The sequence below is a fragment of the Pantoea sp. nfd-35 genome (assembly GCF_056892255.1).
In genome coordinates, this window is the sequence record NZ_CP122403.1 from 3,222,165 (window position 1) to 3,452,850 (window position 230,686).

General features: G+C 53.6%; 206 protein-coding genes, 1 tRNA gene, 1 other RNA gene, 6 pseudogenes and 1 other annotated feature (1 of these 215 running past the window's edge). Of the genes and pseudogenes, 84 read left to right on the forward strand and 130 right to left on the reverse strand.

Features of this window, described 5'->3' with window-relative positions; genetic code table 11:
* Window positions 1-174: 174 nt before the first annotated feature.
* On the forward strand, window positions 175-1,596 hold the full coding sequence (locus P9J57_RS15055; protein WP_014593130.1) for an L-fucose/L-arabinose isomerase family protein: 1,422 nt from the start codon (window positions 175-177) through the stop codon (window positions 1,594-1,596).
* Between the two features lie 275 nt (window positions 1,597-1,871).
* Here the strand turns inward: P9J57_RS15055 and P9J57_RS15060 are convergent, their stop codons facing one another.
* The 4 genes from P9J57_RS15060 to P9J57_RS15075 all read right to left on the reverse strand — a co-directional run bounded on the left by P9J57_RS15060 (window position 1,872) and on the right by P9J57_RS15075 (window position 6,313).
* Window positions 1,872-2,570 carry a DUF1868 domain-containing protein gene (locus P9J57_RS15060; RefSeq protein WP_072404232.1) on the reverse strand — a complete coding sequence of 233 codons (699 nt, stop codon included), beginning with the start codon at window positions 2,568-2,570 and terminating at the stop codon, window positions 1,872-1,874.
* A gap of 348 nt (window positions 2,571-2,918) precedes the next feature.
* Complete coding sequence (locus P9J57_RS15065; RefSeq protein ID WP_264418851.1) at window positions 2,919-3,188, reverse strand: hypothetical protein; 270 nt, start codon at window positions 3,186-3,188, stop codon at window positions 2,919-2,921.
* Between the two features lie 102 nt (window positions 3,189-3,290).
* Entirely contained in the window at window positions 3,291-4,322 is a 1,032-nt protein-coding gene (locus P9J57_RS15070) for an HlyD family secretion protein (protein WP_042676410.1), read from the reverse strand.
* Window positions 4,323-4,684: 362 nt separating this feature from the next.
* Entirely contained in the window at window positions 4,685-6,313 is a 1,629-nt protein-coding gene (locus P9J57_RS15075; RefSeq protein WP_210509440.1) for an ABC transporter substrate-binding protein, read from the reverse strand.
* 456 nt (window positions 6,314-6,769) lie between these two features.
* Here P9J57_RS15075 and P9J57_RS15080 point away from each other — a divergent pair, with 456 nt between their 5' ends.
* The 7 genes and pseudogenes from P9J57_RS15080 to P9J57_RS15110 all read left to right on the forward strand — a co-directional run bounded on the left by P9J57_RS15080 (window position 6,770) and on the right by P9J57_RS15110 (window position 13,743).
* Window positions 6,770-6,919, forward strand: a complete 150-nt coding sequence (locus P9J57_RS15080; RefSeq protein ID WP_015700797.1) for a lipoprotein — start codon at window positions 6,770-6,772, stop codon at window positions 6,917-6,919.
* 154 nt (window positions 6,920-7,073) lie between these two features.
* Complete coding sequence (locus tag P9J57_RS15085; RefSeq protein WP_013024967.1) at window positions 7,074-7,511, forward strand: DcrB-related protein; 438 nt, start codon at window positions 7,074-7,076, stop codon at window positions 7,509-7,511.
* 17 nt (window positions 7,512-7,528) lie between these two features.
* Complete coding sequence (locus P9J57_RS15090; protein ID WP_483279277.1) at window positions 7,529-11,737, forward strand: RHS repeat-associated core domain-containing protein; 4,209 nt, start codon at window positions 7,529-7,531, stop codon at window positions 11,735-11,737.
* A gap of 8 nt (window positions 11,738-11,745) precedes the next feature.
* Entirely contained in the window at window positions 11,746-12,126 is a 381-nt protein-coding gene (locus P9J57_RS15095) for an Imm10 family immunity protein (RefSeq protein WP_019105960.1), read from the forward strand.
* Between the two features lie 330 nt (window positions 12,127-12,456).
* Window positions 12,457-12,926 (forward strand): annotated as a pseudogene (locus P9J57_RS15100) (RHS repeat-associated core domain-containing protein); the annotation flags it as partial.
* 171 nt (window positions 12,927-13,097) lie between these two features.
* Entirely contained in the window at window positions 13,098-13,346 is a 249-nt protein-coding gene (locus P9J57_RS15105; RefSeq protein ID WP_162176187.1) for a hypothetical protein, read from the forward strand.
* A 34-nt stretch (window positions 13,347-13,380) separates the two neighbouring features.
* Window positions 13,381-13,743 (forward strand): hypothetical protein, encoded by a 363-nt coding sequence (locus P9J57_RS15110; RefSeq protein WP_028714914.1) that lies wholly within the window; start codon window positions 13,381-13,383, stop codon window positions 13,741-13,743.
* 176 nt (window positions 13,744-13,919) lie between these two features.
* Here the strand turns inward: P9J57_RS15110 and P9J57_RS15115 are convergent.
* A pseudogene (locus P9J57_RS15115) lies at window positions 13,920-15,026 on the reverse strand (IS3 family transposase); the annotation flags it as partial.
* Window positions 15,027-15,115: 89 nt separating this feature from the next.
* Here P9J57_RS15115 and P9J57_RS15120 point away from each other — a divergent pair.
* Window positions 15,116-15,319 (forward strand): SymE family type I addiction module toxin, encoded by a 204-nt coding sequence (locus P9J57_RS15120; RefSeq protein WP_029571403.1) that lies wholly within the window; start codon window positions 15,116-15,118, stop codon window positions 15,317-15,319.
* Between the two features lie 50 nt (window positions 15,320-15,369).
* Here the strand turns inward: P9J57_RS15120 and P9J57_RS15125 are convergent, their stop codons facing one another.
* From P9J57_RS15125 to P9J57_RS15195, 15 genes and pseudogenes are all read right to left on the reverse strand, one after another.
* A complete protein-coding gene (locus P9J57_RS15125) occupies window positions 15,370-15,672 on the reverse strand; it encodes a hypothetical protein (protein ID WP_028714911.1) in 303 nt (100 codons plus the stop codon).
* Entirely contained in the window at window positions 15,669-16,187 is a 519-nt protein-coding gene (locus P9J57_RS15130) for a hypothetical protein (protein ID WP_033765760.1), read from the reverse strand. The genes P9J57_RS15125 and P9J57_RS15130 overlap by 4 nt, the downstream gene beginning before the upstream one ends.
* Before the next feature lie 203 nt (window positions 16,188-16,390).
* Window positions 16,391-17,215, reverse strand: a pseudogene (locus P9J57_RS15135) (VENN motif pre-toxin domain-containing protein); the annotation flags it as partial.
* Between the two features lie 415 nt (window positions 17,216-17,630).
* The gene (locus tag P9J57_RS15140; RefSeq protein ID WP_028714910.1) at window positions 17,631-17,927 is read right to left on the reverse strand and encodes a hypothetical protein; all 297 of its coding nucleotides are present in this window, start codon (window positions 17,925-17,927) and stop codon (window positions 17,631-17,633) included.
* The gene (locus P9J57_RS15145; protein ID WP_227008660.1) at window positions 17,924-18,163 is read right to left on the reverse strand and encodes a hypothetical protein; all 240 of its coding nucleotides are present in this window, start codon (window positions 18,161-18,163) and stop codon (window positions 17,924-17,926) included. The genes P9J57_RS15140 and P9J57_RS15145 overlap by 4 nt, the downstream gene beginning before the upstream one ends.
* A complete protein-coding gene (locus P9J57_RS15150; RefSeq protein WP_227008661.1) occupies window positions 18,118-19,431 on the reverse strand; it encodes a VENN motif pre-toxin domain-containing protein in 1,314 nt (437 codons plus the stop codon). The genes P9J57_RS15145 and P9J57_RS15150 overlap by 46 nt, the downstream gene beginning before the upstream one ends.
* 421 nt (window positions 19,432-19,852) lie before the next feature.
* Window positions 19,853-20,254 carry a hypothetical protein gene (locus P9J57_RS15155; RefSeq protein ID WP_049800800.1) on the reverse strand — a complete coding sequence of 134 codons (402 nt, stop codon included), beginning with the start codon at window positions 20,252-20,254 and terminating at the stop codon, window positions 19,853-19,855.
* A 128-nt stretch (window positions 20,255-20,382) separates the two neighbouring features.
* On the reverse strand, window positions 20,383-20,595 hold the full coding sequence (locus P9J57_RS15160; protein WP_146109138.1) for a hypothetical protein: 213 nt from the start codon (window positions 20,593-20,595) through the stop codon (window positions 20,383-20,385).
* Window positions 20,596-20,711: 116 nt separating this feature from the next.
* Complete coding sequence (locus tag P9J57_RS15165) at window positions 20,712-20,969, reverse strand: hypothetical protein (protein ID WP_028714909.1); 258 nt, start codon at window positions 20,967-20,969, stop codon at window positions 20,712-20,714.
* Window positions 20,956-21,447 (reverse strand): hypothetical protein, encoded by a 492-nt coding sequence (locus P9J57_RS15170; RefSeq protein WP_028714908.1) that lies wholly within the window; start codon window positions 21,445-21,447, stop codon window positions 20,956-20,958. Before P9J57_RS15170 ends, P9J57_RS15165 begins: the two co-directional genes overlap by 14 nt.
* 353 nt (window positions 21,448-21,800) lie before the next feature.
* Window positions 21,801-22,415: a hypothetical protein gene (locus P9J57_RS15175; protein WP_024472490.1), complete on the reverse strand. Its 615-nt coding sequence runs from the start codon at window positions 22,413-22,415 to the stop codon at window positions 21,801-21,803.
* Window positions 22,405-23,121, reverse strand: coding sequence for an HNH/endonuclease VII fold putative polymorphic toxin (locus P9J57_RS15180; protein ID WP_028714907.1), 717 nt, complete (start codon window positions 23,119-23,121; stop codon window positions 22,405-22,407). The genes P9J57_RS15175 and P9J57_RS15180 overlap by 11 nt, the downstream gene beginning before the upstream one ends.
* 378 nt (window positions 23,122-23,499) lie before the next feature.
* A complete protein-coding gene (locus tag P9J57_RS15185; protein WP_483279278.1) occupies window positions 23,500-23,955 on the reverse strand; it encodes a hypothetical protein in 456 nt (151 codons plus the stop codon).
* The gene (locus P9J57_RS15190; RefSeq protein WP_483279279.1) at window positions 23,942-34,414 is read right to left on the reverse strand and encodes a hemagglutinin repeat-containing protein; all 10,473 of its coding nucleotides are present in this window, start codon (window positions 34,412-34,414) and stop codon (window positions 23,942-23,944) included. Before P9J57_RS15190 ends, P9J57_RS15185 begins: the two co-directional genes overlap by 14 nt.
* A gap of 57 nt (window positions 34,415-34,471) precedes the next feature.
* On the reverse strand, window positions 34,472-36,163 hold the full coding sequence (locus tag P9J57_RS15195; protein ID WP_028714905.1) for a ShlB/FhaC/HecB family hemolysin secretion/activation protein: 1,692 nt from the start codon (window positions 36,161-36,163) through the stop codon (window positions 34,472-34,474).
* A 1,496-nt stretch (window positions 36,164-37,659) separates the two neighbouring features.
* On the opposite strand from P9J57_RS15195, the gene P9J57_RS15200 reads away from it, so the two are divergent.
* Entirely contained in the window at window positions 37,660-38,103 is a 444-nt protein-coding gene (locus tag P9J57_RS15200; RefSeq protein WP_013024960.1) for an ECs1072 family phage-associated protein, read from the forward strand.
* Window positions 38,104-38,191: 88 nt separating this feature from the next.
* Here P9J57_RS15200 and P9J57_RS15205 read toward each other — a convergent pair whose 3' ends face one another.
* Entirely contained in the window at window positions 38,192-39,850 is a 1,659-nt protein-coding gene (locus P9J57_RS15205) for an ArnT family glycosyltransferase (protein ID WP_235193293.1), read from the reverse strand.
* Window positions 39,851-40,597: 747 nt separating this feature from the next.
* Between P9J57_RS15205 and P9J57_RS15210 the strand changes: the two genes are divergently transcribed.
* The 3 genes from P9J57_RS15210 to P9J57_RS15220 are packed head-to-tail and all read left to right on the forward strand — an operon-like array spanning window position 40,598 to window position 43,321.
* Complete coding sequence (locus tag P9J57_RS15210) at window positions 40,598-40,957, forward strand: GtrA family protein (RefSeq protein WP_022622579.1); 360 nt, start codon at window positions 40,598-40,600, stop codon at window positions 40,955-40,957.
* Window positions 40,954-41,865 carry a glycosyltransferase family 2 protein gene (locus P9J57_RS15215; protein ID WP_013024957.1) on the forward strand — a complete coding sequence of 304 codons (912 nt, stop codon included), beginning with the start codon at window positions 40,954-40,956 and terminating at the stop codon, window positions 41,863-41,865. The genes P9J57_RS15210 and P9J57_RS15215 overlap by 4 nt, the downstream gene beginning before the upstream one ends.
* 13 nt (window positions 41,866-41,878) lie before the next feature.
* Window positions 41,879-43,321 (forward strand): glucosyltransferase domain-containing protein, encoded by a 1,443-nt coding sequence (locus P9J57_RS15220; RefSeq protein ID WP_022622580.1) that lies wholly within the window; start codon window positions 41,879-41,881, stop codon window positions 43,319-43,321.
* 796 nt (window positions 43,322-44,117) lie between these two features.
* Here the strand turns inward: P9J57_RS15220 and P9J57_RS15225 are convergent.
* Window positions 44,118-44,564: a hypothetical protein gene (locus P9J57_RS15225; protein WP_013024955.1), complete on the reverse strand. Its 447-nt coding sequence runs from the start codon at window positions 44,562-44,564 to the stop codon at window positions 44,118-44,120.
* Window positions 44,565-44,746: 182 nt separating this feature from the next.
* On the opposite strand from P9J57_RS15225, the gene P9J57_RS15230 reads away from it, so the two are divergent.
* Window positions 44,747-44,884: a hypothetical protein gene (locus tag P9J57_RS15230; RefSeq protein ID WP_155250602.1), complete on the forward strand. Its 138-nt coding sequence runs from the start codon at window positions 44,747-44,749 to the stop codon at window positions 44,882-44,884.
* 132 nt (window positions 44,885-45,016) lie between these two features.
* Here the strand turns inward: P9J57_RS15230 and P9J57_RS15235 are convergent, their stop codons facing one another.
* Both P9J57_RS15235 and P9J57_RS15240 read right to left on the reverse strand, forming a co-directional pair.
* Complete coding sequence (locus P9J57_RS15235) at window positions 45,017-45,253, reverse strand: DUF4282 domain-containing protein (RefSeq protein WP_024471184.1); 237 nt, start codon at window positions 45,251-45,253, stop codon at window positions 45,017-45,019.
* Window positions 45,254-45,340: 87 nt separating this feature from the next.
* Window positions 45,341-45,553: pseudogene (locus P9J57_RS15240) on the reverse strand (terminase small subunit); the annotation flags it as partial.
* A gap of 20 nt (window positions 45,554-45,573) precedes the next feature.
* Here P9J57_RS15240 and P9J57_RS15245 point away from each other — a divergent pair.
* Complete coding sequence (locus tag P9J57_RS15245) at window positions 45,574-46,011, forward strand: hypothetical protein (protein ID WP_024471185.1); 438 nt, start codon at window positions 45,574-45,576, stop codon at window positions 46,009-46,011.
* On the opposite strand, the pseudogene P9J57_RS15250 reads toward P9J57_RS15245, so the two are convergent.
* From P9J57_RS15250 to P9J57_RS15260, 3 genes and pseudogenes are all read right to left on the reverse strand, one after another.
* A pseudogene (locus P9J57_RS15250) lies at window positions 46,010-46,129 on the reverse strand (Arm DNA-binding domain-containing protein); the annotation flags it as partial. The gene P9J57_RS15245 and the pseudogene P9J57_RS15250 overlap by 2 nt on opposite strands.
* Before the next feature lie 164 nt (window positions 46,130-46,293).
* Window positions 46,294-46,370: transfer RNA gene (locus tag P9J57_RS15255), tRNA-Arg, on the reverse strand.
* A 94-nt stretch (window positions 46,371-46,464) separates the two neighbouring features.
* The gene (locus tag P9J57_RS15260) at window positions 46,465-46,968 is read right to left on the reverse strand and encodes a DUF1198 family protein (RefSeq protein ID WP_014593114.1); all 504 of its coding nucleotides are present in this window, start codon (window positions 46,966-46,968) and stop codon (window positions 46,465-46,467) included.
* Between the two features lie 174 nt (window positions 46,969-47,142).
* Here P9J57_RS15260 and folD point away from each other — a divergent pair, with 174 nt between their 5' ends.
* Window positions 47,143-48,009: a bifunctional methylenetetrahydrofolate dehydrogenase/methenyltetrahydrofolate cyclohydrolase FolD gene (gene folD, locus P9J57_RS15265; RefSeq protein ID WP_014593113.1), complete on the forward strand. Its 867-nt coding sequence runs from the start codon at window positions 47,143-47,145 to the stop codon at window positions 48,007-48,009.
* Window positions 48,009-48,221: a ribosome-associated protein YbcJ gene (ybcJ, locus tag P9J57_RS15270; RefSeq protein ID WP_013024949.1), complete on the forward strand. Its 213-nt coding sequence runs from the start codon at window positions 48,009-48,011 to the stop codon at window positions 48,219-48,221. The genes folD and ybcJ overlap by 1 nt, the downstream gene beginning before the upstream one ends.
* A gap of 28 nt (window positions 48,222-48,249) precedes the next feature.
* Here the strand turns inward: ybcJ and P9J57_RS15275 are convergent, their stop codons facing one another.
* Together P9J57_RS15275 and cysS are read right to left on the reverse strand one after the other, a co-directional pair.
* Window positions 48,250-49,356: an AAA family ATPase gene (locus tag P9J57_RS15275; RefSeq protein WP_116584299.1), complete on the reverse strand. Its 1,107-nt coding sequence runs from the start codon at window positions 49,354-49,356 to the stop codon at window positions 48,250-48,252.
* A gap of 42 nt (window positions 49,357-49,398) precedes the next feature.
* Complete coding sequence (cysS, locus tag P9J57_RS15280) at window positions 49,399-50,784, reverse strand: cysteine--tRNA ligase (RefSeq protein ID WP_014606408.1); 1,386 nt, start codon at window positions 50,782-50,784, stop codon at window positions 49,399-49,401.
* Window positions 50,785-50,998: 214 nt separating this feature from the next.
* On the opposite strand from cysS, the gene ppiB reads away from it, so the two are divergent.
* Entirely contained in the window at window positions 50,999-51,493 is a 495-nt protein-coding gene (gene ppiB / locus P9J57_RS15285; protein ID WP_014593110.1) for a peptidylprolyl isomerase B, read from the forward strand.
* Entirely contained in the window at window positions 51,493-52,209 is a 717-nt protein-coding gene (gene lpxH, locus P9J57_RS15290; RefSeq protein ID WP_483279280.1) for a UDP-2,3-diacylglucosamine diphosphatase, read from the forward strand. Before ppiB ends, lpxH begins: the two co-directional genes overlap by 1 nt.
* Here the strand turns inward: lpxH and P9J57_RS15295 are convergent.
* Window positions 52,185-53,507: a DUF2254 domain-containing protein gene (locus tag P9J57_RS15295; RefSeq protein ID WP_072138617.1), complete on the reverse strand. Its 1,323-nt coding sequence runs from the start codon at window positions 53,505-53,507 to the stop codon at window positions 52,185-52,187. The two genes, lpxH and P9J57_RS15295, sit on opposite strands and share 25 nt — an antisense overlap.
* Window positions 53,508-53,774: 267 nt before the next feature.
* Here P9J57_RS15295 and purE point away from each other — a divergent pair, with 267 nt between their 5' ends.
* Complete coding sequence (gene purE, locus P9J57_RS15300) at window positions 53,775-54,284, forward strand: 5-(carboxyamino)imidazole ribonucleotide mutase (RefSeq protein WP_014593107.1); 510 nt, start codon at window positions 53,775-53,777, stop codon at window positions 54,282-54,284.
* Window positions 54,281-55,345, forward strand: coding sequence for a 5-(carboxyamino)imidazole ribonucleotide synthase (gene purK, locus P9J57_RS15305; RefSeq protein ID WP_014593106.1), 1,065 nt, complete (start codon window positions 54,281-54,283; stop codon window positions 55,343-55,345). Before purE ends, purK begins: the two co-directional genes overlap by 4 nt.
* Before the next feature lie 43 nt (window positions 55,346-55,388).
* Here the strand turns inward: purK and ybbP are convergent, their stop codons facing one another.
* Window positions 55,389-57,806, reverse strand: coding sequence for a putative ABC transporter permease subunit YbbP (gene ybbP, locus P9J57_RS15310; RefSeq protein WP_483279281.1), 2,418 nt, complete (start codon window positions 57,804-57,806; stop codon window positions 55,389-55,391).
* The gene (gene ybbA, locus P9J57_RS15315; RefSeq protein WP_013024940.1) at window positions 57,803-58,489 is read right to left on the reverse strand and encodes a putative ABC transporter ATP-binding protein YbbA; all 687 of its coding nucleotides are present in this window, start codon (window positions 58,487-58,489) and stop codon (window positions 57,803-57,805) included. The genes ybbP and ybbA overlap by 4 nt, the downstream gene beginning before the upstream one ends.
* On the opposite strand from ybbA, the gene tesA reads away from it, so the two are divergent.
* The 5 genes from tesA (at window position 58,457) to P9J57_RS15340 (ending at window position 62,242) form a co-directional block, all read left to right on the forward strand.
* Window positions 58,457-59,080: a multifunctional acyl-CoA thioesterase I/protease I/lysophospholipase L1 gene (gene tesA / locus P9J57_RS15320; protein ID WP_022622644.1), complete on the forward strand. Its 624-nt coding sequence runs from the start codon at window positions 58,457-58,459 to the stop codon at window positions 59,078-59,080. The genes ybbA and tesA overlap by 33 nt on opposite strands.
* Window positions 59,081-59,100: 20 nt before the next feature.
* Window positions 59,101-59,874, forward strand: a complete 774-nt coding sequence (locus P9J57_RS15325; RefSeq protein WP_013024938.1) for an SDR family oxidoreductase — start codon at window positions 59,101-59,103, stop codon at window positions 59,872-59,874.
* Window positions 59,875-59,953: 79 nt separating this feature from the next.
* Window positions 59,954-60,811, forward strand: coding sequence for a co-chaperone YbbN (locus P9J57_RS15330; protein ID WP_483279282.1), 858 nt, complete (start codon window positions 59,954-59,956; stop codon window positions 60,809-60,811).
* Window positions 60,812-60,869: 58 nt separating this feature from the next.
* Window positions 60,870-61,784, forward strand: coding sequence for an SPFH domain-containing protein (locus P9J57_RS15335; RefSeq protein WP_014606415.1), 915 nt, complete (start codon window positions 60,870-60,872; stop codon window positions 61,782-61,784).
* A complete protein-coding gene (locus P9J57_RS15340) occupies window positions 61,784-62,242 on the forward strand; it encodes an NfeD family protein (RefSeq protein ID WP_014593102.1) in 459 nt (152 codons plus the stop codon). The genes P9J57_RS15335 and P9J57_RS15340 overlap by 1 nt, the downstream gene beginning before the upstream one ends.
* On the opposite strand, the gene cueR is transcribed toward P9J57_RS15340, so the two are convergent.
* The gene (gene cueR, locus P9J57_RS15345; protein ID WP_014593101.1) at window positions 62,218-62,634 is read right to left on the reverse strand and encodes a Cu(I)-responsive transcriptional regulator; all 417 of its coding nucleotides are present in this window, start codon (window positions 62,632-62,634) and stop codon (window positions 62,218-62,220) included. The two genes, P9J57_RS15340 and cueR, sit on opposite strands and share 25 nt — an antisense overlap.
* Before the next feature lie 422 nt (window positions 62,635-63,056).
* On the opposite strand from cueR, the gene P9J57_RS15350 reads away from it, so the two are divergent.
* The 4 genes from P9J57_RS15350 (at window position 63,057) to ybaK (ending at window position 67,943) form a co-directional block, all read left to right on the forward strand.
* A complete protein-coding gene (locus P9J57_RS15350) occupies window positions 63,057-63,389 on the forward strand; it encodes a hypothetical protein (protein ID WP_015700812.1) in 333 nt (110 codons plus the stop codon).
* 501 nt (window positions 63,390-63,890) lie between these two features.
* A complete protein-coding gene (gene copA / locus P9J57_RS15355; protein WP_483279283.1) occupies window positions 63,891-66,401 on the forward strand; it encodes a copper-exporting P-type ATPase CopA in 2,511 nt (836 codons plus the stop codon).
* 75 nt (window positions 66,402-66,476) lie between these two features.
* The gene (locus P9J57_RS15360; RefSeq protein WP_116219514.1) at window positions 66,477-67,280 is read left to right on the forward strand and encodes a TraB/GumN family protein; all 804 of its coding nucleotides are present in this window, start codon (window positions 66,477-66,479) and stop codon (window positions 67,278-67,280) included.
* A gap of 183 nt (window positions 67,281-67,463) precedes the next feature.
* Window positions 67,464-67,943: a Cys-tRNA(Pro)/Cys-tRNA(Cys) deacylase YbaK gene (gene ybaK, locus P9J57_RS15365; RefSeq protein WP_019106627.1), complete on the forward strand. Its 480-nt coding sequence runs from the start codon at window positions 67,464-67,466 to the stop codon at window positions 67,941-67,943.
* On the opposite strand, the gene P9J57_RS15370 is transcribed toward ybaK, so the two are convergent.
* The gene (locus P9J57_RS15370) at window positions 67,940-68,809 is read right to left on the reverse strand and encodes a LysR family transcriptional regulator (RefSeq protein ID WP_483279284.1); all 870 of its coding nucleotides are present in this window, start codon (window positions 68,807-68,809) and stop codon (window positions 67,940-67,942) included. The two genes, ybaK and P9J57_RS15370, sit on opposite strands and share 4 nt — an antisense overlap.
* An 87-nt stretch (window positions 68,810-68,896) precedes the next feature.
* Here P9J57_RS15370 and P9J57_RS15375 point away from each other — a divergent pair, with 87 nt between their 5' ends.
* On the forward strand, window positions 68,897-69,328 hold the full coding sequence (locus P9J57_RS15375; RefSeq protein ID WP_022622650.1) for a multidrug/biocide efflux PACE transporter: 432 nt from the start codon (window positions 68,897-68,899) through the stop codon (window positions 69,326-69,328).
* Window positions 69,329-69,361: 33 nt separating this feature from the next.
* On the opposite strand, the gene ushA is transcribed toward P9J57_RS15375, so the two are convergent.
* A complete protein-coding gene (gene ushA / locus P9J57_RS15380) occupies window positions 69,362-71,083 on the reverse strand; it encodes a bifunctional UDP-sugar hydrolase/5'-nucleotidase UshA (protein ID WP_483279511.1) in 1,722 nt (573 codons plus the stop codon).
* Window positions 71,084-71,890: 807 nt separating this feature from the next.
* Between ushA and ybaL the strand changes: the two genes are divergently transcribed.
* Complete coding sequence (gene ybaL / locus P9J57_RS15385) at window positions 71,891-73,588, forward strand: YbaL family putative K(+) efflux transporter (RefSeq protein WP_022622652.1); 1,698 nt, start codon at window positions 71,891-71,893, stop codon at window positions 73,586-73,588.
* A 54-nt stretch (window positions 73,589-73,642) separates the two neighbouring features.
* Here the strand turns inward: ybaL and P9J57_RS15390 are convergent, their stop codons facing one another.
* From P9J57_RS15390 to P9J57_RS15425, 8 genes are all read right to left on the reverse strand, one after another.
* Complete coding sequence (locus tag P9J57_RS15390; RefSeq protein WP_026021084.1) at window positions 73,643-74,944, reverse strand: inosine/guanosine kinase; 1,302 nt, start codon at window positions 74,942-74,944, stop codon at window positions 73,643-73,645.
* 235 nt (window positions 74,945-75,179) lie between these two features.
* A complete protein-coding gene (adk, locus tag P9J57_RS15395) occupies window positions 75,180-75,824 on the reverse strand; it encodes an adenylate kinase (protein ID WP_014606422.1) in 645 nt (214 codons plus the stop codon).
* Between the two features lie 279 nt (window positions 75,825-76,103).
* Window positions 76,104-77,972 (reverse strand): molecular chaperone HtpG, encoded by a 1,869-nt coding sequence (gene htpG, locus P9J57_RS15400; RefSeq protein WP_170934917.1) that lies wholly within the window; start codon window positions 77,970-77,972, stop codon window positions 76,104-76,106.
* A 104-nt stretch (window positions 77,973-78,076) separates the two neighbouring features.
* On the reverse strand, window positions 78,077-78,682 hold the full coding sequence (gene recR, locus P9J57_RS15405) for a recombination mediator RecR (RefSeq protein WP_013024921.1): 606 nt from the start codon (window positions 78,680-78,682) through the stop codon (window positions 78,077-78,079).
* Entirely contained in the window at window positions 78,682-79,011 is a 330-nt protein-coding gene (locus P9J57_RS15410; protein ID WP_013024920.1) for a YbaB/EbfC family nucleoid-associated protein, read from the reverse strand. Before P9J57_RS15410 ends, recR begins: the two co-directional genes overlap by 1 nt.
* A 56-nt stretch (window positions 79,012-79,067) precedes the next feature.
* Window positions 79,068-81,038: a DNA polymerase III subunit gamma/tau gene (dnaX, locus tag P9J57_RS15415; protein WP_116219512.1), complete on the reverse strand. Its 1,971-nt coding sequence runs from the start codon at window positions 81,036-81,038 to the stop codon at window positions 79,068-79,070.
* Window positions 79,665-79,726: a sequence feature (DnaX frameshifting element), on the reverse strand. (Overlaps the previous gene by 62 nt.)
* Before the next feature lie 157 nt (window positions 81,039-81,195).
* Complete coding sequence (gene apt / locus P9J57_RS15420; protein ID WP_014606425.1) at window positions 81,196-81,747, reverse strand: adenine phosphoribosyltransferase; 552 nt, start codon at window positions 81,745-81,747, stop codon at window positions 81,196-81,198.
* Between the two features lie 152 nt (window positions 81,748-81,899).
* Complete coding sequence (locus tag P9J57_RS15425) at window positions 81,900-82,289, reverse strand: DUF454 family protein (protein ID WP_013024916.1); 390 nt, start codon at window positions 82,287-82,289, stop codon at window positions 81,900-81,902.
* Window positions 82,290-82,346: 57 nt separating this feature from the next.
* Here P9J57_RS15425 and priC point away from each other — a divergent pair, with 57 nt between their 5' ends.
* Both priC and rsmS read left to right on the forward strand, forming a co-directional pair.
* Window positions 82,347-82,877, forward strand: a complete 531-nt coding sequence (gene priC, locus P9J57_RS15430) for a primosomal replication protein PriC (protein WP_015700823.1) — start codon at window positions 82,347-82,349, stop codon at window positions 82,875-82,877.
* 75 nt (window positions 82,878-82,952) lie between these two features.
* The gene (gene rsmS / locus P9J57_RS15435) at window positions 82,953-83,108 is read left to right on the forward strand and encodes a pleiotropic regulatory protein RsmS (RefSeq protein ID WP_013024914.1); all 156 of its coding nucleotides are present in this window, start codon (window positions 82,953-82,955) and stop codon (window positions 83,106-83,108) included.
* Here the strand turns inward: rsmS and acrR are convergent.
* Window positions 83,105-83,743, reverse strand: coding sequence for a multidrug efflux transporter transcriptional repressor AcrR (gene acrR, locus P9J57_RS15440; protein ID WP_014593091.1), 639 nt, complete (start codon window positions 83,741-83,743; stop codon window positions 83,105-83,107). The two genes, rsmS and acrR, sit on opposite strands and share 4 nt — an antisense overlap.
* Window positions 83,744-83,885: 142 nt before the next feature.
* On the opposite strand from acrR, the gene P9J57_RS15445 reads away from it, so the two are divergent.
* From P9J57_RS15445 to ykgO, 4 genes are all read left to right on the forward strand, one after another.
* Complete coding sequence (locus P9J57_RS15445) at window positions 83,886-85,091, forward strand: efflux RND transporter periplasmic adaptor subunit (protein ID WP_013024912.1); 1,206 nt, start codon at window positions 83,886-83,888, stop codon at window positions 85,089-85,091.
* A gap of 16 nt (window positions 85,092-85,107) precedes the next feature.
* Entirely contained in the window at window positions 85,108-88,257 is a 3,150-nt protein-coding gene (locus P9J57_RS15450) for a multidrug efflux RND transporter permease subunit AcrB (RefSeq protein WP_014593090.1), read from the forward strand.
* A 298-nt stretch (window positions 88,258-88,555) separates the two neighbouring features.
* Window positions 88,556-88,810, forward strand: coding sequence for a type B 50S ribosomal protein L31 (locus tag P9J57_RS15455; protein ID WP_014606427.1), 255 nt, complete (start codon window positions 88,556-88,558; stop codon window positions 88,808-88,810).
* Window positions 88,811-88,821: 11 nt separating this feature from the next.
* Entirely contained in the window at window positions 88,822-88,962 is a 141-nt protein-coding gene (gene ykgO, locus P9J57_RS15460) for a type B 50S ribosomal protein L36 (protein ID WP_014606428.1), read from the forward strand.
* Between the two features lie 59 nt (window positions 88,963-89,021).
* On the opposite strand, the gene P9J57_RS15465 is transcribed toward ykgO, so the two are convergent.
* The 3 genes from P9J57_RS15465 to P9J57_RS15475 are packed head-to-tail and all read right to left on the reverse strand — an operon-like array spanning window position 89,022 to window position 91,417.
* Window positions 89,022-89,900 (reverse strand): metal ABC transporter substrate-binding protein, encoded by an 879-nt coding sequence (locus P9J57_RS15465; RefSeq protein WP_013024908.1) that lies wholly within the window; start codon window positions 89,898-89,900, stop codon window positions 89,022-89,024.
* 12 nt (window positions 89,901-89,912) lie between these two features.
* Complete coding sequence (locus tag P9J57_RS15470) at window positions 89,913-90,752, reverse strand: metal ABC transporter permease (protein WP_013024907.1); 840 nt, start codon at window positions 90,750-90,752, stop codon at window positions 89,913-89,915.
* Window positions 90,749-91,417, reverse strand: a complete 669-nt coding sequence (locus P9J57_RS15475; RefSeq protein ID WP_014606429.1) for a metal ABC transporter ATP-binding protein — start codon at window positions 91,415-91,417, stop codon at window positions 90,749-90,751. The genes P9J57_RS15470 and P9J57_RS15475 overlap by 4 nt, the downstream gene beginning before the upstream one ends.
* Window positions 91,418-91,770: 353 nt before the next feature.
* Here P9J57_RS15475 and P9J57_RS15480 point away from each other — a divergent pair, with 353 nt between their 5' ends.
* The 3 genes from P9J57_RS15480 (at window position 91,771) to P9J57_RS15490 (ending at window position 92,888) form a co-directional block, all read left to right on the forward strand.
* Window positions 91,771-92,124 (forward strand): hypothetical protein, encoded by a 354-nt coding sequence (locus tag P9J57_RS15480; protein ID WP_013024905.1) that lies wholly within the window; start codon window positions 91,771-91,773, stop codon window positions 92,122-92,124.
* A gap of 146 nt (window positions 92,125-92,270) precedes the next feature.
* Window positions 92,271-92,648, forward strand: a complete 378-nt coding sequence (gene tomB, locus P9J57_RS15485) for an Hha toxicity modulator TomB (protein WP_015700827.1) — start codon at window positions 92,271-92,273, stop codon at window positions 92,646-92,648.
* A 24-nt stretch (window positions 92,649-92,672) separates the two neighbouring features.
* Complete coding sequence (locus P9J57_RS15490) at window positions 92,673-92,888, forward strand: HHA domain-containing protein (protein ID WP_013024903.1); 216 nt, start codon at window positions 92,673-92,675, stop codon at window positions 92,886-92,888.
* A gap of 138 nt (window positions 92,889-93,026) precedes the next feature.
* Here P9J57_RS15490 and ffs read toward each other — a convergent pair.
* Window positions 93,027-93,123: signal recognition particle sRNA small type (gene ffs / locus P9J57_RS15495), an RNA gene on the reverse strand.
* A 162-nt stretch (window positions 93,124-93,285) separates the two neighbouring features.
* Here ffs and P9J57_RS15500 point away from each other — a divergent pair.
* On the forward strand, window positions 93,286-93,597 hold the full coding sequence (locus tag P9J57_RS15500; protein ID WP_014606432.1) for an MGMT family protein: 312 nt from the start codon (window positions 93,286-93,288) through the stop codon (window positions 93,595-93,597).
* 48 nt (window positions 93,598-93,645) lie between these two features.
* Here the strand turns inward: P9J57_RS15500 and P9J57_RS15505 are convergent, their stop codons facing one another.
* Window positions 93,646-94,203, reverse strand: a complete 558-nt coding sequence (locus P9J57_RS15505; RefSeq protein WP_483279285.1) for a YbaY family lipoprotein — start codon at window positions 94,201-94,203, stop codon at window positions 93,646-93,648.
* 192 nt (window positions 94,204-94,395) lie between these two features.
* Here P9J57_RS15505 and tesB point away from each other — a divergent pair, with 192 nt between their 5' ends.
* Entirely contained in the window at window positions 94,396-95,259 is an 864-nt protein-coding gene (gene tesB / locus P9J57_RS15510; protein ID WP_013024900.1) for an acyl-CoA thioesterase II, read from the forward strand.
* A 46-nt stretch (window positions 95,260-95,305) separates the two neighbouring features.
* On the opposite strand, the gene amtB is transcribed toward tesB, so the two are convergent.
* The 5 genes from amtB to P9J57_RS15535 all read right to left on the reverse strand — a co-directional run bounded on the left by amtB (window position 95,306) and on the right by P9J57_RS15535 (window position 101,249).
* Window positions 95,306-96,595, reverse strand: a complete 1,290-nt coding sequence (gene amtB / locus P9J57_RS15515; protein WP_014606435.1) for an ammonium transporter AmtB — start codon at window positions 96,593-96,595, stop codon at window positions 95,306-95,308.
* Between the two features lie 34 nt (window positions 96,596-96,629).
* Window positions 96,630-96,968, reverse strand: coding sequence for a P-II family nitrogen regulator (gene glnK / locus P9J57_RS15520; RefSeq protein ID WP_013024898.1), 339 nt, complete (start codon window positions 96,966-96,968; stop codon window positions 96,630-96,632).
* A gap of 257 nt (window positions 96,969-97,225) precedes the next feature.
* The gene (locus P9J57_RS15525) at window positions 97,226-99,001 is read right to left on the reverse strand and encodes a SmdB family multidrug efflux ABC transporter permease/ATP-binding protein (protein WP_105078691.1); all 1,776 of its coding nucleotides are present in this window, start codon (window positions 98,999-99,001) and stop codon (window positions 97,226-97,228) included.
* The gene (locus tag P9J57_RS15530) at window positions 98,994-100,763 is read right to left on the reverse strand and encodes a SmdA family multidrug ABC transporter permease/ATP-binding protein (RefSeq protein ID WP_013024896.1); all 1,770 of its coding nucleotides are present in this window, start codon (window positions 100,761-100,763) and stop codon (window positions 98,994-98,996) included. Before P9J57_RS15530 ends, P9J57_RS15525 begins: the two co-directional genes overlap by 8 nt.
* 24 nt (window positions 100,764-100,787) lie before the next feature.
* On the reverse strand, window positions 100,788-101,249 hold the full coding sequence (locus P9J57_RS15535) for an Lrp/AsnC family transcriptional regulator (RefSeq protein ID WP_026021085.1): 462 nt from the start codon (window positions 101,247-101,249) through the stop codon (window positions 100,788-100,790).
* A 117-nt stretch (window positions 101,250-101,366) separates the two neighbouring features.
* Between P9J57_RS15535 and P9J57_RS15540 the strand changes: the two genes are divergently transcribed.
* Together P9J57_RS15540 and queC are read left to right on the forward strand one after the other, a co-directional pair.
* The gene (locus P9J57_RS15540; RefSeq protein ID WP_024471201.1) at window positions 101,367-102,401 is read left to right on the forward strand and encodes a PLP-dependent cysteine synthase family protein; all 1,035 of its coding nucleotides are present in this window, start codon (window positions 101,367-101,369) and stop codon (window positions 102,399-102,401) included.
* Between the two features lie 127 nt (window positions 102,402-102,528).
* Window positions 102,529-103,224 (forward strand): 7-cyano-7-deazaguanine synthase QueC, encoded by a 696-nt coding sequence (gene queC / locus P9J57_RS15545; protein ID WP_014593081.1) that lies wholly within the window; start codon window positions 102,529-102,531, stop codon window positions 103,222-103,224.
* 58 nt (window positions 103,225-103,282) lie between these two features.
* Here the strand turns inward: queC and P9J57_RS15550 are convergent, their stop codons facing one another.
* From P9J57_RS15550 to bolA, 9 genes and pseudogenes are all read right to left on the reverse strand, one after another.
* Window positions 103,283-103,681, reverse strand: a complete 399-nt coding sequence (locus P9J57_RS15550; RefSeq protein WP_029569713.1) for an acyl-CoA thioesterase — start codon at window positions 103,679-103,681, stop codon at window positions 103,283-103,285.
* 98 nt (window positions 103,682-103,779) lie between these two features.
* Window positions 103,780-104,103: a helix-hairpin-helix domain-containing protein gene (locus P9J57_RS15555; protein WP_013024891.1), complete on the reverse strand. Its 324-nt coding sequence runs from the start codon at window positions 104,101-104,103 to the stop codon at window positions 103,780-103,782.
* 139 nt (window positions 104,104-104,242) lie between these two features.
* Window positions 104,243-106,115, reverse strand: a pseudogene (gene ppiD, locus P9J57_RS15560) (peptidylprolyl isomerase).
* Window positions 106,116-106,366: 251 nt separating this feature from the next.
* Window positions 106,367-106,639, reverse strand: coding sequence for a nucleoid-associated protein HU-beta (gene hupB / locus P9J57_RS15565; protein WP_014606441.1), 273 nt, complete (start codon window positions 106,637-106,639; stop codon window positions 106,367-106,369).
* Between the two features lie 215 nt (window positions 106,640-106,854).
* On the reverse strand, window positions 106,855-109,209 hold the full coding sequence (gene lon, locus P9J57_RS15570; protein ID WP_064373321.1) for an endopeptidase La: 2,355 nt from the start codon (window positions 109,207-109,209) through the stop codon (window positions 106,855-106,857).
* 185 nt (window positions 109,210-109,394) lie between these two features.
* A complete protein-coding gene (gene clpX, locus P9J57_RS15575; protein WP_013024887.1) occupies window positions 109,395-110,666 on the reverse strand; it encodes an ATP-dependent protease ATP-binding subunit ClpX in 1,272 nt (423 codons plus the stop codon).
* A gap of 132 nt (window positions 110,667-110,798) precedes the next feature.
* Window positions 110,799-111,422, reverse strand: a complete 624-nt coding sequence (gene clpP / locus P9J57_RS15580) for an ATP-dependent Clp endopeptidase proteolytic subunit ClpP (protein ID WP_006117959.1) — start codon at window positions 111,420-111,422, stop codon at window positions 110,799-110,801.
* 334 nt (window positions 111,423-111,756) lie between these two features.
* The gene (gene tig / locus P9J57_RS15585; RefSeq protein ID WP_014593078.1) at window positions 111,757-113,061 is read right to left on the reverse strand and encodes a trigger factor; all 1,305 of its coding nucleotides are present in this window, start codon (window positions 113,059-113,061) and stop codon (window positions 111,757-111,759) included.
* A 294-nt stretch (window positions 113,062-113,355) separates the two neighbouring features.
* Entirely contained in the window at window positions 113,356-113,670 is a 315-nt protein-coding gene (gene bolA / locus P9J57_RS15590; RefSeq protein ID WP_013024884.1) for a transcriptional regulator BolA, read from the reverse strand.
* Window positions 113,671-113,933: 263 nt separating this feature from the next.
* Between bolA and P9J57_RS15595 the strand changes: the two genes are divergently transcribed.
* From P9J57_RS15595 to P9J57_RS15630, 8 genes are all read left to right on the forward strand, one after another.
* On the forward strand, window positions 113,934-114,512 hold the full coding sequence (locus P9J57_RS15595) for a lipoprotein (protein ID WP_014606442.1): 579 nt from the start codon (window positions 113,934-113,936) through the stop codon (window positions 114,510-114,512).
* 46 nt (window positions 114,513-114,558) lie between these two features.
* Window positions 114,559-116,046, forward strand: coding sequence for a muropeptide MFS transporter AmpG (ampG, locus tag P9J57_RS15600; RefSeq protein WP_013024882.1), 1,488 nt, complete (start codon window positions 114,559-114,561; stop codon window positions 116,044-116,046).
* Between the two features lie 433 nt (window positions 116,047-116,479).
* Complete coding sequence (gene cyoA, locus P9J57_RS15605; RefSeq protein ID WP_014606444.1) at window positions 116,480-117,406, forward strand: cytochrome o ubiquinol oxidase subunit II; 927 nt, start codon at window positions 116,480-116,482, stop codon at window positions 117,404-117,406.
* 4 nt (window positions 117,407-117,410) lie between these two features.
* Entirely contained in the window at window positions 117,411-119,393 is a 1,983-nt protein-coding gene (cyoB, locus tag P9J57_RS15610) for a cytochrome o ubiquinol oxidase subunit I (protein WP_013024880.1), read from the forward strand.
* Window positions 119,393-120,007 (forward strand): cytochrome o ubiquinol oxidase subunit III, encoded by a 615-nt coding sequence (locus P9J57_RS15615; protein WP_013024879.1) that lies wholly within the window; start codon window positions 119,393-119,395, stop codon window positions 120,005-120,007. The genes cyoB and P9J57_RS15615 overlap by 1 nt, the downstream gene beginning before the upstream one ends.
* Window positions 120,007-120,336 carry a cytochrome o ubiquinol oxidase subunit IV gene (locus P9J57_RS15620; RefSeq protein ID WP_013024878.1) on the forward strand — a complete coding sequence of 110 codons (330 nt, stop codon included), beginning with the start codon at window positions 120,007-120,009 and terminating at the stop codon, window positions 120,334-120,336. The genes P9J57_RS15615 and P9J57_RS15620 overlap by 1 nt, the downstream gene beginning before the upstream one ends.
* A 12-nt stretch (window positions 120,337-120,348) precedes the next feature.
* A complete protein-coding gene (cyoE, locus tag P9J57_RS15625; protein ID WP_013024877.1) occupies window positions 120,349-121,236 on the forward strand; it encodes a heme o synthase in 888 nt (295 codons plus the stop codon).
* A 132-nt stretch (window positions 121,237-121,368) separates the two neighbouring features.
* Window positions 121,369-122,733, forward strand: coding sequence for an MFS transporter (locus P9J57_RS15630; RefSeq protein ID WP_015700837.1), 1,365 nt, complete (start codon window positions 121,369-121,371; stop codon window positions 122,731-122,733).
* 134 nt (window positions 122,734-122,867) lie between these two features.
* Here P9J57_RS15630 and adhP read toward each other — a convergent pair whose 3' ends face one another.
* A complete protein-coding gene (gene adhP / locus P9J57_RS15635; protein ID WP_019106641.1) occupies window positions 122,868-123,908 on the reverse strand; it encodes an alcohol dehydrogenase AdhP in 1,041 nt (346 codons plus the stop codon).
* A gap of 29 nt (window positions 123,909-123,937) precedes the next feature.
* On the reverse strand, window positions 123,938-125,458 hold the full coding sequence (gene exaC, locus P9J57_RS15640; protein ID WP_483279286.1) for an acetaldehyde dehydrogenase ExaC: 1,521 nt from the start codon (window positions 125,456-125,458) through the stop codon (window positions 123,938-123,940).
* Between the two features lie 273 nt (window positions 125,459-125,731).
* Here exaC and P9J57_RS15645 point away from each other — a divergent pair, with 273 nt between their 5' ends.
* Window positions 125,732-127,507 carry a sigma-54-dependent Fis family transcriptional regulator gene (locus P9J57_RS15645; protein WP_029568490.1) on the forward strand — a complete coding sequence of 592 codons (1,776 nt, stop codon included), beginning with the start codon at window positions 125,732-125,734 and terminating at the stop codon, window positions 127,505-127,507.
* A gap of 2 nt (window positions 127,508-127,509) precedes the next feature.
* Here the strand turns inward: P9J57_RS15645 and P9J57_RS15650 are convergent, their stop codons facing one another.
* Window positions 127,510-128,001, reverse strand: coding sequence for a YajQ family cyclic di-GMP-binding protein (locus P9J57_RS15650; RefSeq protein ID WP_014606447.1), 492 nt, complete (start codon window positions 127,999-128,001; stop codon window positions 127,510-127,512).
* Window positions 128,002-128,134: 133 nt separating this feature from the next.
* On the opposite strand from P9J57_RS15650, the gene panE reads away from it, so the two are divergent.
* Both panE and yajL read left to right on the forward strand, forming a co-directional pair.
* Window positions 128,135-129,055, forward strand: a complete 921-nt coding sequence (panE, locus tag P9J57_RS15655; protein ID WP_013024871.1) for a 2-dehydropantoate 2-reductase — start codon at window positions 128,135-128,137, stop codon at window positions 129,053-129,055.
* On the forward strand, window positions 129,009-129,608 hold the full coding sequence (gene yajL, locus P9J57_RS15660) for a protein deglycase YajL (RefSeq protein WP_207806373.1): 600 nt from the start codon (window positions 129,009-129,011) through the stop codon (window positions 129,606-129,608). Before panE ends, yajL begins: the two co-directional genes overlap by 47 nt.
* Window positions 129,609-129,683: 75 nt before the next feature.
* On the opposite strand, the gene thiI is transcribed toward yajL, so the two are convergent.
* The gene (gene thiI / locus P9J57_RS15665; protein WP_013024869.1) at window positions 129,684-131,132 is read right to left on the reverse strand and encodes a tRNA uracil 4-sulfurtransferase ThiI; all 1,449 of its coding nucleotides are present in this window, start codon (window positions 131,130-131,132) and stop codon (window positions 129,684-129,686) included.
* A gap of 232 nt (window positions 131,133-131,364) precedes the next feature.
* Here thiI and xseB point away from each other — a divergent pair, with 232 nt between their 5' ends.
* From xseB to P9J57_RS15685, 4 genes are all read left to right on the forward strand, one after another.
* A complete protein-coding gene (gene xseB / locus P9J57_RS15670; protein ID WP_013024868.1) occupies window positions 131,365-131,607 on the forward strand; it encodes an exodeoxyribonuclease VII small subunit in 243 nt (80 codons plus the stop codon).
* Complete coding sequence (gene ispA, locus P9J57_RS15675; protein WP_014593071.1) at window positions 131,607-132,506, forward strand: (2E,6E)-farnesyl diphosphate synthase; 900 nt, start codon at window positions 131,607-131,609, stop codon at window positions 132,504-132,506. The genes xseB and ispA overlap by 1 nt, the downstream gene beginning before the upstream one ends.
* Before the next feature lie 19 nt (window positions 132,507-132,525).
* Entirely contained in the window at window positions 132,526-134,391 is a 1,866-nt protein-coding gene (gene dxs, locus P9J57_RS15680) for a 1-deoxy-D-xylulose-5-phosphate synthase (protein ID WP_072138606.1), read from the forward strand.
* Between the two features lie 77 nt (window positions 134,392-134,468).
* A complete protein-coding gene (locus P9J57_RS15685; protein WP_014593069.1) occupies window positions 134,469-135,443 on the forward strand; it encodes an aldo/keto reductase in 975 nt (324 codons plus the stop codon).
* Window positions 135,444-135,594: 151 nt separating this feature from the next.
* Here P9J57_RS15685 and pgpA read toward each other — a convergent pair whose 3' ends face one another.
* The 6 genes from pgpA to nrdR form a co-directional block, all read right to left on the reverse strand.
* Window positions 135,595-136,092 carry a phosphatidylglycerophosphatase A gene (pgpA, locus tag P9J57_RS15690; RefSeq protein WP_013024863.1) on the reverse strand — a complete coding sequence of 166 codons (498 nt, stop codon included), beginning with the start codon at window positions 136,090-136,092 and terminating at the stop codon, window positions 135,595-135,597.
* The gene (thiL, locus tag P9J57_RS15695) at window positions 136,079-137,056 is read right to left on the reverse strand and encodes a thiamine-phosphate kinase (protein ID WP_014606449.1); all 978 of its coding nucleotides are present in this window, start codon (window positions 137,054-137,056) and stop codon (window positions 136,079-136,081) included. Before thiL ends, pgpA begins: the two co-directional genes overlap by 14 nt.
* Before the next feature lie 54 nt (window positions 137,057-137,110).
* Window positions 137,111-137,530 (reverse strand): transcription antitermination factor NusB, encoded by a 420-nt coding sequence (gene nusB / locus P9J57_RS15700; RefSeq protein ID WP_014593065.1) that lies wholly within the window; start codon window positions 137,528-137,530, stop codon window positions 137,111-137,113.
* A gap of 19 nt (window positions 137,531-137,549) precedes the next feature.
* Window positions 137,550-138,020, reverse strand: coding sequence for a 6,7-dimethyl-8-ribityllumazine synthase (ribH, locus tag P9J57_RS15705; RefSeq protein WP_014593064.1), 471 nt, complete (start codon window positions 138,018-138,020; stop codon window positions 137,550-137,552).
* Window positions 138,021-138,110: 90 nt separating this feature from the next.
* Entirely contained in the window at window positions 138,111-139,214 is a 1,104-nt protein-coding gene (ribD, locus tag P9J57_RS15710) for a bifunctional diaminohydroxyphosphoribosylaminopyrimidine deaminase/5-amino-6-(5-phosphoribosylamino)uracil reductase RibD (RefSeq protein WP_013024859.1), read from the reverse strand.
* A 3-nt stretch (window positions 139,215-139,217) separates the two neighbouring features.
* Complete coding sequence (gene nrdR / locus P9J57_RS15715; RefSeq protein ID WP_006117986.1) at window positions 139,218-139,667, reverse strand: transcriptional regulator NrdR; 450 nt, start codon at window positions 139,665-139,667, stop codon at window positions 139,218-139,220.
* Between the two features lie 528 nt (window positions 139,668-140,195).
* Between nrdR and P9J57_RS15720 the strand changes: the two genes are divergently transcribed.
* Window positions 140,196-140,753 carry a SadB/YajI family lipoprotein gene (locus P9J57_RS15720; RefSeq protein ID WP_013024857.1) on the forward strand — a complete coding sequence of 186 codons (558 nt, stop codon included), beginning with the start codon at window positions 140,196-140,198 and terminating at the stop codon, window positions 140,751-140,753.
* Window positions 140,754-140,808: 55 nt separating this feature from the next.
* On the opposite strand, the gene secF is transcribed toward P9J57_RS15720, so the two are convergent.
* Genes secF through queA form a run of 5 tightly spaced genes read right to left on the reverse strand, consistent with a single transcriptional unit; the run spans window position 140,809 to window position 146,256 of the window.
* Entirely contained in the window at window positions 140,809-141,777 is a 969-nt protein-coding gene (gene secF, locus P9J57_RS15725) for a protein translocase subunit SecF (protein ID WP_014606451.1), read from the reverse strand.
* A gap of 10 nt (window positions 141,778-141,787) precedes the next feature.
* Window positions 141,788-143,635: a protein translocase subunit SecD gene (gene secD / locus P9J57_RS15730; RefSeq protein WP_013024855.1), complete on the reverse strand. Its 1,848-nt coding sequence runs from the start codon at window positions 143,633-143,635 to the stop codon at window positions 141,788-141,790.
* A 25-nt stretch (window positions 143,636-143,660) separates the two neighbouring features.
* Window positions 143,661-143,993: a preprotein translocase subunit YajC gene (gene yajC / locus P9J57_RS15735; protein WP_006117993.1), complete on the reverse strand. Its 333-nt coding sequence runs from the start codon at window positions 143,991-143,993 to the stop codon at window positions 143,661-143,663.
* Window positions 143,993-145,141, reverse strand: a complete 1,149-nt coding sequence (tgt, locus tag P9J57_RS15740) for a tRNA guanosine(34) transglycosylase Tgt (RefSeq protein WP_041455999.1) — start codon at window positions 145,139-145,141, stop codon at window positions 143,993-143,995. The genes yajC and tgt overlap by 1 nt, the downstream gene beginning before the upstream one ends.
* Window positions 145,142-145,185: 44 nt before the next feature.
* Window positions 145,186-146,256: a tRNA preQ1(34) S-adenosylmethionine ribosyltransferase-isomerase QueA gene (gene queA / locus P9J57_RS15745; protein ID WP_014593059.1), complete on the reverse strand. Its 1,071-nt coding sequence runs from the start codon at window positions 146,254-146,256 to the stop codon at window positions 145,186-145,188.
* A 101-nt stretch (window positions 146,257-146,357) separates the two neighbouring features.
* Between queA and P9J57_RS15750 the strand changes: the two genes are divergently transcribed.
* The 3 genes from P9J57_RS15750 (at window position 146,358) to P9J57_RS15760 (ending at window position 149,240) form a co-directional block, all read left to right on the forward strand.
* Window positions 146,358-146,939 (forward strand): acyl carrier protein phosphodiesterase, encoded by a 582-nt coding sequence (locus tag P9J57_RS15750; protein ID WP_014606453.1) that lies wholly within the window; start codon window positions 146,358-146,360, stop codon window positions 146,937-146,939.
* Window positions 146,940-147,159: 220 nt separating this feature from the next.
* Entirely contained in the window at window positions 147,160-147,972 is an 813-nt protein-coding gene (locus P9J57_RS15755) for an inositol monophosphatase family protein (protein ID WP_015700848.1), read from the forward strand.
* Window positions 147,972-149,240, forward strand: coding sequence for a histidine-type phosphatase (locus P9J57_RS15760; protein WP_483279287.1), 1,269 nt, complete (start codon window positions 147,972-147,974; stop codon window positions 149,238-149,240). The genes P9J57_RS15755 and P9J57_RS15760 overlap by 1 nt, the downstream gene beginning before the upstream one ends.
* Before the next feature lie 239 nt (window positions 149,241-149,479).
* Here P9J57_RS15760 and proY read toward each other — a convergent pair whose 3' ends face one another.
* From proY to phoB, 6 genes are all read right to left on the reverse strand, one after another.
* Window positions 149,480-150,826 (reverse strand): proline-specific permease ProY, encoded by a 1,347-nt coding sequence (proY, locus tag P9J57_RS15765; RefSeq protein ID WP_013024849.1) that lies wholly within the window; start codon window positions 150,824-150,826, stop codon window positions 149,480-149,482.
* A 70-nt stretch (window positions 150,827-150,896) separates the two neighbouring features.
* Window positions 150,897-152,216: a branched-chain amino acid transport system II carrier protein gene (gene brnQ / locus P9J57_RS15770; RefSeq protein ID WP_014593055.1), complete on the reverse strand. Its 1,320-nt coding sequence runs from the start codon at window positions 152,214-152,216 to the stop codon at window positions 150,897-150,899.
* 390 nt (window positions 152,217-152,606) lie between these two features.
* Window positions 152,607-153,710: a cobalamin-independent methionine synthase II family protein gene (locus tag P9J57_RS15775; RefSeq protein WP_105079766.1), complete on the reverse strand. Its 1,104-nt coding sequence runs from the start codon at window positions 153,708-153,710 to the stop codon at window positions 152,607-152,609.
* Window positions 153,711-154,029: 319 nt separating this feature from the next.
* On the reverse strand, window positions 154,030-154,950 hold the full coding sequence (locus P9J57_RS15780) for a PstS family phosphate ABC transporter substrate-binding protein (RefSeq protein WP_105079767.1): 921 nt from the start codon (window positions 154,948-154,950) through the stop codon (window positions 154,030-154,032).
* Between the two features lie 19 nt (window positions 154,951-154,969).
* Complete coding sequence (gene phoR / locus P9J57_RS15785; RefSeq protein WP_013024845.1) at window positions 154,970-156,283, reverse strand: phosphate regulon sensor histidine kinase PhoR; 1,314 nt, start codon at window positions 156,281-156,283, stop codon at window positions 154,970-154,972.
* A gap of 14 nt (window positions 156,284-156,297) precedes the next feature.
* Window positions 156,298-156,987, reverse strand: coding sequence for a phosphate response regulator transcription factor PhoB (gene phoB / locus P9J57_RS15790; RefSeq protein WP_014606457.1), 690 nt, complete (start codon window positions 156,985-156,987; stop codon window positions 156,298-156,300).
* Between the two features lie 197 nt (window positions 156,988-157,184).
* Between phoB and sbcD the strand changes: the two genes are divergently transcribed.
* Genes sbcD through P9J57_RS15805 form a run of 3 tightly spaced genes read left to right on the forward strand, consistent with a single transcriptional unit; the run spans window position 157,185 to window position 162,434 of the window.
* Window positions 157,185-158,381 carry an exonuclease subunit SbcD gene (gene sbcD, locus P9J57_RS15795; protein WP_072137841.1) on the forward strand — a complete coding sequence of 399 codons (1,197 nt, stop codon included), beginning with the start codon at window positions 157,185-157,187 and terminating at the stop codon, window positions 158,379-158,381.
* Window positions 158,378-162,052, forward strand: a complete 3,675-nt coding sequence (locus P9J57_RS15800) for an AAA family ATPase (RefSeq protein WP_483279288.1) — start codon at window positions 158,378-158,380, stop codon at window positions 162,050-162,052. The genes sbcD and P9J57_RS15800 overlap by 4 nt, the downstream gene beginning before the upstream one ends.
* 10 nt (window positions 162,053-162,062) lie before the next feature.
* Window positions 162,063-162,434 carry a cell envelope integrity TolA C-terminal domain-containing protein gene (locus P9J57_RS15805; protein WP_014606460.1) on the forward strand — a complete coding sequence of 124 codons (372 nt, stop codon included), beginning with the start codon at window positions 162,063-162,065 and terminating at the stop codon, window positions 162,432-162,434.
* A gap of 63 nt (window positions 162,435-162,497) precedes the next feature.
* Here P9J57_RS15805 and mak read toward each other — a convergent pair whose 3' ends face one another.
* Window positions 162,498-163,403: a fructokinase gene (gene mak / locus P9J57_RS15810; protein WP_013024840.1), complete on the reverse strand. Its 906-nt coding sequence runs from the start codon at window positions 163,401-163,403 to the stop codon at window positions 162,498-162,500.
* Between the two features lie 144 nt (window positions 163,404-163,547).
* Here mak and rdgC point away from each other — a divergent pair, with 144 nt between their 5' ends.
* Complete coding sequence (rdgC, locus tag P9J57_RS15815) at window positions 163,548-164,459, forward strand: recombination-associated protein RdgC (RefSeq protein WP_013024839.1); 912 nt, start codon at window positions 163,548-163,550, stop codon at window positions 164,457-164,459.
* Between the two features lie 35 nt (window positions 164,460-164,494).
* Here rdgC and ppnP read toward each other — a convergent pair whose 3' ends face one another.
* From ppnP to aroL, 3 genes are all read right to left on the reverse strand, one after another.
* Entirely contained in the window at window positions 164,495-164,785 is a 291-nt protein-coding gene (ppnP, locus tag P9J57_RS15820; RefSeq protein WP_013024838.1) for a pyrimidine/purine nucleoside phosphorylase, read from the reverse strand.
* Window positions 164,786-164,937: 152 nt separating this feature from the next.
* Window positions 164,938-165,129, reverse strand: a complete 192-nt coding sequence (locus P9J57_RS15825) for a YaiA family protein (protein ID WP_022622674.1) — start codon at window positions 165,127-165,129, stop codon at window positions 164,938-164,940.
* Window positions 165,130-165,240: 111 nt separating this feature from the next.
* Window positions 165,241-165,765: a shikimate kinase AroL gene (aroL, locus tag P9J57_RS15830; RefSeq protein ID WP_014593048.1), complete on the reverse strand. Its 525-nt coding sequence runs from the start codon at window positions 165,763-165,765 to the stop codon at window positions 165,241-165,243.
* Window positions 165,766-166,047: 282 nt separating this feature from the next.
* Here aroL and P9J57_RS15835 point away from each other — a divergent pair, with 282 nt between their 5' ends.
* Window positions 166,048-166,767 carry a DUF2076 domain-containing protein gene (locus tag P9J57_RS15835; RefSeq protein WP_022622675.1) on the forward strand — a complete coding sequence of 240 codons (720 nt, stop codon included), beginning with the start codon at window positions 166,048-166,050 and terminating at the stop codon, window positions 166,765-166,767.
* Between the two features lies 1 nt (window position 166,768).
* On the opposite strand, the gene P9J57_RS15840 is transcribed toward P9J57_RS15835, so the two are convergent.
* A complete protein-coding gene (locus P9J57_RS15840; protein ID WP_105088449.1) occupies window positions 166,769-167,218 on the reverse strand; it encodes a YaiI/YqxD family protein in 450 nt (149 codons plus the stop codon).
* A 296-nt stretch (window positions 167,219-167,514) separates the two neighbouring features.
* Here P9J57_RS15840 and proC point away from each other — a divergent pair, with 296 nt between their 5' ends.
* Window positions 167,515-168,327 (forward strand): pyrroline-5-carboxylate reductase, encoded by an 813-nt coding sequence (proC, locus tag P9J57_RS15845; RefSeq protein ID WP_022622676.1) that lies wholly within the window; start codon window positions 167,515-167,517, stop codon window positions 168,325-168,327.
* Between the two features lie 49 nt (window positions 168,328-168,376).
* Here proC and P9J57_RS15850 read toward each other — a convergent pair whose 3' ends face one another.
* From P9J57_RS15850 to P9J57_RS15865, 4 genes are all read right to left on the reverse strand, one after another.
* Window positions 168,377-169,909, reverse strand: coding sequence for an FAD-dependent oxidoreductase (locus tag P9J57_RS15850; protein WP_014606463.1), 1,533 nt, complete (start codon window positions 169,907-169,909; stop codon window positions 168,377-168,379).
* 222 nt (window positions 169,910-170,131) lie between these two features.
* On the reverse strand, window positions 170,132-170,434 hold the full coding sequence (locus tag P9J57_RS15855; protein WP_014606464.1) for a PsiF family protein: 303 nt from the start codon (window positions 170,432-170,434) through the stop codon (window positions 170,132-170,134).
* A 119-nt stretch (window positions 170,435-170,553) separates the two neighbouring features.
* On the reverse strand, window positions 170,554-170,808 hold the full coding sequence (gene iraP, locus P9J57_RS15860; protein WP_013024830.1) for an anti-adapter protein IraP: 255 nt from the start codon (window positions 170,806-170,808) through the stop codon (window positions 170,554-170,556).
* Between the two features lie 145 nt (window positions 170,809-170,953).
* A complete protein-coding gene (locus tag P9J57_RS15865; RefSeq protein ID WP_483279289.1) occupies window positions 170,954-171,244 on the reverse strand; it encodes a hypothetical protein in 291 nt (96 codons plus the stop codon).
* A 387-nt stretch (window positions 171,245-171,631) separates the two neighbouring features.
* Between P9J57_RS15865 and P9J57_RS15870 the strand changes: the two genes are divergently transcribed.
* Window positions 171,632-171,883 (forward strand): biofilm development regulator YmgB/AriR family protein, encoded by a 252-nt coding sequence (locus tag P9J57_RS15870; RefSeq protein WP_014606466.1) that lies wholly within the window; start codon window positions 171,632-171,634, stop codon window positions 171,881-171,883.
* A gap of 12 nt (window positions 171,884-171,895) precedes the next feature.
* Here the strand turns inward: P9J57_RS15870 and P9J57_RS15875 are convergent, their stop codons facing one another.
* Both P9J57_RS15875 and P9J57_RS15880 read right to left on the reverse strand, forming a co-directional pair.
* Window positions 171,896-172,216 carry a hypothetical protein gene (locus P9J57_RS15875; protein WP_014606467.1) on the reverse strand — a complete coding sequence of 107 codons (321 nt, stop codon included), beginning with the start codon at window positions 172,214-172,216 and terminating at the stop codon, window positions 171,896-171,898.
* Between the two features lie 208 nt (window positions 172,217-172,424).
* The gene (locus P9J57_RS15880) at window positions 172,425-172,721 is read right to left on the reverse strand and encodes an I78 family peptidase inhibitor (RefSeq protein ID WP_019106658.1); all 297 of its coding nucleotides are present in this window, start codon (window positions 172,719-172,721) and stop codon (window positions 172,425-172,427) included.
* 520 nt (window positions 172,722-173,241) lie between these two features.
* Between P9J57_RS15880 and P9J57_RS15885 the strand changes: the two genes are divergently transcribed.
* Together P9J57_RS15885 and P9J57_RS15890 are read left to right on the forward strand one after the other, a co-directional pair.
* Entirely contained in the window at window positions 173,242-173,889 is a 648-nt protein-coding gene (locus P9J57_RS15885; RefSeq protein WP_024472063.1) for a CPBP family intramembrane glutamic endopeptidase, read from the forward strand.
* A 94-nt stretch (window positions 173,890-173,983) separates the two neighbouring features.
* Window positions 173,984-174,997 (forward strand): LacI family DNA-binding transcriptional regulator, encoded by a 1,014-nt coding sequence (locus tag P9J57_RS15890; protein WP_019106659.1) that lies wholly within the window; start codon window positions 173,984-173,986, stop codon window positions 174,995-174,997.
* 25 nt (window positions 174,998-175,022) lie between these two features.
* Here P9J57_RS15890 and P9J57_RS15895 read toward each other — a convergent pair whose 3' ends face one another.
* From P9J57_RS15895 to P9J57_RS15910, 4 genes are all read right to left on the reverse strand, one after another.
* The gene (locus P9J57_RS15895; protein ID WP_019106660.1) at window positions 175,023-176,453 is read right to left on the reverse strand and encodes a glycoside hydrolase family 1 protein; all 1,431 of its coding nucleotides are present in this window, start codon (window positions 176,451-176,453) and stop codon (window positions 175,023-175,025) included.
* A 13-nt stretch (window positions 176,454-176,466) separates the two neighbouring features.
* A complete protein-coding gene (locus tag P9J57_RS15900) occupies window positions 176,467-176,781 on the reverse strand; it encodes a PTS lactose/cellobiose transporter subunit IIA (protein WP_013024822.1) in 315 nt (104 codons plus the stop codon).
* Window positions 176,782-176,784: 3 nt separating this feature from the next.
* The gene (locus tag P9J57_RS15905; RefSeq protein WP_014606472.1) at window positions 176,785-178,089 is read right to left on the reverse strand and encodes a PTS cellobiose transporter subunit IIC; all 1,305 of its coding nucleotides are present in this window, start codon (window positions 178,087-178,089) and stop codon (window positions 176,785-176,787) included.
* 83 nt (window positions 178,090-178,172) lie between these two features.
* A complete protein-coding gene (locus P9J57_RS15910) occupies window positions 178,173-178,481 on the reverse strand; it encodes a PTS sugar transporter subunit IIB (RefSeq protein ID WP_015700865.1) in 309 nt (102 codons plus the stop codon).
* A 411-nt stretch (window positions 178,482-178,892) separates the two neighbouring features.
* Here P9J57_RS15910 and P9J57_RS15915 point away from each other — a divergent pair, with 411 nt between their 5' ends.
* Entirely contained in the window at window positions 178,893-179,072 is a 180-nt protein-coding gene (locus P9J57_RS15915; RefSeq protein ID WP_013024819.1) for a hypothetical protein, read from the forward strand.
* Window positions 179,073-179,170: 98 nt separating this feature from the next.
* Window positions 179,171-179,401: a hypothetical protein gene (locus P9J57_RS15920; protein WP_014606474.1), complete on the forward strand. Its 231-nt coding sequence runs from the start codon at window positions 179,171-179,173 to the stop codon at window positions 179,399-179,401.
* Window positions 179,402-179,730: 329 nt separating this feature from the next.
* Here P9J57_RS15920 and P9J57_RS15925 read toward each other — a convergent pair whose 3' ends face one another.
* The 5 genes from P9J57_RS15925 to P9J57_RS15945 form a co-directional block, all read right to left on the reverse strand.
* Window positions 179,731-180,159: an OsmC family protein gene (locus P9J57_RS15925; RefSeq protein WP_014606475.1), complete on the reverse strand. Its 429-nt coding sequence runs from the start codon at window positions 180,157-180,159 to the stop codon at window positions 179,731-179,733.
* Between the two features lie 63 nt (window positions 180,160-180,222).
* Window positions 180,223-181,395, reverse strand: a complete 1,173-nt coding sequence (gene lldD, locus P9J57_RS15930; RefSeq protein WP_013024816.1) for an FMN-dependent L-lactate dehydrogenase LldD — start codon at window positions 181,393-181,395, stop codon at window positions 180,223-180,225.
* A complete protein-coding gene (lldR, locus tag P9J57_RS15935; protein ID WP_022622684.1) occupies window positions 181,395-182,180 on the reverse strand; it encodes a transcriptional regulator LldR in 786 nt (261 codons plus the stop codon). The genes lldD and lldR overlap by 1 nt, the downstream gene beginning before the upstream one ends.
* Complete coding sequence (lldP, locus tag P9J57_RS15940; protein WP_013024814.1) at window positions 182,177-183,832, reverse strand: L-lactate permease; 1,656 nt, start codon at window positions 183,830-183,832, stop codon at window positions 182,177-182,179. Before lldP ends, lldR begins: the two co-directional genes overlap by 4 nt.
* Window positions 183,833-184,048: 216 nt before the next feature.
* Window positions 184,049-185,212, reverse strand: a complete 1,164-nt coding sequence (locus P9J57_RS15945; protein WP_238493131.1) for a cyanate transporter — start codon at window positions 185,210-185,212, stop codon at window positions 184,049-184,051.
* Window positions 185,213-185,298: 86 nt separating this feature from the next.
* Between P9J57_RS15945 and P9J57_RS15950 the strand changes: the two genes are divergently transcribed.
* Together P9J57_RS15950 and P9J57_RS15955 are read left to right on the forward strand one after the other, a co-directional pair.
* Complete coding sequence (locus P9J57_RS15950) at window positions 185,299-186,159, forward strand: LysR family transcriptional regulator (protein ID WP_089517551.1); 861 nt, start codon at window positions 185,299-185,301, stop codon at window positions 186,157-186,159.
* 91 nt (window positions 186,160-186,250) lie between these two features.
* The gene (locus P9J57_RS15955; RefSeq protein ID WP_014593035.1) at window positions 186,251-187,633 is read left to right on the forward strand and encodes an amidohydrolase; all 1,383 of its coding nucleotides are present in this window, start codon (window positions 186,251-186,253) and stop codon (window positions 187,631-187,633) included.
* 66 nt (window positions 187,634-187,699) lie between these two features.
* Here P9J57_RS15955 and P9J57_RS15960 read toward each other — a convergent pair whose 3' ends face one another.
* Entirely contained in the window at window positions 187,700-187,918 is a 219-nt protein-coding gene (locus tag P9J57_RS15960) for a hypothetical protein (RefSeq protein WP_014606481.1), read from the reverse strand.
* Window positions 187,919-188,326: 408 nt separating this feature from the next.
* Here P9J57_RS15960 and dbpA point away from each other — a divergent pair, with 408 nt between their 5' ends.
* Entirely contained in the window at window positions 188,327-189,706 is a 1,380-nt protein-coding gene (gene dbpA, locus P9J57_RS15965) for an ATP-dependent RNA helicase DbpA (RefSeq protein WP_013024809.1), read from the forward strand.
* A 33-nt stretch (window positions 189,707-189,739) separates the two neighbouring features.
* Here dbpA and P9J57_RS15970 read toward each other — a convergent pair whose 3' ends face one another.
* Window positions 189,740-190,132, reverse strand: a complete 393-nt coding sequence (locus tag P9J57_RS15970; protein WP_015700873.1) for a YgiW/YdeI family stress tolerance OB fold protein — start codon at window positions 190,130-190,132, stop codon at window positions 189,740-189,742.
* A gap of 160 nt (window positions 190,133-190,292) precedes the next feature.
* Here P9J57_RS15970 and P9J57_RS15975 point away from each other — a divergent pair, with 160 nt between their 5' ends.
* Window positions 190,293-191,255, forward strand: coding sequence for a chemotaxis protein (locus P9J57_RS15975; protein ID WP_013024807.1), 963 nt, complete (start codon window positions 190,293-190,295; stop codon window positions 191,253-191,255).
* Window positions 191,256-191,318: 63 nt separating this feature from the next.
* Window positions 191,319-191,447, forward strand: coding sequence for a hypothetical protein (locus P9J57_RS15980; RefSeq protein ID WP_019106665.1), 129 nt, complete (start codon window positions 191,319-191,321; stop codon window positions 191,445-191,447).
* A gap of 102 nt (window positions 191,448-191,549) precedes the next feature.
* Here the strand turns inward: P9J57_RS15980 and ymcF are convergent, their stop codons facing one another.
* The 3 genes from ymcF to P9J57_RS15995 all read right to left on the reverse strand — a co-directional run bounded on the left by ymcF (window position 191,550) and on the right by P9J57_RS15995 (window position 192,987).
* Entirely contained in the window at window positions 191,550-191,723 is a 174-nt protein-coding gene (ymcF, locus tag P9J57_RS15985; protein ID WP_085980249.1) for a cold shock small protein YmcF, read from the reverse strand.
* A 3-nt stretch (window positions 191,724-191,726) separates the two neighbouring features.
* The gene (gene cspE / locus P9J57_RS15990) at window positions 191,727-191,939 is read right to left on the reverse strand and encodes a transcription antiterminator/RNA stability regulator CspE (RefSeq protein WP_009091867.1); all 213 of its coding nucleotides are present in this window, start codon (window positions 191,937-191,939) and stop codon (window positions 191,727-191,729) included.
* Between the two features lie 265 nt (window positions 191,940-192,204).
* Complete coding sequence (locus P9J57_RS15995; protein WP_483279290.1) at window positions 192,205-192,987, reverse strand: NAD(P)H-dependent oxidoreductase; 783 nt, start codon at window positions 192,985-192,987, stop codon at window positions 192,205-192,207.
* Between the two features lie 102 nt (window positions 192,988-193,089).
* Between P9J57_RS15995 and P9J57_RS16000 the strand changes: the two genes are divergently transcribed.
* Complete coding sequence (locus P9J57_RS16000) at window positions 193,090-193,992, forward strand: LysR family transcriptional regulator (protein ID WP_104933201.1); 903 nt, start codon at window positions 193,090-193,092, stop codon at window positions 193,990-193,992.
* 77 nt (window positions 193,993-194,069) lie between these two features.
* Here the strand turns inward: P9J57_RS16000 and P9J57_RS16005 are convergent, their stop codons facing one another.
* The 10 genes from P9J57_RS16005 to dhaK all read right to left on the reverse strand — a co-directional run bounded on the left by P9J57_RS16005 (window position 194,070) and on the right by dhaK (window position 215,578).
* Window positions 194,070-194,483 carry a hypothetical protein gene (locus P9J57_RS16005; protein ID WP_028714867.1) on the reverse strand — a complete coding sequence of 138 codons (414 nt, stop codon included), beginning with the start codon at window positions 194,481-194,483 and terminating at the stop codon, window positions 194,070-194,072.
* 5 nt (window positions 194,484-194,488) lie between these two features.
* Window positions 194,489-195,898 carry a VENN motif pre-toxin domain-containing protein gene (locus P9J57_RS16010; RefSeq protein ID WP_155676317.1) on the reverse strand — a complete coding sequence of 470 codons (1,410 nt, stop codon included), beginning with the start codon at window positions 195,896-195,898 and terminating at the stop codon, window positions 194,489-194,491.
* Between the two features lie 535 nt (window positions 195,899-196,433).
* Window positions 196,434-196,943, reverse strand: coding sequence for a DUF2247 family protein (locus P9J57_RS16015; RefSeq protein ID WP_014593030.1), 510 nt, complete (start codon window positions 196,941-196,943; stop codon window positions 196,434-196,436).
* 1 nt (window position 196,944) lies between these two features.
* Window positions 196,945-198,384 carry a VENN motif pre-toxin domain-containing protein gene (locus P9J57_RS16020; protein WP_014593029.1) on the reverse strand — a complete coding sequence of 480 codons (1,440 nt, stop codon included), beginning with the start codon at window positions 198,382-198,384 and terminating at the stop codon, window positions 196,945-196,947.
* A 359-nt stretch (window positions 198,385-198,743) separates the two neighbouring features.
* Window positions 198,744-199,175: a hypothetical protein gene (locus tag P9J57_RS16025; RefSeq protein WP_041930716.1), complete on the reverse strand. Its 432-nt coding sequence runs from the start codon at window positions 199,173-199,175 to the stop codon at window positions 198,744-198,746.
* A complete protein-coding gene (locus tag P9J57_RS16030) occupies window positions 199,175-210,310 on the reverse strand; it encodes a hemagglutinin repeat-containing protein (RefSeq protein ID WP_483279291.1) in 11,136 nt (3,711 codons plus the stop codon). Before P9J57_RS16030 ends, P9J57_RS16025 begins: the two co-directional genes overlap by 1 nt.
* Before the next feature lie 14 nt (window positions 210,311-210,324).
* Window positions 210,325-211,989 carry a ShlB/FhaC/HecB family hemolysin secretion/activation protein gene (locus P9J57_RS16035; protein ID WP_014593027.1) on the reverse strand — a complete coding sequence of 555 codons (1,665 nt, stop codon included), beginning with the start codon at window positions 211,987-211,989 and terminating at the stop codon, window positions 210,325-210,327.
* Window positions 211,990-212,432: 443 nt separating this feature from the next.
* Entirely contained in the window at window positions 212,433-213,854 is a 1,422-nt protein-coding gene (gene dhaM, locus P9J57_RS16040) for a dihydroxyacetone kinase phosphoryl donor subunit DhaM (RefSeq protein ID WP_028714860.1), read from the reverse strand.
* Between the two features lie 10 nt (window positions 213,855-213,864).
* Window positions 213,865-214,497 carry a dihydroxyacetone kinase subunit DhaL gene (gene dhaL, locus P9J57_RS16045; RefSeq protein WP_013024796.1) on the reverse strand — a complete coding sequence of 211 codons (633 nt, stop codon included), beginning with the start codon at window positions 214,495-214,497 and terminating at the stop codon, window positions 213,865-213,867.
* A gap of 10 nt (window positions 214,498-214,507) precedes the next feature.
* Complete coding sequence (gene dhaK / locus P9J57_RS16050; RefSeq protein WP_014593024.1) at window positions 214,508-215,578, reverse strand: dihydroxyacetone kinase subunit DhaK; 1,071 nt, start codon at window positions 215,576-215,578, stop codon at window positions 214,508-214,510.
* Window positions 215,579-216,165: 587 nt separating this feature from the next.
* Between dhaK and P9J57_RS16055 the strand changes: the two genes are divergently transcribed.
* Both P9J57_RS16055 and dhaR read left to right on the forward strand, forming a co-directional pair.
* Window positions 216,166-217,263 (forward strand): glycerol dehydrogenase, encoded by a 1,098-nt coding sequence (locus tag P9J57_RS16055; RefSeq protein WP_014606491.1) that lies wholly within the window; start codon window positions 216,166-216,168, stop codon window positions 217,261-217,263.
* Between the two features lie 97 nt (window positions 217,264-217,360).
* The gene (dhaR, locus tag P9J57_RS16060; RefSeq protein WP_028714859.1) at window positions 217,361-219,277 is read left to right on the forward strand and encodes a dihydroxyacetone kinase operon transcriptional regulator DhaR; all 1,917 of its coding nucleotides are present in this window, start codon (window positions 217,361-217,363) and stop codon (window positions 219,275-219,277) included.
* 67 nt (window positions 219,278-219,344) lie between these two features.
* On the opposite strand, the gene lpxO is transcribed toward dhaR, so the two are convergent.
* From lpxO to proB, 9 genes are all read right to left on the reverse strand, one after another.
* Window positions 219,345-220,256 carry a lipid A hydroxylase LpxO gene (gene lpxO, locus P9J57_RS16065; protein ID WP_028714858.1) on the reverse strand — a complete coding sequence of 304 codons (912 nt, stop codon included), beginning with the start codon at window positions 220,254-220,256 and terminating at the stop codon, window positions 219,345-219,347.
* A gap of 301 nt (window positions 220,257-220,557) precedes the next feature.
* Window positions 220,558-222,306, reverse strand: a complete 1,749-nt coding sequence (locus P9J57_RS16070) for a glycosyl hydrolase family 28-related protein (protein WP_015700885.1) — start codon at window positions 222,304-222,306, stop codon at window positions 220,558-220,560.
* A 199-nt stretch (window positions 222,307-222,505) separates the two neighbouring features.
* Window positions 222,506-222,796 (reverse strand): hypothetical protein, encoded by a 291-nt coding sequence (locus P9J57_RS16075; protein WP_013024790.1) that lies wholly within the window; start codon window positions 222,794-222,796, stop codon window positions 222,506-222,508.
* Window positions 222,793-223,140 (reverse strand): DUF7940 domain-containing protein, encoded by a 348-nt coding sequence (locus P9J57_RS16080; RefSeq protein WP_013024789.1) that lies wholly within the window; start codon window positions 223,138-223,140, stop codon window positions 222,793-222,795. Before P9J57_RS16080 ends, P9J57_RS16075 begins: the two co-directional genes overlap by 4 nt.
* Window positions 223,137-223,604, reverse strand: a complete 468-nt coding sequence (locus P9J57_RS16085) for a lysozyme family protein (RefSeq protein WP_013024788.1) — start codon at window positions 223,602-223,604, stop codon at window positions 223,137-223,139. Before P9J57_RS16085 ends, P9J57_RS16080 begins: the two co-directional genes overlap by 4 nt.
* A gap of 196 nt (window positions 223,605-223,800) precedes the next feature.
* Window positions 223,801-224,079, reverse strand: coding sequence for a transcriptional antitermination N peptide (locus tag P9J57_RS16090; RefSeq protein ID WP_013024787.1), 279 nt, complete (start codon window positions 224,077-224,079; stop codon window positions 223,801-223,803).
* 422 nt (window positions 224,080-224,501) lie between these two features.
* Window positions 224,502-225,221, reverse strand: a complete 720-nt coding sequence (locus P9J57_RS16095) for an XRE family transcriptional regulator (RefSeq protein ID WP_110286405.1) — start codon at window positions 225,219-225,221, stop codon at window positions 224,502-224,504.
* Between the two features lie 359 nt (window positions 225,222-225,580).
* Window positions 225,581-226,834 carry a glutamate-5-semialdehyde dehydrogenase gene (gene proA / locus P9J57_RS16100; RefSeq protein WP_110286404.1) on the reverse strand — a complete coding sequence of 418 codons (1,254 nt, stop codon included), beginning with the start codon at window positions 226,832-226,834 and terminating at the stop codon, window positions 225,581-225,583.
* 9 nt (window positions 226,835-226,843) lie between these two features.
* Window positions 226,844-227,947, reverse strand: a complete 1,104-nt coding sequence (gene proB / locus P9J57_RS16105; protein WP_024471994.1) for a glutamate 5-kinase — start codon at window positions 227,945-227,947, stop codon at window positions 226,844-226,846.
* Between the two features lie 351 nt (window positions 227,948-228,298).
* Here proB and ompC point away from each other — a divergent pair, with 351 nt between their 5' ends.
* Window positions 228,299-229,417, forward strand: coding sequence for a porin OmpC (gene ompC, locus P9J57_RS16110; RefSeq protein WP_015700888.1), 1,119 nt, complete (start codon window positions 228,299-228,301; stop codon window positions 229,415-229,417).
* A gap of 218 nt (window positions 229,418-229,635) precedes the next feature.
* Here ompC and crl read toward each other — a convergent pair whose 3' ends face one another.
* Both crl and frsA read right to left on the reverse strand, forming a co-directional pair.
* Complete coding sequence (crl, locus tag P9J57_RS16115) at window positions 229,636-230,037, reverse strand: sigma factor-binding protein Crl (RefSeq protein ID WP_015700889.1); 402 nt, start codon at window positions 230,035-230,037, stop codon at window positions 229,636-229,638.
* Between the two features lie 119 nt (window positions 230,038-230,156).
* Window positions 230,157-230,686, reverse strand: partial view of an esterase FrsA gene (gene frsA / locus P9J57_RS16120; RefSeq protein ID WP_014593013.1) — the 3' portion only. It continues 724 nt past the right edge of the window; only the last 530 of its 1,254 coding nucleotides appear in the window; its start codon lies beyond the right edge, outside the window; it ends in the stop codon at window positions 230,157-230,159.

The window sequence follows — 230,686 nt, forward strand, 5'->3', positions numbered from 1 at the left end:
GAGAATGAATTAATAAAATCAAACTCACCCGATAAGAAAAGCGTCCACTTGAATGGTTTGCACAGATCACACCATCTGTAAAAGCCAGAACAAAATAAACAACATCATTAACAATGATGAAATTTTAAAACATCAAAACACCCATAATAAACCTATGCATACCGGAGAAAAATCATGTCAAGAATACCACATCAATTAACCATGGCCGTTATTATCGCTAACCGGGGGTTCTTCCCCGGATACGTCGTCAATGAGGCGCGCGAGCAGATTATTGAGGTGTTTATTCAGCACGATATCAATCCGGTAATGCTCGATGAAACCCAGACCCGCTACGGTGGCGTTGAAACACGTGCAGAAGCCAAAATATGTGCAGCATGGTTACGCGCTCGTCGTGACGATATTCATGGCGTGGTGGTATTGCTTCCCAATTTTGGCGATGAAAAAGCCGTTTCAGAAGCATTACGTCTTTCCGGACTTAATGTTCCTGTGTTAATTCAGGCCCAGCCAGACCGCCTGGACAAGATGCATCTCGCCAGTCGGCGAGACAGTTTTTGCGGCAAAATCTCCCTGTGTAATAACCTGCGTCAATATGACATTCCCTTCACCTTAACCACCCAGCACGTGAGTGACTTAGCGGGTGAATCTTTTGCCCGGGATATAAGCCGGTTTAAGCAGGTTTGCCGGGTGGTCAGCAGCATGCGCGGCGCGCGAGTGGGCGCAATTGGTGCGCGTCCTGCTGGTTTTAATACCGTTCGCTACAGTGAAAAATTACTTGAAAGGCTGGGCATCGCCGTGGAAACCCTGGATTTATCGGAGGTGTTCAGCAGAATGAAACGGTTAGGCGACAGCGATATTCGTGTCGATGAGAAGCGCCGCCTGCTGCTGGATAATGCGCATGTCAGCACGATGGCTTCAGATAAAATCACCCTCATGGCAAAGTTGTTCGTGGTCATCGCTGAATGGGTTATAGCTGAAGACATTGATGCCACCGCCATCCAGTGCTGGACCTCATTGCAGGAAACTCTCGGTATTAACGCGTGCTCTGTGATGAGCGTGATGTCCGGTCAGTTACTGCCCAGCGCCTGTGAAGTCGATGTGATGGGCGCATTATCCATGTATGCCCTTGCCAGTTGCAGCCTGAGTCCGGCCTCCATTGCCGACTGGAATAATAACTACGGCGACGATCCAGACAAATGTGTGCTGTTTCACTGTGGCAACTTTGCCACAGCCTCTTTGGAGGACGCCACAATGGGCACCGCCAATATTATTGGTCATCGCGTCGGCAACGAAAATACCTGCGGTGCCGTTCATGGCAGAAGTAAAACTGGCAACATCACCTTCTTCCGACTGAGCTCAGACGATCTGAGGGGAGAAATTAAAGCCTATGTGGGTGAAGGCGTCGCCGTGAACGATCCGCTAGATACCGTTGGCTGTCGTGCGGTCATTGAAGTGCCGCAGCTGGAACGCTTGCTGGCGTGGATTTGCCGTAACGGCTTCGAGCATCACGTAGCCTTTAACCACGCATCCTGCGCAGAAGCTTTGCATGAAGCCTTTACCCGCTATTTGCAGGTTGGGACGCATTTTCATTGCCAATAAGGTTGATGTTAAATCAAGGCGGTTTGGTACATTCACCGATGAGCCCCTTCATTTCTGGTAAGAATCTGATGGGGCCGGTTTAAAATATATTCACGATGAAAAGACCAAAATTATGGCTATCGCTTTCTCCTCTCCTACCTGTCTGCCCGGGCCAGGTAAGTCACTATTATGAAGACAATATTTTAACCAAGAGGCTCTACGCTATTGAAGTTAACAGCTCAAAAGCGACAAAAGTAAAAGCAGAACAGTAGAAATAATGAATCCAGTTTGTCGGGCTATTCCAGCCTTAACAACGGCGTATACCGAGACATATCTCTGAAGGTACAAAACTCAGGCGCACCCAGCGTCATCACCGGCGCAACCCGCATCAGCTTTTCCAGATATACGGCTCTTAAAATCTGCAGCAGGCGCAACTCCTCATCGTTCGGTTTATTGATGAGATAAGAGACACTGACATGAAATTCGTAGACATCATGATTATTTCGTTTGCAGTTAAGCGTGCGGCTGAGCGCATCTCTGAGCGACCGTATTTTGCGCTCTTCCGCCCTGTCCAACGGCGCCAGCGACAGCGAGACGCCACGTTTTAAGGCAATGGCTCCAATGCGCATCTGCAAAGGTAACGAGGGCATGAGCCTGAAATTTGCCAGCTTCGCCGCGAACAGGCGGTCGCACTCTTCCATCGACGCATCAAGATTCAGGTCTTGTGGCCAGGCCGGATAGTGCCGTGCCCGGTCATTGGCACCGTTAAACACCGTCATATGGTAGCTCGACTGCGGCAGAAATGCGTAACAACGCCCCAGCCCTGCGGCTTTCATTGCATCAACCATTTCGCCAGTCACACGGACGATTTCACTGTCCTGTTCGAGATGACAAATCAGCGTGTTGCCTCTGAATGGCAGTACCTCACCTTTGGCGTTAAATTTTTCACCGATGGCATTTTCTATCCATCCTTCCTGCTCCAGCACTTCTGACATGATTCAGGCTCCCGCGCGCTCGAGATGGCTTTCCTGAGACGATTACTCTCTAAGCTGGCATAACCAGGCGATATGATGACGTGCTTCAGGAACGCTCTTTGTGACTGCCGAACCACAGCATAAAGCATGATTGTGACCGTTATCAGGCAGCAGGAGCGATGGAAAATCAGGACAGCGGGCTGGCTTTAATACAGAACAGGCAAAAAAGACATCCGAATGCGTTTTATGAAGCCATCATGGGCACAAAGCAGATAATTAACAGGTTGGTTTCTTACCGCTGTCGGGTTTGAGCCTGGCCTTTTTTAACCAGGCGTTGTGCCCCGTCGCCTGCGGATATCCGCAAGCGGGCTATTTTTTCCGTAACAGAAAAACAGCAATGGCGGTAAGCACGCCCATCAGTGGCATAGCGATCGCGCCCGAGAAGAAGTCGTGATGATCTTTTTGATTGCTTCGGCGAATATCAGCAAAGCGGTTAAGTGCCCGATGCTTGTCAGTTGCACTCACCTCTTCGAATTGCTTTTTATAGCCCTTATCTTCTAACTGAGAACCACCGTCCGCATCATGTCTTTCCAGCACGACGGTGTGGTGACCTTTTTGATAGAAACAGTAATCTGGCATTTTGCGCTTCGCCTGAAAGAAGAGGAGAAATGACTCTATCCTGCTGCGGTTGAGGTTGTAAATACCTCTCCCCCCTCACGCTTCAGCCACCAGCCTGATGGGTTACACATTATGCGCTGATACCGAATGATGCCCACTGTTGAAGGAATTACCAGACTGGGCATTTATGGTCTGAAAATGCGCTCCGCCAGGGTTGTCTCTGTGCATGCCGGCTACTGGCTTATCGGATATCAATCTGGTGGTCGCGGTTTGCTGACTGTTGGCTTCACCAGCCTGACTCGATTGCTCCCCTGTCATCCTGTTGTCAGCCTTCGCGATAACAGATTTCACTGAACCGTCAGAAGGCATATAGAGCGCCTGCTGCAGGATAGTTTCATTTTGTGACAGGTTCTCATCCACCTGCGCCAGCTGACGACGCAGGACGTTAAGCTTTACAGATGTGGCTAGCGGTATTTGAAGCTGTTGGTCGTTCAAAACGTTTAACTGCTGGCGGGCACCATACTGTTGCTGTAACAGCGCACGGTACTGGCTTTCATAGCCCCATACCGTCGATTGCTCCTGCTCAAACTGAAGCGTGGAGATGTATCCTTTTGCTAACAGCGGTCGCCAAGTGTTGACCAGCTTCTGAGCCATACCCATTTGCGCCGATTCAATTTTAATCTGGTCCGCCAGTTGCTCAAGTTGACCATTCAGCATGGCCTGCTGGAAGCGGCTGTCGCTGACCTGTTGCAGAGCAAGCTGCTGGGTGTGATCGATGTCCTGCAGCAGACTGCTCTGCTCAAGCTTCAACTGCGCACTGACGAGCCGAATTTTTTCCGCAGCTAACCGGGTCTGGGCTGAGGCAAGTTCAAGCGAAGCGGCGGTCAGCGCGGGCTGGCCCTGGCTGTTCTGCCCCTGCTTAACCGTGCCGCCTGCAGGCGCATTGAAGGCCACAGGTTGTGGCTGCGCGGCCTGTCTGGCGGCTGACGGGCGCACGTGAAGCGGATGGCTTTGAACGAAATAAATGACGGTTATTGTCCCAACAACGAGTGAAACCAGGTTCCGGCGAAGCAACAGTGCCAACGGGGACAGGGTTTCACCGCACTCAGCGCCGGATGATTCAACGATCTGTTTCTTAAAAAATGGGTTTTCCATTTTTATACCTTCAATAATGACGTAGGGATATTACCGGGCAAGGCGCCATGTAACAGATGTTTTGTGAGTGCGGTTAATTCAAGGCTAATCGGGTAACGGATTCCCCTCTGCGCTTAACATCCCATTTCCTTGTGCCGTTTTAAAACAGAAGAACATTTCCAGTCGTTACCTTTTGCAAGCGAGTTTCAATCTTTCGGGTTTGCTGTGTCAGAGAACGGCTTTGACTGCATATGAAGGGACGTTTTACGGCGCTGACAGAAAAAGCGGGGGATGTCACCAGGCTCGCTGGGGCCAAAAGCTGGCCCCAGCGAGCAAACAGCACTCAGCAGTTCGGTTACGTCAGAAACGTACCGGCGCGCGTTTTATTTAACAAGATAAAGGTCCTTGGTGTAATAGAAACCCAGATGCGATGGGGCATAGCCGCCGACCTTTGGACTGACCATCTTGTTGAGCGCACCATAGAAAACCGGAATAACCGGCGCATCTTTTGCAATAATGTCGCTGGCTTTCTGGTAATCCTGGGTTACGGCGTTTGGATCGGTATCCATTCCCGCGGCTTTTACTGCCGCATCAAACGCTGTGCTGGCATAACCTGAGCTATTCTGACTGTCGCCACTGCGGAAGGTATTTAAAAAAGTAGAGGGCTCACTGTAGTCACCAATCCAGGTGTAGCGCACCAGATCATATTGCCTCTGATGCATGGTATCCAGCATGGTTTTCCATTCCTGATTTTGCAGCGTGACCTTCGCACCTAACGTTTTACCCCACATGGAAGCAGCGGCAATCGCGATACGTTGGTTATCCTGATTGGTGTTGTAGAGCAGGGTAAAACTCAGAGGATGGCTGGCTGAAAAACCGGCTTCGCTGAGTAACGCCTGAGCTTTTTTGATGCGCTGCGCCTGCGTCCAGCCCGCCCAGTCAGGCGGAGACAGTTTGACGTCCCCCATTGATAATGGCACAACGGTATAAGCCGGTTTCTGTCCCATGCCGATAACCTTATCGGCGATGATGCCTTTATCCAGCGCCAGGTCCAGCGCCTGACGCACGCGGACATCGGTAAAGGGTGCCTTGTGCGTATTTATCTGGAAATAGAACACGCTATAAATAGAGGTGCTGTGTACTTCTTTGGGCCGCTCTTTTTTCATTCGAGGGAAATCAATGGCGGGAATGCTGTCCGTAATGGTAATGCCGCCGGCCAGGTAGCGGTTAAGCTCGGCAGAAACATCATTAATCGGTAAAAACGTTACGCGATTAATTAGGGTATGCGCGTTATCCCAATAGCGATCGTTACGGTTCAGCGTGATTTTTTCATTAACTACCCACTGATCCAGTTTATAGGCACCGCTGCTGACCATGTTGCCCGGCCGGGTCCAGGCCTCACCAAACTTTTTAACGTTATTTTCGCTGACCGGAAACAGGGAAGGATGGGCAACAAACTGCAAAAAATAGGACACCGGCTGATCCAGCGTCACCTGCACGGTGTGCGCGTCTAAGGCTTTAACGCCCAGGCTGTCAGGCGGGCTTTTACCGCCCGTCACCGCATCAGCGTTAAGGATATGCGCATAGTTAGCAAAGGATGCATAAGGCGATGCCGTTTTGGGATCGGTCAGACGACGCCAGCTGAAGACAACATCTTCAGCTGTCAGCGGCGATCCGTCTGACCATGTCAGGTCAGGACGAAGATGGAAGGTCCAGACTTTGTTGTCGGCCGTTTCCCACGAAGCAGCCAGTCCCGGTATGACTTTGCCCTCTGGATCAGTCCGCACCAGCCCTTCAAACAGGTCGTTAATAACTGAAAAGGCATCGTTGGTTTCAGCTTTATCAACATCCAGGGTAGCAGGCTCGGCTCCATTGCCCCGCACGATCTCCTGCACGGGAGCCAATGTCACACCATTGGGTACGTTTGCCCCAAAGGCCGCCGTCGAGCACGATAACCCCGTGATTATTACAGACAACCCCATACGGGCAACATATAAACGGCTTACCGACATTCGTCCAACTCCTTTCGCATTGTTTTAAGGTGACTTCACCCCATCAGCACTGCAATTAACAGGCCAGAGATAAGGGTAAGCGCCACGCCAGCCTGCACCCGATCTGAGACTAAAACCGCGTTGTATTGCACAGTTCTGATGCAAGGAGCCGGCGTATCCGCTCAAAAACAGCGCCGCTGTAATCTGCATATGTTCATTTTCAGCTATCAGACATAACGATGTTGCCTGCGTGAATAACTGTCGTGGTTCGTTTATCAGGGAAGCGAGAATATTCGGAAAGGTGTTCTCAGAATTAAACGCGTGCGACAAGGCCAGAACATGGGGCTGCGACCGGTTTTCGCTGCTGAACGCCCCGATTAACGGAACTTTTACGCTATCCTGCCGGGTCTTTTTCATCTGCCACACACTTGTACAAGCAGGGCTTGATATAGTCATTCCTGTTAATCAGGAGCCTGTATGAAAAAAGTGATTCTGTTCGTTATCGCGTTAGCAAGTGTTTCTGCCCTGTCGGGATGCGTCTGGCCATTCTGGGGCCCCGGAGGCGGCGGCCCGGGACATATGGGCCCTGGCGGCGGCGGTGGGCCTGGCGGCGGTCCACACAGGTAACACATGATGGCCTCACCAGGAGGCCATTGTTTGCATCGCGATCAGGATTATTCTGACATTACATTTACGCCCACTCTCTGCGCATGCCTTTACTGGAGATTCGCCGCTTTTCATGACAAACTTGAGCACATCTTAAGGATAGGGAATCTGCACGATGTCAGGCTCAAACATCGCTTGTCTGTTTACCGAAGGCCAAATCACACTGCCTGATGATTATCAGGACCGCACGGTTAACGCTTTCACCGCCTCTGATGCCACTGCTCCCGCTTTTAATATTTCACGCGATACGCTTAACGAGGGTGAAACGCTGCCTGCGTACATCGACCGTCAGCTCACGCTAATGCAAAAACACATAAAGGGATGGAAACAGACCGAACGTAGCGCTGCGGTATTGGGTGACGCGCTGCTACAGGGTGAATGCGTACACGCCAGTTTTCTGCGTGACGGTAAACGTATCTGGCAACAGCAGTCGGTCTTCACGCCCGATGGTCACAAAGTACTGGTCTTTACCATGACCTCTACGTCCGCCATTGGTGACGCGGACAGCGAACAGTTTCAGGCACTGCTTAAAAGTTTTCGTTTTAACGCTTAACGACAAGGGCAATTATCATGTTTGAAGCTGCACGCCTCGGCGATGATATCGGTCACTCTCATGCCCTGGCGGGCATGATTGCAGGCACTATCGTCGGTGGACTGATCGCTGCGGCGGGCGGTATTGCTGCGGGTGCATTGATGATTGCCGGGATAGGCGCCTCCTGCCTTGGCGTGGGCGTATTGCTGGTTGGACTCAGTATCGGCGTGGGTTACCTTACTGGCGAACTGGCCACCGCCGCGCGAGACGGAATAGCGGATGCTGGGGCGGCCAGCATGACCCCAAAGGGCAAGATTACCACCGGTTCGCCCAACGTCTTTATTAACAGTAAACCCGCCGCCATGGCCACCAACAGCATAGTGGCCTGCAAGGACGATGGTCCGCAGCAGATGGCGGAAGGCTCCTCCCGGGTGTATATCAACGGCCTGCCTGCATCACGCATCGACGATCGCACCACCTGCGATGCCAAAGTGATGACGGGCTCTGACAACGTCTATATCGGCGGCGAGCCTGAACAAACGCTGCCTATCCAACCTGAAGTGCCCGAATGGGTTTATAAAGCCTCCGATCTTACCCTGCTGTTTGCCGGACTGGCCGGTGGCGTGGGCGGTGCGGCTGGCAAGGTCGGCGCGCTGGGTAAATTACTGAGCAAGATTCCCGGCATCAATAAAATCGCCCGGGTGGCCTGCCGTGCTGGTGCCTTGATGACCGGTGTGGCGGCTGCAGGTATTCTTGCCCGTCCCGTTGATATCGTAAGCGGCCAGAAGTTTCTTAGCGGCGATGATGAACTGGATTTTGTGCTGCCCTCCCGGCTGCCGCTACGCTGGCAGCGCTACTGGCGCAGCGGTAATCCCGGCGACAGCGTATTAGGCCGTGGCTGGAACCTGTTCTGGGAAACACGGCTGGAACGCTACCAGGATGGGCTGGTCTGGCGTGCGCCCTCCGGCGATTACGTCTCTTTTCCTCTGGTGCCCAAAGGCCAGCGTACCTACTGCGAAGCGGAGAAACGCTGGCTGGAACATCATCGGGACGACAGTTGGTCATTGTATGACATCAGCGGTGAGCGCTGGCATTTTATGCCCCTGCGCGATGATGCCCCTTCTCTTCCCCTCTGCCTGACCGAGCCCTGCGGCAATGAGATTCAGTTCGACTGGAACCCCGATCACACATTGGCTGCGCTGACAGACAGTGCCGGTCAGCGCGTAACCTGCCGCTATGCGAATAACCGGCTCGCAGGTGCCTGGCTGGATGACGATATTTGTCTGGTCAGTTACGCTTACGATGATATCGGCCAACTCGTTACGGTAACGGGCCGGGGCGGTAGCGTGCGCCGACGCTTCCAGTGGCGCGATGGCCTGATGGTGGCCCATGAAGATATGAATGGCCTGCTAAGTGAGTATCGCTGGCAGGAGATCGATGGCCTCCCAAGAGTGGTAGCCTTCCGTCACAGCGGCGGCGAGCAGCTGGATTTTGAGTACGATTTTGATAATGGCATCCGACGCGCGCGACGTGATGACGGCGTTGAAGCTCACTGGCTCATTGACGATGACGATCATGTCGCCCGCTTCACCGACTTCGACGGCCGCCAGACCATGCTGGTTTACCGCGCAGGCGAGTTGTGCGATGTGATTATGCCCGGCGGCGCCATGCGCTGCAGCAACTGGGACCGCTATGGTCGCATGACGCAGGAGATCGATCCGGTCGGACGTCGAACCACTTATCACTGGTTCCGCATGACTGACCGTGTGATCCGTACGGACTATCCCGATCTGAGCGCGACTCAGGCGGCTTACGATCTTAATGTTCGCCTGCTGACTGAAACCGATGCGCTCAATAACGTCACCACCTATCACTACCCTGATGACACAGAACTGCTGCCAGACAGCATCACCGATGCAACGGGCGGCGTGGTGAAGCTGGAATGGAACCGACAAGGGCTGCTGACGCAGCGCACCGACTGCTCTGGCAGCGTAACGACGTTTAGCTACGACCGATTTGGCCAGCTTGTTCGCAGCGTGGATGCTGAAGGTCATGTCACCCAGCGCGAGTGGAATGACAAGGGACAACTCTGCGCCATTATCCATCCAGACGGCAGCCGGGAAACCCTGCACTGGAACACCCAGGGGCAGCTCAGTGCGTGGCGCGATCCGCTGGAAACCGAAGTCCGCTGGACCTATAACGCACTCGGATTACCGGTGAGCCTGACGGACCGCATTGGTCGCACGCGTCGCTGGCATTACGATGCCCGTGGTAATCTGCTGCGGCTGGAAAACGGCAACGGCGGTGACTATCGCTTTACCTGCGATCCGCTCGGCCGTCCATTGAGTGAGATCCGGCCCGATAAGACCTCACGCAATATGGAATGGAATGCTCGTGGCTTTCTCATTGGTTTACAGGAAAATGGCCAGCCCGCTAATGACGGTGGCATAGCTCGACGCTGGCAGCGCTTTAGCTACGACGACAGCGGCTTGATTACCCAGCGCTCAACGCAGCATGCTGAATACCACTACCGGCGTCATCGTAGCGGTCAACTTGCCAGCCTGGTTCGCACGCCGACCAGTGACGGAATGGCGCTTGGTATCGAAGACGATGAAATCGCCTTTACCTATGACGTCGCAGGTCAGCTGTTAACAGAAGCCGGTATAAACGGGAAACTGGATTACGAATGGGATGCGCTGGGCAACCTCACCCATCTGACCCTGCCGGGTGAACAGCAACTTGCCTGGTTGCACTATGGCTCTGGCCACGTCAGCGCGATTCGCTTTAATCAGCAACTGGTCAGTGAATTTACCCGCGACCGCCTGCATCGGGAAATTTTCCGCAGTCAGGGCGCGCGTGAGCAGGCGCGTCAGTACGACAGCCTTGGCAGGCGCACGATGCAGCGCAGTGAATTGCATAGCGAGGTGGTGCTACCGGAAAAAGCCATTCTGGAACGCGCTTTCCGCTATTCGGCACGCAGTGAACTGGAGTCTGTCAGTGATACGCTGCGCGGCGACATTATCTATGGTTACGATGATGAAGGCCGCCTGCTGAAGCACTATGAAGCCAGACAGGGCCATAGCACCTCGCATTTTGCTTATGATAATGCGGACAACCTGGCGGCAAACGACGATGCACTGCACGCGTTGCCAGTTACCGACAACCGTCTGCATCACTGGCAGAACCTGTTTATGAAGTACGATGACTGGGGCAACCTGGTCAGTCGACGCAGCGGCCTGCATGAGCAGCATTTTACCTATGACGCCGAAAACCGACTCATCAGCGCCAAAGGCAATGGCCCGGACGGCGGGTTTACCGCGCATTATCATTATGATGCGCTGGGCAGGCGCACCCGCAAAGTGGTCAGCACCCAGCACGATCGTAAAGAAGTCCGTTTTCTGTGGCAGGGCTATCGCCTGTTACAGGAGCAGCATGAAAACGGCCAGTGCCAGACCTACGTGTACGATCCCAACGAGGCCTGGAGCCCGCTGGCGCGCATCGACCATATGGCAGCAGGCGAACGGGGCGATGTGTTGTGGTTCAATACCGATCTCAACGGGGCACCGCTAGAGGTAACCGATGAACGGGGCGATATCCGCTGGAGCGGTCAGTACGGCAGCTTTGGCGAGGTACGCCGACAGACGGAGGGCTTTACCCGGCTGGCAAAACAGTCTGCCCTGCCCCATCAGCCGCTGCGCTATGCGGGCCAGTATGCGGACAGCGAAACCGGTCTGCATTACAATCTGTTCCGCTATTACGATCCGCAGGTGGGAAGGTTCACGGTTCAGGACCCGATAGGGCTGGAAGGCGGCTGGAACCTGTATCAGTATGCGCCGAACCCTCTTAAGTGGATTGACCCTTTAGGCTTGGCATTTGGGACTGGCAAAGGAACACATACTGCAAATGCTACACTCTATGATAATGAAGGTAGAATTAAAGCTCAGGGCGTTTGGCAAAGTGGGAATATGACCCCCGAAGAAAAGGCTCTTGGTTTTCCACAAAGTTCACTAGCGACACACACTGAAGCCCGCATTACAAGGGAGTTAGATCAGATTGCCTCTCCTGGCGACAAGCTGGTTATTGATGGACAATATCCTCCATGTACTTCATGTCGTGGAAAAATGAATACTTTTAAAGTGAATACAGGTGCAGACGTTGTATATAACTGGCCAACTGACGAAGGTGATAAGCACACATGGTCAGCATCAGGTAAAAAATCGACTAAAGCAAAAAGCTGTTCTGGCTAAGGATGATTATGAATATGACTAAAAAAATTGATGCTATTTGTATTAGCTGTACAAATGAAGATGATGTACTCACTGTAGCTGTTGGGGATGATTACAACGATCCTAAAAATTATTTCATTATTGGGAGATTTGATGAAGATGATCTTACAGTCGATGAATGTATAGGTTTTCAAAGTGACTCCACTGAATATGAAATTGCTGATGCTATCGAAAAAGTCGAGCTTGATGATGAAAATTTAATTGTTTATCTTAACGATAATGCTGCGTTAAAAGCAGGGGCTAAGCAGTACTTAGCTGTACTAAAAAATGCCAAAGAAATAAATAATCTTAAACATTTTTTAAAAAAAATATTTGAAGACAGCAGTATTGATATAATAATAAAAAATTAAATTCAAAATGGCTTGCTCTGTTCCTGGTTATCATTCAAATGCATAACCTAGGGCAAGCCTCAACTTATAAATTAAATAACTTCTTAATAAGCAATTGTCGTGTTATGGCTTCAATGTTAAATGAACACCTTTAAGTTTTTATTAAACTTCAAAGCCAATAAAAATGACATTCCCTGACGCTCAAGAAAATTATATTTTAAAATAGATTTAATCCGCATGAGATCTAGATTGAAATAGTTTAATTCATAGAAGGATTTTTTGAAAACAACAATAAATATAGAGCCTAATAATTTCTCAGCTAGATAAGGTAGAGATATTATATATGACATCTATTATCTTTTACAGAGGCAGCAGGAGAACCGTCAGCTTCAGACCTATGTATACGATCCCAACAAGGCCCGGAGCCCGCTGGCGCGCATTGATCATATGTCAGTGGGTGGCCGGGCCGATATGTTGTGGTTTAACACCGATATTAACGGTGCGCCGCTAGAGGTGACCGATGAACGGGGCGATATTCGCTGGAGCGGTCAGTAAGGCAGCTTTGGCGAGGTGCGCCGACAGACAAAGGGCTTTACCCGGCTGGCAAAACAGTCTGCCCTGCCCCATCAGCCCTGCGCTATGCGGGCCAGTATGCTGACAGCGAAACCGGTCTGCATTACAATCTGTTCCGCTATTACGATCCCCTGGTGGGACGGTTTACGGTTCAGGATCCGATAGGGCTGGAAGGCGGCTGGAACCTTTATCAGTATGCGCCGAACCCGCTGAGTTGGATCGACCCGTTGGGGTTGAATAAGTGTAGCGCTCCAAATGGCTATAAAACTGGCGATGTCGATCCTCACGGAAAATTATCTCCGGGAATCAATCGCTCAGCAGGGCATACAAATAGTAAAGCTGATGGTTTTGTACAAAGTCATCATCCTGTTCAAGATGCCTGAGCCAAGAAAAGGATTAGTGGTTATCAAAGAAATTCTGTGCCTGCAACTTTATTAAAATCATCATCTGGTAGCCCGCATGCTGCTATCAGTGCTGCACAGCGCGCCCGAAGAGCTACGACGGGTGGCTGGGATACAACCCTGAGGCAAGAATTTAATATTAGCTATAAAGAAATGTTAGATGCTGGCGTGCCCACTAATCAGGCCCGTAAATCTCTCAGTGATGCATTTAAATATTTTGACGGACTCAGAGAAGGTAATATGAGCAATCCATTTTTTGATATTTAATATGCTGCCGCTTGAAAAAAATAGGTGAATTGTTATGAATAAAGATGAAATTTTAGATGGGCTTAAGGTTGCTGAGAGCAGTCTCAATATCAAACTTACAAATAAATACAAACAGTTCTCATCTGAGGAAATAAAAGATACGGATACTTATGAGATCCAGACCCCTCAGGGAGATACTGTATATCTTTATAATTATAAAGACATTGTAGAACGAAACGAAACATACACTATACAAGATGTTGAGCCAGATTATTTATTAATAGGTCAGGATGGTGACCTTGGTTATTTTATAAATGTGAAAGACAATAGTGAACTGGTCTATAGCTTAGATCTGGGTGCTCTTGGAAGTCTGGATATGGATGAAGAAGCTAAAGATATTTATAAGTTAAGTGCCTAATCCAAATTAACTATGATTAAAATAAGCCGGAAGCGATCTTTACGATCCTTCCGGCTTTTTTATTTTAGCTGCCTGACTGTGCCTCAACGGTGATGATCTGGCCCCCTTCATCAATCCTCACCGTTACCGGACACCGCCGCAGACGCGCAAGCTGCTGTGTAAGCACACCAGTTTTAGTTCCACGCACTTTTGAGATTTCCCGGGTTTCAGCCATCAGCCGATATTCCTCCGGCGTCAGGTTATTCAGGGATTCATGGGGGCGCTCGCTGTTATATTCAGCCAGCCAGCGTACTGTAATTTCCCGTGCTTCGTTCAGTGTTCTGAACAGATAAAAATCCGGTATTTCTGTCCGGTACGTGCGGTTGAACCGTTCGATAAAAGCGTTCTGCGTCGGCTTACCCGGCCTGATAAACTCCAGCATCACGCCATGTTCTTCTGCCCACTGCGCAAGTGTCAGCGAGACCAGCTCGGGGCCATTGTCCATCCTCATCTTCAGCGGATATCCGCGGTTTGCCACGATCCTATCCAGCACTCTCACAACCCGCAGTGACGGGATATTCAGATCAATTTTGTTCGCCAGCGCTTCCCGGTTAAAATCATCCACCACGTTGAAGATCCTGAAGCGTCAGCCACACACCAGCGCATCATGCATAATATCGATGGATCAGCTCTGGTTCATCGCCTCTGGTGTTGCCAGGGGAGCCGGATTGCGCACCGGCAGGCGCAGTTTTCCCTTACGGCGTAAATTCAGTTTCAGCTGGCAGTAAATCCGGTGAACGCGCTTGTGATTCAAGGCATTACCCTGTCTGCGCAGCACCTGGAACAGCTTCTTATAACCGTACCGAGGATAACGTTCAGCCGCTTCTGTCAGCGCCAGGATCACGGGCTCATCCCGTCGCGTATCCGGCTGATAACGAAATACCGTCTTGCTCAGCGACAATGTCCTGCATGCCTGGCGTAAGCTCATAGAAAATTGCACCATCAGATAGCTGACAAGCTCACGCTTCATCGCTGGTTTTAAAGCTTTTTTCGATGACATCTTTTAACGCACGATTTTCCAGACTCAGGTCGGCAAACATCTGCTTCAGACGAAGATTTTCGTCCTCAAGATCTTTTACTTTTTTGATATCAGCTGCTTCCATCCCGCCGTATTTCGCCTTCCAGTTGTAATAGCTGGCTTCAGAGATACCGGCTTCACGGCAGACATCCTTAACAGTTCGCCTGGCTTCGACGGACTTAAGAACAGCGATGATCTGGTGCTGAGTAAATCGGATCTTACGCATAGCGATCTCCTCAGGGGACATAATCAGTATGTCGGAAGATTTCTAAAAGTGAATGGTTCATTTAAGTGGGATGCTTACACAGGGACGGGATGCCGATTAAGATCCGGGTGATGCACGACTGTATCGTGATCACCACCCAGAACACCCGCGAGCTCTACGGCTGTGCCGAGGGGCTGAGCATGGCTTACGTCAACCGGCAGAAGATGAAGCTGTGGCTGGAAGGGTTTCCGGGAGTGCTGAACGACACCGGCGATCTGCCAGTGTACAGGCGTGGGGACGGGTATTGTGGGTAAGTCTAACGGTTGATAGCAAGATCCCGGCGCTGGTGCCGGGATCTTGACGGTTAATAGAAATCCGGTTCAACTCGACCTTCAGCTTTCAGGATTTCAATAAAACGCCTGTATGTTTCCAGATCCCCTTCAACCAGATCATCCAGTATTCCTTCTGCAATGAGAGGCTTAAAAAAGATGCCATCTTCAAAAAAAATAAAATCGCCAGACATTGTAGGATCTATAACTTCTACTTTATCCGAGTTAAATACAGACAATCCATATTCTTTGATTAGGCCATAAAAATAGGTTTTCCCCTTCATCCAGTAAATAGCATAAACATCTATAAGTGTCCCATCATGTTCTTTTATTTTCATTTAACAACATCCTTAATAGAATCAATCACCTTAGCTGGATCAGCAACACTTCTCTGAGGCGTGGTAATTTTTATATCATAAGCCTTACCAGTATATGAGTTATATTGATAATGCACTGTTATTGTTGAACCATCAGATAGCTTTTGTTTCGCTTCCATTTTCTGGAATCCCGCATATGTCGGGAAGCGAAGATCTTTGTTCATTCCTTTGAGTGGTTCTCCAGCAGAGGCTGGATTTGCCCTAACTTGATTCCACACGATTTTCTCATTCAGATCGCGCGGGAATGGGTTCTGGATACCCTTGGCTGTAGTTATATATTCTGCATTTTTGATTAACTGCTGCTGTTCCCTCGTCAGGTGTGATATCGGATTATTCGCCGCTGGCTTCTCAACGGTTAACCCAAATATTACCCCCGCCAGTATCGCTTTATTCAGGTTATTCTTGTGCAGCTCCGTATTATTCGCTACCGGTTCCAGCACAGAGAGCGAATAAGCAACCAGTTGCTGACACTGCACATTACAATCCGGCGAAGCAGCCAGCGCTTTCAGCTTCTCAAGCTCAGCTTTCTGCTCGTTAACCGGAATACCGGTTGCCAGCGCCTTCGTCTGTGCTCTACATCAAGCTTTTTCAGGTCGGCCAGAAGCTGTTCTCTATCCGCATCTGTCTTGGCATTCGCATACTTTTCAGTGAAGGTCGTGATGTCCTTGTCACCCAAAAAGTTATTCTCAACCGCATTCTTACCCGCCAGCGCGCCCGTCGCCGCACCCGCCGTGCTCCCGCTGCTCACACCCGCAGCGATTCCCGATGCCAGCGTCGCCAGCGCGCTCAGGTTCGCCTTCTGCTCCGGGCTCAGTTTATCACTGTCTGCCGTGCCGTAAAGCGCCAGTGCGATGGCCGGCGTCGCCAGTTCCCCCGTTACCGCACCGGTGGCGCCTGCGGCTGCACTGCCCCCGCTCAGCTCAGCGACCACGCCGCCCAGCAGCGCGTGCGCCATCAGGTTATTCAGTTTCTGTGTGTCTGTCAGTTCACCGTAGGGCGCATTACCGGTGGCCAGTTCCTTGACCTTCGCGGCCAGATAAGGGGCCGCGCCCTGCGCCAGTGCGGCCCTGATGTCGCCGCCCGCCAGCGCCTGCAGAGCATTAACCACCGCGTTGACGCCCGTCCGTACGCTTCCGCCCATGTCCGCGCCCTGCCGGACAATCGCCTGATCGTAGGCCAGCTGCCAGGGCTTGCTGACCACCGCCTGCCTGCTGCTGTCGACGTTCGGATCCCTTTTATGCGCCTTATCCAGTATTGCCCTGGCCTGGGCTTCCAGCGCAGTACGCGTATCCGTATCCGTATCCGTATCCGACAGGCTGGCCGTGGCGGCACGCGTGGTGCGTGCGGTTTCATAGGTGTTGTAAACGTCAAGCGCCTTGATGGCAACCTCCTTGACCATCTGCGCCTGCTGCAGTCGTCGCTGCTCTTTCTCTTTGTCGAAAATAAGGCTGATGCTGCCGTCGTTGGCATGCTCCGTGTCGCGGCTCAGGCCGGACAGATCCTGCAGATGGCTGAAAAACCGGATATCTCAAAAAGTGCATGGAACTAAAACAGGTGTGCTTACACCAGCACCGCCTGATACAGTCGCTGCCCCGGTCTGCGGATAAAGGGAGAGTAACTGGAAGAGGCGGGATTTACGATCTTGACGTCCGGGTGCTGGCGGGCTGTCTGATCCTGACCGCTCAGGAACCGCAGCCAGAGACGAGACGACAGAACCGGAAGTGCTGACCCAGCTACGCCAGGCCTGTAAAAAGCCCTCAGCGCGCAGGCAGCGACAGATTGCGGAGTTTATCAGCGCAGTCAGCACGCCGCAGAAGCGGTCACCGCCACCGGGCACGGAGGAGTGACGGAAGGTCTATCCGGATAAGTGACGGCTCAGGAAGGAAGATCCCGGCCATTAAGGGCTGGGATCTTTATTATTAATAATCAGAATGATAAGTTATTTTGTATGCACTTCCGAGTTCTGTCTGGAGACGTTCAGCTAATTTATAGCCATTATCAATAAACATCCTCTCTTCTTCTTTTGTTGTGAAGCCTGACGATAATGGATCTTCATCATTTAATATAGAGTCATATTTTTCCGACCATTTATTAAGTTCTTCTTTCAACTCATATGAGAGAGGTAAATCTTCTGGATCAATATTCCCAACTTCACCAGGTAAATTATTCCATAAGGGGAAAGAGTAATAATCCGCCATTAACTTTATAAGTTTCATTTCAATCTCCCAGCAGGATTGGCTCCTACCACAAAGCCATTACTTGATACGGTGATAGCTAATCGATGCATTTCACCATTTATAACTGTTTCATAAATTGGACGACCTGTCCCTTTCCCTTGATAACCAACGACTTTACCTTCTGATATTGCTTTCATAACTACGCTGGGGATTTTTGCTTCTGAAACACCTATATTTGCAAAGTCCTTTTCATGCTCACCGATAATATGCTGCAATCCCGCCTTTGAGTTACCTTTCTCAAGAAAAAAACTTTTCCATTATTATTCTTAGCAGCACTGACAATATTTTCAGGTGTAAATTTAATACCCTGCGCGGTCATTTCCTTTAATAAGGATTTAGTAGTAAAACTATTTTTTGCTATCAGAAAAAGATCTTTACCCAGCATTCCTATTGACGCAACTGCTGCCTGATTTTCCGGATCTGACGCGAACACCGCAAATTTCGTCCAGCCAGGACTATTTTGATCTATTTTCGCCAGATCCTGGCCGTTCCACTGCTGAACGTAGGCTTTAGCTTCATCGCTGGTCATCACATCGACACCGGGAAGATTACCCAGCCAGCCCGGACGATTCGCCATATCCGAACCACCCTGGGCAACGTCTTTATCCCAGACCTGTACCCCAACCGGATCGTTTTTCAGCTTCTGGTCGGTTTCCGCACTTTGCTTATCGCTGACCTGCTTCCATTTATCTATAACTGCCTGGCAGTCACCGCCAGATTTACGGCACTCTGACAATTCTTTGTCGAAGGCAAGTGACTGTGTAGCGCTCAGCGAGTTATTCTCCACCGCATTTTTACCCGCCAGCGCGCCCGTCGCCGCACCCGCCGTGCTCCCGCTGCTCACACCCGCAGCGATTCCCGATGCCAGCGTTGCCAGCGCGCTCAGGTTCGCCTTCTGGTCCGGGCTCAGTTTATCACTGTCTGCCGTGCCGTAAAGCGCCAGTGCGATGGCCGGCGTCGCCAGTTCCCCCGTTACCGCACCGGTGGCGCCTGCGGCTGCACTGCCCCCGCTCAGCTCAGCGACCACGCCGCCCAGCAGCGCGTGCGCCATCAGGTTATTCAGTTTCTGTGTGTCTGTCAGTTCACCGTAGGGCGCATTACCGGTGGTCAGTTCCTTGACCTTCGCGGCCAGATAAGGCGCAGCGCCCTGCGCCAAGGCAGCCTTGATGTCGCCGCCTGCCAGCGCCTGCAGGGCATTAACTACCGCGTTGACGCCCGTGCGCACGCTTCCGCCCATGTCCGCGCCCTGACGGACAATCGCCTGATCGTAGGCCAGCTGCCAGGGCTTGCTGACCACCGCCTGCCTGCTGCTGTCTACGTTCGGCTCCCTTTTATGCGCCTTATCCAGTATTGCCCTGGCTTGGGCTTCCAGCGCAGTACGCGTATCCGTATCCGACAGGCTGGCCGTGGCGGCACCCGTGGTGCGTGCGGTTTCATAGGTGTTGTAAACGTCAAGCGCCTTGATGGCAACCTCCTTGACCATCTGCGCCTGCTGCTGGGCATCCCGGTTGCGGATAATGATGAGAGATTCGGGTTTGATACCGGCAAGCTGGCGATTATCACCGTTAAACGTGGCAGAATGGTGATTGAGCTGGATATTAATCTCTGAACAGCAGATAAAAAGATCCCGGCGCTGTGACCGGGAGTCTTGTGTCGATCAGTCTGGATCGGACGGGGGTGATTTACAGGTCTTGTACTCGTCTATTTTAGCGAATATGTAACCTCCAGTTCCTACCGCAACACCTGCGATTAAGCTCATCACAATAATTCTCTTAAAAGTTGTCCGGTTCATTTCTAATTCCCCAGAAAATAATAAGTCTATTACTGCATCAGAGATTAATAGGAAAATTAAGCAGCAAAGCGTTATATATAAAATACTTAAACACATCAAAGTTAAGGTTTGCTTATTTTTTCTCATTTATCTTGTCCTTCACTTTATTGCCTATATATTCGCTACCAGCCGCACCGAATACGTCGCTCGCAAGACCTGATGCGCCCCCTAAAACTGGATCCAGTAAACTTGGCCCCCAAAGACCAATAGCTCCACCGACTCCAGCACCAATAATCGCCCCACTGACAGCGCCTTTGTCCGGCCCATCCGTAAACACCGCACTGCCTGCCGCTATTCCCACGTTCTGCCAGACACCACGGCCAAGGGCTAATACACCGGTCACAGCCGCAGAAGCGCTCCCCCAGTAATCCCAGGTTTTCTGCTGATTTTCAGGCAGGCTCTGATTCTTCTCACTGTTTATATCGAACCACTTGTAAGTCCCATTTGCTCTTTCAGCGACGGTTGCACCTGCCACAACTTTCCCGATGCTTGCCGCCGGCCCTAAATAACCTGCAACGGCAATCAGTACGCCCTCTTTATAACCCTCAACAATGGTTTTGGTGATTTTTGCGCCTTCCGGTAAATCACCTTTCGCATTTTTACTCAGCGCTGCGTTAATTTCTTCCGCTGCGCACCGGCTTCAGTCATTGAGGTGCCCAGCGATGTCGAAGCCTGGCCGTAACTGTTCAGCCCGCCTGGCAGCGAGAGGCTATTATTCTCAACTGTATCATTATCACCGCTCAGGACACCCGCGAGCCGTAGGGCTGCCTGGAAGGCCTGAGCCTGACGTGTATTCATCTTAAGAAGGTCAGCCACTGGCTGAAAGACTTCCCCGGTGCGCTACAGGAGAGATGTCCCGCACCGGTTATCCGCAGAACGAAGAGCTGAAAGGATCAAGTAAAATCCTAGCCAGAGAGGCCGGGATTGGTGATTTATTCAGAGGGACTCTGTTGATCTTTTCGCTCCTTTAACAAGACCTTTATCCAGATCCCGACACCCAAAATAAGGCCGCCGACATACCCGGTTCTGAAGAAAGAGTCAAAAACATTGCTCCAACTGAACTGGAAAAAACCTTTTTTAAAATAAATAATCGCTGATGCAAGTAGTTCAGCTACAACATCGCCAATGAAAAATAAAATCAGGCAACTCAATATCAGTTTGACTAAACTAAAGAGATTATTTTTTAGCATCGGTTTTATCCTTCTTATCGAGTTCATCTTTTACAGCATTCCCTGTTTTCTCACCGATGTAGCCTCCAAGAACCGCTCCTGTTAAATCAGATACTGCATCTTTTCCAAGCTTTGAACCGACCCCTTTTATTATTTCGCCTCCTACGCCACCAACGACAGTACCTGCTCCAGCGCCTGCCATAGAGTTAACCGGATTCTCCCCTTTAATCCCGCTTCCTATTGCTGCTCCCCCTATGTTGATTGGAGTTGAAGCTATAATGCCTTTCCCTGTCGTTGCGGCTGCTGTCACCCCAGCCATTATTGCATCGACATAACTGAACGGATCTTTTCCTGCGAGCTGAACGCCAGTATCAACACCTACCCCAATCGCTACATCAGTGGCCATACCTTTTATTGTGGTTAACAGCACTTTAACTCCAAACATCAGTGGCGCATCACCAATACTGGCATTCGATTTATGGTAGCCCCAGGTGTTCATGATGCTTGAGCTTTAGACATGACTTCAGAGTCAGGGTTACGTTTTATGTAATCCTTACCAGAGAGCAGCCCGGTAACCAACTATTGTGCTACCGCTCGCCCAAAGGCTTTTTCCATTTCAGAGGCTTAAACTCGCAGATTTCCGGCTAGTTCAGCCCACGCTGTGCCGGTCATTTCTGAAGGGTATCTAGTAAATTTGGATACCAGAGCATCACTGCGTATGTCAGCATTTTCTAGTTTGATCAGCTCATTAGCCGATTCCAGTGATTTATCGCTGTTCATGATTTGCTCAATGACTTTATCGAGTTTGTCTGAAGATGTGGCTCCGAGCGCATTATTCGCCACAGAGAAAATTTATTTTAAACCTTGAATAACTGTTTTTTTGCCTAAAGCAACTACTTCGCAGTCCATTTCATCAAGTAGACCTAATGTTAAAAATACTACCCCATTTAATGACCAGAAATTATTCATCCACTCAAGCTCAGATTTAATATTGGCTACTTCCAATTCTTTCTTTCCAGACGGAGCAATTGCAAAAAAAATTTTTTTCTCGTCCTTAATTAACTTTGATAAATTATCTAACAATGAAACATCAAAAGATGCAGTCCCTGACAACGCTAATCCATCACCATAATTAAAAATAAAATCATTTTTATTTGACATAAAATCAAAATTGTAGCCCCTTGACTTCAAAAGGCCCCACGTTTTTTTATATCTTATCAAACGAGTGTCAGGTTGCTTTCCAGACAATTGAATGTAAATATAAATAGTCTCTATATCAGCAGAGGTTGATAGCTTTTTAACCATTTCTTTTATAATGGTTAAAGTTCCATCGCTACGCTTCATATTTTTTATTTCCCAGCTAACTGCTGATATATTTTCTCCTGCAACCCCCAGTGAATCAAAATTGGCAATTTCATTTTTAAAACTAATATTGCTAGCATAACGTATGGTAATATCAGTAATCATAATGATTCCCTTCCTGATCGTTAAAATGAGGGCCTCTATTTTGGATATCTTTCTCGCCAAAGAAATGGCCTTTAGCATCATCCCTTATTTGTATAGTTTGTGTACCACCTCCAGGTTTGGGTACATCAAACTCATAGATTTTTCCTGGCTGAGAATTCCCTCTTTTATCTACATTAGGAAGCACTCTATCCGGATTTTTACCCACTGGAATTCCTGATTGCCGTTTTGCCTCGTTGAATGCACCAGCTCTACCTGCTCCCTCAGGTGACATGTTCTCAGGCCGTGAACCTTCGGATTGATAAGCCAAATCATCCCTATTCGGCCCATCCGGGATTGGGATGACTGTCGTATTACTGCCCGCATTCGGCACATCACTGGTATTCCCGGTATGACTGCTGCCGTTCTGATCACGTTGATCCGGAGTGGTTAGCGTCGTGCCTTTATTCTGCCCTGGGATGGGATTAGTCAGCGTATTGTCAACTAAAGGCCGGTCAAGCACCGGTAATGGAAGCAGAGTGCCTTTCTGACTCTCGACCATTTCCTTATATACCGCCTGCTGTGCCGGAGTCAGCCGCTCTATTTCATCGGCTTTACCCGTCATGGCCGCTGCCAGTATCAATGTACGATCGGCCTCGGAAAGGTTGTCCATCGCCGTTTTCGCCACACCGAGGCCCAGCAATGCGCCTAACCCTTTCTCTACAACCATGTCACGGCATGAAGCGATCTCCGCGCATGCTGTAGCACCAAGACGCACAACGGCTGCCAGATTGTTATTCTCCGCCGCATTCTTACCCGCCAGCGCGCTCAGGTTCGCCTTCTGCTCCGGGCTCAGTTTATCACTGTCTGCCGTGCCGTAAAGCGCCAGCGCGATGGCCGGCGCCGCCAGTTCCCCCGTTACCGCGCCGGTGGCCCCTGCGGATGCACTGCCGCCGCTCAGAGTCGGTAGAAATCTACAACACACGACGCCCGCATCTGTCGTTGAAATATAAAACGCCCGATGAAGTACATCGGGCGTTGGATGGCTGAAAAGTATCAACCTATATCATGACTGGTCACACTTTAAAATCCGACAACAAAGCAATCTTCAAACACCATAAGCGTAGAAAATCAGTGCAATATAAAAAACTCTGGATAGCCATAAGAAAAAAAAATTCTTAGTTAACTTTAAATTCAGAAAAAACTCTTTAATTAATTTCACCCTGGTTTTACTATAACTAATTCCGGAAAAAAACCTACAATGCACAAAAAGAAACAACATCGCAAAAGAAACAACGACACCTTCATACAAAGCAGTTACATCATAATTTTTACTATAAGCAGAAAATCTACTCAGTAATATAATCATAGCCATCGCTAGTGAGGGGACGTTCGATTTAAAACCTGAACCAAAAAACATAAAATCGAAAAAAAGAAAGGTATCTCTTCCTATTTTAACCCCCCCCAATTCCTTATATATAAAATGAACAAAAAATGCAAAAAACACAATCATAAAAATTAACATTAAAAATATGGAAGTGTAATGTAAATCATTTAAACTCATAACTATAAATCTCGCTAGTAGCTGTCCCATTTAAATCAACGCCACGAATCTCCGTTGCGCTAATCCCCCAAGATGGTCCAATACCAAATGAAAAACCCAATCCATCCTTGTTTCCAGTTGCACTAAAGGAAAAAACCCCACCACCTAAATTAAATGAATAATCACGATCAGGACTCCCTAATACTCCTGGAAAATAAGGACCAAAACTTAACCCAACTGATGCACCTGCATGTGCACCAAAGCCATATATATCTCCACCAGTTACTGATAAATGTCTATTGTCTATAGAACCAGTAATGGTATAACCGACGGCGGCAGCAACGTCTCCATTAACCTGAACTACCGTGGTGACTTTGCCCTCAGCTCCTAAAGAGGGCCCTTCTCCAGTAGCAATTTGTTTTAATCCATCTTGATTTTTATCGGGTGATAAATCGTTATCTAAAGCATACTTGTTCCATGAAGAAACTGCCTTACCATAATCCATACCTCCTGATGGCAATATATTATTCCAGCCATCACTGAAGGAATTATTCTCAACCGCATTCTTACCCGCCAGCGCCCCCGTCGCCGCACCCGCCGTGCTCCCGCTGCTCACACCCGCAGCGATTCCCGATGCCAGCGTCGCCAGCGCGCTCAGGTTCGCCTTCTGCTCCGGGCTCAGTTTATCACTGTCTGCCGTGCCGTAAAGCGCCAGTGCGATGGCCGGCGCCGCCAGTTCCCCCGTTACCGCGCCGGTGGCGCCTGCGGCTGCACTGCCCCCGCTCAGCTCAGCGACCACGCCGCCCAGCAGCGCGTGCGCCATCAGGTTATTCAGTTTCTGTGTGTCTGTCAGTTCACCGTAGGGCGCATTATCGGTGGTCAGTTCCTTGACCTTCGCGGCCAGATAAGGCGCAGCGCCCTGCGCCAGGGCGGCCCTGATGTCGCCGCCCGCCAGCGCCTGCAGAGCATTAACCACCGCGTTGACGCCCGTCCGTACGCTTCCGCCCATGTCCGCGCCCTGCCGGACAATCGCCTGGTCATAGGCCAGCTGCCATGCCTTGCTGACCACCGCCTGCCTGCTGTTGTCGACGTTCGGATCCTTTTCATGCGCCTCATCCAGCATTGCGCTGGCCTGCGCTTCCAGCGCAGTACGCGTATCCGTATCCGCCAGGCTGGCCGTGGCGGCGCGCGTGGCCCGGGCGGCTTCATGCGTGTTGTAAACGTCAAGCGCCTGGGTGACAACGTCGTTGACCAGTTGCGCCTGCTGCAGGCGGCGCTGCTCTTTCTCTTTGTCGAAAATCGGGCTGATGCTGCCGTCGTTGGCATGCTCCGTGTCGCGGCTCAGGCCGGACAAATCCTGCTGCTGCGCATCCCGGTTGCGGATAATGATATTGCCGTCGCTGACCGCCGCTTTTGTGCTGCCCTCAGCGTGCCCACTACCTCCGGCAGCACTGATTGGAAGTGCACTGACGTTGCTTAACAGATTGGAACCAATGGGGCCACCGCTGTTGAAACCTGCGCTCTGATGCTCAGATTTATAGTCGGCCTGATTCTGAATATCGCTCCAGCCCAGGGTGCCGGTATCCAGAACATTGCGGTCTTTGTCCGCCGTGCTGGCAATGACAGCCCCGTCGAGCTGCGTGTGGTTCCCCACGGTGATCTGATAGCCACCTTTACCGGCAAACAATCCCGTCTGCTCTTTAACCGAGTCGAAATTGCTGTGGATTTTATCTTTGGATACGTTGACGTTTGCTGAACCGGTCATCGAACCAAACGTAAAGCTGCCACCCGCGCTGGCGCTCTGCTGTTTTGAGTCATAGCGGTCACTATCCTGCTCACTGGCGAGCGTCAGGTTCCGTCCAACATCCGCCTTGATGGTTTCTCCGTTAACCTGAGCCCCTTTCAAAGTGGTGTCACGGCCACTCTTCAAATTGATCCCGCCGCCTGCATCCAGCGTAGTTTCGTTATGCGTCAGCGAGTTGCCGTTTTCACGGCCCTTACTGCTGTTGACGCTGGCAGAGACGGTAATGCCATAGCCGCCTGATCCGACACCGATACCAATGCCAACCGATCCGCCTTTACTGCTGTTTTTATTGTCGGTCTGTTGTGTATTTTGCGATGACAGCAGATTGATATCGCGGGCAGCGTCCAGCGTCATCTCCCCGCCCGCTTTCATCTGGGTACCGGCGAGCGTAATATCACCGCTCTGTTCGCCTTTGTTTTTACCGGTCGCCGTGATAGCGATATTTCTGCCTGCATTGAGTGTGCTTCCTTGCGCCTGACTGCTCTGGCTGTGAGACTCGCTTTTTGATGACTGGCTACCGTATGAGAGCGTGATACCAACGGTATTTTTCGCGCCCTGAGCCGCATTATCAGCCTTGGGATCAATCCCCGCCGCCGCATTTTTGGCGTTTGCCGCCTCGGTAAGAGCGCTGTCGTTCTCATAAGCCGCTGCGGCCTGCGCGCCGCTCAGCGCGGCTTTAGTTCCCTGCAGCGCACGGAGTCGTCCATCACCCTCTTTTCTTGCCTGCTGTGCCACGCTGACAGCCGTGTTCAGGGCGCTACCCACCGTACCCGACAGCGCCAGCGTAAAGCCACTCTGTTTAGACTCAAATGTTTCCGTGCGGTTATTGCGGTCGAAACCCGAGTCAATATCTACACTGTCGCCGCTCAGGTTAAGATCTTTACCGGCTATCAGATCCGCGCCGCCAATATGCAGTTTATTCCCTGCGGTGATGTTAACGTTCCCCTGGCTGCTGCCGATGGTGCTGAAGCTCTGGCTCTGAACGATCTCGTCTTCATTAACTTCATGACGCGTCGACTGTTTGCCGACCGTAAAGCCAATCCCCCCGCTGCCCATCAGGCCGCTCTTTTTCTTTTCTTCCAAGAGATAGTGATAACCGGTTTCGGTGGCGGCAGAAATATCGACATTGTTTCCCGCCTGCAAATTCACATTCTGATCGGCAGCGATGGCTGATCCACTTACAGTGAGATCGTTTCCGGCATCAATCGTGACACTGTTGCCGCTTATCAGCGTGCCTTTTTCACGCGTCACACGATCGTCCTGCACTGTATGACTGCTTTTCTTACTCAGGAAACCTTTCTTCTGAGAACTTTCATCCAGATAACGTGATTCACGCTCCGTCGCACTATTGAGCGTGATGTCGTGTTTAGCCTGAAGGGCGATTGCCCCCTCCTCGCTATGCAGGGTACTGCCAGTCACTGTGATGTCACCCGTGCGGGCTATCGTTGTAATGCCATGCTGTGCACTGAGCGTACTGCCGATCACGTCTTCTTTTGAAGTCTCTTCTATACGCGTATGGTTTTTGTTACTCGACTGCTCATTATCGTAGGCATGTGTTGAGCTTCGGACCTCTTTGATGGTGACATTTTCCGCACCAATCCCAATGGCCCCTGCTTTACTGTCAATCTGCGCACCTTCGGCAAGCAGATCCTTGCCAGCAATGATCGTCACACCCTTATCGCCACCCAGTGTACTGAGGTAAAGCTGATCTTCTTCACGGCTGTTGCTGACAGAAGAAACCTTACCACTGGCTTCAAGATGGGTATTGTTAGTGGTTTTATCTGCCAGTAAACGGACATTGCCGCCCGCCTGAATCGCCGTTTGCCCGCCCGCCTGAGCCTGACTGCCCTGCAGCGTGATGTCTTTACCGGCTTTCATGACCAGATTGCCGCCCGCTTTCAGCTCACTGCCCTGGGCAAGCTGCCATTCACCGCTGACCTGCGCCATGCGCTGGCCAGCCTCTTCGGTTCCCGCACCACTGCGATTACCCATGGCCCCCGATATGACATCAATATTGGCTTTGTAGCTTGCCTTCGCAGCACTAATCTCCAGATTGTCACGCGCACTGAGCGCCAGGTTATCCGTTGCGCTAATCTTCGCGCCCTGCAGGCGAATATCATTACCGCTGAGGCTGATATCGCCCGCACTCATGCTGGCCTGTCGCAACGCATCCTGCAGATTGGTGCTCATGCTCAGGCTGTCTGCATGCACGTTGATGCTGTCTGCTTTGATATCGCCACTCTGATGAGAAAACGCTGAGGCATCAATGCTCAGGGCCTTGTCTGCCAGTAGATTACCCGCGTTGGTTACGCTGTTAGCAGAAAGCTGCAGATCGCCCCCTGCAATGAGGGCTCCGTCACCAGTCAGGCGCAGCGTGGACTGGGCCAGATAGACCTTCGGCACCCAAACCGTCTGCGGGCCGTTCTCGGTATTAACCGTTTCGCTTACCAGCCAGACAATATCCTGCTGTAATGAGGCGATCTGTTCCGGTGTTAACGCCACGCCGGGCACCAGACGGAAATCCTGCGCCACTTTCACACCGTTATTCATCAGCGCCTGGTACTGGGCCATTGCATCCTCACCGTGCACCGATTGACGGCCGGTCAGGCTCAGCACCTGATCCCGTACCAGCTTCTGCTCATAAAACCCGTCACCCAGACGCTTATGCACCGCCGCCGGATCATAACCCACGCGAGAAAGCAGATAATCGCTGCTGATAAACTGGGTCCGACTGGTAAAGCGCGCGTCGGTGACCACCAGGTAAGGGCTACCGCTTGCCGTGAACTGGCGGAACAGGCCGTTATTGGGAATGTTTGTTGCCACACTTGCCAGGTGCTGTCTGGCCGTGAAGGCCAGCTCCGCCGGAAGCAGCGGACGTCCTGGCAAAGAAGGCTGGCCTGTGGCGATCTGCCCACCAGGTTGCAGTTGGGTATCGGCATGTTGTCCGCTTGCGCCATTCACGCTAAACGCCAGGGGGTTACGCTCCCATTCTGCGCGCTCCGCGTCCACGGCCTTTAGCGCCGCTTCAACGCTGCTGATTTGCGCCTGATTGACAGTGGTATTCGAGATACTGGTCCCGGTGATGCTCACCCGGCCATTACCAGAGATAATGCCATCAATGGTTTGTAGCGCCGTGGTGCCATCATAGTGTGAGGTGGGATACCAGTGATTTGTGTCTCTGTCATAGTGGTCCACGAGGGTTTCAATGCGATGTTCGTTAACCGAGTAACCTCGGTTATCCACGCTACCGCCACCGTCAATCCCCAGATTGCCGTTCGCTGTGATAACACTCGCATCGTTGAGCAACTGACTGCCAACATGCAGAGCCATATTGCCCCCGGCCAACATACGCGCGCCTGTGCCTTCGGATATAAGGCGATCACGCGTTAAAGAGCCGGTTACCGTGCGCTCGCGTAAATTATTGTAGTCATTGACATTAGGCGCAGTGAAGATATCAATATGTTTATTGGGATCCCACGTTAATACCTGCGTCCTGTCATGCTCCCAATGGAAACCGTTTTGATAGGGAGTGGGGATGACCGCAAGCTGATTCTCTCCGCGCGTTTCGTAAAATGTCATGGCGTAGCTACCGTCGCCGTTCGGTCTGAGCGCCAGGTAATTGACCCACAGGTCGATCAGTTGACCGGTGTTGTCTTTGACCCGCACCTGCGCGCGCTTACCGGCCTCATCAATAGCCATTAGGGTGCCATAACGATTGTTTTGCGCCTCAGCACCATTGCCAAAAGTCAGCTGTTGGGTGGTCGGTGCCAGCGTATTTTTATCGTTGTTGACCCACATTCCATAGGATCGCCAGTAATAGTTATAGCGATGCCATTTATACGACTCGGACTCTGCATCACGGGCGATATTTAATCCGATGCGCTGATTGATTAAACGCTGTGCGTTTACCGTGAGATCACCGCTGGCCTCAATGGCACTTGCCCGGTTTTCAATCAGGTCGTTACTGCCCAGTTGCATATTGCCACTGCTGAACAGCAACGCCCCGTCACGGTTCGTCAGCCGCTCGTTGCCGCGCAGGTTAAGCGACTGGGTCGCCGCGATAACCCCACCCGTGCCGTAGTTATCAATAATGCGGGCGTTAACGGTGATGTTGTCGCCCATCACCGCCGTGGGGTTGTCCAGCGTGTCAACGTTAAGCGTCATCGTGTCAGCTTCAACACGGCCACGGTTGGTGAATTGCCCTGTTGTAATCTGCATGATTTTACTGACCAGCGTGCCTGGGTTAGTAAAATGCGCACTGGTAAGGTTCAGGTTCCCAGGCAACAGCCAGTCATTCAGGTTGGTAAACATGCCCGCGACCGACATCGTGAGCGTGCCATTACTGGTTAGAATATCACTGGCCCGCTGGACATAATCCTGCTGTACGCCCAACGTAAAGTCCTGCTGGCTTTGCAGTTTTCCGCCCTGGTTGTCCAGCGTACGCGCATTAACCGCCATCGTTGCACCACTCTGCACAACGCCGTTCTGGTTTAGTAGAGCTAATGAAGGCGCGGAGAAAGCGAGCCGGGCAAAACGTGCATTACTGCCATTGTTAATATTGAGTGGCCCATTTGCTACGATGCTGCCCTGGCGGTTATCCAGCAGTGACAGCCCTGCCAGCGTCATCGCCCCCGCACTTTGCAGTCGACCTGTGCTGTTATTCAACTCGTTGGCCGAGATGCCCGTGCGCGTGGTGCCCAGAATCAGGCCGCCATCGTGGTTATCCAGTGTGCTGCCCTGCACATCCAGCGCCCCTTGGCTGCTGATTGTTCCCCGGCTGGCATTGGTGATTTGCGCCGCCGTAATGATCATATCCTGGGTCGAAACTAACTGGCCGCCCTGGTTATTGACCACGTTACCGTTCAGCGTCAGGCCGCGGCCGCTATGAATTTTGCCCTGTTGGTTATTCAGCGTATCAATACGATAAATGCCGGTTCCCTGGCTTATCAGAGTGCCCGCCGCGTTATCAAGTTGCGCCGCGGTGACGCCAAGATCGTCAAGACTACTGATCGTGCCTTGCTGATTATTGATATGACTGGCGCTGACCTGCTGGACGCCATTGCTGCGTAACGCGCCGCCCTGGTTGCTGAGCTCACCTGTCAGATTGAGCGTTAACTGCTGCTGGCTGGTGATCGAACCCGCATCGTTTTGCAATGAGCGGGCTGCAAGCGTCAGGCTTTCTCCGCTCTGCACTTTGCCCTGTTGATTTTTAAGCGTGTCATCGAGAAGAAGATGAAGCTGTTTCTGACTGTAAAGCAGGCCATTCTGGGTATTGTCCAGCATCTGTGCCGCAAGGTTTAACGCTTCGCCCGCCAGCCACTGACCACCAGCATTGTTAATGGCACCCGTGCTCGCCCCGTTATCATCGCCGCGTGCATCCAGCTGCGTTTGGGCGCTGATTTTACCCGCGCGATTGTCGATTCCTTGCGTCACTCTCATCGTCAACGCAGCAGCAGCCTGCAGCAGCCCCTGTTGGTTATTCAGCGCAGCCGCGTTAAGCCATGCCGACTGCTCGCTTTGCACGCTGCCCAGCGTATTAGCGAAATGACCTGTGGTGGCGCGCCATTCTCCCTGGCTTCCCATCCAGCCTTGCTCGTTTGCAATATTCCCCGCCGTCAGTTTCTGAGATAGCTGGCTGAAAATACGCCCATTACTGTTGTCCAGTTGGCCACTGAACTGCATCTCAAGGCCGCCAAGGGAATTGATTTTGCCGCCAGCATTGGTGAGACTGCCTGCGCGCAGGACCGTTTGACCACCGCCCGTGATTTGACCGTCCTGATTATTGACGTCAGCGGCCAGATCAAACGAGAGAGCATCCTGTCCCAGCACAATGCCCTGCGCGCGGTTGGTCAGTCGCCCACCCGTGACTGACAGGTTGTTTCCACTCTGCAACGAACCGCCATCATTATTAAATAAGCTGGTTGTGGCACCTTGCCACGTCAGGTCTTTCTGCGCAGTCAGTTTGCCGCCCTGGTTGATAACATTCCCGGCACTGTCTAACCGCAGCGCGCCACCAGACTGAAGCCTGCCGTTTGTGTTATCAAAATCGTGCGTGGCGGCAATAACAGCTTTACCGCCTTGTGCCGTGCCCTGCTGATTTTTCCAGTTGCCCTGGGTACTGGCATCAAGTGTCTCACCCGCTTCAAGCAAACCGAGAGTGTTATCCAGAGCCTGCTGTGCCCGCACGTGCAGGCCGTTATCCGCAATGATTTTTCCTTGCGTGTTATCGAGTTGACCGGCGGTGAGATCGAGATCGGCCGCGCTGATGCCGCCGTTAAGATTATTCAGCATACCTTCGGTAGAAAGGTTGAGCATCTGGCCGGCTGCCAACAGTCCCTGCGCGTTATCGAGCCCGTTTTTCGCATCAAGGATCACCGACCGACCGCCAATGACTTTCCCTTTGTCATTTGACAGGTTCTGTACACCTAACGTCAGCGCGCTGCCGCTGATTTCACCCGCAGCGTTATTCACTTCACCACTCGCTTTAAGCACGAGCAGATCGCCAGACAGCAACTTGCCTTGGGTGTTGTTGAGATTTCTCGCAGATAGCTTTAACTGGGTTTCGCTCTGTACCGTGCCGCCCTGGTTGTTCCAGCTCCCCTCGGTATGAACGTCTGCATTCTGCCCGGCGGCGATAAGGCCCTGGTGATTGTCGAGACTCTGCTGTGCGTCAAGCGCCAGGCCCTGCTGACTCAGGATCTGACCTTGTGCATTATCAAGCTGTTGAGCGGTGATTTTTACTGCCTCACCATTAAGCACACCGGCATGGTTAACCAGCGTCTCCGCCTGCAGCGTGACGTTATTGCCCGCCAGGAGCCTGCCTTCGCTGTTATCGAGCGCGTGTTTAGCATCGACCTGCAGAGAGAGCATACTTTTAACCGAACCACCGAGATTGGTGAGGCTTCCGGTGCTCAACGCCATATTCCCGTTACTGCCCAGTTCACCCGCACGGTTGTCGATCAGCCCTGTCACATGCCACTGCTGATCGCTTCCGTCGAGTGCAACCAGTCTGCCGTTCTGGTTAGTCAGCGCGCCCGCATTCAGGTTAAGGCGCTGTGCCTCTATCGTACCGCCGGTATTATCAAGCTGGTTTTGCAGCGTAAAACGGTTATCTCCGGTGCCCGTCTGCGACCAGACCGCCTGCTGATTAAACAGGTTGTCTGCATTAACGTCCCAGTTACCAGCCTTAATCTCTGCCTGTCGCGCATCCACGTCGCCCGTGCTGCTGATGTGCAAGTTCTGGCTGTCGACCCTGGTTTTATTTAACCCAACCCCTTCTTTCTGGGCGGTGACTGTTGTCTGTTTCGCAGCCAGCTGTCCTTCACTAAGATCAACGCGTTTACCAGACAGGGTGACATTCTTTTTGCTCAACAGGCTACCTGTTGAGCGAACAGTTTCCTGGCTGCTCAGCGAGAGGTCGGCTTCGCGGTTGAGCATGCTGTTTACATCACTGCCCGCCAGCAGATGACCGCTGTTTTCAATCCCGCTAGCGGCAGTTAGCTGAACATCGCCAGCGGCCGCCATCGTCCCGGACTGCTTAATCTCTCCAGTGCGGCTCTGTACGTTGAGTGTGCCACCGCTGTGAAGTTTGCCCGCATGTTCGATATTGTCTTTGGCGATCAGGGTGACGGACTCACCCGCCTGTGTCACAGCCTCTTGCTTGCCCGATTGCCACACCAGACGGCCTTCGCTACTGACGGTAAGGGTTTTTCCGGCCTGTAACTGCCCGCCTTGATTACGCACACCAACGCCGGCTTCGGTGCCGATCATACGAATCTGGCCGCTGTACATTCCCCCCATATCGCCCATGTCTATCGCTAACTCAGGCTTAGCGCCATCCTGGCCGGAGGAAGGCGTCACGGTGTTGCCATCCGCGCTGACAGTGTTTTTTCCCGCGACGACGTTGATCTTCTCTTTCGCCCAGACGCCCGCATTAACTTCCACGGCGCGCGCAAGCACATCAACGTATTCGGTGTCATGCCGCGAGTCGCCATTTAGGCCCCCGCCTTCAATGCGCACGACACCGCGCTCAACCTGATAACCTGCAATACTGCCGTCGGCATTGAGCTGCGGTTTACCGGTGGTAAGCGTCATTCTGCCTGCGTTGATGGTGCCACAGCCATTACAAACAATACCTGAAGGGTTGGCGACGATAACCTGCGCACGGCCACCAGCTACTTCCATATAGCCCCGAAGCTGGCTGGGATTGTTACTGTTAACTTCGTTCAGAATGACCCGGGCGGCCGCACCATTGGGATTGATATTGGGATTGCCCTGAATCATGCCCGCCATTTGCGTAGAGGTCATGACCGCAGAGTTATTAAGAATGGCGCCTTTTTGGTCAACGTCGAACTGGCTGTACTGGTTATGGGAAACGCCCGCCTGATTTGGCGCGGTGATGTTAACCTGTGGGAGGCCATTTTGCGTATTGATCACCTCAGGGCGCAGAGCTGCTGCGGCATTGCCATCTGCAACGATACCGTCAGCAAGTGCCTGACCGTTAAACAGCATCAGACTTATGAGCCATCCAGAACGACGCAGTGTTACCCAGACGCGCGCGGCTCCCGTCCCACGCGTCTGGCCCGGTTCATTACTGCAGCTACGGGCCAGTTCAGAAACAACGCGAAGTTCACCGTGCGTACGGCTGAAGATCAGGCGGTAACAATGTTTGTTCATATAATTTGGCTTCTCAAATCCATGAGGTCTGAATCGTGGTCATAATGGGGCAAGGCATCATAGTTCGACGTTAATGCTGAATCCTGCTGTCGCACCTGAGGTATGAAAACTGTCGGGTTTCATCAGCGGAATGCCAGCAAACAGGTCGTAACTTACGCGCCTTATCAGTGTGCCTCTGATGCCCGCTGCGGCGCCCACCAGTTGATGTCCAACCAAATAACGCGTGCCTGGCCCATCAACGCGACCGTAATCCGCTGCAAGATAAAATTCATGGCCACTGGTAAAAACGTTCCAACCCAACTCATTTCGCCAGATAAGGCCTTTTTCCCCAGACAGCATCTGCTCGCCGTCAAAACCGCGAACCGAATAACGCCCGGCAATTGCCAGCCTTTCCTGAGGCGTGAGCGCACTACTACTCCACTGCCCACGCAGCGTGGTGTAATAGCGTAACGGCTGATTTAGCAGCGAGAAGGGTTGGTTAAGGCCAATGTCCCCAAATAACATGCCCGCACGTGCGCTACCGCTTTGAGTCGCCTCTTCTGGTGCCGGTGTTGCCCCCCAGGCACCGGTGCCGTGCCGCCAGTTGATACTGCCATCCAGCGTGGCACTGCCCAGATAAGTGCGCTGGCTTAATCCCAGCTCCCAACCGGCTGTTCGCCGCCGCTGTTGATCAATATCAATATCATTAACGGCGTTTGAGGAACGACGGCGATAAGTGCGTACATTGAGCGTGGTTTTATTGGACTGGTCGCGGTACAGCAGTCTTGATATCGTCAATACGACGCTTTCACTTTTACCGTCATAGCTCAGGATTTCGTTCGCGTTAGGGATATTCTGGTGATAGGTGTAATCGTTATAGTTTGCCGAGAACGCCCAGTAGCCAACGGGGAAAAAGTAATTCACCGCCTGGGAATGGTTACCAAAGGGTCCCTGCTCGAACATATTTTTTCCGAAGCTGGCATAAAACAGATCGTTCTGGGCCAGAGGGGAATCGACGGCCAGGGTAGCCGTTCCCAAATAGCGGCCGGTGCTTTCAGAACCGCTGTCATCAAGCCCGATGTTCAGCCGGACGGGACGCGATTCCTGCCAGTTCACCACGAGATCACTGGTGGATTCCTGTTCGCCGGGGACAATTTTGATATCCGCTGCCGCACTGGGAACACGCTTGAAATTCTCGAGTCCCTGCTCGACATCACGCAGATTGAGGATGTCACCGCGAGAAGCGGGCACGGCATTCCATAACCGACCGCGCCATGATACGTCCTTGTTGAAGCGAACGTTTGCCACTCTGCCCGGCTGGATCGTGAGCGTCAGTGTGCCTTTGGTCAGATCCTGCTCCTGAGCCATGACGCGCGTGGTGACATAGCCTTTAGCCAGGATCGCATTTTGGACTTTTTTGATTACCAGCATAATGCCCTGCCCGCCCAGGCAGCGCCCTCTGGCGTCAGCTACGGCATTCAAGGCCCATTGAAATTGTTGTGATGCATCCCCCTGTAGCGCAATAGTGCTAATGACAAAGCAGGGGTTTTCATCAGAGGGGTAATCCGGCAGGGCAGCGTCAGGACGCTCAAGACGAATATCCGCACGCGGCGCATTTTGCTCACGCAGAATACGCGCACGTTCCAGCTGGCGCTGTTGCTCATTTGCGTCGATACCCGTAGCCGTATTTAAGACTTCGCCATCTGCCGCTGAAACAGGCAAAGGTAAGAGTGCTCCTGTCAAAAACAACAGCGCGGGCACACCGCCCATAAAACCACAGGCAATGAGAAAAGTCCTTTTAACGTTAACTTTCATTCTGTAAATCGTAATGATATGTAACAAAGGCACGCATTATTCATGCCGTAAAATTAAAAAACAAGCCATGAGTTAAGAGTTATTGATGAGTGAATCCCGCCAGACTGGGTTTTCAGGGCGATCTGCAGGAACATTCAGAGTGATCCATTGCCTACATCAAAAAATTAAATTATCTTTTATTTACATTGAGTTATCTTGATTTTTCACATAATTTCCAGTCCACAAAAGATCCAGAAAATTGAGTTCATGTATGAGGTAGCTTACCGATTCAGACGCGTGCCTTATTTTTTTCTAATGTAAAACAGACGTAAATCCTGCCTTAACTCTGTTTTAACGAAGATTAAAAATGCCAGCGATCTGTTCAGATCCTAGCCGTAATAACCGAGTCGCCCATTACGCAAAGATTTGATAGGAAATATTCTTTTTACCCTGCATGGCAAAATAAATCTGTTCGCCTCAGGTGATCGTTCTGCTGTATAAAAAGTTTATCGGAAAAACAGATTGCTCTGTTTAGCTTTAGCCTGGCACCGTTTAAAAGAGACTGTATTTAACTGACAATACAGGATAACACGAGGCGTTTTTTTAATTTTCACTTTGTTAATAAATAAGGGTAATTAGCGAGAAGCAAATCAACATGACGATTGTCCCTTAATCATCACCTGCGGATAATTTATAACTTTCGCCGTGATAACTCACCCAAGTCGCACTAAAATATTTCCTGCCCCCTAAAACTTATTTACCCAGCCTTGCCTCCGTGCAATAAGCACATTCACGTGACCGTTTAAAAGGGCAACCACGTGATGAGACCAATGTTAGTGCGGACATGGAGAGCCCTTCCGGGCACGCGATTTCACTGTACCTGTTTCCTGATACAGCTACTGCGCGAATGCGAGGAACACAGGGTGAAAAAGGCAGACATCATTTTTACGCCTTCTTCTACATTCAGAATGTGACAGCCATTTCAGGAATGGCATAGCAATATTTTCCATGGCTTTATTAACAGTATGTACTTATTTATCCACCAGCCCTATGATTTGGCTGTGTCACCTGGACACGGTGGAGGTCGATATGAGAAATTTCGGTTTCGTCGTTCTTGGTTTGGTTGGTTTCTCTGCATTCAGCGTTGCTTTTTGCACACTTTGCTTAACCACTGCCGGTGTGTTGCATTAATCGTACCTGAAATCGTACCTGAATCCCCCCGACATGGCCCTTGTGGCCATTTTATTTTTTAAATGTTTAACGTTAACGCCATCACCTTGCCTTCTTCGCTTGCTAAAATTGTCATAATAAAACGCCCCTTTGCAGGACACTTAGCGACAGCATGTTGGAGACAAAATTAAATGCTGTCTTTTTTTAGGGTCAAATGCGGCTGATTATGCTTGTGGCCTTTGCCGCGCGTGTTCCTTCTGCTAACGTTGTTATGAAAATGACAATTTCAGACAAGGCAAGCTATGAATCAGTATGACAACCTCTGGAATGCTATCGAGACGCGCGTTAAGCAGAATAATGATGCCACGACGCTGGATATGGGCAATTCCGAAAATGTTTTTGTGAATCAAATCAGGCAACGGACAGCACAGATTTTCATTCTTGAAATCATTCTGGACAAGCATCGCAAACAATTTGGTACGCGCTATTTTCCCTTGTCGGGAGATGAAGCGCTTTATCATCTGATCTTCACGCGTACAAACTGGTTACCCGCGCAAATCAGAACGCTTTCGCTTTCCGATGCCCTGTTTGTTATTGCTGAGCTGTTTCGTGACGGTAATCTTCAGGAAGGCGTAAAAAACTTTCTAGGCACCCAGGGGCTGCGCAATGTCTCCTATTCTGTAGATGAGTTCTCTGACAGAGACTGGGCACCAAAAGAAAATGAAGTTCATCTGTCGCTTCCCTGAGTGCAGATTTTACTGAAATAGCCGATGTAACGAATCGTCACTCGCCTGCAAAATGACCTCAGGCGAGTTAAGCATGAAAAATACTGGCTTATCTGTTCAGTCGATAAAGTTGGTAATTCTCTTCGTTATCCGCAGGCCGCTCCCCTTGCCAGACCAACGTCCCGTCGACAAACTCCTCAGGATGTCTTTTATCATGTTGCAGGAGTAGCCAGTTACAGCGGTAGGCGCCTCTGTGCTTCCCTTCTCGCAGCGTTACCAGCCCATCGTAATATTCCAGTAAAGCCCGTTGTGGTTCGCCAAGATGCCGGCTCGCGACACATTCATCCCTTGGCAACCATGCCCGCAGCGGGAGAAAAACATCAGAATAACGCTTGGTGTAATCCAGATACGGCATGCCCAGCGTCATGGCCAACACCCAGCACAGCGTGATGCAACTGGTAAAAATTGATAAGGGACTTTCCCGGCAGGTGCGATTCAAAAACACCAGCCCGCTCAGCAATAAAGTAGCCAGTAATGCTGCTGCAAACATCACTGATGAAATCTGAGGCGTAAATCCGGGCGCACCCTGTGCCACCCATTTATTCCACAGTGGCGCAGGCCAGCCGGTCATCAGGATGATACCCGCTCCCCACATCACCGTTGGAAGCAGGCAGAATAAGCCGAGTGCGCATGGCCGCAACTTTATCGTCCAGAGGGTTTTCTGCTGACAGGTACCTGCTGCCAGTATGGCCAACGGCAGAAGCAGCGGCATGGCGTAAAGCTCCCGCGCGTCAGATGCACTCGACAGAGTGACAAAACCGGCTAAAAAAAACGTTACCAGCACCATTGCGGATGCGCTGATGCCAGTTTTCCAACTGCGCCAGAGCCACCACGCAGCCATCGGCAATGCAGGAAAGGCATACCAGGGAAGCAGTTTAAAGTAAAAGAAGTGTTTCGCTTTAGGCCCGAGCTTAGCGGTACCGTCAAAACGGCCAAAATTATTGACCAGTAGCCAGGTTGAAAACAGCTTTTCAGAACGCATCCAGAGCGCATACAGCCACGGCACTACCAGCGGGCAAAAGACCAGAAACGCGATAGCACAAAAAACGATATAGCGTCTGCTACGAAACGCTGTATTCATCAAAGGTAACGTCAGCGCTGTCAGTCCCAATATGCCCGGGCCGAGAAGCCCTTTAGAGAGAAACATCACCGCTGCGCCAATGCCCAGTATCGCGCCACCCAGCACATGGCGGCGAATCCCCAAAATGAAACCATAAATGCCAATAGCGCCGCCTGCCAGCAACGCGGTATCGGTAATCATTTGGTGTGCCCGGACAGGAAAGCCCAAACAGGCAAACAGGATAAGCACCGCCCAACGGCCAGCCCCTTTGCCATAGAGCTCACGGGAAGTCATTGCGATAGCGTAACAGGCAAGACTAATAAACAGGCCCGTTGTCAGACGTGCCGCATCGGGCTCACCCAGGACCGGGCTGAACAGCCTGAGGAAGAAAGAGGCCACAACAAAGTAGAGCGGCGGCTTTTCCATAAAAGGTTCGCCGGCCAGGGTTGGCACAACCCAGTCCCCACTCTGGGCAATGTGGCGAATCAACCCAAAGGTATAGGCTTCGTCAGGCTTCCACGGTTCATGGCCCACCAGCCCCGGCAGCAGCCAGCAGGCGAAAATAACCAGGCATAGTAAGAGTGGGATTTGCTGTGACGCGGGTAAAAAAAGTCGATGACGGTAAGCGTACGTGTCACTTATGTGCATTGAAGTTCGCGGTAAATATGACTCCGGACCTGCCGCCCGCGGAACAGGAAAGACTCTCTGGAAGTTACGGGTATTCACGATTAACGCGCCTGCCTTGCCTGCTTTTTAAACTCTGAATTCGGCTATGTCTGTTGCGGTTTTTAAGGCACGGTTTTTCATAGCATTATGCCGTTTCAGCTTGCTCTCACCGTTATTCCTTCATTGACTTTCCCTACCCTGAATGCCGCATCACTTCCTATGCGTTTTAAGATGTGACAGATAGGTTAGACATGAGAGTTCAGAAGGTGTGCCTTTAAACATCTGACAGCAAATAAGATAAGGAATGGGGAATAAACAGCGCATCAACGTATTCTGTATAGCGATAACGTCTCATTTGTAGAGAGTAGAAATGAATTTAGGGTCAGGCTGACGTTAATGCGCAGGGGGCCAAACACAACGGACCAATCTGGTTGCATACGCAACACGCACAGGCATTTGAGAGATAAAATGACCAGGTTAAGCCTTCAATTTCGCGCTGACAGGCATTTATGTCCGAAACGACTTAAAAAAACCTGTCAGGGTTCAGCACAGTATCTCCGTTTGTCGCCACATCCGGCCTTGAACCGGCCAGAGTCTCTCCCCTTCAGGTTCCTGTGCTCATGCCATCTCTACCGCTTAATGGACCTGACTGATTGTTTTTTTCCTCAGAGATTTGTTGCCTTGTGGCTCAGGATGGATAAGATCGGCTGACTTAAAACGGTGGTGATAATGATAAAGCTCTTCTCAAAATACTTCTCGGTTGGGATCCTCAACACATTGATTCACTGGGGCATATTCTCGATCCTTTATGCAACAGGCTCCTCACAAACCCTCGCGAATTTTGGGGCTTTTTGTGTTGCTGTAACGTTTTCATTCTTTGTAAATGCAAAGTGGACATTTAATGCAGAAGCATCAACGATTCGTTACATGATATATGTCCTGTTTATGGGATCCGTCGCCTCACTGGTGGGGTGGATTTCGGATAAAAGCATGCTTCAGCCGCTTTACACGCTGATCATCTTCTCTTTCATCAGCCTCATTTGTGGCTTTTTATATTCAAAGTACATCGTTTTCAGAGATGCCAGATGAAAATATCGCTGATTGTTCCTGTTCTTAATGAAGAAGACGCTATTCCCGTGTTTTATAAAACGGTGCGTGAATTTGAGGCGTTGAAACAGCACACCATTGAAATCGTTTTTATAAATGACGGCAGTAAAGATGCAACAGAATCTATTATCAATGCGCTTTCGGTTTCAGATCCTCTGGTCGTGCCGCTGTCCCTTACCCGCAACTTTGGTAAAGAACCTGCTCTTTTCGCGGGATTAGAGCATGCTACGGGTGATGCTGTTATCCCTATTGATGTTGATTTACAAGATCCCATTAACGTCATTCCTTTATTGATTGAAAAATGGCAGGCAGGTGCGGATATTGTTCTGGCTAAGCGCATCGACAGGTCTACTGATGGGCACCTGAAAAGGAAGACGGCGGAATGGTTTTACACCTTACATAATAAAATCAGTAACCCGAAAATTGAAGAAAATGTAGGTGACTTTCGCCTGATGTCACGGGACGTGGTTGAGAATATTAAGAAGATGCCAGAGCGGAACCTCTTCATGAAAGGGATTCTTTCATGGGTTGGCGGCAAGACGGAGGTAATTGAGTATGCCAGAGCCGAGCGTATCGCTGGCGATTCAAAGTTTAATAGCTGGAAGCTGTGGAACCTGGCTCTTGAAGGCATAACCAGTTTCTCAACCTTTCCGCTACGTATGTGGACGTATATTGGCCTGCTCGTGGCGAGCTTCGCGTTTTTGTATGGCGCATGGATGATCGTGGATAAAATCTGGTTTGGCAACAGTGTTCCCGGTTACCCTTCGCTTTTAGTATCAATACTCTTTCTTGGTGGCGTTCAGCTCATTGGTATCGGTGTATTGGGCGAGTATATCGGAAGAATATACATAGAGAGTAAGAACCGACCACGTTACATCATTAAAAAGTGAGATGGAATTTCGAATGATTTGTAAAAATGATAAAAAAATGCTCGCCCTGTATGCAGGTTTGGCGTTGCTATTCATCTATCCTTTGATTCAGGCGGGCGTATTTTATCGGGACGATTTAGACAGAGCGATTACAGGCCAATATGGCTGGCGTGGACTAGGTCGGCCGATGGCCGATATCCTAATGAAAATATTATCCGCGAGCGGCCACTATAATCTTGATCTGTTCCCTTACACCATGATCGCATCATGTCTCTTCATCGGTGCCGCATCACTGATGTTGAGTAAGCACCTTGTCAAAATGGATGTCCCCAATGAAAAGCTGGTCGCAGCCCTTCTGATCTTCAACCCCTTTTTTTTGCAGAACATAGCTTATCGATACGATTCCCTGGGCATGTCCATCGCTTTTTTTCTTGCTGTGGCCGCTTATACCTACAGCAGCAGCAGTCAGATACGAGAATATTCAGTTAAAGTGATTGCAGGCGTATTATCACTTACGCTGTATCAGCCTTGTGCCAATATTTTCATCGCCTTACTTGCCATTGACATTGTCATTCTGGCTGTCAAAAGCGAATTAACTGTGGCTGGGATGTTTAAAACCATAGTCAATAAAGCATCATTATTTATTGGTTTTTTTCTAGTTTACATGCTTTTTTTTGCATCTAAAAAGAACTCCCGCGCAGAGCTTATTCACCCAAACCAAGAGGGATTCGCGCATCTTTTGAACACAGTCGTTGCGCTAAAAGAATTAATCCTCTCCTACTTTTACGGTCCGGTTTATATTTACTTTCTTATTCCTGTCGTAATCGCATTTTTGCTGATGTTATATAAATTTCGGCAGCAAAAGAGCAAAAGCCTTGCTGTAATACTTTACTGTACAGTCGCATTTTTCATCTTCCTTGTGTCGCTTATGGGGCCCACCATTTTACTTGTGGATGCGCCTGTTGCCCCCCGCGCCATTGTTTCTTTTTCTACTTTGTTGGTCATGATTGCGGTTCCTGTTGTCTTTTTTTCGCCGCGTCTCAGATATATATCGCTCATCCCTGTCATTACCGCCATCGCATTTAGCGCTCAATTGAGCAGCGCGCTTAAGTCACAGCGGGAATATGAAGACCTTATCTTCAACATGGTTACTCGGGATCTTATCAATATAAAGAACATCCACTCAATAGGTACTGTGGGTCAAATCAACATTGATGAACGAGCAAAGCTTTTAATGGAAAATAAACCGCTGATAGGACATTTTCTTAGCCCTGCCTCTCAGTTTTTGGCCTCTTTCCAGCTAATCAATAAAGGGTTTACCCAAACCACGCACGGTTACGGCAATGAAGACGACAATCATCAACTGCTGCAAAAAATGCTGCAAAAGGGCATAAACCCTGTCATTGCCAATTCGGCGTACTCTCTCTACGTTGAGGACGGAACTGCCATTGTGAAGCTGGGGGGCGGTGCTCAGTAATGTTGGATGGTTAATCCCTTCCCCATAGCCGATTAGGGCTGTGGGGAAGAACCGAGCGATGCTGTATCTGATATCCTGCAGGCGGCGCCGATCGTCATATTCGCCTTCGTGAATTTATCTTCACAGGTCAGACAATTAATCCGATGGTCAATTCATGCCACTACCTTTCTGGAAGGCAGCATTTGAGATCGCGTACCTGCGGCAACGTTACCGGCCAAAGCCCTCAGCTCAGGCCTCACGACGCGTATTGATGAACGATTCGCCGGAAAGACACCTGTTCATCAGGACGCGCTCAGGTTGTTGATAAGATATGGCTAATATCGGGGTGTATGAGTCAGAAGGGAGCAGGTCAAACTGGCAGCAATGTCTCTGACGAAAATTTTTGCCTTAAGATTGTTTTTGCGTGCACCTGTTGACCCCACGGCATTTACAGTAAAAGGTGTGGTTGACTCCAGACGGCAAGTCAGTGCTTTTTTTTCTGCGGCAGCATTCTCTCGGGCAACACTTGTCAATGCCTGTGATAACGCGAAAGGCATCTGTTTGCTCAGTGACCTAAGCTGAGATTTAAGGTCTTTTAAAGCGGCCATAAACCCTCAGTTTTACTGCTTTGACAATCCACAAAAAAGCTATTTAGGCTGTCTGAATGAGTTCATTTCCACGATTCATCTGTGTGACACCATTATTCATGGCGTTGATGAGGTTGATTTTAAGCACGAAAAAATGTAGAAGATTAGCGTCCTATATAAGCTGTCAGAAAATATAGGACGCTTAGTTCTAATAAAATCCTAATGACAAATTAATTCTGCCACTTTTCAATTATTACATTAACTGTGCCTGAGTTATCTGCTCGCTGCCAATCTTGAAGATACAAATCAAAACCACCACCTTGTGGAAATGCATGGATGAGCGATGAAGCCTGAAGCCCGTCATTATTCAAACCATAAAAACTTACAGCAGCGGTTTTATCTGTAGTTGTCGTACGATCATAGGTCATTAATGCAGCGGATTTAGAATTCGTATTTCCTGACTGGCCAGTAGCATAATCTACCCCAGCTGAATTCGGGTCAATACGGAAGCGATAAACACCTGAAGCCACATTAGTTTCATTGTAAACACTACCACCGGGGATTGTATTATTAAACCCATCCAATGAAACAGTTTTATAAGGCTGCCAGTCAGCCATAGCTGAAAAAGATGCGATCACAGAAACTGCTACGATAGAGGCTTTTACTAATTTAAACATGATTTAATTTCCTTTGGTGAGTTAACTAGCCTCTTATATATATCGACATTAAACTCAGTTGTTAAGCTGACAAATTTTACTGGTCAACTACACAACAAAACACCATTTTGGACTCGGAAATCCTAAAAGTGGCATGTACGTATCATCACTTCTTTGCTCTGCCCTAAAACCGTGCGCCTTTTTTGGCGAAAGCTGATGCCGCCCAAAAAAAAGCCAACGTCAGCTTCGGCAAGGTGCGCATGGTCTGGATTGTGCAGCCGCCCTTCTGGGCTAACTATCTGATCCTGAACTCAATTGTCTGTTTTCATTTGCCGGAGTGAGAGATATATGGCTTGAATTCCTCCATTAGCTCAATGGGTGGCATTGGTCGGCCATTCACTGCAATCTCTGGCAAATGTTACTTAAGTAGAATTACGACAATAAAAAACCGCCCGGAGGCGGCTTGACTGCTGTCATTTTTTTTCAAGCGATTCCGCTATTCGACGCAGATATTCGTTGTTTTTGAACGATACCATGATGCTCTCGAAGAAAACCCTCGCAAATACAGCCATCAATAGAAGTATTAATCCCGCTCCATTGACGCCTCTTGTGAAGAAAGTAATCACAGCAGCAATCGAGAGTAACGCAACTGTAACAAGGTAAAGAGCAGTGATAATTTTTGGCGTAATTAACTTATCGAATCCAAACATTAAATAATCTTCCTGATTAAAAGAGGAATAATCCTAATGTGTGTGGCATTATATTTCAACCTATCATCATCTGGCGCAGTCGTAAATGCGCCTTGTATAGTCTGCATTTACCTCTACCCTTTCGTTGCGCTCTGGTCTAATGTCGATGATAACTTCCGCAATGTCTGGTTTTGTGAGGTTTTCACTGCCAATCTTACGGGCGGTGTTATCGCTATACCCAGCCCAAATAGCAGCTTGCGTAGCGTTCAAATCGATGAGGTACTCGCGACAGAACGTTTCTTGTTTATCGGTGAGTGCCACTTTAATTCCAAGGATTGAATATGTCTGATGTAATTAAGCGCACGTCTAAAAACGCCGGTGATGCGGGTGAGTACTATGTTGCTTATATGCTATCAAGACTGGGCATTAGTGCGGCACTAACTACCAGTGGATCAAGTGCAGTTGATATTATTGCCACTATTGATGGCTCTAAAAGCATCAGCATTCAGGTTAAAGGCTCATGGGCCAGAAGCGCTCCACGTCAATGGACAGTCGGAAATCATAGGCCAATCGTATCGCCGGATTTTTTTTACGTTTTATGCAATATGTCTGAAGATATCGGAAACAATGCCGCTCCAGAGATATTTGTCGTCCCGAGCGCATCCATAAACGATACTTCGACCTGGCACCACAAAGTTCCTTTATTCAAAATAGCTAAAGGCGAGGACGAAAGGTTTAAGGACAGATGGGATTTTATCTTGAATGCTCTTGAGGCATGAGTCGCCAGCTTTCGGCTCCGTTTGGAAATATTTCAATATACATACCACCACCATCCGAAAGTTTGTATGACTTTTCTTTTGGCTTCGCAGAGTCGATTTGGCGGGCTGTTAGCTTCATTTGGGGGCATCATTTCCATTGAACCTGTCGATGCCCCCTGTCGTGCCCCCATATTGGATAAGAACGCAATAGGTGACCTTGGCCCGAAATGGACCAGCTAAAAGATTTATATTCTGATTTTTAAGGAAAAAGTAGACTTTAAGGAATGCAAATAGAAGAGAAGGTGGCGCGCCCTACAGGATTCGAACCTGTGACCTACGGCTTAGAAGGCCGGTGCTCTATCCAGCTGAGCTAAGGGCGCGGAGAGGTTGGGTCGAATTATACGGTTGAACGCTGTTACGTCAACGTTTTTGCCGCTGAGGGGCGGCGAGTGCCCAGGTAATAACCAATTTGCGCTAATGACGGTCGCGCCAGGCGCTGAGGGAGACCAGATTGCTTGCTTCTGTCGTTTCCCCTTCCAGCTCAACGCCCTGCTGCGTGACGCGCGCGTTGTATTGCTCGCGAAGCGCATTCAGCTCCTGGCTGTCGGGCTCTAACTGGCGCAAAAAGCCCAGTGCCAGCAACAGTTGCTGTCGGGTAAGCGTGGCAGAGAAACCTGCCCGGGTTAGCACGCTGTGCCAGCGCCAGGTATTTTCATCGCTGCCATCCACAATCAGCACCTGCCAAATCAGCAAAACTGCCGCGCCGTTGTTTAAGTGCGCTTCGTTATCACCCGCGATGTAATCAGTAAACTCTTTCGCCGCCTCTTTACCCATCTGCGACAACATCGATTCAATATGAACCGGCGGCAGTTGCAGGCGCTTGCTGAGTGCCTGTGCGGCATGGCGTGAACCGGCGGTCAGCAACTGAAATCCTACAACAAATACAACAGCCAGAGTGGCAAGCATTAACCAAATCATCACGTCATCCAGTAAGGTCCCTGTCTGGCATCATAAGCGTTAACCCACACTTTCGTCACGGCGAAATGTCGTAAACCAACCTGCTGCAAGAATCTCTACCTGACAGCCGGACGTGCTTCTGACAAAATAGGCGCCATTCCCGACTTAAACTCAACACAGTGGATTTACGCTCTGATGGCAGCAAAAATTATTGACGGTAAAACGATTGCGCAGCAGGTACGGCTTGAGGTTGCAGAAAAAGTGAAGCAACGTCTGGCAGCCGGTAAACGTGCTCCGGGTCTGGCAGTCGTTCTGGTGGGTGAAAACCCTGCATCGCAGATCTACGTCGGCAGTAAGCGTCGTGCCTGTGAAGAAGTGGGCTTTATCTCCCGCTCTTACGATCTGCCCGCCACCACCAGCGAAGCCGAGTTGCTGCAGCTGATCGATAAACTTAACAGCGACAACGAGATTGACGGCATTCTGGTGCAGCTGCCGCTCCCGGCAGGCATTGATAACGTCAAAATCCTGGAGCGCATTACGCCCGATAAAGACGTAGACGGCTTCCATCCCTATAATGTCGGTCGCCTGTGCCAGCGCGCACCAAAGCTGCGCCCTTGTACACCACGCGGCATCGTCACGCTGCTGGAGCGCTACAACATTGATGCCTACGGCCTGAATGCCGTCGTGGTGGGCGCCTCAAACATTGTGGGGCGTCCAATGAGCATGGAGCTGCTGTTAGCGGGCTGCACCACGACCGTAACGCACCGCTTTACTCGCGATCTGCGCCATCACGTTGAGCACGCCGATCTGCTGATCGTCGCGGTAGGCAAGCCCAACTTTATTCCAGGTGACTGGATTAAGCCGGGCGCTATTGTTATCGACGTCGGGATTAACCGTCTGGAAAGCGGCAAAGTCGTCGGTGATGTGGATTTTGATGCTGCCGCTGAGCGTGCCGCTTATATCACGCCCGTTCCCGGCGGCGTTGGGCCGATGACGGTCGCAACCTTAATCGAAAATACCTTACAGGCATGTGAAGAGTTTCACGATGGGGAGCAGGCATAATGGCGACGTTTTCTTTAGGTAAATTCCCACACGTTGATCTCTGCGATCTGCTGAAACTGGAAGGTTGGGTGGAAAGCGGCGCGCAGGCCAAAGTCGTGATTAGTGAAGGTGAAGTGCGGGTGGATGGGGAAGTTGAAACCCGTAAGCGCTGCAAAATCGTTCAGGGGCAAACGGTGGAGTTTGCCGGACAGCGCATCACTGTCGTTGCCTGATCGTCAGGTGCCCTGTCCCCGGGGCACCTTAAATCCTTTCTTCCCCAACTATCCGCGTTTCCCCGTTAATCTGCTCCAGCTCAATGTGATTCACTTCTGCATGCTGCGCGATCAGTGCGGCCAGCTTCGGTGAGTGACTGGTGATCCACAGCTGACTAAACTGGCTGGCTTCAGCAATCAGCGCCGCCAGCGCCGGGAGCAAATCCTCATGCAGGCTGTTCTCGGGTTCGTTGAGCGCCATAAAGGCAGGCGGGCGGGGGCTGAGCAGTGCAACCACGAGGCACAGAAAGCGCAGCGTCCCGTCAGAGAACTCGGCGCTTTCCAGCGGGCGCATAATGCCCTGTCGCCGCATCAGCATCTGGAAACGGCCGTTCTGGACATCCACCTGAAATTCGGTATCAGGGAAGGCTTTCGCTGTCACCTTGTAGAGCAGCTCATGATGACCCCGCTCGACAATGGTTGCCCATGCCGCCGCGAGGTTAGCGCCATCGTGCGCCAGAATGGGCGCGCGCACGCCAATTTGCGGCGCACGAATCGGCGAACCGGGCCAGACGGCAAACTCGTGATAGAAGCGCCACTGGCGCAGACGTTCACGCATCTGAGAAAGCTCGGGATAGCGGTGCGGCTCACCGAGCTGACCAAACAGGGACTCTTCGGGATGCAATACGGCGGGATAGCTTACGCGCTCCCCTTCTACATTATGCAAAAAGGCGGTCTGGTTCGTGCGCTGCATGATGCAGGAAGAGGGACGCCGCTGCTGACCACTCAGCCAGATACGTTCTTCTTTGACCAGCGGATCGAGGTTAAACAGGCTGGTCTCAAGCTTCTGAGGAAACCCCACCGCAAGCTCAAAATCCATGTCGTCCATCAGGACCGAGAGGATGAGTCGGCTGGCATCCTGACGACGAGCGCTGCGATGCAGTTCCCCTGCCCACATGACCTTTTGAATACCGCCCTCTTCTGCCAGCGCTAACGCCAGGCGACCATTGGCGGCCTCGTGCAACAAGCGCACGGCCTTATAAAGGTTGGATTTACCACAGCCATTAGGCCCGCTTACCACGTTCAGTTGCTGAAGCGGCAGGATCAGATCGCGTACCGAGCGGAAACCGCGAAGGTGAATCTGTTTTATCGTCATAAACAAAAAAGGGCGATGGCTCGCCCTCTCCTGTGTTGCCCGTTATTTACGTCGCCAGCTGGAGCCCTGAGGGCCATCTTCGACAATCACGCCAAGCGCGTTCAGCTTGTCGCGGGCTACGTCAGCCTGCGCCCAGTCTTTTGCCGCGCGTGCGTCGGCACGGGCTTTCACCCAGCGTTCGATTTCTGCCACTTCTTCATCGTTGCCCTGCGCACTGCTTTGCAGAAACACTTCTGGCTCCTGCTGCAGAATGCCCAGCACGTTGGCAATTTCACGTAGCTTTGCCGCCAGCGCATTGGCTGCCGTCATGTCTTCGCCTTTGAGACGGTTCACTTCACGCGCCATGTCGAACAGCACGGAATAGGCTTCCGGAGTGTTAAAATCATCGTCCATCGCCTCGCGGAAACGGGCCTCGAAGGCTTCACCGCCGTCGGCAACCGCGTTGCGATCGGTATGTCGCAGCGCGGTATAAAGACGTTCCAGCGCCGCACGTGCCTGGTTCAGGTTATCTTCGCCATAGTTAAGCTGGCTACGATAGTGGCCGGACATCAGGAAATAGCGCACGGTTTCGGCATCATAATGCTGCAGTACGTCGCGCACGGTGAAAAAGTTATTCAGCGACTTCGACATCTTCTCACGATCGATCATCACCATGCCTGAATGCATCCAGTAGTTCACATAGGGACCATCATGGGCGCAGGTAGACTGGGCGATTTCGTTTTCGTGATGTGGGAACATCAGGTCAGATCCGCCGCCGTGGATGTCGAAATGCGCGCCAAGCTGTTTGCAGTTCATGGCTGAACACTCAATATGCCAGCCCGGGCGCCCCTGGCCCCACGGTGAAGGCCATGAGGGTTCGTCCGCTTTAGACATCTTCCACAGCACGAAATCCATGGGATTACGCTTCACATCCGCCACTTCAACGCGGGCGCCGGCCTGAAGCTGGTCCAAATCCTGACGCGACAGCGCACCGTAATCCACATCGCTCAGCACATCAAACATGACATCGCCGTTTTCCGCCACATAGGCATGACCGCGGGCAATCAGCTTTTCCACCAGCTCGACGATTTCCGGAATATGGCGCGTGGCGCGCGGTTCCCGATCTGGCGGCAAAATGCCCAGCGCATCAAAATCGCTGTGCATCTCGGCAATCATGCGATTGGTCAGGGTTTCGATGCTCTCGCCGTTCTCGTTGGCACGCTTGATAATTTTGTCGTCGATATCGGTAATATTGCGCACGTAATTTACGTCAAAACCGACGTAACGCAGATAGCGCGATACCACATCAAACGCCACAAACGTGCGCCCGTGCCCAATGTGACAGAGGTCATACACCGTGATGCCGCAGACATACATGCCGATTTTGCCAGCATGAATAGGGGTAAATTCCTCTTTTTGTCGACTCAGGGTGTTATAAATCTTCAGCATTGGGGTTTCCGTAGTAAGCGTGCGTAACGCACCGTTTTAAGTATCCTGATATTGTGCCGTATTTTTATCTGTCACGCGATGCAAAGCAAGCCAACTGCGCAGCCTGGCTGACGTATTATCGGAAATTATGATATAAGAACGTTCGAGAAAAAGGCGTGTGCATCCTAACCGCGCACCCTATGCTACTGACGACAACCTTTACAGGACGAAAAAAATGGTAACTTTCCAGACTAACCATGGCGATATCGTGATCAAGACCTTCGATGACAAAGCGCCCGCAACCGTAAAGAACTTCCTGGATTACTGCCGTGAAGGTTTCTACGACAACACCATTTTTCACCGTGTGATTAACGGCTTTATGATTCAGGGTGGCGGTTTTGAACCCGGCATGAAGCAGAAAGCCACCAAAGAAGAGATCCGTAACGAAGCCAACAACGGTCTGAAAAACACCAAAGGTACGCTGGCGATGGCGCGGACTTCTGCCCCGCACTCTGCGACCGCACAGTTTTTCATTAACGTGGCTGACAATGACTTCCTGAACTTTCGTGACGAAAGCCTGCAGGGCTGGGGTTACTGTGTGTTTGCAGAAGTGGTTGAAGGTATGGATGTGGTTGAGAAAATCAAAGCCGTTTCAACCGGCCGCAGCGGTATGCATCAGGACGTGCCGAAAGACGACGTTGTGATCCAGAAAGTGACCGTCAGCGAGTAATGCCGCGCACGCTGTTTATCGCAGATCTTCATCTGTGTCAGGAAGAACCGGCGATCACCGCCGGTTTTCTGCATTTTTTACAGCACGAAGCCCCACACTGCGACGCGCTCTATATTCTCGGCGATCTGTTTGAAGCCTGGATAGGCGATGACGATCCCAATCCCCTGCATCAACAGGTTGCTGATGCCCTTCGATCCGTGCCTGTTCCGGTGTACTTTATTCATGGCAATCGCGATTTCTTAATCGGTCAACGTTTCGCCCGCGCCAGCGGCATGACGCTGTTGCCTGAAGCGCGCGTGCTGACGCTTTACGGCCATCGAGTGCTGATTATGCACGGCGATACGCTGTGTACCGACGATGTGGGTTACCTGCAGTTCCGCGCTAAAGTCCACAACCCCTGGATTCAACGTCTGTTCCTGGCGTTGCCACTGTTTATTCGCAAACGCATCGCAGAACGTATGCGCGCCAACAGTAAACAGGCCAATCAGCATAAGTCGCTGGAGATTATGGATGTGAATCAACAGGCCGTGATCGATGCCATGCTTCAGCATAAGGTGCCACTGCTGATTCATGGGCATACGCACCGTCCCGCAATTCACGATCTGCCGCTGAATGGTGTAAACGCTCAGCGTGCCGTATTAGGGGCCTGGCACAGTCGGGGATCCATGATTCAACTCGATGCCAGCGGCATTCAGCTGATCGATTTCGACTTCTGACAGGGCGAATCGCTTAGCTTCTCATCCAGGAAGGGATGGGGATAGTCTGCACCAAATTGTTCACGCCATGTGCGCTCAATTCGTGCTCTGTCCGTCTGGATGATCGCTTCCCGCGCCAGGTATGCCATGGCTTCATGCGCATGACGCAACGCTGCAGCCTGGTACGCATCCGGCCAGGCGACAGACAACATGCCCAGCGCCTTAAGTAACCGTAACTGCACTTCTTTTATCGCCGCGCCGTCTCGCGCGACAGGTGAGAAAAAATCATCGAATAATGCGTCTACTGACAAGGGCGCGACGTGAATGGCGGGATAGATCACCGTTGGCACCGCACATTCGCGTGCAAAGCAGGAGAGTATTCTGACGGCTCGCCCGATCACATCGATAGCGGTGCCAGGGTCATTAGTCGCAGGCGACAGCGCACGCGAGGCGATTTCTGCCATCACACACAGGCAAAAACGTGGATCCTGGGCGAAAGTGCGAGACGCGGCTATTGTCAGGGCAGACAACATCAGTTTGCGTTGCTCCGCAGGCAGGGCGTGGGTGACATACATGACCGGGCGGGCGGGATGAACAAAAAATCCGGGTTGCGCGACCAGGTAAACATGTACAGGACTGTCTGTCATCGCCTTATGTAACCTGTCCATATCAATATGCTGAACATAGCCAATAGCGTCCGAATAGACAGCAAACGTGCCCGCAGGTTGACGATCGCTTTCCCGCCAGGGCCTGGCGCCGAAACAAGGGGATTGAGCACGCGCGCTAAAAACATCAAGCGCCATGCGTTCCACACGTGAGGTCGTTTCATCTACGCTGCCAAGCGAGGTGAGATGGTGAATCCAGCGCAGAAGCGTCACCAGAATTAATGCAATGACCACCAGCGTGACCGCAAACAGGATCACTCGCCCCTGTTCACCATAAGCCCCCATATTCAGTGCGATGATGCCGACCAGACTAAACAGGAATGAGCCAATAAAGGTCGCGAGAACATTTTGTGTTGTACTGTCTTCAACGACCAGTTTCGTGGCGCGCGGCGTAACATGGGTAGTTGCTGAACCAAACGCCGTTACCATCGTACTCAAGGAAAACGTGGTGACCGCCAGCATGCTGGACGCCAGAATATTCAGGATATTGTCCACTGCGTCAGCACCCACCTTTACCGAAACCGAGGGGGGAATTGCAGATTTAAAGACAATGGAGGCCAGGGCGCTGACAACCGCAGCAAGGGCAAATAAAGTTGCCCTGAACCACAGTTTTCTGCCTGCTTGTCTGAAAATAAGTTGCCAGCGTGAAATCATCCTGTTCCTCTTTCTGTCAGTTAACGTCATCCCTTACCAACCGGGTGCAGCGCGGCTTATCATGTCAGTCACCTTGCAACTCTGTTAACTAAAGTTCAGCGTTTCTTGCGCGTCAACGTCAGAGAACAGAATGTCGATAAAACCCTGCCAGCGCGACGTGTAATCCCGACGCAACCGTTTTCCTTGCGCCCTTCTCATGCTATTCTCTTTGCCCTTCAAAACCTGTCCGCCTGGTCAGGTGTGTTTTCATTCACAGGAGTTGACCGCATGTCGTCGAATGCCGCCCCGGCCCGCATCGCTGTTGTTATGGGTTCCAAAAGTGACTGGTCCACCATGCAGTTCGCTGCGGAAATCCTCTCCAGCCTGGACGTGCCCTTCCATGTGGAAGTGGTCTCAGCGCACCGTACCCCGGACAAGCTGTTTAGCTTTGCCGAAACGGCTGCAGATAACGGCTTTCAGGTCATCATTGCCGGTGCCGGTGGCGCGGCGCACCTGCCTGGCATGCTGGCGGCAAAAACCCTGCTGCCGGTGCTGGGCGTGCCGGTACAGAGCGCAGCGCTGAGCGGCGTTGACAGCCTCTACTCTATTGTGCAAATGCCGCGCGGTATTCCGGTCGGCACGCTGGCAATCGGTAAAGCCGGTGCCGCCAATGCGGCACTGCTGGCCGCGCAGATTCTGGCGATTCACGACAGCGCGCTGTCATCTCGTCTGGCCGCCTGGCGTCAGGCACAGACCGATGAGGTGCTGGATAATCCGGATCCGCGGGAGGACGCATGAAGCCGGTTTGCGTACTGGGTAACGGTCAGCTTGGCCGCATGTTGCGCCAGGCGGGCGAGCCGATGGGCATTGCCGTTCATCCAGTGGGGCTGGATGCCGATCCCGCCGCCCTGCCTATCGCCGAAAGCGTGATTACGGCCGAAATCGAGCGTTGGCCCGAAACCGCTCTGACGCGCGAGCTGGCGAATCATCCGGCCTTTGTGAACCGCGATATTTTTCCGCGTCTGGCCGATCGCCTGACGCAAAAGCAACTGCTGGACGAGCTTAATCTGGCGACTGCGCCCTGGCAGTTGCTGGCGGATAAAAGCGAGTGGCCTGCGGTTTTCTCTCGGCTGGGTGAACTGGCGATTGTTAAACGCCGCACCGGGGGTTACGACGGTCGCGGTCAGTGGCGTTTACGGGCCAGCGAAACGGCCACGTTACCCGACGACTGCTATGGCGAGTGCATCGTCGAACAGGGCATTCACTTTTCAGGTGAAGTGTCGCTGGTCGGCGCGCGCGGCCACGACGGCAGCACCGTGTTTTATCCCCTGACACATAATCTGCACGAAGAAGGCATTCTGCGGACCAGCGTCGCTTTTCCCCAGGCAGATGTGGAACAGCAGCAGCAGGCCGAAGGAATGCTGGGCGCGATCCTTCACGCGCTTGACTACGTTGGCGTGATGGCGATGGAATGTTTTGTGACGCCTCAGGGTCTGTTGATTAATGAGCTGGCGCCGCGTGTGCATAACAGTGGACACTGGACGCAGAACGGCGCCTCGATTAGCCAGTTCGAACTGCATCTGCGCGCGATTTTGGGGCTGGCGTTGCCCCAGCCGGTCGTCATTGCGCCCTCGGTCATGATCAACCTGATTGGCACCGATGTGAATCCAGACTGGCTACAGCAGCCGCTTGTCCATCTGCACTGGTATGACAAAGCGGTTCGGCAAGGTCGCAAGGTGGGCCATCTGAACCTCACCGACAGCGATCAGCCCCGACTCAAAGCTGCACTGCATGCGCTGTTGCCCCTGCTGCCGGCTGAATATGCCAGTGGTATTCGCTGGGCCACAGACAAGCTTTAAGACGGACTGACGCCGTGCGCAGCCTTGCCGCGCACGGCGTTTTTTATGCGCCGTCGAACGTCCTGAACAGCGCTTTGCCCTTGAGCAAACGCACGCCCAGCCAGCCTCCGCACAGCGACAACAACAACGCGCCACACAACGGTAACGCCAGCCACAAGGCCCAGTCGGGCTGCCACGGGAAATCGAAGATTTTACGCTGCAGCGCCCAGAGCGCCGCTTCAGCCCCCACTGCGGCCGCAACGCCGGACACCACGCCAATCAGCGCAAACTCACACCACAAGGTCGTCCGCAGCAGTCGCTTGCCTGCACCCAACGTGCGGTACACCACCAGTTCCTGACGGCGCTGACGCATGCCCACCTGAATCTGGGCCATCAGCAGCAATATGCCACAGGCGGTCACCAGCACCACCATAATCTCCAGGGCCTGGCTGACCTGGGTCAGCACCTGTCCGATCTGACGCATGATGCTGCCAATGTCCAGCAGGCTCAGGGTCGGGAACTCACGGTTTAGCTGCGCCAGCAGCGTGGGGTTATTGTCCAGCCGAAAGCTGGTGAGCCAGGTCAGCGGCTGGCTGTCGAGCGCACCGGGTGGAAAGATAAAGAAGAAGTTTGGCTTCAGGCTTTCCCAGTCAACCTTGCGCAGACTGGTAATTTTGGCACTGAACTTTTGCGTATCCCCCTCAAACGTTAAGCTGTCTCCCAGCTTCACCCCCAGCCGCTCCGCCAGCTCGGCCTCCATAGACACTTCCCCCACGGCAGGCGGCCAGTTGCCCGCCACCAGCGGATTATGCGCAGGGAGGGCCGCCAGCGAAGTCAGGTTGAGCTCACGGTTAAGGGCATTATCCCGTTCAGGATCGGCGGCTTGGCCGTTCAACTCGCTCAGCCGCATCCGTGCGATGGGATAAAAGGTTTCTGGTTTAATCTGATGCGCCTGCAGGAAATCACGCACCTGCGGCACCTGATCGGCCGTCATGTTAAGCAGGAAAAAGTTCGGGCTGTCGGCGGGTAACTGCTGCTGCCAGCGATCCAGCAGATCGCCCCGCATCACCAGCAGCAGGGCCAGCAACATAAACGACAGTGAGAACGCGGCAAGCTGACTCAGCGTCATCGCGGGCTGTCGCAGTAGCCGATTAATCGCCAGACGCAGCGCCAGATTTCGCACTGTCAGACGGCGCAGAAGCAGTAACGTGCCCCAGCCAAGCAGCGCCAGTAGCCCCGCCAGCACCACCACGCCCGCCAGCAGCGCCCACAGCATTTTACTGCCGCCCACCAGCGCCGCCAGCAGCCCCACCACCACGACAGCCATCGCCGGCAGGTAGATTTTCAGCGGCCAGACGGTGGCGACGGCATCGCGCCGAAATACGCGCAAAGGCTGCGTCGCCAGCAGCAGGCGATAAGGACGCAATCCCACCAGCAGGGAAATGACAAACAGCGACCCCGTGGCCCATACCCACGGCCACAGGCTCGCATCAGGCAGGGATGCGGGCAGAACGGGTTTAAGCATTCTCATCAACAGGGCTTCGACGCCCAGCCCGACTGCCCCGCCCGCTACGGCCGCCAGCAGCAATACCGCCAGCCACTGCCCAATAATCAGCTTTTGCAGCGCGCCGCGCGTAGCACCCAGCGTTTTCAGCACCGCCACCAGGTCGTAACGACTTCGGCAATAATGGCTCATTGCCACGGCCACGGCAGCGATCGCCAGCATCAGCGTTAACAACGCAGATAACAGCAAAAACTGCTGCGCGCGCTGCATTGAACGGCCCAGCGCATCTTCGGTGTTCTCAATACTGATCCAGCGTTGACCGGTTTTTATTTGCGGCGTTATCCAGCGGTCGTAGCTTTCCAGCTGCTGAGGGGTGCCAGCAAACTTGTAGCGCCAGGTGATGCGACTGCCGGGCTGGATCGCGCCGGTCTTATCGGCATCGGCCAGATTAATCAGTAAACGCGGCGCCATTTCGAACGGATTGAAACCGCCATCCGGCTCCTGTATCACCTCTCCGGCAATACGCAGCGTGGTATCTCCCACATCGAGTTCATCGCCCACGTGGAGGTTAAGCAGCGCCATTAAGCGCGGAGCGGCCAGTGCCGTGCCGGGCTGAGGTTTCAGGCCCGGAGGGCGGGTTTGCAGCTCGCCAAACATCGGGTAGTGGTTATCGACGGCTTTGACCGACGCCAGCTGCGGCGTCTGGCCGGCAAAGGTCATGGTCATAAAGCTCAGCTGACGGCTAACCGATAATCCCGCTTGCTGCGCTTTCGCCAGCCAGTCGGGCGGTGCCGCCGTGCTGGTGCGCAGGGTACGATCGCCCGCCATAAAGTCGCGACTCTGCTGACTCAGCCCTTTTTCCATCCGGTCGCTGATTGATCCCAGCGCCAGCACGCAGGCCACCGCCAGAGTGAGTGCCAGCCAGACGATTAACAGTGAGGGCGAACGCCACTCACGCCAGAACCAGCGCCAGATCATTGCTCCTCCCACAGTTTGCCGTCACGCAGACGCAAGCGTCGGTTACAGCGCGCCGCCAGCTGCTCGTCATGGGTAACCAGAATTAACGTCGTGGCAAAATCGCGGTTGAGGGAAAACAGCAGATCGACAATACGCTCGCCCGTTTTACGATCCAGATTCCCCGTTGGCTCATCGGCAAACAGCAGGCCCGGACGACCGCTGAAGGCCCGGGCAAGCGCGACGCGTTGCTGCTCACCACCGGATAACTGCGCGGGCAGATGCAGCAAACGCTCACCCAGGCCTAACTGCGTGAGCAGCTCCCGTGCCTGGTCACGGCTCTGACGGTCGCTCTCACCGCGCAGCAGTGCAGGCAACTGGACATTTTCCAGCGCATTTAACGTTGGCACCAGCATAAAAGACTGGAACACGAATCCTACCTGCTGCGCACGTAAGGCCGCCCGCTGCTCTTCATTCATCTGATGCAAGGGCTGGCCCAGCAGATGCACCTCGCCCTGGCTGCCGTCATCCAGACCGGCCAGAATCCCCAACAGCGTAGATTTGCCCGATCCTGACTCGCCAATCAGGGCGATTGTTTCAGCTGGTTTGACAACTAACTCAACTCCGGTAAGGATGGTTAACTGATGCTCTCCCTGACCCACGGACTTAGTAAGATGATGAACTTCAAGAATGTTTTCCGCTGGCATTATCCTTTCCTGTTATTGTGCTGTCTGTTGGTGTCCCGTCTTGCTGCGGCCGATACGTTGCTGGTGCTGGGCGACAGCCTGAGTGCAGGCTATCAAATGTCGGCCAGTAAAGCCTGGCCCAGCCTGCTCGATAAAAACTGGCAGCAGCAGCCCAGAGTGATTAATGCCAGTATTAGCGGCGATACCGCCGCACAAGGACTGGCGCGCTTACCTGCCCTATTAAAACAGCACCAACCGCAGTGGGTGTTAATCGAATTGGGCGGTAACGACGGCTTACGTGGCTTTCCGCCAAAGGATATTGAGCAAACGTTAAGCACCATCATCGAGCAGGTAAAAACCGCCAGGGCTAAACCGATCCTGATGCAAGTACGTTTACCCGCCAACTACGGCCGCCGTTATACGGATGCGTTCCGCGCGATTTATCCGCAGTTGGCGAAACAGCACGATATTCCTTTACTGCCCTTTTTCATGGAGCAGGTTTATTTAAAACCCGAATGGATGCAGCAGGATGGTATTCATCCCAATCCTGACGCCCAACCCTTTATCGCTGAACTGATGGCGAAAGAACTGGCCCCATTAGTTAAGCAGTAGTTGTGCAAAAAAGGTAACACATGCAAAAAACCATTTTGATCACGGGCTGTTCGAGCGGTATTGGCCTGGTTGCAGCCAATGACCTGCTGGCTCGCGGCTATCACGTTATTGCAGCCTGCCGAAAAGCCGACGACGTGGCGCGCATGCAAAGCCTCGGCTTTACGGGGCTGATGCTGGATTTGGACGACGCAGAGAGCGTTGACCGCGCTGCCGATGAGGTGTTGGCGCTGACCGGTAACCGGCTGTTTGCCCTGTTTAATAACGCCGGCTTCGGCACCTATGGTCCGTTAAACACCATCACGCGTCAGCAATTTGAACAGCAATTTTCCAGCAATGTGTTTGGCACCCACCAACTCACTATGCGGCTGCTTCCGGCGTTGAAGGCTTTTGGCAATGCCCGGATCGTGAATACCAGTTCGGTGTTAGGCCTGATTTCCACGCCGGGTCGGGGCGTTTATGCCGCCAGTAAATATGCGCTGGAAGCCTGGAGCGATGCGTTACGCATGGAGCTGCACGCAAGCGGCGTGCGCGTCAGCCTCATTGAACCGGGTCCAATCCAGACCCGATTCACCGATAATGTGACGCAGGGTGAGCAGGATAATCCGGTGCTGAATCCCGGTCTGGCCGCGCGGTTTACGCTGCCGCCTGAGGCCATTTTACCTAAGCTGCGCCATGCGCTCGAAAGCAAACATCCGCGTTTGCGTTATCCGGTGACACTGGTCGCACACGCGATGGGCCTGTTGAAACGCGCGCTGCCAGGCTGGATACTGGATCGCATAATTCGCAGTCAGTAAAGGTATTGCGCGAATACAGCTTGAAGCAGGGCCAGTCGGCCCCATATTCTTTAAACATTTTCTGCAAAGAGACTTAGTCATGTCACCACACGCTTCGATTATCGACATTAACGAATCCAACCTGCAACAGACCCTTGAGCAGTCAATGCAGATACCGGTGCTGTTCTACTTTTGGTCGGATCGCAGCCAACATTGCCAGGAACTGACGCCGTTGCTGGAGCGACTGGCTCAGGAATACGCAGGCCAGTTTATTCTTGCCAAACTGGATTGTGATAAAGAGCAAAGGGTGGCATCGCAATTTGGGTTACGCTCCATTCCCACCGTCTACCTGTTCCAGAACGGCCAGCCTGTTGACGGTTTCCAGGGGCCACAGCCGGAAGACGCCGTGCGCGCCCTGCTGGAAAAAGTGCTGCCGCGTGAGGAAGAGTTAAAAGCCCAGCAGGCGATGGCGCTGATGCAGGAAGGCAAACCGCTGGACGCTTTACCGCTGCTGAAAGAGGCATGGCAGCTCAGTAATAAAGACAGCGAAGTTGGTTTTCTGCTGGCGGAAGTGCTGATTACCCTGAACCGTAGCGATGAAGCAGAAACGGTACTCAACGCCGTGCCGTTGCAGGATCAGGACACCCGTTATCAAAGCCTGGTCGCCCAGATCGATTTACTGAAACAGGCGGCCGATACGCCCGAAATTCAGCAGCTGCAATCACAGCTGGAAAGCGACCCGGACAATGCTGAACTGGCGACCAAACTGTCACTGCAGCTGCATCAGGTCGGGCGTAATGAAGAAGCGCTGGAACTGCTGTTTAACGTCATTAAACGCGATTTGAACGCCGCTGACGGCCAGGCGCGTAAAATGTTGCAGGAGATCCTGGCGGCATTGGGCACGGGCGATGCGCTTGCCGCACGCTATCGCCGCCAGCTCTATTCCCTGCTTTACTGATGTAAGCAGAAAACGGGCCGAACGATTTGGCCCGTTCATCTGACAACCTGGAGGTTATATGCTCACCGTGATTCCTGTTCTCATCCTGGTCGCCCTGGTCACCGTATGGTCCGGCGTCAAAATCGTTCCGCAAGGCTATCAGTGGACGGTCGAACGCTTTGGCCGCTACACCCGCACGCTTCAGCCCGGCCTGAGTCTGGTTGTTCCCTTCATGGATCGTATCGGTCATAAGATCAATATGATGGAACGGGTGCTGGATATTCCCTCTCAGGAGATCATCTCCAAAGATAACGCCAACGTCACGATTGATGCGGTCTGTTTTGTCCAGGCCATCGATCCGGCGCGGGCCGCCTATGAAGTCAGCAATCTGGAGCTGGCGATTCTTAACCTCACTATGACCAATATGCGCACCGTGTTGGGCAGCATGGAACTGGATGAGATGCTGTCTCAGCGAGACAGCATTAATACCCGCTTACTGCATATCGTTGATGAAGCCACCAATCCCTGGGGCGTAAAAATCACCCGTATTGAAATTCGTGATGTTCGTCCGCCACAGGAGCTGATTGGCGCCATGAACGCCCAGATGAAAGCGGAGCGTACTAAACGAGCCGATATTCTGGCGGCGGAAGGTGTGCGGCAGGCGGAAATTCTGCGGGCCGAAGGGGAAAAACAGGCGCAGATTTTGAAAGCGGAAGGGGAACGAACGTCGGCTTTCCTGCAGGCTGAAGCCCGTGAACGTCAGGCGGAAGCGGAAGCCCGCGCCACGAAAATGGTATCGGAAGCGATAGCCGCCGGCGATATTCAGGCCATAAATTACTTTGTGGCGCAGAAATACACGGATGCGCTGCAAAAAATTGGTGAGTCCAGTAACAGTAAAGTGGTGATGATGCCGCTGGAAGCCAGCAGCTTGTTGGGTGCGATCGGCGGAATTGGTGAGCTGTTAAAAGAAACCCGCAGCGAGTCGAAACGCTGATGGTGAGTGAGATTGTTGCCCATCCGCACTGGTTCTGGCTGACGCTGGGCGGGCTGCTACTGGCGGCTGAGATGCTCGGCACAAATGGCTACCTGCTCTGGAGCGGGCTCGCAGCCATGCTGGTCGGTATCACAGAATGGGCTTTGCCGCTCAGTTGGACCGCCCAGGGCTGTTTGTTTGCCGCATTAACGCTGGCGAGCGTATTTATCTGGCATCGCGTAATGCGCTATCGCGAGCGCAACCAGCAGCCAAATTCCCTTAATCAGCGCGGCAACCAGATGATCGGCCTGCAGTTGACCCTGGACAGTGCGTTGCAAAACGGTATCGGTCACGTCCGCGTTGGCGACAGCAGCTGGCGCGTTCAGGCAGACCAGAATCTCCCTGCCGGTACGTTGGTTGAAGTGGTAGCTGTGGAAGGTATTACACTGCGCATTCAGTCTCGCGTGCCGTCACCCTGACTGCAGCAGCCTGCCAGGTTATTAATGATCGGGCAGTCCGCGCTGTCATTACCCGGGCAGGCCGCCGCCAGCGCCAACAGGCGTGCGCGCATGGCGTGCAGTTCTTCAATATGCGCAGCAATTTCGTCAGCTTTCTGCAGCGTACGCGCCTTAACGTCCGCGCTGTGGCGTTCAGGGTCGTTAAACAGCCCGACCAGCTCGCGGCACTCATCAAGGGTAAAACCCACCTGCCGTGCCTGACGTAATAAATTCAGCTCATCAAGATGGTGTGAATTGTAATGCCGGTAGCCGTTATCGCCGCGCAGCGGGGGCGTGACTACGCCCTTTTCTTCATAGAAACGAATAGCCTTACTGGTTAGCCCGGTCTTTTTCGCCACGGTACTAATATTCATAACAGTTTTCCTGATCTTCCCCTATACGGGGCGCTTCTAAAAGGCCCAGCCCGTGAGCTGCCGGGCTAAATCAGTGTTTGATTCTACGTCACTCGTGCCCGACTCTGTCGTTTTGCACCCGAGAACAGGTGGAAAACAAGGCATTTCATGCAGGAGATTATAGATCACCCTGCCAGGTAAAAGGGTTCTCGTCCCGGTATCTGAGTCAACACGGTCGCTGCAGAGGCCTTCGGCTGACTCTTCCGGTTAACCTGAGTAATGCCAAAACGCGCCTGAGTGCAGAACAAACTGGCCAGCCGGTCAATCTGTCATCAATTCTATAAAAAATAAGATGATAACGCTTGTCAACGCAGAAAGTTCCGATAAAATCCCGCCAGTTTGTAACAAATCATTATCATCATTAAAGTATAGGGGATTGGATTATGGCCTTAGTCAACTGTCCAGAATGTCATAAGGAAGTGAGTGATTCAGCATTACGTTGTCCATCATGTGCCAGGCAGCTCAGAAAGCCGCGTCGCTCTTTTTTTGGCAAAATGGTTAAGTGGACTTTCATTCTGTTTAACATTCTTATGGTGTACTGCCTGTTCGCAGGATTAGGTGGAAGTGGCGACGTTATCAATAACGCGGCTTCCGATGCGGAAAAAGCCGGTGCTGCGCTTGGAGCAGGTTTAGGTTTAATGGCGATCGGCACCCTTTGGGTTATTGGCGACATCATTATCGGGACGCTGGTCTTCTTTACCAGACCCAAAGGGTAATTGACTCATCCTGCGTGCCTGCAAAGGGTTTAGCATGCCTGGCGAAAACTGTTGCACAGCAGGGAACAGCGAAATGTCGATCCCGTTAACGCGGATAGCAGGTAAATCAGTCCCGCTTATCTGGCGAAGCACGGAACTGTGTATATCTTGAGCGACAGGCATGATCGAACAGGATGAAGCCTCGGCAGTAAGCGCAGGGCTGGCCGTCATTTCGTCACCCCTTTTCATCAGCGGGCTTGCACGCCTTTAAGCCGAATGAAAGTCAAAAAAAAGCCCTGCTTATCTGGACTGCCGCAAAAGTTGGACAGTGCAGGTTACGCGGGGCTTTCTTCTTGTGGCGTCCTGAATAATGTCAACACCAGCAAGCCGGGTACACCACCGGTGAATAAACTTCCTTTATCTGGCCATTCAGGATTTGACCTTCCCCTTGAGGGAAGGTTTAACCTGAATAACAGTCACATCTAAACGATCAACCCCGCACATCTGATAAAGGAGTCAACCATGTCAAACACGATTGTTCTGGCGCTGGACGGATTGTCCTGCGGCCACTGCGTAAAACGCGTCAAAGATGCGCTCGAACAGCGCGACGATGTCGAGCTGGCGGAGGTTACTCAACAGGAAGCCCGCGTGTCAGGCCGTGCAGACGCTACCGCGCTGATCGCTACCGTTGAACAAGCGGGCTACCATGCAACATTAAAAGCTGCGGGTTCCAGCCCAAAGCCTGAGCCGTTGACAGCAGCAGAGCCGCCGCCGGAGGCGCTGACAACGGAGTCTTCTCCTCTTCCGGCAACTGAAAATCAGCCCGCTCACGTGCTGTTAATCGACGGGATGAGCTGCGCCAGCTGTGTCAGCCGGGTTGAGAAAGCCCTTGAGCAGGTAAGTGGTGTGCAACAGGCCCGCGTGAATCTGGCCGAACGCAGCGCGCTGGTGATGGGCAATGTGGCACCCCATCTGCTGGTCGCCGCCGTGGATGCGGCCGGCTATGGGGCGGAAGTGGTCGAAGACGAACAGCAACGACGTGAAAAGCAGCAGCGCAGCGCCCGACGCGCCATGCGACGTTTTAGCTGGCAGGCGGGACTTGCACTGCTGTTTGGCGTGCCGTTAATGATCTGGGGCATGCTGGGCGACAACATGATGCTCACCGAGGACAATCATACCACCTGGCTGGTGTTGGGCACGGTTACGCTGTTGGTGATGGTCGCCACGGGCGGTCACTTCTACCGCAGTGCCTGGCGCAGCCTGCTCAACCGCAGCGCGACAATGGATACCTTAGTCTCGCTGGGCACCGCCGCCGCCTGGATCTACTCCTTTAGCGTGGTGATTTGGCCGGCGTTCTTCCCGCTGCAGGCGCGTCATCTCTACTTCGAAGCCAGCGTAATGATTCTCGGCCTGATCAATCTGGGCCATGCGCTTGAACAACGCGCGCGTCAGCGTTCCTCGCGAGCCCTGGAACACCTGCTCGATCTGACGCCGGAACAGGCAAGAGTCGTAACGGAACAGGGTGAAACCTCAATGCCGGTTAGCGCGGTACAGCCCGGCATGATCCTGCGGCTGGTCGCGGGCGATCGCGTGCCGGTCGATGGCGAAGTCCAGGACGGTGAAGCCTGGTGTGATGAGGCCATGCTGACCGGTGAGGCGGTGCCGCAAAGCAAAACGCAGGGCGATCGTCTGTTTGCCGGCACCCTGGTGCAGGACGGGACAGTACGCTTTATTGCCCGCGCGACCGGTGGCAATACGACGCTGGCGCGCATCATTCAGTTAGTCCGTAAAGCCCAGAGCAGTAAGCCAGATGTGGGCCGTCTGGCCGATCGTATTTCTGCCGTGTTTGTGCCGGTGGTGGTGCTTATCGCCCTGATAAGCGCCGCAGTCTGGTATACCGCCGGTCCGGCGCCTCAGATTGCCTACGCGCTGGTGGTGGCCACCACAGTGCTGATTATTGCCTGCCCCTGCGCGCTGGGCCTGGCCACGCCCATGTCGATTATCGCCGGAACCGGCCGCGCCGCCGAATACGGCGTGCTGGTACGCGATGCCGATGCACTGCAGCGCGCCAGCCGTATCGATACGCTGGTGTTTGATAAAACCGGCACGCTGACAAGGGGCACACCGCAGGTGACCGAGGTGATGAGCTTGAACGGCAGCACGCGCGATTCGGTCCTGTCTTCGGCGGCGGCGCTGGAACAGACATCGGGTCACCCACTGGCGAAAGCGATCCTGGCGGAAGCGGGTACCGCAGCAACGCCCGCGATTGCGCAATTTCGTACAATACGCGGCAAAGGCGTAAGCGGCATACTCAATGGCAGACAGCTGTTACTGGGTAATGTCAGTCTGTTACACGATTACGGCGTGGATTGCCAACCGGCGCGGGCTGAAATTGACAGGCTTACCCGGCAAGGGGCAACCCCGGTATTACTGGCACAGGATGGACAGCTTACCGGTCTGATTGGCTTGCGGGATACGCTGCGCCCCGAAGCGAAAGCAGCACTGCAGCGGCTGCATGAAGCGGGTTACCGACTGGTTATGCTGACCGGGGATCATGAAAATACGGCCCGGGCTGTTGCGCATGAAGTCGGGATTGATGAGGTGATTGCAGGCGTACTGCCCGAAGGTAAAGCCGATGCGATAAGCCAACTACAGCAGCAAGGAAGGCAGGTTGCCATGGTGGGCGATGGTATCAATGATGCTCCTGCACTGGCGCAGGCTGATGTCGGTATTGCGATGGGCAGCGGCAGCGATGTGGCGGTAGAAACCGCAGCGATTACGCTCATGCGGGCCGATCTGCATGGCGTGGTGGATGCCTTAAAGATTGCCTCCGCCACCCTGGGCAATATCCGGCAGAATCTGTTTGGCGCGTTTATTTACAACGTTATCGGTATTCCGCTGGCGGCAGGCGTGCTCTTTCCTTTTACCGGCCTGTTGCTTAGCCCGGTTTTTGCCGGTGCCGCCATGGCGCTGTCGTCAATAACCGTGGTGAGCAATGCTAACCGCCTGTTGCGCTATAAGCCACGCGTTTAGCAATAACTGCCCTGCTCTGTCTTTCGCAACGGGATCCCGCTAGCATGGTGGCTTTCAAACAGTGAAGGACAGGGAATGACAGCGCGCCTTTTGCAACGTTTACGTAACTGGATTAATCCGCTTTTTCCAGCCAGCTATCGTTGGCCCGCCGTGGATATTCAGTCGGGCGAATGCCGGTTTCATCTGGTGGGTAGCATTCATATGGGCACCCGTGACATGCAGCCCCTGCCGGTCCGGCTGCTACAGCAGTTGCAAAAAGCCGATGCGCTGGTGGTTGAAGCGGATATTACCCAGGGAGGATCGCCATTTGAAAACACGGAAGAGCGTCCGCCACTGATCGCCAGAATGGATGATGAGGCGCTGGCGAAGCTTGAAACACTGTGCAACGAAACCGGTCTGCCCCTGAGCCGGTTTGATACGTTACCGGCCTGGCAGATTGCGCTGATGCTACAGGCCCAGCAGGCCCAGCGGCTGGGGTTACGTCCTGATTTCGGTATTGATTATCAGCTGCTACAGGCCGCGCGGGCGATGGATAAACCCGTGATTGAACTGGAGGGTGCGCAGGCGCAAATCACCCTGCTGAAATCCTTGCCCGACGATGGCATGGCGCTGCTGGCGGATACGCTGACCCACTGGCACACCAACGCACGCATGTTGCAAACGATGGTGAGCTGGTGGCTGGAAAGCCCGCCACGCGATCCCCAGATTGCGTTGCCAGCGACATTCAGTCAGACCCTGAACGACACGCTGATTAGCCAGCGTAACAGCCAGTGGTGTGATCATTTACGTCGCCTGCCTTCGGGCCGATATGTCGTCGCGGTCGGCGCTCTGCATTTATATGGCGAGAATAGCCTGCCGGGAATGATGCGCGTCAGATAACTCACGGCAAAAAAAAGAGAGCCGACAGTCATATCGGCTCTTCAAAGAGGAATGTGTTAATGATTTTAGTTGTCGCCAACAACAGGATTGCTGGCGCGTGGCAATTCTCGCCTAAAGCACATTATTTCGCCACATTTATTGTTCATTAATACGTAATAAGATTTTTCTGAATATGAGGCAATAATGACGCCCGCGGTAAAACTACTGGAAAAACAAAAGGTCAGCTTCACACTGCATCCTTATGAGCATGACAGTAACGAAACCAGTTTTGGCGACGAAGCGGTTCGTAAGCTCAACCTGGACGCCCGGCAGGTGTATAAAACCCTGCTGGTGGCGTTGAACGGCGAGGCGAAACACCTTGCCGTGGCCGTTACGCCCGTCGCTACTCAGCTCGACCTCAAGAAAGTGGCAAAAGCGTTCAATGTCAAAAAAGCCGAGATGGCCGATCCCATGCTGGCCCAGCGCATCACCGGTTATCTGGTGGGCGGTATCAGCCCGCTGGGCCAAAAAAAGCGCCTGCCTACGGTGATCGACAGCTCGGCAAACGCCTTTGCGACCCTGTTTATTTCCGGCGGTAAGCGCGGGCTGGATATCGAGTTAAGCCCACAGGATCTGTCACGGCTGCTGGAGGCACCCTTAGCGGATATTGCCCGACGCGACTAAGCCGGTTGCAGTGCGCAGAGTTCATCAATCATCCAGCGCCCGGCAGGGCCGGGTGGATTGCGGCGCGACCAGACGACGTCAACCGCGATGCGCTGCGGCCATCCTGGTAAGGGCAACTCCTTTAAAACACCATGTCCAAACTGTTTCACCAGCCAACGGGGTAAAATACTCCAGCCAAAGCCCTGTTCCGCCATCTCCAGCAGGACATAATAGGTTTGAGCAGACCAGGCTCTCCCCTGGAAAGTCGGTGCACGACGATCGGTCCAGGTATTGAGGCGCAGGTGACGAAGAGGTTCGAGCTGACTTTCGCTGATCGTGGTTTCCCGCGCCAGGGGATGATCACGATGCAGATAAGCCCCTAATTCAGCATCAACCTGCAGGCGCGCGATCGCAATGTCAGCCGGCAGCGTTGGCTGGGCACGAATCACCCCAATATGCGCACGCCCGGTTTGCAACAGCTCAACGACATCATCATCTTCCGCCGCAATGCCTTCCAGCTCGACATCAGGATAATGCTGATCAAATTGCTTAAGCAGTCGCTGATGGTAATGCGTTTGCCAAAAATCTGAGACTGCAACGCTGAGCCGCGGCTCTGTTCCCTCGGACAAGCGCGTCGCCAGCGCATCCAGTCGCTCGCTGGCGGCGAGGATTTGCTGCACCTGAGGCAGCACGCGTCGCCCCTGCTCGGTGAGCTGTGGCTGGCGGCCGCGCCGGTCAAACAGGGCGAAACCGAGATCGGCTTCCAGATTAACCACAGCCACGCTGACGGTAGACTGGCTTTTTTTTAACGCCCGCGCGGCGGCTGAGAACGAGCCGCTGGCAACGGTCTGGACAAAGGCTTCCAGAGATTCCGGTGAGTAACGCATGAGAACCATCGCTTTTATCGATAGATGATCATTTTATCTTAGCATTTTGTCGTGGGAGAATGCGTAGCCTGAATAAAGGAGATTGAAATGCAAATCCGTTCACTCACAGAACGCATCGTCCATGCCACCCTGTTTGAAGGCCTGGCCATCGTGACGATTGCTCCGCTGGCAGCATGGTTTATGAATAAACCCCTGTTTCAGATGGGAGCGCTGGCGATCATGCTGTCTACGGTGGCAATGCTATGGAATATGATTTACAACAGCGTGTTTGATCGGTTTTATCCGCCAGGGCAGAAACGTCGCGCCCTGCTTCGAGCGCTGCACGCATTGGGTTTTGAGGGCGGTTTTATCCTGATAGGCCTGCCGCTGGCGGCCTGGATGCTGGAGATTTCACTGTGGCAGGCATTTTTAATTGAAGTCGCGTTTTTTCTGTTCTTTCTGCCCTACACCTTCGTCTACAACCTGGTGTGGGACAAACTGCGTCCACACTGGTTCGGTCGCAAATCCTGCCGCGCCTGAAAAAAAGCAGGGAGGCGTTCTCCCTGCCTGGACTTAATGCAGCGTTGCACTCTCTCCATTCCAGTGCCGGATCCACGTCAGTACCATTTTGGGATAGCGCCGCAACGGCGTCGCGTCTTTCGCTTCATCCTTTGGTGGTGCTGCCTGCTCAGCCTGATAAATAACCGCTTCACGTGGCTGGTAATCGCTGGCGTTCACCGGAGAATGGGCGCTTAGCCAGTCCCGCAGGACCTGCGCATCCACCTTGCCGCTGTTCACATAACCCGGGTGCGTGTCGATGCGTGGATAGCCATCCCCGCCTGCGGCATTAAAACTGTTTGTCGACATACGATAGGTTTTTTCATCTGCCAGCGGCTGTCCGTTGATCCTGACCTGGCTGACGCTGCTGCCGTTGGCGATCAGGCTGACGTTGGCCAACTGGGCAAAACCGCCTGAATCAGGTTTGATGTTTGCCACAACCGCCAGATAGCGTTTGATTTCTGCGCCGGTCAGCGTGACGGAAACGACCTGATTACCGAAGGGTTGTACCTGTAACAGATCGCGCCAGGCAACCGGGCCGGATGTCAGCGAGGTACGGATCCCGCCCCCGCTCATCACGGCGAAGTCAGCCTGCGTTGCGGCCATCTGCGCACGCAGTATTAACTGCCCAATGGCGCTTTGTTTAAACCGCACGGTTTCTTTTTCGCCGGGGAAATCCCCTTTAATGCTTCCCACGTTGACCCGTAGCTTCGCGTCTGCGCGCTTTTGAAAAGGCGTCAGTAGTTTCATCATTGCGGTGTTAGCCGGGATGGCTTCCTGCCAGGTCAGTGAGGATTCACTGCCATCAAGATTTTTGATTTTGTGTTTGAGGTTGACCGGTATCAGCTGGTAGGCCTCCAGCGTCACCTCTCCATTGCGGTAGGTAAAATCGCCGCGCCCTACGTATTTACCCCATTTTTCCGCTTGCATGATCCAGACGCCGTTCTGCCGATCGGGCTCACAGGGTTGGCCTGGCTGATAGTCTTTACGGCTGACATTCTCTTTTTCCATACATACCGCATCGTGAGAATGCCCCCCGACGATCATATTGAGGGTTCCCTTTGGCAGACTGCGGGCCAGCGTCACGTCATCAACACCGTTACTGCCGTGTTGACCGTCGTCATAATGGCCAAGATGGGTTAACGCGACGATAACGTCGGGCTTCTCAGTAGCACGCAGCTCGGCGACGGCCTTTTCGGCCTCGGCAATGGGATCGCGGAATTCGATATCGCTTAACTGCGCAGGATTTGTCAGCCGGGCGGTATCGGGGGTAATCAATCCGAGCACGGCGATTTTTAACCCCATGCGCTGAAATACAGCCCAGGGCTTAAACAGGCGCTTGCCACTGCTTTTTTGATAGACGTTGGCGGCCAGGAACGGAAATTTGGCCCATTTTTCCTGCTTACGCAGGACGGCGAGCGGTTTATCGAACTCGTGATTGCCCAGCGTCATGGCGTCGTAGCCAATCAGGTTCATGCCGCGAATGTCGGGTTCCGCGTCCAGCTCATCCGACTCAGGCACGCCGCTGTTAACATCGCCAGCAGACAAGATTAACGCCCCACCGCCTTTGGCCTGAATATCGTAACGCTGCGTATCCATTAGCGTTTTTTGCGCTGCCAGCCCGTATTCACCCTGATCATTAGTCCAAAAATGCCCATGTTGATCGTTGGTATGCAGAATGCTGAAACGGTAACTGCGGTCAGGCACTGCAGCATGAGTAAACAGCGACGATAACATCACGAGCAGTGCCAGACCTGCTCCTGCCCCTCGAAATATCAACACAGCCCTTCTCCTTTGATTGTTATCCGTTTCACCCGCCGGCCATCGGCGCCCTTCTGTGTCGCACAGAAATGGCCGTAACTCAAGATGAATACGGCTCCGTCTGGCCATTATGGCAGGCCAGGCGACCTGACAGGAAACGCCAACCGTCTGATTTATCCGCTCTCTTTTCTCTGACGCGCTGTTAAAAGGCTAAATGTTGACGGGATATGAAGGCATTGTTCATTAAACCTGCAACATTGTTAACCGCTGCGACATCAACTCGACAAAGTGGGTCTTTGCGCTTTTTCCGGCATGACTGCTGTTTTCATCTCAACCTCACAGCCAGACTTTTTTCATGAGTGCTGTCAGCTTTGCGCTGTAGCTTCGGCACAATAGTCTGTTTTCACGATGTTTTTACCCGACATCCAGCACAGCGATGGTACCGCTGCTTCAATCTGAAAAAACCGCTATTACGCTTGTGAGGCTGACTGGCCTTAGCAAATCTCACGCTGGTTCCGGTTGGTGACGGTTTATAGCGCATTCGCGCATCATTGGCGTCACGTCTGTGTCATTTAACGGGCGTAAACTTATTCCGTTCTGTTCCTGATGAAGCGCTAAACCAGCCGATGACAGGGATAAGTGATAAAAACAGCCTTCCGATTGCATTTTTCTCGTATTTGCATAATTTTTTCTGTTAATCCCACAAATTATTCAGCGATCCTTTCCGATATGCATTAGACTCATTTGTTACAAGCGGACACATTTATACCCATGGAGACTGGCATGCATCACACCACACCGTTGATTACGACTATCGTCGGGGCTCTGGTCCTGGCTTTTCTCCTTGGAATGCTGGCAAATCGGTTACGCATTTCGCCGCTAGTGGGTTATTTAGTCGCGGGCGTACTGGCTGGCCCTTTTACGCCGGGGTTTGTGGCTGATACCAATCTGGCACCGGAACTCGCAGAGCTGGGCGTTATCCTACTGATGTTCGGCGTCGGCCTGCACTTCTCACTGAAGGATCTGATGTCGGTAAAGCGGATAGCCATTCCCGGCGCTATCGCACAGATCGCTGTGGCGACCTTACTGGGAATGCTGATGTCGTGGGCGATGGGCTGGTCCTGGATGACGGGCTTAGTGTTCGGTTTGTGTCTTTCTACCGCCAGTACCGTGGTGTTGCTGCGCGCATTAGAAGAGCGTCAGCTTATTGAAAGCCAGCGCGGCCAGATTGCTATTGGCTGGTTGATTGTTGAAGATTTGGTCATGGTGCTTACGCTGGTCCTGCTGCCCGCGATTGCCGGCATGATGGAACAGGGTAACGCCAGCGCCAGCCTGGTGATATGGGACCTGCTCTGGACCATCGGTAAAGTCGCCGCCTTTATGGTGTTAATGATGGTCGTCGGTCGCCGTGCCGTGCCCTGGATCCTCGCGAAAAGTGCCGCAACGGGTTCACGTGAGCTGTTTACGCTGGCCGTATTAGCCCTGGCGCTGGGCATTGCGTTTGGCGCCGTCGAGTTCTTTGACGTCTCTTTTGCCCTCGGGGCCTTCTTTGCCGGTATGGTGCTGAACGAGTCCGAGTTAAGCCAGCGCGCCGCCCGCGACACGCTGCCGCTGCGTGATGCCTTTGCGGTGCTGTTCTTTGTGTCTGTCGGGATGCTGTTCGACCCGATGATCCTGGTGAAAGAACCGCTGGCGGTGCTGGGGGCACTGGTGATCGTCGTGATAGGAAAATCTGCCGCGGCGTGGTTTCTGGTCTCGCTGCTGGGTCATTCACGCCGCACCGCGATGACCATTTCGGTCAGCCTGGCGCAAATCGGCGAGTTTGCCTTTATTCTTGCCGGGCTGGGGATCTCCCTGGGGCTGCTGGATGAAGAGGGCCGTAATCTGGTGCTGGCTGCCGCCATTCTTTCTATCATGCTCAACCCGGTGCTGTTTACCCTGCTGGGGCGCTATCTGTCTAAGAACGAAACGATGGAGCAGCAGACGCTCGAAGAGGCGCTGGAAGAAGAAGAACAACAGATTCCGGTGGATATCTGCCATCACGCGGTAATCGTTGGCTATGGTCGCGTCGGCAACCTGCTGTGTGAGCAACTGATGGCGCTCAATATTCCGGTGGTGGTGGTCGAAAGTTCGATTCCTCGCGTCAAAGCACTACGCGATCAGGGCATTCGGGCCGTGCTGGCCAATGCTGCCCGCGCAAACACGCTGGAGTTAGCCCGTGTGGACTGTGCAGCCTGGCTGCTCATCACCATTCCCAACGGATATGAGGTGGGGGAAATCGTTACCGCCGCCCGCCAGAAAAAAGCGGACATCAACATCATTGTGCATGCCCATTATGATGATGAGGTGGAGTACATTCTGGAACGTGGCGCAAACCATGTCGTGATGGGCGAACGCGAGATTGCCGCCAGCATCATTCAGAAACTGCAGGAAAACCTTGAGCAGGAGCACACCAGGCTCGCCTGTGAAGGCAACAGCTAATGACCTGCCCTTCAGCAGCGGCAGCGTTGCTGAGGGGCAGTTTGTCTTTCCGGCTTAACGATCCCAGTAGGACTCTTCCAGGCTGTCTTCCCGCTCGGGCAGGCCGCGCGTCAGTCGGGGAGAATGCTGGTTCAGCACCTGATAGCTTACCCGGTTCGCATATTTGCAAACCTGCGCCAGGGACGAATAGGTGAGATAAGCGCGCGCATGCTTACTGGAATTAGGCACGTTGCGGCGATGATAATTGTTTGCCGTAATATCGTGCAGCAATGCGGCCAGTGCGCCGTCCCCTGCTCCGTTGGTATTCATGATCTTTTCCGGGCCGCCCATATAAGGGGCGATGTGAGAAAAAATGCGTAGCGGCTGCTGGCAGTCCTGTTTACGCATCGCCCGGCTAAATTCGTAAAGGTTGAACTCCGCAATCGCGCCAGGCAGCAGCGGATGATTCGTTTTGCGCTTGAACGCCTCTTCCGTATAACCCGCCATATACAATCCGGTCGGCCCTGCGGTACACAACACCAGGTCAACCCATTCCAGCGCCATATCCGATGCCAGCAGAGGATCGGCTTCGCCGGTCAGCGCCAGGGCTTCTTCTTCGTTCATGGCCACAATTGAAACGTGATCGCGCAGAAAATCGCGCCAGAACTGCGGGTTGTCGCCGATGACGTGTTTGGTGCCCAGCGTCAGGACCACGGGCACGTTGTGGCGTTTGGCGTATTCAATGGCCTTTAACGTTGCCTCAGGCATGGGCTCGCCCGCCTCGCAGCGGATTAGATAGGAGGTCAGCACCAGCGCAGAGGCGCCCGCAATAACGTCTTCAGGGACGTTTTCCGCCCTGAGCTGATTCATTTGCCCCGGGCTGATAGCAAAGGTGCGGTCGCCCTGGTCGCCAATCAGCGTAAAGCAGCGGCCAATCGCACCGTCAACGCCCTGCAGATAGTTCAGGTCCATTCGGCTGGAGGTATTACATAGATAGCGGTAGGCATAACCGCCAATCTGGATATTGTTGCACATCACCCCCAGCAGTACGGAACGATCGTCCGCCAGCACCGAGAAATTATGCAGCGTATTACCAATTGTGCCGCCCGCAAACTGGTGGGTCACCAGTTCGTCACGCATCAGTTCCGCATACAGCGCTTCCGCCACGGTATCGTCGATAACCAGCGAATGACCAGCGCTCAGGCCGTAGCGAACAAGAAAGGCGTCGTCAACTTTGGCTTCGATATCGACCAGCGTCTGATCGATGCCGACCACCCAACTGCCGTCTTCACTATCAAATTGGGAGGACTGTAACAGCGGATCGCGGGCGCTAACGGGGAAGTAATGTTTGGATTTACGTTTGCCGGGAAATTTCATGGTAACTGCCGTGAGGAAAAACAGGCAGAGAAGCATATCACATTCTATGTCGTGACTTTACTGTCGCAAGTGAACCCACTGCATACTCAACTCAGTATGTTCTGCCATTGTATTTAGCACCAGGCGAACCTCGGCCTTCTGTCCAGCAGCATGCAGGAAGAGGAGAGAAACAGACACAGGGGGGAAGTCAACGCGTTGAGGGCAAAAGGGGCCAGCCTGGCCAGCCCCAATCCGCTTAGCCGAGAATCTTAGCCAGCTCTGCGCTCACGTCGGACACGTTGCGCGTACCGTCGATCTTGTGATACGCGGTGTGCCCCGCTTCCGCTTCTTTGCTGTAGTAAGCAATCAGCGGCGCAGTCAGCTGATGGTATTCCACCAGACGTTTGCGCACCGTTTCTTCCTGATCGTCTTTGCGCGTGGTCAGCTCTTCACCGGTCACGTCATCCTTGCCTTCCACTTTCGGTGGATTGAATTTGACGTGGTAGACGCGGCCTGATGGCGCGTGAACACGGCGGCCTACGATACGCTCAACAATCAGCTCGTCCGGTACGGCGAACTCCAGCACGTAGTCCACTTTAATACCGGCTTCTTTCATTGCGTCAGCCTGAGGAATGGTGCGTGGGAAACCATCAAGCAGGAAACCGTTTTTGCAATCTTCCTGGGTGATGCGCTCTTTAACCAGCGCAATGACCAGCTCATCAGTAACCAACTTACCGGCATCCATAATGGCTTTCGCCTGGTTGCCAAGTTCGGTGCCAGCTTTAACCGCTGCACGCAGCATGTCGCCAGTGGAGATCTGCGGAATGCCGTATTTCTCCATGATGAATTGGGCTTGAGTCCCCTTACCTGCGCCCGGAGCTCCGAGCAGAATAATACGCATTGCGTAAATCCCCTTGCGAATCGCATTGATGAATCTGAGAAGCGGAAGAACATACCATTATGACCCGCCCACCACAAGGAAGCGGCGGGTCAGGAAAGTTTAGTGTACTGGCTTTAGCGCGTGATAGCAGTGCGTCAGGTCAGCGAAAGGGCATTTTCGGACTGGCGGCTTAGGCTGAATGCATTTCATGGCGTTTGCGCAACAAAACGGCTCGCTGAAATCAGGCGATGCACTTAAGCAAAAAAAAACCGGTGGACCTTGCCACCGGTTTTGATTGGCTTACGCCGTCAGTAACTGATTCATACGGCGGATAAACTGGTTAGGATCGTCCAGCGTGCCGCGCTCGGCCAGCAGCGCCTGATCCAGTAACAGCTCTATCCACTCACCGAAGCGGGTTTCATCCTGGGTATCCGCCACGCGTTTCACCAGTTGGTGATCGGGGTTGATTTCAAAGATGTATTTCACTTCCGGCACGTCCTGACCTGCCGCAGCAAACAGTTTGGCCATTTGCGTGGTCATCTCGTTCGCATCCGTGGTCACAATCGCCGGCGTATCGGTCAGGCGGTGCGTCAGACGCACTTCTTTCACGCGCTCACCCAGCAGCGTTTTCACGCGCTCAACAAACGGCTCCAGCGCTTTTTCAGCTTCTTTCTGCTCTTCCGTCTCTTCGTCGGCCAGCTTATCCAGTGCGTCATCGGCTTTGCTGACAGACTGGAAGACTTTACCGTCGAACTCGGTCAGGTAGCTCATCATCCATTCGTCGATGCGATCGGACAACAGCAGCACTTCGATGCCTTTCTTACGGAACAGCTCCAGATGCGGGCTGCTGTTGGCGGCGGCATAGCTGTCGGCCGTGATGTAGTAGATCTTCTCCTGACCTTCTACCATGCGGCTGACGTATTCTTCCAGCGAAACGGTTTGCGCCGCGCCTTCGCTTTGGGTACTGGCAAAGCGCAACAGTTTAGCAATCGCTTCTTTATTCGCGTGATCTTCCGCCGGGCCTTCTTTCAGTACCAGACCGAACTCTTTCCAGAAGGTCTGGTATTTTTCGCTGTCGTCTTTTGCCAGTTTCTCCAGCATCTGCAGCACACGCTTGGTCAGCGCGCCACGCAGGCTCTGGGTTACCCGGCTGTCCTGCAGGATTTCACGCGATACGTTAAGCGGCAGATCGTTTGAGTCAATCAGGCCGCGCACGAAGCGCAGGTAATTCGGCATGAACTGCTCAGCATCATCCATGATAAACACACGCTGTACGTACAGTTTCAGGCCATGTTTATGATCGCGGTTCCACATGTCGAACGGCGCACGCGCCGGGATATAAAGCAGGCTGGTGTACTCCTGTTTACCTTCCACACGGTTGTGGCTCCAGATAGCCGGATCGCTGAAATCGTGGGCGATGTGTTTGTAAAACTCGTTGTACTCTTCATCGCTGATGTCAGCTTTGTTGCGCGTCCACAGCGCCTGGGCCTTGTTGATTTTCTCCCAGGTGGTGGTGCCGGTCTCTTCGTCTTTGCTTTCGATTTCTACCGGCAGGGCAATGTGATCGGAGTACTTACTGATAATGTTGCGTACGCGCCAGCTATCAAGGAACTCATCTTCGCCCTCGCGCAGGTGCAGGGTAATTTCGGTACCGCGTTCGGCTTTGCTGATATCCGCGATGGTGTAATCCCCTTCACCCGCGGATTCCCAGAAGACAGCTTCGTCTTCTGCCGCGCCCGCTGCACGGGTGCGCACAGAGACCTTGTCGGCCACGATAAACGCCGAATAGAAGCCTACGCCAAACTGACCGATCAGCTGGCTGTCTTTCGCCTGGTCTGAGCCCAGAGACGCCAGGAAAGATTTGGTGCCTGATTTAGCAATGGTGCCCAGGTTTTCAATCACTTCATCACGACGCATGCCGATACCGTTATCGCTCAGCGTAATGGTACGGTTGTCCTTATCCACAGAGAGACGCACGCGCAGGTCGCCATCGCCTTCATACAGGCTGGCATCAGACAGCGCGCGGAAGCGCAGTTTATCTGCCGCATCCGAAGCATTGGAAATCAGCTCACGCAGGAAAATCTCTTTGTTTGAATAGAGAGAATGGATCATCAGGTGCAGAAGTTGTTTTACCTCTGACTGAAAGCCACGAGTCTCTTGTCCTTTCATGGTCATTGCTACCTCAACAGAATCAGATTTAACGAACGTTGAGGAGGATGTGGGGATAAATGAGAGGTTTTCAAGCCGGTGTCTTTCACAACACCGGCAAGCGTTTAAAATTTAATCTTTTGACGACCGGCCAGGGAGTGGGACAGCGTGGTGCCATCGACCATTTCCAGTTCACCGCCCATCGGAACCCCATGCGCAATACGGCTCGCGTCGACGCCATACTGTCCGCACAATTCAGCGATGTAGTTCGCGGTAGCTTCACCTTCAACCGTGGGATTGGTCGCCAGAATCACTTCGTGAAGCGTTTCGTTTTCCAGCCGTTGTTCCAGTCGGTCAAGACCAATATCGGCTGGACCAATGCCGTCCAGCGGCGAAAGATGCCCCATCAACACGAAATAGCGGCCGGCAAATTGCCCGGTTTGCTCAATAGCATGGATGTCTGCCGGGCTCTCAACCACGCAGATTTGACCATTTTGCTGACGCCGGGGATTGGCGCAAATGGTGCAAATTTCCTGCTCGGTGAAGGTGCGGCAATCGGCACAGTGGCCGATTTCCGACATCGCCCGGGTCAGGGCCTGCGCCAGCCGCATTCCGCCACTCCGATCGCGCTGTAGCAGTTGAAACGCCATACGCTGGGCCGATTTAGGCCCAACGCCCGGCAAACAGCGCAGCGACTCCATTAAAGACTCTAGCAGGGGGCTGGTTTGCATCAGAACGGCATCTTGAAGCCTGGTGGCAGCTGCATGCCTGAAGAGACAGAGGCCATTTTCTCTTTCTGCACTTCGTCAATGCGACGAGCGGCATCGTTGAATGCGGCGGCAATCAGATCTTCCAGCATGTCTTTGTCGTCCTCAAGCAGGCTCGGATCGACTTCTACCCGGCGGCAGTTGTGAGCACCGTTGATCGTGACCTTGACCATGCCTGCACCTGATTCACCCGTGACTTCCAGGGCGGCAATTTCTTCCTGAACCTGGGCCATTTTGTCTTGCATCTGCTGGGCCTGCTTCATCAGGTTGCCCAATCCGCCTTTACCAAACATAGTTTTCTCTCTCTGCTGAGGCTACAACGCGGTTTATTCAGACCGTTGCAGCGTGTTCAAACGGGTCGAATGCTTTCCTCATCCAAATCGGCATCAAAAAAGCGACGAAGGGTTTGAATGTGGGTGTCACTCAAGATTGACTGACGCGCCTGCGCCAGCTTCTCTTCGTAAATGGCCTGACGCCACTCCAGTGGCGTCAATACCGAAGAATTATCGTCTTCAATAACCGACAGTTCAACCTGATGGCCTGCTGCCTGACTTAACGCGGCGCTCAGGGCCTGCTGCGCCGACGCGGAATTCAGGTGGCGCTGACCGGAACGTAAATGCAGGCAAATGCCGTTATCCGTGGTTTCTTTCCATGCATTCAGCGCCAGTTGCTGAACCAGTTTAGGCAGCGGTAAGCCCGCGACCTCTGCCGCCCATGCATCGCGCTGCTGGGCTTCTTCCGCCAGTCGCGCGGCCAGCTCAGGATTTTTCTCATGCTCCAGCGCAGAACGCAAGGCTTTTGGCGTCGCGACCGGCTCAGCGACCTCTGTCACTGGCGTCTGTGCTTTCCAGCGGTAAGCCTCTTTTTTTACCGGTGCCGCAGGCGCGCTGTCTCGGACTCGCTGCTGGCTGCGTTCGGTAACAGAGGCCAGTCGTTCCAGCGCAGAGTTGGCCGGCCGCGCACCTGGCGCTGCCGGCTCACTCTTTTTTGCTTTGTTTGCTCCCTGGCGCAGCAACTGCGTGCGCGCCTGCAGGAGCTGGCTGGTGGAGCTGGACAGTGACGGATCGGGCGAAGCCGGCGGCACGGCCTGCTGACTGACAGCCGGTTCCGGCGCGGCCATTTGCGGCTGCGCCGCGGGCGCCTTTTCAGCGGGCTGGGCAGCGACATTCTGCACTGGTGCCGGTGCCGACTGCGCCGTCAGCGTTGGCCGCGCGATCGGTTCGGCGATGGCTGCCTTGGGATGGAACGCCAGGGCGCGCAGCAATGTCATTTCAATCCCCATGCGGCGATCGGGCGCAAGCGGTAAATCTTTACGCCCCATGAGCAGGGTTTGGTAGTACAGCTGGAGATCGGCCGGTGGCACCGCGCGCGCCAGCTCACGCAGGCGTAGCGCATTGCTCTCTTCATCGTCATTGAGCGACGTGGGCAGGAGCTGCACCATGGCAATCCGGTGCAGCAGGCGCAGCATCTCAACCAACAGGGCTTCCCACTCAACGCCGCGTGAAGCAGCCTGGGCTAGCAGCGTCATCATCTGTTCGCCATTGCCCTCAACCACGGCTTCGAGCAGGCCAAGCGGCTGTTCATCATCAAGCGTTCCGAGCATCGTGCCCACGGTAGCGCTGGTCACGCTGCCCTCGCCCATTGAAATGGCCTGATCGGTAAGGCTTAACGCGTCACGCATGCTGCCATCGGCGGCTCTGGCGAGCAGTTGCAGGGCGCGCGGCTCACGCGCGATCTGCTCCTGCTCTAAAACATGATCCAACTGCTGGCGGATCTGATCGACCTCAAGCGCTTTTAGATGAAACTGCAGGCAGCGCGACAGAATCGTCACCGGCAGTTTTTGCGGATCGGTCGTGGCCAGCAAGAATTTTACATGCGAAGGCGGTTCTTCCAGCGTTTTCAGCAGGGCGTTGAAGCTGTGACGCGACAGCATGTGCACTTCATCGATCAGGTAGACTTTAAACCGGCCGCGCGCGGGCGCGTACTGCACGTTATCGAGCAGATCGCGTGTGTCTTCCACTTTGGTGCGCGAGGCCGCGTCAATCTCAATGAGATCGACAAAGCGCCCCTGCTCAATCTCACGACAGTTGTCGCACTGACCGCAGGGTGTTGCGGTAATACCGGTTTCGCAGTTAAGCCCTTTTGCCAGCAGACGGGCAATCGTGGTTTTCCCTACGCCCCGCGTGCCGGAGAAGAGATAAGCATGATGGATGCGTCCCAGAGACAATCCATTCGCCAGCGCCGTCAGAACATGTTCCTGACCGACAACATCAGCAAACGCCTGTGGACGCCATTTTCGGGCAAGTACCTGATAGCTCATGTGGTTTCGACGAATTTGGATGGAAATGTGAGCGCAGACGCACTGCAACCCCTGTATATGATTGCAGTAGTCTAACAGCTACGCTTTCACCTATCACTCGTTATCTTGAACAGGGAAAGATGTGCGGCCTGGCGGAGCACGAGGCCGCAAGCGAGGGTTAGTGGCCGGGAAAATTGACCAGACTGTAGCTGTCAACGCCCAGCGCCTTGAGACGCGCTTCACCTGCCAGATCGAACAGGTTGATAATAAATGCCGCGTCCTTAACTTCGCCGCCTGCACGACGAATCAGTTTGATGGTCGCTTCGAGCGTGCCCCCCGTTGCCAGCAGGTCGTCGACCACCAGCACCACATCGCCTGGCTGAATAGCATCTTTATGCAATTCCAGTCGGTCGGTACCGTATTCCAGTTCGTAAGCTTCGCTGAAGGTTTCACGTGGCAGTTTGCCCGGCTTGCGCACCGGAACAAAGCCCAGCCCCAGTCCGAGGGCGACAGGTGCCCCGAACAGGAAACCCCGCGCTTCCGTGCCCACCACTTTGGTGATGCCTTTATTGCGATAACGCTCTACCAGCAGCGAGATGGACGCGGCATAGGCTTTTGGGTCTTCCAACAGGCTGGTGACGTCACGGAAAAGAATACCCGGCTTCGGGTAATCAGGAATACTTTTGATACTGTTTTTAATCAGTTCAAGCTGCTGCGCAGTGTCGGTCATAATCTTAAGCCTGGTAAAAAAAAATTCTGTTCTGTTTTGCGCAGCTTCAATAGCGCCAACACCGGGTTAAAGGCTCAGCGAAGAGGCATGAATAATGGGAAGCTGCACACGAAGAGGCCCAAATCTAAGCAAATGGTCGGCTAATTGCAACTTTATCGCGGCGGTAAACGTTCATCCGCCGTTTCTGCCACCACCGGCATGCGCCCGATAAACAGCAGTAGCACAGCCAGCATAATAAGTAACATGACGCGTACCCACCACAGCGGAACCAGCCAGAGAGACACCGCAAAGGTTATTACAATCACGATCATCGCCCGGCTTTTTGCACCGGGGGGCATGCCACGATGCTGCTGCCAGTGGCGGATATAACGGCCAAAAGGCGATCTCCAGAGCAGCCAGTAGTGGAATCGGGGAGAGGAGCGGGCAAAACACCAGGCCGCCAGTAGCATAAATGGCGTGGTGGGTAATAAAGGTAATACAATACCCAGTATGCCAAGCACAATCGCCAGCCAGCCAAGGGTCAATAATACTATGCGTTGCATAACCATCGCTCAGCGCGTTTCCAGTCCCGTAACCTTAGCATACCTGAGTCTCGGGCGATGAGTTACGTCACTGCACACCAACGCCTGCTTAACTGCATGCTTGATTTACGACAGGATATTGCCAGCCATCCTGATGGACACTGCCGTTCCCCCCGCTTTGACAGCCAGCTCTTTACCACCAAAGGCACCCGGCTGGCAGATTATTTGCAGGAGATTGAACACAATTATCAGCGTTTGTGCCAGCCCAACGGTGACGTGGCCCGCAGCCAGTGGCTGGCCAGCCATCTGGTCGATCAGATTGCTGCTCTGCAACGTGAGGCCCGCACCCAACAGTTGCGTAGCCCACAGGAGCGCGCTCAGCCCTCTTCCCGGCAGCGAAAATATCAGGAATACCGCGAGTATGAACGTCGACTGCAGGCTATGATCGACCAGCGTGAACAGCGAATGGCGCTGGCGGAAACGCTGGCCGTGCAGCAGCAGTTGAAGAAAGACCTGGAGGTTCTCGAAGGTCGTATGGCACGCTGTCGACAGGCCATCCGTTCGGTGGAGTGGGCAATGTCGCTGGCAAACAGCGCCTTTAACACTTAATGCGCTATCCGTGCTGGAGGGGATTCCCGGATGGCACGCTTATCTGGCCCATGATACAACTGCTCAGGAGGAAAGATGTCCCTGGAAACGGCGCCTGAAGAGGTCAAACTGGCCGTCGATCTCATTCAGCTGCTTGAAGAGAATCAGATCGCGGTAGAAACCGTGCTGTCTGCACTGGCCATCGTTCAGCGCGACTTTGAAAGAAAGCGCGACACGCAGCGTAAAGATTAGGCCTTTTTAGCCAGCGTTGGGCTGAAGCGCAGCATATCAATCAGCGCATCAACCAGCACAGGCGCATCGGTAACCAGATCAAACTTATCGGGTGTAAACAGCCAGCTTTCCATCATGCCGTTCACGTAGCCGCGCATAATCAGCGCGGCCTGACGCGTCTGGAAGGTTTCCGGGAGCTGCCCGGCATCAATGCACTGGCGCAAAACGTCTTCTATTTCATTGTAACGCTCCAGCAACAGGCTTTGCTGAATGCTTTTTACCGCCGCCATTTCCCCCACAAACTCGCATTTGTGGAAGATAATTTCCATTAGCGCGCGGCGCTGAGGATCTCTGGCCGTCGCCTGAAAGATATACACCAGCATCGCTCGCAGAATGGAAAGTGGATCACCGGGGTATTTTGTCTGATACTCAAGTTTCACATCATCCAGCCCTGCATCACTGCGAAGCCATATTTCGTTCAACAAATCGGCTTTGTTTTTGAAATGCCAGTAGATTGCCCCCCGTGTTACGCTGGCTGCGGATGCGACATCCGCCAGGGAAGTGGCTGAAACCCCCTCTTTAGAAAAAAGGGCAAGTGCAGCGTCAAGAATTTGATGCCGGGTTTCAAGAGCTTGCGCTTTGGTTTTTCGTGCCATAGGGGACTTTTTTTACAATCGAGTAAGTTTACATACATTTGTGAATGTATGTACCATAGCACGACCTACACTCTTACGCAGCAATGGGTTCCTGGCTTTGTGATCCATTGATCATTTGATATCGGACTCTAGAGGTTTATTTATGACTAAATTCAGAGGGTTAACGCCTCTGGCGGCCGTCCTGATGCTATCAGGCAGCTTCGTGTTAACAGGATGTGACGGAAATAAATCCGACCAGGCCGCCCAGCAGCAGCAGCCACCTGAGGTGGGTGTTGTTACGGTTAAAAGTGAACCCCTTAAAATTTCGACTGAATTACCCGGCCGCACTTTGGCTTTTCGTATTGCTGAAGTTCGCCCGCAGGTTTCCGGTATCATCCTGAAGCGTAACTTCATTGAAGGCGGAGAGATCAAAGCAGGGGAATCGCTGTATCAGATCGATCCGGCGACCTATCAGGCGTCCTACGACAGTGCTAAAGCCGATTTAGCGAAAGCGGAAGCTAACGCACGCATTGCGCAGCTTACCGTGAATCGCTATAAGCCGCTGCTCGGCACTAAATACATCAGTCAGCAGGATTACGATACGGCTGTGGCCACCGCCGCGCAGAACAATGCCGCGGTTCAGTCAGCCAAAGCCAATGTGGAAACCGCCCGTATTAATCTTGCCTACACCAAAGTCACCTCGCCCATCAGCGGCCGTATCGGTAAGTCTTCCGTAACGGAAGGTGCGCTGGTGCAGAGCGGGCAAACTACGGCGCTGGCAACCGTGCAGCAGCTTGATCCGATGTATGTCGATGTCACCCAGTCGAGTGAAGATTTCCTGCGTTTACGTTCAGAACTCGAATCGGGTCAGCTGAAACAGAACGATGGCAAAGCGAATGTCACCCTGCTGATGCAAAACGGCAAAGACTATGCTCAGCCGGGTACGCTGGAATTTTCCGACGTGACCGTTGACCAGACCACCGGATCCATCACCCTGCGTGCGATCTTCCCGAACCCTGACAAAGCGTTGCTGCCTGGCATGTTTGTCCGTGCTCGTCTGGAGGAAGGCACCAACCCGAACGCCCTTTTAGTGCCACAGCAGGCGGTGAGCCGTACGCCAACCGGCGATGCCTCTGTCATGGTGGTGGGCGCGGATAACAAGGTTGAAGCACGTAAGATTAAAGCGGCCCAGGCTATTGGCGACAAATGGCTGGTGACTGATGGGCTTAAAGCGGGTGAGCGCGTGATCTTTACCGGTCTGCAACGCGCAAAACCAGGTGCGCAGGTTACGCCTAAAGAAGTCACCGATGATGCCAAAGCCGCCAGCGGCGATCCGTCCAAAGCGCAGTCTGCTAAAACATCGTCATAACAGGAGCCGTTGATACATGGCTAAGTTCTTTATCGATCGCCCCATCTTTGCGTGGGTTCTTGCTATTATCGTGATGCTAGCGGGCGCGTTATCGATTCTTAAATTACCGATCGAGCAATATCCCAATGTTGCGCCGCCGGCAATTGAGATTCAGGCCAACTACCCAGGTGCTGACGCCAAAACGCTGCAAGACTCGGTGACTCAGGTCATCGAACAGAACATGAATGGTATTGATGGCCTGATGTATATGTCATCAAGCAGTGACTCATCGGGCGCACTGACGCTGACGATTTCGTTTGAGTCAGGCACCGATGCCGATATCGCCCAGGTTCAGGTGCAGAACAAACTGCAACTGGCCATGCCGTTGCTGCCTCAGGAAGTGCAACAACAGGGGATTCAGGTTAAAAAATCCTCCAGTAGCTTCCTGATGGTCGCCGGTTTTATCAGCGATGACGGCAGTATGAATCAGAACGATATTTCTGACTACGTTGCCTCAAACATCAAAGATCCGATCAGCCGTACGCCTGGCGTCGGTGATACCCAGGTATTCGGGGCGCAGTATGCCATGCGTATCTGGATGGATCCCAGCAAGCTTAATAACTATCAGTTAACCCCTGTTGACGTTATCAACGCGCTGAAAACCCAGAACGCCCAGGTCGCTGCCGGTCAGTTAGGCGGCACGCCACCGGTGCCGGGACAGCAGTTGAACGCCTCTATCATTGCACAAACCCGTCTGACCTCGACCAAAGAGTTCGGCAACATTCTGCTTAAGGTGAATGCTGACGGTTCTCAGGTTCGTCTGCGCGATGTGGCTCAGATTGAACTGGGTGGGGAAAACTACGAAATCATCGCACGTTATAACGGTAAACCCGCTTCCGGTATTGGTATCAAACTGGCGACCGGCGCTAACGCCCTGAACACGGCGGAGGCGGTGAAGGCAGAGCTGGCTAAACTGCAGCCCACTTTCCCGGCGGGTATGAAGGTCGTTTACCCTTATGACACGACACCTTTCGTAAAAATCTCGATTTTCGAAGTAGTGAAGACACTGATGGAAGCCATTCTGTTGGTGTTCCTGGTGATGTATCTGTTCCTGCAAAACTTCCGTGCCACGCTGATTCCGACCATCGCCGTGCCTGTTGTTCTGCTGGGTACCTTTGCCATTATCAGCGCCTTTGGCTACTCGATAAACACCCTGACGATGTTTGGGATGGTGCTGGCCATCGGCTTGCTGGTCGATGACGCCATCGTAGTGGTCGAGAACGTCGAACGCGTAATGGTGGAAGAAGGGCTGCCGCCCAAAGAGGCCACCAAGCGATCGATGGAACAGATTCAGGGCGCGCTGGTCGGTATTGCCCTGGTGCTGTCGGCAGTGTTCATTCCTATGGCCTTCTTCGGCGGATCTACTGGGGTCATTTACCGTCAGTTCTCGATCACCATTGTTTCAGCGATGGCGCTGTCGGTACTGGTTGCGTTAATTCTGACGCCGGCGCTCTGCGCCACCATGCTCAAGCCGGTGAAAAAAGGCGATCATGGCAAAACCACCGGTTTCTTTGGCTGGTTTAACCGCCTGTTCGACAAGAGCACGCATCACTATGTCGACAGCGTGGGCCATATCGTTCGCGGTACCGGTCGCTATCTGCTGCTTTACCTGCTGATTGTGCTGGGCATGGCGTTTCTGTTCCTGCGCCTCCCCTCTTCCTTCCTGCCGGAAGAAGATCAGGGCCTGTTGCTGGCTCAGGCACAGTTGCCTGCGGGTGCAACCCAGGAACGCACGCAGAAGGTGCTGGATCAGGTTTCTGACTACTTCCTGACAAAAGAGAAGGACTCGGTTAAGTCGGTCTTTACCGTTGCCGGTTTTGGTTTTGCCGGACGGGGCCAGAACACCGGTATCGCCTTCGTCAGCCTTAAACCCTGGGATGAGCGTACCAGCAGCGATATGAAAGTCCCGGCTATACAGGGACGTGCCATGCAGGCATTAGGGCAAATCAAAGACGGTATGGTCTTTGCGTTTAACCTGCCGGCCATTATTGAATTAGGGAACGCGACAGGCTTTGACTTTGAGCTGATCGATCAGGCAAACCTGGGCCACGACAAGCTAACACAGGCGCGTAACCAGCTGTTTGGCATGATTGCCCAGCATCCGGATACGCTGGTCGGTGTTCGCCCTAATGGCCTGGAAGATACGCCGCAGTTCAAGCTGGATATCGACCAGGAGAAAGCGCAGGCGTTGGGCGTGTCACTCAGTGACATCAACACCACGCTCGCAGCCTCGTGGGGCGGCTCTTACGTCAATGACTTTATTGACCGCGGTCGTGTGAAGAAAGTGTACGTGATGGGTAAAGCCGACGCGCGTATGCTGCCGGACGACATCAATAAGTGGTTTGTCCGTAACAGCAACGGCGAGATGGTGCCCTTCTCTGCCTTCTCTTCGGCACACTGGCAGTATGGTTCGCCGCGTCTGGAACGCTATAACGGTCTGCCTGCCATGGAGATCCTGGGTCAGGCCGGACCGGGCAAGAGTTCCGGTGAAGCCATGAATCTGATGGAAGAACTGGCCTCTAAACTGCCAACCGGCATCGGTTTTGACTGGACGGGAATGTCCTATCAGGAACGTCTGTCAGGCAACCAGGCACCGGCTCTTTATGCCATTTCACTGATTGTGGTGTTCCTGTGTCTTGCTGCCCTGTATGAAAGCTGGTCCATCCCGTTCTCTGTCATGCTGGTCGTTCCGCTCGGTGTGGTCGGTGCATTACTCTTCACCACCTTACGTGGCCTGAGTAACGACGTTTACTTTGTCGTGGGGTTACTGACAACCGTTGGCCTCTCGGCGAAGAACGCCATCCTGATCGTGGAATTTGCGAAGGATCTGATGGAGAAAGAAGGTAAAGGCCTGGTGGAAGCGACGCTTGAAGCCTGTCGTATGCGTCTGCGTCCGATCCTGATGACCTCGCTGGCCTTTATTCTTGGCGTACTGCCTCTGGCCATCAGCACCGGCGCAGGCTCAGGTGCCCAGAATGCGGTCGGTACGGGCGTAATGGGCGGTATGGTGACCGCCACCGCGCTGGCAATCTTCTTTGTACCGGTATTCTTTGTGGTGGTGCGCCGTCGCTTCGGTAAGAAAGCGGACATCGAAAAGGATCATCCTGTCGATAACCACTCGCATTAATCCGTAGACATAAAGGCCGCGTTAGCGGCCTTTTTTTTTGTCCTCATCGTGCCTTCTCATACCTGACTGCTCACATTCTCTGTCTGCCACGCCGATGGGCCCGATGCCCGCTTAACTCTGACTGAACCTCGCCCTCTCCGCTATGGATTTCTTTTCCGCCTGTCTCACGCGCATCGCCACCGGGCTGTATTGTTACTGCCCCTACTGCCCCTGTTTTTCCCTGCTTTTTGGAGGGTTGCAATCGAATCGGCTGCGGCGCATAATATTGTTATAGTATAACATTACATTAGTGAGAATCATGAAAGCGAATATTCATCCTACCTATCGTGCAGTGGTGTTCCACGACACTTCTGCTGACGTGTATTTCAAAATCGGTTCCACCATCAAAACCGATCGTACCGTTGAGTTTGAAGGCGAAACCCTGCCTTACGTTACGCTCGACGTCTCGTCGGCATCTCATGTGTTTTATACCGGTAAGCAGAAAGACTTTGCTAAAGAAGGCAGCACTGCCCGCTTTAACCAGCGCTTTGGCCGCTTTCTGGGTCGCCGATAAGAGAGGACATGATGCAGGTATTAAGCTCGCTGCGCTCGGCGAAGAATCGCCATCGGGATTGCAAGGTTGTGCGCCGTAAAGGCCGCATCTATATCATCTGTAAAACGAATCCGCGCTTTAAAGCCGTACAGGGAAGAAAGAAAAAACGTTGATGTGTGTCGTGAACCTTAGCCGGAATGTCGCTCACCCGCCATTCCGGCTTTTTTTATGCTCAGCGCATGCTGTTCAGCATCGCCTCTACGTTATGTTTAAAAGCGGCCTCGTAGGTGGGTGCAGGGCCGGAAGCCGTTGACAGCGCTTCAGGATAAAGCTCTCCCCCCGGCTTCGCGCCCGTGGCGCTGGCAATCTGCTTCACCAGACGAGGATCGGTCTGGTTTTCCATAAAGTACGTTTTAATATGCTGCTGCTTAAGCTGCGTGATCAGGCTGGCGACATCGCTGGCGCTGGCTTCCGCTTCCGTTGAGAAACCGACAGGTGCCAGGAACGAAACGCCATAACGTTGCCCAAAATAGCCAAAGGCATCGTGGCTGGTCAGCACTTTGCGTTTTTGCTGCGGGATAGCCGCAAAAGACGTTTTGGCCCAGCTGTCCAGCTTCTGTAGCTGCTGAATATACTTTTCGCCGCGCTTACGGATATCATCGGCATCCTGCGGATCGGCCTTGATTAGCGCATCCATCACGTTTTTGGCATAAATCGTGCCGTTATACATGCTGTTCCACGCATGAGGATCGGTGATGGTTTTGCCATCTTCTTCCATCGTCCGCGTTTCAATGCCCGTTGACGCCACTACCGGTTGACCTTTATAGCCCGAGGCACTCACCAGACGATTCATCCAGCCTTCAAGCCCCAGCCCGCTGACGAAGACCACATCCGCTTTCGCCAGCGCTTCGCTGTCTTGTGGTGTCGGTTCAAAGGTGTGCGGATCGCCATTTGGCCCGACAAGACTCTTCACGTGGACGTGATCGCCACCAATTTGCTTCACAATATCGGCCAGGACGGTAAAACTCGCTACCGCATCGACCGTTTTTGCCATAGAGAATGGACTGATGACTAACGCACCGACTGCCAGACTAATGGGTAATATCTTCATAGCTACCTCTGATTAATGGCGGCGCAAAATCCCACCGCACGGCCCTGTTAAGATGGAGAGAAAGAACAGCATTGCGGCACTCAACACCACCGCCGGTCCTGCCGGCAGTGAAAAGTGCCAGGAAAGCACCAGCCCGGCAAACGCCGACAGCACGGCCATTAGCATGGCCGAGCCCAGCATGATGACGAGGTGACGACTCCAGAAACGGGCGCTGGCGGCGGGCAACATCATCAGCCCCACCGACATCAAGGTTCCCAGTACCTGAAAACCTGCGACCAGGTTGAGCACCACCAGCGTCAGAAAAATACCGTGCACCAGCGGCGCGCTCCATTTGCCCTGTGCGCGCAGAAAGTCGGAATCGAATGCATCAATGACCAGAGGACGGTAAATGACGGCCAGCATCAGCAGCGTAAACGCGGCGATACCACCGACCACCGCCAGCGCAGGATTATCCACCGCCAGCAGGGAGCCAAACAGAACGTGCAGCAGATCAACGCTGGATCCGCGAAGTGAGACGAGCGTGACGCCCAGCGCCAGCGAGCCCAGGTAAAAGCCAGCAAAACTGGCATCTTCTTTGAGCGGCGTGTAACGACTCACGGCACCCGACAGCAGTGCCACCGCCAGGCCGGCAATCAGCCCGCCCACGCCCATCGCAACCAGGGACAAGCCGGAGAGTAAATAGCCGATAGCGGCACCGGGCAGTACGGCATGGGATAAGGCATCCCCAATCAGACTCATGCGGCGCAGAGAGAGAAAAACGCCTAGCGGGGTGGCGCTAAATGCAAGCGCGACACAGGCCACCAGCGCCCGTCGCATAAAGCTGAACTCAATAAACGGCTGAATAATTGTCACGGCGCCACGCTCCGTAAGGGCGCGGCATCGATCACACTGCGGCGGTGAGCACCATCATCCATAGACAAGACATCGCTAAAATAACGCTCAACCAGCGGGCGATCGTGGAGCACCACCATGAGCGTGGTGCCAGCCTGCTGCTGCTGCTGCAAGATGGACATCAGTAGCGTTACCGTCTTGCTGTCAATGCCGTTAAAAGGCTCATCAAGCAACCACAGGCGACTACGTTGCAGCATCAGCCGGGCAAACAGCACACGCTGCAGCTGTCCGCCGGATAAGGTGGCAGGTTGAGCATCGGCATAGTCGCTCATCTGCACCGCCTCCAGGGCCTCGCTAATTTCTTTACGCAAGCGCCGGTTGATTCCGCCAAACCAGCCACAGCGCGGCCAGCAACCTATTGAAACCAGCTCGTACACGGTTAAAGGAAAACGTGTTTCCAGCTCGCTTCGCTGAGGCAGCCAGCCAACTTCCCGGCGCGGAAGATGCAGTTCACACTGCCCCTGCACTGGCGGCAATAAGCCAGCGATGGTTTTAATCAGTGTGGATTTTCCGCTTCCGTTCGCACCAATCAGCGCGGTCATGCTGCCCTGGGGCAACTGGGTGGTCAGAACGGGTGAGACAGATTGCCCCTGATAACCCACCTGTAGATTTCTCAACGCTATCACGGCTGCATTCCCCACCACATCGCTGTTGCCAGAACAGCGATTAACAGGAGAGCCACCGCTAACCGTCCTCCGAGTGACATTAACAGTCCACTTTGATTCATCACCGCACCAAAAAAATGTTATAACATAACAACTATGATATCCGATGTTGTCGCGTTATCACCACGGCAATGTGTTTCAAAAAATAAACCAGCGCACGATTTGCCATAAAAAGGGCTATAGAGAAGCAGCAACGAATCAACCACTTGCTTAAATTTGCCCTCAACGAGGCCTTATTATGTGTGGAGGACTACTTGCAAACCGCCAGAAGAACATCAATGATGGGTTTATAAGTTGTTATTCATGAGCAGACTATGTCAGTAAGAATTGAATGCGATGTCGCGCAGGATGAAACGGATTGCGCAAAATTAGCCACAATTATAGAGCGGAATATTCTCAAAATAACAGATTCACTTGTTGGCGATTTACAGTGGTATTCAGCCAATGCCATCTTAGTGCCAGGCAGTTTACGCGTTATTGCTGTTGAGATGACAGAGACGAATAGATTTAAGTTACTTTACGATTTTCAGTGGAATTTATTTAATCCGTGTCTGGATTTAAATGAAATCGTTACGCAAGATGAACAAGTCAGCTTCCGTATCTGCCCTGCCGCGCTTGTATTTGAGCCGATTGAGAATCAGCGCCCCTCACCTGGCGATGAATTGTAATATTTAGTAATGGAGGTGAGCAGAACTAATGATTCTACACTATTCTTAACTCAGTCCGTTATTTACAAACCCGATAACCACTTCCTGGCCGCTTCACCTAATCGCGCCGCTTTGCGGTAACTTTGCTCGCTACGGAGGGGAAAAAGATGGACGAATACTCACCGAAACGGCATGATATTGCCCAGCTTAAATACTTGTGTGAGAATCTGTTTGACGACAGCATGGCGACATTAACTGACAGTCATCACGGCTGGGTTAATGACCCCACTGCCGAAAGCAATTTACAGCTAAACGATTTGATTGAGCACATCGCCTCTTTTACCATGAATTACAAAATTAAGCACGTTGAAGACGAAGCACTGATTACCCAAATCGATGAATATCTTGATGATACCTTTATGTTGTTTAGCAACTACAGTGTAAATACTCAGGATCTTCAGCGCTGGCAACGCTCAGCGAAACGTTTATTTAATGTGTTTACTGAAGAGTGCGCTTTTCTTCAACAGCCAAGCCATTCATTATAGTACTGACGTGAGAACGGTTTATTTATGAACAAAACCCTAACTAAAACTGATTATTTGATGCGACTGAGGCGCTGTCGTTCTATTGACACGCTGGAACGCGTAATTGAAAAAAATAAGTACGAATTACCCGATGAAGAATTAGCAGTATTTTACTCAGCAGCCGATCACCGCCTGGCTGAACTGACGATGAACAAGCTCTATGACAAAGTCCCGGTGTCAGTCTGGAAATTTGTACGCTAACCTATTTTGTATTACGTTTGATCTGATTTCACCAGCCCGTTTTTGCACAACTCGCCTGCCGGCAATGGAACGGCCCAGGCGAGATTCGCCTGTTTATCATCTGGGAAGAGGGATGTTTACGAGATGAAATGGTGGAGGCCCCGCCAGCTACATCCCGGCACACACGTCACCTGCTGCGGCTGCTTCCTTCCGGACCTGACCGAGTTCACAAGCTAGCATTGCGGGAGAACCAACAGGGCCCCCATTGACTAGCCCTCATTTCGAGAGCGCAGGCATTATCGGGGATGCCCCCGGCAATTGCAAGCCTGGTCGGGATGACCGTTGGTTTCTTGTACGATCGCCGATAATTAACCCTCAATGTGATAAAATTATCGCCTTTTCTCGGGCAGGTAAGTTTATGGACAGCTCTGACAGCTTCAAACAGCGAATCTGGCAAATCGTTGCCGCAATTCCTCCCGGCCGCGTCACAACCTATGGTGACGTCGCCCTGCTGGCGGGCTCGCCCAGAGCAGCGCGCCAGGTCGGTGGCGTCTTAAGCCGCTTACCTGAGGGCAGTACGCTTCCCTGGCACCGGGTGATTAATCGCCACGGTACTATTTCGCTGCAGGGCGATCGGTTATTTCGTCAGCGAGATGCGCTGGAGGCGGAAGGCGTTGAGGTGAGTGACGCCGGTGAGATTGATTTAGACCAATATCGCTGGCGATTTTAAGGCGTCAGGGCGGCGGCAATGCCGCCCTGATAGGGTTGCCCTGAGGCCTTACATGGTCGTCGGTGCCGGGACAGCGGCTGACGGTGTAACCTGCGTCGGTGACGTTGGCGGTACGCTCGTGGCTGCGCCTGGCTGCGTTGGCATCGCCATAGAGGGGACCGGTACTAACACCAGATCGGTTTTTGTTCCGCCCTGATTGATCACCGGTTTAACCTCTTCGGTAATGAAGGCCATCTTGCCATCAACCGTAATGGCAGCGCTTAACAGGATGCGTGCATTAGGCTGAATGTCGGCCGGGTTGAAAGGCAGCACAAAATGGAATGGCGCCTGCTTCCCTTCCGTGCGCACGACGCGCTGGGACAGCACTTTCGACGGAGCATCCGCAACCGATGCATCTGACAGCGTCACGGTCAGTGCAGCATTCGGCGGCAGCGCAATGCGCTGACGAATATAGACGGATCCACTGACGTTAGGCTGAGCAATCGTTGCTGTTTGTCCTGCAACCGCTGACCCTAAAGTCGGGGTTGGAACCGGTTTGCCTTTGTGTGCACAACCCGCGAGAGCCATCGCCATCGCTATGCCACTTAACACATGCCAGAATTTCATTGATGTCGTCTCCTTTTGATCAAAATGATTTTTAGCAGTGAATCTTCATTACAGCGTTTCACTCGCCGTATGTCTTTAATGTTGGCACAAAATCAAAAGTTTGCCTGGTCGGATGAAAGACCGAAAGTCTGATTGACGGAAACTGGTCGGATCTTTCACACTTAGGCAAATACTTATTATCAGGAAAGCGTCATGAGTCAGGCACTCGAAAATCTGCTTAATTTAATCCATCTGGAAAAAATCGAAGAAGGCCTCTTTCGCGGCCAGAGCGAAGATCTTGGCCTTCGTCAGGTCTTTGGCGGTCAGGTAGTGGGACAGGCACTTTTTGCGGCCAAACAGACCGTGCCGGAAGATCGCGTCATTCACTCATTCCACAGCTATTTTCTCCGGCCCGGCGACAGCCAGAAACCGATTATTTACGACGTGGAAAGCCTGCGTGACGGTAAAAGTTTTAGCGCCCGCCGGGTCAGCGCCATTCAAAATGGTCAGCCTATTTTTTATATGACGGCCTCTTTCCAGTCGCCGGAAAGCGGCTTTGAACATCAGAAACCCATGCCGCAGGTGAAAGGGCCTGATAATCTCCCCAACGAGCAGCAGATGGCGCAAAAAATGGCCCATATGCTGCCAGAAAAGCTGCGCGAGAAATTTATCGCCGAGCGTCCGCTGGAAATCCGCCCGGTGCAGATCCACAACCCGTTACGAGGCCACGTTGATAAACCGCAGCGTCAGGTGTGGATACGGGCTAACGGCACGCTGCCCGATGATTTACGCATCCATCAGTATCTACTGGGCTACGCTTCCGATCTTAACTTTTTGCCCGTGGCGCTGCAGCCCCATGGCAAAGGCTTTCTGGAATCCGATATGCAGGTGGCAACGATTGACCACTCTATGTGGTTTCACCGTGAGCTGAATTTTAACGACTGGCTGCTCTACAGCGTGGAGAGCACCTCTGCATCGGGCGCGCGGGGCTTTGTACGCGGTGAGTTTTACAACCGGCAAGGGGAACTGGTGGCGTCAACGGTTCAGGAAGGTGTGATGCGCCAGCGCAGCGAATAGTAAAAAGGGGCGAAATCGCCCCTTTTCTCTTATCGTTACAGATGAATTAATGGTTGTATGCGTTCTCGCCATGGCTGTTGACGTCCAGGCCTTCGCGCTCCTGCTCTTCCGGCACGCGCAGCCCTACAATCATATCCGCCAGTTTAAAGCCAATGAAGGCCACCACGGCAGACCAGACGATAGTCACCCCTACGCTGAACAGCTGAACGGCAACCTGATGCCCCATAGTGACGCCTGGTGCATAGCCCACGCCGCCCAGAGAAGAGGACGCGAACACGCCCGTCAGGATACAGCCGATGATGCCACAGACGCCGTGAACGCCGAATACGTCACAAGGATCGTCAACCCGCAGCCATCTTTTCAGCGTTGTTACGCCCCAGATGCCCGCCAGACCACCGGCTAAACCGATAATTAACGCGCCACCGACGCCGACATAACCACAGGCTGGCGTAATGGCAACCAGACCCGCAATAAAACCAGAACAGGCACCTAACAGAGAAGGTTTACCACGCAGCGCCCACTCGCCGAAGGTCCATGCCAGCACAGCAGCGGCAGTCGCCACAACGGTATTCAGGAAAGCCAGTGCGGCAATTTCGTTAGCTGCCGACGCCGAGCCTGCGTTGAAGCCAAACCAGCCTACATACAGAATGGCGGTACCGGTAAAGACCATTGGCAGGTTGTGAGGTTTAAATGCCTCTTTGCCGAAGCCTGCACGTTTGCCCACCAGGTAAGCACCGACCAGTCCGGCAACCGCCGCGTTAATGTGCACAACCGTGCCGCCAGCAAAGTCCAGCGCGCCATCCTGAGCCAGTAAGCCGCCTGCCCAGACCATATGCGCGATAGGCAGATAAGCCAGCGTCAGCCATACCGCCACGAAAATCAGCACGGCTGAGAAACGAATACGTTCCGCAATGGCACCGACGATCAGCCCCACGGTAATACAGGCAAAGGACGCCTGGAAAGCCACATGGATGTATTGATAAAAGCTGCCCATAACCGCTGTCAGCGCAATGTTTTTCAGCATCACCCAGTTGAAGCTGCCAAAGAATGCATTGCCTTCGCTAAAGGCCAGTGAGTAGCCATAAATCACCCACAGCACACATACCAGCGAAAAGGTGACCGCCACCTGAGTGAGCATAGAGAGCACGTTTTTACCGCGGATCAAGCCGCCGTAAAACAGCGCAATCCCGGGAATTGACATAAACAGCACCAGCGCAGTGCAAATCATCATAAAGGCGTTATCGGCTTTGTCTGCAACGGCAGGCGCAGCAGCCATTGCCAGCGACGGTAACAGTGCCAGGCTGGTGAGGCCCAACTTGGTCAGCATTTTATTCATTTTTTTTCCATCCCATCACATTACTGAGTCTTGTTTACAGTGCGGCTTCGTCGGTTTCGCCGGTACGTATGCGAATCACGCGCTGCAGTTCAGCAACGAAAATCTTGCCGTCGCCAATTTTTCCGGTGTAAGCCGATTTACTGATTACGTCCACCACTTCGTCCAGTTGGTCGTCTGCAATGGCGATATCAATTTTGACCTTGGGCAGAAAGTTCACGCTGTATTCCGCACCACGGTACAGTTCGGCGTGCCCTTTCTGACGTCCAAAACCTTTCACTTCGGAGACGGTCAGTCCCTGAATACCAATGGAGGATAATGCCTCTCGCACATCTTCCAGCTTGAACGGCTTAATTACGACGGTAACCAGCTTCATAGCCTCTCCTTAAGGAATTGAAATAAGTAAGTCTCATGGACACGCAGAGACTTAAGCAAAGGCTGTGCCAGATGTAAGTATCGTGCGAAATCCGTTATCAGGCCGCGACGGAATAAGGCTCAGGAAATGCTGAATATCGGTTTGGGAAAAACTGGGGGATTAATAAACGAAGCGGATGCACTCCTTTGGTGCTGTTACGCTCAAAGGCGTGCATCCTGACGGAACAATGGAGAAAAAGATGCGCAAAAAAGGTGCAATCACCCTGCACTGACTAACGGTGCTGCCGATTCCAGTTCATCGCCAACCTGTTGCAACTGATACATTTGCCAGTAGCGCCCTTCCTCTGCCAGCAGCTGCTGGTGCGTGCCCTGCTCGACAACATGACCACGGTGCAGCACCAGTATGCTGTCTGCTTCGGTAATGGTGGAAAGACGGTGGGCGATAACCACCAGCGTCGTATGCTGACGCAGGGTGCGCAGCGTGTGCTGGATGGCCTGCTCTGTACCGGAATCGATATTTGCGGTGGCTTCATCAAGGATGAGAATCTGCGGCAGTTGTACCAGTACGCGTGCCAGCGCCAGTAATTGCTTTTGCCCCACCGACAGGTTATTCCCCTGTTCGCCCAGTCGGGTATGAATACCTGCAGGCAATGCCCGGGCCAGCGGCGCCAGCTGTACCTGCTCCAGCGCCGTCCACACGGCTTCTTCGCTGATATCCCGACCCAGCCGCACGTTGGCCAGCAGCGTGTCGGCCAGTACGACCGGATCCTGCTGTACCATCGCGATGCTGCGTCGTAGCGCCTGGTGGGAATATTGCCCCAACGGACGATCGTCCAGACGGACTTCACCGCGCGTCACCGGATAGTAGCCCATTAACAGGTTTGCCAGCGTGCTCTTGCCGCTGCCGGTATGACCGACCAGAGCGACAAAGCCGCGTGAAGGCACATCCAGCGAGATGTTGCTTAGCACGTCACGATCATCGCGATAGGCAAAGCTCAGGTTATCCAGCGTAATGCGTCCGGACGCCATGGGTCGATCGCTGTCACCATAGTGCTGCTGGGGCGCATCCATCAGTTCAAAAATACGCTCGCCCGCGACAACCGCCTGCTGCAACATCGACTGCTGCGTAGTGAGTTCGATTAAGGGCTCGTTAAGCCGTCCCAGATAGGTGATAAACGCGTACAGCACCCCGACTTCGAAAACGCCGGGCATTGAGAAACTGAATAACAGCAGCAGCCCGCACAGCACCAGCGCCGAAAACAGGCTTAAAAGCGGCCGTAACAGGAAGCCATCGAGCCGCAGGGTTTCCATGCGCGCCAGATAGTGAGAGCGGCTGGCTTCCCCCATGCGTTCGCCAAAACGTGCCTGCTGGCGGAACTGCTGAATCACGCTCATCCCGCTAATCACTTCGTTAAAACCGTTGTTGATATCGGCCAGATAGCTGCGAACGCGACGCGCTATCGGTGTACTGAAGCGCTGATAAATCAGCATGACGATGAGCACCATAGGGAAAATCAACATCGCCACCAGCGCCATGCGCCAGTCCAGGCTGAACATGGCCACCATCATTGCGCCCACCAGCGCGGCGCTGCGCAGGACCGTCGCGACAACGGTCACATACAGATCCCGGACGACTTCCGTGTCGTTGGTGACCCGGGAAATCAACTGCCCCACCGGCTGGGTATCAAACGCAGCGAGTGGCTGACGCAGCGCCGCGTTCATGGCATCGGTGCGTAAACGCTGCACCACGCCAATCGCGGCCTGGTTAAACAGTAACGCCTGCCCGTAATGCAGGGCGGCGGCCAGCAGCTGCAGCAGAATAAAACTCACGACCAGTCCTGCCACGATGCCCCAGGGCATTTGATGCTTCGCCACCAGATTATCGATGAAATAACTCACCAGAACCGGGCCGGTGACTTCGGCGGCGGCGGCAATCCAGAGCATCAACACGGCCAGCGACAGCGATTTGCGCCACGGTTTACCGTAGCTCAGCAGGCGTTTAAGTGTTGGCCACATACGTTGTGACTTAGCCATGCGGCACTCCTTTTTCCGTTTCATCATCATCCAGTGCGGCTTCCAGTTGCTGATAGCGATACATATCCCGATACCAGCCCGCCGCGTTCGTCAGGGCAGCATGGTCGCCTCGCTGCGCCACGGTGCCCTGATGCAGCACCAGAATCTCACTGGCTTCCGTGAGTGCCGACAGGCGGTGGGCGCTGATGATCAACGTGCGCCCTTTGCCCCACAGGCGCAGATTATGCAAAATTTCGTGTTCTGTGCGTCCGTCCACGGCCGACAGCGCATCGTCCAGAACCAGGATCTCCGCATCAAGCAGCAGGGCACGGGCGATTGAAATACGCTGTTTCTGACCGCCGGACAGCATGACTCCGCGCTCCCCGACTTCGGTTTCGTAGCCTTGCGGCAGGCGTAAGATATCGTCATGGACGCAGGCCATTTTTGCCGCCTGCTCAATATCCTCCTGACTGGCATCCGGCCTGCCCAGCGCAATGTTATTGGCCACGCTGTCGGAAAACAGAAACGGCGTCTGACTGACGACGGCGAGACGGCTGCGCCAGCTGTCCAGCCGCAGCTGTGGCAGCGGGATGGAATGGTAGCGGATATCCCCTTGCTGAATATCGAAGTGACGCTGAATCAAACTCAGCAAGGTCGTTTTACCACTGCCGGTCGGGCCGCACAGGCCCAGCATATCGCCCGGCTTGAGTTGAAATTCAACCTGGCTCAGTATCGCACCTGAACTGGCGGGATAACTGAATTCGCGAATCGAGACCTGTAACGTTCCGGCCCTGTCAGGCAAGGTTTTATCACCGTCTTCAACGACCGGTGCCTCAGAAAGCAGCGCGCGAATTCGGCTCCACGCAGCACTGCCACGCTCAACAATGTTAAACATCCATGCCAGCGCCAGCATCGGCCAGATCATCAATCCCAGGTACATGACAAAGCTGGTGAGCTGCCCCAGCGTCATTTGATCATGCCACACCAGCCAGCTTCCGCCGCCAATCGCCAGCAGGTTGGCAAAGCCAATCGCGATATAAATGGTGGGATCAAAACGCGCATCCACTCGCGCAACGCGCAGGTTTTTCTCTCCGGTATCACGTGCAATATCGGCGAACTGCGCCGACTGATGTTGCTCCAGCCCAAATGCCTTAATCATTCGGATGCTGGTAAGGCTCTCTTGCGTCTGATCGTTCAGGCTGGAAAAGGCCGCCTGCGCCAGTTTGAAACGGTTATGCAGCTGCTCGCCATAGCGGTGAATGACCAACGCCATGAATGGCATCGGTATTAGCGATATCAGCGTCAGCTGCCAGCTGATTTGTGTACTCATGGCAATTAACACAACGCATCCCATGACCAGAGAATCCACCAGCGTCAGCACGCCTTCACCGGCAGCAAAAACCACCCGATCGACGTCGTTGGTGGCGCGGGCAATGAGATCGCCGGTTCGGTGACGCAGGTAAAACGCCGGCTGCTGACGGCTGAGCTGACGATAAAAATCCTCTCGCAGCTCAACGGCCAGTTGGTAGGATGCGCCAAACAGCAGCACGCGCCAGACATAGCGCAGCAGATAAACCACCACGGCGGTCAGCAGCATAATGCCAATCCACATCAGGATGCGCCGGGCATCCATGTTTTGGTGGGTCACGCCGTCCACAATCACCCCGACAATCCACGGCGGCAGCAACTGCAGAACGGCAATAACGATCAGTAAGGTGACGGCGCCCAGATAACGCCGCCACTCACGGATAAAATACCAACTTAACTGGCTGAATAATCGCACAAGGCTGCTCTCAATCTCAGATACTCAGGGGCCAACAGGCAGGGCTGTCGTGTATTTAATCTCTTCCATCGCGAAGCTGGAGGTCACATCGATCAGGCCTGTTACACCATTAACTAAACGCTTATAAAAGGCATCATAACTTTTCATGTCGGCAACCTGAATACGCAGTAAATAATCGTACTCACCGGCCATACGGTAAAAGCCCATCACTTCCGGCATGCTCTGCACCACCGAGACGAACTCCTGATACCAGGCTTTGCTGTGCTGGGTGGTTTTGACAAACATAAAGGCCGTGAGACAGAGGCCAAGCTTTTCATTATCCAGCAGAGCGACCCGTCCGCGAATAATGCCGTCTTCTTCCAGCTTTTTAAGGCGCTTCCAACAGGGCGTCGTGGTGAGATTAACCGCATCTGCCAGTACCTGGAGTGAAGTGGTGCAGTCCTGCTGCAGCATAGCCAACAGTTTAAGGTCAATTTTATCTGGCATACGGCCCTCCGGTAGAAATATTTTCTCCATTACCGCCATTTTAACGCAAAACCAGCAAGCTCTTTTTCCTACACGTGCCTTAAAATAATGACTTTCATCCGACCGGAAATGAACGCCATGTCAACATGCTGGGTACGCCACGCGATTAACGAAATTAACGCTGATTTTCAACGCTCAGCGGACACACACTTAATTCGCTTCAGTTTGCCGGATTTTCCGGGCATCAGGTTCTATCTCAAAGATGAAAGCACGCATCCCAGCGGAAGTCTGAAACATCGTCTGGCGCGCTCTCTGTTTCTGTACGCCCTGGCCAACGGTTGGATCAAACAAGATACACCGGTTATTGAGGCATCTTCGGGCAGTACGGCCGTGTCTGAAGCCTATTTTGCCCGCCTGCTGGGCTTGCCTTTTATTGCCGTCATGCCCGCCAGCACCGCGAAGCGTAAAATTGAGCAGATCACCTTTTACGGCGGTCAGTGTCACTTTGTCAGCGATCCCTGTCAGCTCTATGCAGAATCCGAGCGCCTCGCCCGGGAACTGAACGGCCATTTTATGGATCAGTTTACCTACGCGGAACGGGCCACCGACTGGCGCGGCAACAACAACATTGCTGAAAGCATCTTCCGTCAGATGGCAAACGAACCCTTTCCCGTTCCTCACACCCTGATTATGAGTGCCGGCACTGGGGGTACCTCGGCCACGCTGGGACGCTATATTCGCTATCAGGGATGCGATACGCGATTACTGGTCGTTGATCCGCAGCATTCCGTTTTTTATGACTACTGGCACAACCGTGACGCCACCCTGACCAGCAATCGTGGCAGCATGATTGAAGGCATTGGTCGTCCACGCGTCGAGCCTTCCTTTATGCCCGATGTGATTGACGAAATGCTTCGCGTACCGGATGGCGCATCAATTGCCGCCATGCTGAAGCTGGAAACACTTCTGGGACGCAAACCGGGCCCGTCTACCGGCACCAACTTCTGGGGCATGATGCAGGTGGCAAAACGCTTACGCGATAACCACGAGCAGGGCTCGCTGGTGACACTGCTGTGCGACAGCGGAGAACGTTATCCTGATACTTACTATCAACCTGAGTGGGTTGCCGAGCACATTGGCGATATTACGCCCTGGCAGCGCGAACTGGGCTAGTGCGCTATCAGACCTTGACTAACGGGGGTTAAGAAGCGCCAGATCGGGCCAGTTATTGCCCCTGCAGCTGTTCAGCCGCGCGTTCAGGTATTACCATAAGCACCAATTTTTATTATTGGGACGTGCCATGAAACGCGCCGTTGTCGTATTTAGCGGTGGACAAGACTCCACCACCTGCCTGGTTCAGGCCCTACAGCATTACGATGAAGTGCACTGTGTGACCTTCGACTATGGTCAGCGTCATCGTGAAGAGATTGACGTGGCCCGGGACCTTTCCTTAAAACTGGGCGCCCGAGCGCACAAGGTGCTCGATGTGACCATGCTGAATGAACTGGCCGTCAGCAGCCTGACGCGCGACAGCATTCCGGTTCCCGCTTATGATCCCGAGGCTAGCGGCCTGCCGAGCACTTTTGTGCCGGGCCGCAATATTCTGTTTCTGACCCTGGCCTCGGTTTACGCGTATCAGGTTGAAGCGGAAGCCGTCATCACCGGCGTTTGCGAAACCGACTTCTCCGGTTATCCCGACTGTCGCGACGAGTTCGTCAAAGCGCTTAACCACGCGATCGGCCTTGGCATGGCGCGCGATGTTCGTTTTGAAACCCCGTTGATGTGGCTTAATAAAGCCGAAACCTGGGCGCTGGCCGATTACTGGCAGCAGCTTACGTTGATCCGCGAAGAGACGCTCACCTGTTATAACGGCATCAAAGGTGACGGCTGTGGCGAATGTGCCGCCTGTCATCTGCGCTCAAACGGCCTGAATGCTTATCTGCAGGATCGCCCCGGTATTATGGCAGCCATGAAGGCAAAAACCGGTTTGCCGTAACCTCGGGCGCGGCGGCGACAGATAGCCGCCGCCTTGATGACATGAGTTAAGACATCAGTTAAGACATCAGTCTTTCCAGTCGCTGCCGCAGTTCGCCTTCCAGCGGGACGGCTTTCTGGGAACGCAGGTCGATGCACACGAAGGTCAGTGCCGCATCTGCAACAACAGTCTCACCACCCGCTAAAAGAACCCGCTGAGAAATGATGCCGCTTTTTCCATTAAGCTGCGTGATGTCGCTGCTGATCTCCAGTACATCGCCCAGCACCGCCGGGCGACGATAATTGATGTTGATGTTGACCACCACAAAGGCCAGTTTCTGCTCAAGCAACCAATTAAAGGCGTCCACTTCTTCCAGCCATTGCCAGCGCGCTTCTTCTAAAAACTCCAGATAACGAGCATTGTTAACATGCTGATAGACATCCAGATGATAGCCGCGCACTTTTATCGTGGTCTGCATTCCTGTTCTCCTGCTGCTATAGATTAACTGGTTGGACCTGTTCACTTTAGCAGAGTCCGCCCGTAACAGCAGGTTAAGCATCAGAGTTGCGCATCACTTCACAATTTCAGACGCGACAGGTTTCTCTCAACCAGGGCATTGCCAAAGCCGGGCACCTCTTTCAGTTGATCGATAGCCGTAAACGGCCCGTACTCTTCACGATAGCTGACGATAGACTGCGCCTTCTTGAGGCCCACCCCGTTCATCGCCTTTGATAGCTGCTCTGCCGTCGCGTCGTTTATGCTGACCAGCTCCTGCTGCGGCATGGAAACCTGCGCGGCCTGGGTTTCACTTGGGGTTTCTGCCGCTGAAAGAGGCATTTGATACAGCGCGCCACACAGGGCGAGGGAAAGATAAAAGGCGTGTAAGTTGGGTTTAGCCATGCTGTGTTTCTCCTTGTGTTAAACAGCAGGCTCAGGTTGTCACGACAATAACCTGCCCTCAAACGGCAAAAGTTAAAAATGGAAAAGGCCGCATAAGCGGCCTTGGGTTGTTTCAGTCATTATCTGAAATTTGCGAGGATCACTGCATCTGCTGGGCAGCGGCACCGTATTTGATTTTGGCCTCTTTACGCAGATTCTGCAGCAATGCTTCAAAGGCAAGCTGCGCGTTGTTCTGCGTGACGCCTTTGACCATTTCATTAATCTGCGCCTGTGGCATCGTACCGGTGCTGACCTTATCCACCGCCACCAGAACCACATTGCCCTGCATATCTTCGCTGACGCCCCAGGAGGGTTTGTTATCCTCAGGCTGTGGCAGGTTAAAGGCAGCCTGTGCCACCGGATCCTGCGTATTTCGATCAACCGTTTTACTGGCGCTCAGGGTCAGGCCTGCCGCTTTAAGCACATCTTGTTTTCCGGCTTTGAGGTCGGCTAACAGTTTATCGGCCTGGGCTTTAGCCTGCTGCGTCGCTTTGTCGTGTTTCAACGTGTCGATAATCTGTGCTTTAACCTTCTCCAGCGGTTCAACCGCTTCAGGTTTGTGCTCACTGATACGCAACACGAAGGCACGATCGCCATCCACACTGATGATGTCAGAGTTATTGCCTGGCGCGCCATTTTGTCCAACAAGCCCGCCGTTGAAAATTGCCTGTTTCACCGCGTCAAAATCGAGATCTTTCGGCACGTCGTCACGGCTAAACCAGCCCGTTTCTGTGGCTTTCATGCCCGACGCCTGCTCCGCGCCCGCAAGAGACTCATTATCATTGCTGGCCGCTTCACTCACCTTCTGCTGCAGCTTATAGAAGGCATCCACTGCTTTTTCCTGCTTGACCTCATCCGCCACCTCACTGCGCACGTCGGCCAGCGGCTTGACCTGCTCGGGGATGATATCGTCGAGGCGCGCGATCAGGAAGCCAACGGAAGACTTGATCACGCCTGACAGCTGGCCTTTCTCTTTCAGTCCGGCATTTTTCAGCTCATCCGGCGTGGTAGAAGGTTCCAGCCAGCCCATATCGCCGCCTTTGCGAGCAGAAAATCGGGTCAATGGATTTGGTTTTCGCCAGTTCGGCAAAATCAGCACCGCTTTTCAGCTGAGCCAGAATGGCGTTGGCATCGGCTTCCGTTTTGGTCTGAATGACGCTGTAGCGATCGCGCTGTGGCTGGGTGTAATCCGCTTTATGCTGATCGTACCAGGCCTGAATATCCGCATCGCTGGCGTTTTCCTGCATGCCTGCAGCATCCAGTTTGATATAGCTGACCCGGAACTGTTCAGGCGCCATAAAGCTGTTTTTATGCTGCTGATAATACTGGTTGATCTCGTCATCGTTGACGGTCTGCTTCGCCGCAAGTGCATTCACGTCCAGGGTTGCGGTCTGAATATCGCGCTTCTGCGCCACCAAATCCACCAGCTTGCTGGTTTCATTTTTCAGCATAAAGTCGGTGTTGGCGATGGCGTTGATGAGCTGCTGTGTCGCCAGCTGCTTGCGCAGCGCTTCCGCATACTGGTCGGCAGTAAAGCCCATGTTGCCGATCATCGCGTTATATTTGGCGTTATCAAACTTACCGTTCGTCTGGAAAGCAGCCTGATTGAAAATCGCCTGCTTAACCTGATCGTCACTGATGGCAATGTGCAGATCTTTGATGTAGCTGTCCAGTAAGGCCTGATCGATCAGCTGCGACAGCGCCTGCTGGCGCATCTGCTGCATGTAACCATCGTTACCTGCAAGCTGCGAGAACTGGTCGCCCAGCATCTGCTGCTGGCGGTTACGTTCGCTGTTAAATGCCTGATCTAACTGCGCCCGGCTGATCTCCTGACCGTTCACTTTGGCCGCATAATCATTGTTGCCGCCAATCAGATAGTTGCCAACGCCGGTCAGCACAAAGGAGAGAATGATCAACCCCAAAATAATCTTGAGCACGACATGGTTCGACGCCGCGCGTAAATTGTCCATCATGGTATGACAACACTCCGCTGTAGTGTGAATGTAAAGCCCTGTCGCAATAACGCCCTCTTCCCGGCGCATTACTCAGCTGCAAATCTTGCTGGCAGCAATAATCCTGTTGAGACAAGCCTTGCGACCTTTACTGCCTCTCTGGATATAAAAAAAAGGCACATCTTATCGATGTGCCCGTATGTTACATGAGAACGCGTTAACCGTCCTCTAATCCACTCAAGAAAATGTGTTAATGAGTGGTGGCGTTGTCATTAGTTGACAGCGTCTTTCAGTGCTTTACCTGCACGGAAACCCGGTACTTTACCTGCCGGGATAGTGATCTCTTTACCGGTTTGTGGGTTACGGCCTGTGCGCGCTGCGCGCTCACGTACTGAGAAAGTGCCGAATCCCACCAGCGCCACTTCATCTCCGCCTTTCAGCGCATCAGAAACAGAGCCCATAAATGCATCTAACACACGTCCTGCTGCTGCTTTAGAAATGTCGGCATCGGCAGCAATTTTATCGATCAGTTGTGACTTATTCACTCTATTCATCCCCTCTTTATTATTTCACATCGTACCCACGCTTCCTGTCGGGTACGAACGCGCAGCAAGTTATATCAAGCCTTATAAGCTGAAACAACGGTAATCCTCTTATAACGATGGTTCAGCAGCCACCTAAATTAGCGGCACAAAAAAAAGCTGGCAAGCACCAATTGGTGTTGCCAGCTCTGCTTTTTAACGGTTTATGCCATTAATCACTATTTTGCGGTAGCAACCTGCATGCCGTAAGGCGCGTTTTCCAGTGCAAGGTTCAATACTTCTTCGATGCGCTTAACCGGATGGATTTCCAGATCGGCAATCACGTTCTGTGGAATTTCTTCCAGATCGCGCTTGTTCTCGTCCGGAATCAGAACCACTTTAATGCCACCACGGTGCGCTGCCAGCAGCTTCTCTTTCAGTCCACCAATCGGCAGCACCTGACCACGCAGCGTGATCTCGCCGGTCATCGCCACATTTGACCGCACCGGGTTACCCGTCAGACAGGACACCAGCGCCGTACACATCGCAATACCGGCACTCGGGCCATCCTTCGGTGTTGCCCCTTCTGGTACGTGCACGTGGATATCACGTTTTTCGTAAAAGTCACCGTTGATACCCAGTTTCTCTGCACGTGCGCGCACGACGGTCAGGGCGGCCTGAATCGACTCCTGCATCACTTCACCCAGTGAACCGGTATAGGTCAGTTTCCCTTTACCCGGTACACAGGCGGTTTCGATTGTCAGCAAATCCCCGCCCACTTCTGTCCAGGCAAGACCGGTCACCTGGCCTACACGGTTTTCGCTGTCCGCACGACCATAGTCAAAACGCTGAACGCCAAGGAAATCCTTGAGGTTCTCACCATTGATGGTGATGTGCTTTTTGGTTTTATCCATCAGCAGCGTCTTCACGGCTTTACGGCACAGTTTGGACAGTTCACGTTCCAGGCTACGTACGCCGGCTTCACGCGTGTAATAACGAATGATGCCCACAATCGCGCTGTCTTCAACGCTGATCTCAGAGGCTTTCAAGGCATTGCGCTCAATCTGCTTCGGCAGCAAATGCTGTTTCGCGATGTTGAGCTTTTCGTCTTCGGTATACCCCGACAGGCGAATCACCTCCATACGATCCAGCAGCGGTGCCGGAATATTCATGGAGTTTGACGTTGCCACGAACATCACATCGGAGAGATCGTAATCCACTTCCAGATAGTGATCGTTAAACGCGATATTCTGTTCCGGATCCAGCACTTCCAGCAGTGCGGATGCCGGATCGCCGCGCATATCCGAGGACATTTTGTCGATTTCATCCAACAGGAACAGCGGGTTTTTTACCCCCACTTTCGCCATTTTCTGGATCAACTTGCCCGGCATTGAGCCAATATAGGTGCGGCGGTGACCACGGATTTCCGCTTCATCGCGCACGCCGCCCAACGCCATACGAACGTATTTACGGCCAGTCGCTTTTGCGATGGACTGTCCCAGCGAGGTTTTACCCACGCCCGGCGGTCCGACCAGGCAAAGAATCGGCCCTTTGATTTTGCTGACGCGACTTTGCACCGCAAGGTACTCAAGGATACGGTCTTTCACGCGTTCCAGACCATAGTGGTCCGTGTCCAGCGTTTCCTGGGCTTTGCGCAGGTCTTTCTTCACTTTGCTGCGCGCGTTCCACGGAACCTGCACCATCCAGTCGATGTAGCCGCGCACCACTGTTGCCTCTGCAGACATAGGCGACATCATTTTCAGCTTCTGCAGTTCGGCTTCGGCTTTTTCACGCGCTTCCTGCGGCATTTTAGCCGCATCGATTTTGCGTTTTAACGCTTCGTACTCGTCAGGCGTATCATCCATCTCGCCTAACTCTTTCTGAATGGCCTTCATCTGCTCATTCAGGTAGTACTCACGCTGGCTCTTTTCCATCTGCTTTTTCACGCGGTTGCGTATGCGTTTTTCAACCTGCAGCAGATCGATCTCAGACTCCATCATCGCCATCAGATATTCCAGACGCTCGTTAACGTCTGACATCTCCAGCACGGACTGTTTGTCCGCGAGTTTCAATGGCATATGCGCCGCAACCGTATCCGCCAGGCGCGCCGCATCATCAATATTGTTCAGGGAGGTTAAGACCTCAGGCGGGATCTTTTTATTCAGCTTGATGTAACCTTCAAACTGATTGATCGCCGTGCGCACCAGCACTTCCTGCTCACGCTCTTCGATCTCTGGTGAAACCAGATATTCAGCCTGGGCTACAAAGTGATCGCCGTTGTCGGCAAGCGTCGTGATGTTGGCACGCTGCAAGCCTTCAACCAGCACTTTCACCGTACCGTCTGGCAGTTTTAGCATCTGCAAAACGGAGGCGATGGTACCCACTGAAAAAAGATCGTTTATGCCAGGTTCATCCGTTGAAGCCTCTTTCTGTGCGACCAGCATGATCTTTTTATCATGATCCATTGCGGCTTCGAGGCACCGAATTGATTTTTCCCGGCCAACAAACAACGGAATTACCATGTGCGGATAAACTACCACGTCGCGCAAAGGCAAGACGGGGATTTCAATGCGTTCAGAACGCTCAGGATTCATAGAGCTCTCTCTTAGTTTCGTGTCCGCCAGGTGATGGGTACCGCACAGGCAGGTATGCGGTTAAACCCACAGGTGTCTGAGTATATGGGGATGATTGTCAGACATTCAATGTCACAACGGTGAGAAATGCAAAAGGGGAAAGATTTTCCCCTTTATAGATGGCACAATGTGGACGATTTGTTTACTTATTCGCCAGAAGCCTGAGCTTCATGCTTGCCATAAATCAACATGGGTTCGGACTGCCCCTCAATGACTGACTCATCAATCACGACTTTCTCGACGTCGTCCATAGAAGGCAGATCGTACATCGTTTCCAGCAGTGCACCTTCCACGATAGAACGCAGACCGCGCGCGCCGGTTTTACGTGACATCGCCTTTTTCGCAATCGCCGTCAGGGCTTCATCACGGAATTCCAGATCAACGCCTTCCAGGTTAAACAACGCCTGGTACTGCTTGGTAAGCGCATTTTTTGGCTCGCGCAGAATCTGAATCAGCGCCTCTTCACTCAGCTCATTAAGCGTCGCGACGACAGGAAGACGGCCAATGAATTCCGGTATCAGACCAAACTTGATCAAATCTTCCGGCTCACACTGTGACAGCAGCTCGCCTTCCGTTGCTTTCTGCGATTTGCCTTTCACGGTGGCGCCAAAGCCAATGCCTGACCCGGTTTCAACGCGTTGTGAGATAACCTTATCCAGCCCGGCAAACGCACCGCCACAGATAAACAGAATTTTCGAGGTATCAACCTGCAAAAATTCCTGCTGCGGGTGCTTACGGCCGCCCTGCGGAGGAACCGCAGCCACCGTACCTTCAATCAGTTTCAACAACGCCTGCTGCACACCCTCACCTGAGACGTCACGGGTGATTGATGGGTTGTCTGACTTACGTGAAATTTTGTCAATTTCATCGATGTAGACAATACCACGCTGCGCTTTTTGCACATCGTAGTCACATTTTTGCAGCAGTTTCTGAATGATGTTTTCAACGTCTTCCCCCACATAACCGGCTTCGGTCAGGGTGGTGGCGTCCGCCATGGTGAAAGGCACATCCAGTAAACGGGCAAGGGTTTCTGCCAGCAGCGTTTTACCGCTCCCGGTAGGACCAATGAGCAGGATATTACTTTTACCCAGCTCGATACCGTTGCTGGTATCACCGTTGCGTAAACGTTTGTAGTGGTTGTACACCGCCACGGCCAGCACTTTCTTGGCCCTTTCCTGACCAATAACGTAATCGTCGAGGTGATGGCGGATCTCATGCGGCGTAGGCAGGGCGCTACGTTCGCGATGCGGGGCAACCTCTTTTATCTCTTCGCGAATAATGTCGTTACACAGATCAACGCACTCATCGCAGATATACACTGACGGCCCGGCAATCAGCTTACGCACTTCATGCTGGCTTTTGCCGCAAAAAGAGCAGTACAGCAACTTTCCTGAACCGTCTTTGCGCTTATCTGTCATCAGTTAACCTCTTCTTATTCTCAGGCCGTACCAGAAGTACAGCACTGGCCGTGGGTACACGGCCGATGTTCATTCAACCCATTATCACCTTGTCCTGTTAACTATAGACCAGAGACAAGGCGAAGTTAGGGCTTATTGGCGATGCGTCAGGATGGAATCGACCAATCCATACTCTACCGCTTCGCTGGCGGAGAGGAAACGGTCACGCTCGGTGTCACGCTCAATTTCTTCCAGTGACTTGCCGGTGTGCTCCGCCATCAGTTCGTTCATGCGCTGCTTCACCTTCAGGATTTCGCGCGCGTGGATCTCAATGTCAGTTGCCTGTCCCTGATAGCCACCCAGCGGTTGGTGAATCATCACGCGTGAGTTTGGCAGGCAGAAACGCTTGCCCTTCGTCCCGGCAGTCAACAGGAAAGCCCCCATTGAACAGGCCTGGCCCATACAAATGGTACTGACGTCCGGCTTGATAAACTTCATGGTGTCATAAATTGACATCCCGGCAGTAATCACGCCACCCGGTGAGTTGATATAAAGGTAAATATCTTTTTCCGGATTCTCTGCTTCCAGAAACAGCATCTGGGCCACAATCAGGTTAGCCATGTGATCTTCCACCTGACCGGTAAGGAAGATTACGCGTTCTTTAAGCAGACGGGAATAGATGTCGTATGAACGCTCGCCGCGCGAGGTTTGCTCGACCACCATTGGCACCAACGCATTGTGCGGTGCAGTAAACTCACGATCGCCACTGTATGACATTACCGTCTCCTGGATAAATTTCGTTGGCAACATTCTGTACCGATTTTACGTAAGACGAGCGACAAAAACTATGCTCTGCCTCTTACCGACAACTTCAGGACGGTTAATCAGTCAGCCGAACTGTTTTTGCATACTCCCTGTATCTTGGGATGCTGCTCAGTTGTTTCAAGCATAACAACCTTTTCATCAATCGCTAACCAGGAAAAAGCGATGCGTGAACAATTTGCCTAAAAATTAGCCAAATAGCGACAAACCGACTGGCAGCAAGCGTAATACAGAAAAAAGCCCGCGACTTTTCAGGCGCGGGCTTTAGCACAACCGGTTAAAAAGATGATTAGGCCTGAGCGGTCTGATTCATCAGTTCCTGGAAGTTAGTTTCTTTCTCAGAAACCTTCGCTTTCGCCAGCACGGCTTCAACAGCCTGCTCTTCCAGCGCAACGTTGCGCATGTTGTTCATCAGCTCGTTATTCTTGCTGTAGAACTCGATCACTTCCTGCGGATCTTCGTAGGCAGAAGCCATCTCTTCGATCAGCACTTTCACGCGGTCTTCGTCAGCTTTCAGCTCATGGGTGCGGATCACTTCGCCCAGCAGCAGACCGACAACAACGCGACGTTTTGCCTGCTCTTCGAACAGCTCACGTGGCAGTTCCAGCGCCTGCTTCTCGTCACCACCAAAGCGCTGTGCAGCCTGACGACGCAGAACGTCGATTTCGCTGTCGATCAGCGCAGCTGGCACGTCAATTGGGTTTGCGTCAACCAGACCGTCGATAGCCTGGGTTTTCACGCGGTTACGAATAGCGCCTTTCAGCTCACGTTCCATGTTCTTGCGCACTTCGGCACGCAGACCGTCAACTGAACCCTCTTCCACGCCGAAACGTTTAATGAATTCTTCAGTCAGTTCTGGCAGTTCACGCGTTTCAACTTTCTTCAACACGATCTCGAACTTCGCGTCTTTCCCTTTCAGGTTTTCCGCATGGTAGTCATCAGGGAATTTCACGTCGATAGTGAAGGTTTCGCCTGCTTTATGACCGACAACGCCCTCTTCAAAACCAGGGATCATGCGGCCCTGGCCCATCGCCAGAACGAAATCAGAGGCTTTGCCGCCTTCGAATTCTTCACCGTCAACAGAACCGGTGAAATCGATAGTCGCGCGGTCTTCTGCGCCGGCTGCTGCATCGGTTTCAATCCAGTTAGCCTGCTGCTTACGCAGGGTTTCCAGCATGGTATCCACATCCGCGTCAGTCACCTGAACCTGTGGCTTCTCGACTTCGATGTTTTCCAGGCCTTTCAGCTCAACTTCCGGATACACTTCGAATTCTACCGCGTAGGTAAAGTCCTGACCTTCGGTGTATTCGCCTGGCACGTAGTTCGGTGCGCCAGCCGGATTAATTTTCTCTTTAATGATGGCGTCAACAAAGTTACGCGTCATCAGATCGCCCAGCACGTCCTGGCGCACAGAAGCACCATAGCGCTGTGCCACGATGTTCATTGGCACTTTGCCTTTACGGAAACCATCGATACGGACTTTCTTCGCCACATCCACCAGTTCTTTTTTAACGGCGCTCTCGATGCTGTCAGAAGCGACAGTAATCGTAATGCGACGGCCCAGGCCCTGAGTGGTTTCTACAGAAACTTGCATCTTGTTACCTCAAAAAATCACGTGCTCGGTCAACTTCAGACACCACACATTGGTTAATGCGCCGTATCCAACAACCGGGACGGCTTCCGTGAAGAGAACCTGATCCCTGTTACCAGAAGCGTCCCGAAGACATTCCGGAAAAATAGACGCAGCATTATAGCGGCATCGCTGAGATGAGTCGAGGATGCTAAGTCACCACTTTTCAGGGAGTTTGCTGTTTTTTTGAGCCACAGATCGCGTTTAGCCACCCTTAAACGCAAAAAACGGCCCGAAGGCCGTTTAAAACGCGGGCAATCAGGCTAGCGTTCCGGCGCCCCGACAGTGAGGTGAAGCCAGTACCGTATCCTGCAATCCTTCCCACTCTTTCAAGGTATAAGTGTGCAACGCAAGGGCATGGACGCTTCCTGCCAGCTCCGCGCTGAGTTCGCTGTAAATTGCGCGATGGCGCGCCAGGAAACGCTGGCCGGTAAAACGGTCACTGACGATCACGACTTTAAAGTGACTTTCCGAACCGGCAGGCACGTTGTGTCGGTAGCTTTCATCGTGGACCTCCAGATGAGCCGGCTCAAAAGCCAGGCGCAGCTTCTCTTCTATCTGTTCTCGAATCATGGTTTTACCCTCAATGGCGAGCGCTGTGCCCCATCTGTTTAAATATTAGTTGGTTTTCGGCCACTCTACGCGGTGAAGCGCCGAATATTATCATTCCGCTGGCCGTATCGCGCGCCTTATCAGCCTGCTGTTTATGCCAGAAAGCGGGGGCGAAAAGCCGCAGCGCTCACTTTACCTCTTGCAGGGGGCTTTAATCACTGCACCGCTTTGCTATGATGGCCGCAGTTTTTGCACACCAACCCATGACACTAACGAGAAAGCGTATGTTGAAAAAACTGTTATTCCCACTGCTGGCTGCCTTTATTCTGGCCGGCTGTGCTTCCAGCAACAACACACTGACAATCCAACCCAAGATTCAGCTGCCGCAGCGCGATCCCAGCCTGATGGGCATCACCGTCAGCATTAACGGCGCAGACCAGCGCCGCGATCAGGCGCTGGCAAAAGTGAACCGTGATGGCCAACTGGTCAGTCTGACCCCTTCACGCGACCTGCGTTTCTTACTGCAGGAAGTGCTGGAAAAACAGATGACCGCACGCGGCTATATGGTAGGGCCTAATGGCGCAGTGGATCTGCAAATCATTGTTAATAATCTGTATGCCGACGTCACCCAGGGCGACGTACGTTACAGCATTACGACCAAGGCGGACATTTCTATTATTGCTACCGCGAAAAACGGCAATAAGCAGATCAAAAACTACCGTCAGACCTACAGCGTAGAAGGTGCATTCAGCGCAAGTAACCAGAAAATCACCAATGCGGTTAACTCAACGCTGAGCGACGTGATTGCGGATATGGCGCAGGACACCAGCGTCAACGAATTTATCAAGCAGAACGCCCGCTAATTTTGTCCCCTGCCCGGCATGACGCCGGGCCCTTCTCAAGGTCAGTATGAATCACTACTTCCGCGTCTTCCGTCAAAAAAATGCCGCTGTTTTACTCCTGCTGGGATTTGCATCCGGATTGCCACTGGCATTAACGGGTGGAACGTTACAGGCGTGGATGACCGTGGATAATATCGATCTGAAAACCATTGGTTTCTTTTCGCTGGTTGGCCAGGCCTACGTATTTAAGTTTCTCTGGTCACCCATGATGGATCGCTACACGCCACCTTTTCTTGGTCGCCGCAAAGGATGGTTGCTGATCACCCAACTGGCGCTAGTGGCCAGCATCATCACGATGGGGTTCATGCAGCCCAGCCGGGATTTGACCCTGATGGCGGCGCTGGCGGTGTTAATCGCGTTCTGTTCTGCGTCACAGGATATTGTATTTGATGCGTGGAAGACGGACGTGTTGCCGCCGGAAGAGCGCGGAAGCGGCGCGGCCATTACGGTTCTCGGTTATCGGCTGGCCATGCTGATATCGGGAGGTCTGGCGTTATGGCTGGCCGATCGCTACCTCGGCTGGCGAGCCACTTACTGGCTGATGGCGCTGCTACTGGTGCCCTGCATCGTAGCAACGTTTATGGCTGACGAGCCGGATGACCGCCAGTCCGCGCCCCGCTCATTACGTCAGGCGGTGGTTGATCCGCTGCGGGACTTTTTTAACCGCAACAACGCCTGGCTGCTGATTACCCTGATCATTCTTTACAAGCTGGGCGATGCGTTTGCCGCCTCGCTCACCACCACGTTTTTAATCCGTGGCGTGGGCTTCAATCCGGGCGATGTTGGCCTGGTGAATAAGACGCTTGGCCTGCTGGCCACCATTATCGGGGCGCTCTATGGTGGCGTGCTGATGCAGCGCCTGAGCCTGTTTCGCGCCCTGATGATTTTTGGCCTGTTGCAGGCGGTGTCCAATTTTGGCTACTGGCTGCTGGCCGTCACCGACAAACATCTGTGGAGCATGGCGAGCGCGGTGTTTATCGAAAACCTGTGTGGCGGGATGGGCACGGCGGCTTTCGTCGCGCTACTGATGACGCTGTGTAATAAATCCTTTTCCGCCACGCAGTTCGCGCTGCTGTCCGCGTTGTCAGCGGTCGGCCGCGTTTACGTCGGCCCTGTGGCGGGTTTTTTAGTGGAATGGTGGGGCTGGCCAACCTTTTATGCCTTTACCGTACTGGCTGGCCTACCCGGCCTGGCGCTGTTAGCATTTTGTCGCAGCACGCTGGATTTCACACAAAAAACCGGGCAGTTTTTGCCGCGTACCCGCTTTGCATCGGGCTACCGCTGGACAAACCGCCTGTTTGCCGGCGGCTGTGGATTGCTGGCTTTATGGCTGCTGGCGCTGGCGCTGGACGCCGCGGGCCTGACTCGCCTGTCGGCCGTGCTGATTCCCTTGTTTGAGGCCGGTATGACGCTGGCGCTTTGTGGTGTACTATTCGGTGTGGTGCTGGATTATCGTGCGCTGCAGAAAGCAGAGGACTCCGCCGTTATCCGATAACGGCTCGTGATTTCGCCGCAATTTCGTACAGTCGATTAAGCGCGCCTAATTTGTCTTTGCGTGTCAATTTACAAAAAATTATTTCACTCACCGGGGGGAATACCCCCTGATATTTAAAACCGGTGCGCAATTAATTTGGTTAAAAATAATCGAATAAATGATGCAACATTGTTAAATAATTGGGTGATTAAAGTCAGGGTTATTCCTTTACCACTTTTGTTTAACCCTGTATCCATCTCTTTTTGTTATATTGCCGCCAACTGCTTGTCCACGTTAATAATTTGTCACCGAGAACAACATCTGTGACACCCTTAGCAAAAGGTGTCAACATGGTTCTGACACATCCTTAAGCTGGTTTACACTGCATAAACCTTCCCGTAAAATGCGCGCACACTTAAACGACAATAGAGCCCTTTGTCATTGAGGTCGTTAAATGAGACTCAGTAAATACAATAAAAGTTTGGGGATTTTGTCATTAATCGCAGGCACTTTATTAATGAGTGGCTGCGATAATGCATTGTTAAATCCCAAAGGACAGATTGCGCTGGAGCAACGTTCGCTGATCCTGACCGCTTTTGGTCTGATGATGATCGTCGTGATACCTGCAGTCTTGATGGCCATCGTGTTTGCCTGGAAATATCGGGCTTCAAACACGAATGCCAAATACAGCCCTAACTGGTCACACTCTAACAAAGTGGAAGCCGTGGTCTGGACCATTCCGATCCTGATCATTGTTTTCCTTGGTGTGCTGACCTGGAAATCAACCCACGCCCTGGAGCCGAGCAAACCGCTGGTGTCAGACGTGAAACCGGTTGAAATTGATGTGATTGCCCTGGACTGGAAATGGCTGTTCATTTATCCAGAACAAGGTATTGCGACCGTTAACCAGATCGCTTTCCCGGCGAATACACCGGTTAACTTCAAAATCACCTCTAATTCCGTTATGAACTCCTTCTTTATTCCTACGCTCGGTAGCCAGATCTACGCGATGGCAGGCATGCAGACTAAACTGCATCTGATTGCCAACGAGCCAGGAACTTTCGACGGTATTTCCGCCAACTTCAGTGGTCGCGGTTTCTCTGGTATGAAGTTTAAAGCCATTGCCACCAAAGACGACGCGGAGTTCCAGCAGTGGGTTGCCAAAGTTAAAGCGGCACCTAACACGCTGACAACGATGGATGATTTCGAAAAAGTAGCGGTACCAAGCGAAAATCACCCGGTGGAATATTTCTCTTCTGCTAATCCTGAACTGTTCTTGCAGGTCATCAACAAGTTCATGCATAGCCACGGGAAGATGGACATGCCTGAGCATAAAGGCATGGACATGAGTCACACCGCTACCGCGGGAGCCGAGGAATAATACGATGTTCGGAAAATTAACACTGGATGCTATACCGTTCCATGAGCCGATTGTCATGGTCACGGTCGCCGGTATCATCATCGCAGGTCTGGCGCTTGTCGCCGCCATCACTTATTTCGGTAAGTGGAAATATCTGTGGTCAGAATGGTTCACCTCCATCGACCACAAAAAACTGGGTATCATGTATATCATCATGGCCTTCGTCATGCTGCTGCGCGGCTTTGCCGATGCGGTAATGATGCGTACCCAGCAGGTTCTGGCTTCGGCCGGGGAAGCAGGCATACTGCCGCCGCATCACTACGACCAGATCTTCACCGCGCACGGCGTGATCATGATCTTCTTCGTGGCGATGCCGTTCGTTGTGGGCCTGATGAACATCGCGGTACCTTTGCAAATTGGTGCACGTGACGTTGCCTTCCCGTTCCTGAACAACCTGAGCTTCTGGTTTACCGCGATTGGTGTAATCCTGGTTAACCTGTCTCTGGGTGTCGGTGAATTCGCACAAACAGGCTGGCTGGCCTATCCACCGCTGTCGGGGGCAGAGTACAGTCCTGGCGTGGGGGTTGATTACTGGATCTGGAGTCTCCAGCTTTCCGGTATTGGTACCACGCTGACCGGTATTAACTTCTTCGTTACCATTCTGAAGATGCGTGCACCGGGCATGGACCTGTTCAAAATGCCAGTATTTACCTGGGCATCACTGTGCACCAACGTCCTGATCATCGCTGCGTTCCCGGTTCTGACCGTTACGCTGGCACTGTTGACACTTGATCGTTACCTCGGCTTCCATTTCTTTACCAATGATATGGGCGGTAACATGATGATGTACGTCAACCTGATCTGGGTTTGGGGTCATCCAGAGGTGTACATTCTTGTTCTGCCGGTCTTTGGTGTCTTCTCTGAAGTCACTGCGACCTTCTCGAAAAAGCGTCTGTTCGGTTACACCTCGCTGGTATGGGCAACCATCGCCATCACCGTGTTGTCGTTCATCGTTTGGCTGCACCACTTCTTCACCATGGGTGCGGGCGCGAACGTCAACGCCTTCTTCGGTATCATGACGATGATTATCGCCATTCCTACCGGGGTTAAAATCTTTAACTGGCTGTTCACCATGTACCAGGGCCGCATTCAAATGCACTCTGCTATGCTGTGGACCGTAGGCTTCCTGGTCACCTTCTCTGTCGGTGGTATGACCGGTGTTCTGCTGGCGGTGCCAGGTGCGGACTTCGTCCTGCACAACAGTCTGTTCCTGATTGCTCACTTCCATAACGTGATTATCGGTGGTGTGGTGTTCGGTTGTATGGCCGGTGTGACTTACTGGTTCCCGAAAGCGTTCGGCTTTACGCTGAACGAAACCTGGGGCAAGCGCGCCTTCTGGTTCTGGATTATCGGTTTCTTCGTTGCCTTTATGCCGCTGTACGTACTGGGCTTTATGGGCATGACCCGTCGTCTGAGCCAGGACATCGACCCGCAGTTCCACTCGCTGTTAGTGGTAGCGGCAGGCGGTGCGGCACTGATTGCCTGCGGTATCCTTTGCCAGATCATTATGTTCTACGTTTCTGTGCGTGACCGCGACCAGAACCGCGATCTGACCGGTGACCCATGGGGCGCGCGTACGCTGGAGTGGGCAACCTCTTCACCACCGCCGTTCTATAACTTTGCTGTTATCCCGCATGTGCATGAGCGTGACGCTTTCTGGGAAATGAAAGAGAAAGGCGAAGCGTACAAGCAACCGGCTAAATATGAAGAAATTCATATGCCGAAAAACAGCGGTGCTGCGATTGTTATTGCCGCGTTTGCGACCATCTTCGGTTTTGCGATGATCTGGCATATCTGGTGGCTGGCTGGTCTTTCTTTCCTCGGCATGATCGTAAGCTGGATCGTGAAGAGCTTCGACGAAGACGTGGATTACTACGTTCCGGTTGCCGAAGTAGAGAAGATTGAAAAGCAGCACTTTGACGAAATCAGCAAAGCAGGTCTGAAATAATGTCAACTGAAACCGTAAAACACCACCACGACGCCCATGCGGAGCATGGGCATCACGATGCAGGAGCCAATAAAGTCTTTGGCTTCTGGATCTACCTGATGAGTGACTGCATTATCTTCGCAACCCTGTTTGCGACCTATGCAGTTATGGTTAACAGCACCGCCGGTGGTCCGGCAGGCAAAGATATCTTTGAACTGCCGTTCGTGCTGGTTGAAACCGCGCTGCTGTTATTGAGCTCTATCACCTACGGCATGGCCGTTATCGCCATGAACAAGGAAAACAAAGGCGCCGTTATCGGCTGGCTGGCGTTGACCTTCCTGTTTGGTGCTGGATTCATCGGGATGGAAATCTATGAATTCCATCATCTGATTGTTGAGGGCTTCGGTCCTGACCGCAGCGGCTTCCTGTCTGGCTTCTTCACGCTGGTCGGTACTCACGGTCTGCACGTTACCTCTGGTTTAATCTGGATGGCCGTGCTGATGTTCCAGATCGCTAAACGCGGTCTGAACGCCACCAACCGTACGCGTATCATGTGTCTGAGCCTGTTCTGGCACTTCCTGGACGTGGTCTGGATTTGCGTGTTTACCGTAGTTTATCTGATGGGAGCCATGTAATGAGTCATTCTGTTAACGAACATGGTGCATCACACGGTAGCGTGAAGTCTTACATGATCGGCTTCATCCTTTCTATCATCCTGACGGGAATCCCGTTCTGGATGGTAATGGATGGTAGCGCTTCTCATGGAACCATCCTCGGCGTTGTGCTGGTCTGTGCAGTAGTTCAGGTGCTGGTTCACCTGGTTTACTTCCTGCACCTGGACAGCAAGTCTGAAGGTGGCTGGAACATGGTGGCCATTGTCTTCTCAGCAATCATTATCCTGATTGTTGTCGTTGGCTCACTGTGGATCATGTGGAACCTCAACTACAACATGATGCCCCACTAAAGAGTCTGTGTAATGTTTAAGCAATACCTGCAAGTTACAAAGCCAGGAATTATTTTCGGGAATTTAATTTCTGTGATTGGCGGATTTTTGCTGGCCTCTAAGGGCAGCATTGATTACGCCCTGTTTCTCACCTCGCTGGTTGGCGTGTCACTGGTGGTTGCCTCAGGTTGTGTTTTCAACAACGTGATCGACCGCGACATCGATATCAAGATGGAGAGAACCAGGAATCGGGTGCTGGTTAAAGGCCTTATCTCCGCGAAAGTTAGCCTGGTTTACGCCACTGTGCTGGGTATTGCTGGCTTTGCACTGCTGTATTTTGGTGCTAATCCGCTGGCCATGTGGCTGGCGGTGATGGGCTTCGTGGTATACGTTGGCGTTTACAGCCTGTATATGAAGCGTCACTCTGTCTACGGTACGCTGATTGGCAGCCTGTCCGGTGCTGCGCCGCCGGTCATTGGCTACTGCGCCGTGACCAACGAGTTTGATGCCGGTGCCTTAATCCTGCTGGCTATCTTTAGCCTGTGGCAGATGCCGCACTCCTATGCGATTGCCATCTTCCGCTTTAAAGATTACCAGGCAGCCAACATCCCGGTGTTACCGGTGGTGAAAGGTATCTCGGTGGCGAAGAATCATATTACGCTCTATATCCTGGCGTTTATGATTGCCACGCTGATGCTGACGCTGGGTGGCTACGCAGGCTACAAATATCTGGTCGTTGCGTCTGCCGTTAGCGTGTGGTGGCTGGGAATGGCGCTGTCAGGCTACAAAACCTCAAACGATCGGGTTTGGGCGCGTAAGCTGTTCGTTTTCTCGATTGTGGCTATCACGGCCCTGAGCGTCATGATGTCGGTTGACTTTATGACGCCAGCATCGAAAGACCTGCTGACCTACGTGCGCTAATGTGTACTGCAACAGCATGAAACGGGCGCGATTTTCGCGCCCTTTCTTTTTGTTACGACTGCTTAAGAACTATTGTTTTACCCGCCCGCTCTCCCTACCTAAAATAAATGCAGCACATCAACAGAGGTTGGAATGAACGATAACAAAATGACTCCGGTGGAGCTGCGCGCCACATGGGGCCTTGGCACGGTCTTTTCCCTGCGCATGCTGGGAATGTTTATGGTCCTGCCGGTGTTGACCACCTATGGCATGGCACTTCAGGGAGCGAGTGAAACCTTAATCGGCGTGGCAATCGGCATCTACGGTCTGGCTCAGGCCATTTTCCAGATCCCCTTTGGCCTGCTGTCCGATCGCATCGGACGCAAGCCGCTGATCGTCGGCGGCCTGCTGGTCTTCGTCCTTGGCAGCGTTATTGCGGCCAGCACCGATTCAATCTGGGGCATTATTCTGGGGCGTGCGCTGCAGGGCTCCGGTGCAATTGCTGCCGCGGTCATGGCGCTGCTGTCCGATTTAACCCGTGAACAAAACCGCACTAAAGCGATGGCGTTTATCGGTATCAGCTTTGGCGTGACCTTTGCTATCGCAATGGTCTTAGGTCCGATTATCACCCACAAGCTGGGCCTGAACGCGCTGTTCTGGATGATCGCGATGCTTGCGTCACTGGGCATAGCGATTACGTTATGGGTTGTCCCCTCCTCTTCTCATCACGTGCTAAATCGTGAATCAGGGATGGTACGCGGCAGCTTCAGTAAAGTGCTGGCCAATCCCCGATTGATCAAACTGAACCTGGGCATCTTCTTTTTACATATCTTGCTGATGTCGAGCTTTATCGCCCTGCCCGACCAGTTTGAACAGGCTGGCCTGCCGCCGTCAGAACACTGGAAGGTCTATCTGATCACCATGCTGATTGCGTTTGCCGGCGTGGTGCCCTTTATCATCTACGCCGAAGTAAAGCGAAAGATGAAGCGGGTCTTTGTCGGCTGCGTAGGCATGATGGTCATCGCCGAAATCGTCTTATGGGGCGCCCAGGGGCATTTCTGGACGCTGGTTGTCGGCGTTCAGCTGTTCTTCCTGGCCTTTAACCTGATGGAAGCGATTCTGCCATCGCTGGTGAGTAAGGAGTCACCCGCTGGCTATAAAGGCACCGCTATGGGACTTTATTCCACCAGTCAGTTTCTGGGCGTCGCCATTGGGGGGAGCCTGGGCGGCTGGCTGTTTGGTCATTTCGATGCACAAACCGTGTTTATGGTCGGGGCGATTGTGGCCGCAGCCTGGCTGTTTGTCAGCATGACTATGCAGGAACCGCCTTATGTAAGCAGCCTGCGTCTGGTGCTGAGCGATGCCGCGCTGGCCGTGCCCACTTTGGAAAAACGTCTGAAAGCACAACCCGGCGTCTCATCCGTGCTGATTGTGCCGGAAGAGAAAAGCGCCTACATCAAGATAGACAGTAAGGTCACCAGCCGGCCTGAGCTGGAAGCGCTGATCGGCAGCTGCTAGTCGCGAGCGGCGCTTAACTGCGCGCGATCGTGGCGAAAGATTAAGTCAGTTCGTGTCAGACATGTCGCCACAAACCACGTGAAAAAGGTGCCCTGCTTCAGGCACCTTTTTTTCATCCGGCGATTGAGGGTGGTTTACAACGACATATCCACCACAATACGGCCTTCAATCTTGCCTGCATGCATCCGGGCAAAGATATCGTTAATATTGCTGAGCGGTTCAATCGCCACGCTGGCTTTCACTTTATGACGGCTGGCAAAATCCAGCGCCTCCTGTAAATCCTTACGCGTTCCGACGATAGAACCCCGCACCGTAATGCCGTCCAGCACCATATCGAAAATAGACAGATCGAATTTGCCAGGCGGCAAGCCGTTTAGCACCATGGTGCCCCCACGACGTAACGTGCCGATCGCCTGCTCAAAGGCTTTAGGCGACACCGCCGTGACCAGCACGCCGTGCGCGCCGCCAAAGTGCTCATGAAACACCCTGGCCGGATCGACGTTTCTGGCATTCGCCACCACGCTGGCGCCCAGGCGCTGGGCAAAGGCCAGCTTATCGTCATCGATATCGACAGCCGCCACGTTCAGCCCCATCGCGACGGCATACTGTATAGCCATGTGCCCTAACCCACCTATGCCGGAAATCACCACCCAGTCACCGGGTTTAGTGTCGGTCATTTTTAACCCTTTGTAGACCGTCACGCCCGCACAGAGCACCGGTGCCACCTCGTTGAATGCGAGGTTTTCGGGGATGATGCCGACATAGTTGGCGTCCGCCACGCAGTATTCGGCAAAACTGCCGTTAACCGAATAGCCGGTATTTTGCTGGCTGTGGCACAGCGTTTCCCAGTTATCAAGACAGTGCTCGCAGTGACCGCAGGCGGAGTAGAGCCAGGGCACGCCGACCCGATCGCCCACCTTCAGGTGATGTACGTTATCCCCCACCGCGACCACCTGCCCTACGCCCTCATGTCCCGGGATAAAAGGCGGAACCGGCTTCACCGGCCAGTCGCCCTCTGCCGCATGCAGATCGGTGTGACACACGCCGGTTGCCGCGATTTTTACCAGAATCTGCCCCGACCCAGGCTGGGGTACGGGCACCTGCTCAATCACCAAGGGTTCGCCGAACGCTTTAACAACTGCTGCCTTCATCATCGTGTTGATTTTCATCGTCATGATTTACGCTCCAGGGATAGGTTACGGACTCAAAACAGCCCCAGCGGTGCCGTGTCATAGCTGACTAACAGGTTTTTGGTCTGCTGGTACTGGTTGAGTGCCATTTTGTGTGTTTCGCGACCCACGCCGGACTGTTTGTAACCCCCAAAGGCAGCATGGGCCGGATAGATGTGGTAACAGTTGGTCCAGACGCGCCCGGCTTTAATGGCGCGCCCCATGCGGTAGGCTAAATTGCTGTCCCGCGTCCAGACGCCCGCTCCCAATCCAAACTGGGTTTCATTGGCAATACGCAAGGCTTCAGCCTCATCTTTGAAGGTGGTGATGCCGATAACCGGGCCAAAGATTTCCTCCTGAAAGCAGCGCATGCTATTGCTGCCTTTAATCAGCGTGGGCTGAATATAGAAACCGTTATCCAGTTCGGACGATATCAAGGCCCGCTCACCCCCGGTCAGGATCTCGCCCCCTTCGTTGCGGGCAATCTCAATATACGACAAAATTTTATCGAACTGCTGACGCGAAGCCTGGGCGCCAATCATCGTGTCGGTATCGAGCGGATCGCCGCGACGAATGGTGGCGACTTTGGCCATCACCCGCTCCATGAAAGGCGCGTAAACGGACTCATGGATTAGCGCACGTGACGGACAGGTACACACCTCGCCCTGATTAAAGAAGCCCAGCACCAGCCCTTCCACCGCCTTGTCAATAAAGTCCGGCTCGCCATTCATGATGTCGGCGAAGTAGATGTTCGGAGATTTCCCGCCCAGTTCCACGGTACAGGGAATAATATTTTCTGCGGCACAGGCCATGATATGACGTCCCACCGGCGTAGAACCGGTAAAGGCGATTTTGGCAATGCGTTTACTGGTTGCCAACGCTTCGCCCGCCTCGCGGCCGAAACCCTGTACCACGTTTAGCACGCCTGCAGGAAACAGGTCGCCGATCATCTCCATCAGCAGCGTAATGCCCAGCGGAGTTTGCTCCGCTGGCTTAAGCACCACACCGTTACCGGCAGCCAGGGCCGGCGCCAGCTTCCATGCGGCCATCAGCAACGGAAAATTCCAGGGAATAATTTGCCCCACCACGCCCAGCGGCTCATGAAAATGATAGGCCACGGTTTTTTCATCGATCTCGCCCGTGCTGCCCTCCTGCGCGCGCAGGCATCCTGCGAAGTAACGAAAATGGTCGGCCGCCAGCGGCAGATCGGCATTGAGCGTTTCCCGAATCGGTTTGCCGTTGTCCCAGCTTTCGGCCACGGCCAGGGTTTCGAGATTGGCATCAATGCGATCAGCCACCTGGAGCAGCAGATTAGATCGGGTTTGTACGGAGGTTTTTCCCCAGGCTTCTGCAGCCCGGTGCGCGGCATCCAGCGCTAAATCAATATCGCGCGCATCGGAACGAGGAAACCGGGCAATGTCACTGCCGTTGACGGGGGAGGTATTCATGAAGTACTCACCACTCAGCGGCTCGATAAATTTGCCATCAATGTAGTTGCCGTAGGCAGATTTAAACGTCACTAACGCACCAGGTGTGCCGGGATGGGCATAACGCATCGCAAACTCCTTCTGTAGGGTAGACAGGCAGCGGCATGTTGATTTTTAACGGATAGCGCGCTGTCACCTGACGTTTGCAGGGCCTGTGCCAACTTCCCTTACGCGCTGAAAATCCAGATAAAAATAATAAAAATCAATCACCTGAATAGTAATCTCACAGGCATGCGTTGAGGACTAACCGGCTTTGATCCCGCTTTGTGTTGCAAATCGCAACACCGCTAAAACCAAAACGCTACAATCCCGCTACACTTTTCCGAGCCCACGAGGTCATTCATGCAGCACAAGGTTTCCGATGCTCTATTGCCCGCTATCGATAACAACCCCCTGCTGAGTGATTCCTGGCTACGCAGCCAGCTCTACGGACTGGATCGTTCGGCCGATGATTTTCCTCGCGTACGTCAGGCCGAGTTGACAGAGCTGGTGGCCAGTAATACTGACCTCCAGCAGTTTGCTCAGCCCGTCATGCACAAGCTGGCCCAGAAGGTGACGCAGATGCAGTCGGTGGTCATTCTGTCTGACGCGGCAGGCCGGGTGCTGCACACCTTTGGCGAGATGCAGGCGATGCAAAAAGCACAGCGTTTCGCCCTTGCCCCCGGCAACATCTGGAGCGAATGTGGCCGTGGCACCAACGCCATTGGTACGGCACTGGCGATAGACGACGGTTGTGAAATCGAGGGGAATCAACACTTCCTGACCCGCAACCAGGGGCTTTACTGTGCCGCCATGCCGCTGCAAATGCCCAACGGGCAGATTGCGGGGGTACTGGATGTCTCCGGCCCTGCGCATTTTTCCCATGCCCATACGTTTGCCTGGGTCAAACAGGCGGCACGGCACATTGAGTATCTGTGGGTTAAGCAGAGCCTGCATCCCCAACAATGGCTGATGAGCCTGCACAGCGACGCACACCGGCTAGACAGCCCGGATGAGCTGCTGCTGGTGTTTTCAGACAACGTGCTGACTGCCGCAAATCGGCTGGCCCTGCGTGAGCTTGGCCTGCACGCCGAACAGCTTGGCGTCATCACATTTCAGCAGCTGTTTCCTCACGGCGATCTGCGGGCCACCGCACTGCCAACGCCGGTGATGATCGGACCCCAGCCTTATTATTTTCGTCTGCGTGCGCCCACCCGAACCCGATTCAGCGTAGCAGCAGGCCCTGCGCGTCCGCTGCCTTTCTCACTGCAACATGAGGGAGATAAAATGGTGCGGCTGCTGAATGCCGGCGTTTCATTATGCATTCGCGGGGAAACCGGCAGCGGAAAAGAGTACGTCAGCCGCGCGTTACATCAGCAAAGCCGCTGGCGGGAAGGAAAATTTGTGGCGATTAACTGCGCCGCGATTCCGGAATCCTTGATCGAATCTGAACTCTTTGGCTACCAGCCGGGGGCATTTACCGGCGCCAGCAAAAATGGCTACATCGGTAAAATCCGTGAGGCCGATGGCGGCGTCCTGTTTCTGGATGAGATCGGCGATATGCCACTGGCGCTGCAAACCCGGCTCTTACGCGTGCTACAGGAAAAAGAGGTCGCGCCGCTGGGATCCAGTCAGAGCTGGCCGGTTAACCTGGCCGTGATCAGCGCGACACATCGGGATCTGGCGCAACGCGTCGCACAGGGCGACTTCCGCGAGGATCTCCTGTACCGGCTGCAGGAATTTTCATTCACGATCCCGCCTCTACGTGACTGGTCTTCTCTTCCGGCGTTTATCACGCAACTCTGGGACGCGCTGGGCGGCGGCGCGCGTCAGATCGGCCTGTCTTCCGAAGTGCTGGCGACATTAACGCGCTATCCCTGGCCGGGCAACGTGCGCCAGCTACGCAGCCTGATGAAAGTCTTGCTGGCGCTGGCGGAAGATGGCGATAGCGTGGAGATCACGCATTTACCTGAGGAGTACCGCAGCGGCAACGCCGCGGCATCACCCGCGCGCCAGCAGCATGACGATCGTCTGATAAAAGCGACGTTGCAGCAGTTTAACGGCAACATCAGCAAAACGGCGCAGGCGCTCGGCGTTGCGCGCAGCACGCTGTATCGCCGCGCTGCACGCGAGAAGTGAGCTTAATCGCGGAAGTTTTTAAACTGGAATGGCTGGCCCAGATTTCCCCCGCGCACCAGCGCCATCGCCCCCTGCAGATCGTCACGTGACTTACCAGTGACGCGCAGGGATTCACCCTGAATCTGGGTCTGCACTTTCAGCTTGCTGTCTTTGATCAACTTCACCAGCTTCTTCGCCACATCGGCTTCAATGCCTTTTTTCATTTTGGCATCCAGGCTCCAGCTCTTGCCGCTGTGCTCAATTTCTTCCGGCACGTCCAGGGCCGCGCCTTCAATGCCGCGCTTAAGCATTTTTTCACGCAGAATATCGACCAGTTGCTTTACCTGAAAGTCAGATTCACTGATGACTTTAATGGTTTCATTTTTTTCATTGAGTTCGTAACTGGCGGTGACGTTACGAAAATCGAAACGGGTGGACAGTTCGCGGTTAGCGTTATCTACCGCATTGCGAACTTCCTGCATGTCGACTTCTGAAACGATATCGAAAGATGGCATCTCTTCTTCTCCTGAGGCTAAACTGGCATGCATAATACGCGTCTTAGGCCACTAAATAAAATCACGCTGTGCAGCGCTATACTTAACCCATTGTCACAGCGCATAAATAATACGCCCGCGAGCGGGAGGCAGCATGAAAATAACCGTATTAGGATGCGGCGCGCTAGGCCAGGTCTGGCTTACCGCCCTTGCCCATTCTGGACATGATGTACAGGGATGGCTGCGTGTCCCCCAGCCCTACTGTTCAGCCAACGTGATTGATCCTCTGGGTCGCGTGTCGAACCGGACCTTTATTGCCAACGATCCGCTGTTTCTGGCCCAGAGTCAGCTGCTGCTGGTCACGCTGAAAGCCCCCCAGGTTTCGACAGCCGTTAAAAATCTGGAGAGCGTGATGGCGGAAAACTGTCCCGTGCTGCTGCTGCATAACGGAATGGGGACGCTGGGGGAATTAAAGGGCCTGCGACAGCCGCTGTTGCGCGGCATTACCACCCACGCCGCCATGCGGGACGGAACGGTGATAAAACATGTCGCCAGCGGCGTCACGCATATTGGCCCCGGCAACCGCAAAAGCGAAGGCTGGAGCGCGATTGCCGACGTTCTACATGATGCACTGCCCGACGTCGCCTGGCATGACAATATCCGGGCCGCCTGCTGGCGCAAACTGGCGGTTAACTGCGTAATAAACCCGCTGAGCGTGGAGCACGATTGTCAAAACGGCGCGCTCCGCCAGTACAGCCGTGAAATACAAACCCTGTGCGATGAAATCAGTTGGGTGATGGAACGAGAAGGCCAGTCCGTTGACAGCCAGAGTCTGCAGGATCAGGTATTCGATGTGATAGAAACGACGGCGGCGAATACGTCGTCAATGCTGCAGGATATTCGCGCACAGCGGCTGACGGAAATTGAATACATCACCGGTTTCCTGCTGCGCCGGGCACGTACCCACGGCTTCGTGTTGACAGAAAACACGCGCCTGTATGACATGATTAAACGCAAGGAGTCTTTTTATGGGCGCGAACGCCTCAGTACTGGTCTGTCTGGCTCATGGCAGTGAAGAAATCGAAGCGGTCACCACGCTGGATCTGCTGGTACGTGGCGGGATAAAAACGGTTACCGCCAGCGTGGAAAGCGACGGCAGCCGTGAAATCCTCTGCTCGCGCGGGGTCCGCCTGCTGGCCGATGTCCCGCTGGTCGAGGTCGCGGATAACGCCTACGATGCCATTGTACTGCCCGGAGGATTGAAAGGCGCCGAGACGTTTCGCGACAGTCCGCTGCTGGTGGAAACCGTGCGGCAGTTTCATCTGACCGGGCGTATTGTTGCCGCCATCTGCGCCGCGCCTGGCACGGTGCTGGTGCCGCATAACCTGTTTCCCGTGGGAAATATGACGGGTTTCCCCGGTTTGAAATCCACCATACCGGATGATAAATGGATGGAGCGGCGCGTGGTGTGGGATCCGCGCGTCAATCTGTTAACCAGCCAGGGGCCGGGCAGCGCGATGGATTTTGCGCTGAAGTTAATCGATCTGTTAGTCGGCAGTGATAAAGCGCGGGAGGTTGCCGCTCAACTGGTAATGGCACCCGGCATTTACGATTACCAGGCCAGTTAAGATTCGGCGTCTGAAAAGCGGTACAGGTAGCACTGTGCCCGCTTCCCGGTCGGGTGCGCGGGCACAGCGTGCGTTTTAAGGGCGGTAAACTTTGACGTTTTTAAAGCCCTGCTCATGCAGATACAGCGCCTGAAGTTTACTCATCACGCCGCGATCGCAGTACAACAGCCAGGTTTTATTCTGATCGAGGTCGCCAAACTGGGTGCTGAGTTTGTAGAAAGGCATCGACTTCACCTCTGTTCCCACCAACTCAAGCGGTTTGTCTTCCTGCTCATCCACCGAACGGATATCCAGTACGCTGTCGTTTTCGTTCAGCAAGCCGACCGTTTCAACCTCGACCACTTCGTCCTGCGTTTGCTCGGCAATTTCGCGGATATCCACGTTGGTCGCTTCGGCCACCATGCGTTCCAGAATCGAGAAGTCAAAATGGCTTTCTTCAGCGTCGATTTTGCCCTTCACCGCTTTGACGGTTGGGCTTTTGGAAATCACACCGCAATATTCCGGCATGGTACTGGCAAAATCTTCGGTGCCGATCTCACGCGCGACCTTGATGATGTGCTCTTTATCATGGGAGATCAGCGGGCGCAAAATCAGCGTATCCGATGCATTGTCGATCAAACGCAGGTTGGTCAGGGTCTGACTGGAAACCTGTCCCAGCGCTTCACCGGTCACCAGCGCCTGAACGCCATAGCGTTCAGCGACCATCGACGCGGCGCGAACCATCATGCGCTTCAGTACCACGCCCATTTGGCCATCGTCGACTTTTTCTAAAATTTCGCCCACGACCGGTTCGAAGTTTATCGCGACAAAACGGACCCGATGTGAACGACCGAAACGGTTCCAGATATAATGCGCCACCTGACGCACGCCGATTTCGTGTGCGGCACCGCCAAGATTAAAGAAGCAGTAATGCACCCGGCAGCCGCGACGCATCAGCATGTAGCTCGACACGCCAGAGTCAAAGCCGCCCGAGATTAGCGACAGCACATCTTCCTGCGTGCCAATCGGGAAACCGCCCAGCCCCTCATAGCGCGCGGTCACCAGCGTTAAGCGGTTCTCTTCCACTTCGAGATTGACCGTCACCTCTGGCTTTTTAAGCTGCACCGTGGCGCTCTCGATGTGCTGATTCAGGCCACCGCCGACGTAGCGTTCCACATCCTGCGAACTAAAGCTGTGTTTGCCCCGGCGCTTAACACGCACGCAAAACGTTTTGTTTTCAAGAGCATCGCGGTACTGCGCCAGCGTCTGCTCAAAAATATGATGAATATCGGTATATTCACGCTCTTCCACCGCAAGGACATGGTGGATACCGGGGATGCGCATGAGCTCATCAGGAATAACCGTGCGCATGGCTTCATCTTTGCAGCGCACTTCAATATGATCCCAGTAACGGACGACCGCGATCTCGTCGCTGACGGTTTTAAGCACGTTGCGAATATTGCTGGCAAGAATCTTAATAAAGCGCAGGCGCACCGACTGACTCTTGATGGTGATTTCGGGAAATAACTTGACGATAAACTTCATGGCGATACAGCTTCGTTGGGCAAATAAGTGCTAAAACAGGCTGCACTTAGCTGGTAAGATCATAAAATTGCGGGCTGCCAGGCGCATCCGCATCCGAGGCGCGGAAGTATATCACCTTTACCTGGTGACTGCTTCTGCAACAGCATGCACATTGATTATTTTGCTAATCATTCTCTCTCAGCTACCATGACCGATTGCATGATAACGTTCCAACCGTGAGTCGATCCTAACTATGCCGAAAAAAGCCGAACAGCCAGCCAGCTTTGAAACGTCATTGCAGCAGCTGGAACAGATTGTCAGTCGTCTGGAAAGTGGTGAATTGCCGTTGGAAGAGGCCCTCAATGAATTTGAGCGCGGCGTGCAGCTGGCACGCAATGGCCAACAGACGCTGCAACAGGCCGAGCAGCGCGTTCGTATTTTACTCAGCGATGATAAAGACGCCGACCTCTCCTCTTTTACGCCGGAAAACAACTAATGGATTTTCCTGAACTGCTCGACGCTTATCACAGGCAGGTGAATCGTGCGTTGACGGGCTTATTAGACGCCCTGCCTTTTCAGAGTTCTCCTCTGGTGAATGCCATGCAGTATGGGGCATTATTAGGCGGCAAACGCCTGCGCCCGTTTCTGGTCTACGCCACCGGCGAGATGCTTCACGCCGACAAAGCGAGTCTGGATGCGCCCGCTGCAGCAGTTGAGTGTATTCATGCCTATTCACTGATTCATGACGATCTTCCTGCCATGGACGATGACGCTCTGCGTCGTGGGCAACCGACCTGCCATATTAAATATGGTGAAGATACCGCCATCCTTGCAGGCGATGCGCTGCAAACGCTGGCATTTTCTATCCTTGCCGACCAGCCCATGCCGGGCGTGAGCGCGGAATATCGGCTGGCCATGTTGTCAGAACTGGCAAAAGCCAGCGGCGTCGCGGGGATGTGCGGCGGTCAGGCACTGGATCTGGCGGCGGAGGGTCAGTCGGTGGGGCTTGCTCAACTTGAACAAATTCATCGTCATAAAACCGGTGCGTTGATCCGCGCGGCCGTTCGGCTTGGCGCGTTTGCCGCTGGCGAAAAAGGCCGCGAGGCGCTTCCGTATCTTGATCGCTATGCAGACGCTATCGGTCTGGCTTTTCAGGTGCAGGATGACATCCTGGATGTGACGGGTGACACAGCTGTCATCGGAAAACGCCAGGGTGCCGATCAAGATCTTGGAAAAAGCACCTATCCTTCACTGATGGGTCTGGATGATGCCCGCACTAAGGCACTGGATTTATATCAGGAAGCCGTCGATGCTTTGCACATGCTCTCTGCCAAATCCTATAACACCACAGCCTTGAAGGCGCTGGCGAGCTTCGTAATTGAACGCGATAAATAACTTCCATGATGAGTCACTGATGAGTTTTGATATTACAAAATACCCGACACTGGCGCAGGCAGAAACGGTTCAGGCGCTGCGAGCCCTGCCAAAAGAGAAATTGCCTGCGCTCTGCAACGAGCTGCGCCAGTATTTATTAGACAGCGTGAGCCGCTCAAGCGGCCATTTTGCGTCGGGCCTGGGCGTGGTCGAGCTAACCGTGGCGCTGCATTACGTCTATAACACGCCGTTCGATCACCTGGTGTGGGACGTCGGTCATCAGGCTTATCCGCACAAAATTTTAACGGGACGCCGCGATCGCATTGGCTCTATTCGCCAAAAGAACGGCGTGCATCCGTTTCCCTGGCGCGGCGAGAGTGAATACGATGTGCTGAGCGTGGGCCACTCTTCGACCTCCATCAGTGCCGGACTGGGCATGGCTGCGGCTGCCGAACGTGAAGGCAAAGGCCGCCGCACGGCCTGCGTTATCGGTGATGGTGCCATTACTGCGGGCATGGCGTTTGAAGCCATGAACCATGCAGGCGATATCAAATCGGATATGCTCGTGATTCTGAATGACAATGAAATGTCGATTTCAGAGAACGTCGGGGCGCTGAACAACCGGCTGGCGCAGATCCTCTCGGGCAAAACCTATGCGCGTCTGCGTGAAGGCGGCAAGCGTGTTCTGACCGGCCTGCCGCCGATTAAAGAATTAGTGAAGCGTACCGAAGAGCATCTGAAAGGCATGGTCGTGCCCGGAACCCTGTTTGAAGAGCTGGGTTTTAACTATATCGGCCCGGTGGACGGCCATGATGTGCTGACGCTGGTAAATACGCTGAGTAATATGCGCAGCCTGAAAGGGCCACAGTTCCTGCATATTATGACCAAAAAGGGCAAAGGCTACGCGCCGGCAGAACAGGATCCTATTACCTGGCATGCTGTGCCGAAATTCGACGTCGCCAGCGGTGAGCTGCCAAAAAGCGCCGAAGGTTTGCCGAGCTACTCCAAAATTTTCGGCAACTGGCTGTGTGAGATGGCCGCTCACGATACGAAGCTGATGGCAATTACGCCTGCCATGCGTGAAGGTTCAGGCATGGTCGGTTTCTCTCGCAAATACCCCAACCAGTATTTTGACGTTGCCATTGCCGAACAGCACGCGGTGACCTTCGCCGCTGGCCTGGCGATTGGGGGCTACAAACCGGTGGTGGCCATCTACTCCACCTTCCTGCAGCGCGCCTACGATCAGGTCATCCACGACGTGGCAATTCAGAAACTGCCGGTGTTGTTTGCCATCGATCGCGGCGGCATCGTCGGCGCTGACGGGCAGACGCACCAGGGCGCGTTCGATCTCGCCTATCTGCGCTGCGTGCCGGACATGGTGATTATGACGCCAAGCGACGAGAATGAATGTCGCCAGATGCTGTATACCGGTTATCACTATCAGGATGGCCCGGCCGCAGTACGTTATCCGCGCGGTACCGGTACCGGTGCTGCGCTGACACCGCTGCAAAGCCTGCCGCTGGGTAAAGGCGTGGTAAAACGTCAGGGCGAAAAACTGGCCATCCTCAACTTCGGTACGCTGTTGCCGGAAGCGAGCAAGGTGGCGGAAGCGCTGAACGCAACGCTTGTGGACATGCGCTTCGTGAAACCGCTGGATACGTCACTGATCGCCGAACTGGCGGCCAGTCATGAATCCCTGATTACGCTGGAAGAAGGCGCGATTAAAGGCGGCGCAGGCAGCGGCGTGAATGAGTTTGTCATGGCTAAACGCCTGGGCGTGCCCGTGCTGAATATCGGCCTGCCTGATGAGTTTATTCCGCCTGGTACTCAGGAAGAAATGCGCCACGACTACCAACTGGACATTGACGGTATTCAACAGCAGATCAGCCGCTGGCTGGTGCAGTAGGTCCCCTGCCCGCGCACTGTGGAGCGCGTCATTCCTGCTATGCTTAATCCCCTGGGTTAGACATAGCAGGAGTCTTCATGAAAACCATTCAATTAGCGAACACTGACTTAACGGTTTCCCGGCTTTGCCTGGGTTGTATGACCTTTGGGGAACCCGATCGCGGCAAGCACGCCTGGACACTTCCGGAAGAGAGCAGCCGTCCGCTCATCCAGCAGGCGCTGGAAGCAGGGATCAATTTTTTTGATACCGCGAACAGCTATTCTGACGGCAGTAGCGAGGAGATTGTGGGCCGGGCGCTCAAAGATTTTGCCCGACGTGATGAGGTGGTCGTTGCCACCAAAGTTTTCTTTCCCATGAGCAATCTCTCGCAGGGCTTATCTCGCCAGAACATTCTGCAATCTATCGACGACAGCCTGCAACGGCTGGATATGGAGTATGTCGATCTTCTGCAAATTCATCGCTGGGACTATGACACCCCGCTGGAAGAGACGCTGGAAGCCCTTGACGCAGTGGTAAAGTCTGGTAAAGCGCGCTACATCGGCGCCTCCTCAATGCATAGCCACCAGTTTGCTCAGGCCTTGGCCCTGCAGGACCAACAGGGCTGGGCACGCTTTGTCAGCATGCAGGATCAGTACAACCTGATCCAACGTGAAGAAGAGCGGGAGATGCACCCTTTGTGTCTGCGGGAAAACATTGCGGTATTACCCTGGAGCCCCCTGGCACGCGGCAAACTGACCCGCCCCTGGGGAGAAACCACCGCACGATCCGTATCGGATGACGTCATTCCGTCGCTCTATGCCACAACCGAGGAGAACGACGCGATGATAGCCGAGCGCCTGGCAGAGGTTGCGGCGGACAAAAGCGTGACGCGTGCGCAGGTGGCGCTGGCATGGTTACTCAGCAAACCCGCCGTCACCGCCCCGATCATCGGTGCTTCGCGCGCCGGGCAGTTCGCTGAGCTGGCTAACGCCGTCAACGTGGAACTGACCGGGGACGAGATCGCCCATCTGGAAGAGGCCTATCAACCGCACCCGGCAACGGGTTATCAGTAAGCGGGTTGTGAAGCGTTTTGCATGCGGCGCTATGCGCTGTCCGACAGGCAAAGCGGCAGACCGTTCCCGCAGGGGAACGGCCATCATGCTGAACGACGAAATGAGGGAGAACAGGCGGGGTTTTTCGCTGTAGAGGCCCAGTGTGGCAAGCTTAAGCGGCCAAAAAGACGCCCGTCGCGTACAGCATCGCCGCCGCGATAATACCGGCGATAATATCATCTACCATGATGCCCATACCGCCATGCACGTTACGATCGAACCAGCGAATCGGCCAGGGTTTCCAGATATCCAGCACGCGGAACAGAACAAAACCACTCACCACCCATTGCCAGCTGTTGACCGGAATCGCCATCAGGGTTATCCACATCCCGATAAACTCATCCCAGACAATGCTGCCGTGGTCATGCACGCCCATATCCTTGGCGGTGCGATGGCAAAGGTAAACGCCCACACTAATGCCCAGCAAGACCACTAGTGAGTAGAGATCATGGGGGAGCAAGGTCATGAGCCACCAAAACGGAATGGCGGCCAGCGATCCTACCGTTCCGGGCATAAACGGGCTCAGGCCGCTGCCGAAGCCGGTCGCCAGCAAATGCCAGGGATTGCGCAGGCGCAGGCGGCTTTTCGCAAGGGTTTTATCTGAGGTCAAAATGGTCGAATCCTTTATGACGGAATTCCGTGGGTTTACCGTTTTCCAGCAGTGACAGCCCTTCTGACTCCGGTGCCATCTGGCCAATGCAGGTATAAGGCACGCCAAGATGCCCCAGCGCCACATCCAGCGCGCCACGATTGACTTCCGGCACGCTAAAGCACAGCTCGTAATCTTCTCCGCCGCTGAGCGCCCAGCGCAGCACCTGTTCGGCATCAAAGTTTTCACGCAGTGCAGAAGAGAGCGGCAGCGCATCCAGATTCAACCGTGCACCACAGCCGCTGGCTTTCAGTACATGGCCAAGATCGGAGATGAGTCCATCCGATAAATCAATGGCGGATGACGCCAGGGAACGCAGCGACTGTCCCTGTAAAATGCGCGGCATTGGGCGCAGGTGGCGCTTGATCAGGGCTTCGTGTATCGCCGGATCGTCAATGCGGCAGTGATGCTGTAATAACGCCAGCCCGGCAGCGCTGTCGCCCAGCGTACCGGTCACGTAGATCCAGTCACCCGGCCTGGCGCCCGAGCGTTTCAGCGCCTTACCGTGGGGAATCAAGCCATGAATCCCCAACGTGAGGCTGAGGGGGCCACGCGTGGTATCGCCGCCCACCAGCTGCATGTCGTAGTATTCCAGCAGGTCAAACAGGCTTTCGCTAAAGCTGCTGAGCCAGGTTTCATTCACGTCAGGCAAGGTCATGGCCAGCGTCAGCCAGGCAGGATCGGCTCCCATCGCGGCCAAATCGCTCAGGTTTACCGCCAGAGATTTATACGCTAAATCCGCAGGATGGATGGAAGACAGGAAATGGACGCCGGAAACCAGCGTATCGGTGCTGACCGCCAGCGTCTGTTTTTCGGGCACGCTAAGCAACGCGCAATCGTCGCCAATGCCGAGTTCGACATCACGGCGGCTACGCGTTCTGCGATTGAAGTAGCGTGCGATGAGTTCAAATTCACCACATGACATAATTGCGTTCCGCTTAACCATTAATGAAAAAGGCCGGCAAGCCGGCCTTATTGATTATTTGCGTTGGGGTCTGATTTGTGGACCGGCTTTATCCAGTACGCCGTTGACAAATTTATGGCTGTCTTCGGCACCAAACACTTTCGCCAGCTCAATACCTTCGTTGATGGCCACTTTATAGGGCACATCAGAACGCTTGCTCAATTCATACAGCGAAATACGCAGAATGGCTTTTTCAACCTGTCCCAGCTCTTCGAGCTGACGCGACAGATACGGCTTCATCAGGCCATCCAGGTACGCGCTGTTGGTCGCCACACCGGACAGCAGTTCGCGGAAATAGGTAATGTCGACGTCTTTGACGTCTTGTTCCGCCAGAAACTGGTATTCCACATCGGCAATGTCGTTGTTGGACAACTGCCAGGAGTAAAGCGCCTGGACAGCGCACTCACGGGCGCGACGACGAGCAGCAGGTTTCACAAAATTCCCCTTACAAAAATCAGGCTTTAATGGCTTTCAATACGTTGATCATTTCAAGCGCGGTCAGGGCCGCTTCGGCACCTTTATTACCCGCTTTCGTTCCAGCACGCTCAATGGCCTGCTCGATATTTTCAGTCGTCAGTACGCCGAATGCCACCGGAATATCACTGTCCATGGCAACGCTGGCAATACCGGAGCTGGCTTCACCTGCGACATATTCGAAGTGAGCAGTACCACCACGAATTACGGTACCCAGCGCGATCACGGCGTCGTACTTGCCGGTTTTGGTCAGCGCACGGGCTGCCAGCGGCAGTTCATAAGCGCCTGGAACCCAGACGACGGTGATATTGTCATCGCTGACCTGGCCAATGCGCTTCAGGGCATCAACCGCGCCGTCTAACAGGCTGTCATTGATAAAGTTGTTAAAACGCGCGATAACGATGGCAATGTTTGCCTCAGGCGTTGCAACGGCAGCTTCGATAACTTTCATACATATCCTTTCAGGGGTTTGTTTGGCCCCGCGCAGGGGGGCGGATTCTAACATACTCTTTGGCGGCGTGCTCTCGCTTTTCCGCCTCCGTTATTGCGGTGTCAGCGTCAGGCGCACATCATCGCCGACCTGACGGAGATCGCGAAAGGCAAAGACCGGCGCATCGGCCAACTGCGTTAACCCCGCAAGCTGGCACAGGCCACGCGCGTCATTGCCCAGTAATTTCGGCGCAACATACACAATCAGCTCATCCACCAGTCCGGCCTGAATGAGCGCGCCCGCGAGCGTCGCGCCGGCTTCCACCCAGACGCTGTTAATCTGCCGCTGGCCCAGCACCATCATCAGCGCCACTAAATCCAGCTGGCTGTCGCGCAGTGGAACAGGAATCTGCGTCACCGTTTCCGGCCAGTGCCGATCGTCGACCTGCTGGCGCATCAGCCAGGTTTCGCCTAATTGTTCAATAAGTTTGTGGTCCGGCGTTACGCGATTCTGGCTATCGACGATCACTCTTACCGGCTGACGCAGCTCGGCTTCATCCACCAGGCGCTGACTTTCGCTGTCCAGTTCTGACCAGCGCACCGTTAACGAGGGGTTATCCGCCAGTACGGTTGCACTGCTGCTGAGGATGGCGGAACTCTGGGCGCGCAGCCGCTGCACGTCGCGCCGGGCCGCCGGCGAGGTGATCCACTGGCTTTCCCCACTGGCCATGGCGGTGCGGCCGTCCAGCGAGGCACCCAGTTTTAACTGTATCCAGGGAAAGCCGGTACGCATGCGTTTCAGAAAACCACGGTTCAGGGCTTCCGCTTCCTGCATCATCAGCCCGTGGCTGACCTCAATGCCCGCCTGATGCAGGCGGTGTAATCCCCGTCCGGCTACCTGCGGATTGGGATCCTGCATGGCCGCCACCACGCGGGTTACACCTGCGGCAATTAATGCATCACAACAGGGCGGCGTGCGCCCGTGGTGACTGCAGGGTTCCAGCGTCACATAGGCGGTTGCGCCACGTGCGCGGTCCCCCGCCATACGTAACGCGTGCACTTCCGCATGCGGTTCCCCGGCGCGCTGATGCCAGCCTTCCCCAACAATCTGACCGTCACGCACAATGACGCAGCCTACATTGGGATTGGGTGTGGTGGTAAAACGGCCGCGGCGCGCCAGCTCCAGCGCGCGCGCCATATAGCGTTCATCGGTCATGATTTAATCCTGTAATCTGGCAATCTCTTCGCCAAAATCACGCACGTCCTCAAAGCTGCGGTAAACAGAAGCAAAGCGGATATAGGCTACCTTATCGAGCTTCTTCAGCTCGTCCATCACCAGGTTGCCAATCAGCTTGCTGGGGATTTCACGTTCTCCTGTCGCCCGCAGTTGGGTTTTAATATGGCTTACCGCACTCTCAACGGCATCCGCACTAACCGGACGCTTCTCCAGCGCTTTCATCATGCCGCTGGCCAGCTTGTCTTCATTGAAAGGCTCACGCACGTCGTTGCTTTTCACCACGCGCGGCATCACCAGTTCAGCCACTTCAAACGTAGTGAAACGCTCATGGCACACCAGACATTGACGACGGCGCCGCACTGACGAACCCTCACTAACCAGACGAGAATCAATCACTTTAGTGTCTACAGCGGAGCAGAATGGGCAATGCATGACGTTTCCTGACACGAGATAAATGGGTTATACAGTGTAGCGCGAACTGCAGGTCAACAAAATCGATTCCCGTGCTTTCCCCTGCCTGCCTCACAGCCTGAGCGGGCAACAGGCCAGCGACGTTAAACAGCACGACGCTTACAGAGCCGCAGGCGGGATGTGGTGAGCAGACCGCCAGCCTCCCTCACCAGAGACACCGGCACACACACAGGAACGCGTGAACGGGCCGTAACAGCTTCAGCGCATTACGGCAGCAGCCTTTGCCTGAGCGGGACAACGGGAGAAGGCTGACTCGGCTCCCCTGCCGTTCAGACAATTCCGTTAACGAACAAACCGCCGTCTGGCCGCTCAGGACAGGCTTGACGACATCGCTAACCTGGAAGATAACGTGCTGTTGGCCCTTTCAGGTTACCCAGGCGAAACCGGACAGAGCCATGCCATGAATATTAATGAAACACAGAAGCCACACCGGATAACCTTCACCCGGACAGTTTCTGGCCATTTCTTTATAACGGATAAGGATAAATAATGATCAGGATGGTTTGGGCCCCCGCCGCCCTCTCACTGATGCTGTTGAGCGGTTGCAGCACAACGGCCGGGCAGCCACAGGTTAAACAACTTCATCAGGAAGTTAGTCAGTTGAACCAGCAGATGCAGCGGCTTACCAGCCAGGCAAGCGCGGTGGAGATTCAGGGGCAGCTTAACGGACATTCGCAGCAGGGTGCCTGGTTATTACCTCAGGCCAATACGCCCGTTGAATTACAAACCCAGGCCGGCACGCTTCGCTTGTCTTTATCGCGTGTTGAGGCTGAAGCCAACGGCTCACGCGCTAACCTGACCCTACAGACGCGGGATAATACGCCGCTGCCGGGGCTGGAGGCTACCGTAGTCTGGGGCCAGCTCGATCCCGCGACCGGTAAACCGCTTGAGGCCGACAGCCTGACGCAAACCATCCGGATTCCCGCCTCGCTGACGCCACGCAGTTCGGTCATTGTGCCGTTGCGCCTGGGCGGTATTACGCCGGACCAGCTTGGCTATGTGCGGATTCATCAGGTACTGGCCAAAACGGCTGTACCCACACCATAAAGACAAAAAAAAGCCGCCAGTTGTCTGAACTGGCGGCTTTTTTATCATGCAACGATTACGGCAGGATTGAAGGCTGATCTGCGCCCTCTTTCTCCACTTTCTGTACCAGCATGTGTTCGCGTTTCATGCCCAGCTTCAACGCCAGCGCTGAAGAGACGTAGATCGACGAAATCGTACCAATGGTGACACCGATCAGCATGGTCAGCGAGAAGCCTTTCAGCAGCGCACCACCAAAGATGAACAGGATCAGGATCATCGCCAGCGTCGTCAGCGAGGTGATCAAGGTACGGCTCAACGTCTGGGTCAGGGACACGTTGGTAATGTCGTAAGAAGAGCCGCGACGAATTTTGCGGAAGTTCTCACGAATACGGTCCGAAACCACGATTTTATCGTTAAGCGAGTAACCGATAACCGACATCAGCGAGGCCACGATGGTGAGGTCGACTTCAACCCGGAACAGCGACAGCAGTCCACAGGTGATGATCACGTCGTGCGCCAGCGCCAGCACCGTACCCAGCGCCAGGCGCCACTCAAAGCGAATACCGATGTAGATCAGAATCGCAATCAGTGCCGACAGCAGAGCCAACGCTCCGGCCTGCGCCAGATCGCTACCCACGCTCGGTCCAACAAACTCGATACGTTTTACCGTGGCGTTTTGCTGGGTGGTCTGGTTGATCACCGTGACCACTTTGTTGCCTAACTCTGTGCCTGCAGGCCCCGTGACAGGCGGCATACGCACCATCACGTCGCGGCTGCTACCAAAGTTCTGGATCAGCGGCTCCTGAAAGCCCGCCTTGACCAGCTCGGCACGGATCGTGTCGAGGTCAGCGGGTTTTTCCAGGTTGATCTCAATCACCGTACCGCCGGTGAAATCGAGACCCCAGTTAAAACCACGTACGCCAACAATGGCAATCGAGATGATGATTAACAGTCCCGAAATGATAAATGCCAGCGTATCCCAGCGCATAAAGTCGACGACTTTACGGCCATGGTTTAACTGCTCAATGTTATATTCCTGTGCCACAACGCACTCCTCAGATAGACAGCTTTTTGATGCGCTTGCCACCGTACATCAGGTTAATGATGGCGCGGGTACCGACAATCGATGTGAACATTGAGGTCGCAATACCAATAGCCGTTGTAATCGCAAAGCCCTTAATGGAACCCGTACCGATCGCATACAGAATCACCACTTTGATCAGGGTGGTGACGTTAGCATCGACAATACTGGAGAAGGCGCCTTTGTAGCCCTCATGAATTGCCTGCTGCACGCTACGCCCGTTACGCAGTTCTTCTTTAATACGCTCGTTGATCAGTACGTTGGCATCGACCGCCACCGCCAGCGTCAGCACGATACCGGCAATGCCAGGCATCGTCAGCGTGGCGCCCGGCAGCAGTGACATGATACCGACAATCAGTACCAGGTTTGCCAGCAGTGCGCTGGTGGCAATCAGGCCCACCTTTTTGTAGTACAGCACCATAAACAGGATAGAGGCGACCAGGCCCCACAGGCAGGCTTCCAGACCCTGAGTAATGTTCTGCTGCCCCATCGTTGGACCAATAGTCCGCTCTTCCACAATCTGGATAGGCGCAATCAGCGCACCGGCACGCAGCAGGAGCGACAGCTGACGTGCTTCGTTCGGGTTGCTGATACCGGTGATGCGGAAGCTGTTACCCAGGCGAGACTGGATATTGGCGACGTTGATCACCTCTTCCTGTTTCACCAGAATGGCACGACCGTTAGCATCTTTCTTGCCGCTGTCTTTGTACTCCACAAACAGGGTCGCCATCGGCTTACCGATGTTGTCCTTGGTGAAGTTAGACATGATATTACCGCCCGCGCCGTCCAGTGAAATGTTCACCTGAGGCTGGTTGTACTCATCCATGCTGGATGTGGAATCGGTAATGTGGTCACCGGTCAGGATCACGCGTTTATAGAGCACCACAGGGCGTCCATCACGCATGTCTTTCACTTCAGAATCACCCGGTACACGGCCGCTGGCGGCGGCGGTAGGATCCACGCTGGTGTTAACCAGACGGAATTCCAGCGTCGCCGTCGCACCTAAAATTTCTTTGGCGCGCGCGGTGTCCTGAATACCTGGCAGTTCAACCACGATGCGGTCAGAACCCTGACGCTGTACCAGCGGTTCTGCAACACCCAGTTGGTTTACACGGTTACGCAGGATAGTAATGTTCTGCTGAACCGCATATTCACGTGCTTCGCTGAGGCGGGCATCGGTCATGGTGGCGCGCAGTGCATCATCGCCACTGCTGTTAATGACGAGATCCTGATGACGCGAGGATAGCCACTTAACCGCAGCATCGCGGCTGGCTGCGTCACGGAAACGAATTTCCACGCCGTAGTTAGCAATCTTGTTGACGTTGGTATAAGGGATATTCTTTTCGCGCAGGTCGCTGCGCAGGCTGTCAGCATTCTGCTCTTGCAGTTTGCTCAGGGCAGTGTCCATATCCACTTCCATCAGGAAGTGCACACCACCACGCAGATCGAGGCCAAGCTTCATGGGCTGTGCCGCCAGCAGCGTCAGCCAGCGCGGCGTGGCCGGTGCAAGGTTAAGCGCGACCACATAGTTTTCGCCCAGCGCTTTCATGATCGCTTCGCGGGCACGCAGTTGCACATCCGTATTGGCAAAACGCGCGGTAATCGCGCCATTTTCCAGCGCAACAGACTTACTTTGAATATTGTCTTGTTTTAATACGTTCTGAATTTGATCCAACGTTTGCTCACTGGCGGCGCTTCCGCGCGCGCCAGTGATCTGAACAGCCGGATCCTCACCATAAAGGTTGGGAAGTGCATACACCAGGCCAATGACAAGCACCACGACCAGCATTATGTACTTCCACAAAGGATAACGATTTAACACGGCAGTTCCCTTAGGGAAGTAAAAATTACAGCGCCTTCATAGAACCTTTCGGCAGGACGGCAGCCACGAAATCACGTTTAATAACCACTTCAGTAGTGTCGTTCAGCGCAATCGCAATGTAGCCGGTTTCTGCCACTTTGGTTACGCGACCCACCAGGCCACCATTCGTCAGGACTTCATCACCTTTGGAGATAGAATCCATCAGCTTCTTATGCTCTTTTGCACGCTTCTGCTGCGGGCGCAGGATCATGAAGTAAAAGATCAGGCCGAAGACGACCAGCATGATCACCAGAGAATACGGACTTCCCTGAGACGGTGCGCCTGCTGCAGCCACAGCGTCAGAAATGAAAAAGCTCATTAAATTTCCCTCATTGATGAATTATCAGACGTTAAAGGCGGAACCGCTTTGCCCGTCCGTTGGTAGAACTCGCTAACAAAGCGCTCTAATTTACCCTCTTCGATAGCCTGGCGTAAACCCGCCATCAGACGCTGGTAGTAGCGCAGGTTATGAATCGTGTTGAGACGCGCGCCCAGTATTTCGTTACAGCGATCAAGATGATGCAAGTACGCGCGGCTGTAATTGCGACAGGTGTAACAATCGCACTCTGCATCCAGCGGCGAAACATCATCTTTATGCTTGGCATTGCGAATTTTTACCACGCCATCGGTCACAAATAAGTGGCCATTGCGCGCATTGCGCGTTGGCATGACGCAGTCAAACATATCCACGCCGCGACGTACGCCCTCGACCAGATCCTCAGGTTTACCCACGCCCATCAGGTAACGCGGTTTATCCGCTGGGATCTGCGGGCAAACATGCTCAAGAATACGGTGCATATCCTCTTTCGGTTCACCGACCGCCAGGCCGCCCACAGCGTACCCATCAAAGCCGATCTCTACCAGACCTTTCACAGAGACATCACGTAAATCTTCGTAAACCGAACCCTGAATAATGCCAAACAGCGCATTTTTGTTACCCAGGCTGTCAAAACGGTCGCGACTGCGTTGTGCCCAGCGCAGAGACATCTCCATGGAGCGCCTGGCATAATCCCAGTCCGCCGGGTACGGCGTGCACTCATCAAAGATCATCACGATGTCCGATCCCAGGTCGTACTGGATCTCCATCGATTTTTCCGGATCGAGGAAGATAGAATCGCCGTTGATCGGGTTGCGGAAATGGACGCCGGCTTCGGTGATCTTACGAATATCGCCCAGGCTGAAGACCTGGAAGCCGCCGGAATCGGTCAGAATAGGGCCTTTCCACTGCATAAAATCATGCAAATCGCCGTGCAGCTTCATGATTTCCTGGCCGGGACGCAGCCAGAGGTGGAAGGTGTTGCCCAAAATAATTTGCGCGCCGGTTTCCTGCACTTCTTCCGGCGTCATGCCCTTCACGGTGCCATAGGTGCCCACGGGCATAAAGGCCGGGGTTTCCACCACGCCACGATCGAAAATCAGACGACCGCGACGCGCGCGACCGTCTGTGGTATCAAGCTCAAATTTCACAAGACCTCCATCGGAGAAACAGTCCGATGTTCAAAGTAAACAGATCAGGCGCCCACTTTTTCCAGCGGCGCCTGGGGGTTTTTGCTGATAAACATCGCGTCGCCGTAGCTGAAGAAACGGTATTCTTCCGCCACCGCCGCACGATAAGCAGCCATCGTGTGCTGATAACCGGCAAAGGCCGAGACCAGCATGATCAACGTCGATTCGGGCAAGTGGAAATTGGTGATCAGCGCATCAATTACCTGATACTCATAGCCCGGATAGATAAAGATTTGGGTGTCATCAAAGAATGGCGCAATCAGCGCATCCTGACTGGCTTTGGCTGCGCTTTCCAGCGAGCGTACCGAGGTGGTGCCTACCGCCACCACCTTGTTGCCGCGCGCTTTGCAGGCCAGCACCGCATCCACCACCTCCTGCGGCACTTCCGCATATTCGGCGTGCATATGGTGCTCTTCAATCGTCTCTACGCGTACCGGCTGGAACGTCCCTGCCCCAACGTGCAAGGTGACAAAAGCCATCTCAACGCCTTTGTCTTTTAGCGCCTGAATTAAGGGTTCGTCAAAGTGCAGGCCGGCGGTCGGTGCCGCCACGGCGCCAGGGCGCGCGCTGTAGACCGTCTGGTAAAGCTCGCGATCCGCTTCTTCATCCGGGCGGTCAATGTACGGCGGCAGCGGCATATGGCCTACGCTGTTGAGAATGTCCAGCACGGCACGATCGTCTTCGAATGCAATCTCGAACAGCGCATCGTGACGCGCGACCATCGTGGCTTTCACGCTCTCATCGTCGCCCAGCAGCAATTCTGCGCCTGGCTTCGGCGCTTTGGACGCCCGAACGTGTGCCAGCACGCGCTTGTCATCAAGCATGCGCTCTACCAGCATTTCAATTTTGCCGCCGCTTGCTTTACGCCCGAACACCCGGGCCGGGATCACGCGCGTGTTGTTAAACACCAGCAGATCGCCAGGCTGAAGCTTGTCCAGTACATCGGTAAAAACGCCATGGGCCAGCGCCCCGCTCGGGCCGTCCAGCGACAGCAAGCGACAACCGCTACGCTGCGCCTGAGGGTAATGGGCGATAAGGGATTCGGGCAATTCAAAAGCAAAATCGGCGACACGCATGAAAGACTTCTTACTCAGAAAAACAGGCGGCACAGTTTAGCGGAAAATCGAACAATTCTGAACAACTGGCTGCGCAAAGCGAGTTGCGCTTATAATAGCGCATGAATTTTCTTGCTCATCTTCACTTAGCCCATCTTGCAGACAGCTCACTCCTCGGCAATCTGATGGCGGATTTTGTTCGCGGTGCGCCGCATCAACACTGGCCCAAACCGGTGGCCGACGGCATTCTGATGCATCGCCGGCTTGATGTCATGACCGATGCCCTGCCGGAAGTGCGTGAGGCACGCCAGCTTTTTCGGGCAGAAACCTACCGCGTTGCGCCCATTACGCTGGATGTCGTTTGGGACCATTTTCTGGCGCGTCACTGGGATCGCTTCCATCAGGCGCACTCGCTAAAACAATTTTCGGCCAACGCCGAAAGCGAAATTGTTCCGCAGCTGGCTGCCACACCCGACGAATTTAAAGCGCTCAATGCCGTAATGTGGCGTGAACGCTGGTTCGAACATTACGCCGACCCGGAACGTCTCGAACGGGTACTGAATGGCATGGCGAGCCGTCGCCCCAGGCTGGCCGCCCTGCGCGACTCTTATCACGATTTTACGGCGCATTACTCCGCGTTTGAGGCCTGCTTTTTTCAGTTTTATCCGCGTCTGATGCAGCTGGCAGCCGATCAACAGTTGTAACCTTCCCCTGACGGCGTCAGGTTTGTGAGCGCATTTCATCGCACCACAAACCTGTAACGCTGAAAAAGCGCGCAGTCAGTAGCACGGCCGTATTGCCATTGGTTCCGGTCTGCGGCTTAATAAGTCTTGCTTAACTATGATTCACGATGCTCTCACTGTCAGACCGCCTGTTCAGGCGCTTCCTTTATCCGATATGTTTTAAAAATCATAAGAGGGAAACATGTCATCCGCTTCGCATTCTGAGATTGACGCGCGCTATCATTACGCCTGCGAAATCGCCCGTGCGGCCGCAAGCCGCGCCTGGTCATGGTATCAACAGCGTCAAAAACTGGTGGTGGAACATAAGAGGGACCTTCAGGATGTGGTCAGTGACGCTGACCGCAACGTTGAAGAATTAATTAAGTCACTGATTTCGGAGCGCTATCCTGATGATGCCGTTCTGGGAGAAGAGAGCGGCGGTGACACTCAGGGTGCCCGTATTGTATGGGTGATCGATCCCATCGATGGCACCGCCTGTTTTGTGAACGGGTTGCATAACTGGTGCGTATCGCTGGCAATTGTTTGCGACGGTGAGCCCGTCGTGGGCGTGATTTGCGATCCCAATCATCACGAACTGTTTCATGCCCGCAAAGGCAGTGGTGCCTGGCTCAACGATACCCGACTTGAGGTGCATAAAGCCCAACAGCTTAATGAGGGCCTGCTGGGAATCAGTAATTCCAGTCGGATTCCCGGAGAGCACGTGACGCAGCTCATCGATGCCCTGCTCAGGCAAGGCGGGATGTTTATTCGCATCGGCTCCGGCGCGTTAACCAGTGCCTGGGCCGCTGCAGGTCGCTTGATTGGCTATTATGAAGCGCATATGCATCCGTGGGACGGCCTGCCGGGCATCGTATTGATGCGCGAGGCCGGTGGGGTGACTAACGATTATTTGCGCAACGACGGCCTGAAAAAGGGCAATCCTGTTTTGCTGGCGAATGCGGTAATCTATCCGCAAATTAAAGCGCTGCTCGCCACGCACGAAATTGAGGATTGATGATGTCTGCCTACCTGCCCCGACATTGGTTTATGCTCTGCACTTTTTGGCTTCTGGCGGGGCCGCTGCACGCCGCCCCCGAGTACCAACTTGAGAAAGTCGTGGAGTTGAGCCGACACGGGGTACGTCCGCCGACGCCGGGTAATCGCACAGAGATTGAAGCGGCAAGCCAGCAGCCGTGGTACGTCTGGAGCACGGCGGACGGCGAACTGACGGGCCATGGCTACAGCGCGGTGGTCAATAAGGCCCGCTGGGAAGGGGAGCACTATCGCCAGTTGGGTTTACTTAACGCAGGTTGCCCTGACGCGAAGGCGATCTATGTCCGCGCCAGCCCGCTGCAGCGCACGCGGGCAACTGCCGAGGCGTTGGTGGATGGCGCGTTTCCCGGCTGTGGCGTGGCGATTCATACCGTCGCCGGCGACATCGATCCTCTCTTTCAAACCGAGAAACTGCCCTTTGCCCATACCGATCCCCAACGTGAACGAGAGGCAAAACGTCACGCGGCCGGGGATTTAGCGCAGCGTCAGCAGCAGCTTCAGCCCGCGATCACGCTGCTTAAACAGTCGGTATGCCGGCCCGGCAGCGATTGCCCCTTTTTCGATCGTCCGTGGGCGTTGAAACAGACGAAAAGCGGAAGCGTCTATGTTGAGGGCCTTAGCGCCATGGCCGCAATGGTCGAGACGTTGCGTTTGGGCTACAGCGAGAACCTCCCTTTCGCGAAACTGGCATGGGGACACATCACCTCTGCCCGGCAGATCACCGCTCTGCTTCCTCTTCTCACCACTAATTATGATCTCAGCAATGACGTGCTCTATATGGCGCAGCGCCATGGTTCTCTGCTGCTGTCCCAGATGCTTAAGGCCATTAAAGGTAACGACCCTGACGTGCGCTGGCTGCTTCTGGTGGCACATGACACCAACATTGCGATGGTGCGCCGCTTAATGGGATTTGAATGGCAACTGCCTGGTTATACGCGGGGCAATATCCCCCCTGGCAGCAGTCTGGTACTGGAACGCTGGCGCGACAGTAAGACGCATCAGCGCTTCCTGCGCCTCTATTTTCAGGCACAAAGTCTGGACGGCCTGCGTCAGTTACAACCCGTGAACGACAGCCATCCGCTTTTACGTCAGGAGTGGCGGCAGCCCGGATGTCAAATCACCGCAGTCGGGACGCTGTGCCCGTTGCAGGCTGCCCTGACGCAGTTGGGTAAACACCTGGATAACGACGCGATGGCTCCGGTCAGCATGATCTTGCCGCCTTCGGGCTAATGAACCCAGACAGGCCGGGCGTTTACGCTGATGCGCGCGCTGGCATTTGTCTTATTTTACGGCAACTTATTTAACGGGGATGCATTTTGCATTAGCATGATTTTGTCAATCATCCCTCTGTTTGTTTCACTTGCCCTGTCCCGTTTCGGCGAGTCATTTCGCCGATTTTATTTTGTGTTGCCGGTCATTATTGGCTGTCCCAACCCCGCACATATCGGGACCGGGACAGCAAGCGTGGGTTATTTGCGCACCAGCTTATAGCCCAGCAACAGCACCACGATCCATACCATCCCGACATACAGCGAAACGCGGGTATCCGGGAAATAGCCAATCAGCCCAATGATGAAACATAAAAACGCCACGCCTGCGCCTGCAGTCCAGCTTCCACCGGGCAAGGCAAAGGTTAACGTCCGGGCGGCCGCTTTGCCGATCTTGCGTCGAAACGCCATCTGCGACAGCAGAATCATGATCCAGACCCAAACGGTGGCAAAGGTCGCCAGCGAGGCGATGACCAGGAAGACTTTTTCTGGCATCAGGTAGTTGAGATATACCGCAATCAACATGGCGAACATCATCACCACCACCGTCACCCAGGGAATACCGCGTTTAGAGACCTTCATAAACATTTTGGGTGCATGGCCCTGCTGAGCCATGCCGTGCAACATACGCCCCACGCCGAAGACATCGCTGTTTATCGCCGACAGCGAGGCGGTCAGCACAACAAAATTCAGGATAGACGCGGCGGCGGCAATGCCCAGATGCTGGAACGTCAGAACAAACGGGCTGCCGTTAGTGCCGACCTGATTCCACGGGTAAATGGACATGATGACAAACAGCGTGCCCACGTAAAACACCAGGATACGCATCGGAACCGAGTTGATAGCGCGTGGGATAGAGGTTGCCGGATCTTTGGCCTCACCCGCCGTAATACCGATGATTTCAATACCGCCGTAGGCAAACATCACCATCTGCAGCGACAGCAACATCCCAACGATACCGTGGGCAAAAAAGCCGCCATTGGTCCACAGGTTATGGATACCGGTCGGTTGGCCGCCATTGCCAATCCCCCAGACGATCATGCCAAACCCGGCCAGAATCATCACAATAATGGTCGCGACCTTAAAGAAAGAGAACCAGAACTCCACCTCACCAAACACCTTCACGCTCATCAGATTGACCGCGCCGATGATCAGCACCACGCTCAGCACCCAGATCCAGTGCGGCACCTCCGGAAACCAGACGCCCATATAGATCCCGAACGCGGTGACATCGGCAATGGCCACGATCAGAATTTCAAAGCAGTAGGTCCAGCCGGTGATGTAACCCGCCATTGGCCCGAGATAATCCTGCGCATAGCGGGAAAAAGAGCTGGCCTGAGGGTTATTGACCGACATCTCCCCCAGCGCGCGCATGATGATGTACGCCACCGCACCGCCAATAATATAGGCCAGCAGCACGCTGGGGCCCGCCATTTTGATGGCGTCCGCCGAGCCGTAGAACAGCCCGGTGCCGATCGCCGATCCCAGCGCCATAAAACGGATGTGGCGCGTGCTCAGTCCGCGTTTGAGCTTGTTGGTTTCTTGCATAACAACCTGTACCTGTGAAATGAAAAAACCACGGGCAAGCCCGTGGTTAAAGAAGAATCAATCTTAGCCGTTACGAGTGAACCGACACCTGTTCAGCCCCTTTTAACCGATCGACCAGCGCCACAATCAGCAACATCACCAGTGATGGCGGCAACCAGGCAAGGCCCTGGTCGGCTAACGGCAGATGCTGACTCAATGCGGGTAACGCTGCTGTAAACCCGGTGGTTTTGATGGCGTCAAGGATACCAAAGAGCAGGCTGACCAGCATAGTCGGCGCGATAATACGGCTGCTTTTATTCCACCAGTTCAGCGTAAAACTCAGCACGACCAGCACGATACAAGGCGGATAAATAGCCGTCAGCACCGGAATCGAAATCTGAATCAGATGGCTCAGCCCCAGGTTCGATACCACCATCGAGAACAGGCCCAGTACAAAGACCAGCGTTTTGTAAGACAAGGGCAAATACTGCGCGAAAAACTCTGCGCAGGCACAGGTCAGGCCGACCGCGGTCACCATACAGGCAATAAAAATCAGGGCGGCAAGGAAGAAGCTGCCCATATCACCAAAGGTCTGCTGAACGTAAGCATGGAGAATTGCCGCACCGTTGGCATTCTGATCCACTAATGCACCACTGCCTGCGCCCAGTTTAAACAGACTAAGGTAAACCAGGGTCAAACCAATGCCGGCGATAACCCCGGCTAAAACCGTGTAACGGGTTAACAGCGCCGCATTATCAATCCCGCGGGAACGTGCTGCGTTAACGATGACAATGCCGAAGACCATTGCGCCCAGCGTATCCATGGTGAGATAGCCGTTAACAAAACCACTGGAAAATGCGGCGCGCTGATAGTCCGCCGTCGCAGGAATCGTTCCTCCCGCCGGCCACAGCAGAGCCGCGACGCCCAGCAGCGTCAGGGCTGCAATTTTTAGCGGTGCCAGAAAATGGCCGACCGTATCCAGCAATTTCCCAGGATAGAGGGAAATCACCATCACCAGCACAAAGTAAATCAGGCTGTAGATAAACAGCGGCAGCTCGCCATCGCCGGTAAGCGGAGCAATGCCCACCTCAAATGAGACCGTGGCGGTACGCGGCGTGGCAAAAAGCGGCCCTACCGCCAGGTAGCAGACCGTGGCCAGAACCACACCCGCAACTTTGCCGATGGGCGTGCTCAGGGCATCAATCCCGCCGCCGACGCGCGCAAGGGCGATCACGGTGATAACGGGCAGACCGACTGCGGTAAGCAGAAAACCAATAGCGGCCACCCAGACATGTTCGCCTGACTGAATACCCACCATGGGAGGAAAGATGATGTTACCCGCACCAACAAACAGGGCAAACGTCATGAAGCCCAGCGCGAGAATGTCTTTAACGGTTAAACGATGTGTCATACGGCCTGTCACTGATGTTGCGATGAAAGATAAGTTTGCGTTGCCCCCTCGCTGCGTTAATACAACGACCGACCAGATGATGACAGCGCATTATGCGCAGCGTCTGGTTTAGCGCAGGTGATTTAAGCTGCTTTTTTTCTGTTCACAGAGGGATAAATCGACAACGGCGGTAAGTAAAACGTTTATAGCGAAGAAAGGCAATACGGGATCGGAAAACCAGAGGGTTATTTCGCAATTTGAATCAATATTAGAGGATCACATCAATATTCTCTGCAACGGCATCAGATGATGTGCTTTAAAAATAAACAAGCGATGGTAAATATCAGCATAAAGGCGGGTTTGTATGCACAAGTGGCGCATTTATTGCGCCACGTTGCACACATTCCGCTATCACCAGACCTGATTCGCGACCTTCACGACCAGTCGAATCTTCTGCCACTGCTCTGCTTCGCTCAGGCTGTTGCCCTCTTCCGTCGAAGCAAAACCACACTGCGGACTGAGGCAAATCTGATCGAGGCTGATGTACTGGGTCGCTTCCTGCAGGCGCGCTTTCACCTGTTCGGCATCTTCCAGTTCACCCACCTTCGTGGTAATTAAGCCAAGCACCGCCTGCTGATGGCCGGGCTTGATGAACCGCAGTGGTTCGAATCCGCCAGAGCGATGATTGTCGTATTCAAGGAAAAACGCATCCACATTCACGGAGCCGAACAGGATCTCGGCCACCGGTTCGTAGCCACCTTCAGAAATCCAGGTGGAGCGGAAATTGCCACGGCACACATGCAGGCCCACGGTCAGGTCGGCCGGTTTCCCTTCTAACGCCTTATTCAGGACGCGCGCGTAGGTGCGGGCCAGCTGGTCTGGATCGTCGCCACGTTCGCGGATCTCCCGCTTTTGATCGTCTGAACAAAGGTAGGCCCAGACGGTATCGTCCAGCTGTAAGTAGCGACAACCCGCGTCGTAAAAGGCTTTGATCGCCTCTTTGTAGGTCTGTGCCAGATCGTCAAAGTACACATCGAGATCGGGGTAAACGTCAGCGTCGATGACTTTTCGGCCGCCGCGAAAGTGCAGCACGCTCGGGCTGGGAATCGTCATTTTGGCTACCGCATCGCCTGCTAGGCTCTGCAGGAAACGAAAATGATCCAGCATCGGATGCCCGTCAAAACCCAGTTTGCCGGTGATTTTTACGCCGTGCGCTTTCGTCTGCACGCCGTTGAACTGAATGCCCTGCTCGGCTTCAAAATGCTCAACACCTTTCAGACCGTAGAAAAAGTCAAAATGCCACCAGCCGCGGCGAAATTCGCCATCGGTCACGACCTTGAGGCCATTTTCACGCTGCTTCGCGACCACGTCCCGAATCGCGTCGTTTTCAATATCGCGCAGTTCATCAGCGCCGATCTCACCCGCATGAAATTTTTCGCGGGCATGCTTAATAGCGGCGGGACGAAGAAAGCTGCCAACGGTGTCGGCGCGAAACGGGGCGGTTTGTCTTTGCATGATCACTCCTGGTCACCGGCCAGATAATTTCGGGCGGGAATAGTTACATAATGTTATTTTAGCCTTCCAGATGGCTAAACGTCTGGATGTAGATTCCCACGCGATGTGCTCACGTGCAAACGAATAATATTCACTTGAGATGAAATAATTTCATGTTGCGAGGCCGGATTCTGACTGTGCTCCCCTTGAGGTTTGCACCGAGGCAATCGGCGGGGATTTATGCCCCTGATGCGGCACAGGTCCCTGCCAGACGTGCGGCAGGAACGGGAAAACATGGGCGAAGGCGGTAACCCCTTTGCCTGTGGGCGAGCGGTGAAACTTACCGGAGGGAGGCGCGCGCCAGGTTCATTTGCGTTTCAGACAGCGGCAGATAGCCGGCCTCGATGACGCGCTGCTGCCCTGATTTAGACAGAACCTGTTCCAGAAAGGCGGCTAACAATGGCGGTAAGGGCTTACCTGGCACTTTATTAACGTACAGATAGAGCGGACGTGCCCAGGGATAGCGACCGCTGCGGATGGATTCAGGATCGGGCGCAACGGCTTCCCCCCTTTTTGTGATAACCGGCAGCAGTTTTACCCCACTCAGGTGAAAACCGAAGCTGGCATAACCGATGCTGCGCGGATCCCCAGCGACCGCCTGTACCACCGCCGCCGAGCCGGGAAACTCCGCCACGTCGTTGCGGAAATCGCCCTGACACAGCGCCTGCTGCTTGAAGAATCCCCATGTGCCGGAGGCCGAGTTGCGGCCATAGCGCTGGATAGATCGCTGCTGCCACTCAGCCTGATGCAGACCCAAATCGCCCCAGCGTTCGGGCACCTGGTGTGCGCCACACAGACGCGTGACGGAGAACAACGCATCAAGCTGGCGGGGATCGATGGACGTCAGCGGATTGCGCTGGTTGACCACCACCACCAACGCGTCCATCGCCACCGGCACGGCCAACGGAGGATAACCGTATCGCGCCTCAAACGCCTGGCGCTCATCCGCCTGCATGGGACGGCTCATTGCCCCTAACTGGACGGATCCGGCTGTCAGCGCGGTTGGCGCCGTTGAGGAGCCCGATGCCTGAACCTGCACATTTACCCCGGGTGACTGACGGCTAAAGTCATCGCCCCACAGGGTCATCAGATAGCCGAGCGTGTCCGAGCCTGCGCTGCTGAGATTGCCTGAAAGCATCACAGGCTGCGCCTGCACCAAGGCAGGCAAGAGAGAAAAGAACAGCAAAAAAAGAAGGCGCATCGTTCCGGTCCGTCAGCAGTTAATGAACCGCATTCTCCTGCATCCCGTTAGTCACAATCAACCGTGGTGCCAGGGTAAAGGTAAAACAGGTTTCCTGGTGCGGGATGCTGGTGATCTCCAGCCGCGCATTGTGATGGCTGAGCGCATGCTTCACGATGGCCAGCCCAAGACCGCTGCCGCCGGTCGCACGTGAACGCGCTTTATCCACCCGATAAAACCGTTCTGTCAGGCGCGGAATGTGCTCAGGTGGAATGCCGGGGCCGTTATCACAGACTGTAAATACCGCGCCCTGCTTGCTGCGCAGCCAGCTGATATCAATGCGCGTCCCCTCGGGCGTGTGGTTCACCGCGTTGTAGACCAGGTTGGAGATAGCACTGCGTAATTGTTCATCATTGCCAAACACTTTCAGGTGAGGATCGGTATGAAAATGGATGGCGTGACGTCCGCCGCTCAGGGTTTCAGCTTCATGCTGCAGGAGTTTGAGCATAACCGGTACATCAACCTTTTCTTTCAGATTAATGGCCGGAGCCGCCTCGATGCGCGACAGCGTCAGGAGCTGTTTGACCAGGCTATCCATTCGCCGGGTTTGCTCCGACATGGTGTGCAACGCTTTGTCCCGTGAGCGCTGATTCATGACGGAGTCATTCATCATTTCCAGATAGCCCTGAAGCACCGTTAAAGGCGTGCGCAGTTCATGGCTGACGTTGGCAAAGAAGTTTCGCCGTGCCCCTTCAAGCTGATGCATCTGGGTCACGTCGCGAGCCACCATCAGCCACTGGCCTTCGCTGTAGGGCATCACACGGAATTCCATGTGGTGCTGGTTATTCAGCACCAGCGTAAGCGGCTTATCGAAATCACGTTGCCGTAGATAGCGAGAAAATTCAGGATAACGCAGCAGATTAAGGATATTTTGCCCGTTATCTTCTGGCCAGCGCAGCCCCAGGTGCTGCTGGGCCAGGCCATTGCACCAGAAAATAGTGCCCTCTTCGGTGGTGAGTATCACGGCGTCCGGCAGCGACTCCGCGCCGCTGCGAAACCGCTTAATCAGATTACCTAATTCGCGCCGCCGCCGCCGGTTGCGCAGTTGCATTTGATACAACCCGTAAAACAGCGGTTCCCAACTGGCCTGCCCGGACGGTGGCGTCATCGTGCGATCCAGCCACAGCCAGTGAGACAGGCGCATCAGGTTGTAAAAATGCCACAGTAAAATACCGACTACGCTCAGTAACAGCAGCCACGGCAAATAGCCGAACAGCAGGCCGAGCACCAGCGCAGGCAGACACGCCAGCACCAGTTCGGACAGTAATCTCTTCCAGGAGAGGCGTTCCAGCACGGTTAAAGCTCCGTTTAAAAGCGGGCAGAGAAACGATAACCTGTTCCGCGTACGGTTTGTACCATGCGATCGTGGCCGGTCAGTTCCAGCGCCTTGCGTAAACGACGAATATGAACGTCAACCGTACGATCTTCAACATAGACGTTAGTGCCCCAGACATGATTGAGTAACTGCTCACGGCTGTAAACACGTTCAGGATGGGTCATAAAGAAATGCAGCAGCTTGTATTCTGTCGGCCCCATTTCCAGCGGTGTGGTTTCTGACATCACGCGATGCGAAGAGGGATCCAGGCTCAGGCCCTGCATTTCGATCACATCTTCTACCGCCATCGGCGAAATACGACGCATAACGGCTTTAATTCGCGCCATCAGCTCTTTCGGGGAAAACGGTTTGGTGATGTAGTCATCGGCACCGACTTCCAGTCCGCGTACCCGATCTTCTTCCTCGCCGCGCGCGGTGAGCATCATGACCGGTATATCACGCGTCATGGCTTCACGCTTAAGATGTTTAATAAATTGTATGCCGCTGCCGCCGGGTAACATCCAGTCCAGCAGGATCAGGTCAGGCCAGGGTTCAATCAGCTTGCTGACGGCGCTGTCATAATCTTCTGCCTCAATCGGCTGATAATCGTTTTGTTCCAGTACGAAACATAACATTTCACGGATTGGAGCTTCATCTTCCACAACTAAAATGCGCTTAGCCATTATTACTCCTGCAGGTAGGACGGCTTTCACTGATATTTGCGGCGCCATTATGCGTCAGTTTTGTGACACTTTTATGAAAAAGTTAGCCATAAAAACCGGCCTGCAACAACCATTTATGACAACATGACGACATGTTTTGTGGCTTTAGTGACTGAGCCAGTATAATTGCCGGGCAAATCGATTTGGCAGGGAGTTTTATGCGCATTATTCACACCGCGGACTGGCACCTGGGGCAGTTCTTCTATAACAAGAGCCGCGCCGCCGAGCACCAGGCCTTTCTTGACTGGCTGTTAATACAGATCGAACAGCATCAGGTCGATGCGCTGATTGTGGCGGGCGACCTGTTTGATACCGGTACGCCGCCCAGCTATGCGCGTGAAATGTTTAACCGCTTCGTGGTGGCGTTACAACCCAGCGGCTGTCAACTGGTGGTGCTGGCGGGCAATCATGACTCGGTGGCAACGCTGAATGAATCGCGCGAACTGCTGGCCTGTCTGAACACCCGGGTCGTTGCCACGCCGCAGGAGAGTGACGACGTCATGATCCTGACAACCCGTCAGGGTGAACCCGGCGCGCTGCTGTGCGCGATTCCCTATCTGCGCCCGCGCGACATTATGCGCAGCCAGGCCGGTCAGTCTGGACGGGATAAACAGCTCAGCCTGCTGGAGGCCATCAGCGCCCATTATCAGCGCAGCTTCGCGGCGGCACAGGCGCTGAACATGTCCCTGCCGATCGTGGCGACCGGCCATCTTACCGCCCTTGGCGTCAGCAAAAGTGACTCCGTGCGCGATATCTACATCGGCACGCTGGATGCGTTTCCTGCCTCGGCGTTTCCGCCGGCCGATTACATCGCCCTTGGACATATTCATCGCGCTCAGCGCGTCGCGAACAGCGACCATATTCGCTACAGCGGCTCCCCTATTCCGCTGAGCTTTGACGAGCTGGGCAGCGAAAAAAGTGTCTGTCTGCTGACTTTCAGCCCGCGCGGCCTGGAAACCCTGACCCTGCCGGTTCCCACCTTCCAGCCGATGCAGATGCTTAAAGGCTCTCTGGCGCAAATCAGTGAGCAGCTCGCTCACCTTTCCCCTCCCAGCGGAGAGAAGCCGGTCTGGCTCGATATAGAAGTCACCACCCAAGAGTACTTAAGCGATCTGCAGCGCCAGGTTGAAGCGCTGACGGCAGATTTACCGGTGGAAGTGCTGCTATTACGCCGCAGTCGTGAACAGCGCCAGCACAGCCTGGCGCAAACGGATAACGAAACCCTGAGCGAACTTAAGGTCGAAGAGGTTTTTGCCCGACGCCTGGCGCTTAATGAGGAGCTTGATGACAAGCAGATCGTCCAGGTCACGACCCTGTTTAAGCAGACGCTGGCCGACCTGGAGGCGAACCCATGAAGATCCTCACGCTGCGATTCAAAAACCTGAATGCGCTGAAAGGAGAATGGTTTATCGATTTTCGCACCGAACCTTTCGCCAGTAATGGTCTGTTTGCCATTACCGGCGCGACAGGTGCCGGTAAAACCACCTTACTGGACGCTATCTGCCTGGCGCTGTATCACCAGACGCCGCGCCTGGGTGCGATTTCTCAGGGCCACAACCCGCTGATGACGCGCGACTGCGCCGAGTGCCTGGCCGAAGTCGAGTTTGAAATCAAAGGTGAGGCCTGGCGGGCATTCTGGAGCCAGAACCGCGCACGAGGCACGGCCGACGGCAAACTGCAGGCTCCCCGCGTCGAGCTGGCTCGCTGCGCAGATAATCAGATCGTTGCAGACAAAGTGGGCGACAAGCTCAAGCTTACCGAAACGCTTAGCGGCCTGGATTTTGAACGTTTTACCCGTTCAATGATGCTGTCACAGGGCCAGTTCGCCGCATTTCTTAACGCCAAAGCGAATGAGCGCGCAGAGCTGCTGGAAGAGCTGACCGGAACGGAAATTTACGGGCTGGTTTCCATGGCCGCGTTTGAGCGCCATAAAGAAGCCAAAAATGCGCTGGAACTGATGCGCAGTCGGGCAGGCGGCATGGCACTGCTTGATGAGGCGACCCGCGCCGGGCTGCAGCAACAGCAGGCAGCCCTGACTGAGGCCGAGCAGCAACTCAGCCGTCAGTTTGACACCGCTCAGCGGCAGCAGCAGTGGCTGCAGCTGGCACAGCAGCTGAGCGCGGATGCTGAACAGGTGAACGCCGCCCGTCAGGCCGCCAACGCGGCGAGTCAGGCGGCAGAGGCCGATCGCCAGCGTCTGGCACGAAGTGAACCGGCAGAAAAACTGCGCGGTGCGCTGCAACAGCGCGACAACCTGCAGACTGAACGCGCGGAGCTGCAACAGCGTCAGCAGCAGTTAAACCAGCAGATGCAGGCGACGGCCCACGAGCAGCAGCAGTTGCAGCAGCGTTATCAGGAAACCGAAGCGGCGCGCGAACAGGTGCGTTTGCAACAGCACCAGCAGGAAACGCTACTGAGCGGACAGGTTATTCCACTCGATCAGGCGCTCTCGGCCCTGCAGCAGCAAATTCAACAGCTGCAGCATGAAACCGCACAGCAGCAGGCGAGCTGTACGCAGCGTGAACAGGCGATGCAAACCGAGCAACATAAGGTCAGCGATCTCCAGCAGGCGCTGGCACAGCAGCAGGCGCGTCGGCAACAGCTGGCGGATATGCCGGTTTGGGGCGAAAATCTTCCGCTGTGGCAGGACCGCTTTGCTCAACTGGCCCGCCATGAAACCGATCAGGCGGCGTCGGCGCAGCAAATTCAGCAACAGGCGTTGCAGCTTCATCAGCGCCAGCAGCAGGTCGAACAGCTGCAACAACAGCTTGCGCCATTGAAGCAGGCCGGGCAACTCACGCAGCAGACCTTGTTTGACGCTGAGCAAGCACTAACATCGCTCCATAAGGCGCATCCTCCCGAAGCCTTGCGTCAGGCCTTAAAGCAGTTAACTCAACAGCGTGACGCACGTCAGACGCTGACGTTACTTGCAGCCCAGTGGCAGCCGCTACATCAGCAGCGCGGTCAGTATGAAAAACGGTTACAGGATCTGGAAAAAGCCTGCCAGCAGGCTGAGGCTGAATTACTGACGCTGCGGGAAACATGGAAGCGGGAGAAACAGCAACTCACCGACGTTGAGAAGATTTGCCAGCTTGAAAGCCATATTGCCGATCTGGAGGAACACCGGGCGCGGCTGGAGGCCGGGCAACCCTGCCCTTTGTGCGGTTCCTGCGAACATCCCGCGGTTGAAACCTACCGCACGCTCGAAGTCAGCGCCAACCAACAGCGCAAAGCCGTGCTGCAAAAACAGGTGGAAGCACTGAGCGAAACCGGTACGGCCAAAAATGAGCAGATAAAACACCTGAAGGGCCAGCAGCAGTCTCTGCGCGACGAGCTCGCCAGTGTAGTGCAGCAGCTGGATGCATTGACCCAGCGCTGGCAGGCACTGAGCGGTGAGCTTGCGCTTACCTTCACTCTGAACGATACCGACGCGCTGGACCACTGGCTGCAGGCGCAAAGCCGTCAGGAACAGGCATTAACTTCGCAGACAGAGACGCTGGAACACGCCGAGCGAACGTATCAGGCGGCAAAAGAACAGCATCTGCAACAGCAGCAGACACAGCAGCAGCACCAGCAAACGCTGCAGTTGACGCAACAGCAGTTGGAGAACGAACACCAGGCGTTACTGACTTTACAGCGCCATCACCAACAGGCTCAGGCGAATGCTCAGCCGCTCCAGGAGGGGCTGGCGCAACAATTCGCAGGCTTCGGCCTGACGCTGCCTGACAGCGCACAGCGCGACAGCTGGCTGGCTGAACAGCAACAGCGCTGGCAGCAGTGGCAGGAAAGTGAGCGGTTGCTTGCTAACTTGCAGCCTCAGTTGGCGCGCGCGGAAAGCCAGGCTGACGCCCTGCGCCAACAGCTGCAGCTTGAGCAGCAGCGCCTGAATCAGCAGCAACAGCAGCTCGCCGCACTGGACCAGCAATACCGCGAAAAACGTCAGCAGCGTGAGGCGTTGTTTGGCGATCGGGATGTCATTCAGGCCCGTCGGCAGATGCAGGAGAGCGTCGAGCATCATGAGGCGCAGCTGACGCAGCAGCGTGAACGGCTGCAGCAGTCTCAGGCTGAAGCCAGCCGCCTCCACGGCCAACTGACGTTGCTGGAGAGCCAGCTACACAGGTTGGGCACTCGCCTGACGGACGCTGAGCAGCACTTCAACGCCGCGCTGACTGCGGCTGAATTCCCGGACGAGGCGAGCCTGCGCGCCGCGTTGCTTGACGAGCATGAAGCGCAACAGCTTCGCCAGCGACTGCAGCAGATCGATCAGCATCTGCTCCATCAACAATCCCGCCTGGCAGAGCTGCAGCAACGGCTGGCAACCCATGAGCAGGCTAAACCCGATAAGATGCCTGAGTCCGCCGATGCACTGACCACACTGCTGGAAGCGTTGCGGCATTCTCTGAGGGAGAACGCCAGTCAGCAGGGACAACTGCAGCAGCAGTTGCAAAGCGACGCCAGCCTGCGGACCCAGCAGCAAACGTTGCTGGCTCAGATTGCGCAGGAGGAAACCACGCTGGCGCAGTGGGCGTTGCTTAACGATCTGATCGGCTCGGCGACCGGGGATAAATTCCGGCGCTTTGCCCAGGGACTCACACTCGATCACCTGGTGGCGCTAGCTAACCGCCAGCTGGATCGTCTGCATGGTCGCTACCTTTTACAGCGCCGCGCCATCGATGCGCTGGAACTGGACGTGGTGGATACCTGGCAGGCGGACAGCGCACGCGATACCCGCACGCTGTCAGGTGGAGAAAGCTTTTTGGTGAGCCTTGCGCTGGCGCTGGCGCTGTCCGATCTGGTCAGCCATAAAACGCGCATCGAGTCGTTATTTCTTGATGAGGGTTTCGGCACGCTGGACGCAGAGACGCTGGATACCGCCCTGGATGCGCTGGATGCGCTCAATGCCAGTGGAAAAACCATTGGCGTGATCAGTCACGTCGAGGCGATGAAAGAGCGCATTCCGGTGCAAATTAAGGTCCGCAAAATGAATGGCCTGGGATACAGCAAACTTGAATTGCCGGGTACGTAAGAGGTTAATTATGTTGAGATGTACAGGAATTATGGCGGCCACGATGCTGCTGCTGGCAGGATGCAGTCATCATCCTGAGGCTTCCGAAGCGCAATGCGCGTCAGGCCTGCCCCAGGCGCAGTGCCAGGACGTGAACCGCTATATTCGCGAGGTCAATGCGTCCGTCATGCGCAATTTTCACAATGCGAAAAACTATGTGGGCCAGCGTTGCCTGGTGACGGCACAGCGTCGCCCGGATGGGCGCTATAACGTGATGCGAACGGAAGGAAATGAGTCGCTGTGCCTGAAGGCCTGGCAGAGCGTCAGCAGCGCGCGGGATATGCCTTTGCCTCCACCGCACGCCCCACAGCAGCTCGTCTTTGCCTTCGCGCCAGTTCGCTGAGCCAGCCCTGTGCATCCTTCAGTATCTTGCACAGGTGCACAGGGCCGCAGGCCACGGCGGCGTTTATTCCGGCCACAGCCAGGCCGCGCCGCGCACACCGCTTGAATCCCCGTGCATCGCTTTCAGCACCGGCGTTTCACACTCGCCGCCAAAAACCCATTTCTTCATCAGCGTGGGCACCGTCTGGTACAGGCGGTCCACGTTGCTCATGCCGCCGCCCAGCACAATCACGTCGGGATCGATCAGGTTGACAACCTGAGCCAGGGATTTTGCCAGACGGATTTCATAGCGGCTCATTGCCAGGGCAGCCACGGGATCCTGCTGCTCCAGCAGTTTGACAATCTCAGCGCCTTTGCGCGCCACACCGCTTAACCGCTGATAGTCGATAGCAAAGCCGGTACCGGAAACAAAGGTTTCAATGCAGCCCTGCTGGCCACAATAACAGGGGACTTCCGCGCGGTAACGCAACTCGTCTTCATCCATCCACGGTAAAGGATTATGACCCCATTCGCCCGCATTGCCGTTGCCGCCAATGCGTGACGCGCCGTTTATCGCTACGCCTGCGCCCGAACCGGTGCCGATGATTACCCCAAACACCAGTGCCTGCCCCGCGCCTGCGCCATCGACCGCTTCGGACACGGCCAGACAATTCGCGTCATTGGCTATGCGGATGTCACGATTCAGCGCCTGCGCCAAATCTTTATCCAGCGGCTGACCGTTTAGCCAGGTGGAGTTCGCGTTTTTCACCCGCTGCGTATAGGGCGAAATCGTGCCCGGAATACCTAAGCCTACCGTCCCGGTTTGGCCGGTTTTTTCTTCGGCGAGGCGGACTAAATCAACGATGGCCTGCACGGTCGCCCGGTAGTCGTCACGGGGCGTGGAAATCCGATGGCGAAACAGCTCTTTTCCCTCGCCGGACAGCGCAATCACTTCTGTTTTGGTGCCGCCCAAATCAATGCCTATGCGCACGGTTTATTCCTCATTATTCGTTAGGGTGTTTTCTACACTAAAAGGCGAATGCCTGAAAGGCAATGAAACCGCTCCGATGTTTCGCTATCATGCGCACACTTAGTGAGATTTGTGCGCCCGATCGCGCCACGGTAAGGAATCCCGATGTTGTGGTTTAAAAATATGATGGTTTATCGTCTGAATCGTGACATTCCGTTGTCTGCAGACGACATGGAAAAACAGCTGGAGGCTTTCACCTTCTCGCCCTGCGGCAGTCAGGACATGAGCAAGACCGGGTGGGTGGCACCGATGGGCAATCGCAGCGATGCCCTGACCCACGTCAACAACGGTCAGATTGTCATTTGCGCGCGCAAAGAAGAAAAAATCCTGCCCTCTCCGGTCGTGAAGCAGGCGCTGGAGGCCAAAATCGACAAGCTTGAGGCAGAGCAGAGCCGCAAGCTAAAAAAGACGGAAAAAGATTCGCTGAAAGATGAAGTGCTGCACAGCCTTTTACCGCGTGCGTTCAGCCGTTTCAGTCAGACCTATATGTGGATCGACACCGTGAACAACCTGATCATGGTGGACTGCGCCAGCGCTAAAAAAGCCGAAGACACGCTGGCTCTGCTGCGTAAAAGCCTGGGTTCGCTGCCGGTTGTGCCCCTGACGCTGGAAAGTCCGATTGAACTTACCCTGACCGAATGGGTGCGTTCCGGGGATGTTCCGGCCGGTTTTGCCCTCATGGACGAAGCCGAGCTCAAGGCCATTCTGGAAGATGGCGGCGTGATTCGCTGCAAGAAACAGGATCTGGTGTGCGATGAAATTGCCAACCATATCGAAGCCGGTAAGCTGGTGACCAAGCTGGCGCTGGACTGGCAGGAGCGTATTCAGTTCGTCTTATCCGACGACGGCTCGGTGAAACGCCTGAAGTTCAGCGATACGCTGCGTGACCAGAATGATGATATCGATCGGGAAGATTTTGCGCAGCGTTTTGATGCAGACTTTATTCTGATGACCAGCGAACTGGCGGCCCTGACCAGCAATCTGGTTGAAGCGTTAGGTGGCGAAGCTCAGCGTTAATGCATTTGGCCGCAGATTGCCTGCGGCCGTTCTTCTTAGTCTTTCAGATAGCGGCAAAGATATGCGCTCGGCTCGCCTACCTGCAGATGAAACTCGCTGTGGCCCGGTACGTTAAACACCGATCCCGCCTCAAACCATTTCCACTCTGTCTCACCCGGCAGCAACACTTTCATTGAGCCGCTTACCACGGTCATCTCTTCCGGTTGGGCGGTGCCAAACGTGTATTCACCTTCTGCCATAACACCGACGCTGGCACGGCCGGTGCTCGCACTGTCAAAACCGATGGATTTAACTTTTCCGTCAAAATACTCACTTACATTGAGCATAAACCTTCCTCACAGCACATTAGGGTGACAGGCAGTGTAGAAGGGAACTTGCTGATCTGTCACGCGAAATAGTGAGTGATTGTGATCGCCGCGCGGCAATGGCTGCCGCGGGAACCAGGGGAAATCAATGGCTTCCTTGCCAGAGCAGAGGCTTACTCTTTTTCTACATCTTCATAGCGATTTTTTGCATCATGCGCTTCCTGCTCTGATTCGTGCTCGCTGATTAACGAATCTGGCTTGGGATGGTCGGCCCGCAGTTGCCATGACGTCACTTTTTTGCCTTCGGGGCCTTTTTCCACAGTGACAACGCGCGCTTCTCGGGGGTAAGGAGGTCTTGTCGGCATAATGTGTCCCTCTTCGCTAAATGACATTCCACACGACAGGCGATTGCCTGCCATGGAATAAGTATAGTCAATACGGCGGAAAGGACGGCGAAAGCGGGATAAATCTGAGGGTTAACTGGCACGCGCCAGAGATAACGACTGCAGGATCTGTTCAACGACGCGTTCAGGTGCCAGCATGGCGTTCACCTCGTGATGCGCGGCAGAACGGTACAGGTGCGCACGGGCGCGCAGCACTTCACCCATTTCTTCCGCGATGGGGCGTCCGGTTAACGTGGGGCGCTGAGCATTTTCCGGCTGGCTTTCCAGACGACGGGCCAGGATATCAGGCGGTGCACTTAACCAGATCACCTGACCGTGCTCACGCATATAACGGCGATTACCTTCCGCCAGCACCATTCCGCCACCGGTGGCGATAATGGTTGACGGGGCGGTTACGGCTTTGAGCGAGTCGGTTTCACGCGCACGAAAGCTCTCCCATCCTTCCGCAGCCACAATTTCCGCTACGGTACGCTGCGTCGTGAATTGCAGGTGATGATCGGTATCGCGAAACGCATAACCCAGCGCATGAGACAGGGCTTCACCGATAGTGGTTTTTCCGCATCCGCGCGCACCGATCAAAAAAATGGACAAGGACATCAGGGCAGTTCCTCCGCCGCGCAGCCCATCACAGCTGCAGGTTAGGCTCAATAATAGGACGCATCATAGCGGGAATTTATTTCGTCCTCTACCCATTGAGCGTATTTTACGCATGATTGCACCCACTATTGCAAAAAAACAAAGAAATACAGCAGGTTAACGATGCACATTTTGTGCATTGGGTAAAAAAGTTTACGTCAGCAACATTTGCTTACCGCCACGAATTTACATTGCTGCACGTCGCCCCCATATACTGTTAACAGTCGCAACGGGAGAGTCATCATGCAACGCGAAGAACAAGAACTGATTGAAAATCTGTTTAGCCGTTTGAAACAAGCTGAAAGCCAGACTGCGGCACGCGATGCTGCTGCCGAACAACTGATCAAACAACACCTGCAGGCGCAACCAGGCGCGCCCTACTATATGGCTCAGGCCATTTTGATTCAGGAAGCGGCACTTAAAAAACTGAATGAGCGGGTTCAGGAGCTGGAAAATCATCTGGCTCAGCAGCAGGCTCAGCAACAGCAGCAGCCAAAAAGCAGTGGCGGGTTTTTATCCAGCCTGTTTGGCGGCGGCAGTCAGCAGGCCCAACCGGCTCAGCCATCGCCCCAGTGGAACAGCGCACCGCAACAGCCGCCGCAGCAGCCCTATGCCAGCGCACCTGCGCCCCGTGGCAGCGGATTTCTGGGCGGCGCACTGCAAACCGCCGTGGGCGTAGCAGGCGGTGTGGTCATGGCCGATATGCTGACCAGCATGTTCCACCACTCGCAGCCGGAAGAGATCGTTAACATCATTAACGAACCCCAGTCGCTGCCTCAGGTCGATGACAGCCTGAATACCTTTAATGGCGGGAACGATCAGTCGTTTCTCGATCAGGGAACAGGTGCCGACAATCAGTCCTTCCTGGATCAAAGCAACGGCTGGAGTGACACCTATGCCGACAATGGCGATCTGAATGACTTCGGCGGCAATGATTACGATGACGACGACAGTTTTGTTTGATTTAACGTTGTCGCTGTCTTAGCCAGCTGTCTAGTTCATTGGCAAACTGCTGGCGGTCCCGCGGGCTCATGGCGGCGGGACCGCCTGTCTGTACGCCGCTGGCGCGCATCGTGTCCATAAAATCACGCATCGTCAACCGCTCGCGTATGGTGGCAGGTGAATACCGTTCCCCGCGCGGATTCAGCGCCGACGCCCCTTTTTCAATCACCTCTGCGGCCAAGGGAATATCTGCCGTAATCACCAAATCGCCAGCCTGCACACGCTTCACGATTTCATTATCGGCAACATCAAACCCAGCCGGCACCTGTAGCGTGCGCAACCAGGGCGATGGCGGTACGCGTAAAAATTGATTCGCAACAAAGGTGACCATGGTTTGCGTTCTGTCCGCCGCCCGGTACAGCACGTCTTTTATGACGTTTGGGCAGGCGTCCGAATCGACCCAGATAGACATTGGTGTTCCTTATTCTGGAAAATAGCGACGATGTTAACCTGTTTTGCAAAACGGGGTTAAGTAAAATTCCCCGGCTTCCGCTATGGCCAGATCTCGCGTTCAGAACGCACGTCAGCCCCCCGAATATCGTCAACGATGAAGGGAGTGCTCAACGCGCGTTCACCACAAAAACGTGCCGCCATCACTCTCTTTTGCTCTCTGGCACCGGCCGCCGTGCGTTACCGCTAACTTGTTATTAATCCTGTCTGCAGTAAGCTACAGCGTTGATAACGGTGAAAACAGGAAAGGAGACGGTGATGCTGGAAAAGAAAATCGGATTTATTGGCGGTGGCAACATGGCAAAAGCCATCATTGGCGGGCTGATAAACAGCGGGCAAATGACACCGTCAGCTATCTGGATTTACGACCGCAAACCGAGCACCAATCAGCAAATGGCCGAACAGTACGGTATTAACGCCGCGGAGAGTGCGGAAGCGCTGGCCCAGCACGTGGATATTCTGTTTGGTGCGGTCAAACCCAATGTGATCCTCAAAGTGCTGAAAGAACTGGCTAACAGCCTGAAAAAAGAGGCAGTAGTCGTTTCAATTGCCGCGGGCGTGACGCTGGATAACCTGGCTTCCGTGCTGGGGCACGATCGTAAGATCATTCGCGCAATGCCAAACACCCCTTCCCTGGTCGGTGAAGGCATGACCTCCGTTACGCCCAACGTGCTGGTTGAACAGAGCGAGACCGATGAAGTGGTCGCGATATTTGAGAGCTTTGGTCAGGCGGCGGTCGTCGATGAATACCTGATCCACTCGGTGGTTGGCGTCAGTGGTTCAGCTCCGGCTTACGTGTTTATGTTTATTGAAGCCATGGCCGATGCCGCCGTGGCGGGCGGCATGCCGCGCGCGCAGGCTTACCGGTTTGCGGCCCAGGCCGTGAAAGGCTCCGCACAGATGGTGCTGGAAACGGGTAAACACCCCGGTGAGTTGAAAGATATGGTCTGCTCGCCCGGCGGCACCACCATTGAAGCGGTGAAAGTGCTGGAAGAAAAAGGCTTCCGTTCAGCCGTGATCGAAGCCATGCAGCAGTGCATGGCGAAGTCGAACAAGCTGAGCCGCAGTTAACCGATATGTCTGGCAAACATGCCGTTTGCCAGACGGTTTTGCGGGCCCATTATTGTGCAGAATGGTGGGCCTGATACCATGCCAGTGCCTGTTCCATCGTCATGGGCTCCTGCATCTTTTCGACCAGCGCGGCGGTCAGCGTGTAGAGTCCACACGAGAAAACCGCAGCCAGCCGCCCTTCCTTGCCGTAAAAGGCCATAAACGTTTTCTCTTCCAGCGATCCCACCTGCTGGTAGTCGTCCCAGTCTGTGGCATGACCAATATATTCATAGCGGGTACCATAATGCGCGGTCCAGAAAAACGGCACGCGGTCATAGTGATGAATATTTCCCAGCATGTTCATTGCTGCGGTCTGGCCCTGCTGCTCTGCCACGCGAAAATGCTCGATGCGCAGCGGCCCCTGGGCGGAAGGATAGGTTGCAATATCGCCGGCTACCCAGACGTTTTCTGCCACGCGTAGCTGCTCATCCGTTTGCAGGCTGCCATCTTCAACCCGCGGCAGGTCGTGAATAAACGAGGTGGCCGGTTTAACGCCGGTAGCGAACAGCACCACATCGGCAGCGATCTGCTGACCGGTTTTTAACCGCACGCCCGTCACGTGGTTTTCGCCCTGAAGCGACGCAATCTCACCTTCCACAAATGTTACGCCGTTAGCCTGATGCAGTTGATGGAAATAACGGCCGATCGCCTCACCAAACTGCGCCGCAAACGGCAGCGCGTGACGTGCGATGACGGTCACCTCAACGTCACGGTTACGCAGCGACGAGGCCAGCTCCATGCCAATAAAGCTGTTACCGATAATCACAATCTGCTGACTTCGATCGACGGCCGCTAGCAGGGACGCGGTATGCTGCTTGTTGCGCAGAATATGTACGCCCGCTAAATCAGCGCCGGCAAGCGACGGCTTGACAGGTTCTGCGCCCGTTGCAATTAATAATTTATCGAACTGCAACGTGCTATCGTCGGCAAACACCAGACGGTGCGCCTCATTATCAACTCGCTCAACGCGCTTTTGGATGCGCTCGACGTGATCGAGTATGTCACTGCCAAGCAGCGATGGCACATCATCGATATCCATTTTGCCTGAGGGAACAAATTTCGTCAGCGCCGTGCGGTCGTAAGGGGCTTCAGGCTCACTCTCTACCAACACCAGGCGGCCCTTAAAGCCGTCGTGGCGTAATCGCCACAGTGCCGCACTCCCGGCCGCGCCCCCGCCCAGTACCACAAAGACCGGGGCGCTGGCACCGCTGCCCACTGGCGAAGCAGGCGACATCGCTTTAGGGTTAACCAGAATCTGGCCATTTTCGATGCGAACGGGATACTGTTTCAGGTCGGCCAGCGCCAGCGGCTCGCACATTTTACCGCTGCTCAGTTCAAACGCCGCTTTATGCCAGGGACAGATGAGCCTGTCGCCGCAGATAGCGCCCTGCTCAAGCGGCGCGCCTGCATGAGGGCATTTTGCCTGGAAAGCCTGGACGCTGTCAGCCTCACGGATGAGTAAAAACTCTGTTTCACCCAGCTTTTTTTTAACCGGCTGACGTTGCGGTAAATCCTTGAGAGCAATAACAAATTGATAGTTCACGACATGGCTCCTTTTCCAACCGTCACGGGTAAAAGCACCGCGCCCGCACGCGCGCGGCGCAATCCCTTATAAACAGTAAGTGTGGCAAAGGATTGGAAAAGCTTGCGCCTCAATGGCGATTTTTTTCGCTAATCATCTGTTTCTTCAGTAATTAAAAGCGTGCTGCAGCGCACTGATGGCAGGCGAAGAGAGGAGGCGGCCACCGAAATGGCCGGCTGAGTCTTAGCTTTTTTTGAGGCATTGACTCATAAAGGTTTTACGTGCGTCACCGGTCAGCTTTTTATCTCCGGCCTGGAGATTACAGGTTTTCATTTTTATTTGTTGCGGTGACATGTCCGCGACTTTGCTGTCTTTCTTCAGGCAATCGCTCATAAATTGCTTACGCACATCGCCTTTTAACGATTGGCTGCTGGCATGTTCATTACACATCGCCATTTTTTGCTGCTGCGGCGTTTTATCTGCTGCGCTGGCGTGGCTGCTCATCATTATTCCTGCCAGGACTATCATCAGGATATTGCCTTTCATTGTTTTCACTCCGTTGTGATAAAGACAGTATTTATTCTGGCATGCCAGAAAAGAATCAGACGACTTTTGCTTTGGAATAATACAGAGATCGCACTTTTATTCTGGAGATCGGCGTGATTTCAGCTGTGGGGCCGGTGAAGTAATCGGGTGACAGCGTTTTTTAATAACGCGGCATTGTGATCGTTGTGATCCACTTCGGCATGAATCATGGCCGTATCAATGCTGTTGACGAGGGACTGATGCTGCTCAGGCGGCATCATGCGCAGCATTGCGGTGATCACAAGTTCCAGCGCTTCGATCTGCACGACCTGCTCTTTAGACGCTTCTTCTTTTTCTGCCAGCGTAATTAATAGCTCAGCAATCAGATTTTTCATGCCGGTGCCTCTTCAGCAGGGTGAAGAAAAAAATATCACCCGCCAGAATAAAAAAAAAGGAATTTTTTATTCTGTTTATCAGCACATTAAAATAACAGCGCGAGTGCGGTGTTATCTTATTTCATTTATTATGAGCGAAACGTTTTTATTCTACTGACAAGCGAGGCGTCACCATTTTGTCATCATGGTAAGCGTCGATAAATGCCCTGTTTTTGCTGCCAGCACGTTCTGCTCTTAACTGGCAAAGCGTATCTGACGCTTCTCTGGCCACGGATTTGTCATCATGGTAAGCGTCGATAAATGCCTTGTTTTTGCTGCCAGCACGTTCTGCATTTAACTGGCAAAGCGTATCAGACGCTTCTCTGGACACGGAGAGACATGGCAGGAAATCTTTCAGCGTCACCGCCTTTCGAAAGGTCAGATCCCGCAGTCCCATGCCACGAACCCTGCAGATTTCCTCTTCACACTACGCGTGTGTCGGGCGACGTTTACCGAGATAAGCACGATTTTTTTGCCTCCGCTCTGGAGTTTATCTGCGGTAACAATAAACTTATTAATCAGTTAACTACGTGCTAAAACCCTGTCGGCATTATTTGAAAATCACTCATCACATTTGAAAAATATTTCAGGTTGTTACTGACAAGACGTAACGGCAGACCTATGTTTAAAAAACCGCCAGATTCGTGCGGGACGTGGGTCGTTCTGATCAACGTAATGCGCCCGATTAAACCCTTGCCGTGCATATCGGGAGCCACTAACTCACCTGACTCTGCCTGCTGCGCATTCGCGTACCGGGCGGGCTGTCTGTTTGCGGAGATGGAGAATGAGAGTGCAATCTAACAGCGCCAGCCGTGCTATCACCGATTATTTCAACAGCCCGGACTGGAATGTCCCGCCAGAGTCGGATTTGCTGGCCGTTATTATGCGGGAACTGATGGAAGCCGGGCAGCCCACGACCAATAAAGCCGTTATCGCACGCGTGATCAATAAGCTGGAATTTGAAGGGGATGAGCAACGCCTGCAACGCTATCGTGCCCTGTTAGCCCGGCTGATGGAGGCGCGGCCCCACGAGTGAGCCGCTGTTAACCTACTTCGCCAGCCGGTACTGGTTGGCCTCGCTTACGCTGGCCCGACCGCTGCTGCGCTGAAACAGGCAAAGCTCTCGTCCCCGGCGGTTTTTCATGTGCTTCTGCGGATAGAGCCCTTCAAGCAGTAACGCGCTGTAGCCTACGCTGTCATCGTACTCGACAACCTGACCCAGTACTTTTGCCTTGCTTAAGGTGCTGGCGTTGATGCACGCCTGCCGCATCACCTGCTGGCTTTTCTGCCATGCCTCCGGGCTTGAAGCCAGAGCAACCGGGCTGACCAGCAGCAAAAATAAGACTGAAATCCTCTGGAAATATTCCATGCGTTGCTCCTTCTTCGGGCTTAACCAGAAAAAAATTCCCGCCTGAGCGGGAATAAACAAGACGAGCATTGCATATTGATGTAACGAGGAAATCCTTACCCTGTTGATTGAACCGATCGATAACGGTTATCGCCTACCCACAGGGTACAGGCGTTATCTTCGCCTGACGCCATGACAACTCTATGACAATGCGCTGTTTATTTGCCACTTAACCGCAATAGACACGGCTGATATTACCGCTTTTGTCGGCCATAAAGTTCAGACGGGTGAAATTAAAGTCCATCGTTACCGCTGAATTCCACGGGATGGCACGCACTTTTTGCGTGAAACGCTGATTATCGATGGCAGACAACGGCTTGCCCACAAAGTGTTGATACTGAGATGCGCCACAGCTGTCCGCCTGCGCATCCAGCGGCACGGCGGCCTTGTCGGATTGTGTGGCCGACTGGCAGCCCGTCAGCAGTAAAAAACCGGCGGCCGCCAGCGCTTTTCCATAATGATTCACGTGTTTTCTCCTCATGGACGTGTAAAACCTGACTCCGAAGAGTAACAAGCCTGTCAGCAGGTATGAACCGCTAAAATCAAACTTACCGCACAATACCAGGGATTAAATGCTAGGGAATGCGGTTATTGACAGATGAATCGCACTTGCTGGCTAAAATTACCGCGAGAAGCCTCTGATAGTATTTGCGGAATCACCCATGACACGATGAGTTATTGAGGAAGCGCGAGTGGAACTGATCCTTTTTATTAGCTTTGCCCTCTTGTTGACCCTGATCGCGGTCAGCATCCGCTAGCCAGTCATCATGCCCTTGGTGCTGCACGTCTTTTTTTCAGGCTGCAGCGCAAGCGTCTGGCAGCCTGTTGCAACCCTCTCTGACGGTGGGTTTGCCCCCTGAATCCATGCACATCAAACCGGCATAACGCCCTGACGGCGTTGAAAAAAAAATATTGTATCGTACGCTCTCTCGACAGCGATCCGACGCGTTGCTACTATGCGTTTATCATCGCTGGCTGGGTCGCCTATGAACACCAATTCCGACAGAGTGACGCTGACACTGTTTTATGTCGGCAGCTTTGTTGTCTATTACCTCATTACCATGCTGATTACCCTGTTTCCAAATTACGGTATTCTGCGTAATGACGGTTTGCTGGTGCCTGTACTCTGCCTGTTCGAGTTTGCGGTCATCTATCCGCTGTATCGGTTCTACTGCCAGCGTCGTACGGATATTCCATTGGGCTTTTTACGCTCAGGTCAGACGTTACTTTTTATTGGCGCCCTGTTTATTTTAATGGCGGCGCAAACCCAGTACTTACAGCCTGAAGGCTGGCTGGTCGCGCAAACGCAGCAGGGACGCAGCTCGATGCTTATCCTGTTGCTCACCGCCGTCTTGCTGGCCCCGGTATTTGAAGAAGTGCTGTTTCGCGGCTTTTTGTTGCAGGGCTTTCTGCTCTGGGCACCCAACAGCCGTTTTGCCTGCATGCTACTGACCTCCCTGCTCTTTGCGCTGATGCATACGCAGTATGTTCACTGGGAAACCGTGGTAGCGCTGACGCTCTTCTCTCTGCTGCTTTGCTATGCCCGCCTGCGCAGCAATTCGCTGGCCTTGCCGGTCTTTCTTCATACGCTGAACAACCTGATTGCTATCCTGCCCGCCTGGTATTTCGCCTGACAGGCATCATTTTTTTATTGCCCCTCCGTCAATAACCTGCGAAAAATCAGCTAGTATCCTTTTTTAAACACAGGGATGGATGGTCTGTAAGCCAATGATTACCATGCTGGATGTGGCCCGCAAGGCCGGAGTTTCTAAAGCCACCGTCTCGCGCGTGCTGGCGGGAAATCGTTACGTCAGTAAAAGTACGCAGCAAAAGGTCTATCAGGCCATTGCCGAAACCGGTTATCGCCCCAATCTGCTGGCGCGCAGCCTGGCCACGCAAAAGTCCCAAAATATTGGCTTAATTGTTACCCACTCGCTTTTTAACGGCCCCTACTTCAGCGAGCTGCTGTTTCAGGCTGCCACCCTGACCAATAACTACGGTCGCCAGTTAATTCTGGCTGATGGCAAAACCTGCGCGGACGACGAGCGCGCCGCAATTGAGTTTCTGCTCGACCTGCGCTGTGACGCGATCATTATCTATCCCCGCTTTCTGGACACCGAGGCACTGGATGCCATTATCGAGCAGCACGATATCCCAATTATGGTGGTGAATCGCCAGCTGCCGCGTCATCCGGCCCACTGTGTCTGGGCTACACATCAGCACAATACCTTTCAGGCGACGCGTTATCTGATCGCGCGCGGGCATCACGACATTGCCTTTATTCGTGGTATGACGGGTTCTCCTACCGCTGCCGCTCGCCTGGCAGGTTATGAGCAGGCCCTGGCTGAGCAGGGGCTTGCGGACAGGGCCTGCATCGTGCAGGGCGCGTGGACGCCGGCCAGTGGGATGGCGGCGGCAAAGCAGCTGCTGGACGCGGGCGTGACATTCAGCGCCCTGATGGCGAGTAACGATGACATGGCAATCGGGGCCGCGCTGGCGCTTCACGCCGCGGGAAAACGGCTGCCACAGGATGTTTCTCTGCTGGGATTTGATGATATCCGTATGGCCGAGTTTTTCCTGCCGCCGCTGACCACCGTGCATGTGCCGGTCGCAGAAATGATTCAGCACACGCTGGCGCAGCTGGTCGCCATGCTGGAAGGTCAGGAGGTGGAAGCCTTGCCGCCCTTTAGCGGCCATCTGATTGAGCGCGCCTCGGTCACGGACGGGCCTCATAAGCGGTAAGTCGCGGCATCCCTGCCGCGCGGTCTCAGTAGTCCACCGACGCGTTCAGCGTTGCGCCGTTACTGCGAATCAGCTTCTGATACCAAAAGAAGCTTTTTTTGCGGTAGCGTGCCAGGTCCTTTAACGCTTTTTCATCGCGGTTCACATAAATAAATCCGTAACGTTTGCTGATGCCCTGATGGGTACTCACCAGATCAATAGCAGACCACGGGCAATAACCGAACAGCTCGACGCCATCGGCAATGGCCAGCTGCAGCTGAGCGATATGCTCACGCAGATAGTCGATACGGTAATCATCATGCACCTTGTTGTCGGCCGCCAGGGTATCAAACGCCCCTAAGCCATTTTCGGTAACGATGAGCGGCAAGGCGTAACGTGCATAAATCTGGCGCGCGGTAATGCGAAAGCCTACCGGATCGATATACCAGCCAAACTGATTTTGCTGCAGATGCGGATTATTACAGCCCACGTAGACGGAGCGGTCGATGCCGGCCATTTGCTGATCGGCATGGGGCCGACTGTCGGGGTCATGATGTTCGCCCTCTGCCCCGACGGTGGCCGAAGCATAATAGTTAAAGGCGATAAAATCGGGCTGACCGGCAGCGATGATGGCCATATCCTCATCCTCGATCGTCGGAAGCCAGCCGCGTTGTTTTAAGAAAGCCCATACCACAGGGTTGTAGCGCCCGTGAACGGCTAAATCCAGATAGAGCCAGTTTCGGATTGCAGAGAAATTGTCCGCCGCCAGCACATCCTCTGGCCGCGAGCTTGCCGCATAGACGCAGGAAATATTCGGTGCCGGGCCAATTTTAGCGTCTGGCAAGCGTTCGTGGCAGGCAATCATCGCCTTTGCCTGCGCCAGCATCATGTGGTGATTTTGCTGATACAGGGTTTTCTGTGGATCGGCGGTGCCAGGCGGTAACGTCCCGATCACGTCGCCTTTCAGGATCATCATGTTCTGTTCGTTGATGGTCAGCCAATATTTGACCTGGCTGCCAAACTGCTCAAAACAGGTAATGGCAAAACGTTCAAATGCCGCTACCGTGCGGCGAGAAGACCAGCCTCCGTCCTGCTGCAGGGCCCAGGGCAGATCGAAGTGATAAAGCGTGACCAGCGGTGTAATACCGTGCCGGCAAATTTCATCAATTAACTGCTGGTAAAAGGCCACGCCCGCCTCGTTTAACGCGCCGTCGCCTTCAGGATAAAGACGGCTCCAGGCGATGGAGAAGCGGTAGGTTTTTAGTCCCATTTCCGCCAGCAGGGCGATATCCTCTTTAAAGCGGTGGTAGTGGTCACTGCAAACGGTAAAATCCGTAATTGCCTGGCTGAACGTGGCTTTGTCGATAACCGACGGCCCTTTACCATCTGCATCCCATCCGCCCTCCACCTGATATGCCGAGGTCGAGGCGCCCCAGAGAAAACCGTCCGGAAATGCGGTCAGTGTCGAATGTTGCATAAAATCTCCTTTTTTAACGTGCGGCAAGCTCCCGACGCAGTTGAATAATTTCTTCTGCCAGCTCGCGGCAAAGCATCGCGTTCATCAGGTGATCCTGGGCGTGAACCATAATCAGGTTGACCGGGATTTTTCCGCTGCCCTCATCAGCACCGATGAGCCGGGTCTGTATCTGATGCGCCGCCTTTGCCGCCGCCGTCGCGGCGGTCAGCATGCTGTCTGCTCGTTCCCAGTTTTGCTGACGAGCTGCACGCAACGCTTCCATCGAGCAGGAGCGCGCTTCGCCCGCCTGAATAATCAGTTCGATTACCGTGCTTTCATCGATTTCCATGCATTACTCCTTTACCGGTTGTGCTGCACTCAGTTCCTGCTGCAGCAGTTGACGCTCGTACATTTTAAAAAACGGGTAGTAAATCAACGTGGCAATCGTCACCAGGACGGCAATCAGCACGATGACGCGCCAGTCCCAGCCGGTTGACCAGGCCGCACCAATTGGGGCGGGCGTGGTCCACGGTGCCAGCGAGATGACGTGGTTAATCAGATTGGTTTTAGTGGCGACCCAGGCAATGACGGCATTGACCAAGGGAGCAAGAACGAAGGGAATAAACAGAATGGGGTTCATGACGACGGGCGAGCCAAAAATAACCGGCTCGTTGATATTGAACATACTGGGCACGATGCTGAGTTTGCCAATGGAGCGCAGATGGGCAGACTGGCTTCGCAAATAAAGTAATACCAGCCCCATGGTGGAACCGGAACCGCCAATCACGATAAAAAACTGCCAAAAGGGTTCGATAAACACATGGCTGACAGGCTCACCCGCATTCAGTGCCTGCTGGTTCAGGCCGAGATTGGTCAGCCAGAAGGCCTGCAAAATCCCGCCGACAATCACGGCACCGTGAATGCCTGCGAACCACAACAGGTGGCACAGCAGGACGGCGACCAGCACGGCGGGCAGTGAATCCGAGGCGGAGATGATCGGAGAGAAGATCGCCATGATGGCCTGCGGCAGCAGCATGCCAAACTGTGCCTGTACCCACAGGCTAAGCGGAAATAAGGTAATAAAGATGGTAATGATGGGAATGAGCAGGTCAAAGGACTGACGAATTTTCGGCGGCACCTGTTCGGGTAATTTAAAGCCGATGTTGTGTTTCTGCAAAAAGTGCATCAGCTCCGTGGCAAAAAGCGCGACCAGAATGGCGGTAAAAATCCCCTCCCCGCCCAGCGATCCTACCGGCAGCATTTTGCCCGTTTGCGGTGCGGCCACGACCAGAAACGCCATCAGCGACAGGCTGGCCGCCATGAAGCCGTTCATCTTATAGCTGTTTGCCAGGTTGTAGGCGATAGCACTGGCGATATAGAGCGCCATAATGCCCATCGTCATGTTGTACGGCATCATGATTTGTTCTTCATGTGCCTTGACCATGCCGAGCCACCACTGTGCGAAGGCCCAACTGCTGTCTGCCGAAAAAGGAGGATGCGCAAACAGCAGCATGAAGGAACCCACAATCAGAAACGGCATTGAGGCAATAAATCCATCGCGGATGGCGATGACGTGGCGCTGGCTGGAGAGGCGCCCCGCCAGCGGACTGATGCGGTTTTCGATAACGCCGAATAACGATTCGCTTAAGCGGCTCATCCCTTAACTCCTGCTCAGGAAAACGAGAATAACGCTGCACAGGCAAATACAGGCCTGCGATATATTTTTCAGTTTCTTACTCATCAGGGATGAATAAGCTTAAGTGCATCACTTAATATCTTTTCACCCTTCATCATTCCGTAATCCATGCTGTTAATCACTGCGATGGGTTTACTGTGTTGTTGGGCGACAGGCTCAAAATCCGCCAGCTTATATTTAATTTGCGGCCCCAGCAGGCAGCAGTCATAGTCGGCAATAAGATCAGTAAACTCTTCAATTCCCACAGCTTTTATCTCTACCGCTATGCCTTGTTCTTTAGCGGCTTTTTCCATTTTCTGTACCACCATACTGGTGGACATTCCGGCGGCGCAGCACAGCAAAATCTTTGGCATTGTTAATTCCTCCGTGTGATGAATGATTAACGAATACACAGGGTAAAGATTTTCTGCAACCGGTTTCAGATTTGCATGTCAGAAGTGTGAGAAATATCAAAACGTACCGGCATCGCTGTTGAGCAATAAACCCTTCAACAGGCGCGATCATTTTCTGACCCTGAACATCGTCACGGCAGAGATAAAAATCGATGGGGTTGCGGCGTCAGAAATTAACGCGACGACGTGGCTGCGCGTGCTGTTAACAATAAGATTTCACTGCTGTTCAGGCGCGCAAGCCTTATAATGCGTCAGAGCAATCCGATACCGTCCAGCGTGATGAGTGCCCCGACGGCAATTAGCTATACTGGTTTTATAAAAAAGGAACACTCATCCATTTCGTGATGTGCGAACCGGGAGAAGGAGTCGGTTATGTTGATTGGTTTTGTATTGTTGGTGAGCGCCTGTGGACATGATGCCTGTGAAGCGTTGCCGGTGTCGGAGCGCATCTATCCAACGAAAGCCGCCTGTGAAGTCATGGCAAACCGCATTCATAAAGTCCGCCCAAACGTGGTGCTGCTTTGTGGTGAAGTGCATCGTTCAGATAACTGAACAGGTGCAAGGACACAAAAACAGGCAGACAACATTGCAAGGATGCCGTTTAGCGTTCAAAATATAAGCTGTTTTACACCAACACAGTCGTGAATCCCATGAAAAGTAGTCGTCCCCGCCGTCCAACTGGGCGTTGGGTTTATTACATTTTGTATGAAGGCATTCTGTGGCCCTGTCCGGTACGCTGGGAATGGGAAAGCGCCTATGGCGGCTGGCTTCCGTTCTACTATTCGCCAACATTTGAATTTGTGGCGGGCGATCCCGGTAAGGCTTACCGTATTGCGCGCAGCGACGTGCGGACTAAGCGTGGAGAAGAGATGTATGCCTGACGTGTCAGGTGGCGTTCCAGGGAAACCAGGATGCGGTAAGCAGAAAGTAGAGTAGCTCCAGCAGCAGTACCACCATTAGCAGCACACCAAGCTTGTGGCGAGAAAGCCACGATTTCATGCGCATATTATCGCTGTCCCCTCATTCGACAACAGTACGTCACGCGTTACTGGCAAGACGAACCGCCTTTTCCCGTGTTTTGCAGAACCGCCTGCCCCTGCGACGATTGGATGCAGCACACGAAGATGCGCCCGCAGGCGCATCTGAATTCGGCACGATCACTGATGACATCACGACCGATTGCATCACGAAAAGTGACGCATGATCGTCGTCAGTTGTTCAGTGTGTAGTCGAGCGTGATTTCTGCATTCAGCACCTGAGAAACCGGACAGCCTGCTTTGGCTTTATTGATGATTTCATCAAAGGTGTCGTTATCAATGCCCGGCAGAGAAACGGTGCTGGTTAAGGCGATTTTGGTGATCGCGAAGCCTTCACCTTTTTTATCCAGCGAGACGTCTGCAGTGGTATCGATGCTTTCAGGCTTATGGCCTGCGTTACCCAACATCAGCGACAGCGCCATAGAGAAACAGGCCGCATGTGCCGCACCAATCAGCTCTTCTGGGTTAGTGCCTTTTTGTCCTTCAAAGCGGGTGTTAAAGCCGTAGGGCTGTTGGTTCAGTACGCCGCTCTCGGTGCTGACTGTGCCTTTGCCTTTAATATCGCCTTCCCAATGCGCCGAGCCTTTCTTATGAATGGTCATGTCATTCCTCCTGTTGGTAAAGAAGGTAAGTATAGACAACGCATCTGATTTCGCAGCGGGCGACTATGCCGGACGCAGATTGGCTTCCTGCAGGAGCGCATTTGCCTGCACCAGCGAAGCCTGGGTGATATCGGCAATGCGCTTCGCGCCGGTTAAGGTCATCGCGACTTTCATCTCTTTTTCAATCAGCGTCAGTAAATGCTCAACGCCGCGCTGTCCCTGTGTCGCCAGCGCATAGATAAAGGCGCGCCCCAGCAGGACGCTGTCTGCGCCCAACGCAATCATACGCACCACATCCAGCCCGTTTCGAATGCCGCTGTCGGCAAGAATCGTGATATCGCCTTTGACCGCATCCGCAATCGCAGGTAAGGCACGGGCCGAGGACAGCACGCCGTCCAGCTGGCGTCCGCCATGGTTAGAAACCACGATACCGTCAGCCCCAAAGCGCACCGCGTCACGGGCGTCCTCAGGATCCAGAATGCCTTTGATCACCATCGGGCCATCCCAGAAATCACGAATCCACTCCAGATCCTGCCAGGAAATGGAAGGATCAAAGTTCTTCGCCAGCCAGCCAATATAGTCCTCCAGGCCGGTAGGCTTGCCGAGATAGGTGGAGATATTCCCCAGATCGTGCGGCCTGCCCTGCAATCCTACATCCAGTGCCCACTTTGGATGGGTGATGGCCTGCCAGTATCGCCGCAGTGCGGCATTTTCACCGCTCATGCCCGAATGCGCATCGCGATAACGCGCGCCCGGCGTCGGCATGTCCACGGTAAACACCAGCGTAGAGCAGCCTGCCGCTTTGGCCCGCTCCAGCGCGTTGCGCATGAAGCCTCTGTCCCGCAGCACATAGAGCTGGAACCACATGGGGCGATTGATCTGCGGCGCCACCTCTTCAATAGGGCACACAGAGACGGTGGACAGCGTGAAAGGAATGCCTTTGCCTGCGGCGGCGCGAGCAGCCTGCACTTCGCCCCGTCGGGCGTACATGCCGCACAGCCCGACCGGTGCCAGCGCCACGGGCATGGACAGCGTTTCATTAAACAGGGTGGTTTCGAGACTGAGTTCGGACATGTTGCGCAGGATGCGCTGGCGCAGCGCCACCTCCGAGAGATCGGCGACGTTGCGCTGGAGTGTGTGCTCCGCATAAGCCCCACCATCCAGATAGTGAAACAGGAAAGGCGGCAAAATACGTTGTGCAGCGGCGCGGTAGTCACTGGCGGCAGAAATGATCATCAGCGTGTCTCCTTGTGGTTGTCCAGGTGATGGCCTGGTAAACGCGTAATACGCGCCTGTCTGGCTTCATCTTCATCAAGCGTTTTCATCGTGGTATGAACAAAACCAAGATGATCCATCGCCGCTAAGCGGGCGGCCTCGGCATCACCCAGTAAAATGGCGTCAAGCATTGCCCTGTGCTGAACGGTGAGGCGGTCGAAAATCGTCGGGCTGGTGTACATCAACCTGCGGCTGTGCAACATCGAGGACTGCAGCAAATCAAAAAATCCGCGCATGGTTTGTAGCAGTACCACGTTATGCGAGGCTTCCGCGATAGCGAGGTGAAAGCGCAGATCGGCCTGACCGGCCAGATGGGGATCGTCGCTCTCCTTCAACGCCAGCGTGGCGTCAAAAGCGTACTGCAGTCGTTCCTTATCTGACTCTGTTGCCCGAAGTGCCGCATGCCATGCGGTGCTGGCTTCAATCGCGTGGCGCGCTTCCAGAATGTCATAGCGGTAATCCGGATCGTTGGCCAACAGCTGACGAATCGGCTCAACAATGCGCTGTTCAGACCAGGGCTCCTGGGGCTGACGCAGCCAGGTGCCGTCGCCGCGTCGGCTCGTCAATATTCCGCTGCTGATAAGCTGCTGAATAGCTTCGCGCAGCGACGAGCGTGAGACGCCAAGCGCCGCAGCCAACTGGCGCTCGGCAGGCAAACGCATGCCGGGCTCAAGCTGATGGTCGCGAATATACTGTTGGAGCCGAACCCGCAGCGGATCGGCGGACGGCAGTAAGTTTGGTGTCATGGGATCATCCAGGGAAAAACGTAAGCCTGAAGCGTGGTAATGATGCCCACCAGGCAGGTAAATATCAGGCTGTGCTTGACGGTAAAACGGAACAGATCCGACTCCCTGCCTACCAGCCCGACGGCGGCACAGGCAATGGCTATCGACTGCGGCGAGATCATCTTACCGGTCACGCCCCCGGTGGTATTTGCCGCCACCAGCAGGATATCGGAAACGCCGATCTGCTGCGCGGTCGTCGCCTGCAAGGCGGCAAACAGGGCATTCGATGACGTATCCGAGCCGGTCAGAAACACGCCGAGCCAGCCCAGGAAAGGCGAGAAGAAGGTAAACGCATGGCCGGTGTGGGCCAATGCCAGCGCCAGCGTGGCAGAGAGGCCGGAGTAGTTAGAGATAAAAGCAAACGCCAACACCATCCCGATGGAGTAGATGGGCAACATGAGCTCTTTCAGGGTTTCTGCAAAGGTCACTACTGCAGTCCGGGGCTTCATCTTCAGGAAGATGATAGCCACGAGGGCGGCAACCAGAATAGCCGTACCGGTTGCCGAGAGCAGGTCGAGTTTAAAAATGGCCGGCCAGCTACTGGGCTGCGCGACCACCGGCGGCATTCTGGTTACCCAGCCATCAAGGCCGGGCACAGGGAGGCTGAGCACCGATTCCGCTAAGGCCCCGCCTTTTGCGAACAGCGCTTTAAAAGGTGGAATGCTCCATAACGTGACGGTTGCCGTCAGAAACAGGAACGGCATCCAGGCGCGCACCACCTGCCCTGTCGTGTATTTTTGCCGGTTCACAGGCTGGCCCGCGTGCGGGCTTTCTGTTTCGCTGAAGCGAAAGATGCGCACCGGCTGCCAGACGCGCAAAAACAGCGTCAGCGAAATGAGTGAGGCGAGCGAGGAGATAATATCGGGCAGCTCCGGCCCCAGAAAGTTGGAGCTGAGGAACTGGGCTATCGCGAACGATCCCCCCGCCACAATCACGGCGGGCCAGGTTTCTTTGACACCGCGCCAGCCATCCATAATCGCCATGATCCAGAACAGCACGACGATCGTCAGTAACGGAAGCTGACGGCCTGCCATCTGACCGATGGCAAAGCTGTCCAGCCCGGTCACCTGGCCCGCCACAATTATCGGGATCCCCATCGCGCCAAACGCCACGGGCGCAGTATTGACGATCAGGCACAAGCCTGCGGCATAGAGCGGATTAAAACCGAGCCCCACCAGCAGCGCGGCCGTGATGGCGACCGGCGCGCCGAAACCTGCCGCACCTTCTAAAAAGGCGCCAAAAGAGAACCCCACAATCAACATCTGTAAGCGCTGATCGGGCGTGATCGATAAGATGGAAGCGCGGATGATGTCGAACTGACCTGTCTTAACCGAGATCTTATAAACAAAAACCGCCGCCACGATGATCCAGGCGATGGGCCACAGGCCGTACATAAAACCGTAAACTGCTGACGCCAGCGCCTGCTGTAGCGGCATCCGATACAGCAACAGCGCGACCAGCAGCGCAAGGACGACCGTGAGCGTGGCGGCCTGATAGCCTTTCATCTTTAACCTGATTAACGCAAAGAAGAAAAACAGAACAGGAAGCAAAGCAATCAGGCTGGAGAGCCAGATATTGTTGAGCGGATCGTAATTTTGCTGCCAGATCTGCATGCCATGATCTCCATAAGAGGATGAAAGCGATGCGCGATCGGCAAACCAGGTGGCGCATCTGTCACTTCAGCCGCGCCGATTGGTCCTACCAATTTGGCAATCAGCGCTTGCTTGCTACAGATACTTAACCCGCTGTTAACTCTAGGCAACAGTTACTGCACTATTTTTAACGTTATGTGAGCCGCTGAAAACGTTTTGCTGGTTTGGTAGGACCAATTATCGTTCAGGAAAGGCCTGTTTGTAGCTTTCAGGATGAAAACGCAGGTTCAGGCCGATCAGCATGACCGTTACGCTCCCCTGCAACAGCCAGATAGAGGAAAAGTGGCCCGTAAGTTCATGCAATTGCCCGGCAAGAAACGGCATACTGCCCGCGATAATAAAGCCGACGCCCTGCATGAATGCCACCAGACGCGCCCCGGCCTGAGGATGCGCCAGGTGGTCCAGCGCCAGCACCAGGGCAAGGGGAAATGCGCCGCCCAGGCCAACGCCTGCTATCCCTGCCCACAGCCAGGCTGGGTAGAGCGGTGCCACCAGCAGGCCTGTTAATCCGCAGAGCTGGAGTGCCAGCGTCAGCAGAAGCAGCGGTCGCCTGTCCGCCCCCCGCACCAGCAGGGGAAACACCAGGGCACCGGCAACCTGACAGGCAATCATCACGCCCAGCAGGCCGCCGCCCGCCTGCGCGCTCCAGCCCTGTTGATGATAAAAATCCGGCAGCCAGGCCACACAGATGGCGTAGCCGCCGTTTACTAACCCAAAGCTCAGCGCCAGCATCCATGCGCGCGTATTGCGCCAGACCGAGGGCATAACGGCTGATGTCTGCCGGGACGGGGACACCGTAGGAATCCTCCACCACAGCATGACGGCCAGCAGCGCAGGCACACTCCAGCTGCTGAGCGCACCCTGCCAGCCCAGGTGCGCACTGATCCACGGCGTCATCGCCGCGCCCAGCCCACCGCCGCCCATTAGCGCCGCCGCCCAAAGCCCGGTGATCATGGCGCTGCGCTGCGTAAAGCGCTGACGGATCAACCCCGGCATGGCCATTTGTACAATCCCGATGCCGATACCGCCAGGAACCGTGCTCCACACCAGCCAGGCGCCTTGCGCGATAAAAAACCGGCTGGCCAGCGCCAGTACTAACAGCGCCAGCCCGCTACACAGCAGCCTACGCAGCGGGATACGTTGCAGCAGCGGCGCGCTCACTAAGGCTATTGCCCCCATCATCATCATGGGAATCGCGGGCAGAAGTGAGGCCGCCAGCGAAGATAATCCAATACTTTCCCGTAGCTGCTCCAGCAGTGGACTAACGGATGTCATCAGTGGCCGCATGTTCAGTCCGGCCAGTATCAGGGCGGCAATCATCAAAAAAGGGTCTTTTTTCATAGGGGATCCTGGAATTAAACGTTGTCAGCCTGACAGCAGCGATTACTATTTGGAAATGAAATAACAGGATGACAGACAGTGGAAAAATGAATCGCCAGCCCATGTTTACGCCCCAACAGCTGTTGAGCTTTGTTGCCGTATGCGAAACCACCAGCTTTACCCGCGCCGCCGAACGGGTGCACCTGTCCCAATCGACGGTCAGCCAACAGGTGCGGCGGCTGGAAGAGATGGTCGGTAAAACGCTGCTGGCACGCTCGTCCCACCAGGTGCAGATCACGGAAGAAGGCGAAAAACTGCTGGGCTATGCCCGCCGGATCATTGCCCTGAACGGTGAAGCCCACGATGTGCTGAGCGATAAGTGGCGCGATGGCATCCTGCGCCTTGGCGTTCCGGAAGACTTCGCCGCCCCCACCGCGGGACTGCTGGCGCGGTTTAGCCGCGAACATCCGCACCTGCGGCTGGATGTCATGAGCGGAATGCAGGTGGAACTGCGACGCGCCTGGCAACGGGAAGAGCTGGATATCATGCTGATCAAGCAGCCTTACGGTGAGCGCCCACTGGCTTCGCGACCGGAGCCGCTGCTGTGGCTGGACAGCGCCGCGCATCCCTGCTTCGAGCAGTCGCCGGTTCCGCTGGTGTTGTTTCCGCAACTGGGGCTGTACCGGGAGGAGATCTGCCAGACGCTGGATTTACTCGGTCGCAGCTGGCGAATTGGGTACAGCAGTGCCAGCCTGGTGGCACTCTCCGCCGCCAGCGCCCAGGGCTTAGGGATAACGCTGCTGCCGGCCAGCTGTCGCTTACCTTCGCATCGGGTTCTGGATAGCCAACAGGGTTTACCGGTGATTGATACGTTTGAGCTGGCACTGTTTTGTCGTCAGCCTGAGGATGGGCTGCAGCGCCAGTTGGCCGATGCCCTGGCCGACTTCGCCGGTCTGAACTGGCAGTGATTTTTTAAATAGCAGGCAGTGGAAAACAACCCAGCAGAGAAAGCCGCAGTTTGTCAGATTAAAGACTCACTCACTTTCGCAGGAGTCGCTGATGCAGACCGCTTTGCCCACCAGCCGCCGCCGCTTTCTCCGCCAGGGGGTTCGCCTGACCGCCGCCAGCAGTATGATCATGGCCGGAATGACCGCCCCGGGTATGGCCGCCAACCGCAGCGCACCGCCCGCATCCTCTGGCAAAGCTTTGCCGCAAACCGATCACTACGTTTTACGTAATGTAGTGCTTGAAGAGGGCTTCGGACGTGACGGTGACGAGATTGTTGAGACGAAAACGGCGCGCTACGACATCACACTTCGCGATGGTCGATTTCATCAGATCAGTCCGGCCGGACAAGGTGACCGTTCACTGCCGTTTTGGGATGCGCAAGGTGCGCTGCTGCTGCCGTCTACGCAGGATATGCACATCCATCTCGACAAAACCTTTTACGGCGGCCCCTGGCAGGCACCGCGGCCGCGTAAAGGCAAAACGATTATGGACATGATTGCCCGCGAACAGGTGCTGATTCCACAGCTGCTGCCCACCTCTCAGGCCCGAGCCGAAGGGCTTATCGCCCTGCTGAACGCCATGGGCACGACCCGGGCGCGCAGCCATTGTAATATCGATCCGGTCAGCGGCCTGCAAAGCCTGGAACATCTGCAGGCCGCGCTGGCAAACCATCCCGATTTCCCCTGTGAGATTGTCGCCTTCCCCCAGCATGGATTGCTGCATTCTCAGGTTGATGGGCTGATGCGCGAGGCCATGCAATCTGGCGTGCAGTATGTTGGCGGACTCGATCCCACCCATGTAGATGGCGCGATGGAAAAATCCCTGGATGCCATGTTCCAGATTGCGCTCGACTACCAGCGCGGTGTCGATATCCATCTGCATGAAACCTCTGCTGCTGGCGTGCAGGCGATTCGCTACATGATTAAGACCGTGCAGAATAATCCCTCGTTACGCGGTAAGGTCACCCTCAGTCATGGTTTTGCGCTGGCAACCCTACAGGGCGCAGAGCTGGACAAGATGATTGCCGATCTGGCCGAGCAGCAGTTCAGCATTGCCTCTACGCTGCCCATCGGCAAGCTGACCATGCCCGTGCCGCAGTTGCAGGCGGCAGGGGTAAACGTCATGACGGGCACCGACAGCGTGATCGATCACTGGTCGCCATTTGGCACCGGCAGCATGCTGGAAAAGGCCAATTTATATGCCCAGCTGTACGGGGGATCGGATGAATTCTCTTTAAGCCGCGCGCTGGCGATTGCGACTGATGGCGTGCTTCCGCTTTCTGCCAGCGGCGAACGCCAGTGGCCGCGCATCGGCGACAGCGCCAACATGATGCTGGTTGAGGCCAGTTGTTCGGCGGAAGCGGTGGCACGGATTTCGCCCGTGATAGCGAGTTTCTCGCGGGGTAAACCGCAGTTTGTGCGACAGCAGGTTTAACGCAGATGCGCCTCACTTTACGCAACGGCGCTAAAGTGAGGCGCGGACATCTCAGGCACAGCGATGTTAAGCCCGGCCAGCCTCCCTCTTTTTCGACATTAACTCCATCGCCAGCGCATAGAGCGGCGCGCCGTCAGGGGCAACAGGATCGTCTTCTGCATAACATCCGATCATAGAGGCAACTTTATCTGCCGATAAGGTTTCGCCATAAAGATGGAGCGTCAGGACAGCACGACCAACGATTTTTAGTACGTCTTCATGCAAGATCTGCGGGATATTATTCAATGAAAAAACCCTCTGCCAGTGGTTATATCGATCTATGTCGCTCAATATAAAGGAGTTACTCAATGATTTTTACAGGGGCTGAAGCCAATACTTTTACATTACTAATGCTATTTACCCTGTAAAAAAAACGGGCTTCACCGGTTAACTCAATATTCGCTCTTATAAACAAAAGATTATGAATTTATTAACGTTGTCAGACGGTTATCGGACCCGATCCTGGCGAATGTATTCCGCTGTCATTCATTAAAATAATCCACCTAACGCACATCATCTTCAGTTTATTCTTAAAAAAACTCGCGTGAAATGGATATTATTTATTCATAAGGTTAACGTTGCCGTTGCGCACGCTTTCTGACAGACTTGCGCACGCAATGATGCCCCCCACTTTTAGCCGCAGAGGCCGCACCCGTGACCGCTTTTTCCTCGCTTAATTCTCTTCCCGACAGCCAGCTCGATAACCTGCGCGAAATGGGCTATACCAGCATGACGCCGGTTCAGGCCGCCACGCTGCCCGCGATTTTAGACGGACGCGACGTGCGTGCGCAGGCCAAAACCGGCAGCGGTAAAACCGCCGCATTTGGCATTGGGTTGCTGCAGCATATCGACAGCGCTCACTTTCAGACGCAGGCGCTGATTTTATGCCCGACCCGGGAACTGGCCGATCAGGTCAGTAACGTCCTGCGGCAGTTAGCCCGCTTCACGCGCAACATTAAAATCTTAACCTTATGTGGCGGCCAGCCTATGAGCGCCCAGCGCGATTCGCTGGTGCATGCGCCTCATATCGTGGTCGGCACACCGGGCCGTATTCTGGATCACATTAAGCGTGAGACGCTGAAGCTGGAGAGCCTGCGTACGCTTGTACTGGACGAAGCCGATCGCATGCTGGAAATGGGCTTCCGCGACGATATGGAAACGATTATCGCTGCCACGCCAGCATCACGTCAGACGCTGCTGTTTTCCGCGACCTGGCCGGAAGGCATTGCCGCCCTGAGCCAGCGCTTTCAGCGTGAGGCGCTGAGCGTGGTCACGGAAGAAGTGAGTGAACTCCCTGCTATCGAGCAGCAGTTTATTGAAGCCAGCCACGGTGAAAAGCTGTCTCTGCTGATCAGTCTGCTCAGCGAACGCCAGCCCTCTTCCTGCGTGGTGTTCTGTAATACCAAGCGGGAGTGCGATGATATTGCGGCTGCGCTCAATGCACGCGATATCAGCGCCCTGCCCCTGCATGGCGATCTGGAACAACGCGATCGCGAACGGGTGCTGATCCGTTTTGCCAACGGCAGCGGCCGCGTATTAGTCGCAACCGATGTTGCGGCCCGTGGGCTGGACATCAAGTTGCTGTCGCTGGTGGTAAACTATCAGCTGGCCTGGGATCCGGAAGTGCACCTGCATCGCATTGGCCGCACCGCGCGCGCTGGCGAACAGGGCGCAGCGGTGAGCTTTGTCGCTGCAGACGAAATGGCACGCGCTCATGCTCTTGAAGACTTCCTGCAACAGAAGCTGCCCTGGGTTGCGGCCAGTTCGTTAAAGAAAAGCAGTAAAGCGTTACCGGCCGCCATGATGACGCTCTGCATTGATGGCGGGCGTAAAGCCAAAATCCGCCCCGGCGATATCCTGGGGGCACTGACGGGCGAGGCGGGTTACCGGGCTGACCAAATCGGTAAAATCGATCTCACCGCGACTCATGCATATGTGGCGATAGAAGCGGCCCAGGCTAAGCACGCACTGGTCAAGCTCAAGCAGGGTAAAATTAAAGGCAAGACCTGCCGCGCAGTCCTGTTAAAAGATTAAAAAAAAGGGCGAGACTCACTCTCGCCCACGCTTTTATGGCTCATCTATCCGCGTCACGTGCAGCGTTGTTTTGTCGCCTTTCCCCTGCACCTTGCCACTCACTCGCACTTTGTCATTAGCGGTATAGGTTTTACCACCGAACGTTTTTTCCGGCGCGATGAGGGTCACATGGCCGGTATCGTCACGAAACTGATAATTATCGCCCTTTAATTTTTTAACGATATAGCCTTCCAGCGTGACGTAACCGCCCTGGCGGAAGTCACGGATCTGATCGATGTGGGTTTGCCCGGTATCTTCAGATCCTTTATAGCCCGCATCCTGTTTGCTCTGCGGCGGCGGCGTATCGCCTGTCTTAAAACCACCTTGCTCTGCATATGCACCAGACGTTGCCATGGCTAACAAGGCGGCCAGTAATACTTTTTTCATCTCGTACTCCTTTAAGGGAAGGTGTCCATGTTGAATAGTCACTGTTAAGCCTGGCACAAGAATATGCTGCCGTTAGATTTTCCCCTCTCACCTTTTTGCACTTGCTGCCGATAACTTCATCACAACCCTTTTCACCTGCTGCGCTGATGCTGAGGCAACAATGGATAATTTTCAGAAAGAGATCGACGAGAGAGCAAATCTCGCGTTATCGAACAAATTTGAGCTGCTGCTGTTTCGCCTGGGCTCTGACCAGTTAAAAGGTAAATCAGAGCTGTTTGGTATCAACGTATTTAAACTGCGTGAAATTGTACCGATGCCGCCGATTACCAAAGCCGCAGGCATGCGCTCGCCGTTGCTCGGCATGGCCAGTATCCGCGGACAGTTTATTCCGGTGATTGATTTACCGGCTGTCGCAGGCTGTGTTCCAGAAACGGGGCTTAACCTGCTGCTGGTGACCGAGTACGCGCGAAACACCCAGGCGTTTGCCGTCGAGTCTGTCGAAAACATCGTGCGCCTTAACTGGAGCCAGGTGCATACCGCTGAAGCCGGGATCGGTGGCCGTAATATCACCAGTATCGCCTGCCTTGATGACGATGAACAAAAAAGCAATCTGGCCATGGTGCTGGACGTTGAGCAAATTTTGTATGACATCATCCCGTCTGTGCGCGGCGTCGAGCCGGAAGCCCCGAAAGAGCGTCAGTTCAAAATGAAGCCGGGTTCAGTGGCGATTGTGGCGGAAGATTCTAAAGTTGCCCGTCAACTGCTGGAGCAAGGCCTGAAGAGCATGGGTATTCCCGCCATCATGTGCAACACCGGCCTGGAAGCATGGGAAAAAATCAAAGAGATGCATCAGCAGGCTCAGGCCCAGGGTGAATCCATTCACGACAAGATTGCGCTGGTGTTAACCGATCTGGAAATGCCAGAAATGGACGGCTTTACGCTGACACGTAACATCAAGCGTGATACGACGCTGCGCCATATTCCTGTGGTGATCCACTCCTCGCTTTCTGGCAGCGCAAACGAAGATCACGTGCGCAAAGTCGGTGCCGATGGCTATGTGGCGAAGTTCGAACTGAACGAACTGTCTGACGTGATTTTTAAAGCAATGGAAGCCGCGAGCTAAGACGTAACGGGCAGCTTATCCCTGCCCAGTAAGGCTTGATATCCACCACTCGAGAATATAAGAATGCATAGTGAAACGCTTCCCGTCATCCGTAAGTCACTGTTTCGTGGTCGTGTCCGTCAGCTGAGCTGGATTGCAGCGATCGCTTTCTGCCTGCTGTTCTGGGGCGGCGTGCTTGCCCTGATGGTTTAGTCAATAGCAGCGGAACGTTGTCGGAAGGGAAACAAAAAAGGCTGCCAGTGGCAGCCTTTTATTACGGTAAATGCAACAACGCTATAGAACTCTTTAGCCTTTTCAGAGCGCCTGAGGCTGGCTCTGAGCTGCAATCCTTGTCGCGTTAATTTGAACAACGACCGTTTTGCAAAAAATGCATTTCGCTCCATGCGGGTTGGCTCTTGTCACATCGAAATGTGATGTACGGTACTGCGAGCCACTACAGTGAGGACATTTAAAACGCGTAATTTTCAGTCCTTAGAGACCAACAACGTTCGCAGCAGCTGGGCCTTTGGCACCATTTTCTACTGTAAACTCAACTTGTTGACCTTCATCTAATGAACGGAAATCTGTGCCCTGAATTGCAGAAAAATGTACGAATACATCTTTGCTGCCGTCCTGAGGAGAGATGAAACCGAAGCCTTTCTCAGCGTTGAACCATTTAACGGTACCGCGGATTTTGTTAGACATGTTTAATTCCTTAATAATAGAGCCTTCCGGCGTAATGGCCTGAGAACAGATTTTAATCAGAACGTAAGAGAAGACTCAAAAAGAAGGAATGTCTCGCGACAGGCTTAGAGATGAGAACTGCTTTGGTTACTTACTTTGATAGTGTCTGTTAATCAAACCGACGATTCATTAGGTCATATCCTGCTGATGCATGCAAGGGTTATTTTAAAATAGTTGCGAGTGGGCCAGATGAACGTCATGCACAGAAATCTGGCCCGTTCATTTGTTACGGTTTGCGAATATGCACGTGGTGCCCCTGCTCGCCTGCCGCCAGATCGTCGCGCAAAGTAAGATCCGGTATCCTGTAATCGCCGCCGTTTTGCCGATAATAGGCGACAGGTTCGGTCACAAACAGATTATCCAGACGCTCGCCCAGCTCTGCACACAGTGCTGCAAAGCGCGCGCTGTCGGTGCGGCCGGTGCGATAAAGCGTAAAAGGCGGCAGCACGTCAAAACCGGGATAAAACAAGATGCCATGCTGAATGGGGAACAGAATGTCATCGATATGGCCGTTGATGCCGCGTGGGCTGTAGTGGGATTCCCATCCGCCCATCGTGACAACCAGCATCGCACGCTTCCCTGCCAGCGTTCCTTCGCCATAGCGGTCGCCCCAGTGCGTATCTGAGTGCTCCCCCACGCCATAGGCAAAGCCGCAGGCGTAAACACGATCGATCCAGCCTTTCATGATTGCCGGCATGGAAAACCACCAGAGCGGAAACTGTAAAATCACCGCATCGGCCCACAACAGTTTTTCCTGTTCCTGCACAATATCTTCACTCTGGAAGCCGCCTTCAAAAGCCTGGGTGGATTCTAAAGAGGGATCAAAGCGTTCTGCATTCTGGCGATGCTGCGTGTCTGCCGACGAGACGCGCGCCTCCCAGTTCATGGCATAGAGATCGGAAACGCGCACCTGATGACCCAACTGCTCCAGGTGGCTGACGGAGAAACGCGCCAGCGCGCCGTTAAGGGAATGGGGTTCAGGGTGGGCAACAACGATTAACACATTCATAAAATCACCTGCTTTGATGGGAATCTGAGATGTAGCCTGCATCCGAATGTGCTATCAGTAAAAGTAAATGAATGGATATTCACTATAGGCAAGACTGATACCATGAAACCCGATCTCAACCTGTTAATGACTCTAAATGTGCTGTTACAGGAAAACAGCGTGAGCCGGACCGCGCAGCGGCTAAATCTTTCTCAGCCTTCTGTCAGTGCCCGGCTTGAGCGCCTGCGTGAGTGGTTTAACGATCCCCTGCTGATTCCGGTATCTCATGGCATGCGCCCCACCGCGCGCGCCGAGGCGTTACGCCTTTCGCTTGAGCAACTAAGCGGCATGATCGATGAGGTGGTTGCTGCGCCAGGCCCGTTTATCCCTGCCGACGCCGTTCAAGAGTGGCGCGTAGCGGCCACGGATTACGGCGCACAGACGGCACTGGTTCCCCTGATGGCAGCATTACGTCAGGAAGCACCGGGCACCCGGCTCGCCATTCTGGATATGAAACCCGCGTTGATCGCGCAGCAGCTGGAAAAAGGCACGGTCGATCTGGTGCTTCATTTGCGTGACGGCGTGCCAGACGGGCTGCATATCCGCCCGCTATTTGAGGAGCGTTATGTGGTGGCAGGACGTCAGGGTCATCCCGCCCTGCATCCTGATATCACCGCTGAAGCGCTTTGCGCGCTGGAACATGTAGTGGTATCGCCCGACGGCGGCGGCTTTCGCGGTGTGACGGATAGCGTGCTGGAAGCCAGAGGGTTGAGCCGGAAAGTGGTGCTCTCCGTGCCCCACTTTTTGCTGATGGGCAGCGTGCTGAGCACCAGCGATTTGGTGGCGTTGATGCCGGAGAGAGTGGCGGCGATGATGCCAGGATTAATGACCGTGAAGCCCACGATGGCGATTCCGGGCTTTGAACTGGTGATGCTGTGGCATGAGCGATCGCACCGGGATTTGGGGCATCGGTGGTTGAGGGAAAGGGTGGTGGGGAGGTTTCAGGGTGGAGGTCACAAGTCATGACAAAGCCGCAGAAGCGAAGCGCTGGCTGACCTGGTAACAGGCAAAAAATCCCAGCAGCCGGGCTGGGATTGCTTACTTTAACGTAGCCAAAATGGGATATCACCAGACGATAAAGCATCATATTCTTCTACCGCTCGATCTCGATGCCCCATAAAATCTGGCATATCAGTCACAACTATTTTTACTGGTTTATAAACATTCCAGTCTTCATAAAACCCTTTCGCAGATTTTATGCAATACTCAATACCATCAAAATATTTTAAAAACCTTTCCTCAACGTCTTTTGGTAAAAGGACTCGTAATTTTTTTATTAATGATTGAGTTTTATCCAAGTCCTTAAGGTGAACATATCTAAGATAAAGTTGCTCCAGTAAATACCCATCTTCTTTATCAAGAACATTTTTATTTAAAATAGAAATAAATTCAATCATATCTGAAGGATAGCCAAGTTCAACTATAGAACTGCCACCATAAAACCCTATGTGTTTCATAAGAATTACCTTTTGAATTCAATTGCAGCTGGATCAATAGCACCATTAGATTTTTGGACAATTCCTTTAATAATTGCTCTCTCTTGCTCTAATGACACACTTTGTCCACGCACATCGATAATAACCCTCTGCTGCATTCCTGCAGGTAGATTCTCAGCACGTTGGATCGCTTGCTTAGACACATTACTAATCAGACCGCTCTGATTATTCGTAATATTATAGTTTTTCACTTCAACACTACAAACATTTCCCTGACACCAATCAGGGCGAACCCCACCTTTTGTCCCATATGGGACTTCTTTACCATCTTTGAAGCTGACTTGTTCGCGCCATCCATTGCCAAGATCTTTACCTACATCAATTTCTGATTGCCTGTGGCTGGGCCGTGAAGCCGTTGCTATCTCATCGCTGGCTTTGTTAACCAGCTTGGACGCTTCAGCAACATCACCACTGGTAAGCGCTTTCTCTGCCGCTTTCAGCATACCCGCGGCAACACGCTCTCCCGGTATCAGGGAAGCGGCCACGTAGAGATAATCCAGTGCTGACTGTGCTTCCGCTGCACTTTTTATCGTACCCACCACCGGCACAAAATCTGCACCCGTTGACGCCACATCTTTCAACGCTTCACGCCGTTCCGTGTACATCTTCACCGAGCAGGCTTCGGCGCTCATTCCGACGCAGTTTGCCTTCTTATAGCGCTCGTTTTCAGCCTCAACGTAATCAACCGCCTTCTGCTCCACCGTCTTGCCTTCAGACTGCGCCTGCGCAATATCTCCCAGCGCATTATTCTCAACCGCATTTTTCCCCGCCTGAGCGCCCGCTATGGCTCCTGACGCACTGCCATTTGCCAGACCGCCAGCAAGCCCCGCTGCCAGCGTTCCGAGTGCGCTGATAGTTTGCTTCTGCTCCTCGCTCAAATCCGTCCGCGCGATACCCGGATACATCTCCTGAGCGATAAACTCGCCCAGCGCTGCGCCACTGGCACCGGACAGCGCGCTATTGCCCTGCGCCTGTGCGATTACAGCCCCCACAACCGCATGCGCCATCAGATTTGCTGCGGTATTCACCACTTCCTTGCCGTCAGGGCCTGTTGTGGTGGTATTTTTGTGGATCAGTTCGGCGAGGTAAGGGGCGGATGCGCCAGCCAGTGCCGATTTAAAATCTCCGCCTGCCAGTCCCTGCACTGCTGCGGTGGCCGCCTGAATCCCCTGCTGTAATGAACTTCCGGTGCCGGAGTCAGCGATTGCTTTTTTGTACTCAGTTGTGGCTTTAAGGCTCTCAATGTAGGCATTACGTACTTTTTCAGAGGCGCTTTCAGGTGCGGGGCCTTTTACCTTCTGGGCTTCCTTCAGCGCACAAATCTCGCCCTGCGTACGTGCAATATCCGCCACCTGACTGCCAATCTCGCCAATCATCTGCGCGGTCTGCAGTCGCTGCTGTTCTTTCTCTTTGTTAAAGATCGGGCTGATGCTGTCGTTGGCATGTGCCGTGTCACGACTCAGCGTGGCGGTATGCCGGAAGATCTCTAAAGATGAATGGTCCGGTTTGCCGGGGTACTTACAAGACGACGCCGGGCGGGCATCAACTGCTTTCAGCGGAGGCCGCAGGCCGACTTACTCCGGAGTTTGCTTACCGACGATGACGCGGCCGACGCCGCCAGGGACGGCGGCCACGCCCGATGCCACACGCGGCGGCGCACGCCATAATGCAGATTAGACGCATACAAGCGCACGGGAAGGGTTATGTGGTGTTCTGAGGCTGACCGCGAGAGTGCGTATAATCTCCCGCATTATGTTTAATGGCTGTAAGCCGAGAACCCAGTTGACAGAGGAGTGATAAGGCCAGTCCCGGCGCACTGCCATTTACCCCGCGCACTCCGCACCTGATGAAGGCAGATCGCGGCAAGGAAGCCGCGCTCTGCCATCCACCGAACCAAAGATCGGGATTTCTCTAACTTTTAAATACAGAAGATCCTTTTTCTAAATAATTTTCCCACCCGCTCATTAAATGATTAATATTTTCTATTTGAGAGTGTGTTGATGGATCATATCCATCAGAAGGAGGCATGTATTTAATAAAGCTTTCTATTTCATATGGATAATCAAAATCAGCATAAATAACTTCAACTTCAGCTAATGGATCGTCAAAACTATTACGATTATTCCAAAGCCAACTCAGAACAATAAATAGCCACTTTTTTTTGATTTTTGGATCATCTTTCTGCTCAGATTCCGAACATAACTCCTTTAGAAAAGGAGCAATGTGATTTGTTTCATCAGGCATAACGAATGACAATTCGAGTTCAGGACTAGTATAACTTCCTGTTAATACATTCTTTTCTGCCTTCTTTATTGGTACGTCTGAGGTAATGAGGTTATTTTCATAACCCCACCTTACATCACACCATGAAAGGTGAAAATTTTTATCAATAAAATCAAAAGGTATTGGATATAAATTCATGTCATTTTACCTTCGGCAATCGTTGGTTAGGAGCACCGGTAATACTGCCACCTTCAATAAATCTTTGGTGTGTGACGTTTCCTTTATTATCATAGATGTATTCAAATATACCTTTCTTCTCATTAAAAGAACCTTCCGCTTGCAGTAATTTCCTTTCTATACCATCACCGCCTTTGATAGTGAAAACTTTTCCATCCATCAATTGTTCGCGGCTCAGGTAACTTGCACCTCTATGAGTAGGATCTGGTTTTAGCCCACTGCCAATTCGGTCTGCTTCCAGTATTTTATTAATAACCGAAGATTTTAATGCTGTATCCACTATACCAGTGGTTTTTGCGACAACCTTCTCCGTCAGTACCGCGCCACCTTTCACCACCCCGGCACCGCCAGCCAGCAACCCGGCTATATCGGTGACCAGCTTGCCACCTTCAACACCGGCATTAAACGAGCCGCTGGCCCCGGCTTTCTGGTACTCTGCTTCCATCCGGTCAATGCGATCTATATAAGACTGCTTCACCGCATCCGAGACGTTACCCAGCACATCACCGCTGTTAAACAGCGTCTTCAGTGCTTCGTAAGTTTCGACCGGACTGCTGGCCGTTTTCACGATACTGTCCACAGCATCATATAGCCCTGCCGGAACCCCGGCGACCATACCCGCCGCAAAGCTGCCATCCTGACCTAAGTCAATCGCTGTCCATTTCGCCTGCGCTCCGGCTTTGCAGGCCACAGTCTGACATTCCGCGATTTCTTTATCTTTCTGCGCCTGCTGTTTCTGGCTCAGATAGTTATTCTCAACCGTAACCTTCCCGGCCTGAGCAGCAGCAACCATATCTGCAGCCCCACTCCCCACCAGACCGCCAGACAGACCCGCTGCCAGTGTTGCCAGCGCCGAGACGGTTTCTTTCTCCCTGTCATTCATTTCGTACGGCTTCTTGCCGTAGATTTCACTCGCCAGCATGCCGGTCAGCTCGCCTGTCACCGCCCCTGCGGCTCCTGCTGCGATATTTTTGTCCTGCGCGGCCGCAAGCGCCGCATTGACAACCGCATGCGCCATTAACCGGCTGGCCGGGTCTAAATCTGAATGTCCAATCAGGTTAGCAATATAGGGGGCTGCGCCACCGGCAGCGGCGGCGCGGATATCACCCGAAGCCAGTCCCTGTACGGCAGCCGTTGCGGCTGTGACAATGCGCTGCACGCTCCCGCCAACGGCGTAAGGGGAAGCACTGAGCGCTTTATCGTAATAGCTCTGCCAGGCCTGTTTGCTGATTTGCTCACTGGTCGGCGTCTTACCCGGATTCGCTTCTTCCCAGTCCTTTTTAGCCTGCTGCAGCTTTTCCGGACTGACCTGCTTCATGTCATTATTTGCAGCACGCGTCGCTTCAATTGCGCCCTGCGTTTTGACAATATCGCCTACCTGACTGCCAATCTCGCCAATCATCTGCGCGGTCTGCAGTCGCTGCTGTTCTTTCTCTTTGTTAAAGATCGGGCTGATGATGTCGTTGGCATGCGCCGTGTCACGACTCAGCGTGGCGGTATGCCGGAAGATCTCTAAAGGTGAATGGTCCGGTTTGCCGGGGTACTTACACTTGGGCTGGATTTGTTAACTCTTACAGATTAGGGAAAACTTTGGAAACAGAAGTATTTGAGTAAGTTCCATCATTGGAATTACTATTTCTTCCCATAAGCTTACCACCAATCCCTCCACCAGCCATACTAACTCCCCCCGTCCGAATCAATAACTCCCTGTTTTTAATTTGATTCACTGATCGGCATTACGGATAAGATCGGAATTTATATTTATCTCATAAGAGTAATTCTGGATAATCTATCATTCTGATTAAATTGTAGATGAAGCGTATACCCCTCATTTTCATATCTTATCCAACGGTCAATATGACCCATAAGTGGATCTATTTTTCCACCACCTGAATCTAAGGGGTGGCCTAGTATTTGCATAGCCTCATCCTCCGAACTATCAGTGGATAATGGTAACTCCCCTTTATATTCAGAAAAACTCTCATCCTTAGTTGTGTAAAAAGTAATTTGATCTATTACTTCACCTTCCAATAAGAATAAAACACCAGATTGTAAAAAAGAATAATATTTCCTGTCACCTAAAACACTCTCCTCGATATTAGGCAACTCATGAAAATCACTTGAAATATTAACAAACTTAACATCGAATTTTGAGCGACCTAACAAATTAACAAATTCATCCCATATCAACATTATTTTGTTACTCCTGTTTGAGAATTTCTTTTCTTGATTTCCATTATTGCGTCATCGACGATTTTAGGATCATATCCTCGATCCAGCATGTTTTTTCTATGTACTTCTGTATCGCGACATTCTGCACCACAAAGATCTATTGCGTCTTGTTTTATTTGGGACGGCGTATTTTTACCACCATAAGTGCGGCCTGCCTGATGTACATCTTTAGGTACTTCAATAGCTGTTGCATTATTATATAGATTTTTTTCCTCGGTTGGAGTTAACTTTCTTCCCAACTCATTTTCTTTTGCCTGACGAATAGCAGCAAATGACGGAATATGATCATGCTCTAATCCATCGCCAACGACTGAGCGATCTTTAAGTTCTTTATATGACCCAACATCTAAAGGTTTAACTGCCTGAATCTCTTCGCTGGCCTTATTAATCAGCTTCGATGCTTCAGCCACGTCGCCATTCTTCAACGCTGCTTCAGCGGCCTTAATAATTTTTCCAGCTGCATCACCTGCCCCTGGGATGATACCAATTACGGCTGCGAGATAATCCGCCGCCGACTGCGCTTCCGCAAAACTCTTTATATCACCCACGATAGGCACGAAGTCCGCACCCAGCGATACTGTTTCTTTCAGCGCTTCACGCCGCTCTTGGTACATTTTCACCGAGCAGGCCTCGGCGCTCATGCCACCGCAGTTGGCCTTTTTATAGCGATCGTTTTCGGCTTCAACCTGCTCATTGGCTTTCTGCTCAAGCGTTTTACCTTCAGACTGCGCCTGCGCGATATCAGCAAGAGAGTTATTTTCAACCGCATTTTTCCCCGCCTGAGCGCCCGCTATGGCTCCTGACGCACTGCCATTTGCCAGACCGCCAGCAAGCCCCGCTGCCAGCGTTCCGAGTGCGCTGATAGTTTGCTTCTGCTCCTCGCTCAAATCCGTCCGCGCGATACCCGGATACATCTCCTGAGCGATAAACTCGCCCAGCGCTGCGCCACTGGCACCGGACAGCGCACTGTTGCCCTGCGCCTGTGCAATGACGGCGCCTACAACCGCATGTGCCATCAGATTTGCTGCGGTATTCACCACCGGCTTGCCGTCAGGGCCTGTTGTGGTGGTATTTTTGTGGATCAGTTCGGCGAGGTAAGGGGCGGATGCGCCAGCCAGTGCCGCTTTAAAATCTCCGCCAGCCAGTCCCTGAACAGCCGCAGTTGCCGCCTGGATCCCCTGCTGTAATGAACTTCCTGTGCCGGAGTCAGAGTCAGCGATTGCTTTTTTGTACTCAGGGGTCGCTTTAAGGCTCTCTATGTAGGCATTGCGTGCTTTTTCAGATGCGCCTTCGGGTGGGGGGCCCTTTACCTCCTGGGCTTTCTTCAGCGCATAAATCTCGCCCTGCGTACGAGCGATATCTGCCACCTGACTGCCAATCTCGCCAATCATCTGCGCGGTCTGCAGCCGTTGCTGTTCTTTCTCTTTGTTAAAGATCGGGCTGATGCTGTCGTTGGCATGCGCCGTGTCACGACTCAGCGTGGCGGTATCCTGCTTCTGATTAGCCTGATCGCGCACCACTATCGTACCGTTAGCCACTGCTGACTGGGTAGTCCCTTCAGCATGCCCTTTTCCACCTGCGCCTGCCAGCATGGTGTTAGCCATATTCCCGGCAAACTGACCGCCGAAGCTGGCACCCGAGCTCATGCCAATGCCCTGATGCTCGGTTTTGTAGTCGGCCTCGTTATGCAGATTGGTAAAGCCCAGTGTACCGGTATCCAGACGGTTTTTATCCGCATCGGCCTGACTGGCGATGACCGCACCGTTAAGTTGTGTATGGTTGCCCACCGTGACATCAAAGCCGCCATTGCCAGCATAAAGACCGCTTTGCTCCTTCACGCTGTCGAAATTGCTGTGCATCTTGTCCTGGCTGGCGTTGATATACCCGGACCCGGTCATTGAGCCAAAGGTAAAACTGCCGCCTGCACCAAAACTGGACTGCTTAGAATCGTATTTGTCGCTGTCCTGCAGGCTGGTAATGGTCAGATCCCGACCCACATCCGCCTTCACGCTGTTGCCATTGACCTGAGCGCCACTCAATGTGGTATCGCGACCGCTGCTGATGGCAACCTTGCCGCCGCTGTCCAGGGTCGTTTCGCTCCAGACCGTGCCGTTGCCTTTCTCATTGCCCTTAGCGCCATTGACGCTGGCAAAGACGCTTAATCCCGCACTGCCTGCCCCAACGCCGAAGCTGACACCAATGCCGCCCCCGCTGCTGCTGTTTTTACCTGTGGTTTGCTGGGTGTTTGCCGCACCGGTTAGGGTGATGTCGTTTGCCGCCTGTAACGTCGTATCGCCGCCTGCTTTCAGCTGACTACCAGAAATCACCAGATTGCCGCTGTCTCGCCCCTGGCCTTTGCCCGTGGCATTGATACTCAGATTACGGCCTGCATTGATCGTTGAGCCGTTAACCGTGTCTGACTGCTGATGCTGCTCCGATTTCGACTGCTGGGTAGAAAGTGAAATACTGATGCCAATGCCGTTATTAGGATCACCCTGTACCTGAGCAAGCTGACTGGCCTGATTCGCCTGCACGCCAGACAAGACGGCCTTGGTCGCCTGAAGCGCGGCCAGACGACCATCACTCTGCTGTTTGGCTGACTGCGCTGCAGCGACTGCACTGTTCACGGCTTCCGCTACCGCACCAGACAGCGCCAGCGTTAAACCACTGGTACGTTGCTCCGTTCTTTCATCGTGGGTACGCAGATCGTGTCCTGGCGTAACAGTAACGCTATCACCCTGGAGCGCCATATTACCGCCCGCCACCAAATCGGCACCGTTAACCTGCAACTGCTTGCCAGCGGTAATTGAAACATTCCCTTTAGTGCTGCCGACGGTACTGATGCTCTGGCTTTGTGTTGTTCCTTTATCGCGCATCTCCTGCAGTGATTTACTGCTACCGATGCTGATACCAATGCCGCCCGTTCCCATCAGGCCGCTCTTTTTCGTTTCCGAAAAACGCCATGTGGAATCGGTATTAGTTGCGGCAGCAATATCGACATTGTTACCGGCATCCAGTGCCACATTGCCATCACCGACGACCTGAGAACCTTTTACCAGCAGGTCATTACCTGCTTTAACGGAGACATTGTTGCCGCTCAGCAGGGTGCCTTTTTCATTCGTTGCACTGTCTTCCTGAATGGTGTGCGTAGTCTTTTTACTCAGGAAGCCTTTTTTAGTTTTGGTTTCTTCTTTGTAGTAATAATCGCTTTCGGTCGCCGTATTCAGGTTAACGTCGCGACCGGCCTGCAGGGCGATATCCTGTTTTGCCGTCACATCGGTTGCTTCGGTATTGATATCTCGACCGGCAACCATTGTCGTACTGCCACCACTGGCAATTTCCGTGCCCTGCTGACGCACGGTTTCACTGATAACAGTTTTCTTGTCGCCTCTCTCGCTGTAACCGGAACCGGTGGCTTCGGCATTCAGGTTGATATCACGGCCCGCTTTCAGCGCGGCATTACCTGTGGCGGCGATGGCGGCGGCCTGACTGTTAATATCCTGACCGGCAGCCAGGCTGAGATTACCGCCGCTGCTGACAGCCGTGCGATCCAGTCCGGTCGAATGGGATTCCTGGTTGCCACTTCTATTATTCTGAGTGTTAGTAGCGCTATTGAGGTTCAGATCATTGCCCGCTTGTAGCGAAGCATCATTTGTAGCGTTAAGGTTACTGGCGGTGACGTTTAAATCGTGACCGGACGTAACAGACAGGTTATGGCCCGCCGAAATCTGGCTGGCTGTGTTTGTAACTTTTTGAGTACTGCTGTTTTGGAAACCGAAGCCATTAATCGCATAGCCTGATATTTCCTGATTATTCGTTATGGCGATATCATGCCAGGCGTTCATTAACAGATCGCCACTCGCGTTTAGACTGGCACCTTTAATATTAATATCTTTGCCGGATTTAAGGCTAAGGCTGTCCAGCGATGTAATAGTCGCTGTAGGACCAACGAATGTTTGGGTTGCCGAAACGGTATTTCGTTTGCCTGCGGAACCATTTACCTGCCACAACGTTGTCGCGGTCGTGTTGTTTATATCGCCATTGACGCTCTCAAGCGCAACCTTTTGACCGCTAATGCTTGAACTGACGTTATTAATATTATTTATCGCGGTCAGCTGCAGATTTTCGCCCGCATAAAGCATGCCTGCATTGAGGTTATTCACGCTGTTCTGACTACTAACCGTCAGGTTATTTTTTGCGGTAACAGTACTGCCGCTGTTGGTAATATCACCGCCGGAAAGCGTCACGTTATTCCCTGCAATTACGCTGCCGTCATGCATTTCCACGTCTTTGGATGATAAATAGACTTTCGGCACCATCACCGTCTCACCATTTATCGTTGTGGCTTCCCACCAGACCATACTTTTATCAAGTGAGGCCACCTGCTGCGCAGACAATGACACGCCAAACTGCAACCCTAGCGCACGCTGCGCAGATGCCGCGTTATCCATTAAATAGCGCATCTGATCCAGTTCAGAACCAATGCCATTCAGATAACGGCTGCCGGTCTGATTCAACACAACATTACTGACATAGCGCGTATCAAAGGCCGCATCACCAAGGAAACGGTAATCATAGTTTGGCTTGAGGTTCAGACGATCTAGCAGGTAAGACGACCCCAGGAACGTGGTTTTATCGGTATAAAGCTGACGGCTTTCCTGCGGTATCTGTCCCGGCTGCCTGCCAAGCAATGCGTTAAGATCGCCAAACAGGCTGTTATCCAGTTGTCCCAGACCGTTAAGTTTTGGATTGAGAGTGATTAAATAGGGACTTTTGCTGTTACCAAAAACAAAATAGCCATTATCGCCAGACGGAATCGGATAGGCACTGGTATCTACACTGGCTGGCTTATAACTACGTAGATTTGCCGAACTGACTGAAGGATCGGAAATCAGTCTACCTGACTGACTTAAATCGGCGCGGCTGAAGTTGCCTGATGCATGAGTAACGAGCGAGGCCTTATCAGGTGTGCTGTTATCCAGTGAACTATCACCATTGACCTGCTGCAGGGCCCCCTGAAGCTGATCGCGCCACTGCGGAGAGTTAACGGTTACCTTGTCGGTTCCGGCGATTTGCTGACGCTGTTGCCCCCCTGCTTGGCTCAGTGAGGCTAGTCCTCTTATGCCTGGCGCTGAAATCGTATTCCCAGACCAGCCTGCGTTTGAGGTTGTATTGGTGTTACTGATGTTACTGATGAAGTTTGCATTAACATTTCCGCCAGCTTGGATAACTGAGCGCAATGGTATACCAGTGGTTACAGTTACGTATTCTGGGGTGCCAGAGAGCGTATACCTAATTTCACTTGATAAAGAGTTTCTCCAGCTAAAAAAACCACGTTCTTGTGGAAAGTTAAAAGTTCTTTCTGCTATCCTCGTCCCGGGACTGAGTAAATAATTTGAGTACTCACTCGTGGTACTTCCTTGCCATGATGAATTATTAAGCACCCCACCAGTAATAGAAATATTATTTCTTGCCAAAAGGTTACTTGCAAAGTTGTCTAGTGCATTCGAGTTAATATTTAAATTTCTATTAGCGTTAATTAGACCGGCGCTACCATTGGATGAGGCTGTTACTATAGTCTGACTAATAAGGAATCTTTTAGTTTTTGCTTTTTCAGTAGGAGCAAGATAACGCTCCGTGCCTTGCATATCATTTTTGCCGCCCGTGATTTGAATTATTTCATCCTTTTCTCCAATTTCTCCATTCTCAACTGACAAAGCCGAAAGAGGCAGAAGGAAGGAACCACTTTCAGCTCCTTCAGGAAGACCAGTACCTCTGATGGTTGAAATGCTGGTTGATAACCCATCCCGCGTATTCAACAAATGCCCGGTATTGATATTAATATCCCCACCCTGCGTCTCAATCGTCCCAGAGGTGTTGATCACTTCCCCGTTGGCATTGCCCGCGCCATCGCGCTGCATCCACAGGCTGTTGCCCGCCAGAATATCGCCACGCTGATTACGAATGCTGTTAGCAAATAAATAGAGATTCTGCCCGGCGTAAAGCAGCGCCGTGTTGACCAGGCTGCCTGGCGTGCTGATGGTCAGGTTACCGAGCGTGCCGGTAAAACCGTCCAGGGTGACATCGCTACGGCTGTTCAGGGTAACGTTGCCGCCGCCCTGCAGGCTGCCAGCACCGTTCATGGCGATGCGGTTGCCTGTCAGGCTACTGTCAGCGCCGCCGGTGGTGATCTGGCCGTTGTTGGTCAGGTCGCCGCCCGCATTGAGTGTCACGCCCTGGCCCTGCATTGTGCTCTGGTTTTCCAGCGAGCCGTTGCTGTTGAGCGTCAGCCGGTTGCCCGCTGCCAGCGTGTTATGACTGACGAAGCTGTTCGCCAGATTCACTAGCACATCGCCCAGCGCAACGACCTGGCCGAACTGGTCAAAGCCGTTACTCACCAGCGTCAAACCGCCGCCGCTGAACAGCCGTCCCGATCCGGTCAGGTTGACCTGCGCGGCATTCACGTTCAGTTGTCCGGTGCCGAGCACGGTGCCGCTGTTACCGAGATTCTGATAATTAACGGCCAGGTTGCCGCCCTGCGCCATGCCCTGGTTCTGGAAATTGGTGCCGTTCAGGGTGCCCTGTTGATCGGCAAGCAGCGTACCGTTGTTAGTTAAGCCGGACGCGTTCAGCGTGAGCTGTCCGGCCTGCAGCCAGCCATTATTCACCAGTTGCGGTGTGGTAAAGGTCAACGCGCCGCCAGCCAGTAATCTGCCATTGTTGGTCGCTGAGTTGGTGGCGTTGACTGTGCCACCAGCGCCCTGAATCAGACCATAGTTATAGAGATCTGGTGCGGTCAGCGTCAGCGCGTTCTGAGAAACAAGGGTGCCATTCGCGGCGTTGGTGAGATGCCCGGTGGCGCTGAGCAGCAGGTTATTGTCACCCTGCAGGCGGCCCGCGTTATCTAACGCACCGGTGTTAATCTGAAGATCGCTCCCCTGAATACGGCCCAGATTATTCAGCGATGCCGACTGCAGGCTGATTTTTCCGGCACTGAGCAGATTCTTGTCCTGCTGCTGTGTCAGCGCGCCGTTGAGCTGCACGCTAAGGCTGTCCGCGCCGGTAATTTCCCCGTTATTGTTTAGCGTGTCGCCTTTCAGGGTGAGGTTTTTAGCCACCCATTGCCCCTGATTCGCCAGCGTCAGCGCCTGTAAGGCTGCGGTGCCGTTGGCAGAGATCTTGCTGCCTGCGGCGGCATCCAGCCTGTCGCTCAGGGTAAGTTGCAGGCCATCGGCACTCTGAATCGCTCCACCGTTGGCCAGTTTTGCCGCATTCAGCAGGATCTGTTGCCCCTGCCACGATCCGTTGTTGGTGACGTTATCGGCCGTAATCGTTAACGCGCCCTGCGTGAGAAGCTGTCCTCCCGCGTTATTCACAAGTTCACGCGTCGGAGCGCTCTGCGCCAGCAGCATTCTGAACCGCTGCGGGGCCGGTCCGAGCGTCAGGGATTTCATACCGATAAGGTTGCCCTGGTTGGTAACGCTGGCGGGAGTAACCGACAGCGTATCGCCCTGAATGGCGCCACTGTTGTTCAGCGAACCGCCGTTAAGCGTCATGGCTTTTTCGGCGAGGACAGAGCCGGTATTCACCAGATTTTGCGCACTGAGTTGTGCACCGCCCTGACTGAGGAGTGATCCTCCGTTATTAATATCGTTATCGATCGCGGCGGTAAGCTCGCCGGTGCTCAGCAGCGAGCCCTGGTTTTGCCAACTGCCGGCAGTGATCTGAGCATTACCGCCCTGCAGGGTGCCGCCGGTATTTAGCGTCGCTGCGCCCAACAGTAGATCGCCACCACTTAACGCTCTGCCTGTTGAAGACTGGGTGAGATCGCCAGTACTAAGCGCGTCCAGTGAAGTACTGCCCTGCCACAGGCCGCTGTTATTCAGCGATCCGGCACGCAGCGTCAGCCCGCTTGCCATGATTTTGCCACTGTTAGTCAGGCTCTCGGCATTCAGGCTGGCGTTGCCGCCCGTAATCAGGTTGCCGCTGTTATCCAGCAGCCCCGTGGTTTGCCCGTCCAGTGCACCAGTGCCATTGAGGGTACCGGTGTTTTTTAAGCTGCCGAAACGGTAACTGAGCTGGCTGCCCTGCCAGGTTCCGGCGTTACGGGCGTCCGTACCCTGTAACGTCAGTGCGCCACCAGTAATCAGTTGGCCGCCCGCAAGGTTATCCAGCTGACGGAACCCTGCCGTCAGCGCGTTATCGCCCTGTAGCAGCCCCTGATTTTGTAATGTATCGCCCGTTATCTGCAATTGCTGGCCTGCAACGCTACCGGCGTTAGTCAGTGACTGCGCCTGGACCTGCGCCAGCTGACGCGCAAGCAGCTTGCCGTTTACGCCATTATTCAGCGTGCCGGTCAGCGCGGTATTCAACGCGTCCGCATTCACCTGGCCGTTATTGGTAAAATCACCGCCGTTGACGCTGAAGGTGCCCGCCACCTGTAACAGCCCATCATTTACCAACTGGACAGGTGCCAGGCTCAGTCCGCTTCCGCTGACAAGCCGACCGTTCGCCAGGTTAGCAATTTGCGCGCTGGTTATCGCCAGTGCGCTGTTGCCCTGTAGCAGGCCAGCATTACTGAGCTGGGGAGCCTGAATAGTTAGCTGATCCGCAGCAAGCGTGCCCGCATTGGTGACGTTGCCAGCCTGCAGGTTCATTGCCTGCTGGGCCGTCAGGGTGCCACCGTTGTTAAGCTCCCCAGCCACAGAGGCGGTGATATTTTTTGTGGCCTGCGCACTGCCGCTGTTTTGCCAGCTTTGTGCTGTGACAGCCAGATTATCGCCCTGCAGCTGTCCCTGGTTGTTCAGAGAGGAGGCCGTAATGTCAGCGTTGCCCGCCGTCTGCAACTGGCCCGTCGCCTGATTGCTCAGACTGCCGCCTTTCAACGTCAGCGCCGTATCGCCCTGAATCAGTCCGCTGTTGATTAAATCGCCCTGAAAGGCCAGCACTTTTGCCAGTAACCAGCCGCTGTTGTCTGTGGTATTTCCCTGCAGATCGACGCTTTGCTGACCCATTATCTTGCCGCTGTTGGTCAGGGTTTTCGCCTTCAGCGTGGCATCGCCTGCACTGAGCGCATTGCCGCTGTTTTGCCAGTTGCCCACTGTCAGAGCCAGTTTATCTGCCTGAATTAATCCCGCGTTATTCAGGTCACCGCCGTTAAGCGTCAGTTGCCCTGAGGTCAGTAGTTCGCCGCCCTGTCGGTTATTCGTCGTGTCCGCATTCAGGTTCAGGCTGCTGGCGCCCTGAATTCTGCCTGCGTTATTTAACGTAGCGGCCGTGAGCTCAGACTGATTCGCGGCAATCTGCCCACTGTTAGTAAGCTGGTCGTTTGTCAGTTGCAGTGAGCCTGTCGCCAGCAGTTTGCCATCTGTGAGGTTGGTCAGTTGACCGTTGTCAGAATGAAGCGTGCTGGCGTTGATTTCGCCATCGTTGACGAGACTGTTGCCGCTCAGGTGCAGTGCACCCTCCGTGCTCAGCAGCCCGCTGTTGCTGAAGTCAGGCAGGTTGAGCGTCAAATCGCCCGCCGTCGCAATACTGCCCTTTTTTAAGTTAGTCAGATGCTGGCTTAACAACGTCAGATTCTGCGTACCCTGCAACAGACCGCTGTTGGTGATGGCATCGCTGTTGAGCGTCAGCTGCGGTGCCGTCAGCGAACCACTGTTATTTAGCGTCATCGTCTCCAGCGTGAGTGCATCAGCACCCTGCAGCGTACCGCTGTTATTTAGTGCATCACTCTTGAGCCGGATCGCATTGCCCTGCAAGGCGCCCTGGTTAGTCACGTTGTTGCTGACCGTGGACAGTTGCCCTTTTGCTGACAACGATCCTGTGTTACCGATCGTGAAAGCATTCAGAGAAAGATTATTCCCCGCCTTAAACTGCCCGGCATTATCAAACTGACCGGCCGGGTCCAGGCTTAAGCCGCCGGTGAAGTCTGGCTGCGCGTTGAACGAGATGTTATTGGTGGCGTTGAGCGCACTGCCGCTGTCCACCGACAGGCTGGTCGCGGCAAGGTTGATGCTGTCACCGGCCACGATCTTGCCACTGTTGATTTGCAGGCGCTTGCCGCCCTGCAATGAAACAGCGCGATCGCTCCCCAGGCTCCCATCGTGCAGACTGATAGCGTTTTGTGCGGTTATCGTCGCCGGGCCAGCGGATTTATGTTCCCCGCTCAGCTCTACGCTTTGCGCACTGGCGGTCAGTGCCCCGCTGCTGAGACTGTTATGCACCGCCAGTTTCCCGTTCGCATCCAGGGTGATATCGCCCTGTCTGGCCAGTAAGTTACCCAGATTGACGCCGACGCCTTTTTCGCTCGACACCAGATGAATGCGGTTGGCGTACATGCCGCCCAGTGCGCTGGTATCGACCGCCACGCCGGGCGCAGGCCCTTCGCCGTTAATGGGCGTTATCGATCCATCCTGCCCGACGCGGTTTGCTCCCAGCGTCACGGTGAGATCTTTGGCGTGAATCCCGGCATTGATTTCCGTTGCGCGTGCCACAATCGATACTGCATCGGCTTTACTGCCGTCCAGTCCCTGGCCCTCAATGGTAATGGTGCCTTTACTGACCTCCAGCGCGGCCAGGTTGCCGTTGGCATCAAACTGCGGTTTACCGGTGGTCAGCGTCACGTTGGGCGTATTGATAAAGCCACAGCCGTTACAGGTAATGCCGTAGGGGTTAGCCACCATAACGTTGGCGGCTTTACCGGCCACTTCGGTATAGCCCTGCAGCTGTGAACGATTGGCCCCCACCACTTCGTTAATAATGGCGCGCGCTTCCTGTCCGGCTTTAAGGTTGGGGTTGTTCTGGATCAGCCCGCCAAGCTGGGTCTGCGTGAGCTGGCCAGTGGCGTTGTTGAGGATAAGGCCCTGTTGCCCCACGTTATATTGATCGTACTGGTTATGAGAAACACCCGCCTGATTCGGCGTTGCAATATTGACCACGGGCACGCCATTGCCCGCCGCATCCATCCTGGTGCCTGGCGTGACTGGCGTGATTTCAGCAGCCATCACGGGCAGCATCGGTTGCACCGCCACCAGATAGCAGATGAGATAGCTCAGCGCGCGACGGGCAAGGGAAACAGGCTGACGATCGTCCATAATCAGTTCCTCTTTTAGAATACCAGCCCGACGCGGGCGTAAATGCTGACGTGATCCGGCTGTAAATAGCCGGGATAGCTGAGCGGAATGCCGACGGTATACTGGGTGTAAAAATGTTGATTGCGAGTGCCAAGCCCCACGGCACCGCCCCAGAGCGTGCCGGTAAACTGTGGGTTTTGCGGATCGCTTCTCAGCCAGCCGCCGTCCACCGCCGCCAGTGCGGTGACTTCACCCAGCCCAGGTAACGTAAACAGGCTGTAATCCAGCTCATTGCGTAAGTAACCGCCTACATCGCCCGACAGGTATTGCTCTTTGAAGCCACGCACAGAGCTGTCGCCGCCCAGCGTGAGTCGTTCGCTACCGTAAAGGTGATCGGGTGACCACTGTCCGTAAAGGCTGCTTAGCCACCACAGCTTGTTGGTGAGCGGTTTTTGATAGCTGGCGCTGATGCTCCATTTACGAAACTCTGCTTTCGGCAGGTTACCGTTTTTGCCTTCATCGCTTTCGGCATCAAACCACGGCATACCGCGGCTAAACGATGGGTTAAGCGTGGCGACGCCACCGGCAATTTTCTGAGTGTGGTTCAGGCCAAACTGCAGGCTGGTTAATTTGCGGCTACTGCTTACCAGAGGCGCATCGTTGAGATAGTTGTGGCTGGAATAGTGATTCAGGCCAATCTGCACGCCCGTTTTGATATCGCCGTTGCGAAATAAAACCCAGGAGCCGTTAAGGCGATGTGCAATATTGTCGCCGTTGCTGAACCACGTGAAATCGTTATTGATAAAATGGCTGTGGTAGTTGCTCCAGCTGTAGCTGTAATCCAGCAGGCCATAACCATAAGGCACGCTGACGCCGGCCTGTAAGTTCTGCGCATCGCGCCAGTGGCTGAATGCGCTGCTGCGCCCACCACTGACAAACCAGCGATCCGCCAGCCCCAGCAGGTTGTTTCCCGTCAGAGAGGCGTTAAGCTGGCCCAGGCCGGTGCTGCGCTGCCCGCTGTTATCAAAACCCAAGGTCGCGCTGAGGGGAAATTCAGGTTTTGCTGTCAGATTAACAATGGAATAACCCGGTTTGGGTGACGGCTGAATTTCGATTTGAACAGGTACCGTGCGTACGCGATTAATCTGCTCCATGCCCTGCTCAATATCGCGCAGGTTCAGGATTTTTCCTTCCAGCCCCGGAAATACCATGCGCAACAGGCGTGGATGTTTACCGTCCAGAATAATGGTGTCCAGTTTGCCTTCCAGCACGGGAATAATTAGCTGGCCAGAAGAGAGATCCTGTTCTGTTAAAAAAGCCCGGCTGGTAATATAACCCCTTTGCATATACCAGTCGGAAATCGCATGTACCAGCGCATTAATTTGCGTTAAGTCCAGACAACGATTGACATAAGCAGAAGTTAGTGACTGCTGCTGGCTGGCGGAAAGCAGTGTGGCGTTGCGGATTATGATCTGATGAATAGTAAAGCAACGGCCTGACGCATCAGCACGGGGAGCGGGGACTATACGCGGTGACACAGCTTGCCAGAGTGCATCACGCTGCTGCTGATCCTGCTGCAGGCGTTGCTGTTGCTGAGTCTGGATATAATCGCGATCGCCTGGCGTCAACGGCGCAGCCAGTGCGCTTACCGTGATAAGCGCGGCGCTCAACGCCAGCCACTTCCCTGTCTTTGCTCTCATAGGTAAGCCCAATGAAAAGAAATGTAAGTTTTTTGTAAGGCAGTGAAAGCATAATATCACCTAAACTATTGGAAAATTCCTGATAAAAGTAAAAGACGACAGCTTGATATATATTTTATTTAATCACTCACTGTTTCCCGCCTTAACCCAAATATGATTTTAAAAATATCCCCTTAACTAAAATGCACTCCCTTGAGCCTTTCCCGAATAAAAATAAACATGAAATCCCAAGGTAGTCTCTGGCGGAAACCCATTTGTGGGACGCGATTTATTTATGTTTTCTGATTGAAATATCGAGTAATTATTGGATAAAAATGCGCCAAAATGAGAGGGGAGTTGTCGAAAGGTTAAGGGAACAAAAAGAGATTTAACTGAAATTTTTTGTCAGGGCCAAATAAATTAAAGCCCCTGAAACAGATACCAGAGGCTAATGAACACTAGCGTTATGCGCAACTCACGCGCTGTGCAGCGGGATCAATCAATAGCCTGTCCTCTGGCTGAATGATATCCAGCACTGCGCCCTGCTGACAGATAAAGGCAATACCGGCCTGCTGAGCAATGATTGCGGCATGTGACAGCGTGCTGCCCTCCCGCAGGCAAATGCCTTTTACCAGTTGCGCATTCAGATTAACGACCGCTGACGGAAAGATATCGTCTGCCACGATAATGGCGGGCACGTCTGGTGTCGGCAGCCTGATGTCGCGCCCTTTCAGATGACACAGAGTACGATACAGTATGTCTTCGATATCAATAAACCGCGCCTGCAAATACGCATCATCCAGGTGCTGATATTGCTGGCTTAATTCCATTAGCACCTGATACCAGGCTGATTCAGCGCAACACGAGTCATTACGGATGACCTTACAGGCAGCGTCAAACAGGTCGGGATCGTCCAGCAACGTGTGATGGCCTGAGAAAATAGCCGCCACCGAAGCACCATATTTCTTCTCTGCCAGGGCAGCCAGCGCATTCAGGTCATTGAGCGTATCTACTATCGCCTGCTGCAGCCGCCGCTCTTCCTGCCCGACATCGCTGCAAGGGTGCCTGGCAGGCTGCGCCAGCGGCAGGGGATAAAACACCGCTTTACCCTGTACCTTTTCGACGGTGGACGCCGATGTTTTTAACGCCATCGACTCGGGATGCTCGCCAAAATCTTCCGCCGCAAGGGATTCAAATGCCGCCAGGGCACGCTCAGCATCGGGCCCACTCGCCGACAAGGTAACGGCGTCATGACAGCGAACCTGAAGCAGAGCAATCTGGTTGAGGCTGTCTGGCTTCACGCACTGCCCCTGTTTCTCTAACACCAGATCAGCGTTCATTCCCGCCAGTGCAGCGACCAGCCGCGAAGCAGGACGAACGTGCAGACCGTGGTGGTTCCTGATGGTGACCGTAACCGAACGCGCGTCCGAATCAGGCGCTTTTGCGGGCAGCGAAGCGGCGTGCGCGGGAGGCGTTATCCCTAACTGGGCCTGTTTCGCCGCCAGCGCATTCATGGCAACGTCAATGACTGTGTCGATGTCCGCTCCCGCCGCCGCGCTGACGGTGGCCGCCAGCGTGCCTTCCACCAGCGGTGCTGCACACAGGCGCACTTTTTCAGCAATGACCGGATCGAGCAGATCAAGTGCCGTCTCAGCACTGAGCAGGGCACTTCCCATATCCATCATGACCAGCACATGATCGGTATCCGCGACAGCCTCAATCGCCTCCATCACTTTTATCGGATCCGTGCCGATGGGATGATCAGGATCGTCAATGCCGGCGGCGACCGCGATCCTGCAGTTATCGCCGGTTAACATTTGCCGGGCCAGCATTTCCACGCCCTCGCCTAACATTGCACTGTGTGACACGATCACCAGGTTTACCATTCCTCTCTCCTTACTCCCTGGCGGCGGCGGCCAGCATTTGCATCATGAACATGACCGAGGTTGCACCGGGATCCTGATGACCGATACTGCGCTCACCCAGATAGCTGGCGCGCCCTTTGCGGGCCTGCATGGTGATGGTTGACTGGGCGGCTGACTCCGCCTGTTGGCAGGCGGCATCAAGAGCGGCGGTGAGTGAGACATTCTGCTCACTAGACTGACGCAGTGACGCCACGACCGCGAGCCAGACGTCGCACATGGTTTTATCGCCAGGCTCGGCTTTACCGCGGTTAATGACCCCTTCCGCCCCTTCACGAATCATCTGATACAGCTCTTCCAGCGTCAGGCTCTGGTGCGCCTGGGTAACCTGAGCCGCACGAATAAAGAACGTACCAAACAGCGGCCCGCTGGCTCCGCCTACGTTTGAGAGCAGCGTCATACCGGTATTTTTAAGAATAAAGCCGATATCTTTATCTTCGACAGAAGGCAGCTTCTCGACAACTTTACTGAATCCCCGATGCATATTTAACCCGTGATCGGCATCGCCGATTTCACGATCCAGTCCGGTCAAAAAATCACTTTCACGGGTAAAAACTTCACCACAGCGGTAAAGCCAGCTCACAATTTGGGCGCGGGTCAGTGACATATCGATCTCCTTATTGGCCCCAGTTCAGGGCTGGTGTATGGACCGGCGCATCCCACAGCGCCAGGGAATCATCGTCCACGCTCAGCAACGTGATGGAAAAGCCCACCATATCCAGTGAAGTGCAGTAACTGCCTACCAGACTGCGCTCAAGGGTGATCCCCTGCTCTTCACAACGCTGCGCCAGGCGGTTGTACACGCCATATAATTCTGATAGCGGCGTCGCGCCCAGGTTATTGACCAGCGCAATGACTCTGTCGCCGCGCGTTAAAGCCTGCTTGGTGTGCTGCACTTCTTGCCAGCTACCGGTCTCGACATCCCAGTGACGCAGCGGGCGGCTGTAGGTGCCATTCTCCAGCAGGGTTTCAAACATCTCATCGACCGTGTTATCCAGCGAAGTAAAGGTGCGGCGATCGATACCCGGCTCGCCATGAATACCGACACCAAACTCCATTTCATTGTCCTGAAGTTCAAACGAGCGCTTTCCTGCAGCGGGAACGGTACAGGCGCCCAGCGCGATGCCAATAGAGTGACCACAGTTATTCAGCTTACGTCCCAGCGCAGCGCAGGCTTCAAGGGAATCGCCCCGCTCTGCGGCAGCGCCAACCAGTTTTTCAATCAGCACGGTATTTGCCACGCCACGACGTCCAGCCGTATACAGGCTGTCTTTTACGGCGACATCATCATCCACGACTATCGTCGTGACCTTCACGCCGCTTTCGTGCAGCAGTTCGGTTGCCGTTTCAAAGTTGAGGATATCGCCGGTGTAGTTTTTAATGATCATCAGTACGCCCTCACCGCCGTCAATTTTCATGGCGCACTCAAACATTTTGTCTGGCGTGGGTGAGGTAAAGATTTCGCCGGGGCAGGCGCCAGACAGCATGCCATGACCAATAAAACCGCAGTGCATCGGCTCATGGCCGCTGCCGCCGCCCGAAAGTAGCGCAACCTTTCCCACTACAGGCGCATCGGCTCGCGTCATGCAGACGGGATCCTGATGAAGCGTCAGTTCAGGATGGGCTTTTGCCAATCCTGCCAGTTGTTCACTCAATACATCTTCCACACGGTTAATCAGCTTTTTCATTCTTTATGCTCCGTTGGATACGGTTAGCTGTCACTCTGCCTGAGGCAAAGACAATCCGATTACGGGGGGAACGGTAACGGCGGCAGACCGCTCGTCGACGCACTGATTCTCATGGAGTCGACGAGAAAAAAAATGTCAGGATGAAGAGTTTCATAACGGAACATCGTGAGGTTTTTTATGTTCCATAATGAAACATATCACACGTCTGTTGGGTGAAAATGAGAGGCAAAGCAAGTCATGACAGCGGAAGCGATAAATAAAGACCGTTGAGCAGGCAGGTTTTTTAGCGGCAGACAGCATCGCGCGTCATGTAGTAAGGAAAATCGTCGCCGCATTTTGCCGTTTTACACTGCTGGAGACGATCGCGATCGCAACATAGCATTCAAACCTGGTTTATTGTTCCAGTATGAAACGTGCGGAGCGGTAAGGTGTTCCATATCAGAACGTTGGCCGCAAAACTTTTTCACCTCCATGTCGCGCGTAAAGTGAAACGCGACGTCGGCCATCATTCGGCTTTCACTGCAAGCCGAGCCAGAGAGATGCCAGCGTTCACTATGCGAACATGTTCTTACTTGAGGGTGAAAGGAATGCCAAAAATTATCCAGTCTCCAGCGAAATATATTCAGGGCCCCAATGCCGCCATGTCCTTCGGCCAGTACGCAAAGAACCTGGCCGATCGTTTTTTTGTGATTGCCGATGACTTTGTAATGAACATGGCGGGCGATAAGGTGTTGAGCGGCCTTGCTGAACATGACGTCACCTGTCATGCAGAACGTTTCAGCGGGGAATGTTGCCGGACTGAAATCAACCGGCTGATGACGTTAGCAGAACAAAACGGCTGCCGCGGCGTCATCGGATTAGGGGGCGGTAAAACGCTGGATACGGCCAAGGCGATTGCGTGGTATCTCAAACTGCCAGTGGTGGTTATCCCCACCATCGCCTCCACCGACGCGCCCACCAGCGCATTGTCGGTTATTTACACCGAAACCGGTGAGTTTGCAGAGTATCTGATCTATCCCAAAAACCCCGATATGGTCGTGATGGATACTACGATCATTGCCAAAGCACCGGTACGTTTACTGGTCGCGGGAATGGGCGATGCCCTGTCCACCTGGTTTGAAGCCAAAGCCTGTTACGATTCTGGCGCAACCAGCATGGCAGGCGGCAAGTCGACGGCCGCAGCGTTAAGCCTGGCGCGGCTGTGCTATGAAACACTCCTGGCGGAAGGCGAAAAGGCTCGCTTTGCGGCTCAGGCAGGCGTGGTAACAGATGCGCTGGAACGTATCGTTGAGGCCAACACTTACCTCAGCGGGATTGGCTTTGAAAGCAGTGGTCTTGCCGCCGCGCATGCCATTCATAATGCGTTTACCGTACTGGAAGAGTGCCATCACCTTTATCACGGTGAAAAGGTCGCGTTTGGTACGTTATCCCAGTTAATTTTGCAGAACAGCCCGACAGAAGAGATCGAAACCGTGCTGGCGTTCTGCCAGAAAGTAGGATTGCCTGTCACCCTGGGGCAAATGGGCGTGAAACAGGATATCGAGAAAAAAATTCAGGCGGTTGCCGAGGCGGCCTGTGTGGAAGGCGAAACCATCCACAATATGCCGTTCCCGGTCACACCAGACAGCGTTTATGCGGCGATTATCACTGCCGATCTGCTAGGACAGCAGTGGCTGTCGCGTTAATCTGTCACAGGTAAACCGCTGGCCCGAGTCTCCGGGCAACGACTTCCCCCTGGCTGCGCTGCTGGGGGGATCCTATGGTCTTTCAGCGGAAATGGATATGACAGTGTTCGCGCCCGAGAGCGATAAACACGTTTCAGCGGTGATAGCTCAGTCATGGCACCGCTGCAGTAAATACATGCAGCGGGATAACTGGCAAGCACCGCATCAGGCACAGGGATTAACTTACGCGTCGATTTGCCGCCGCAAAACCGCCCTGCTCACCATTGGCCAGGCCACGCTTGAGGATGCGTGGGAATATATGGCGAACCGCCCTTGTGCGCTGTTTATTCTTGATGAATCCGCCTGTATCTTAAACCGTTGTGGCGATGCACAGACGCTGCTGGATCTTGAGAAATTAGGCCTGCAGGAGGGGAGTTACTGTGCGGAAAGTATCATCGGTACCTGCGCCCTGTCGCTGGCCGCGCTTGAAGGCCAGCCATTAAAAACCAGCCGGGAACAGCATTTCAAACGGGCTCTTCATACCTGGTCTTTCTGCTCTACACCCATATTCGATAATCACGGTCGTTTATTTGGCTCTATCGCGTTGGCCTGTCTTTATCAGGATCAGGCGCCCTCCGATCTCTCGCTTACGCTTTCTGTTGCCCGGGAAATAGGCAATTCACTGTTAACAGACAATTTGTTAGCCGATTCCAACCGCCATCTGAACCAGCTTTATGGCCTGCTGGAGAGCATGGACGACGGCGTCATGGCGTGGAATGAGCAAGGCGTCCTGCAGTTCCTGAATGCTCAGGCAGCCCGGCAGTTGCACCTTGATGCCTTAACCAGTCAGGGAAAGAATATCGCTGACCTGATCACGCTGCCGGCTCTGCTGCGCCGGGCGATTAAGCAGGTAGAGGGATTAAAACATGTGGAAGTCACCTTCGAGAGCCAGCATCAGTTTGTTGATGCGGTGATTACCCTGAAACCCATTGTTGAAGTTCAGGGCAACAGCTTTATTTTACTGCTCCATCCGGTTGAGCAGGTCCGTCAACTCATGACCAGCCAACTGGGTAAAGTCAGTCACACCTTTGAACAGATGCCAGAAGAGGATGCCGACACGCGTCGTTTAATACATTTTGGTCGTCAGGCAGCCAAAGGCAGCTTTCCTGTCTTACTGTGCGGGGAAGAAGGGGTAGGTAAAGAGTTGCTGAGTCAGGCAATTCATAATGAAAGTGACCGGGCAAGCGGCCCTTACATTGCGGTTAACTGTCAGCTTTATGCCGACAATACACAGGGAGAGGATTTTACAGGCAGTGCACCCGGCGAGGATAGAGATGGCCGTTTAAGCCGTCTGGAACTGGCCAGCGGCGGCACGTTGTTTCTGGAAAAGATTGAATATCTGACACCCGGACAGCAATCTGTCCTGCTTCAGGTCATCAAGCAAGGCGTGCTGACTCGCCTTGATGCGCGGCGGCTGATCCCCGTTGATATTAAAGTGATTGCCACGACTACCGTTAATCTGGCCCATCTTGTGGAACAGAATCGTTTTAGCCGTCAGCTTTATTACGCATTACATTCCTTTGAGATTGCCATTCCGCCCTTGCGCGCGCGGCGTAACAGCATTCCCTATTTAATTAATCACCGCCTACGCAGGCTGGAAAAACGTTTTTCCTCGCGCTTTAAAGTTGATGACGAGGTGATGACGCAATTAATGGGTTATGGATGGCCCGGTAATGACTTTGAATTAAACAGCGTGATTGAAAATATTGCTATCAGTAGTGAACATGGCCATATCCGATGGAATAACCTACCAGAATCGCTTTTATCTGAGCAACCTGACAATGCCGCAAACGCCTCTCTGCTGCCGGATAATCTGTCATTTAGCGCGATTGAAAAAGAAGCGATCCTCCAGGCTGCCCGCATGACTCAGGGCAAAGTACAGGCGATGTCTGATCTGCTACACATCGGCCGCACCACGTTGTGGCGAAAAATAAAACGATACGCGATTGATGTAAGGCAGTTTAAACCCAAATAACGGTGTTCACTGCCTGTATTATGGGTTCAGCCAGACGCTGAGTGCTGTTCTGGCTGTCATTCCCTTTCTACATCACGATACTCGGCACGATGATCGCAAGGAATATCAGTACAATCGAGGAGTGCTTAACCCAGTAATAGACTGTCCTGTTCCGTTTTTTTAAATTCTGTCCAGCATCGCGAATCGCATTGACGTATTTAAAAATGCGGTTGATGAAACCCGTTTTGTCATTTTCGTCATTGGGTGAGGCTGCTGCCGACATCAGGGTACTGCCTACCCAGTGATTAATGGCCTGTGCCCAGCGCCACTTCATAGGACGCTCAATATCGCAGAATAAAATGATACGCGTTTGCTCACTTTCATTCTGTGCCCAGTGCACGTAGGTTTCATCAAAAATAACCGCCTGCCCGTCGCGCCAGCTGTGACGCTGTCGATCCACCTCAATAAAGCAGCGGTCATCGTTGGGCGTCACAAGGCCGAGGTGATAGCGCACCGATCCGGCATAGGGATCGCGGTGTTTACCTAAATGACTGCCCGCCGGCAGCTCTGCAAACATCGCCGCTTTGACTGAGGGGATTTTACTGACCAGAGCCGTGGTGACCGGGCAGAGCTGCTGGGCAGACGGATGTGCGTCGCTATACCATTTAAGGTAAAACCGTTTCCAGCCACGCTTAAAAAAGGTATTAAACCCTGCATCATTATGGCTTTTGGCCGCTTTGATATGATCCTGAAGACGTATCGCCTCTTCGCGAATGACCTGCCAGTTATCGGTCAACTCGCGAAGCTCTGGAAATTCCTCTGTCGAAAAATAGGGCTGTTTCGCTGGCAATCTTGAAAAGCCTGTCATGAACATATTAACAGGTGCCATAAAGGTCGAGTGATCAAACAACTGACGCGAGAACTTTTGTTTTTCTACACCGCGCGAGTGTGCATAGATTACGCTAATAATAAAAATACCAATAATGATGGCAGCCACCATACAACGTGTTCCTTATGTTGCAAGAATGGATGGTTTCTTGCGGAGATTTAATGGAAGAATAATTTTTAGTATTAAATTGCAAAATTTTTTGTCAAGTAGTGCGCTTTCAGGTATTACTCCCGCAACCTGATTTGACGTCGTTTAACAATCGTTTAAATAACAAAGACTGGCATCAATGCGTTCCACGAATATATCCGGCAGGCATTCAGATCCCGATAAAACCAAAGAGCGGCGGAAGAGACAGGTACTGCGCTTAAAGCAAAAAAAAGCGAGGCCGAAGCCTCGCGTAGGATTGCCAGCGTTAATCGTAATAAGGGACTTTACGATCGGTACCGTTAATATTGATGAGCACAAAACCCGTCGGCGTTGTTTTATTGGTCGGCGACCCCGCCGCCGTGGCGAGGGTTACCACGCCTTTTTCATTGGCGCCCACGCCCGCGACGCCATTATGTAACCCAAAGCGTGCGGCAGGCTTAAGCGTGCCCACTTTCGATACGTCATCCACCAGCGACAGGTCACTTTGAAACAGGGAACAGGAACCCGTATCAAAGCGTGTCGGACCGGTGGTTTTGAGGTTAAACATGGTTTCACCACTGTTGGCTCGCAGCTTAACCCAGATACCGGCATAGGTGGTTCCCACACGGTTATAGCGAATGTCCATCACCGCAGGCTGCCCCATATGGCAGGCATCTGCCCAGACCGTATCCAGCCGCTGCAGGTTGATCCAGGTCTTGCCCGTGCCGGGCATATTGACGGGCGAGCCTGCCGTACCTGAAGGCGTGGTGTTATCCGCTTTACCGATCAACTCAATGACCCACTGTTGATTGGGTGCCGGGAAAAATACCTGTCCAAGACGATACCAGTTATCCGTCTCCGTATTGTTCACTACCTTATAGCCACTAAAGTACCCGGCCCGCAGCGAACCGCTCATGAAAGTGCCGTAGTTCTCGTCACGTCGATAGCCGTACTCGAAGGTAGAAAGCCACTTGCCTGCCACAAGGTCCTGGCTGAGCTTTGAACCTGACTGCAGGTTAATATGACGCATTACCACGCGGGCGTTGTTCAGTATTAATGGGGTACTGCAGTTCTCGACGTTGAGCGTATCGATGGTCCAGCCGCCATCAGACAGATCGCCGGGATTGCGCGTATGTTCAATCCAGACGTTACGCATAATCGCCTGCGTCATACGCGGCATATACAGCGTGGCATCACCATAGCCCGTCTGGAAATTCGCATTGCATAACTCAACGGCCGTAGAGTGATCCCAGACGCCTTTGGGGGAACCTGACCAGCCGATATCGAAAACGCGCGAGTAGGTGGTATTGGTATAGATTTGCTCAAACTTACTGTCGAGCGTGTCCTGCAGCTTAAAGATGGTTCCACCGCTGCGCTGCCCCCGAAAGCAGCTGATATTAACGATTTGCCCTGCCATACAACTGTTTTCAAAAAACGGCTGAACATTGCTGCACATTTCAGGGGTAATGGTGGCCGTGTTGGTGACGGTATCCGCCGTGGCCTGTCCGTCCCAGGTAATCCCACGAATGGTGGTGCGCCGTGCCTGAACTTTGAACAGGGTATTGGCACTTTTATCTGACACGATGGTGGTGCCGGGCAGAGAACCCAGCGCCAGATCGTCCCCGGCCAGGCCAAAGAACGGGATTTCTGCATTGCTCAGATCCATGGGCATAATCAGAAAACGCCCGCCCGGGAAACGTACCGGCAATCCCTTCATATTCTGGCTGTAAGTTTGTGACCAGCCGAGAATACGTTTAAACGCATCGGTGTCATCCGTGACGCCATCGCCCTTGGCCCCAAAATGCAGGATGTTCACTTCTCGCGGATCGTTGATTGAACGCTTCCAGTAGAAGCCGTTTCCTATGGCTACCGTACCGCCATCATCTTTTAAAATCGTGGTGCCGGTAAACCCCACAAAATCGCCGCCGCCACGAAAGCTGGAATCTTTATCGTAATAGCGTTTCAGTACGGCAATTTCACCTGGTTTTGACGGCATGGTCGTACGAAGCTCAGCAAATGAGTTAACTTCAATCATGATATCCTCCTCAGGATAATAGGCTGTAAATCAGAAGGTTAAAGAATCTTCGGCAGCGGAATGACCACACAGGACATCCCATAAATCGTTATGGCTGTTAATGGCGCGCACGGTGCGAATGTCGGCCTTATTGGCGTCATCGCCATGGGTATAAATCGGGGAAAAGAGGATGCAGGCTGAATCGCGATAAATGATGGGCTCAGGGTTGGTGATATTTGGACTGCTGCAGCTTGTCGCGAGCAGCAGCGTCATCAAGATTAAGGTTATCAGTCGCCACACGCTTCGCCTCCTCACTATTGCGTTGCTGTTGATGAGTAACATTCGCCATGCGATTTGCCTCTTGCCTGGCGCTGTCAGCTTCCGACCGGGCTTGCTGTTGCACCTTGCCGATTTTCTTACCTCCGACGTAGCTGGCAACGACGGCGATGATCAGTGCACCCATCGCCGCCAGCCCGTGCCAGCCGCTGGTAAACAGAGAAAAAAACGTCATGATGCCTCCTCTTTGCTCTGGCGCTTTTCATTCAGCAGGTTTTTCTGGCGAACAAATTGCGCAATGACGCCCATCGCCACCATAAAGGCGCCAATGAGACCAAGGTAATTGTGGGGAAGGATGCTCTTCACATCGTCAGGCAGCGTTTGCCACGCACTGAGGGCAGACGACGGAAATGACTGGACCCAGGCGCTGAGCATTGACCCCAGCGAAGCCAGCCATACAGACCAGGTTTTAAATAACAATTTGGCATGGGAAACGAACTGCAACGTGGTGAAACGCTGCATCAGCAGCAAAATAATGATGACGGTCAGCACGGCAATGATGAAAAATAACCATCTCATAGCAGCCCCCGGTAGATGTCATAGTTACCGCTACGCATGACTTCAGCATGACGCCTGACGCGCCCGGGGGTTTGCCGGGCCCAGAGACTGTTGAGCATGGCATCGCCCGCCTCCGTAAAATGCTCACGCGTGATGGCACTGAGCATATTTTTAAACTGCAAAACTCCGTCAACGCCCAGTTGGTATGCCATGCTCATCAACACATCGGTTCGTGCGTCATTGCACTTTGCCAGCGCCTGCTTCAGGGGAGCGCGACTTTGCATATCCGTGATTTTGTTTTCCAGAATGCACTGTTTCCACACATCGCCCACCCGACGCGGCACCCGCAGCACATAGTTACTTAATGACGCCCCTTTTGGTCCGATACGAATCCCTCCGGCAACCGTAGGAAACCCCAGTGAATCGAGATAGGGCATTTCGGCGTAACCTTCTTCGAAATTCAGTATTGCAATAATCTGGCTCATAGAAACTCCTCAGTGATGATGCAGGCAGCCCATCCACCATGAAAAAACATAAAGCAAACTGATTAGTGCCAGCGATAAACGCAGCGGCAGAACGGTTAAAAATGCAGCAGCACTAACGTTTTGCCTAAAAATCAGGCACAGGAAGGGAGGATGGCGCGGCCTGCTACAGGCAGTGGATCGGTGACGGTCGTCGCGTTCAGCGAACCGCGTAAAGGTGAACATGGGGCAGACAGCAGTTATCAAAACCTGAAATCTCTTTGCTTCTCCGCTGTGGCGCGCTTACCGCGCGGTCAACCACAGAAGTAACCTGCCGCTGACAAATTTGTTCAGCGCGTCGCAAAGGTCGGGGTTCGGGTGGGTAGTTAAGCGCATCGTCGATGCTTTGTTTGAGACGGTTGAGAGGTTGACGCCGCTGATGACGGCGGGTACGTGCGTTGCCGATGAAAACGCTTTTGCCATAGTGAATTATCGCCATAACTCCTCCTGTGAATGAGTCTTTGGCGATAGGGTGGCTGGCGAGTGTTTTGGGTCTGAAGAACAGGCTCGAATGTCGCTGAAAGCTGTTCGCAGGCGCACCTCCCGGCTGAATAATCAGTCAGGTGGAAGGGTCAGCAAAAGGGAACAGGCGGCATCTGACGACGCTGCATTAGGCGCATCCACCCCATCCCAAAGCTCATTAGCTTTTGGGGGGGTTGATTCGCGCTTGTGCAGCGCCTCAATTGTTTAAGAGCGTTTCATCCATGAGGTAACACGTTGTTTCATCCATGTTCAAATTATTAACAGGTTCTTATGCTTTATCAAATACCACTAGTTAATTTATTTTTAACTGAAAGTTAACTTTTTGAATTTAGGCCGATTATTTTTTTACAGAATATGCGGGCAGGCCTGCTGGATGGCCTATCCCAGAATATGATACTTCCGGGCCTGACTCATAATGACTTTAGCCAGTACGTTTAAACTCCCGACATCGTCTCTGTCGAGATACCAGGTTTCGTAACGTTTGTTGTCCGATATGACGGCAATTCTTTTGTGTTGCAGCTGCAGACGCTTGAGATACAGCTGCTCATCCAACGTAAAAATGTAGATACCGTCTCCGTCAAAATTCTGAACGCTTATGTCAACAAACAGCTGATCGCGCGGGCCAAAGGTATCGGACATGGCATCGCTGTTTATGGCAATGAGCCGGATATGGTCGGCAGGACGGCCGCTGAACAGAACCCGGGCCTCATCCTGATCGTATTCAATGGCCTGAATGATTTCGACAAAATCATCGCCTACCGCTGACTTTTGCCCTAAATCAAAACTGTTCACGCGAAAGGTGTTTTTTGGGCCGGGAAATGCGTGAAGGGGATAGGATTCCGGAGGCTGATCCATACCGTGTTGCAGCCACTCAACCCTGACGCCCAGTAACTGGCTGAGCGCGAGTAAATTGCCATTATCGGGTACGGACTGCGCGTTGAACCATTTCCACACGCCCGGTGCTGAAATCTTGCAACCCTGGCGTTGTAACGCACAGGCGACCTGTTTATTGCGTCCGTGTCCAGTAATGCCCGCACTTTCGCAGGCTGCAATCAGCCTGGCGGTGAAAGCTTGTCTGGTACTTTCTTTTTTAACCATTAGTTAATAATTGACCGTGAAAGAGGCGCTGAATGTTCTTTTCATTTTTGCTACCAGTTCATTTTATATTACCGTCAGTTTACTACCTAACAGCATGACTTAGCATTTCTGATTATTTGTCACCCTATCACCGCACAGCGAACCACAAAATGCGTCGGCAAGCCGCGTGCAGTCTCACTTTTCAGTCATTCTTTGTAAAAAAAGGCCAGGCTACTGAATCGTCCTGGTCGATCAATATCATTCTGACGGCTTAAAAACGCATCAAAAAACGCAAGACTCTACCATTGAGTGGCGCGGAAAAAGCAGCATAAAAAAAACGGGAGCCTGAACAGGCCCCCGTTTTATTTTAAAAAATGCAGTTATGCACGCAGGGTGTCATCACCCCAGGCAATCCATTTGTAGGTGGTCAGCGCTTCAAGCCCCATAGGGCCGCGGGCGTGCAGTTTTTGCGTACTGACGGCAACTTCTGCGCCCAGACCGAACTGTGCGCCGTCGGTAAAACGTGTACTGGCGTTCACGTACACCGCAGAAGAGTCCACCTGCTTCACAAAGCGGGCCGCATTCTTGGTGCTACGCGTCAGGATAGCGTCGGAATGTTGGGTGCCATGCATACGGATATGCGCAATCGCCTCATCCATATCAGCGACCAGTTTGACGTTCAGATCGAGCGACAGCCACTCATCGTCATAGTCGCCCGCTTTCACGGCCGTTACGCTGGCAGGCCCCTGTTGCAGCCGCGTCAGAACATTGGCATCAGCATGTAAGGGGATATTTTCTTCGGCCATGCGCGCAGTAAAAGCCGGTAGAAAACGATCGGCAATCGCGGCGTCAATCAACAGCGTTTCCAGCGAATTACAGGCGCTCGGACGCTGTTTTTTGGCATTGACGATGATGTCCAGTGCAGGGGCAATGTCCATGGTGTCATCGATATAAATATGGCAAACCCCGATTCCACCGGTGATCACCGGGATAGTAGAATTTTCCCGGCAGAGCTTATGCAGGCCGGCCCCCCCGCGCGGGATCAGCATATCCACATACCGATCCAGTTTGAGTAGCTGATTGACTAACTCACGATCCGGATTTTCGATAGCCTGAATCGCCGCCGCGGGTAAACCGTGCTGCTGAAGGGCAGTCTGAATCACCCGCACCGTCGCTGCATTGGTGCGCCACGTTTCTTTCCCGCCGCGCAGAATCGCGGCGTTGCCGGTTTTCAAGCACAGGCTGGCGACGTCCACGGTAACGTTTGGACGCGCTTCATAAATAACCCCCACCACGCCAAGCGGTACGCGACGGCGCTCAATGCGCAGCCCACTGTCCAGCTGGCCGCCATCGATCACCTGCCCGACCGGATCGGCTAACTGGCAGACCTGGCGGACATCGTTGGCAATCGCGCTGAGGCGCGCCGGCGTTAAGGTCAGACGATCGAGCAACGCGGCGCTCATACCGTTCTGTCGCGCCTCGGCCAGATCCTGCTCATTCGCCGTTAAAATAATCTCACTTTCTGCTTCAAGTCGGTCAGCAATCGTGAGCAAAACCTGATTTTTATCGACTGCGGACAGGTCCGCCATCGCCCAGGCTGCGGCACGCGCCGCCTTTCCCATTTCTTCAAGCATATCTGTTCCTTAGCTGACGATCATATCGTCACGATGTACCGCAACCGGCCCGTACTCATAGCCCAGAATTTCGCTTATCTGTTGACTATGATGCCCTGCGATCATGCGCATCGCGTCGCTGTTATAGCGCGAAACGCCGTGGGCGATATCGCGCCCCTGCAGGCTGCGGATACGGATGACTTCTCCACGGGAGAAATTGCCCTGAATCTCGCGGATACCTTTTGGCAGCAGTGAGCTGCCGCGCTCGATAATGGCGGCAAGCGCGCCGTCGTCCACGGTAATTTCGCCTGCTGGCGGGGCACCAAAAATCCAGCGTTTGCGGTTTTCAAGCGGCGTTTGCTGCGCATGAAACAGGGTGCCCACCGGCTTGCCCGCAATGACATCGCTAATGACGCCGCTGCGGCTGCCTGCAGCAATAATCACATCGATACCGGCGCGGCAGGCAACGTCTGCGGCCTGCAGTTTGGTCGACATTCCGCCCGTTCCCAGTCCGGACACGCTGTCGCCCGCTAAGGCGCGCAACGCATCATCGATAATATGCACATCGCTGATTAATTCCGCCTCTGGGTTATGACGCGGATCGGCAGTAAACAGCCCCGGCTGGTCGGTCAGTAAGAGCAGCTTGTCTGCCCCACCCAGCATGGCTGCCAGCGCAGACAGGTTGTCATTGTCACCCACTTTGATTTCAGCGGTGGCAACCGCGTCATTTTCATTGATGACGGGCACGATGTGATTATCCAGCAAGGCACGCAAAGTATCGCGCGCATTAAGAAAGCGTTCACGATCCTCCATATCGGCGCGAGTCAGTAACATCTGACCGATATGAATGCCGTAGATGGAAAACAGCTGTTCCCACAGTTGAATAAGACGACTTTGCCCCACGGCAGCTAACAGCTGCTTTGAGGCGATGGTAGGCGGCAGTTCGGGGTACCCCAGATGCTCACGACCGGCCGCCATCGCGCCGGAGGTCACAATCACAATACGATGGCCGGCGGCGTGCTGTTGCGCGCACTGACGCACTAATTCCACCATGTGCGCTCTGTTTAACCGACGCGATCCGCCGGTAAGAACGCTGGTACCCAATTTGACCACAAGGGTCTGACTGCCACTCATGTTGTCCTGCCGTAAAAAATTTCTGTGAACCGACTTTTTAACAGGTGCAGTGAGGGAAGCCAACAGCCAGTAAGGGAAAAACTGCAAATTTCGCAGAGCGTCAATTAGACCAAAAGTTCCCTGTTAACAACAAAACATCAAAATTGTCATTAAAAGTTCATCGTTGATCGGTAAAAAGTCCGTGTTTTACAAACTTTTTCATTGATGCCTCAAAAGTTTTCTTGTTGTAACAAGGCGGCAACTGAATGCCCCCCGGCCTGTTCACTGAGCATCCGGAGAATAAAGGCAGCCATGCCTGTAACAGGAAGACGTTGAGGACAAAAAAATTTTACTCATTGGGATTGATAGCAAATGAAGAAAAGTACACTGGCAATCGTGGTATCTGCTCTGGCCCTGACCTCTGCTGCGCAGGCCGCTGAAGTTTATAACAAAGATGGTAACAAGCTGGATTTCTACGGCAAGGTTAAAGCCGAGCATTACTTCAGCGACAATGCCGGTGCTAACGGCGATAAATCTTACGTGCGTATTGGTTTTAAAGGCCAGACGCAGATTAACGATATGATGACCGGCTACGGCCAGTGGGAATATGAGTACAAGGCAAATAACTCTGAAGGCAGTGATGCTAACCAGAACAACAAAACTCGTCTGGGCTTTGCCGGTCTGAAATTCTCTCAGTACGGTTCATTTGACTACGGCCGCAACTACGGCGTGCTGTATGACGTTGAGTCTCTGACTGACGTCTTCCCGGAATTTGGTGGTGACGGCACGGCACGTACCGACAACTTTATGGCACAGCGCGCTACTGGCGTAGCGACCTACCGTAACACCAACTTCTTTGGTCTGGTGGACGGTCTGAAGTTTGCTCTTCAGTATCAGGGTAAAAATGACTCGACTTCTGCAAACAGCCGTACAGATACCTCCCGCCAGAACGGCGATGGTTTTGGTGCATCACTGGGCTATACCATTCCTGATTCTGGTGTAAGCGTATTAGGTGCGATCACTTCATCTGATCGTACCAATGCCCAGGTCGCGGGAACCTATGGTCGCGGCGATAAAGCCACATCATGGGGTACTGGTTTAAAATATGATGCCAACAGCGTTTATCTTGCGGCGATCTATACAGAAACCCGTAACATGACGCCAATTTCAGTTCCAGGCAGCTTCAGCAATACTACAGGTACAGTAGGTGGTTTCGCCAACAAAGCTGACAACCTGGAACTGGTTGCGCAGTATCAGTTTGACTTCGGCCTGCGCCCATCCATTGGCTACGTGCAGACCAAAGGCAAAGATATCGAAAACGGTATCGGCAATGCTGACCTGGTTAAATATATCGACGTGGGCGCGACCTACTACTTCAACAAAAACATGTCGACCTTTGTTGATTACAAAATCAACCAACTGGATAAAGACAACAAGCTGGCGCTTAACAACGATGACGTTGTTGCTGTCGGCCTGACCTACCAGTTCTGATGAATCTGAGTCTTACCTGGCGAGAGGGACTGTCGAGGGAATGACGGCCCGCGCTATGGAGAGGCTTAGTGCTTTACCCTCAATGTGAATGTGTCTATTAAAAGGGCGAGTTGCAAAACTCGCCCTTTCCTTTTCCTGTCGCCCCATGACCCTGTCTGCCTGCAGATACTCTGGCTGCCTGAGGCGGGTACAAAAAAGGCCCTCGCAGGGGCCTGATGTCAGGCGCTGAGTTTTACCGGTTTTTCATCAAAATCACTGGCAGGCACCAGATCCAGTTCAAACTCTTTCAGCATCTCTTTTAGACGGCCGTGGAAATTACGTAACGTTTCTTCCACGCGGGCGTTGTTATCTTTGCCCTTGATCGTAGCGACAGACCAGTCGCCTTCTTTGTCAAACAGACCAATGTGATAAACGTAGGTAAAGTGATCGGCGTGCGCTTCCAACTCCATCCACCAGCCCCAGAACTCACGCAGTTCGGGCGCAGGTTTTACATTCACGCAGGCAGCCAGGCAGTCGAAGAAAAAACGGTTTTCACTACACTTTCCATCACGGATGTAAGGTCCTAGTTCCGTGAAGCGTTTAAGCAGGCGACTGCGGGGATGGCCACTCGGTAACGTCATGCTAATTCTCCATAAGGACAGGCTTTATATTCCGAACCGTAGCAGCCATGCTGCTCTGTCTTTCGACGATCCGAATGATTCCAGCTAGTAGTTGTAGCAAACACGGCAAATTTTGCCAGCTATCTTTGCAAACGTTGTGCCAGCCAGTCGCTGATTTCATTAAGTGCCTTATCAAAACTGGCGATCACCGGTTTTACCGGAATTAACAAGGCCTTACCCTGCGACGAGGAGTTAGCGATTAATTTGCTTTCCTCTTCCGGGCTGAAGAGATCGTTTGTCCAGTAGGCGGACAACATTGGTGTTGCGGTTCTGCGCCCCAGCAAGCCCTGATTTTTCAGGGAATAGCTAAGCAGTTCCGCCCGCAATGCGCTGTCCGTGGTGCCCGTCATGCCGAGTCGGCTGGCAAGCATATCCATATACATATCCGGCACTTTGTTCTGCAGAGGAGCCTGCGTCAGCATACTGTGTACGATCGGTCCCAGACAGGCCACGGCTTTAAGCCGCTGTGATTCGAGATAGGCCAGACGGACCGCCACATTGGCACCAAAGCGAAAGCCCAACGCGGCAACGCGTGTGTGATCGATCCAGGGGACAGAGGTCAGGTCACGCAGGACCTGCTGATGCAGAAAGCTGGTATCCTGGCTGAGCT

Coding starts and splice junctions, on each gene's coding strand:
- cyoE (WP_013024877.1), top strand. CDS start 120,349: ATGTTTAAGCAATACCTGCAAGTTACAAAGCCAGGAATTATTTTCGGG.
- P9J57_RS15995 (WP_483279290.1), bottom strand. CDS start 192,987: ATGAATGTGTTAATCGTTGTTGCCCACCCTGAACCCCATTCCCTTAAC.
- P9J57_RS15215 (WP_013024957.1), top strand. CDS start 40,954: ATGAAAATATCGCTGATTGTTCCTGTTCTTAATGAAGAAGACGCTATT.
- cueR (WP_014593101.1), bottom strand. CDS start 62,634: ATGAATATTAGTACCGTGGCGAAAAAGACCGGGCTAACCAGTAAGGCT.
- P9J57_RS15195 (WP_028714905.1), bottom strand. CDS start 36,163: ATGGGCGGTGTGCCCGCGCTGTTGTTTTTGACAGGAGCACTCTTACCT.
- P9J57_RS15775 (WP_105079766.1), bottom strand. CDS start 153,710: ATGCAAAGACAAACCGCCCCGTTTCGCGCCGACACCGTTGGCAGCTTT.
- P9J57_RS15360 (WP_116219514.1), top strand. CDS start 66,477: ATGACAGCGCGCCTTTTGCAACGTTTACGTAACTGGATTAATCCGCTT.
- P9J57_RS15615 (WP_013024879.1), top strand. CDS start 119,393: ATGTCAACTGAAACCGTAAAACACCACCACGACGCCCATGCGGAGCAT.
- P9J57_RS15455 (WP_014606427.1), top strand. CDS start 88,556: ATGAAAGCGAATATTCATCCTACCTATCGTGCAGTGGTGTTCCACGAC.
- P9J57_RS15055 (WP_014593130.1), top strand. CDS start 175: ATGTCAAGAATACCACATCAATTAACCATGGCCGTTATTATCGCTAAC.
- lpxO (WP_028714858.1), bottom strand. CDS start 220,256: ATGGTGGCTGCCATCATTATTGGTATTTTTATTATTAGCGTAATCTAT.
- P9J57_RS15595 (WP_014606442.1), top strand. CDS start 113,934: ATGTTGAAAAAACTGTTATTCCCACTGCTGGCTGCCTTTATTCTGGCC.
- P9J57_RS16075 (WP_013024790.1), bottom strand. CDS start 222,796: ATGACGTTTTTTTCTCTGTTTACCAGCGGCTGGCACGGGCTGGCGGCG.
- P9J57_RS15200 (WP_013024960.1), top strand. CDS start 37,660: ATGAATCAGTATGACAACCTCTGGAATGCTATCGAGACGCGCGTTAAG.
- P9J57_RS16035 (WP_014593027.1), bottom strand. CDS start 211,989: ATGAGAGCAAAGACAGGGAAGTGGCTGGCGTTGAGCGCCGCGCTTATC.
- P9J57_RS16000 (WP_104933201.1), top strand. CDS start 193,090: ATGAAACCCGATCTCAACCTGTTAATGACTCTAAATGTGCTGTTACAG.
- acrR (WP_014593091.1), bottom strand. CDS start 83,743: ATGGCACGAAAAACCAAAGCGCAAGCTCTTGAAACCCGGCATCAAATT.
- P9J57_RS15805 (WP_014606460.1), top strand. CDS start 162,063: ATGTTGAGATGTACAGGAATTATGGCGGCCACGATGCTGCTGCTGGCA.
- P9J57_RS15755 (WP_015700848.1), top strand. CDS start 147,160: ATGTCATCCGCTTCGCATTCTGAGATTGACGCGCGCTATCATTACGCC.
- thiL (WP_014606449.1), bottom strand. CDS start 137,056: ATGTCATGTGGTGAATTTGAACTCATCGCACGCTACTTCAATCGCAGA.
- purK (WP_014593106.1), top strand. CDS start 54,281: ATGAAGCCGGTTTGCGTACTGGGTAACGGTCAGCTTGGCCGCATGTTG.
- dhaR (WP_028714859.1), top strand. CDS start 217,361: ATGACAGTGTTCGCGCCCGAGAGCGATAAACACGTTTCAGCGGTGATA.
- tig (WP_014593078.1), bottom strand. CDS start 113,061: ATGCAAGTTTCTGTAGAAACCACTCAGGGCCTGGGCCGTCGCATTACG.
- dhaL (WP_013024796.1), bottom strand. CDS start 214,497: ATGTCACTGACCCGCGCCCAAATTGTGAGCTGGCTTTACCGCTGTGGT.
- P9J57_RS15835 (WP_022622675.1), top strand. CDS start 166,048: ATGCAACGCGAAGAACAAGAACTGATTGAAAATCTGTTTAGCCGTTTG.
- P9J57_RS15905 (WP_014606472.1), bottom strand. CDS start 178,089: ATGAGCCGCTTAAGCGAATCGTTATTCGGCGTTATCGAAAACCGCATC.
- apt (WP_014606425.1), bottom strand. CDS start 81,747: ATGACCGACACTGCGCAGCAGCTTGAACTGATTAAAAACAGTATCAAA.
- P9J57_RS15550 (WP_029569713.1), bottom strand. CDS start 103,681: ATGCAGACCACGATAAAAGTGCGCGGCTATCATCTGGATGTCTATCAG.
- priC (WP_015700823.1), top strand. CDS start 82,347: ATGAGTTACGTCACTGCACACCAACGCCTGCTTAACTGCATGCTTGAT.
- P9J57_RS15330 (WP_483279282.1), top strand. CDS start 59,954: ATGTCACCACACGCTTCGATTATCGACATTAACGAATCCAACCTGCAA.
- P9J57_RS15340 (WP_014593102.1), top strand. CDS start 61,784: ATGGTGAGTGAGATTGTTGCCCATCCGCACTGGTTCTGGCTGACGCTG.
- ispA (WP_014593071.1), top strand. CDS start 131,607: ATGGATTTTCCTGAACTGCTCGACGCTTATCACAGGCAGGTGAATCGT.
- dhaK (WP_014593024.1), bottom strand. CDS start 215,578: ATGAAAAAGCTGATTAACCGTGTGGAAGATGTATTGAGTGAACAACTG.
- P9J57_RS15480 (WP_013024905.1), top strand. CDS start 91,771: ATGTCAGTAAGAATTGAATGCGATGTCGCGCAGGATGAAACGGATTGC.
- P9J57_RS15125 (WP_028714911.1), bottom strand. CDS start 15,672: ATGAAAATAAAAGAACATGATGGGACACTTATAGATGTTTATGCTATT.
- adhP (WP_019106641.1), bottom strand. CDS start 123,908: ATGACGATGAAAATCAACACGATGATGAAGGCAGCAGTTGTTAAAGCG.
- ybbP (WP_483279281.1), bottom strand. CDS start 57,806: ATGATCTGGCGCTGGTTCTGGCGTGAGTGGCGTTCGCCCTCACTGTTA.
- P9J57_RS15825 (WP_022622674.1), bottom strand. CDS start 165,129: ATGCCGACAAGACCTCCTTACCCCCGAGAAGCGCGCGTTGTCACTGTG.
- clpP (WP_006117959.1), bottom strand. CDS start 111,422: ATGTCATACAGTGGCGATCGTGAGTTTACTGCACCGCACAATGCGTTG.
- P9J57_RS16025 (WP_041930716.1), bottom strand. CDS start 199,175: ATGTTGATATGGGATGAATTTGTTAATTTGTTAGGTCGCTCAAAATTC.
- purE (WP_014593107.1), top strand. CDS start 53,775: ATGTCGTCGAATGCCGCCCCGGCCCGCATCGCTGTTGTTATGGGTTCC.
- P9J57_RS15490 (WP_013024903.1), top strand. CDS start 92,673: ATGAACAAAACCCTAACTAAAACTGATTATTTGATGCGACTGAGGCGC.
- P9J57_RS15205 (WP_235193293.1), bottom strand. CDS start 39,850: ATGCACATAAGTGACACGTACGCTTACCGTCATCGACTTTTTTTACCC.
- rsmS (WP_013024914.1), top strand. CDS start 82,953: ATGTCCCTGGAAACGGCGCCTGAAGAGGTCAAACTGGCCGTCGATCTC.
- P9J57_RS15060 (WP_072404232.1), bottom strand. CDS start 2,570: ATGTCAGAAGTGCTGGAGCAGGAAGGATGGATAGAAAATGCCATCGGT.
- folD (WP_014593113.1), top strand. CDS start 47,143: ATGGCAGCAAAAATTATTGACGGTAAAACGATTGCGCAGCAGGTACGG.
- P9J57_RS15535 (WP_026021085.1), bottom strand. CDS start 101,249: ATGCCAGATAAAATTGACCTTAAACTGTTGGCTATGCTGCAGCAGGAC.
- P9J57_RS15950 (WP_089517551.1), top strand. CDS start 185,299: ATGAATCGCCAGCCCATGTTTACGCCCCAACAGCTGTTGAGCTTTGTT.
- P9J57_RS15865 (WP_483279289.1), bottom strand. CDS start 171,244: ATGGGACTGCGGGATCTGACCTTTCGAAAGGCGGTGACGCTGAAAGAT.
- P9J57_RS16010 (WP_155676317.1), bottom strand. CDS start 195,898: ATGATTGGCGAGATTGGCAGTCAGGTGGCGGATATTGCACGTACGCAG.
- P9J57_RS15915 (WP_013024819.1), top strand. CDS start 178,893: ATGTTGATTGGTTTTGTATTGTTGGTGAGCGCCTGTGGACATGATGCC.
- P9J57_RS15090 (WP_483279277.1), top strand. CDS start 7,529: ATGTTTGAAGCTGCACGCCTCGGCGATGATATCGGTCACTCTCATGCC.
- P9J57_RS15720 (WP_013024857.1), top strand. CDS start 140,196: ATGATCAGGATGGTTTGGGCCCCCGCCGCCCTCTCACTGATGCTGTTG.
- P9J57_RS15120 (WP_029571403.1), top strand. CDS start 15,116: ATGCCGATTAAGATCCGGGTGATGCACGACTGTATCGTGATCACCACC.
- P9J57_RS15140 (WP_028714910.1), bottom strand. CDS start 17,927: ATGAAACTTATAAAGTTAATGGCGGATTATTACTCTTTCCCCTTATGG.
- cyoA (WP_014606444.1), top strand. CDS start 116,480: ATGAGACTCAGTAAATACAATAAAAGTTTGGGGATTTTGTCATTAATC.
- P9J57_RS15075 (WP_210509440.1), bottom strand. CDS start 6,313: ATGTCGGTAAGCCGTTTATATGTTGCCCGTATGGGGTTGTCTGTAATA.
- rdgC (WP_013024839.1), top strand. CDS start 163,548: ATGTTGTGGTTTAAAAATATGATGGTTTATCGTCTGAATCGTGACATT.
- P9J57_RS15335 (WP_014606415.1), top strand. CDS start 60,870: ATGCTCACCGTGATTCCTGTTCTCATCCTGGTCGCCCTGGTCACCGTA.
- proB (WP_024471994.1), bottom strand. CDS start 227,947: ATGAGTGGCAGTCAGACCCTTGTGGTCAAATTGGGTACCAGCGTTCTT.
- P9J57_RS15180 (WP_028714907.1), bottom strand. CDS start 23,121: ATGGTTGTAGAGAAAGGGTTAGGCGCATTGCTGGGCCTCGGTGTGGCG.
- sbcD (WP_072137841.1), top strand. CDS start 157,185: ATGCGCATTATTCACACCGCGGACTGGCACCTGGGGCAGTTCTTCTAT.
- P9J57_RS15750 (WP_014606453.1), top strand. CDS start 146,358: ATGAATTTTCTTGCTCATCTTCACTTAGCCCATCTTGCAGACAGCTCA.
- P9J57_RS15425 (WP_013024916.1), bottom strand. CDS start 82,289: ATGCAACGCATAGTATTATTGACCCTTGGCTGGCTGGCGATTGTGCTT.
- yajC (WP_006117993.1), bottom strand. CDS start 143,993: ATGAGCTTTTTCATTTCTGACGCTGTGGCTGCAGCAGGCGCACCGTCT.
- tomB (WP_015700827.1), top strand. CDS start 92,271: ATGGACGAATACTCACCGAAACGGCATGATATTGCCCAGCTTAAATAC.
- P9J57_RS15890 (WP_019106659.1), top strand. CDS start 173,984: ATGATTACCATGCTGGATGTGGCCCGCAAGGCCGGAGTTTCTAAAGCC.
- dnaX (WP_116219512.1), bottom strand. CDS start 81,038: ATGAGCTATCAGGTACTTGCCCGAAAATGGCGTCCACAGGCGTTTGCT.
- P9J57_RS16080 (WP_013024789.1), bottom strand. CDS start 223,140: ATGAGATGGTTATTTTTCATCATTGCCGTGCTGACCGTCATCATTATT.
- glnK (WP_013024898.1), bottom strand. CDS start 96,968: ATGAAGCTGGTTACCGTCGTAATTAAGCCGTTCAAGCTGGAAGATGTG.
- proC (WP_022622676.1), top strand. CDS start 167,515: ATGCTGGAAAAGAAAATCGGATTTATTGGCGGTGGCAACATGGCAAAA.
- P9J57_RS15185 (WP_483279278.1), bottom strand. CDS start 23,955: ATGAGTTTAAATGATTTACATTACACTTCCATATTTTTAATGTTAATT.
- P9J57_RS15220 (WP_022622580.1), top strand. CDS start 41,879: ATGATTTGTAAAAATGATAAAAAAATGCTCGCCCTGTATGCAGGTTTG.
- xseB (WP_013024868.1), top strand. CDS start 131,365: ATGCCGAAAAAAGCCGAACAGCCAGCCAGCTTTGAAACGTCATTGCAG.
- P9J57_RS15390 (WP_026021084.1), bottom strand. CDS start 74,944: ATGAAATTTCCCGGCAAACGTAAATCCAAACATTACTTCCCCGTTAGC.
- P9J57_RS15170 (WP_028714908.1), bottom strand. CDS start 21,447: ATGAACACCTGGGGCTACCATAAATCGAATGCCAGTATTGGTGATGCG.
- P9J57_RS15465 (WP_013024908.1), bottom strand. CDS start 89,900: ATGAAGATATTACCCATTAGTCTGGCAGTCGGTGCGTTAGTCATCAGT.
- dhaM (WP_028714860.1), bottom strand. CDS start 213,854: ATGGTAAACCTGGTGATCGTGTCACACAGTGCAATGTTAGGCGAGGGC.
- tesA (WP_022622644.1), top strand. CDS start 58,457: ATGATGAACTTCAAGAATGTTTTCCGCTGGCATTATCCTTTCCTGTTA.
- P9J57_RS15910 (WP_015700865.1), bottom strand. CDS start 178,481: ATGCCAAAGATTTTGCTGTGCTGCGCCGCCGGAATGTCCACCAGTATG.
- cspE (WP_009091867.1), bottom strand. CDS start 191,939: ATGTCTAACAAAATCCGCGGTACCGTTAAATGGTTCAACGCTGAGAAA.
- ribD (WP_013024859.1), bottom strand. CDS start 139,214: ATGACCGATGAACGCTATATGGCGCGCGCGCTGGAGCTGGCGCGCCGC.
- ybcJ (WP_013024949.1), top strand. CDS start 48,009: ATGGCGACGTTTTCTTTAGGTAAATTCCCACACGTTGATCTCTGCGAT.
- P9J57_RS16005 (WP_028714867.1), bottom strand. CDS start 194,483: ATGAAACACATAGGGTTTTATGGTGGCAGTTCTATAGTTGAACTTGGC.
- queA (WP_014593059.1), bottom strand. CDS start 146,256: ATGCGTGTCGCCGATTTTGCTTTTGAATTGCCCGAATCCCTTATCGCC.
- P9J57_RS15165 (WP_028714909.1), bottom strand. CDS start 20,969: ATGCTAAAAAATAATCTCTTTAGTTTAGTCAAACTGATATTGAGTTGC.
- P9J57_RS15260 (WP_014593114.1), bottom strand. CDS start 46,968: ATGATTTGGTTAATGCTTGCCACTCTGGCTGTTGTATTTGTTGTAGGA.
- P9J57_RS15895 (WP_019106660.1), bottom strand. CDS start 176,453: ATGCAACATTCGACACTGACCGCATTTCCGGACGGTTTTCTCTGGGGC.
- lldP (WP_013024814.1), bottom strand. CDS start 183,832: ATGCAGATCTGGCAGCAAAATTACGATCCGCTCAACAATATCTGGCTC.
- queC (WP_014593081.1), top strand. CDS start 102,529: ATGAAACGCGCCGTTGTCGTATTTAGCGGTGGACAAGACTCCACCACC.
- P9J57_RS16030 (WP_483279291.1), bottom strand. CDS start 210,310: ATGGACGATCGTCAGCCTGTTTCCCTTGCCCGTCGCGCGCTGAGCTAT.
- P9J57_RS15210 (WP_022622579.1), top strand. CDS start 40,598: ATGATAAAGCTCTTCTCAAAATACTTCTCGGTTGGGATCCTCAACACA.
- ppnP (WP_013024838.1), bottom strand. CDS start 164,785: ATGCTCAATGTAAGTGAGTATTTTGACGGAAAAGTTAAATCCATCGGT.
- exaC (WP_483279286.1), bottom strand. CDS start 125,458: ATGCGTTATGCCCATCCCGGCACACCTGGTGCGTTAGTGACGTTTAAA.
- P9J57_RS15870 (WP_014606466.1), top strand. CDS start 171,632: ATGAGAGTGCAATCTAACAGCGCCAGCCGTGCTATCACCGATTATTTC.
- brnQ (WP_014593055.1), bottom strand. CDS start 152,216: ATGACACATCGTTTAACCGTTAAAGACATTCTCGCGCTGGGCTTCATG.
- P9J57_RS15760 (WP_483279287.1), top strand. CDS start 147,972: ATGATGTCTGCCTACCTGCCCCGACATTGGTTTATGCTCTGCACTTTT.
- P9J57_RS15190 (WP_483279279.1), bottom strand. CDS start 34,414: ATGAACAAACATTGTTACCGCCTGATCTTCAGCCGTACGCACGGTGAA.
- P9J57_RS15970 (WP_015700873.1), bottom strand. CDS start 190,132: ATGAAAAAAGTATTACTGGCCGCCTTGTTAGCCATGGCAACGTCTGGT.
- P9J57_RS15780 (WP_105079767.1), bottom strand. CDS start 154,950: ATGCGCCTTCTTTTTTTGCTGTTCTTTTCTCTCTTGCCTGCCTTGGTG.
- P9J57_RS16070 (WP_015700885.1), bottom strand. CDS start 222,306: ATGATTGAAGTTAACTCATTTGCTGAGCTTCGTACGACCATGCCGTCA.
- P9J57_RS15955 (WP_014593035.1), top strand. CDS start 186,251: ATGCAGACCGCTTTGCCCACCAGCCGCCGCCGCTTTCTCCGCCAGGGG.
- thiI (WP_013024869.1), bottom strand. CDS start 131,132: ATGAAGTTTATCGTCAAGTTATTTCCCGAAATCACCATCAAGAGTCAG.
- P9J57_RS16055 (WP_014606491.1), top strand. CDS start 216,166: ATGCCAAAAATTATCCAGTCTCCAGCGAAATATATTCAGGGCCCCAAT.
- P9J57_RS15450 (WP_014593090.1), top strand. CDS start 85,108: ATGGCTAAGTTCTTTATCGATCGCCCCATCTTTGCGTGGGTTCTTGCT.
- htpG (WP_170934917.1), bottom strand. CDS start 77,972: ATGAAAGGACAAGAGACTCGTGGCTTTCAGTCAGAGGTAAAACAACTT.
- P9J57_RS15350 (WP_015700812.1), top strand. CDS start 63,057: ATGGCCTTAGTCAACTGTCCAGAATGTCATAAGGAAGTGAGTGATTCA.
- ykgO (WP_014606428.1), top strand. CDS start 88,822: ATGCAGGTATTAAGCTCGCTGCGCTCGGCGAAGAATCGCCATCGGGAT.
- P9J57_RS15110 (WP_028714914.1), top strand. CDS start 13,381: ATGAATAAAGATGAAATTTTAGATGGGCTTAAGGTTGCTGAGAGCAGT.
- lldR (WP_022622684.1), bottom strand. CDS start 182,180: ATGACACCAAACTTACTGCCGTCCGCCGATCCGCTGCGGGTTCGGCTC.
- P9J57_RS15980 (WP_019106665.1), top strand. CDS start 191,319: ATGCATAGTGAAACGCTTCCCGTCATCCGTAAGTCACTGTTTCGTGGT.
- P9J57_RS15945 (WP_238493131.1), bottom strand. CDS start 185,212: ATGAAAAAAGACCCTTTTTTGATGATTGCCGCCCTGATACTGGCCGGA.
- ybaK (WP_019106627.1), top strand. CDS start 67,464: ATGACGCCCGCGGTAAAACTACTGGAAAAACAAAAGGTCAGCTTCACA.
- P9J57_RS15085 (WP_013024967.1), top strand. CDS start 7,074: ATGTCAGGCTCAAACATCGCTTGTCTGTTTACCGAAGGCCAAATCACA.
- P9J57_RS15070 (WP_042676410.1), bottom strand. CDS start 4,322: ATGGAAAACCCATTTTTTAAGAAACAGATCGTTGAATCATCCGGCGCT.
- P9J57_RS15645 (WP_029568490.1), top strand. CDS start 125,732: ATGCAGCACAAGGTTTCCGATGCTCTATTGCCCGCTATCGATAACAAC.
- P9J57_RS15245 (WP_024471185.1), top strand. CDS start 45,574: ATGTCTGATGTAATTAAGCGCACGTCTAAAAACGCCGGTGATGCGGGT.
- P9J57_RS15800 (WP_483279288.1), top strand. CDS start 158,378: ATGAAGATCCTCACGCTGCGATTCAAAAACCTGAATGCGCTGAAAGGA.
- P9J57_RS15445 (WP_013024912.1), top strand. CDS start 83,886: ATGACTAAATTCAGAGGGTTAACGCCTCTGGCGGCCGTCCTGATGCTA.
- proA (WP_110286404.1), bottom strand. CDS start 226,834: ATGCTTGAAGAAATGGGAAAGGCGGCGCGTGCCGCAGCCTGGGCGATG.
- adk (WP_014606422.1), bottom strand. CDS start 75,824: ATGCGTATTATTCTGCTCGGAGCTCCGGGCGCAGGTAAGGGGACTCAA.
- aroL (WP_014593048.1), bottom strand. CDS start 165,765: ATGTCCTTGTCCATTTTTTTGATCGGTGCGCGCGGATGCGGAAAAACC.
- P9J57_RS15275 (WP_116584299.1), bottom strand. CDS start 49,356: ATGACGATAAAACAGATTCACCTTCGCGGTTTCCGCTCGGTACGCGAT.
- ybaL (WP_022622652.1), top strand. CDS start 71,891: ATGCATCACACCACACCGTTGATTACGACTATCGTCGGGGCTCTGGTC.
- cysS (WP_014606408.1), bottom strand. CDS start 50,784: ATGCTGAAGATTTATAACACCCTGAGTCGACAAAAAGAGGAATTTACC.
- P9J57_RS16095 (WP_110286405.1), bottom strand. CDS start 225,221: ATGGTTAAAAAAGAAAGTACCAGACAAGCTTTCACCGCCAGGCTGATT.
- ribH (WP_014593064.1), bottom strand. CDS start 138,020: ATGAAAGTTATCGAAGCTGCCGTTGCAACGCCTGAGGCAAACATTGCC.
- panE (WP_013024871.1), top strand. CDS start 128,135: ATGAAAATAACCGTATTAGGATGCGGCGCGCTAGGCCAGGTCTGGCTT.
- bolA (WP_013024884.1), bottom strand. CDS start 113,670: ATGATTCGAGAACAGATAGAAGAGAAGCTGCGCCTGGCTTTTGAGCCG.
- ampG (WP_013024882.1), top strand. CDS start 114,559: ATGAATCACTACTTCCGCGTCTTCCGTCAAAAAAATGCCGCTGTTTTA.
- P9J57_RS15150 (WP_227008661.1), bottom strand. CDS start 19,431: ATGGTCAAGGAGGTTGCCATCAAGGCGCTTGACGTTTACAACACCTAT.
- yajL (WP_207806373.1), top strand. CDS start 129,009: ATGGGCGCGAACGCCTCAGTACTGGTCTGTCTGGCTCATGGCAGTGAA.
- P9J57_RS15630 (WP_015700837.1), top strand. CDS start 121,369: ATGAACGATAACAAAATGACTCCGGTGGAGCTGCGCGCCACATGGGGC.
- P9J57_RS15065 (WP_264418851.1), bottom strand. CDS start 3,188: ATGCCAGATTACTGTTTCTATCAAAAAGGTCACCACACCGTCGTGCTG.
- dxs (WP_072138606.1), top strand. CDS start 132,526: ATGAGTTTTGATATTACAAAATACCCGACACTGGCGCAGGCAGAAACG.
- P9J57_RS15555 (WP_013024891.1), bottom strand. CDS start 104,103: ATGGCTAAACCCAACTTACACGCCTTTTATCTTTCCCTCGCCCTGTGT.
- P9J57_RS16085 (WP_013024788.1), bottom strand. CDS start 223,604: ATGAGCCAGATTATTGCAATACTGAATTTCGAAGAAGGTTACGCCGAA.
- P9J57_RS16015 (WP_014593030.1), bottom strand. CDS start 196,943: ATGAATTTATATCCAATACCTTTTGATTTTATTGATAAAAATTTTCAC.
- amtB (WP_014606435.1), bottom strand. CDS start 96,595: ATGAATAAAATGCTGACCAAGTTGGGCCTCACCAGCCTGGCACTGTTA.
- P9J57_RS15855 (WP_014606464.1), bottom strand. CDS start 170,434: ATGAAAGGCAATATCCTGATGATAGTCCTGGCAGGAATAATGATGAGC.
- P9J57_RS15095 (WP_019105960.1), top strand. CDS start 11,746: ATGAATATGACTAAAAAAATTGATGCTATTTGTATTAGCTGTACAAAT.
- tesB (WP_013024900.1), top strand. CDS start 94,396: ATGAGTCAGGCACTCGAAAATCTGCTTAATTTAATCCATCTGGAAAAA.
- clpX (WP_013024887.1), bottom strand. CDS start 110,666: ATGACAGATAAGCGCAAAGACGGTTCAGGAAAGTTGCTGTACTGCTCT.
- P9J57_RS15875 (WP_014606467.1), bottom strand. CDS start 172,216: ATGGAATATTTCCAGAGGATTTCAGTCTTATTTTTGCTGCTGGTCAGC.
- ppiB (WP_014593110.1), top strand. CDS start 50,999: ATGGTAACTTTCCAGACTAACCATGGCGATATCGTGATCAAGACCTTC.
- lldD (WP_013024816.1), bottom strand. CDS start 181,395: ATGATCATTTCTGCCGCCAGTGACTACCGCGCCGCTGCACAACGTATT.
- P9J57_RS15920 (WP_014606474.1), top strand. CDS start 179,171: ATGAAAAGTAGTCGTCCCCGCCGTCCAACTGGGCGTTGGGTTTATTAC.
- P9J57_RS15685 (WP_014593069.1), top strand. CDS start 134,469: ATGAAAACCATTCAATTAGCGAACACTGACTTAACGGTTTCCCGGCTT.
- P9J57_RS15225 (WP_013024955.1), bottom strand. CDS start 44,564: ATGTTTAAATTAGTAAAAGCCTCTATCGTAGCAGTTTCTGTGATCGCA.
- recR (WP_013024921.1), bottom strand. CDS start 78,682: ATGCAAACCAGCCCCCTGCTAGAGTCTTTAATGGAGTCGCTGCGCTGT.
- P9J57_RS15410 (WP_013024920.1), bottom strand. CDS start 79,011: ATGTTTGGTAAAGGCGGATTGGGCAACCTGATGAAGCAGGCCCAGCAG.
- P9J57_RS15325 (WP_013024938.1), top strand. CDS start 59,101: ATGCAAAAAACCATTTTGATCACGGGCTGTTCGAGCGGTATTGGCCTG.
- P9J57_RS15650 (WP_014606447.1), bottom strand. CDS start 128,001: ATGCCATCTTTCGATATCGTTTCAGAAGTCGACATGCAGGAAGTTCGC.
- copA (WP_483279283.1), top strand. CDS start 63,891: ATGTCAAACACGATTGTTCTGGCGCTGGACGGATTGTCCTGCGGCCAC.
- P9J57_RS15620 (WP_013024878.1), top strand. CDS start 120,007: ATGAGTCATTCTGTTAACGAACATGGTGCATCACACGGTAGCGTGAAG.
- P9J57_RS15975 (WP_013024807.1), top strand. CDS start 190,293: ATGGATAATTTTCAGAAAGAGATCGACGAGAGAGCAAATCTCGCGTTA.
- P9J57_RS15925 (WP_014606475.1), bottom strand. CDS start 180,159: ATGACCATTCATAAGAAAGGCTCGGCGCATTGGGAAGGCGATATTAAA.
- crl (WP_015700889.1), bottom strand. CDS start 230,037: ATGACGTTACCGAGTGGCCATCCCCGCAGTCGCCTGCTTAAACGCTTC.
- ompC (WP_015700888.1), top strand. CDS start 228,299: ATGAAGAAAAGTACACTGGCAATCGTGGTATCTGCTCTGGCCCTGACC.
- P9J57_RS15505 (WP_483279285.1), bottom strand. CDS start 94,203: ATGAAATTCTGGCATGTGTTAAGTGGCATAGCGATGGCGATGGCTCTC.
- P9J57_RS15540 (WP_024471201.1), top strand. CDS start 101,367: ATGTCAACATGCTGGGTACGCCACGCGATTAACGAAATTAACGCTGAT.
- P9J57_RS15235 (WP_024471184.1), bottom strand. CDS start 45,253: ATGTTTGGATTCGATAAGTTAATTACGCCAAAAATTATCACTGCTCTT.
- lpxH (WP_483279280.1), top strand. CDS start 51,493: ATGCCGCGCACGCTGTTTATCGCAGATCTTCATCTGTGTCAGGAAGAA.
- P9J57_RS15175 (WP_024472490.1), bottom strand. CDS start 22,415: ATGATTACTGATATTACCATACGTTATGCTAGCAATATTAGTTTTAAA.
- cyoB (WP_013024880.1), top strand. CDS start 117,411: ATGTTCGGAAAATTAACACTGGATGCTATACCGTTCCATGAGCCGATT.
- iraP (WP_013024830.1), bottom strand. CDS start 170,808: ATGAAAAATCTGATTGCTGAGCTATTAATTACGCTGGCAGAAAAAGAA.
- P9J57_RS15080 (WP_015700797.1), top strand. CDS start 6,770: ATGAAAAAAGTGATTCTGTTCGTTATCGCGTTAGCAAGTGTTTCTGCC.
- P9J57_RS16090 (WP_013024787.1), bottom strand. CDS start 224,079: ATGGCGATAATTCACTATGGCAAAAGCGTTTTCATCGGCAACGCACGT.
- P9J57_RS15840 (WP_105088449.1), bottom strand. CDS start 167,218: ATGTCTATCTGGGTCGATTCGGACGCCTGCCCAAACGTCATAAAAGAC.
- P9J57_RS15900 (WP_013024822.1), bottom strand. CDS start 176,781: ATGGAAATCGATGAAAGCACGGTAATCGAACTGATTATTCAGGCGGGC.
- lon (WP_064373321.1), bottom strand. CDS start 109,209: ATGAATCCTGAGCGTTCTGAACGCATTGAAATCCCCGTCTTGCCTTTG.
- ushA (WP_483279511.1), bottom strand. CDS start 71,083: ATGTTATCGTCGCTGTTTACTCATGCTGCAGTGCCTGACCGCAGTTAC.
- P9J57_RS16020 (WP_014593029.1), bottom strand. CDS start 198,384: ATGATTGGCGAGATTGGCAGTCAGGTAGGCGATATTGTCAAAACGCAG.
- P9J57_RS15500 (WP_014606432.1), top strand. CDS start 93,286: ATGGACAGCTCTGACAGCTTCAAACAGCGAATCTGGCAAATCGTTGCC.
- phoB (WP_014606457.1), bottom strand. CDS start 156,987: ATGGCTAAGCGCATTTTAGTTGTGGAAGATGAAGCTCCAATCCGTGAA.
- P9J57_RS15525 (WP_105078691.1), bottom strand. CDS start 99,001: ATGGCTAAGTCACAACGTATGTGGCCAACACTTAAACGCCTGCTGAGC.
- P9J57_RS15375 (WP_022622650.1), top strand. CDS start 68,897: ATGCAAATCCGTTCACTCACAGAACGCATCGTCCATGCCACCCTGTTT.
- proY (WP_013024849.1), bottom strand. CDS start 150,826: ATGCAAGAAACCAACAAGCTCAAACGCGGACTGAGCACGCGCCACATC.
- P9J57_RS15885 (WP_024472063.1), top strand. CDS start 173,242: ATGAACACCAATTCCGACAGAGTGACGCTGACACTGTTTTATGTCGGC.
- nrdR (WP_006117986.1), bottom strand. CDS start 139,667: ATGCATTGCCCATTCTGCTCCGCTGTAGACACTAAAGTGATTGATTCT.
- P9J57_RS15370 (WP_483279284.1), bottom strand. CDS start 68,809: ATGCGTTACTCACCGGAATCTCTGGAAGCCTTTGTCCAGACCGTTGCC.
- P9J57_RS15295 (WP_072138617.1), bottom strand. CDS start 53,507: ATGATTTCACGCTGGCAACTTATTTTCAGACAAGCAGGCAGAAAACTG.
- ybbA (WP_013024940.1), bottom strand. CDS start 58,489: ATGCCAGCGGAAAACATTCTTGAAGTTCATCATCTTACTAAGTCCGTG.